Below are 230,686 nucleotides of genomic sequence, written 5' to 3'. Positions count from 1 at the left end.
CCGGCAAGCTCGAGCAGGCCCTGGCCGGGCTGGTGCCCTTCCTCGAAGCCTGCCGCGATCGCGGTGAACTGCGCGCAGATCTGGACCCCACCCAAGTCGTCCTGGAGGTCTTGGCAATGAACAGCGGCCTGCGGGAACTGTGGCTGCAGCTGCCCGAGAAGGTGGACTACCCGACCGCGCTCGCGACTGCCGTCAACGGCATCTACGAGCGGATCCGGGCCACCGACGCCGCCGAAGACTGACGCGCCCCCGCCAGGACTCGAACCTGGGACCGACAGATTAGAAGGCTGCTGCTCTATCCGCTGAGCTACGGGGGCCGAACTGACGCGACCAAGATGGTATCTCGCCTGGGCGCCCGGCTGGTTCACCGCCGAGCGCGGACCGACCTAGAGGAGCTGTCCGCGCTCTCGAAGGTCCGCAACGATTCGGGCGTAGAAGGCCTCGTCAATCCGGTACTTGCGGCGGTAGATCAGGTAGCTGATCACGATCAGCACGGCCGGCAGCAACAGCATCCCGGCCTTGATCGTGAACAGGCCGGCCGCTGAGGTGTCGGCCGGGCGGTCCGGGATCACCCCGGCGAGCACGATGGCCACCGCGACGATCTGGGTCGACAGCGCGGCCCCCACCTTGTTGATGAAGGGCTGCAGCGCGAAGGTGACCGCGGTGTTGCGCCGACCGAGCTTCCAGTGCCCGTACTCGATGGTGTCGGTCAGGAAGACGAGCATCAGCAAGGTGATGAAGGCATCCCCCACGAAGATCAACAGCCCGGCCACGGCGATGAAGGCGATGTTGACCGGGCTGAAGAAGAAGATCAGGTAGCCGAGCAGGATCAGCGCGATCGAGAGGCTGTACAGCCGGGCCCGGGAGAACCGGCGGCTGAGCAGCGGGAAGATCCCGTAGCCGAGCAGTTGGCTGGCCACCAGCACTGCCCCGAACGGGGAGTACATGGCCTCGTCGCCATACACATACTTGAAGTAGTAGGTGCCGAAGGTGGTGGTGGTCAGGTAGCCGGTCATGAACAGCACCATGGCGATCGCCGTCCACAGCAACTGGTCGTTGCCGAAGACGGCCCGGACCAGGTCACGGACGCTGGTCCGCTCCTGCTCGACGGCCAGCTTCGGCTCTTTCACGCCGACCAGGGTGACCAGCTGGCCGAGCAGCATGATCACCACCACGCCCACGGCGAAGATCGTCCAGGCCGGCACCTCGCCGACCACCGGGGCGAGCGCCTTGGTGACCGGAATCACGGCCACCACGACCACGAACAACCCGACGGTTGCGAAGATCTTGGCGATGGCGCCGAAGCTCTCCCGCTTCTTCTGATCGACGCTCAGCGCCGGCAGCAGCGCCCAGTAGGGAATGTCGTTGGCGGTCCAGGACAGGCTCCAGGCGAGGTAGACCAGTGCGAAGCCGACCACGAAGGCCACTCCGTGAGTGCCGAAGTCGGTGAACATGAGCACGGTGAAGATCGCGGAAGCCACCACTCCGATGGCGATCCACGGCTTGTACTGGCCCCAGCGGGTCCGGGTGTTGTCGACGATCGCCCCCATCACGATGTCGGCGACGGCGTCGAACAGCCGAGCCACCAGGATCAGTGAGCTCGCCCACAGGAACTCCTGCGTGGACGGCTTGAGCACGTCGCTGAGGAAGAACACCAAGTACATGCTGACCAGGGTGTAAACCATGTCCCGGCCGACCGTGCCGATCCCGAACGTCCACTTGTTGCGCCGTTCGGTAGAGCTGAGCGGTTCACTCATCGGGCTCCCCTGTTGGTCGGGTAGGTCTGGCCGGCCACCCAGCGGGCATAGGCGTCCTCGGTGACCCCGCGGTGGCTGATGATGTCGGCGAAGAAGCGTCCGGAGTCCTTCACCGTGCGCTGCTGACTGGGGTAGTCGGTGTGGACGATGCCGAACCGGGCGGCCTCTCCCTCGACCCACTCCCAGTTGTCGGTGAAGCACCAGTGGTAGTAGCGCTGAATCGGCAGGTCACTGGCGGCAATCTGGGCCAGGTGCTCGTACAGGTAGCGGGAGCGGAAGGCGTCGGTGTTGTCGCAGGTGCCGTTCTCGGTGATGTAGATCGGCGCCGGGTACGCCTCATGGACCCAGCGGCAGACCTCGATCAGACCAGCCGGGTAGATCTCCCAGCCCAGGTCGTTCACGTCGACATCGGCGGCCACCCCGTCCCCGATCGAGCGGACGGTGCTGCGGGTGTAGTAGTTCACTCCCTGAAAGTCGTAGTAGCGGCCCGGACGCACGCCGCGCGGCTGCCGGAAGGGCAGGCGGAACTGCCCGGTGTTCATGGCGTGCAGCTGGGCCCGCTGGAACAGGTGGTCGGTGAGCCGGGCCGAGAGCCGATGCCACGGATTGCGTGGATTGGCCGGGGCGAACACCCGCAGGTGGGAGGCCGAGCCGACCCGTGCCTCGGGCTGCAGCTGGTGGATCAGCTGGTAGGCCCGAATGTGGGCCTGGGCCAAGGCTGCCATCACCGACAGCGTCCGTCCCAGCGAGCGCTGACCCGGCGGCCAGTCACCGAACAGGTAGCTGTTGGTCGCGTACACATTGGGCTCGTTGATCGGGATCCACTCCCTCACCCAGGGCGCCAGTTCGGTGACCAGCTTGGCGACCAGCCGATCGAATCGCTCCAGGGTGGTGGGGTTCAGCCAACCGCCGGCCTCCTCCAGCCAGCCCGGCAGGTTGAAGTGGTGCATGGTCACCAGCGGACGCACTCCGGCTGCGACCAGCCCGGCAACCTCATCGCGATAGTGGGCGATCGCCGCCTCATCCCAGACGTCCGCGCGGGGTTCGACCCGCGCCCACTCGACTCCCATCCGATAGTGCCGGATCCCCAGCTCGGCCAACAGTGCGGTGTCCTCGGTGACGCGCTGCCAATGCCCGGACGCCCGGGCCGGCGACGAGCCGTCGCTGATGCGCCCGGCCGCGGCCCAGCGGTGCCAGTTGGTGTCGACGTGGCCGCCCTCGATCTGGGTGGCCGCCGTGGCCACGCCGAGCTCGCAGCCGGCCAGCTCGAAAGCTCTCATATCGCCGCCTATCTTGCGGATTCACCGCGACGCTATCGCAGCGGCCCACTGGTTCGGCAGAGCGCGCCGCACCAATCTGCGACACATCTGGCGGAGGCGGCGCACTGGATTTGCATTCATTGCAGTAATGGGACTAACGTGTTCGACGCACGTCACCCACACGAAAGGAGGTCGGCCAGATGGAGTTGAAGATCAACAGAGGTTGGACGGGCAACCCCGCAACCGCAGTCGCCGACCTCATCGGCGTGACCGCTGGCAGCGCCAAGCAGCGCTGAATCTGGCCCCAACTAGGGGCAATAGCGGTAGCCATGTGAGGCTCAGCGTCTCCGCGCGACCAATCCACGTTACCTCGACCTGACCACGTCGTCACATTTGGTCGTCGTTTCTGCACGCATTTTTCAATGCGCTCTGCCATGCCCGAAAACAAGCCTAAAGGCACAATCATGTCCATTCTCAGCGACTCCACCCATCCGCCTCTATTCCCCGCACGGCGCCAGGCCGTGTACCTCATCGGACGCCTCGGCGCAGCCCTGTGTGACTGGGCCCAGCGCACTGCCGCCGCACATGAGTTCCGGCTGACCACCGAGCGAGAGCGGGCCGTCCGGGCCCTGGAACTGCGCCGGGAGTTGGCCGAGGCCGACTTCCAGCGGGCCATGGTGCTCTCGTACCTGCGGGCCAGTCACCTCAGGTGAGCTGCGGATGTTACGAAGCGACCACCCGCGGTAACGAGGTCGTTAACGACCTCGGACCCGGCTTCTGCCCTGGTCAGGCGGGTCTAGCGTCCAAGAATCGGCGTCGATACATCGGCGCCGATTCTGCATATTCGGGCCAGGTGAAGGAGAGGAACACACATGAGTACGGTCACCGACAGCGACTCTGACACAGTCGCGGTATCCGGGGTCACCTATCAGCGCGCGGAGGCCGACTACTTCGAGAAGCGGAAGCTGAAGCGAACCGCCGGATTCTGGGGACTGTGGGGCATGGGCGTGGCCGCGGTCATCTCCGGCGACTTCTCCGGCTGGAACACCGGTATCGCCAGCGCCGGATGGGGCGGCTTCGTCCTGGCCGGCCTGATCGTGGTGGCCATGTACGTCCTGATGATCGAGTCGATCTCGGAGATGGCTTCGGCCATGCCGCACACCGGCGGCGCCTACTCCTTCGCCCGGGCCGCCATGGGGCCATGGGGCGGCTTCATCACCGGGCTGGCCGAGACCATCGAGTACGTGATGACCGCCGCCGTGGTGATCTACTACTCAGCCGGCTATGCCGACTCGATCATGAAGACCCTGACCGGCTTCAGTCTGGCTGAGGCTGGCCTGGTCTGGGTCTGGTGGGCAGTCCTCTTTGCCGTCTTCGTAGCGCTCAATGCCACCGGCGCGCAGATCTCCTTCCGGTTCGCCGTCGTGGTCTCCTTCATCTCCATCGGCATCCTGGTGCTCTTCGGCGTCATGGCCGCTTTCTCCGGGCAGCTCAACCTCGGCTCGTTGTTCGACATCGCACCGATTGACGGAAACTCCGCCTTCCTGCCCTTCGGCTGGACCCCCGTGCTGTTCGCCATGCCGTTCGCCATGTGGCTGTTCCTGGGCATCGAAGAGCTTCCGCTGGCCGCCGAGGAGGCGCACAACCCCGAGCGCGACATCCCTCGCGCCGGACGTGGTGGCCTGCTCACCTTGATCCTGACCGGGGCGATCGTGGTCGTGCTCAACCCGGGCGTGCTCGGCTCGTCGGCCATCGGCGCGTCCACCGAACCGCTGCTGGACGGCTTCCGCGCCATGGTCGGCGAGCAGGCCGCTGCCGTGCTGTCGGCCTTCGCCCTGATCGGCCTGCTGGCCAGCGTCCAGGGCATCATGTACGCCTACGGCCGCAACATGTACTCGCTGTCCCGGGCCGGCTATTACCCGAAGGCACTCTCCCTGACCGGCAAGCGCCAGACTCCGTACCTGGCCCTCATCGTCGGCGCCGTGATCGGCTTCCTGTCTCTGTTCGTCGTGCGGTACGGCAGCACAGAGGCCGGTTCGGTGGTGCTGAACATCGCGGTCTGGGGTGCGGTGCTCTCCTACCTACTTCAGATGACCTCATTCGTCATCCTGCGGTTCAAGGCACCCAACGCCAGCCGTCCGCATCTGAGCCCGTTCGGCATCCCGGGCGCCGTGATCGCCGGCCTGTTGGCGTTGGCCATCTTCATCGGTGTGCTGGCCAACCCGGCCTACACGATCGCCATCTACACCGTGGTGGTGCTGTACGTCCTGGCACTGGCCTACTTCGCCATCCACGGACGGCACGTCCTCGTCCTGTCCCCCGAAGAGGAGTACGCACTCAACGGCGGCCTGAACACCGACGACTGAACAACGCAGTGGGGCCGACCGAAGCCGGTCGGCCCCACTGTCGCGTCCGATGGGCAAGTCCCGACATCAGCGCGACGGTCAACTCACATCTGCAGCAGGCCGGCGTTGCGCGCGCTGCGGACCAGCTCGGTTCGGCTGGCCGCCCCGAACTTCTTGCGCAGGTTGACCACCTGGGTGCGCACGGTGTTGGGCGACACATGCAGGCTGGCCGCAATGTCCGGAACCGCGTCCGCGCTGGCCAGCAGCGGTAGCAGGAGCTTCTCGCGGCGAGTCAGCCGCACCGGAGGAGCTGCGGAGGACGACAGCGGAGAGACTGCCCGGAGCCGCTCCAGCAGAACCGACTCGACCGGCGACATCACCGCGGACTGCGCCCGGGAGAGGTAGGTGGCGATCATCCGGGAGCGCAGTTCCACCGGCAGCAGCGCGACCGGCAACAGCGAGTGTCGCTTCAGGCAGATCGCGATCACCTCCTGAACGGCGTCCGCTCGAATGGACTCACCGGCAGCCGGATCCAGCAGTTGGGCACCGACCCGGATCGCCCGCAGCGCCAACCGATCCCCCAGCCAGGTGCCGGCATCGAAGATGCCTTCATCGGCCACCCGCCGCGCCGCGTCGTGGTCACCGGCCCAGATCAGGCAGCGGGCCTCGGCCAGTGCCCGCCACTCCGGCGAGAGCTCTCGGGCCGCCGAACGGGCGGTGGCGGTCGCTCCGAGTCGCTCCAGCAGGGTCACCCGCGCCCGCTGCAGCAGACTCCGACCCAGCGGCTCGAGCTGCTCCACCGATCCCATCGAGTGCTGGGCTCGAGCGTCGTCGAGTTCAGCCAGGGCCCACTCCGGATCGCCCCACAGAGCCGCCTGGAGCGACTCAGCGAACAGCACCACCGGCCACAGGGTGGCACCGGTAGGCATGGTCCGCAGCTGCGCCATGGCCCGCTCGGCGGCCTCTTGATCGAGAGTCCGAATCGCGCGCAGCGCCTCTGCCAACACGGCGGCGCGGGAGTCCGCAGCGGAAAGGCCACGGGGCAACTCGTGATGCAGGTCGGCCCGGTCCCGTCCCGGCTGCGCCGCGACGTCCCGCCCACCGGCCAGTTCCCGGGCCAGGGCGGCGACACCGTCGGCGATGGCCGCCGAGATCTCCGGATCGAGCATCGCCGAACGCTCGGCCTCGATCACAGCGCGCTCAAGGTCGCCGCGGGCCAATGAGATCTGCGCCGATGAGGCCCGGAAGATCGCTTCGGCACGGCCACTGAAGCCGGTCGCCTCCGCCCGGCGGCGCTCCAGGAAGAGCGCAGCCTCCTTCTGCCCATCCCAGGCCAACTCCAAGGCACTGGTGGGATCAATGCCGGGCACCTCGCGCTGCGAGTTCATCCAGAGCGACGCGCTGAGCAGCATGGCGTCCAACCCGTCGGCCTCGCGCCAGCGCGCATGCAGGAGCGTCGCGTCGGCGAGCTGATCCCGCTGACGCTGGCGCTCACCCGCACTGCCACCCAGCGCCTGAGCGCGGGCTCTGGCCCAGGCGATCGTCAGCAATGGACCCTTCCGTCGCGCTTCCGGCGGCAACCCGGACAACAGCCTGATCACCTCGGGGTCTCGCCAGCTCCCGGCCGGCAGTAGCTGGCCGAGCCACAACTCGCTGAGCTCCGCCCACGCACGAAGTCCGATCGCCCAGGCCACCGCATCGGCCGCAAAACTCGGCTCGGGGTGAGCAACCCAGCAGTTCAGAAGCAGGCGGTAGGCCTGGCGGGACGTCGGGTCCAGCTCCTGGCCGGCGCGAACCGTCGGCACCACTTCAAGCTCATTGCCGCCCCGCGGGACAGCGATTCCGCTGCCCAGAGCCCAGGCCCGGTACTCCGGCCAGCCGAGCGGCGGGAGCTGATCCCCCATGGCCGATCGAATCAGCCGGAAGGTGGCCGGTGTGACACTGCGCCAGGCCGCGGTCACGGCCGACAATGCGGTGCCGGTCAACTGGTCGGAAAGACTCTGCCCGATGCTCGCGTCCGCACGCTCCGAGGCGACGATCAGGACCTGTTCCGCTTCCATGTTCGGACTCCCTTTCCTCGTCTTCCCGCAACCCGGCTGTGTGCGTCGCGTACGCGGCGCTGCTGGAGTTCAGATCCTCGGGACGGCCGCACGTACGCCTCTGCACCCACCGATAAGGGGTAGCCAGCCCAGGGAAGGCCGAAACGCACTGCACTGTGCCCCGGAACCCGCATCGCTCATCGATGGCCACCCGCTCCGCCCACATCCCGGTGAGGTGACCAGACTCTCAGACGTCCAGAACTCTAGGATCCGGCTGTGAGTAGGCCAATAACTCACCTTCATGACCTGTGCCCCAGTCGGGGCTAAAAACGGGGCTAATCCAGTCATCATCCCCCACCCAATTGGCCGTGAGCCGGGGCGTCCTGGACCGGCCCGAGCGAAACGCGAAAGTGGGGGGCGGAACCTGTCCGCCCCCCACGATCACAGTGAGGTCAGTCTGACCTTATTACGACTACTTCACCTTCGCGGAGGCCTTGGTGGCGCTCCAAGCGGAGTAGTAGTTGACACCGGCGACGGTCTTGTAGGACCGCACCTGCACCTCGTAGACCTTGCCCTTCTTCAGCTTCTTGATGGTCACGTTGGACTTCGAAGCCGAGACCGACACTGTCTTCCAGGTCGAGGTGCCCTTCACCCGGTACTGGACCTGGTACTTGGACACGCTCTGCGAGGCCGAGACCTTCTTGTAGGAGACCTTCACGCTGCCCTTGCCCGCCTTGGCGCTGGACACGCTGGTCTTCTTCGGGACGATGTTGAACTCGAGCACCTTGGTGCCGGAGTAGTCGCCCTTACCCACAATGGTGATCGAGCCCTTGCCGATCTCAGTGTTGGCACCGGCCGTGCTGGTGGCGAAATCGACACCCTCATAGAGCCGCTTGCCGTCGATCGTCACGCTGAACCCGGAGGTGATCGGCGAGCCGGTGTAGGCCTTGTCCACAACGGTGAACTTGGCGTTGGCCGCATCCAGGGCAGTGCGTCCGCCGGTGGACGGGGCGCTGAAGATCGCGTCCAGAACCTTGGCGGTTGCAGCCTGAATCTGCTCGACGGTCGAAGCCGGATCGGCCGCCACCTTCTTGGCGTCGTCCAGCGCGGCCTGAAGGGCCTTGAAGGACTCGGCGTTGAAGGTGGTCGGATCGATGGCCTCCGCCTTGGTGATGACGCCCTTGAGCCCGGCCACGGCTGCGGCACGCGCAGACGGGGTATCGATCAGGACGAGCTTGTCCTGAGCCGCGGCAACCGCGTCACCCAGGAGGCCCAGAGCCTTGTCCAGCTCCTTCTGATCGGTCGAGTCAAGAGCAGCCTTGGCGTCCGCAATGGCCGACGGCAGTCCACTGGCCTCGGCTGATTCCGGGGTAGAGGACTTCACCAGCGCCTCGGCAGCCGCGATGGCAGCCTTCAGAGCGCTGTTGTCGGCAGCCAGAGCGCCATCCTTGACGATGGTGACCTCTGCGGCGCCGGAGACCTTGACGCCGTCCACGTCACCGACAGCGGTGACTCGGACCTTGCCCTCCTTGGTTGCAGTGAGCACACCCTCAGCGGTGATGGTCGCACCGGCGCTGTTCTCATCCATGCCCGCGATCAGGTAGGTGATCGAGGTTGCCTGAGCGCTCTCCGGCACCAGGGCCAGCTTCGCGTTCATCGGAATCGAGGCAGCGTTATGCAGCTCAACCGTCTGATCGGCCATGTTGATGATCGGAGCCGGCGACGAGGCCGGACCGTTCACCACGACGGCGAAGTCGTCGGTCTTGCTGGAGCCCAGCGCGGTGACCTTGCCGGTGATGGTGGCGACACCCTCACCCTTGGCCGAGACCACACCGTTCTTGTCGACTGCGGCAACCGACGGGTTGGAGCTGGAGTACTCCACCTTCACACTGCGGCTGTCGAGATCGAGGAACGACTGGTCGTTGCGGGTCGCCGACAGGTTGGAGTGGATGACAGTGTCCGGAGCAGCGGTGTTGAGCACCGTGCCGTCGTTCACTGCAGCCACCACGTCCAGGTACGGCGTCGGGTCAGCGGTCAGGTTGAAGGCCTTGGTCGGACCGGAGTTCGCCTGAGGACCAACCTGCAGCTTCCAGGCGCCCTTGTCCCAGACCTTCTTGTTGGCGTCGGCATCCCAGAACCACAGCTCCTTGACCGGAACCTTGATGGTCACGGTCTTGGTCTCCATGGAACCCAGGGAAACCTTGGTGAAGCCCTTGAGCTGACGCTTCGGCCGGTCGTAACCGTCCGCGTTCGGAGAAGAGACGTACAGCTCGACAACTTCCTTACCGGGCACGGTCGAGGAGTTCGTCACGTCCACCTGGGCGGTGATGGTGTCATCGCCGGTGTAGGAGGACTTGTCGATGTTCAGGTCGGAGTAGCTGAACTTCGAGTAGGACAGGCCAAACCCGAAGTTGTAGGAGACGTCACCGTTGAAGTACTCGTAGGTGCGGCCCTTGATGCTCGTGTCCGTCTTGCTGGGCGTGATTCGGTAATCCCAAATCGTGCCGAGCTGCTTCGCGTTGGTGTACCAGGTGAAGGGCAGCTTGCCGGACGGGTTGACCTTGCCGAAGAGGATCTCACCGGCGGTGATGCCCTGCGACTGGCCGTTGTAGTTCGACCAGACGATCGAGGGCACCGACTTGTTAGTGCGGAATGCCTCGATATTCATCTGACCGACGGACTGGATCCACGAGATGGTACGCGGGTTCAGGGCGGCGATCTTGCTCGTCATGACGTCCTGGAAACGCGGCATATCAATGTTGGTCCGGTCCATCTCCTCTGCGGATTCGGCCGTGTTGGTGCCGGTCACGACGATGACTGCGTCAGCCGCCTTGATCGTCGCCTCCTGGTCGGTCGTCAGGTTGTACGCCCACGGATGTCCCTCGGTGCCGGCCGTGCCGTAGTCACCCAGGGTGCCCGGGTTGTACACGAAGTACAGATCGTGCACGCCACCGGTCGCGGCTGCAGCCAGTGCGCTGTCAGCAACGGTGCCACAGGTGGACGCCGCGCCCTCAGCCGGGATGCTCGCCACCTTGGTGCCGGTCATCGAGTCCAGGAAGACGTCGAAGACGCCACCCTTGGGTGCGGTGGCGGCATTGCCGGACTGGGTCACACAGACGGAGTCGACAGTGCTGGGCAGATCGGTACGGACCTGGATGTAGCCACCCCAGACCGAGCTGGCCCGCATGTAGTCGTTGTAGCCCCAGTTGATGCCCATCCAGCCTTCCCACTTGATGAACTGGCCGGGGGCCGGGTTCGCCTGGGTGTTGGTCGGGTAGCCATCCTGAGTGTCGGACGCCTTGATGGTCTGCACCACGGTGCCGGCGCTCTTGAAGGTGACGTTCTGCACGCCCGGCTTGCCGGACGAGCCCGCCGGGGTCACGCCGTCGCCGATGTAGGTGACGGTGGCGGCCGGGTTGACGTCCTTGGCCACCTGGGTGATGCCGTCGATGATCTTTCGGCTATCGACGGGAGAGTATCCCGAGTAGCCGCCGGCATTGAAGGCATTGCCGATGTAGCCGACCACGGCGATGTTCTTGACATCGCTGCCCAGCGGCAAGCCGCGGTGGGTGGTGCTGGTGACCAGGTCGTTCTTCAGCAGAATCGGGGCCTCTTCAGAGGTCTGCAGTGCTGCCTGCTGGTTCTCCGGGGTCGCGAACTTCGCGGCCTTGCTGTAGTCGGCGCCCTTGAACGGCACCTGGCTAGCCGGGTCGAACTCTCCCAGCTTGAACCGGCCGGTGAGCAGCGAGGTCAGCTCGGAGTCCAGGTCAGCGTCGCTGACCAGGCCCGCGTTGTACGCGCCCTGCAGGTAGTCGCGGTAGCTGAAGCCCTGGCAGTCGATGTCAGAGCCGGCCTTCAGCGACCAGGCGGTGGCCTCCTGCGGGGTCACGTTGTGATCCCAGCCCTCCGGGACCCACTTGTGCCGCTGGAACTCATCCTTGATGGCCGAGCAGTCGGTGGTGACGAAGCCCTTGAAGCCCCAGGTCCGCTTGGCCAGCGTCTCGATGTACTCCTTCGAGGCAGACATCGGCACGCCGTTGACCCGGTTGTAGGCGGTCATCACCGAGTAGGCGCCGACCTCGGGGCTCAGCGCGTGAGCGAAGGCCGGGGTGTAGTACTCGCGCAGTTCGCGCTGGGTGATCTCGGAGTCGCCGCTGCGACGGTTGGACTCGGAGTTGTTGGCCATGAAGTGCTTGGGGGTCGAGATGACCTTCAGGTACTTCGGATCGTTGCCCTGCAGCCCCTTGATGAACTGCTCGCCGATCTGGCCGACCAGGTACGGATCCTCGCTGTAGGACTCGTCGGCGCGGCCCCAGCGGGGGTCACGGTAGATGTTCAGAGTCGGCGACCAGTAGGTCAGGCCCTTGTTCTGGGTGTTGTTCAGAACCCGCGCCTCGTCGCTGATGACAGTGCCGAGCTTGGAGACCAGGCCGCGGTTCCACGTGGACGCGATGCCGGTGGCCGAGGGGAACATGGTGGTTCCCGAGGCCATGACGCCGTGCAGAGCCTCGCTCCAGTAGTTGTAGGACGGCAGGCCCAGCCGGGTGATGGCCGGGGCGGTGTCGCGCAGCTGGTTGATCTTTTCGGCGACCGTCATCTGGGAAACCAGAGCAGCGGCGCGCTCTTCGAACGAAAGCGACGTGTTCATCCACGTCGGAGTGTCAGCCGCCTGTGCTGTTTGCACAAGCGGAGTGCCCGTGAAGGTCAGGCCCGCGGCCACCAAAGCGATGACCAGTGCCCTTCCTGACTTAGGGCGCAGAGTGAATTTTGGCAAACTCATTTCTCCAGCTTCCTTGTAGGGATGTTGTCCGTCCACCGGGTCTGACGACCCGGCCCAGCCCTGGCGCTACTTCTTCTTTGAGTGTTCGGCCAGGGCTCCGCACCGGGCCATCGGAAAGGACGGGCCGGGCCGGTGCGGAAGACCTGCTATTTGACGGTGACGGTGTACTTCTTGGACTTGCCACCGGCCTTGATGGTGATGCTCGCCTTGCCCTTCTTCTTGGCCGTCAGCGCACCCGCCGCGTCCACAGTCACCACCGACTTGCTGGACGAGGAGTAGGTCACCTTGGCGCTGGGGGCCGAGGTCGGTGAGTACTTGCCGGTCACGTAGGCGCGGGCGCCGACCTTCATCGTCTTGGGGACGCTTCCGGAAACCGACTTGACCTTGGTCTTGGACTTCTTCGCCAGCACCGTGATGCTGATCGAGGTGCTCTTGCCGCCGGAGGTCGCGGTGACCGTGGCCTTTCCGGCGTTGATCCCCTTGATCGAACCCGAGCTCGACACGGTGGCCACTGCGGCGTTGGATACCGACCAGGTCACCGCCACCGACTGGCCGTTGGCCAAGTAGCCATAGGCCGAAATCGCGACGCTCGACCCCTTCACCAGGGTGAGGGTGGTCTGGCCGGCCCTGATGTCGACCACCGGCACCGGGGCGACGGTCAGCGAGACCTTCGCCGTGGCGGTCCGACCGTTGAAGTTCGCGGTGATGGTGGACTGGTAGTTGCCCACGGCCAGTCCGGCCGCCGGAGTCACCTTCACCTTGACCGAACCACCGGGCTGAATGGCTGCCGAGCTGGTGGCCACCGCGAACGCCGAGCTCGAGGAGGTCACGCTGGACAGCGTTGCCGGGGCCGAGCCGGTGTTGGTGATCGTCAGATCCTGGCCGACCGGGGTGTAGGCACCCACGGTGACGTTCGGGAACGACGGTGCCGTCAAGGCCAACTCCGGAACTCCGTTGACCGTGAAGGAGAGCGGAGTGGTGAGGGTTCCCGCGGCAGAGGTGAGGGTCAGCGTTGCCTCATGGACGCCGGCAGCGAGTCCGGTCACCGGGGTCACCGTGATCGAGGAGTTGCTGCCACCGGCCGGCACGCTGACCGTTGCCGGCTTGTCCACGGTGAAGGCACCGCTCGGGCTCACCGAAGCTCCGGTGATCGTGGCGGCCGTGCCGCCGGTGTTCTGAATGGTCACTGCCTGCGCAGCCTGAGCGGAGTAACCCCAGGTGGCCGGCTCGAAGGTGACACCAGAAAGGGAGAGCTTGGCCGGGTCCGGAGCGGGTACGTAGGCGGTCGCGTCCGCGCCCGTGCTCTGCGTGACTGCCCGATAGGTGGTGGTGTTGCCACCGGCCGTCACGGCGATCGAGTAGGTCTTCGGATAGGGCAGGTACAGGTACAGCGCCGCGTCACTGGGGTGGTTCGACGACACCGCGAACGGAGTCGCGACGCCGCCCTCCGGGGTCACCACCACCTGCGAGACCGAGGCGGCGTTGTTCACCTTCACCTGGGCCAACATCGCGGGGCCGTTCTTGGGATCCGGCTTGAGGTCCGAGGCCAGGCGGGGCGACAGTTTGACCGAGCCGCCGGTGATGATGAGCGTTCCGGGAGCACCATTCGAGCCCTGGTCCTCGGCGCCGCCGCCACCACCACGGCCACCGCCGATGGCAGCCGAGTAGCGCAGTTCGGACTCGCCGGTGACGGTGCTTCCCGCGGAGGTCGCGGTGACCGTGCCGCCGGAGATCGTCACGTTGCCGCCGGCGCCGCCCGGGGAGTCCTTCAGATAGCCGTTGGCGGCATCCTTGCCGATCCCGCCGCCGATGCCGGCGCCAGCCTTGCCGGTGGCGTTGACCACACCGCCGCTGATGTTCACGGTGCAGCCCGAGCCGAAGCGTCCGCCGCCGATGGCTGCGCCCGTGCCGGAGTCGCTGCCGATCAGAGCATTGATGGTGCCGCCACTGATGGTGAGGGTGCCACAGCTCGCACCGGCAAGACCGGTGATGGTGATCGGCTTCACAGCTGGCTCGGTGAGCACGGCGTTGCCGTCGCCCCCGATGGCCGCCGCATTGCCGGTGCCGGTCACGTCGATACGCCCGGTCAGGCCGGCAGCGGCCAGCTCGGCCCCCGCACCCACCGGAATGCCCAGCCCGGGACGAGTGTCGGAGCCAGCCAGGCCGCTGGTGCCCACCAGGGTGAACTTCGCGAATGCGCCTGCGGCAAGCTGGATCGCGGCGCTGTCGGCGCCGGCGTGAGCGGTCACCGCCTGCAGGGTGATCTGTCGGGGGGCGCTCGAAGTGCCGCCGGAGATGGTGATCGTCCGGCCGATGGGTGCGGTACCGGTCAAGGTCACGTCACCGCTGATCGTCAGATCATCGGTGGCGGTCGGTCCGGACACGCTGAAAGCCCCGCCGCTGGACGAGGCGAGTGAGGTCAGGTCGACTGTCGAAAGGTCGATGGAGCCGGCGGCCTGGGCCGGCACTGCAGTGACCACTCCTCCGGCCAGAGCCAGCGCGGTGATACCCGCCACCAGGCTCAAGCGTGTTGATCTTCTGCGAAGACTAGCCATCACTACGACGTTCCTCCTTGAACCCCAGGCCACTGAGCGCTCCAAATGGCCGTATTTGTGGTGATCCAAACCATATTCATCGGGGGTACGACCGCCAATCGCCCAGCTTCATGATCTCTGCGTGAAACGGGATGAAAAACGCGATGAAACTCCAAGCCAGAGAGCTTCATTGACGGGCACGGCGGCCTGCCTTTCGGGCCCTGGACGCCCTCACACGGACCCGGCGGAGAGGCTGGGAGTGGCGCCATCAGGGGCGTTTGTTGTCATGCCCGACTAATGGCTGAGCGGTGACGAGCACAGCAAAGCGGCTTGTGCGGATGAAGTCTCGCCCAGCCCGGACGGCGGCGAGACAGGTGGTCAGCCAGGTACGGCGCGGAGGAACCCACGCCGTACCTGACCCCCACCACCCTTGCTCGAGGTCGTGGAGCCTCGAGCGGAGTGGGGAGCGGCAAGGGGCCGCTCCCCACGATCACTACTGGACTACTTGACCTTCGCGGAGTACTTGCTGGAGCTCCACTCCGAGTAGTAGTCCACTCCGGAGACGGTCTTGGAGGACCGAACCCGAACCTGGTACACCTTGCCCTTCTTCAGCTTCTTGATCGTCACACTGGACTTCGAAGCCGAGACGGTCACGCCCTTCCAGGAAGACGTCCCCTTCACCCGGTACTCGACCCGGTAGGCCGAGACTTGCTGACCGGAGGACGCTCGCTTGAAGGAAACCGTCACCTTGCCCTTCGCCGCCTTGGCGCTGGAGACGCTGAGCTTCGTCGGCAGGATCTTGAACTCAAGCACCGCAGTGCCGGAGTAGTCGCCCTTACCGATGATGGTGATCGAACCCTTGCCGACCGTGGTGTTGGCGCCGCTAGTGCTGGTCGCAAAGTCGACACCTTCGTACAGTCGCCGGTCACCCAGGGTCACGGTGAACCCGGACTTGATCGCCGAGCCGGTGTACACCTTGTCGTCCACGACGAACTTGGCTTCCGGATCATCGAGCGCAATCCGAGTGTCGGTGACGACACCGGCCAGGCCGGCCAGCGCTGAGGCGAGATCCGTCAGTGCGGAGTCCACCTGAGCCTGAGTCGCCGACGCATTGTCGAGGACGGACTTGGCAGCGGTCATCTTGCCCTGCAGGGCACCCCAGGTTGCACTGGTGTACTTGTCCGCAGACAGAGCCATTGCCGCGTCATAGGTGTGCTGCAGAACAGCCTTGTCGATCACCGGATCGGCAACCACCAGACCGGCCAGCGCATCGGTCAACTCACCGGTCGCGGTGTTCACCGCAGCCTGAGTCGCCGAAGCGTTGTCCAGAACCGTCTTCGCATCGGTCAGCTCGCTCTGGAGCTTCGACCACGACGTGCTGGTGTACTTCCCCGTGCTGTTCGACAGCGCCTTGCCAGCGTCATACGCCTTCTGCAAGACCGTCTTCACAACCGCAGGATCAGCAACCACCAGACCGGCCAGCGCGTCAGTCAACTCCTGCGCTGCAGTGTTCACCGCAGCCTGAGTCGCCGAAGCGTTGTCCAGAACCGTCTTCGCATCGGTCAGCTCGCTCTGGAGCTTCGACCACGACGTGCTGGTGTACTTCCCCGTGCTGTTCGACAGCGCCTTGCCAGCGTCATACGCCTTCTGCAAGACCGTCTTCACAACCGCAGGATCAGCAACCACCAGACCGGCCAGCGCATCGGTCAACTCACCAGTGGCGGTATCAACCGCAGCCTGAGTCGCCGAAGCATTGTCCAGAACCGTCTTCGCATCGGTCAGCTCGCTCTGGAGCTTCGACCACGACGTGCTGGTGTACTTCCCCGTGCTGTTCGACAGCGCCTTGCCAGCGTCATACGCCTTCTGCAAGACCGTCTTCACAACCGCAGGATCAGCAACCACCAGACCGGCCAGCGCATCGGTCAACTCACCGGTCGCGGTATCAACCGCAGCCTGAGTCGCCGAAGCATTGTCCAGAACCGTCTTCGCATCGGTCAGCTCGTCCTGGAGCTTCGACCACGACGTGCTGGTGTACTTCCCCGTGCTGTTCGACAGCGCCTTGCCAGCGTCATACGCCTTCTGCAAGACCGCCTTGTTGATGTCGGCGTCCGCAACGACCAGGCCGGCCAGCGCGGTGGTGAGCTCCTTGACAGCGGTGTTCACCGCGGTCTGCGAAGCCGTCCCATCGTCCAGCACGGTCTTGGCCGACGTCACCTTGGTCTGCAGCGCAGACCACGATGCGGTGGTGTACTTGCTGCTCGACATCGCCACTGCTGCGTCGTACGCACTCTGCAGCACCGACTTGTCGACCGCCGGATCGGCGACCACCAAGCCAGCCAGCGCCGCCGTCAGCTCCTTGGCAGCAGTATCCACCGCAGCCTGGGTTGCCGACGCATTGTCGAGCACCGTCTTGGCAGCCGTCAGCTTGGTCTGGAGCGCACTCCAGGACGTGCTGGTGTACTTGCCAGTGCTGTTCGACAGAGCGAAGACGGAGTCGTAGGCACTCTGCAGCACCGACTTCTCCACCACCGGGCTAGCGACCACAAGGCCGGACAGCGCGGTCTGGAGAGCGGACGCAGCCGCATCCAGGTCCGCCTGGGACTTGTCATCGCGAGCCGCGTAGACGGTCTGGGCAGTGGTCAGCGCGGTCGCCAACGCATCGGTGGAAGCCGAAGTGAAGTTGCCGAGCTTGCCGTTCAGCGCCGTAGTGGCACTGATCAGCGTGGCCAGAACCGTCGGATCGCCCTTGTACACGAGCTTGGCCATGGCATCGATCAGCGATGCCGCTGCTGCCTCGACCTCTCCCTGAGTCGCCGCCGGGTTCTCAGCGACCTGCTTGGCAGCTGCAGCCACCGTGGCCAAATCCGCCGCCGCCCACGAGCTCGTGGTGAAGACGGAGGAGTTGAGTGCGGTTGCCGCACTCACTGCCCGCTGCAGGTCGGTGGTGTTGAGCACCGCAGAGACCCTGATCAATGCCGACTCAGACACCTTCACGCTTGCAGCATCCGTAGCCGTGACCGTCACCCGGACCTGACCGGACTGCTTGGCGGTCAGCACACCGTCGGTGGTCACCTTGGCCTTGGCACTGTTGGTGTCCATCGGGGCGATCTGGTAGCGGTAGGTGACCCCGTTCGCAGCCGGAACCAGGTTCGAGGCGAGCTTCACACCGGTGACGGCCGAGTCGACCGGGATGGTCTTGTCGGCGAAGTCCACCCTGGCGGTGTGAGTGTTCGGGAACTGGGTGTCGGTGGCGTCCGGGGCGCCGGAGGTGACCACGACCGGGAAGGTCGTCGACTTGGTTTCGCCATTGGCCGTGGCCGTGGCCTTGATCAGAGCAACGCCCTTGCCCACAGGTGCGACAGCGCCGGTGGCATCCACGGTGGCAACCGCGGTGTTCGAGGACGAGTACTCGACGGTGAGCGCCGGGTCGGCCAGCTTCCAGAAGGTGAGGTCGTGCTTGGTCACCGAGAGCTGGGCATTGATCCGGTTGTCCGGGGTATCCAGGCTCAGTTCGGTGCCATCGGGCTGAGCCGAGACGACCTCGACGCCAGCGGTACGCGACCCGGTGACCGTCAGGGTCACCGACTTCAGATCGGCGTCAGCCGAGCTGGGGCCGGCCATGATGGTCCAGTCACCGTTCGGGAAGACCTTCTTGTGGTTCACGTCATCCCAGAACCACAGATCGCCGGCCTTGATGGTGACCTCAGCAACCTCGGGCGTTCCGGTGATCACACCGGTCTTGACGAAGCCCTTCAGCTGCTTGAGCGGACGCTGGTTTCCATCTGCGCCTTCAGGAGCCTTGGCGTAGACCTCGACGACCGCCTTGCCCAGGTAGTTGGCTACCAGGTTGCTCACCGACACCGAGACCTTCACCGACTGATCAGGGCTGATCGTCGAGGAGGACAGGGTCGGAGCGCTGTAGGCGAACGGCGAGTAGGACAGGCCGTGACCGAAGACGTAGTCCGGAGCCGCGCAGTTGTCGCCCACCTGGTAGTACAGGTAGGTGCGACCACACTTGGCGCCTTCGGCCTTGGTCATCCGGTAGTCCTCGATGCCCCGATCCGGAGCAGCGGCCGGGCCGAGCTGGGCGTCCACATTGGAGTACCAGGTCAGCGGCAGCTTGCCGGAGAAGTTGGCGATCGCGGTGCGGCCGTCCTCAAGGGTCACGGTGTCGTTGAACAGCAGCTGAGCCATCGCCGCACCCTGGTACATGCCGTTGAAGGACGACCAGACGATCGCACCCACCTCGGGCAGGTCCTTGAACAGGCTGAGATCAACCATGGTCTTGGCCTGGATCCAGACCACGACCTTCTTGTTGTACTTCTTGGCCAGCGGAGCGACCGAGTCACGGATCAGCTCGGCCTGCATGCGGGGCATGGTGACCGTGCTGCGGTCGGTACCCTCGCCACCGTCGTTGTTGCGGTGACCCACGACGACAACGATGTTGTCGGCCTGGGAGATCCGGTACTCGGCGGTGTTGGCGTCGGCAGTCGGATCACAGGGATCAGTGGCGCACTTCGAGGTGGTGATCGCGGTGCCACCGGAGTTGATGGCGTCCGGGAACACTGCCAGGTGATCGGACAGGAAGGGCGTAGCCGCACCAGAGGCGATGTCGCTGGTCGCGCCACCGGTCTCCGCGGCCAGAGCCTGAGCGAAGGTGGTGCTCACCGCGGTCGGCCCGGAGTAAGAGCCGGACTGGAACTTGTTGAGCGTGTCAACGTGCCCCAGAGCGACCGTCTTGCCGGTGGTCGCGCCAGTGAACGGAAGGGTGTCGCCGACATTCTTCAGCAGCACCGGAGCTTCCAGGGCGGACTCGTGCGCAACTGCACGGTGTGCCGCCGAAGCCAGCTTGACCTTGGCGTCGCCGCCCTCGGACAACGAGTAGGACTCGCTGTTCCACGGCACGTTGGCGACCGGGTCGAACTCGCCCATCTGGAACCGAGCAGTGAAGGCCCGGACCAAGGCGATGTCGATGTCAGCCTGGCTGACCAGGCCCTGATCCTGAGACACGGTCAGGCCGGTGGCCGACGGGTAGTCACTACCGGAGCAGTCCAGGTCAGTACCGGCCTTGAGCGCCCAGGCATTGCCCTGCGCCTTGGTCAGCTGAGTGGTCCCGCCGAGCTGGATCGGCTGCCAGGAGTGGCCGCGGGTGCCGTTGCCGTACACGCGGGTGATGGCATCGCAGTCGGAGACGACGAAGCCGTCGAACCCGAAGGAGCGACGCATCAGGGTCTCGATGGCATAGCGGCTACCGGCGGCCGGCGTACCGGGGGTGCCACCGGTGGTGGCATTGTCGCGCGGGCTCCACAGAGTCGGGAAGCTGGCTGCCGACGGGTAGTCGGTGGAGTAGCTCTCGACCATGTTGAACGCGTTGTAGGCGGTCATCAGCGAACGAGCTCCCGCGGCACCGGCCGATGCGGCGAACGGCTGGACGAAGTACTCCAGCATCGTCCGCTCGGTCAGGTTCGAGGTGCCGTAGTTGCGGTTGGCCTCGGAGTTGTTGGCCAGGTAGTGCTTCGGGGTGGCCACGGCCTTGATGTAGTCGTTCGGGCCGGCCGGAACGGTGTCTACGCGCGAAGCCGTGTCGCCCTGCATGCCCGTCACGAAGGCGCTGGCGATGCCCGAGGTCAGTTCCGGGTCCTCGGAGTAGGACTCGTCTGCACGACCCCAGCGGGGATCGCGGTTCAGGTTCTGGTTCGGCGACCAGTAGGTCAAGCCGTAGCAGGCACCACCGGTCGGGGTCGGGTTCGCCGTGCCGGGCGGGCAGGACGTGTTGTAGGTGACCCGCGCCTCGTCGGCGATGCCTGAGGCGATCTGCTCGGTCAGGTCGGTATTCCAGGTCGACGAGATCGAGGAGCTCTGCGGGTACTGGGTGTAGTTGCTGTTGCCCGAGATCACCGGGAAGTAGATGCCGTGGTTGGCCTCACCCCAGTAGCCGTAGGACTTCACGCCCAGACGCGAGATCACCTTCGGCTTGGCGGCCCAGGTGGAGTGCGGCTGCATGGCCCGCAGCTGGTCGTACTTCTCTTCCAGCGTCATTCGCGAGACCAGATCGGCCGCGCGCACACTGAACGGGAGCGCGGTGTTCTGATACGGCAGTGTGTCGTCCGCGATCGCCACAGTTGGAGCGCCAAAGGCTGCAAAGCCGCTGGCGATCACAGCCATGGAAGCAGCAAGCGCCAGGCTCTTGCGCCTGGCGAGATGTCGTCCGCCTGCCCCACTACTGGGTGCAGGTCTAGTTTCTACCATCGAAGGTGTCCCTCATTCCGTTACGGTCAACTGATTTCCGTTTCGTAGGGCCGTCGCAACGCGCGGCAAGGCGGCCGCGACACCTGCACAAAGCTGCAGGGACATCGGTCGCCCAATGCCGGAGACGCTGAAGGCAGCTCCGCTGGGGATGCCAGGAAGGCGAGCTCGCAAAGAGCCCGACTCAGTGGTTGGGCCAACTGGCACAACCACCATCGACGTCGGCCACCGCGAAGTGACCAGACCACAGGTTCGACTCCAGCCGCCTATGGCTGGAGCCTGGCCATTGGCGCGACGTTCCCCCTTGAACACCCTGACCAGCCCACGTTCCAGTCCACGAGAAACTGGTTTTGTGGTGGTTCACACCATATTTCTGCAGCCATCAGGCAGCCATCATGCAGCGACTGGATCCGGGATGGACGGCTAATGAAAAACGGCATGAAAGACCCAGTCAAACCGCCTAAGCGAGAGATGAGCCAGCTCCAGGAGGGCGAGTCCGGATCCCACCCCCGCCACTGCCCACGGAATCCAAAACGGCCAGTCAGAGCCAGTTTTGTTGTGGTTAGCGCGAAAGCTGCCCCGACATGATCAGCCGCCGAGTTCGGCGGACGGGCCGGTGTCCTTCAACGCCACTCCGGAGGCCCCGAGAGCGCGGGCACCGCGGACCAGTGCGATCGCCGTCGCCGCGGCCGCTGCATAGCCGAGCCCTTCGGGCGGGTGAATGTTCGAGATGCAGTTACGTTCGGCATCGGTGCGGCCCGGCCGAGGTGCGTGGGTGAGGTAGATGCCCAGGCTGTCGGCCACCGACAGCCCAGGTCGCTCCCCCACCAACACCAGGACGGTCTTGGCCCCCAGCGCCTCACCCACCCAGTCACCGATCGCCACCCGGGCCTGGGTCACCAGCACCGGCGGCGCGACCGTCCAGCTCGGGTCGAAGCCGGCGATCAGCGCTTCCAGGGTCGGGACGGCGTGTGTGCTGACCGCCTTGGACGACAAGCCATCGGCAATCACCAGGGCGAGATCCCAGTCGCCGGCCGGCAGCCCGTCCAGCCCGGCCGGGGCCCGGCCCAGGTCGGGGCGGCGCAGATAGACACTGCGATCCGGGGCCTGAGAAGCCAGGACGATCGGCTCGCCGAGCCCGAGGCCGGCGAGACCCGGGAGCAGCGCCGGGACGTCCAGGGGCACATGCACGGCGTCACGTGCGGCGGCCAGCGCCTCCTGCAGCTCCAGGACGGCCGAGGTCGGCAGGCTCATTCCGGCCCGACCCAGGCCGATCCGAGCCTGCGTGGTGGCCCGCAGCGGAGCCCAGGGGTCGGGCGTGAGTTCGGTGCTCATCGGACGACTCCCGCCAAGGACAGCAGGGACGAGCCGGCCAGCTCCAGACCGCGGACCGTGCCGTCCGGTTCGGCGATCCCCTGGGCGGCCAGCCAGGTCTCGAACTCCGGGGCCGGTTTCAACCCCAGCGCGTGCCGGATCACCAGCGCATCGTGGTAGGCCAGCGACTGGTAGCCGAGCATCACATCGTCGGCCCCGGGGACGGTGATCACGAAGTTCACTCCGGCCGCCGCCAGCAAGGTGAGCAGGGTGTCCATGTCGTCGAAGTCGGCCTCGGCATGGTTGGTGTAGCAGACGTCCACCCCCATCGGGACGCCGAGCAGCTTGCCGCAGAAGTGGTCTTCCAGCCCGGCCCGGATGATCTGCTTGCCGTCGTAGAGGTACTCCGGGCCGATGAAGCCGACCACAGTGTTCAGCAGCAGCGGCGAGAACTCCCTAGCCAGACCGTAGGCGCGGGCCTCGAGGGTCTGCTGGTCGACCGGATGCCCTCCGGTGCCCAGGTGCGCGCCGGCGCTCAGCGAGGAACCCTGGCCGGTCTCGAAGTACATCAGGTTGTTGCCGACGCTCCCGCGGCCCAGCGATTGCCCGGCGGCCATGCCTTCGCGCAGCAGATCGATGTTCACTCCGAAGGAGGTGTTGGTGCCTTCGGTGCCCCCGATCGACTGGAAGACCAGATCGACCGGAGCACCGGCCTCGATCAGGCCGATGGTGGTGGTGATGTGGGCCAGCACGCACGACTGCATGGGGATCTGGTAGCCGGTGCGGATCTCGTCCAGCATGCCGAGCAGGTCGGCGGCCACCTGTGGTGAGTCACCGGCCGGATTGATGCCGACCACGGCGTCGCCCTGGCCGAGCAGCAGCCCGTCCAGGATGGACGCGGCCACGCCACGCAGGTCATCGGTGGGGTGATTCGGCTGAAGCCGGGTAGCCAGCCGTCCGGGCAGCCCGAGAGTGGTGCGGAAGGCCGAGGTCACCCGGCAAGCCCGGGCCACCGCGATCAGGTCGGAGTTGCGCATGATCTTGCTGACCGCGGCCACCATCTCCGGAGTCAGGCCGGGGGCCAGCGCGGTCAGAGTGGCGGACGGCTCCGGCCGGCTGATCACGTCGAGCAGCCAGTCGCGCAACCCGCCGACGGTCAGGTGCGACACCGGCGCGAAGGCGTCCGCGGAGTGCGAGTCGATGATCAGCCGAGTGACCTCGTCGGTCTCGTAGGGCACCACGTCCTCGTTCAGGAAGGTGCGCAGCTCGACCTCGGCCAGCGCTCGCTGGGCAGCGGCTCGTTCCGCCTCGGACGATGCCGCAGCGCCGGCCAGCTCGTCCCCGGATCGCTTCGGGGTGGCCTTGGCCATCAGCTCCACCAGCGAATCGAACTGGTAGCTGTGTCCGTTCACGCTCTGCCGAGCGAACATGACCCTCCTCCTGGTCGAGCCTGACTCGACACCATCAAGGAGTACCGCCGCCGTGTTATGGACGGGTTACCGACCAGTTTCGCGGCCGAGAAGGGTCGGCCCGCCACCCGGCAGGCCGAAGCGTCACCCGCGATGAGTAGGGTTCGGCGCATGATCTCACCGACACGTCTTGCTCAGATCGGCGAGCTTCCGCTGCGTCCGGCCGAGCTGGGACGACTCGCTGAGTTGGCCGGCGGCACGCTGGCCGAGGCCGGCCCGGACACAGAGGTCGCCCTGATCTCGACGGCCACTCCGCTCACCGAGGATGCCCTGGCCCGACTGCCAGCGCTGCGACATCTGGCCCTGTGCGGGACGTCCTACGGACGCATCGACATCGACGCCATCCAGCGCCGCGGCATCTCCACGTCGAACGTCGCCGACTACAGCGACGAGACCACGGCCGAGGTGATCTTCATGCAGCTGGTCGCCGTGGCCCGCGGGTACGCACCCGTCCAGTGGCGGGCCGAGTCGCACGAGCTCTTCGGCAAGCGGCTGCTGATCGTCGGCCTGGGCGCTCTGGGCTCGGCCGTGGCACACCTCGGCCTGGCCTACGGAATGCAGGTGGCCCACCTCTCCCGCTCGGCCAAGCCGGAATGGGAGGCCAAAGGTGTGCGGCGGGCGGTCCGTCCGTCCGCGTTCGGCGAGGCCGACGTCGTCGTCGTGACCGGCCCAACCGGCGCTCCCCTGATCAGCGCGGACGATCTGGCCCGGCTGCATGACGCGATCCTGCTGCAGGCATCGGGTGGTCGAGTCATCGACGATGCCGCCTTCCGCGACTGGATCACCCGCGGGCACAACGTCGCGATCTTCGATCTGGCCGCCGGCGAGGACGTCTTCGCCGACTACGCCGAACTGCCGCGAGTGGTCTTCCCCCGGGCGATCTCCGGACTGAGCGACGAATCTCGCCAACGACTGGGCGAACAGGTGATCGCCAACGTCGAAGCGGCCATGGGCCGCGCCTGACGAACCGCGCGAGCGAGCCCACCCGCACCGCGTCAGGCCGACCCCGCAGCGAACTCGGCCTCACTGAGCTCAAACTGGCGATAGCAGCTTCGGATGCCCAAGAACTCGGCTTCCGCACCGAGGCCGGTCTCCCGCATTCCGAGTCGGCGCAGGATCGCCACCGATGCAGCATTGGCATCGACTGCCTCAGCCCAGATCGTCTGCAGCCCTAGGACCTCGAATCCATAGGCGAGGCCAGCTCGCGCGACCAGGGTCCCCAGACCGCGGCCCCAGCGATCCCGTCCGCCGATCAGGTAGCCCAGCTCGCGTCGATCCGGCTCTGACCCATGCAGGTCGATATAGCCGACGACTTCGCCGGACACACATGCGGCACGGCGGATCAGGTCCGGTGGGGGCTCGGCGATCATCGCTCGCCACCAGTTGCGGCGTCCGGCGGCGGACGTGCCCAGCGACCAGTCCGCGTGTTCGCAGAAGACTCGATCCTTGCCCCAGGCCGCAAAGACGACCGCATCGGCAGCTACCAGGCTGCGGAGCTGCACCTCGGGCGATAAGTCGTAGCGCACACCTTGACGGTATCGGCGGCAAGGATCCGGAGCACGCCGACCGGCTCAAGGACTTCGCCTACTAGCGGTGGTTTTGGGAGAGGCTGTCCTCGGCGCGAGCCTTGATGCCCAACAGCATCTTGCGGAACATGGGGAAGTCGCCGAGCTCCAGGATCGGGGCGAAAGCCAATCCACTAGGAGAGTTGTAGCCGATCCGGATCCGGCTGATCAGCCGGGTGCCCCCACCCGCGCGAGGGCGCAGCACCCAGACCCAGGTACCGGCCGCGGCGTTGCGCCACAGCAGCGTCTGGTTCGGCTCAACCAGCCCCACCGTCCACGGCGAGTCCTCGATCGGGCCGAAGGGGTTCATCGAGGCCGCCGGGTCGCCGACCGCGACCTGCTGCCACTCGTCCAGGAGTGCGGTGGCGCTGGGACGTCCGAGGTTGTCCAGCAGGTCGTAGGAGTACCAGCCGGCCTTGCCGGTGCCGATCTGGACGATCCAACCCCACACCTGCTTCGGCGCAGCGTCGATGTCGATGGCCCGAGTGGCGCGCATACCGAAGGCCGAGACCGGCAGCTCGTCGCCGGGCAGGGGCTCGCTCCGCTCGTCCGGAGTCGCACCCCAGCCGGTATGCCAGCTGCGGAAAGCCGCAGCCAGACCGAGCACCACCAGAACTCGTCGCAGCGTCTTCATGTGGCAACGCTACCCGGCTCGCAGTTCCGCCGAACGGGTGTCGAGATCAGTGCACGAGACGCGGGCGTCAGCCCAGCTGCTTGGTGCGCCGGCCCAGCCGGACGGCACCGAAGATCATCAGTAGGGCCACCGCCAGTTCGACCACGAGGCTGATCACCGAGATGGTGGTCGCGAGCCGGGCGAACTCCGGAGTGGCCACCTGCGCGGCGGTGTAGCCGCCCACGATCATCCCGATCAGCGGACCGCGAGCCGTACCGACCACCCAGGTCAGGACGAGGCCCGCACCGATCATGGCCAGCGCCGGACGAAGCTCGCGCGGCCCGGCCACCCAGCAGATCACCACAGTGATCACCACCACGATCGAGGCCACGATCAAGATCACGTTCAGGGTGCTGAGGATCGCGACCCACGCTTGAGCGAACTGCTGCGGGTTGTCGCGCGCCAGCAGAGCAGAAAGTGGGCTCCCCACGAAGCTGGCCACGATGAACAGCAGCAGGACCACCCCGACGATCCAGGCGGCCCAGCGAAGCGTGGAGTTGGCGATCGCGACCGAACGTGCGGGGATCCTCTGCGATGAAGCGGCTCTGCTCATGGGCTCATCATGACGCAGCCGGCGGCCTTCGATCCGCAGCGACCAGGTTCGCCCAGCCCGAACGAATGAGCTAGTCGGCCTTGATGTCCCGGGCACGATGGACGATCCGAGGATCGGGCGTCCCGACCACGTCGTAGTTCTTGTCCTCGTACTCGAACTGGCTGAGGAAGAACTTCATGGCGTTCAGCCGGGCCCGCTTCTTGTCGTTGCTGCGCACCGACATCCACGGCGCATGGTCGGTGTCGGTGGCCGCGATCATCGCGTCCTTGGCCGCGGTGTAGGCGTCCCAGCGGCCCAGCGACTCCAGGTCCATCGGGGAGAGCTTCCAGCGCCGTACCGGGTCGATCTGCCGGATCGCGAAGCGCGTCCGCTGCTCCCGCTGGGTGACCGAGAACCAGAACTTGGTCAGGTGAATGCCGGCGTCCACGATCATCCGCTCGAACTCGGGTGCCTGCCTCATGAACACCTCGTACTCCTCGTCGGAGCAGAAGCCCATCACTCGCTCGACGCCAGCCCGGTTGTACCAGGACCGGTCGAACAGGACGATCTCGCCCTCGGTCGGGAAGTGCTGGATGTAGCGCTGAAAGTACCACTGGCCGCGCTCACGGTCGTTCGGCGCGGCCAGGGCCACCACCCGAGCAGCACGCGGGTTCAAGTGCTCGGTGAAGCGCTTGATGGTGCCACCCTTGCCGGCCGCATCGCGTCCCTCGAAGACGATGATGTTGCGTAGCCCGGTGTCCTGGCCCCAGTACTGCAGCTTGAGCAGCTCGATCTGAAGCAGATACTTCTCCTGCTCGTAGGTCTCGCGATCCATCAGCTCGTGGTAGGGGTAGTCCTCCTGCCAGGTGAGGACGGCCCGGCCACCCGGGTCGATCAACTGCGGGTCGGCGCCTTCGCCGCCGGTCACCGAGTAACCCTTGGCGACCAGTTCGTCGATGAACTCGCGCAGGTTGACCTCGAGGTCGAGCGGCGTCGCATCCAATGCCGGTTTCTTGGCCATGACGGCTCGCGTCCTCTCAGTTGGTCAGCGCTCAGCCTAGCGACGAGGGGTTCTATTCTGATCGGTCGTGGCCGCGACGACCACACAGATGGCAATAAGGTGGACGAGTGAACGACAAACTGGTCTGGATCGACTGCGAAATGACCGGTCTCGATCTGCACACTGACGCGCTGATCGAGGTGGCCGCGCTGGTCACCGACGCCGAGCTGAATGTGCTGGGCGACGGCATCCAGGTGGTCATCAAGCCTCCGGAGCAGGCCCTGGAGCAGATGTCCGACTTCGTCCGTGGCATGCACGCCAACTCCGGGCTGCTGCCGCTCCTGGAGAGCGGCCTGGAGATGGCCGAGGCCGAGGAGAAGGTGCTCGACTACATTCGCGCGCACGTCCCCGAGGTGCGCCGGGCGCCACTGGCCGGCAACACCATCGGCACCGATCGGGCCTTCCTGGCTCGCGACATGCCCACGCTGGAGGCACACGTTCACTACCGCAACGTCGACGTGTCGAGCTTGAAGGAACTGGCCCGGCGCTGGTACCCGCGGACGTATCACAACGCTCCGGCCAAGAACGGCAACCATCGGGCACTGGCCGACATCACCGAGTCGATCGAGGAGCTGCGCTACTACCGCGAAGCACTGTTCGTCCCGACCCCCGGCCACGCCACCGACGTGCTGCGCGAGATCGCGGCTCGGCATCAGGGTTCACTGGCCGGCGAGCGCTCGGCTCCGTCCGCCGACTGACCACCTGCCCGTACCCGCTGGGCCACACACGCTGTGGGACGGCGGATTTCTGCTCAGCCGGGGCATACCGCTAAGCTAATCCAGCCCTAACGGGCAGGCAGTACATGGTGGGTATAGCTCAGTTGGTAGAGCACCTGGTTGTGGTCCAGGTGGTCGCGGGTTCGAGTCCCGTTACTCACCCCATTGGCGGCGTGAGTCGCCGACCCACCTGATAGTCCCCTCGCCGGCGTGAGCCATTCCCGATCAACGCCGGGAGTCGGCCTGCCGCTGGGCATCGGCGGCATCCTGCTCGCGGCCCTGCCTTCGGAACAGCGCCGTGAGATCGTCCCATGGCTCGGCCGCGGAGGGACGCAGCTGGGCGGCTCGCCGGAAGGACTGCTCGGCGGCGGACGCGTCATCACTTTCGGCCTGCGCGATCCCCAGCTTCAGGAGAGTGTCGACGTTCATCGGATCCAGCGTCAGGGCTCGCTGCAGCGCCCCGACCGCCGACCGCGGATCGCCACCCAGCGTCAACGCGTCCCCGAGGGCTTGGAGACACTCGGTGGAGTCCGGCACCTGGTCGCAGGTGCGGCTCAGCAACGCCACCGCGGGTGCCGCGTCCGATCCGCCCTGCTCGGCGAGCTGATTGATCGCCCGGCCGGCACGAACGGCCAGATCAGGATCCCAGGACCGGGTCGCGGCCACGTCCGCGATGGCGGCCGGATCGGGCTGTGCAGCCGTCACCGCTGCGCTCAACCGGGCCTCTGCCAGCAACGCCGAGCCGTACAGGTAGCCGGCGGCAGCCAGCCACGCCAACACGAGGACGGGCCACACCCGGCCGAGCCGAGGCCTGTCTCCAGGCGGGTCGGCAACCGCACCACCCACGGCCAGCAGAACCACGATCAACGTGACCGGATCGGTGTAGGAGAACTGGTAGGTCACCGCGACCCCGAGCGCCGCGGTCACTGCCGCTGCCTGAGCAACCGACCACGGACGCCGGCGCCACATCGTCCAGCCGATCACGCCGACCAGCGCCGCGACCGCAACGAGGCCGAGCCAGCCCGTCGAGGCCAGCAACTGAAGCTCCAGGTTGTGCGGCGAGTCCGGCGGCGCGTAGGGGCCCACGGCAGCCGCCCACTGCGTGGTGTGGAACAGCCCGAGGGCATCGACGAAGCGGGACGGGCCCACCCCGAGAATCGGATGCGCCGCCACCAACGACAGCGAGTCGCCCCACAACAGCAGGCGTCCGCCGATCGTGGCTGATGCGAACGGAGTGGATCCCACCAGGCGCGCCTGACCGGACGGCAGCAGGAAGATCACCGCAGCGAGTCCGGCGAGGGCGGTGGCGACGATCCACCAGCGTGGCGCCTGCTCGGTGAAGCGCCGAAGGATCAGTACCGCCAGCAGCGCGACAGCCGCGCCCGCCCAGGCCGCCCGGGACGCCGACAGCGCCAGCGAGATCACCGCACCCGCGAAGCCGACCAGCCACAGCACTCGGCGTTCGGCGACCAGGCGCCAGCCGAGGATGCTCAGGGCAGCGACGCACCAGGCCCCCAGGATCGAGGAGTTGCCCAACAGGCCGATGACCCGTTCGTCCGGGCGCACGATGGCCTGAACGGCGCTGACTACTGCAGTGACTATCGCGGCGACGGCCATCGAGTCGGCGAAGATCCGGCTGGGCGCCGACAGCGTCGGGCCGAAGATCCGAGCTCCGACACTCAATGCCAACCCATAGCCGGCGACGGCCACGAGCCCGTCGAAGCGCGGATACCGGCCGAGGAAGGACAAGAGCGGCGTCGCGCTCAGCGCACAGGCCACGGCGAAGGCCGCGAGCGCGGCCAGCAGGGCGTAACTGACCTGACGAGGCAGGGCGCCACGGGCCGCAGCGAGCGATCCCAGGACCAAGCCGATGGTCGCCACCAGCAACCATGCCGCCATTGTCGAGTCGGTGGGCGAGAAGCTGGTCGCCAACGGCAGGACGCCACCGATCACCACCGCAGCGGCGACCGCGAGGCGGGGAGTCAGTGGCTGCCGCTTTGGTCTACCTGCCACGACGTGGAGCCTAGTGGGCGAAGCCAGCCGACCGAGCGGACACTTCCATGACGAAATGGGAGGCCCCGTTGCTGCTCCAGAACGCCAGGTGGAGCATTCGTACGGAATCCCATGGGCGTTGAGTTCGGAGGACGGAAATGCACAACATCGGCAAGCAGACCCTACGTGCACTCGTGGGTGGGCTGACCACCTTCGCCATGCTGGTCACGCTGAGCCCCAGTACCAACGCAGCGAGCGACCCCCGCTTCAGCCTCCCCACGCAGCCGAACCTGATCGGGATCATCGCGGCGTCGGGCAACAACATCCTCGCCAGGATGGATTACGCCTTGAAGATCTCGCACGACGCCGGCAAGACCTGGAGCGCCTCGGCGATCACCGCCGAGGCCGTAGACCTGGAGCCGTATGCCGTGCGGGACGCGAAGCTCGTCTATGCCAACTTCAGCACGCTCTACGTCTACGACCTCGCGTCGAACACCGTCACAACGACCTCCGTCACCGATGGCGGCGTTCGTGACGCCACCTCCACGCTCTACCTGGACGGCTCCGGCGAGACCACCGTGGTTCGCTCGATGAGTACCGGCAGCGCCGTCCGAAACGTCAACTTCACCATGCCGTCATGGACCGAAGGGAGCGGCATGTCGCTGGCCACCGATGGTTCCGTGGTGGTGCAGCTGTCCGACGGGGACGAGTATCGGTCCTATCTGGTCTCCAAGCCCGATGGCACGGTGAAGACGCTTCTCGGAAAGACTCGAGTCGAGGCCGACGCCACCCTCGGCAACACCGTCTGGTGGATGACCAGGAGCGGCTCGGTAGCGACCGTCTGCCGCCGAGACATCTCCGCGGCGGCATCGTCCTGCGCGACCGGAAGCCTCGGCACCAGCAAGCGGCCTGGGTACGTCACCCTGCTGCCGTCCACCGGCGGAGCCCTGATCGACGTGACCTGGGACGAGACCGCAGGAGCCAAGCGTCAACTCAAGTGGTTCGCCTTCAGCGGGAGTTCCCTGAAGAAGGCCGTCGATGTGAAGACCGGAGCCTGGGACGTCTCAGTCCCCAACGGCGGCAGCCAGGAGAAGACCTTGCCGATCCTGTCGGCGGTCGACAGCAAGTCCAGCTTCCTGGCGCGACTCAACGCCAATGGCAGCGTCACCCGGCTGAACCCGGTATCGGGCACCGTCCAGCCGGTTGAGCTGGTCAGCCTGGCGCTGTCGCCGACCACCGTTCTGGGCAGTGACACGCGCGTCACCGCGGCCACCATCACCGGGTCCCAGGCGAGCACCAACTGGAAGCGCTCGGTCGGAAGCAGCGTCGGCACGGAGTCCGCACTGGCAACCCTCAACGGCCGAGCCACTGTGCTGGCGTCGGCAGGGCGTTGGGCGGTGGCGGTCGCCGGGAAGGCCGTCCTCTATGACGGTGGGAAGGCCACGACGGTGACCATCCCGAACAGCGCCAGCGCGGCGCGCCTGAGCGGTCCCTACCTGCTTGCCTCCGACGGCCGCGTCTTCGGCACGAACGGGAAATGGAAGGTCTACGACTCAGACACCCGCGATCTGTTCGGAAGCTTGGCGTTGATCGTCTCTGAAGACGACCACGGCAAGACGACCTTCACCGTCCGCGACCTTGCCGGACGCCTGAAGGACGTCACCTTCAGCCGCACCGATGTCGACGGCTGGCAAAGCCAGATCTGGGGCGACTGGATCGCCACGGCGATCCGGATTGGCTCTGGCGACGACGAGGTGTACGCCACCTTGCTGTACAACTATCGGACGAAGGAGTCCAAGACCTTTGACGGCAGTCTCTTGGCCCTCGGGGATGGCGTCGTTGCCACGCAGGACGGCGACTCGGTCAACGCCTGGCGAGTCGAGGCCGGCACCAAGCTGGAGCTGGCCGTCGGGAACCCCGTGGTCACGTTCGACGGTGGCCGGCTCGCGTACAGCTCCGGGGGCTACGACACCCAGCAGGAAGGACTCGCCGGAGGAGAGGTCACCATCACCCGAGTCTCCGGCGCCGGCGCGAGCGCGCCGCGGGTCCTGGGAGTGGTGGCCGCGAGCAGCTTCACGTCGGGATCCTGGTCACCGAAGATCGACCTGACTAAGCCGACCAAGGCCGGAACGCTGGTGATCAAGGACGCCAAGGGCGTCACCGTCCGCACCCTGACGGTGAAGGCGAGCGCGGACGGATCCATCCGCGGGGTCAAGTGGGACGGCAAGAACAACTCCAAGAAGAAGGTCGCCAAGGGCAGCTACACCTTCTGGCTGGAGGTGGCGGCCGCCGACGGCTCTGGTACCGCCACCAGGGTGGACGGTAGCTCGGGAGCGCTCGGAACCGTCAAGCGGGCATAAGCAGGGCGCCTACCGACTCAGGCGAGCATCCAGCCACTCCAGCAGTGGACGGTAGGTCCGCCACTGATCCGCGACCTGCGCGGCCAGTTCGTCGGTCTCCAGCCAGTCCGGAATGGCGTGCTCGACGCTGGCCAGCAAGGTCTTGTGCCGAAGCAGCTCGATCCGCGGATGGCCAGGGTCGACACCGCGCGGGGCGGTCTTGAGCCGCTCCCCCACCAGCTCGACGCCCTCGCCTTCCAACTGGGCGGCGATGCTTGCCAGCTGCGAGCCGCTGTCGTCGTCGAGGACGGCGTCCCGGTAGGCCGCGATCTGCTCCGGGACGGGCTGGTACCAGCCGCCGCCGGTGAGCAGCCCCTGGGAACTGACCTGGACGTAGTAGCCGACCCCCGGTGAGGTCAGCACGACCGCACCCTGGTGGGTCTTGTACGGCGACTTGTCCGCGGAGAACCGGACGTCCCGGTGCGGGCGGAACAGCTTGGCGTCCCCGAACTCGTCGGCGAGCTCGTCGCAGAGCCGCTGCATCGGGTCGCGGACGACTCGGCGCCAGCGCTCCTGGTTGGCCGTCCACCAACCGCGATCGTTGTTCAGTTCCAGTTCGGCGAAGAAGTCCACCGCATCGACAGGTATGCCCATCGCCACACTGTGGCACCGGCCCGGACCGGCAGGAAAGGGGTCGCCGCCCAACTGTGGACAACCCGTGCCCGAAACCCGAGCCGGGCGGAGACCGCCCCCGTGGGGGTCAGCTGCCGGTGCGCACCCGATAGCGAGTGCAGACGAAGTCCCGGTTGCGGGCGACGTCGATCAGGTCGAGTTGGAGGGCGCGAGTGAACAGTGGCTTGCCCGAACCGAGAGTGACCGGCGCGAACTGTACCCAGAGCTGGTCCAGCAGGCCCGCCTCAGCGAACTGGCCGGCGAGATCGCCTCCGCCGACCACCCACACGTCCTTGCCGCCAGCCGAGGCGACGATGTCGTCAAAGACCTCGGTGGGATCGCCCTTCACGAAGCGCACATCGGCATCTTCGGGGGCCGGCAAGGCCCGATGAGTGAACACCCAGGTCGGCTGGGCGTACTCCCACGTCTCCTGGTTTCCCCGCAGCCACTCGTAGGTGGACGCTCCCATCACCAGCGCGCCGATCCCCTCGATGAACCCCGGGTAGGCCATCGGCCCCTGCTGGTCGAAGTCCTGCGCGAACAGCCACTCCAAGGAGTGATCATCGGTGGCGATGAACCCGTCCACCGAGGCTGCGGTGTAGAAGTGTGTGGCCATGCCCCCATCGTAGGAAGCGGTACTGACCGAAATGCCGACCACCGGCCGAAGGCTCCGAGGGCCGCGCTAGGTTGGCATCGACTCATAGACAAGGACGGTGGCAGGTGACGGCGACTCCCCGGTGGCGCTCCTTCGTGGCGCTCGGCGACTCGATGACCGAAGGCCTCCAGGATCTCGATCCGAACGGCGCTCCCATCGGCTGGGCCGACCGGCTGGCCCAGCACTTGGCCGATCGGGCCGGCGAGCCGATCCGCTACGCGAATCTCGCCATCCGCGGACGGCTGCTGGGCCAAATCCTGGCCGAGCAGATCGAGCCGGCGCTGGCTCTGAAGCCGGACCTGGTGTCCCTGTGGGGCGGCGGCAATGACATGCTGCGGCCCAGCGCCGATCCCGACCAGATGGCCGCCGAGGTGGAGCAGGCCGTGATCCGGTTCCGCGAGGCGGGCACGGACGTCCTGCTGGGGCTCGGCTCCGATCCGCGGGAGTCGCCGGTGATCAAGCTCACCCGTCCCCGGGTCGCGGTCTACAACCTGAACTTGGTCGGCATCGCGCGCGCCCACGGCGCCTACCTGGTGGACGGCTGGAACCTGCAGGCGGTCCGCGACTGGCGGATGTGGCACGAGGATCGGCTGCACCTGACTCCGGCCGGCCATGAACTGATCGCCCAGGCCGCCCTGGTCAGTCTCGGGCTGGAGCCCAGCCGCCCGGATTGGGACGCCCCGCTGCCGCCGGTACCACCACTGAACTTCCGCGAGTCCGTGGACTGGAACCTGGTCTGGGGCCGCGATCATCTGGCGCCCTGGCTGGGCCGTCGGCTGCAGCACACGAGCTCGGGCGCGGGTCGCACCGCGAAGTACCCCGACTACATCCAGGTCGCGCCGGTTGAGCACGCTCGCTGAACCGTCGGGCACAATGGGCGACATGACCCGCACGCTCAGCACTCGTGGCGTGCTCGCACCGCCGAGCCTGCCGAACCGGCTGCGGCTGAGCGCGGCCATCCTGGCCGGCAACCTGGCCGCCTTCGGCTCGCGCCTGGCCGGAAAGGGCTCCGGCGCCTCGGTCCGTGGTCAGATCCTGACCCGGCTGGCTCCGTCCGCCTTCGCCGATCTGCTCCGCGGCCGCCGGGTGCTGGCGGTGTCGGGCACCAACGGCAAGACCACCACCACACACCTGCTGGCGGCTGCCGTCCGCGCTGGCCTCGGCGCCGACGCCGCTCGGCTGGTCACCAACGCTGACGGCGCCAACCTCGGCTACGGGATCGCCTCGGCGCTCAGCCAGGCCCGCAAGGCCGATATCGCCGTGATCGAGACCGATGAGCGGGTGGTCTCGGCCATGATCGAGCATGCTCGTCCGGAACTGCTGGTGTTGCTGAACTTCAGCCGCGACCAGCTCGACCGCCACCACGAGATCAAGGCACTCGGCCGGGCCTGGCGAATCGCCCTCGAGAGGGCCGGCGAGGCCGGACCGACCATCATCGCCAACGCCTGCGACCCGTTGGTCACCTGGTCTGCCGGGACGGCTGCGAAGGTGATCTGGGTGGAGACCGACACCGTCTGGCATGCCGACGGCGCCCTGTGCCCGGCCTGTGGCTCGCTGCTGGTCCGGGTGCCGGCCACCGGACGCGACCGCTGGGACTGCCCCGGCTGCGAGCTGAGCCAGCCCGTCGCCGACTATCGCGTTGCCGGCAAGACCATCATCCTGCCTAGTGGCGAGGTGGTTCAGCCGGATCTCCAGGTCCCCGGATCCTTCAACATCTCCAACGCCGCCTGTGCGCTGGCCGCCGCCCTGGAGTTCGGCGTCCCGCTGGAGGCGGCCCTGGCGGGAATGCACACCGTCACCTCCCCGGCCGGACGTTTCGCCACCACCACCTTCGGCAGCACCACTGCCCGGCTGCTGCTGGCCAAGAACCCGGCCGGTTGGGCAGAGGCGCTGCCTCTGGCGACGTCCGACCCGGTGATCCTGGCCATCGACGCGGTGGCGGCCGACGGCAAGGACGTCTCCTGGCTGTGGGACGTCGACTACGAGCAACTGGCCGGCCGGCACGTGGTCTGCACCGGGCCCCGGGCTCAGGACCTGGCCGTCCGCCTCAGCTACGCCGGAGTCGAGCACGAGATCGAGCCCGACCTGCGAGCCGCCCTCGGCGAGCGCAACGCCGCCGTGGACGTGATCGCCACCTACACCCCGTTCCAGGCACTGCTGAAGATGGCGGGGTTGCGATGACGCCGGTGAAGATCGTTCTGGTCTACCAGTCGCTGCTGGGCATCTACGGTGACCGCGGCAATGCCATGGTGTTGCGTCAGCGGCTGCTGCGCCGCGACATCGACGCGACCGTGGAGATCATCGAACCCGGCGATGCCGTGCCCGCCGACGGAGCGATCTACCTGCTCGGAGGCGGCGAGGACGCCGCACAGGTGTCGGCCGTCAACGGGCTCAAGGCCGATGGCAACATCTTCGGTGCGGTCGAGCGCGGCGCGGTGCTGTTCGCCGTGTGCGCCGGGCTGCAGATCGTCGGCAACACCTTCACCGTGGGCGACCATGACGAGGTGATCGAGGGCCTGGGATTGATTGACGTCGACACCCGGCGCGGCGACGTCCGGGCGGTCGGTGAGATCCTCACCCACTGGACCAAGCCGGACGGCACCGAGTCGCTGATCACCGGCTTCGAGAACCACGGCGGCTTCACCACGCTCGGCCCGCTGGCCCGCCCGCTGGCCCGGGTGGAAATCGGGATCGGCAACGCCAACGACGGGGTGGACGGTGCCGTCCAGGGCACCGTTATCGGCACCTACCCGCACGGCCCGGTGCTGGCCCGCAACCCGGAACTGGCCGACTATCTGCTGGAGCTGGCGCTGGGACGCGAGTTGGAGCCGCTGCCCGACCCCGAGCTCGACGAACTGCGCCGCCAGCGGATCACTCACATCCGCAAACACGGACGCGGCTAGCCAGGGCCTACTTCTCGGCGCCGGCTCGCTGACTGCGGCGGCGCTGGATCAGCCATACTCCGATCAGCACCACGGCGGCCACCGCCACCGCGACCAGGTCCGGCACGCGGGAGGCACCGGCCAGCACCTGGGCTTCCAGGTTCACCTGGCTGTTGGCGTCCAGCAGGCCGGGAGCGGCCAGGGTGCCGTCGGTGACCAGCAGCAGGATGCCGAGCAGCACGGTCACTGCACCGCCGATCACCGCGGTCCAGCTGTTCCGCCATCGGCCGATCTTCAGCTCGCGCGGACGCAACAGCCCTTGTAAGCCAGGGATTCGCTCCCACAGCAGAGCCAGCAGGAACAGCGGCAACACCATCCCGGCTGCGAACACCAGCAGCACGATCCCGCCATAGAGAGCGCTGCCTCCGATCGCGGCCAGGGCGAGTACCGAGCCGAGGATGGGACCGGCGCAGATGCCGGCCACCCCGTAGACGGTGCCGAGCAGATAGACCGCCAGCCCGGACGTCCCGGCCAGCTGACCGGCCCGGGCCAGGCCCGGGATCGGGACCCCCAACAGCTGGACCAGCCCGAGCACGATCACCAGCACCGAAGCCACCAGGATCAGCAGATCGCGGTGCCCGGCGATCAGCGCCCCGAAGCCGCCGGCCAGCAGGCCCAACGGCACCAGAGTGGTGATCAGACCCAGGTAGAACAGCGTTGTTCGCGAAGCCATCGCCCCCAGGCTGGTGAACGCGTAGCTGAAGAACGCCGGCAGGAGCAGCACCGAGCACGGGCTGAGCAGGGTGAGCACCCCACCCAGGAAGGCGCCGACCAGGCCGACGTCGGTCATTTGGCCGCAGCCAGCTCTTTCTCGATCACCTGCTGGAAGGAGGCCAGCGGCTGAGCACCGTCCATGGTCTGGTTGCCGATCACGAAGAACGGGACGCCGCTGACGCCCATCGACTGGGCCAGCGTCGTGGACTCGGTCACCTGGGTGCGCAGGGCCTTGTCCTCCAAAGCGGTGGTGAACTTCGCCAGATCCGGAACCCCGGCCGTCTTGGCGAAGCCGACCAGCTTGTCCTTGGGCATGTCCGGGTGCCCCGAGGGCGGTGCCGCGGCGTAGAGGGTGGTCATGAACTCCCGATACTTCCCCTGGGCGCCGGCGGCCCGCGCGGCCACGGCGGCGTCCACCGAATGGTCGCCGAAGAAGGCCACATCGTGGATCTCGAAGCGCATCTTGCCTGACTTCACGTAGTCCTCGTAGAGCACCGGCAAGGTGCCATTGGCGAAGGCTGCGCAGAACGGGCAGCGGAAGTCGGTCCACTCGACGACCAGAAGCGGCGCGTCCGGATCGCCCCAGGCCATCGGGTCGTCCTTGAGGTTGCGCGCCACCTTCTGGGCCAGCGGGGTGGCCGGCGCAGACGGCTCGGCAGCAGCGCTGGACGTGGTGGGCGCCGCGGCCTGACTGGTGGCGGCCGCTGTGGGGGCCGGCACGGCCAGCCGAGTCATGCTGTTGCTCTGCTGAGCGATCACCACCATCAACAAGAACAGCACCACCACGGCGAGGGCGACGTTGAGTCGCTGTGCTCGCTTGAGTCGTCGTCCAGTGTCTACGGGTTGCGGTTCACTCACCGGTCCAGGCTATCGTCACCGCTGGTCACAGCCGGGTCGAATGGCTCGGCTGGCCGCTGTTCGGCCGTCCGCCACCGAGCCCGCAGCGCCGCGGAGGCCAGCCCATCGGTCATCTGGCCGGCCGCCCTGACCGGCCACGAAGCCACGCATCTGCGCAGCAGGCGGCCCGATTTCGCACCAGGGCCCGGGTTGTTGTAAAGTCTCTTTCCGCGCGCCGCTAGCTCAACTGGCAGAGCAGCTGGCTCTTAACTAGCGGGTTCGGGGTTCGAGTCCCTGGCGGCGCACGAAAAGGTCCCTGGCTACGTCATATAGCCAGGGACCTTGTCTATTCAGTGACGGAAGTACCCACTTAGGTACCCACTTGAGGGATTTCGCTACATCAGTCCCACCGTCAAAGGAGAGCGGCTAGCTCTGCCTTGTTCCCCCGCAGGTCGCGGCCGAGGTAGACCCTGGCCGTCATCGCTGGGTTAGCGTGGCCGAGCTGATCTGCGATGCGAACCAGCGGCGCGTTGCTCTCGTGAAGGATCGTAGCCACGGTGCGCCGGAAGGTGTGCGAAGTCGCCCACGGCAGTCCAGCATTGTTGAGGACCTTGCGAACCCACTTCTGGAGGTTCGAACTATCCATGGGTACATGCGACGCAAGCTCGACGGTCGAATCCGGCCCTTGCAGCGACGGGGCCGGGAAGACCATGCCTTCGGTTCCGCCGACGCTCGCGCGCCGCCGTAGCCGTTCGAGAAGCCAGCCCGGGGCAGTGAGTCCGCGCACTGAGCTGAGGGTCTTTGTCCCGTGGATCTCGATGGCACCATCCGAAAGGCTGACGTGCTCCCACCGGAGCAGGCGAGCCTCGGAGATCCGAACGCCCGTGCCAGCAAGGAAGGCGATCAGATCGGCCACCGTCTCCCACTTGCGGGCGCTCCGCGGGTCCGCCCACTCCTGCGCCGCAAGAGCGTCGGCCGCCTCCATGGCCTGAATCCGCTCATCGGACGTAAGGCTTCGGCGAATGTCACGGGCACTGGCCCGGGGATTGATCGCCTTGACAGCGCCCGTCTGCAGAGCGGCGTTGACAGGCAACACTCCGCGCCGAAGAGCCATGCCCAGCACCCCGGACAGCACCGTGCGCAGCGTCTTCGCAGCCCCGGACCCATGTTCATCCGCTACGCGCTGGAGCAGCGCGAGCAGGCGCTGAACATCGTTGGCTTGAGCCAGGGTGAGTCCGCGGAGGTGACAGCCGTCGGTGTCGATGTAGCGGGCGAACGCGCCACGGTAGGCCTCCAGCGTCTTCGCCGACTTCCCAGCCTCGGGCCGTTCGATCTGCTTCAGCCAGACGCGACCCGCCTGGATGAACGGCGTAGAAGGCTTCAGCGAGTCGTCCCCGGAACCAGCCGACGCATGGCGCTTATCGGCAACCGCCTCCCGGACAGCCTGAACCGCAGCTTGTTTCGTCCTGGCATACCTAGTGACGTCCTCCCTCACCCCGTCCAGCGACCGGTACTTGCACCGCGCCCGCCACATAGTGGCCTGCCGAACGTTCGCCGCCTTCACTCGCTTGTTGTTCTCATCACGGCGGTAAGGCACCGCTTCGATTTCTGAGTGTTCGCCGGGAGCGAGCCTCGCATATGCCATGACTACGAGGGTACTCTCTTCGCGGTTCGACTCAACGCGGTTCCGAATCGGCCCCGGGAGGCCGAACCCCGTGAGAACATGCTGCCCATCGCCTAGGGAGGAACGTGGACGAAGACACCTATAGGGACCAGTTCAGCATCCAGGTGGCCAGCGGAGAGGAGTTCTGGTCGTTCGTAGGTGCGGCCCAGGAGATCGTCGATCGCCATGCAGGGGTGCTAGGCGTTACCCCGACTCCCGACCCTCAGGTGAGTGTCAGCTTCGCGAACGCCAGGTACGAGCGGCCGAGCCTGGCGAGTACCTTCGAGGCACTCGACGCGGACCAGAAGAGAACCGTCCCATTAGCCTTCCGTTGCCGGTGGTCTATTCCTCGACTCACCATCATCTTGACGGACGGGTTCTCCGATGACTTGACCAGCCCTTTGACTCGAACGCTCAAGGTCGCCGCCGAAAGCCCCGATCAGCTTCTAGCCACGCAGAATCGGGCCAGCCTGGAGGCCGAGTTCGGGCTTGTCGCTAAGGAACTGGAACGACTGAGGCCGTCGAGCACACCCGCAACGCCTAACCCCAGCACACCTACCCCGGCTTCGGAGCCCGCACACCGCTTCCATCTCCCGGAATGGACCAACAACGCCCTGGTCGGGAGCTTGATCGGGAGCCTGTCGGCCCCGGCCATCCTTGCCGTCATCGGGTGGCGGGCCGACCTGGATGCCACCACGTCAGCAAGACTCCTCGCAACTGCAGGCTTGCTGGGCGGGACGGTTTTCATGCTCGTTGTCGGCATATTGCTGGGCGCCGCGGTCAGGCGGCCAGCCAATCGCGCAGACTGGTGGAAGCTCGTCCGGATAATGGCCCTGTGCTTGTTCGCCACTTGTGGTGTCGTCCTCTACATCCTCTGCCTATGGCTAATTTGGACGCGAACCCCACCCCCATAACCCCGACACAAGCCCTCTTTCTGACCCGCCGTCCACAACCAGGAGTGAACCTGCCACGGTTTCGAAGTCGCCGCGGGACGCATTGAGCGGCTCACCACTGGGGTCGCCAATGCTCCGATGCAACGCGTGGGCCGCCTTCACGCCCGTAAGCTGAGGCAGTGCTGTACGACGTGTTCATCTCGCATGCGAGCGAGGACAAGGATGGCTTTGTCCGGGATCTGGCAGAACGGCTTCGTGACTCCCACATTGAAGTCTGGTACGACGAGTTCAGCCTGAATATCGGGGATGGACTGCGCCGTTCGATCGACAGGGGCCTGACCCAAGCACGGTTCGGCGTCGTCGTGCTCAGCCCACACTTCTTCGCGAAGCAGTGGCCACAGTGGGAACTGGATGGGCTTGTGGCAAGGCAGAATGATGGCGACCGCAACGTGCTGCTCCCGATTTGGCACAACGTAACCAGGAGCGACGTGCGCGCATTCTCACCTCCTCTGGCCGACAAGGTCGCAACGCTCTCATCGGAGGGGCTGGACGCTGTCGTGAAGAAGCTCGCCAAGGTGATTCGGCCCCAAGGATCATCGTTGATCGAAGCGCGCGATTACCTAATTGAAAGGGGATGGGAAAGCCCACCGGTCATCTCCGACGATTGGTGGCTCGACATGGCGTCCGAGGCGAGTTACGACAGGTCCGGGGTTTGGGAGCGGTGGGAGTTCCCGCTGCCGCCTTGGGACAACGACGCACGTGCCCGTGGGCACCGCATCGCTCAGGCAGCTCTTCAGAACGCATGGCGGTCAGCGGCCAACGATCAGCGGATCAGCCAGCTAACCCCACCAGAGCGAGTGCACGAATTCATCCGCTCCCACCCCGGGCTACTCGATACCTGCCTCAAGCATGTGAGTTTCGTAGTCGAGTACGCGCCGCAACTAGCCATCACCGGCTTCGGCGGGCCACTCGAACAAGAGATTGAGCGTAGCTACCAGGTCGCCGTGGAAAGGGGCCGGCGATCGGTGTCCGAACAGCTCGCGCTTCACGCACCAGACTTCTTCGGGATGGACCCCGCCTACGTCGCGTGTCACTACGTTCAGGGCTCACTCATGGGACCGAGCACATCGTTCTATGAGCCCATCGATGTAGCTCTGTGGCTACTGTCGGATACCAGCACGTGGTTGCCTAGCTCCACTCGTGCGTTCCTGACACAAGGGATGATCGAGTGGCACATGTGGCCGTGGGACGCCAATAACCTCCGATTTGCGAACGACTTCGGCTTCCGCGGGATACCCGCAACGGGTGCCCTGTTCGAGAGGCTTTACCAAGCTCGGTCAGCCGAGACAGTCCGGATCACGCAGGCGATCCGGAGCGACATGGAGCACCGATTCGGATTCACTTCACAGCTGCTCAACCTTCCGGAAACTGGCAGCGAGCTGACGCAGCGGTTCATTGATGCGAGGTTCATCGAGGGTTGGTTCGAAGGACGCCGCAAGACCCGGGCGCGCTGATGGCGCGAGGCATCGGCAGTGCCAAAGTCGAAACTCCCGTCACACCGGAGGCCGCCGCCTCTTGCTGACCCGGTTGTCGCCCGGGTACCTGCCCATATGAAAGTGCCTCCGACAAGGCACTTGCCCAGATCGCCCGGATTGGCCAGGTAATCGGAGTACGAGGCCGGCCGGGGGTATGGCGGTGCCCGCGTGGTCGGTTTCGGAGGGTTGGGGAAGTGTTGGGTATGACCTGCGTTGACTGAGCCTTGGGTCGGTCCCTACGGGCCGCTATCGCCCGGCATTTCACTGTTGTCGGGCACTCCGACAAGCTTCCATGCTCGGGCCATGTCGGCCAGGCAGTAGCCACGCGATCGCTCACCATCGGAGCCCCAGCGGGTTGGTGTGATCCCGTAGAAGCGCTTCAGCTTCCCGGACAAGGCCTTTGCCGTGAGGGGTCTACCGGACGGCACGCCCCACAGGCTCGGGTTATGCGCAGCCAGCGCATCGACCAGTGCCTTGCTCGACATCCGGTTATGCCCGGAAGGCCAGATGGCCCACACGTCCCACATGAGTTGCTCATTGGGCGGCAGGTCGGAGGCATCGGTCTCAGCCTTGCGGCGGTCACGGTCAACCAGGGCGAGGCGTCCAGCCGTGGCAAGCCACCGGCCGCCTGCGGCGTGGGCTGCGGAGAGCATGATCGACCAGCGATCACGGTCACGAGCGGCCAGGCCCGGCGCTGGTGGCTTCCTGACGAGCCTCTGACTAGCCGCGTCCATCGCCCATGCCGCCAGCCGGGCGCGAAGCCGGTCATCCACGCCGCTCAGGTGCTCAACCCAGTCAACCTCCGGGGTGTCTTCTGACCGGACCAGTCGCACGGTGAGGGTGCGTTCCTCGGTATCCGGAGCGAGGCGCACGCCATTGCCCGCGAACGCCACCGGCATGAACACATCAACCTTGGTTGCTCGCCAGTCCTGCCCGACCGGCACCGTCAACCTCGCAGTGGCCCCACGCTCCCAGCCCGCGTTGAGGATTGCGGTAGCTCCCTCGTTCTCCGGTCGCAGAGTCTTGTCTGCCTCGTCGAAACACAGCGTGGAGTAGCCCTCATCCTGCGCGATGCGGGTAATCGTGGAGTTGGTGACTGTGCTGCCGATCACCTCGCCGCGATGCGACAGCCGGGCCACGAACCTGAGCAGAGTCGACTTACCAGCACCGTAGGACGGGGCCACGATGGCCAGCCTCGGAATCGCATGCCCCACCCCATGGGCACCCAAGTGCGTGGCCGCAATCCACAGGGCCACCGTGTCCAAATCCTCATCAGTCTGGGCAGACACGAAGTGCCCGAGCATCTCGCGAACATCCGAGAGCGGATCATCCGGCAACCCCAGCGCCCGCCGTGCGAACGCCCTGATCTCCCAAGTCGCCTCCGGGGCAAAACGTCGTGGAGCGAACCCGGTCGGCACCGGCTGCGACTCGCCCCGCCGCTGCCGGGCGTACATCTTGTCCCACCTCACATGGCAGGACTTGCAGCGTGGCTGGTAGTGCCCGGTGTCCAGCGAGTAGGCCGCGCCGTAGTTCGCCCTATCGGCCGCGTAGCGCTCGTCAGGGTCCGCGTGGTCGTAACTCCACTCCTGGGCCAGCCCATCGCAGTCCACGCACTTGTGTAGGTAGGCAGGCAGACGCTCGTCGGCCACCCGCTCGTGGGCTGCCCGGTACCCGACAGGCGCGGCACACACGGGGGTCATTCCCAAAGCGGTCACGCCGCCGCCCCGGTCCACGCGGCCAACTCATGGGCCGCGAAATGCTGGACCTCCCCCTCCATCCACGCCACCACGTCGGCCGCCCGATAGAGCACGCGACCACTCGGGAGCTTCACAAACTGCGGCCCCTTGCCCTGCCCCCGCCAGTACTCCAGCGTCCCGGGCGCGTGGTGTGCGAACTCCGCCGCCTCCGCGGTAGTCCAGTACTCAGCCATGCACATCCAACCCTCCTGACGGCCTCTTGGCGTCCGTGCCCGAGGCGTCCTCAACGGAGCACCCACGCTAGGCATCAGCCATCTCTGGAAGCAATGTCGACACGCCGAGCATCGCACCCGCTCATAGAGTCGATGTGGGTACCGATCAGTACCCACATTGGTACCCACCTCTCCCGTGTAGGCGCGTGAACATGAGTGGAGGTATTCCCTCTCCACTAGCATGTTTAACTCGTAGCGGGTGAGCGAGTATGGACACGCATGGAGCGATGTGGACGCTGCGACTAGACCTAGCGGGTTCGGGGTTCGAGTCCCTGGCGGCGCACAGAGAGTCCCCGGTGATCCACCACCGGGGATTTTCGTTTTTCCGGGGGTAGTCGTCACCCAGGACGAACGCGGAAGGCGGCAACCGCCCGCAGCATCGGACGGCAGCAGGACCGCCCCTACCGGCTCAGCGACGCAACAGCGAGCGGACGACCGCGAAGAAGGCGATCGAGCCGGCTACGGCCGCACCGATCAGGGCTACCCGCTCCACTCGCAGCGAGCCGTCCTCATTGGTCAGCTCCTGCTTGGCGGCGGCCACCTGGGCCGAGCCGAGGGCCTTCACGTCGGCGACGGCATTGGACACGATCGCCTTCGGATGCAGCTGGACGAACAGATCCTGCACGGTTTCGGCGAGGTGATCGCGGGCCGCGGCAATGTCGGCCTCGATGGCCTCCTTGCTCCTGATCTCAGTCATCTGGTCCTCCTGCGAATCCGATGCCCCCAGCCTATGCCAGGCCTCCGCATACCGTTGAGCCCCGGGTCGACACCCGGGGCTCAACGGCTGCGTCGATCAGCCCTTCACGCCACCGGCCAGCAGGCCGCGGACGAAGTAGCGCTGCAATGCCAGGAAGACGACCACCGGGACCGCCATCGAGATGAATGCGCCAGCCGACAACAGGTACCACTTGCTGCCGAAGCTGCCCACCATCTCGTTGATGATCCGAGTGATCGGAGCATCTTCGGCGGCAGCGAAGGTCAGCGAGACCAGCAGATCGTTCCAGACCCAGAGGAACTGGAAGATGCCGAACGAGGCAATAGCCGGTACCAGCAGCGGCAACAGCACCTGGAAGAAGACCCGGACGTGTCCAGCCCCGTCCACCCGGGCCGCCTCGATCAGCGAGCGCGGGATCTCCTTCATGAAGTTGTGTAGCAGGTAGATCGCCAGCGGCAGGCCGAAGATCGTGTGCGAGAGCCACAACGTCCACAAGGTGTTCTGCAGGTGCCAGGCCGTGTACTGGCCGAGCAGCGGCACCAAGGTCACCTGGATCGGCACCACCTGGAGTGAGAACACGAAGGCGAACAGGATGTTGCGCCCCTTGAAGTCGATCCAGGCGAAGGCGTAGGCAGCCAATAGAGCCAGGATGATCGGGATGATCACCGCCGGAATCGTGATGATGAAGGAGTTCACGAAGGACATCCCCAGGTTGTGGGTATCCAACGCTTCGGCGTAGTTGTCCAGCGAGAAGTGCGGGTCGGTGAACGGCATCAACCAGCCCGAACTGCTGAAGTTCAGCGGATTCTGTGCGATTGCCTCACCGAAGGCCTTCATGCTGAAGTCCGGGTTGGAAACCGCCGTCCACCAGCCCGAGCGGCTGATGTCCAGCGGCTGGCGGAATGAGGTCACCAGAAGCCCGGCAGTGGGCGTGGTCCACAGGATCGCGACCAGGATCGCAATCACCGATGCGGCCGGTGAACTGAGCCGGTTCTTGGCGTCGATCTGACGCTGCTCCTTGCGGGTCAGCTTTCGCTGCGCCTCGACGCGAGTGTCGTCGCTCATCGCTCCCCCTCCGAAATCCGCATTTGCCGAAGGTTGTAGATGATGATCGGCGTGATGATCAAGAACAGGAGCACCGCCAGCGCATTGCCGATGTTCTCACCGTTGCGGCCGAAGCTCTGGGTGTAGAACTCGTTGGCGATGACCGACGTACCGAAGTTGCCACCGGTCATCGTCTTCACCACATCGAATGCCTTCAGGGTTCCCATGGCGATCGTGGTGAGCACCACGATGATGGCCGGACGGACGCTGGGTACGGTCACCCAGAAGAACAGTCGCAGGCCGGTGGCGCCGTCGACGTTGGCAGCCTCGATGGTCTCGTCCGGGATGGCCTTGATTGCCGCTGACAGCACTGTCATGGCGAAGCCGGCCTGGATCCAGATCATCACGATGATCAGCATGAAAGTGTTCAGTGGCGGGTTGGTCATCCACTGCTGGGGGGTTCCGCCCAGCCAGACCACAATCTGGTTGAGCAGACCGACCTGCGGCCGAGTGCCCTTCACGCCGGGATCGCGGAACTCGTAGACGAACTTCCAGATGATCGAGGCACCCACCATGGAGATCGCCATCGGCAGGAAGATCAGCGTCTTCGCGAACTTCTCGAACCGGGAGCGATCCACCAACACTGCGTAGACCAAGCCGAGGGCAGTGGCGATGCTGGGCACCAGCAGCACCCACCAGAACGTGTTCAGCAGGACGGTCAGGAAGCCGGAGTCGGTGAAGATGATCGCGTAGTTCTCCAGACCGACGAAGTCCTGTCCGCGCCGGTCATAGAAGGAGTTGCGAATGGTGATGACGCCCGGCCACAGCAAGCCGAAGGTGATCAAGAGCAGGGAGGGGCCCAAGTACCCGGTGACCGGGATCCACTTGGGCAAGCGCGGACGATCCACTACCGCCAGGACGAAGCCCATGACGAGCGCGAAAAGCGCGATCGCCAAGACCATGACCAGCAGCTTCTCGGGAATCGACTCGGGCTTGAGCAGCCACATCATTGGAGTCTCTCCTATAGCCAGCAGTGAGCGTTGGGCCCGGACCCGCTATCAGCGGAGCCGGACCCAACGCATCTGTTCGGGACCTAAGCCGTTACTTCTTCGGCCAGGACTTCTCGATGGCGTCAGCAACCTCCTGGGTGCTCTTGCCATTGATCCAGTCGGTCATGCCGGTCCAGAACGAACCCGCACCAACCGCACCCGGCATCAGGTCGGAACCGTCGAACCGGAAGGTGGCCTTCGGGTCGGTCAGGATCTGGTAGGACAGCTTGTCGACCGGCTGAACCAGCTTGTTGGCGTCGAGCTTCTTGTTGGCCGAGAGCCAGCCACCGTTGGGGGTGGCGTCAGCCTTGGCGTTGCTCCACTCGGGGCTGGCCAGGTAGGCCTGGAAGGCCTGGACCTCGGGACGATCGGAGAACGCTGCCGCGAACTCGCCGCCACCCAGAACCGGCTTGGAATCGGCGCTCATGCTCGGGAAGTAGAACGCCCACACGTCGCCGTCCTCGCCGACCTTGGTGCCCTTGGGCCAGTTGGCCTGGTAGAAGGACGCCTGGCGGTGCATGAAGCACTGGCCATCAAGGATCGGGTTACCGGCCTCGGTGAACGACGTGGTCGCGATGGTCTTGACGTTGCCGTAGCCACCGTTGACGTACTTGTCGTTCTTCAAGATGGTGCCGACCTTGTCGATTGCCGCAACGACCTTGGGATCGTTGAAGGCGATCGAGTGGTTGACCCACTGATCGTAGACATCGGTGCCGTTCACGCGCAGCATGACGTCCTCCACCCAGTCAGTGGCCGGCCAACCGGTCGCGCCACCGGACTCGATGCCCGCGCACCACGGCTTGACGTCGCTGTCAGGGTTGTCGGCAACGATCTTGTCGGACAGAGCGATCAGCTCGTCCCAGGTGGTCGGCACCTGGTAGCCCTTGTCGGCGAAGGCCTTCGGGGAGTACCACACGAACGACTTCACGTTGGCGCCCACCGGCACCGCGTAGAACTTGCCGTCCACCGAGCCGTAGGTCTTCCAGGCCGGGTCGTAGTAAGTCTCGACGTTCTTGGTGGCCAGATCGCCGGCCGGGAACACCTTGCCCGGGTAGTCCTTGACCAGGGTGGCCAGCAGACCGGGCTGCGGGATGTAGGCGATGTCCGGGGCATTGCCGGCCTTCAGACGAACCGGCAGCTGCGCCTCGAAGTCACGGGAGCCCTCGTACTTGATGGTGGCACCGGTGCACTCCTCGAACGGCTTGTAGGAGTCGGTGTGCGGCTTGGCCTCGGAGTCGCTCGCAATCGAGGTGAAGACCGAGATGGTCTTGCCCTTCAGATCGCCGTAGTCCTTGTAGGCCGCGCACTTGTCGTCAACAGCAGCGCTGGTCGTACCCGAGGCCGGCCCCGACGCGGACGGCGTCGCGGCGGTGCTGCAAGCAGCAAGGGTGAGCAGGGCGGTTGCGGAAGCGGCGGCGACCAGAGCGCGTGTCACGCGTGCATGTGACATGTGTCCTCACTTCTCTGTGATCAGACCCCCCGGTTGGGGGATGTTCGGACTGTAGCCCCTGAACTGTCCGGGTGGACCGGACCGGGCAAATCGTTATTTTGCTGTAACCTTTTAGCAGAGAGTAATCCCTAGTCAAAGGCACCTTGCTGACGGCAGAGTTCCGGCCTCTGACAAGCCCATTCACCACCTGTGGAAGCGCTCCAACCGGACCACCGGCTGGGGCTGCGAACCGAGCCGCGCGACAGCCTCTACAGTGAGGGTCATGGCTGAACTGACCTCGGGAGATCTCGCTCCGGACTTCACTCTCGTCGATGCCGATCAGCGACCGGTGTCGCTGTCGGACTTCGCCGGAAGCCGGGTGATCTTGTACTTCTATCCGGCCGCGATGACCCCCGGCTGCTCGCTGGAGGCGGTCGACTTCAACGCTGCCATGACCGACCTGGCGGCCGCCGGCTACCAGGTGGTGGGCATCTCCCCCGACCAGCCGGCCAAGCTCGACACCTTCCGATCAAAGGAGAGCCTGGGCTTCCCGCTGCTCTCCGATCCGGAGCGGACCGTCCTGGACGCCTACGGCGCCTACGGGACGAAGATGCTCTACGGCAAGCAGGTGTCCGGAGTGATCCGGTCCACCTTCGTGATCGATGTGGATGCCAACGGGGCGGGCACCATCGAACTGGCCCAGTACAACGTCCGCGCTACCGGGCACGTGGCCCGGCTGCGCCGCGAACTGGGCGTATAACCGGGAAGGTGGTGGCCGGTTGTGCCTTGCCGACCACCACCCCAGTGAGCCCGGACGGGCCCACGTCTCTTACCGGCTCAGGCTGACGGCTGAGCCGAGTTCGCCGCCGCCCGCACCAGTGGACGGCAGGCCTCCCCCGCCGCCCAGACCAGGGCGATCCCGACGGCCATAGCCGCGGTGAAGCTCCAGTAGCCCAGGTCATTGGTGCCGAGCTTGGGCATCAGGGCGAAGAAGAAGGCGGCCATTCCGCCGGCCCCGAAGGCGGCCAGCGCGGCCGGGGCCACCACTGAGACCAACCGCACCCGCGAGTGCAACTGCAGCGGCACCCCGAGGTTGCTCAGCTGGCGCAGCTCCTGCTTGCGGTCCAGCACCGCCGAGGCCTGATTCAGCAGCGTGGACGCCGCCGCCACCAAGAAGGCGATGGCCACGGTCAGGTAGGTGCCGGTCTGGATGTCGGCGGTCAGGATCGCGGTCAGCGGATCCGGGTCGTTCATCCCCGGCACGCTCATCAGCGCGGCCCCGGTGAACCCGACGAACGCCAGTCCGGAGACCGAGCGCCACGACCCCTTCGGATCGGCCAGCAGGCGCCGTCCGGCGATCAGCAGGCTCGGCTGACCGAACCGGCTGAGCAGCAGCCCGAGCAGCTGCAGCAGCCACGGACCGACCAGGTTGATCACTCCCATGAAGATGGCCAGCGCGATCATGGCGATCGAGGCCGCCATGGTCAGGTCGCGGGAGAAGCTGAGCAGTCCCGAGACCACCAACCAGGCCACCAGCGCAGCCGGCACAGCCAGGAACCGCCACACCTTCAAGCCGGGACGCGGCTCGCGGCGAGCCACCCCCAGCGGCGAAATCCGTAGCCGGAGCAGACCGGTCACCGAGCTCAGCCCAGCCAGCGCGACCTGCAGGACGATCACTGAGGCGATCGCCGCCGGCGGCAAGAGCATCTCGGTCGCCGATAGCGGGGTGGCCTCGAACTTCAGCAGCGCCCACCCCGGCAGGGTGATCAGGTAGCCGATGGTGCCGATCGCGGCCCCCAGCAACGCCGACAGCATGGTCTCCAGCGTGCTCAGCGCCACCGCCTGGCCGCCGGTCACCCCGAGCAGCCGCAGCGTGGAGAGCCGCTGATCGCGGCCGAGCGCGCCCATCCGGGCCGCCCCGGAGCCCAGGCTCATCACCGGGACGATCAGCAGGACGCCGGCACAGACCGCCAGCCAGGTCCAGAAGACCAGCTGGCTGATCCCGAGCGCGGCGTCCGGGCCGAGCGCCTGGACGAAAGCGGTGGGCGGCACCAGCTGGCGCTGGTAGAAGGTGTTCACTCCGGCCAGCACGATGAGCAGCAACCAGCTGCTCAGGGTGAAGGCCGCGATGGCGAGCAGATCGACCAGGCCGTGGCCGGCCGACACCCGTCCGCGCAGCAGCAGGGGGGCGACCTTGGTGAGCTTGGTCATCAGGCGGCCGCGATCCGCGCGAAGTCGGTCAGCACCTGGCCGTCGACGATCTCGATGTGCCGCTCGCACCAGGCGGCGACCTTGGCGTCGTGAGTGACCACGACCAGGCTGGCCCCCACGCCCTTGGCGGCCGCGGTGAGCACCCGCATCACCTCGGCGCCAGTGGCCTGATCGAGGGCACCGGTCGGCTCATCGGCCAGCACTACGGCCGGAGATCCGACCAGTGCCCGAGCGATCGCGACCCGGTGCGCCTGGCCACCGGAGAGCTGCCCGGGACGCCGCCGCTCCAGCCCGGCCAGGCCCAGCCGACCCAGCCACTCGGTGGCCCGGCCGAATGCCTCAGTGCGCGAGCGACCCTGCAGCAGCAGCGGCAACGCCACGTTCTCGACCGCCGGCAACTCGGGCAGCAGCTGGCCATCCTGGAACACGAAGCCCATCCGATCCAGGCGCAGCCGGCTGCGGGCAGCGTCGCTGGACAGAGACACCGGATCACCGCCGAGGCTGATGTCGCCCCGATCGGGCTTGAGGATGCCGGCCAGGCAGTGCAGCAGGGTGGACTTGCCGGACCCGGACGGGCCCATGATGGAGACCGACTGGCCGGCCGGGATGTCGAGGCTGACGTCCACCAAGGCGTGGACATCGCCGAAGCTCTTCGAGATCGAGCGCGCAGAGAGCATGGAGTTGCTGTTGGTCATGCCTCCAGCCTCGTCCCTGACAAGGGCGGACGCACTGGCGCCCAGTGGCGTCTTGACGGTAGTGCTGGCACTACCTCCCGGTAGTGCCCGGGCTGCTGTCCGGCGTCGTCGGCGCGGCTAGGGTGGCCATCGTGAGCGATCCGAGCCAGCAGGACGTCCGGGTCATCCTGACGCCACCGCGCAACCCACTGCGGATGCTGATCAGCCCGCTCGGCTGGCGGGCCGTCTTGTACTGCGCGACCGCGATCGCGGTCGGGTTGTCGGCACTCCTGGCCGCCGTCGTCGGCTTCTTCATGCTGCCGTTGGTGGCCTGGGCGACTGCGAACGTCGAACGGGCGCGGGTGATGGTGCTCGGGCTGCCCCGGCTGACCCCACTGCCCCGCTCCGGCGTGCGGCATCCGTGGGACACCCAAGGTTTCGGTGAAGGCAACCTGGCCGTGTGGGGGCTCACCGTCTTGTTCGGACTGCTGGACCTGATCCCCGGCCTGATCCTCAGCGCGTTGGTGCTGGGCACCGGCCAATGGGCCTGGCACCGGGTCAACACGTTCAGCCTGACCATGGACACCGTCTGGGCGATCACCTCCTTCCTGGTGATCCTGGTGATCGGCCTCTACATCGGCTGGGCGCTGGCCGCCGCCCAGGCCACGCTGGTCGACCAGCAGCTGCGCCCCTACTCCGAGCTCAACCGCAAGGTGGACGAGCTGCGCGAGTCCCGCCGGGAGCTGGTGGACGTGTTCGCCCAGGAGCGGCGCCGGATCGAGCGAGACCTGCACGACGGCGCCCAGCAGCATCTGGTGCTGCTCAGCCTGCACTTGGGCGAGGCCGAGTATGCGCTGGATCAGGGCAAGACCGCCGAGGCCAAGCAGGCGTTGGCCGCTGCCCAGAGCTCGGTGGAGGCGGCCATGGTGGCGCTGCGCGAGACCGTCCGCGGCATTCACCCGCAGATTCTGTCCGACCGCGGCCTGGCTGCCGCCGTCCATGAGCTGGCCTCCCGGCAGCCGGTGGCGGTGGACGTGGTGGTCAGCGGCCAGGACGAGCCCGGCGAGGCCGTGGCCCTGGCCGCGTACTACCTGGTCAGCGAGGCATTCACGAATGCGGCCAAGCACTCCCGGGCCACCCGGCTCCGGGTCGAGCTACGGCTCACCGATCCGCTGGAGCTCGAGGTCTTCGACGACGGTGTGGGCGGTGCCCAGGTGGTGGCCGGCCATGGGCTGAGCGGGCTGATGGAGCGAGCCCAGGCGGTCGGCGGCCAATGCTGGCTGACCAGCCCGATCGGCGGACCGACTCATCTGCGCGCGGTCTTCCCGAACCCGGCACCCGAGCTGCCCACTGACCTACGCTGAGCGGGTGGGAGAACGCCGATGAGACTGCTGGTCGCCGATGACGCCGCGCTGATCCGGGCCGGCCTGGTCGGGCTGCTGGAGCGAGCCGGGCACCACGTGGTCGCCGAGGCCGCCGACGCCCCCGAACTGCTCGCCCAGTGCCGCCGACTGGCCACCGGCGACGGGCTGCCCGACCTGGTGATCGCGGACGTCCGGATGCCACCGACCATGACCGATGACGGGCTGCACGCGGCCGTCCAGCTGCGCGCCGAGTACCCGAGCCTGCCGGTGCTGATGCTCAGCCAGTACGTGGCACCGGCCTATGCGTCCACCCTGCTGGAAGGCGGGGCATCCTCGGGGCTGGGCTACCTGCTCAAGGAGCGGGTCGGTCGGGTCGCGGACTTCCTGGCCTCGGTGGAGCTGGTCGCCTCCGGCGGAGTGGTGGTCGACCCCGAGGTGATCAGCCAGCTGCTGAACTCCCGGCGCGGCGACCCGGTGCTGGGTCGGCTCACCCCGCGAGAGCTCGAGGTGCTGTCCCTGATGGCCAACGGGGCGGCCAACCAACAGATCGCCGACAAGCTGGTGATCAGCACTGCGGCGGTAGCCAAGCATGTGGCCAACATCTTCACCAAGATGGGACTGGGCCCTGACGAGGACAATCGTCGCGTTCGCGCGGTGTTGGCCTACCTGAACCGCTAGCTCTGCTGCCCGCCGGCCCGGTGGTTGCGAGCCACCGTGTGCGGCAGTGGCCGTAGCGCCCACTGGGAGGCCAGCAGTACCGCCACCCGCAGCTCTTCGCGACTGGGCCGGGCCGCAGCCGGCAGCTCCACCCGGAAGTAGCCCAACTGAGCGCCCTGCTGAGCGATCGGGATCGCACAGTAGCCGTCGGGCCCGGTCGGCAGCCCGCGCCGAGCCACGTCCACCACCCCGCCATGGCGGCGGAAGGTGCCGTCCGGCTGAATGATCACCGCGCTGGCGTCGTGCTCGCCGCCCACGAAGCTGACCGCATCGGCGCTGAGAATCCGCCGGATGCCGTCCGCCGTGCGCTCCAGCCCGTCCTGCGTGGACACGCTGCCACCGGCCAGGGCGGACGCCTCCAGCGCGTCCTGGACGAAGCCGGACTGCTGGTTGGCCACCATGCTGCGCCGGATCCCCCAGGACGCCAACTCGCTGACCGCCAGGCCCACGGCCAGCAGCAGCACGGCCAACTCGATATCGCCGGGGTCGTCGATCCGCAACTGGAAGTAGGGCTGGGTGAGGAAGAAGTCGAAGCCCAGGGCGGCCGAGGCCGCGGCCAGCACGCCGGCCAGCCGATCCCCGGTGGCGGCAGCGCCGACCACCGCCAAGACCAGGATCAGCGCAGCGGAGGTGTTGGTGATCACGCTGAGGGTGAGCTGCAGCCCACCGGCCACGGCCAGCGGAACCAGGGCCGCCAGCAGGCGGACCCAGCCGAGGTGGCTGCGGAACCAGGAATGTTCCATGCCTCCAGCCAAGCAGTCTGCGGTCGGCGAGGGTAGAGCGTGGCCGTCAAGCTTGCGTAAAGGACTCGGGCCTCAGGAGCCGACCAGCCGGTAGCCCAGCCCCGGTTCGTTGATCAAGAGCCGCGGATGGGCCGGATCCGGCTCGAGCTTGCGGCGCAGCTGGTTGGCGAAGACCCGCAGGTACTGCCATTCGGTCTTGTAGTTGGGCCCCCACACGGCCCGCAGCAGGTCCTGGTGCGAGACAACCCGTCCCTCATGCCGGGCCAGTTCGGCCACCAGGCGCCACTCGGTGGGGGTCAGGTGCACCTCCGTCCCCTCGCGCAGCGCCCGGTTGTTGCCGAAGTCGAGCAGGACGGTGTCGGTCTCGATGGTGGCCGGGACCTCCACCTCGGGTCCGGCCCGGCGCACCGAAGCCCGTACTCGGGCCAGCAGTTCGTCGATGTTGAACGGCTTGCTGACGTAGTCGTCGGCACCTTCGTCGAGGGCTTCGACCTTGTCGTCAGCCTCCTGCCGAGCCGAGAGGACGATGACCGGCACCGCCGAGCGCCGACGCAGCCGGCGCAGCACCTCGACTCCGTCCAGGTCGGGCAGGCCGAGGTCGAGAATGATCAGCTCGGGCTGCTCGGCGTCGAACAGCTCCAGGGCCTGGCCGCCGGTCCCGGCCAGCAACACCTCGTGTCCGCGGGCGCGCAGGTTGATCCGCAACGTCCGCTGCAGCACCGAGTCGTCGTCGACCACCAGGATTCGGGTCATCGTGCGGCCTCCTCTGCTTCCGATCCGGACCTTATGTCGGCCGGCAGCGATACCACCAGGGTCAGCCCACCACCGGGAGTCGGTTCGGCCTCCACCGAGCCACCCATCGCCTCACTCAGCCCGCGGGCCACCGCCAGGCCCAGGCCCAGGCCATCCCCGGCCGGTGCGTCGCCATGGCGCTGGAAGGGCTCGAAGATCCGCTCCTGATCGGCCTGCGGCACCCCGGCCCCCTGATCCGCCACCCGGATCTCAACCCGGTCGGCCACCCGGCTGGCCCGAATCGAGATCGGCGGGCCGGGCGGTTGGTAGCGCAGCGCGTTCTCGGTGATGTTCGCCAGCACTCGCTCCAGCAGCCCGGCGTCGGCGACGGCCACCCGGGCGTCCGGATCCACCTGCCAGGCGAACCGCTGCGGTGCCGACAGCCCGTCCACCATGGCCGGGATCACCTCGCCCAGGTCGATCGGCGTCGGGTGAGCCACCAGGGCGCCGGCCTGCAGCCGGGACAAGTCCAGCAGGTTGCCGATCAGAGCTTCCAGGCGGTCGGCCGACTGCTCGATCACGTCCTTCAGTTCGGCTTCGTCCTCGGCCGACCAAGCCACTTCGGTCGAGCGCAGGCTGCCGATCGCCGCCTTGATCCCGGCCAGTGGGGTGCGCAGATCGTGGGAGACCGCCGAGAGCAGCGCCGTCCGGGCCTGGTTCTCCTTGGCCAACGCCTCGGCCGAAGAGGCCGAGCGGGTCAGCGCCTGGCGCTGCAGGATCGCCCCGGCATGGGCGGCGAAGGCGTCGAACAGGCGACGCTGACCGGCGGCGAGGCCGGGCGGCTGGAGGACGAGCTCGTGGTTGGCGTCGGCGTCCTCATGGTCGGACACGGCCAGCGGATCGAACGGCCCGACCGCGGCGACCACCACCGGCGGGCCGATCGGCGGCCGACTGACGATCGCGGCCGCCTGGACGCCGAACATGTCGACGCTGCGCTGCAGCAGCAGTGGCAACTGGTCGGTGGAGCCGAGCAGGGTGTGGGACAGCTCGGTCAGTGCCGCCGACTCCCGCTGCGCGGCCTGAGCCTGCTCGGTGCGCCAGGCATTGCGATGGACGATCAGGGCCACCAGTACCCCGACCAGGACGAACACCAGCAGGGCCAGTGTGTTCTCCGGGTTGGCGACGGTCAGCGTCCCCACCGGCTGGACGAAGAACCAGTTGAGCAGCAGCGAGGAGACCACCGCGGCCACCACAGCCGGCACCATGCCGCCGATCAGCGCCACCAGCACCGTGGCCAGCAGGAAGATCGGGATGTCCAGGGGAAGATCGGAGGTGAACGGGTCGGCAGCCAGGATCGCGGTCAGAACCGGCGGCAGCAGTACCGCGGTGATCAGTCCGGCGATCAGCCGGGAGCGTCCCAGTCCGCGCCGACGCTTGGCCGCGAAGCCGCGTCCGGCCAGCTTGTGGGTGACCACGTGGACGTCGATATCGCCGGCATCGGCGATGATCCGCTCGGCCAGGCTGTGGCTGAGCAGTCGTCGCCACGGCGCCCGTCCTGAGGTGCCGACCAGGATCTGGGTGGCGTTGACCCCGCGGGCGAACTCGAGCACGGCGTCGGCCGGGTCGTCCCCGGTCACCGCGTGGAACTCGCCCCCGAGTTCCTCGGTCAGAGTGCGCAACTCGGCCACCTGGCTCAGCGGCGCTCCGGCCAGCCCGTCGGTGCGCGAGACCAGCACAGCGAGGAGCTGCCCCCCGGCCAGCCGGGACGCGATCCGCGCCCCGCGGCGCAGCAGCACCTCGCCCTCAGGTCCGCCGCTCAAGGTGACCACGACCCGCTCCCGGGCCGGCCAGGCCTGGGTGATCCCGTGACTGTTGCGGTAACTCTCCAGACCGGCATCGACCTTGTCGGCCAGCCAGAGCAGAGCCAGTTCGCGCAGTGCCGAGAGGTTGCCCAGCCGGAAGTAGTTGGCCAGGGCCGCGTCCACCTTCTCGGGACGGTAGATGTTGCCGTGAGCCATCCGGCGGCGCAGCGCCTCCGGCGCCATGTCCACCAGCTCGATCTGGTCGGCGGCCCGGACCACCTCGTCCGGCACGGTCTCGCGCTGGACCACGCCGGTAATGGCGGTCACCACGTCGTTGAGCGACTCCAGGTGCTGGATGTTCACCGTGGAGATCACGTCGATCCCGGCCGCCAGCAACTCCTCCACGTCCTGCCATCGCTTCTCGTGGGACGAGCCAGGCACATTGGTGTGGGCGAGCTCGTCCACCAGCACGATCTGCGGAGCGCGGGTCAGAATGGCTGCGGTGTCCATCTCTTCGAGGACCGCGCCCTTGTACTCGACTCGCCGGCGCGGCACCACCTCCAGGCCGGCCAGGAACTGGGCGGTGTGCGGCCGGGCGTGCGTCTCGCACAGCCCGACCACCACGTCCGCGCCCCGATCGAGGCGGCGGTGGCCCTCGTCGAGCATCGCGACAGTCTTGCCCACCCCCGGTGCCGCACCGAGGTAGATCCGCAGCCGTCCGCGACCCATGACGCCTACTCTCTCACCGCTGTTCCAGGGCCAGGTTGAGCCGAACCACGTTCACACCGTCCTGGCCGAGGTAGCCCAGCGGGGCCGGCTCGGTGGCGGCGGCGATCAGCCGTTCCAGCTCGTCCGCGCCGATGCCGCGGGCCGCGGCCACTCGAGGTACCTGCCAGCGCGCATAGGCAAGCGAGATGTGCGGATCCAGCCCCGACGCGGACGCGGTCAGCGCATCCTCGGGCACCGGGCCCACTGCGTCCGGGTTGGCCGCGATCAGCGCCTTCTCCCGGGCTGCCCGGGCGTCCTGCTGGGCCGATGAGACCGGCGAGAGGTTGCTGCCCCCCGAGGTCGTCCCGGCGTAGTCGGAGGCGGACGGGCGCGACCAGAACCACTGCGGGCCGGTGAAGGACTGGCCGATCAGACTCGAGCCCACCACCTTGCCGTCGGCCACGATCAGCGAGCCGTTGGCCTGGGCCGGCATGGCCTGGGCGGCCAGGGTGACCACCAGCGGATAGCCGATGCCGAGCAGCACGGTCATCACCAACAAGATCCTGACCGCGGCCAGCGATTGACGAAGGAAGGACATCATTCACCCCAATCCTGGGATCAGGGCCACCACGAGGTCGATCAGCTTGATGCCGATGAACGGCGCGATCACCCCGCCCAGCCCGTAGATAAGGAGGTTTCGGTTGAGCATGGCCGAGGCGCTCATCGGCCGATAGCGGACCCCGCGCAGCGCCAGCGGCACCAGCGCCAGGATCACCAGCGCATTGAAGATGACCGCCGACAGGATCGCCGAGGACGGGCTGTGCAGCCCCATCAGGTTGAGCGCCTGGAGTCCCGGGAAGACGCCGACGAACATGGCCGGGATGATGGCGAAGTACTTGGCCACATCATTGGCGATCGAGAAGGTGGTCAGCGCACCACGGGTGATCAGCAACTGCTTGCCGATCGCCACGATGTCGATCAACTTGGTCGGGTCGGAGTCCAGATCGACCATGTTCCCGGCTTCCTTGGCCGCGGACGTCCCGCTGTTCATGGCCACTCCGACATCGGCCTGCGCCAAGGCGGGAGCGTCGTTGGTGCCGTCCCCGGTCATGGCCACCAGGCGCCCCCCGGACTGCTCGGCCTTGATCAGCGCCATCTTGTCTTCCGGGGTGGCCTCGGCCAGGAAGTCGTCCACGCCGGCTTCGGCGGCGATCGACTTGGCGGTCAGCGGGTTGTCGCCGGTGACCATCACGGTCCGGATCCCCATCGCCCGCAGCTGAGCGAAGCGGTCGGCCATTCCCGGCTTGACCACGTCTTTCAGCTCGATCACACCGAGGGCACGCGGGGTGCCGTCCGCGGTGCGGGCGGCCACCACCAGCGGGGTGGCCCCGGCGGAGGAGACCTGGTCGACGATCCCGGCCAGGTCGGACGCCGTGGCACCACCGCCGTCGCTCACCCACTGCGCCACCGCAGACCCGGCCCCCTTCCGGATCTGGGTGCCGTCAGCCAGGTCGATCCCGGACATCCGGGTCTGCGCCGTGAACGGGACGAAACTGGCCCCGATCGGCGTGACCTCGGTGTGGTCGCCGGGGTCCTCGCCCCGCTCGCCAGCCACGAAGTCGAGGATCGAGCGGCCCTCCGGAGTGAGGTCGGCCAGGGAGGAGTCGCGGGCCGCGGCCAGCAACTCGGCCCGGTCCACCCCGGCCAGCGGGAACACCTGCGAGGCGCGCCGGTTGCCGTAGGTGATCGTCCCGGTCTTGTCCAGCAGCAGCGTGTTCACGTCCCCGGCCGCCTCGACGGCCCGTCCGGACATGGCCAGAACGTTGTGCTGCACCAGGCGATCCATGCCGGCGATCCCGATCGCCGAGAGCAGGGCGCCGATGGTGGTCGGGATCAGGCAGACCAGCAGGGCCACCAGCACCACCAGCGAGAGGTGGTCGCCGGAGTAGATGGCCTGCGGCTGCAAGGCGATCACGGCCAGCAGGAAGATGACGGTCAGGGTCACCAGCAGGATGCCCAGAGCCACCTCGTTGGGCGTCTTCTGCCGGGAGGCGCCCTCGACCAGGGCGATCATCTTGTCGATGAAGGTCTCCCCCGGCTTGGTGGTGATCTGGACCACGATCCGATCGCTCAGCACCGTGGTGCCACCGGTCACTGCACACCGGTCACCGCCGGCTTCCCGGATCACCGGGGCAGACTCGCCGGTGATGGCCGACTCGTCCACGGTGGCGATGCCTTCGACAACGTCCCCGTCGCCGGGGATCAGCTGACCGGCCTCGACCACCACCCGATCGCCGGGTCGCAGGTCGGTGCCGGGAACAGCCTCCTCGGTGCCGTCGGCGGACAGCCGCCGAGCCGTGGTCTGGGTCCTGGTCCGGCGCAGGCTATCGGCCTGCGCCTTGCCGCGGCCTTCAGCGATCGCCTCGGCCAGATTGGCGAACACGATGGTCAGCCACAGCCAGATGGTCACCGAGATCGAGAACAGGCTGGGGTGCAGCACCGACAATACGGTGGTCAGCACCGAGCCGACCCAGACCACGAAGATGACCGGGCTCTTCACCACATAGCGGGGGTCGAGCTTGCGGACGGCCTCCGGCAGCGCCGCCCAAGCCGTAGCCAGCAGGGATTTCGGCTGAGCCGATGCACTCTTGTTCACTGCAATGCCTCCGCAATCGAGCCAAGGGCCAGGGATGGGAAGTAGGTCAGCCCGGTGATGATCACAATCACCAGGACCAGGAAGACCACGAAGCTCAACGAGTGGGTCGGCATGGTCCCCGCAGTCGCCGGACGCCGCTGCTGACGTCCCAGGCCACCGGCCAGGGCCAGCATGGCTGCGATCGGGACGAACCGGCCGGCCAGCATGCACACCGCCAGCGCCACGTTGAGGAAGGGCTGGTCGGCGGACAGACCGGCGAAGGCCGAGCCGTTGTTGTTGGCCGCCGAGGCGAACGCATAGAGCATCTCGGACAGCCCGTGCGGGCCGGTGGTCGACAAGGCGCCGGCCGAGGTCGGCAGGACCAGGGCGATGCCGGTGCCCAGCAGCACCAGGGCCGGGGTGATCAGCATGGCCAACGCGGCCAGGGTGATCTCACGGCGTCCGATCTGCTTGCCGAGCAGTTCGGGGGTGCGTCCGACCATCAGCCCGGCGATGAACACCGCCAACACCACCATCACCAGCATCGAGTACAGGCCGGTGCCGACCCCGCCCGGCGAGAGCTCGCCGAGCATCATGTTCAGCAGGGCCACCCCGCCGGACAGTGGCTGCAGCGACTCGTGCAGGCTGTTCACCGCACCGGTGGACGTGCTGGTGGTGGCCGAGGCGAAGATGGCCGACCAGATCGGGCCGAAGCGCTGCTCCTTGCCCTCCAGGCTGACCGAACTCAGTTCCGACCAGGCCATCAAGGCCATAGCGCCGATCCCGAGGAAGCTCATGGCTCCGACCATGGCCAAGCCCTGCCGGCGATCCTTGACCATGAGTCCGTAGGTGTAGGGCAATGCCGACGGGATGGCCAGCAAGAGCAGGATCTCCAGCAGGTTGCTCACCGGGTTCGGGTTCTCGAAGGGGTGTGCGGAGTTCGCGTTGAAGAAGCCGCCACCGTTGGTGCCGAGCTCCTTGATCGCCTCCTGCGAGCCGACCAGGCCACCCTGAACCACCTGCTGACCGCCGGCGATCGTGGTGATCGTGGTCGGCTCGGTGAGGTTCTGAATCACCCCGGTGGCGATCAGGGCGACCGCGGCCAGCACTGACAGCGGCAGCAGGATCCGCAGCGTCCCCCGGGTCAGGTCGACCCAGAAGTTGCCCAGTCGATCGGTGTGTTCCCTGGCCAGGCCGCGGATCACCGCGATGGCCACGGCCAGTCCGACCGCCGCCGACAGGAAGTTCTGGACGGTCAGGCCGACCGTCTGGACCAGGTAGCCGGTGCCGGCTTCACCGGCATAGGACTGCCAGTTGGTGTTGGTCACGAACGAGACCGCGGTATTGAAGGCCGTGTCGAGGTTCATCGAACGACCCAGCGACCAGGGCAGGAAGCCCTGCAGCAAGATCAGCAGCCACAGGGCACCGATCGACACCGCTGAGAAGGCCAGCACCGACAGCAGGTAGACCGACCACCTCTGCTCGGAGTCGGGATCGACCCCGCTCACCCGATAGACGGCCCGCTCGACGCGAGTGTGCGCCGGTGAGGTGAACACCCGATGGATCCAGCTCCCGAGTGGCACATGGATGGTCGCCAGGACGGCGACGATGGTCGCGATCGATGCGACCGCACTGAGCGTCGTAGGCACGGCGTCCACCTAGAACCAGTCCGGGTGGGCCAGAGCCAACCCCAGGTAGCCGAGCAGCGCCACGGCAAGGACCACAGCGACAAGATCTTCAATCACGAGACCGAGCCTGCCGGGCCCCGGAGGCCCACTGGGACAACCTGACGGCTTCCTAACCGATCTTGACGTTTCCCTTATGCGCCTGGCCCGACGTGCCGGAGAAGGGACTTGAACCCTCACGCCCGAAGGCACAGGAACCTAAATCCTGCGTGTCTGCCAATTCCACCACTCCGGCCGGCGACCCCGTGCAGTCTACTGATCAGATATCGCCACCTCGACCTGCCACCGGCCGCTGGGCCGCTGGGCCGCGGGGCCGCCAGCGACCCGGCTTGGTGCCCCGGGCTAGCCTGGCGAGTAATGGACACTGGAGCAGGGAAGCATCCCGGTGGCCTAACGCTGGGAGTGATGGGCCACTCACGCAAAGAGAACGAGCGCCGGCTCGCCATCGATCCGCGGCATTTGTCTAGGATCCCTGAGCAGCTGCGCCCGCGGGTCTTCGTGGAGCACGACTACGGAGCCGACTTCGGTTTCACCGATCCGGAGCTCGCCGAATGGGTCGGTGGCTTCGGCACTCATGCCGAAATCGTGGCCGGATGCGACGTGATCCTGCAGCCCAAGCCGGTGCTCGACGACATCGCCGAGCTGCGCCCGGGCCAGGTCTTCTGGGGATGGCCGCACTGCGTCCAGGACGCCGAGCTGACCCAGCTGGCCATCGACAAGCGACTCACCCTGATCGCTTTCGAGGCAATGAACCACTGGAACGCCGACGGCTCGTTCTCGCTGCACGTGTTCCACAAGAACAACGAACTGGCCGGCTACAGCTCGGTGCTGCACGCCCTGCAGTTGACCGGCACCGACGGCCACTACGGACGCCGGCTGAACGCTGTGGTGATCGGCTTCGGGGCCACCGCCCGCGGCGCCGTGACCGCCCTCAACGGGCTCGGCATCAACGACGTCGACGTGCTGACCCGCCGCGGCGTCGAGGCCGTGGCCGCACCGATCCATTCGGCGCGGATCGTCCACTTCGACAACGACTTCGGGCTCACCGGACCCGACGACGCTCTCGACAACGGCGATCCGGAGCCGATGGCGGCCTTCCTGGCCGGCCACGACATCATCGTGAACTGCTCGCTGCAGGATCCGAGCTCGCCGATGATCTTCCTCACCGAGGACGATCTGCCGGCCTTGGCCCCGCACACGCTGATCATCGACGTGTCCTGCGACACCGGGATGGGCTTCAGTTGGGCCGAGCCGACCACTTTCGAGGAGCCGATCATCCGGGTCGGCAACGGGATCGCCTACTACGCGGTCGACCACAGCCCGTCCCACCTGTGGGCCTCGGCCACCCTGGAGAACAGCAGCGCACTGCTGCCCTTCCTGGACGTCGTGCTGGGTGGGCCGGACGCCTGGGCGGCCGACAACACCATCACCCGGGCCATCGAGATCCGCGACGGCGTGGTCCAGAACCCGAACATCCTCTCGTTCCAGGGACGCCGTCCGGCCTACCCACACGGCCTGATCGCCAGCTAGGCCGGCTCGGAAGCAGGCTCCGGCTCTGCGGCCGGCAGCGCCCTGGACAGGGCCGGATCGTCAGCCGCGAAGGTCCGCACCGGCCCCGGCCCGGTGGCCGCCGTCTCGAAGCGGACGGTCACCCGACCCAGGCCCGATCCCCAGATCCAGCCCGGCCCGTACTGCTCGTGATAGACATCCGCCCCGGCCGGCCAGCCCGCGCCGCGGCTGGGCACCGGCAGCTCGGTCTCCTCCAGGACGCGTCCGACCTGGGTGGCCTCCAGTTCGAAGAGCGGCTCCTGCGCCACCTGGACCAAGCCGGACACCCCCACCCCGAGCAGCCGGACGCCCTGGCTGACCTCCAGTCCGTCCAGCAACTCCTTGGCGATCTGGGCCACCACGGCCACCCGGTCGGTGGCGCCGTTCAGGGTCCGGGAGCGGCTGACCGACGAGAAGTCTGGCCAGCGCACCTTCACGGTCACGGTCCGGGCGAACAACTCGGCTTTGACCAGGCGATTCACTACCTGCTCCGCGTGCCGCTCGGCGATCCCGGCGAGCAGCGCCGGGTCGGCGATGTCGTGTTCGAAGGTGTCCTCCACCGAGATCGACTTGGTCTCTCGCTCCGGCTCGACCGGACGATCGTCGTCGGCCCAGGACAGCCGGTGCAGGTGCTCGCCCGACGACTTGCCGAGCTCGCGGACCAGCTCGGCCGGACTGAGTTGCTGCAGATCGGCCACCGTGACCACGCCCAGCCGGGAGAGCCGCTCCATGGTGGCCGGCCCGACTCCGGGGATGGCCCGAGCCGGCAACGCGGCGATGGTCTCGACCTCGGTGCCCGGGCTGACCAGCCGGATGCCGTTCGGCTTGGCCAGTTCGCTGGCCACCTTCGCCATGAACTTCGAACTGCCCAGGCCGACCGAGGCGGTCAGGCCGCCGGTCTGTTCGGTGAGCCGGGCGCGCAGGTCGGCGGCCAGGTCGAGCAGCGCCGGGCCGTCCAGCGGACGCTCCACCGCGGCCAGATCGACGAAGGCCTCGTCCAGGCTGAGCGGCTCGACCAGCGGCGACAGCTCACCCAGCAGCCGCATCACGATGGCCGAGGTCTTCCGGTAGGCGTCGAAGCGTCCGGACAGGAAGGCCGCATGCGGGCAGCGCCGCCGGGCTTCGGACATGGCCATGGCCGAGCCCACCCCGAAGGTGCGGGCCTCGTAGGAGGCGGTGGAGACCACGCCGCGCAGGCCGAGCCCGCCGACGATCACCGGCTTGCCGCGCAGCGACGGCTTGTCTCGCTGCTCGACAGCGGCGAAGAAGGCATCCAGGTCGAGATGCAGGATGCTCGCAGTGGCGCGCATCTGAGGCCGATCAGCTGCTGATGCGTCGATAGCCGACGAAGTCGAAGCCGTCGTGCGGCTCCCGCGACACCTCGAGCCACTGTGCAGGATCGATCTGGGGGAAGAAGACCGTCCCCGGCGCCGTGGCGTGCACCTCGGTCAGGTCGAGATTGGTCAGCCGATCCCAGGCCTGGCGATAGATCGTTCCGCCACCGGCCACATAGACCACGCGGTCCAGGCGCAGGGCCGCGTCGATGGCCTCGTCCACCCCGGAGACCGCCATCCCCCGGGCCCGTTCGCCGTCGGGAAGCTCGACCGACTCCGGACGAGTGGTCACCACGATCGTGGTGCGATGCGGCAGCCAACGAGCGATCGCCTCATGGGTGCGTCGGCCCATGATCAGCGGGTGCCCACTGGTGACCCGCTTGAACCGGGCCCAGTCCTCGGGGATCTCGAACGGCTGGTGTGCGCCGTCTCCGATCACGCCGTTGGCGCCGACGATCGCGATCCCAATGAGCTGCACGCTGCGATGGTAGGCCACGTCAGACCGAAATCGGAGCCTTGATCCCCGGGTGCGGGTCGTAGCCGACCACCTCGATGTCGCTCAGCTCGATCGAATCGATGTCGCGGATGGCCGGGTTGAGCACCAGGGTGGGCAGCGGCCGGGGCTCGCGGCTCAGCTGCAACCGGGCCTGGTCGAGGTGGTTCAGGTAGAGGTGGGTGTCGCCGAGCGTGTGGACGAACTCGCCGACCTCCAGCCCGGTGAGCTGGGCGATCAGATGGGTCAGCAGCGCGTAGGAGGCGATGTTGAACGGCACCCCCAGGAAGACGTCCGCAGAGCGCTGGTAGAGCTGGCAGGAGAGCTTCCCGTCGGCCACATAGAACTGGAAGAAGGCGTGGCAGGGCGGCAGCGCCATCTCCGACAGTTGGCCGACATTCCAGGCGCTGACGATGTGCCGGCGGCTGTCCGGGTTGGTCCGGATCGACTCGATGACCGCCTTGATCTGGTCGACGTGGCCGCCGTCCGGAGTCGGCCAGGAGCGCCACTGGTAGCCGTAGATCGGGCCCAGTTCACCGTCCGGGTCGGCCCACTCGTCCCAGATCGAGATGTTGTTCTCGTGCAGCCAGGCGACGTTGGTCGAACCGCGCAGGAACCACAACAGCTCACCGAAGATGCTGCGAGTGTGCAGCTTCTTGGTGGTCAGCAGCGGGAAGCCCTCGGCCAGGTCGAAGCGCATCTGGTGGCCGAAGACGCTGATCGTGCCGGTGCCGGTGCGGTCGGTCTTGGCCACCCCCTCGTCGAGGACGCGCTGCATCAGGTCGAGGTACTGCTTCATGATCCGGCCTCCAACACTTCTCGCAACAGCGGGACGATCGCGCGGACGGCCTGGCCGCGGTGGCTGATGGCGTCCTTCTCGGCCGGGCTGAGCTCGGCATTGGTGACGGTGTTGCCGTCGGCAACGAAGATCGGGTCGTAGCCGAAGCCGTTGCTGCCCCGCGGGACGAGCACCAGGTGGCCGGGCATCACGCCGCGGACCAGGTGTTCGGTGCCGTCCGGGGTGACCAGGGCCATGGCGCAGACGAACTGCGCGGTGCGATCGGCCTCCTCGGTGTCGGTCAACTGGGCGATCAGCAGGTCGAGATTGGCCTTGTCGGTAGCGTTCGGCCCGGACCAGCGGGCCGAACGGACGCCCGGCATCCCGTTGAGCAGATCGACCGCGATCCCCGAGTCATCGGCCACCGCGATCTGCCCGGTGGCCGCCACCGCAGCCCGAGCCTTGATCAGCGCATTGCCCTCGAAGGTGCGCTCGGTCTCGGCCGGCTCCGGGTAGGCCGGCAGCTCGTCCAGACCCTTGACCTCGGCGTCGATGCCGGCCGCGGCCAGCACCCGATGCAGCTCGGCGGCCTTCTTGGCGTTGTGGGTGGCGACGACGACGATGCTCATCGAGCCAGTGCCTCCTGCTGGAGCCGGGTCAGGTCGGCGCACCCGGCCAAGCCGAGGTCGAGCAGCTGGTTGAGCACGTCGCGGCTGAACGGCTTGCCTTCGGCGGTGCCCTGCACCTCGATCAGCTCGCCGGTGCCGGTGGCCACCACGTTCAGATCGACTTCGGCCCGGGAGTCCTCCTCGTAGGGCAGATCCAGGCGCACTTCGCCGTCGATCACTCCCACCGAGATGGCCGCCACCGAGCCGATCAACGGCTCGCCGGCCAGCGAGCCACGGGCTCGCAGCCAGGAGACCGCATCGGCCAGCGCCACGTAGGCGCCGGTGATCGAGGCGGTCCGGGTGCCGCCGTCGGCTTGCAGGACGTCACAGTCCAAGACGATGGTGTTCTCGCCAAGGGCCTTGTAGTCGATGACGGCGCGCAGGCTGCGTCCCACCAACCGGCTGATCTCGTGGGTGCGGCCACCGATCCGGCCCTTGACCGACTCGCGGTCGCTACGGGAGTGAGTGGCTCGGGGCAGCATGGCGTACTCGGCGGTGACCCAGCCCAGGCCGCTGCCCTTGCGCCAACGCGGGACGCCCTCGGTCACCGAGGCGGCCACCAGGACCCGCGTGGCCCCGAACTCGACCAGCACCGAGCCCTCCGCGTGATCGAGCCAGTTCCGGGTGATCCGGACCTCTCGAAGTTGGTCGGCTGAACGTCCATCGGCTCTGGTTGCAGGCATGGCATCAGCCTAGCGAGGGCTCCGGACACCACCGGATACCGGCTCTAGGTATTCTCTCGACAACGCGGGGTTGCCAGGTCGCATACCCCCTGGGGTATGCTCGTCACATCCAATCAAACGAGGAGTGAGTGCGAAATGTGTAGTCCGGTCACCTGCAGGGTTTGCGGCAAGACCACCTGGTCCGGCTGTGGCCAGCACGTAGCCCAGGTCAAGGCCATGGTCCCAGCCAGCCAGTGGTGCGGCGGCCAGCACAGCGACGCCGAGCTCTCCGCGGCAAAGCCCAAGGGCAAGTTCGGCATCTTCGGACGATAGGCCCGCTGCGCAGGGCGGACGGTGCGGCTCGGCGTCCGGGAGGTCAGACCGTGTAGACCTGCTCCACCTGCTCGACGAAGCCACCCATCAGCCGGCGGCCGATCCCGGCGAACAGCTCCGGGCTGCCGGTGGTCAGGAACCGCAGGTGAGCCTCCCGCGGCTCGGTACGCAGCCGTCCGGTGTCCAGCAAGGTGGCGTAAACCTCCTTGGCGCACTCGTCGGCCGAGGAGACCAGACTGACCTCGTCCCCCATCACATATGAGATGACACCGGACAGCAGCGGGTAATGCGTGCAGCCCAGGATCAGAGTGTCGATGCCAGCCTCGCGCAGCGGCAACAGGTAGCCGCGGGCCGCGTCCATCAACTCGGCGCCACCGGTCACCCCGGCCTCGACGAACTCCACGAACAGCGGACAGGGTGCCGTCACCAGCTCCACATCGGGGACGGCGGCCAGGGCGTCGTCATAGCTGCCCGAATGCGCGGTGGCCTCGGTGCAGATCAGCCCGATCCGCCCGCTCCGAGAGGCCCGGACGGCCCGGCGCGCGGCCGGCAGGATCACATCGATCACCGGGATGTCGTAACGCTCCCTGGCATCGCGCAGCACGGCGGACGACGCCGAGTTGCAGGCGATCACCAGCGCCTTCACCCCGGTCCCGGCCAGATAGTCCAGGCACTCCAGTGCGTACTCACGGACCTCGCCCAGGCTCTTGGTGCCGTACGGGGCCCGGGCCGTGTCACCCAGATAGACCATGTCCTCGCCGGGCAGCTGGTCGCGCAGCGCCCGCGCCACGGTCAAGCCGCCGAAGCCGGAGTCGAAGACCCCGATCGGCGCATCGGTTGTCGTCACGTGCACCGACTCTAGGACGGGGGCAGACTGGTTACCAATCACCGCAACCGCAGTGCCCAGACAGGAAGCCCGAACCGATGAGCCAGCCGCCGATCGATGTCACCAAGCTGGTTCTACGCGGCCTGCGCGCCATGGACGACGCCCGGCGCGGCCTGGAGAAGGGCTGGCAGCGGCTGACCGGGACGGCCACCCCGTCCGAGCCGCCACTGGATCGGCGGCGGCCGCCCGGAATCTGGTGAGCCGGCGCTCAGCGCGCCAGGGTGAGTGAAATCAGCCGTGGCCCGGCTGCGCCACAGCCGTCGACCAACGGACAGCTCGAGCAGCCTTCGGGTCCACACTCGGAGCCGAGCGCGGCACGGGTGATCCGACCGGCCCGGACCAGGTGATCCAGCGCGGCGCGCACCACGGCCTCGTCCAACCCCTGGTGGCGAGCCATTTCGGGCACCGAAGAGGTACCGGCCGCGACCTCGGCCATGACTGCGCTCAGTGGCCCGCTCACCAGAACAACCTGCCGATCTGGAAGGTGGCCACCGCCAGAGTCCAGGCGACCACCAACTGCATGGCCACTCCGAACAAGGTCCAGCGTGGACCGATTTCACGCCATTGTGCGGCCAGCGTGGCCACGCAGGGCGTGTACGCCATCAGGAAGATCATGAAGGCCAGCGCGGCCGGGATCGGATGCCCACCAGAGGACTCGGTGAAGGTGGCCAGCACCGCCGAACCGAGGTCACCGGGGGTAGCCGAATCGTCCGGCTCGGCCACCGCGTAGGTCTGCGCCCAGGACGAGATCACCGCTTCCTTGGCCACGAAGCCGACGATCAGGGTGGACGAGCTCTGCCAACTGCCGAAGCCGGCCGGGGCGAACACTGGAGCCACGGCGGACGACACCGCGCCGTACACCGAGTCCTCGACCGGAACCTCGCCGAAGTTCTCCCCGGCGTGCACCGGGATTGACTGGAGCAGCCAGACCGCAGCCACGGTGACCACGATGATCCCCGAGGCCGTTTGCAGGAAGCCCTTCAGCCGGGTCCAGGTGACCGACGCGGTCAGCCGCAGAGTGGGGACCTGGTAGGCGGGAAGATCGATGACCAGCGGCTCGATCGGCTCGCCGCGCCACAGCGTGCCGCGCAGCGCCAGGCCGACCCCGATGATGATCAGGATGGACGCCAGGTACATCCCGAAGACTGCAGTGCCGGCGTAGGGGCCGAAGAAGACCGCCCCCATCATCACGAAGACAGTGAGCCGCGCCGTGCACGAGGTGAACGGCACCAGCAGCGCCGTCAGCAGCCGGTGCTTGGCGTTGGGCAGGATCCGGGTGCCGCTGATCGCGGGCACATTGCAGCCGTAGCCGACGATCAGGGGCAGGAAGGCACGCCCAGGCAGCCCGATGGTGCGCATCAGCCGGTCGGTGACCACCGCGGCCCGCGCCAAGTAGCCGGAGTCCTCCAGCACGGCCAGCGCCACGAACATCAACGCCATCAGCGGGACGAAGGTGAGCAGCATGCCGACGCCGGCGATCAGGCCGTCCACAATCAGCCCCTCGACCCAGGTGCCGGACAGCCCCATGGCGGTCAGTGCCCAGGTCGCCCCGTCAGTGATCGGGCCGGAGACCAGGCCGCCCAGGAAGTCCTGCAGCGGAGCGGCGAGAGTGGTGGTCAGCTGGAACAGCAGCCACATCACACCCAGGAAGATCAGCGGGCCGACCACCGGTGCAGTGACCCAGCGATCCACCTTGTCGGAGACGGTTCGCAGGCTGCCTCCGGAGCCGGAGACGCCGTCCTCGATGGCCTGCGCGATCCAGGTGAACCGGTCGTCGTCGAGGACCAACCAGTCCGCATCGGCGGGTACCGGACGAGCCGGCGCGGCCGGTCGGCCGAGGTTCTCCCGAACAGTGGTGGCCAGGGCGTCCAGGCCGGACCGGCGGCGCGGGTCGATGGCGACCACCGGGCAGCCGAGCCGCCGGCTCAGCGCCGGAAGGTCGAGTTCGGTGTCCCGCTTGCCGGCCACGTCCAGCATGGTCAAGGCCACGACCACCGGCACAGCGTTCTCGCGCAGCTGCGCCACCAGGTACAGGCAGGCGGCCAGCCGCGAGGCGTCGCAGGCCACCACAGTGAGATCGGGACGATCCTCCACCGGGCCGGCCAGCAGCAGATCGCGGGTCAGCGCCTCGTCCGGAGACTGCGGATCCAGGGAGTAGGCACCGGGCAGGTCGATCAGGGTCAGATCCAGCCGTCCGTCCTCCGGCCCGCACTCACAATCGTCGCAGTCGCAAGCCGCCTCCTGGCGGTTGGTCTTCCAGACGCCGCGGGCCACCTCGACGGTGGTGCCCGGCCAGTTCCCCATGGTCACCCGGGCACCAGTCAGCGCGTTGAACAGGGTCGACTTTCCGGTGTTCGGGACGCCGGCCAGGGCGACCATCGGCGCGGACGGTCCGGCCGAGCCGTTGTCCGCGGGGGCGCAGCAGGCCTTGGCGCCGATCAGCGGCGCCTCGAGCAGGGGCAGCTCAGTGGCACGAGTGGTCATCAGCGGACCACCTCGGCCGACAGCTGGGTGAGCAGGCTCTTGCCCAGGGCGACCCGGGTGCCGGAGACCACGGCCACCCGTCCGCCACCGGCGGTGCGGGCGATCAGCGAGAAGGTACTGCCCAGTCGCAGCCCGAGCGAGGCCAGCCGGATCCGGCTTCCCTGATCGACGCGGGAGTCCACCAGGGTGAGCTGCTGGTTCAGCGGAGCTTTGGTGAGCTCAGTCGCTAGGCAAATGTTCGTACCGTCCGGCATGTTGGTAAGGCTAACCTAACTCGCCATCGGCCACCAAATCTCGTCCGCATATTGACGACGAGTGCGTTTCTTAAATCTCAGGCCAGGCCGATGAGGTTCTCGGTGAGGTAGGCGATCCACTCGTAGACGCGGTAGATGTACAGCCGCGGATCCTCGTCGGGAAGCTGATCCAGCTCCTCGGCGTCGGAGGTGGTCTCGATCCCCAGCCGCACGGCCAGGCTCAGCCGAACCGCAGTGAGGGTCTTCAGCCAGGCGTCCAGCTCGATCACCCGCACCTGCACCGGATGCCGGCCGCCGTCGCAGTCCCGCAGCGCAGTGAGCACGATCTCGGCCTCGGTCAGTCGGGTGTCCCGCTGCCGGGCCTGGGTGAACCGTCGGAAGTCGGCCGAGGCCCCCGGGTCCTCGGGATAGGCGTCCGGGAACAGCCGGGCGATCACCGGATCGGAGGTGTCCAGCTCGGGTGCCACCGACTCGGCGGCCAACCGCTCGAACGGGTCGGACGATTCCAGGGGCGCCGAGCCGTCCTCGAGCAGCCCGCTGAACTGGTCGACCAGCGACTCCAGCAAGGTGGCCTCGTAGTCGGTCAGCTTCATCTTGATCAGCGGCCCGGACCGCTTGAAGTCACGCATCAGGCCTGCTCGAGAGTCGCCCACAGGCCGTAGCCCTGCATGGCTTCGACATCGGTCTCCATCCGTTCCCTGGTGCCGTGCGAGACCGCGGCCTTGCCGTGGTTGTGCACGCGCAGCATCAGCTCGGTGGCCTTCTCCTCGGGGTAGCCGAAGTAGGTGACGAAGACGTGGGTGACGTAGCTCATCAGGTTCACCGGGTCGTCCCAGACGATGGTGACCCAGCCACCGACTTCCTGATCGGCCGGACGCTCCTCGATCGCGGTGGCGCCCCCCGGCTGCTGCGGAGCAGATGGTGTGGACACCCGGCCATTGTGTCAGACACCCCCAGCCCATCCCGCACTAGGCTGCCAAGCATGACCCTGTTGACGTCGCCGTCGGGTGCCCTGCCGAGCACGGCACTGCTGACCGACCATTACGAGCTCACCATGGTCCGAGCAGCGATGCGCTCGAAAACCGCCGGCCGCGCCAGCGTCTTCGAACTGTTCGCTCGCCGGTTGCCCGAGGGACGCCGCTACGGGGTGGTGGCCGGGGTGGCCCGGGCCCTGGAGGCCATCCAGGCCTTCCGGTTCGACGAGTCCGCGCTGAACTTCCTGCTCGAAGAGAACGTGATCGACACCGACCTGGCCGACTGGCTGAGCCGCTACAAGTTCCGCGGCGACGTGTGGGGCTACCCCGAAGGCGAGGTCTACTTCCCGGGCTCGCCGCTGCTGGTGGTCGAGGGCAGCTTCGCCGAGGCCGTCCTGCTGGAGACGCTGCTGCTGAGCATCTACAACTACGACTGCGCAGTGGCCTCGGCGGCGTCCCGGATGACGGCCATGGCCGGCGATCGGCCCTGCATCGAGATGGGCTCGCGCCGGACCAATGAGTACGCGGCAGTATCGGCGGCCCGGGCCGCCTATCTGGCCGGCTTCCAGGCCACGTCCAACCTCGAGGCCGGACGCAGCTACGGGATCCCCACCACCGGCACGGCGGCTCACTCGTTCACCCTGCTGCACGACACCGAGGAAGAGGCGTTCAAGGCCCAGCTGAAGACCTTGGGGAAGTCCACCACGCTGCTGGTCGACACCTACGACATCGAAGAGGCGGTGCGCACCGGCGTCCGGCTGAGCAAGGGCAAGCTGGGCGCCATCCGGCTGGACTCCGGCGACCTGGCCGAGCTGGCCACCCAGGTGCGCGCACTGCTCGACTCGCTGGGCGCCACCAAGACCAAGATCATCGTCACCTCCGATCTGGACGAGTACCAGATCGCCGCGCTGCGCAGCGCTCCGGTGGACGGCTACGGGGTGGGCACCTCCTTGGTCACCGGCTCCGGCGCACCGACCTGTGGCTTCATCTACAAGCTGGTGGCCCGGGCCGAGAGCGATGCCAAGGACGCCCCGCTGATCCCGGTCGCCAAGCGCAGCCCGGAGAAGGCCACAGTGGGTGGCCGCAAGTACGCGCTGCGCCGGCTCGGCCCGGACGGTCGGGCCCAGGCCGAGGTGATCGGGATCGGTACTCCCCCGGTCGACGACGGCAACGATCGTCCGCTGCTGGTGCCGCTGATGAGCAAGGGCAAGGTGGTCTACCGGGAGCCGCTGGAGGCCGCCCGGGAGCGCCATCAGCAGGTCCGCGCCGAGCTGCCACTGTCGGCATCGAAGATGAGCAAGGGCGAGCCGTCGCTGCCCACCCTGCTGCTGGACGAGGCCGGACGCACCCTGGAGAGCCCCTACCTGAGGAGGCCGTCATGATCAAGGCGTTGATCGTTGTCGACGTGCAGAACGACTTCTGCGAGGGCGGCTCACTGGCCGTGGTCGGCGGTGCCGGTGTCGCGAGCCGACTCGGCAAGCTGCTGGCCGTGCCGCACCGCTACGACCATGTGGTGGCCACCCGTGACCACCACATCGATCCGGGCAGCCACTTCTCCGACACCCCCGACTTCGTCGACTCCTGGCCGGTGCACTGCGTGGCCGGAACCCCCGGCGCCGAGCTCCATGCGCCCTTGTCAGAAGCGGACTTCGAGGCGGTCTTCGACAAGGGTGAGTACGCCGCTGCCTACTCCGGCTTCGAAGGGACGTGCGCCGGAGTCGGGCTGGGCCAATGGCTGGCCGAGCGCGGTGTCGACCAGGTCGACGTGGCCGGGATCGCCACCGACTACTGCGTCCGAGCCACCGCGCTGGACGCAGTCAAGGCCGGTCTGGACGTGCGAGTGCTGCTCGACCTGACTGCCGCCGTGACTCCGCAGCGCCTGGATCTGGTGCTGGACGAGCTGGCCGACGCCGGGGTGGCCCTGGCCGGCTCGGGACTGGCCTGATGAGCTGGCCCGGACGCTGGCTGAACCCGCCGGCCGAGGCCGTCGAGGACGGGGATGAGCTGCTGGTCACCGCCCTGGCCGGTTCGGACTCCTGGCGGCACACCAGCTACGGCTTCGTCCATGACAGTGCGCACGCACTGCTGAGCCCGCTGGCCGTCGGCCAGGCCCTGGAGGTGGACTTCCGGGCCGACTTCACCGGACAGTTCGATCAGGCCGGGCTGATGATCCGCGCCGATGCCGAGCACTGGGTGAAGGCCGGCTGCGAGTTCGCCGACGGCGTGCTGAACCTGGGTGCCGTGGTGACGCTGGGCAAGTCCGACTGGTCGACCGGTGCCGTCGACGACTGGAATGGCCGCCGGATCACCGTGCGGGCCAGTCGAGCCGCCGACTCGATCACCGTCCGGGCAGCCGTGGACGGTGGCCCGTTCCGCTTGGTCCGGGTGGCGCCGTTCGTGGCCGGTGCTGCCGAAGCCGGTCCCTACCTGTGCGCGCCGACCAGATCGGGCTTCCAGGCCCGCTTCCTGGCCTGCCGGATCGGTCCGGCCGACGCCGCGCTGCACTAGCCGCTCGTCGGCTGGGCAGGGCGGAGATGCCCCTGCCCGTCCTCTGCGCCTACCGTTGTCGGGTGGATGATCTTCGGCTGCTCCCCGGACCCGGCCTTCCGGACGGCCTGGTGATCCCCGACGCCGAACTTGTAGAACGGTTCTCGCACGCCTCCGGTCCGGGCGGCCAGGCGGTCAACACCGCCGACTCACGCGTCCAGCTCTCCTTCGATCTGGCAACCACCAGGGCCTTCACCGACCTCCAGCGCAGTCGAGCCCTGCATCGCCTGGCGAGCCGGCTGGACGGCACCGTCGTGACCATTGAGGCCGCCGAGTTCCGCTCCCAACACCGCAACCGGATCGCAGCCCGAGAGCGCCTGGCCGAACTACTGCGGGCGGCGTTGGCGCCGCCACCCCCGCCTCGCCGACCCACCCGGCCCAGCCGCGGCTCAGTCGACCGGCGGTTGAACAGCAAGACCAAGCGCGGCCAACTCAAGCGTCAACGCAGGGCGCCGACCGCCGAGTAGCAAGGGCGGTACCAACCGAACCGGACTGCCCGCGGGGACACGACGGCGGCGGACGGCGAACTCCCACCCCGATATCCGGCAAGCCATTGACTCCAGGAGTGACGTGTGAGCAGAATCAGACATCACGACGTCGTGACGGCAGGAGGTCATGATGGCAGAGCCCTTATACCTGCGGGTGAAACGGGACATCGCCGATCGCATTGCGCAGGGTGCCTGGCCAGCGGGCACCTACATTCCGAGCGAGCCTGACCTCCAGGAGCGCTACCGGGTCTCCCGGACCACCATTCGCAAGGCCGTCGAGGAGCTCGTCGGCGAAGGGCTGCTGACCATCATTCACGGGATGGGCACCCGGGTGGTCGCCCCGCGGCTGAGCCTGAAGCCGGCCACCCTGATGAGCTTCACCCAGATGATGCTGGCCCAGGGAATCACCCCCGGGCGTCGCGCCGAGGAGCTCGCCACGGTGCCGGCCGGAGCCGAGGTGGCCCGCAATCTCGGGATCGCCACCGGAGTCGAGGTCGTCCGCTTCCCCCGGATCCGCACCGCCGACGGCGCACCGGTCTCTCACAACGTCTCCTACCTGCCGGTGGCCCTGTTCCGCGGCTACGACATCGACAACCTGCTGGGCGGGGAGTCGCTGTACGCCCAGCTCGAGGACGCCTTCAACCTGGTCGTCCAGACCACCGAGGACACCTTCGGCCTGGCCAAGGCGGACGCGGAGGTGGCCGCCATGCTCGAGGTGAAGCTCGGCGAGCCGCTGCTCGCGATCGCCCGTCACGGCTTTGACAAGGCAGAACAACCGATCGAGTACAGCCGGACGATCATCCGCTCCGACCGCTACCACCACACCATCACGTTGAGGAGGAAGTCGTGAGCGACATCGTCGGCCTGGGCACCCTGGCCATGGACGTGCTGATCCAGGTGGATCGGCTGCCCGGCCCGGACGGCTTCGCCGTGGTCACCGGACGCAGCTATCTGCCCGGCGGTTCGGGCACCAATGTGATCGCCCAGGCCGCCCGGCTGGGCGCCGCCGCGGCCTACATCGGCAAGGTCGGCGACGACCAGCTCGGCGGCCAGATCATCGACAGCCTGCAGGCCGAAGGAGTCGACACCGCCGGTATGCGGGTGCTTCCCGGCGGCACCTCGCTGAGCACCACCGTGGTGGTGGACGCGGCCGGCGACCGGTTCATCCTGCTCGACCTGGGCGATGCCTTCGGCTCGCTCACCCCGGGTGAGGTCGATCTGCACACCATCAGCACGGCCAAGGTCTTCTACACCGACCTGGTCCCCCGGGACGCCGCCCTGGCCGGTCTGGCCGCAGCCACCACCTCCGGAGTGCCGGTGGTCTTCGGGCTGGAAGTCGGCATGGGCACCATGGCCGGTCTGGGGGTGAGCCGCGAGGACGTCCTGGCGGCCGCAGCCAAGGCCACCGTCTTCCTGCCCTGCCGCGAGGGGCTGACCGACCTGTGCGGCAGCGACGACGTCGAGACCGGCCTGGCCTTCCTGGCCGCGCACTGCCCCGGGCTGTCCATCGTCACTCTCGGCGGCGACGGCGCCATCGCCGTATCCGGCTCGGGCGAGCGGATCACGGTCTCCGGCTACCCGGTCACGCCGGTCGACACCACCGGGGCCGGCGACGCCTTCGCCGGTGCCTTCCTGTACTTCCATTTCATCGACGGTCGCGATTCGGCCGATTCCATTCGGTTGGCCAATGCGGTCGCGGCAGCCTCCTGCACCCAGCTGGGCGCACGCTCCGGACCCGACCTCATCGGGCTGACCTCGTTCCTCGCAACAGCTACAAAGGAGTAGAAAGATGTCCCTCTCGGATCGTTCACCGGACCAGGCCACAAAGTCGCCGGTGTCTGCCCGCAAGCTGGCCATCATGGCGATCTTCATCGCCCTGAGCGCCGTCGGCTCGTTCATCAAGATCCCCAGCCCGCTGGGCTCCATCGGCCTGGACTCGGCTCCCGGCTTCTTCGCAGCCATCGGCTTCGGCGGCTGGGTCGGCTTCATCGTGATCGCGGTCGGCCACCTGCTCTCCTCGGCCATCGTCGGCTTCCCGCTGACCCTGCCGATCCACATCGTGGTCGCGCTGGCCATGGGCGGTTGCGCGCTGGCCTTCCGCTGGCTGGGTCGCAAGGGCCAGATCTGGCTGGTGGTGGCCGTCGTGGTCACCTCGATCCTGAACAGCTTCGTCCTGGGCCTGGTGGTCCTGCCGATCGGCGGCTGGGGCATGTACGCCGCAGCCACCCCGTCGCTGCTGGTCGCCTCGGTCGTGAACCTGGTGATTGCCGCCGTCGCGTACTACGCGGTCCGCAACAGCAAGCTCCTGAACTGACGACATGCAGCAGTCTTTGGATGTGGTCGGGGTCAGCTATCGCTACCCGAAAGCTGACTCCGACGTCCTCCGCGGGATCGAGTTGAGCCTGAAGGCGGGGAGTTTCACCGTGGTGATGGGCCAGACCGGGGCCGGCAAGTCGACCCTGCTGATGGCGCTGAACGGTGTGATTCCCCACCTCAAGGAGGGGACGATGACCGGCGAGGTGATCCTCGACGGAACCAGCCTGCGCGACTTCCGGGTGCAAACCATCACCGAGTACATCGGTCTGGTCCTGCAGGATCCGGAGAGCCAGATCCTGGGCCGCACCGTGGCCGAGGATGTCGCCTTCGGGCCGCGCAACTATCTCGTCCCGCGTGAGGAGATCAACCGCCGGGTGAGCGACTGCCTGGCCCAGGTGCAGCTGAGCGCCTTCGCCGAGCGGGAGACCTCACAGCTGTCCGGCGGGCAGAAGCAGCGGCTGGCGATCGCCGGCATTCTGGCGTTGAAGCCGGAGGTGCTCTGCCTGGACGAGCCCACCTCGGAACTCGATCCGCAGGGCCGCGAAGAGATCTACGCGACCGTCGACCGGCTCCGGCACAGTGACGACGCCACCATCATCGCCGTCGAGCACGCCAGCGCCGATGTGGTGCACCGGGCCGACCGGCTGGTGGTGCTGAAGGACGGTCAGGTCAGCTGGCAGGGGGTGCCGGCCGACTTCTTCCGGAACCTGGAGTTGGTCGAGGAGAACCTGGTCAAGCCGCTGCCCCTGACCGTGGTGGGCGACCACCTGGTCAGGGCAGGCCTGATCGGCCGCGACGAGATCCCGCTCGACCTGGAGTCGGCGGTGGCGCTTGTCGAAAGACTGGCCACCGGCCGTCCGCTGCCGGCCCCCGAGCAGGTTGCGGCCTCGTCGGACGCCGCCCAGCCGGTGATCGAGATCCATGACCTGGTGCACACCTACCCCGGCGGCCATCGCGGCCTGTCCGGAGTGAACCTCAGCATCCAGGCCGGCGAGTACGTGGCTCTGGTCGGACGCAATGGCGCCGGCAAGACCACCCTGGCCAAGCATCTGAACCGGATCCTGCAGCCCACCTCGGGCCAGGTGATCGTCAACGGGGTGGACGCAGCCACGCTGCAGTCCTGGGAGCTGGCCCGCCACGTGGGCTACGTCTTCCAGAACCCGGATCACCAGATCTTCTGCGCGTCGGTCGCCGAGGAGGTCGCCTACGGCATGAAGACGGTCGGCATGCCCCAGGCCGAGATCGACGCCCGGCTCGACGAGGTGCTCGGCTTCACCGGGCTCAGCGCCGTCCGCGACGAACACCCGTTCTCGCTCGGCAAGGGCGAGCGGCAGCGGATCGCGGTGGCCTCGATCCTGGCCCTGCGTCCGCAGATCCTGGTGGTCGATGAGCCGACCACCGGCCAGGACTGGGCCGGGGTGCAGGCAATGATGAAGCTGATCGACGAGCTGAACGCTGCCGGCACCACCATCGTCATGGTCACCCACGACATCGATGTGGTGGCCCATCACGCCCGCCGGGTCGTGGTGATGAGCGACGGCCTGGTCGCCGCCGACGGTCCGACTGCGGACGTCCTGGCCCAGACCGAGGTGCTGGCTGCGGCTGCGGTCACCACGACCGACACCGTGGCGCTATCGCGCCGGCTGTGGCCGCAGGCCACCGCCTGTCTGGACGAGTACGAACTCGGCCGCCATCTGGCGTCCGTCCTTGCCGGAGGTGCCCGATGATCCTCGAGCGACTGGACGTCCGGATCAAGATCGCCGTCTTCGTGGTGATCATGATCGCGCTGTTCATGTTCTCCCACCCGCTGGGGAACCTGGCTCTGCTGGTGATCCTGCTGGCCGCGCTGATCGCGGTGCGCACCCCGATGGGTGGGCTGTGGGCCATGCTGCAACCGCTGCTGCTGGTCTTCGTGCTGATCGTGGCGGTGACCATGTTCACCAGCTCGCAGTACACGTTGCCGGAGAACGCGCAGGTGCTGTTCAGCCTGTGGGGCTGGCCGGTCACGCTGGGTGCGCTGCTGGTGGGGCTGAACTTCGTGGCCCGAATCCTGCTGATGGTGGTGGCCACCTATGCCTTCACGGTGAGCACGCCGATCGATGACCTGCTGGTGGTGATGTCCAAGATGCACGCGCCCTACTGGCTGTCCATCCTGGTCACCACGGCGCTGTCGTTCATTCCGACGATGGTGCACAAGAAGGACCTGATCGTCGAGGCCCAACGGGCCCGCGGCGCGCGGATCAAGGACACCGGGCCGGTCGGCCAGATCGTGTCCTTCGTCCCGATCATGGTGCCGCTCATCACCAACTCGATTCTGTTGGCCGACAACCTGGCCGTGGCAATGACCAACCGCGGCTACGGGGCGACCAACTCGATGACGGCGATGAGTGATTTGAAGTTCCGTACGGTCGACATTGTGGTGCTGGCGGCAGCGGTGCTCACCCTCGTGGTGGTGTGCTGGCTGCGGTTCGGCCTCGGATATGGAGTTGTGTGATGAGTGCTGTTGTAGATCGTGCGGCGGGCTGCCTGGCCGGCTTGGCTCTTGGCGATGCCATGGGGATGCCGGGCGAACTGTGGGTTCCCCAGAAGATCCGGGACACCTTCGGCTGGCTGAGCGGCTTCCACCCCGCACCTCCCGGTCACGAGATCGTGGACGGCTTCCGGGCCGGCCAGGTCACCGACGACACCCAGCAGGCCTTCATGCTGGCTGCCACCGTCCGGGATGCCGGCGGCGAGGTCCGGGCCGAGGATGTGGCTCGTGAGCTGGTGGCCTGGGCGGACCGAGTGAACGCCAGTGCCGGCAACTTCCTGGGGCCGAGCTCGGCCAAGGCCATCGACCTGCTGCGCTCGGGTGCCGATCCGCGCAGCACCGGCGACGGCGGCGAGACCAACGGTGCGGCCATGCGGATCGCGCCGATCGGCATCGTCCGGCGCCCCGACGACCTGGACGCCCTGGTGGACGCCGTGGTCGAGGCCACCGTGATGTCGCACAACACCGGAGTCGCGGTCAGCGGCGCCTGCCTGGTGGCCGGGGTGATCTCGGCCGGCATCGAGGGGGCCGACCTGGCTGAGGCGGTCGAGGTCGGCATGCGTGCGGCCGATCTGGGCCGGGAGCGCGGCCAGCAGACCGTGGCCGCCGCAGTCTCGGCCCGGGCCCGGCTAGCCATCGAGCTGGCCGAACGTCCGACCAGCGACCAGGAGTTCCTCACTCAGCTGTACGACCTGGTCGGGGCCTGGGTGACCACCACCGAGAGCGTGCCGGCCGCACTGGGCCTGGTGGCCCGGACCCACGCCGACCCGCACCGGGCCACCGAGCTGGCCGCCAACCTCGGCGGCGACACCGACACCATCGGGGCCATGGCCGGGGCCATGTGCGGCTCGCTGAGCGGCCTGCAGGGAGTGCCGGCCGACATGCTGGCCCAGCTGCGGGAGGTCAACGGCCTGGATCCGCAGCGCCTGGCCGCCGAGCTGGTCGAGCTGCGCAGGTAGCCGACCATGAGTGCACCTTCGTCGGGCGCCCGCCGCGTGCGGGATCTGCTGCTACTCGGGGACGACCTGGTGGTGGCCACCGATTCGGTCGGCGGGATCGGCCCGAAGCCGGCCGACACCGTCGCCTCGGATGCCGCCACGGTGGCTCACTTCGCGCTGCGGGTGCCGCTCCTGGAGGTGCTGTGTGCGGGAGCCGAGCCGATCGCGGTGATCGATGATCTGTGTGTCGAGCTGGAACCGCTCGGCGCGCAGATGATCGCCGAGATCTGCCGGCTGGCCGCCGAGGCCGGGGTGGCCCGCGAGGCGATCACCGGCAGCACCGAGGACAACGTGGCCACCGTCGCCACCGGGATCGGCGTCACTGTGCTGGGACGGCGGCGTCCCGGACGTCGGGTCGGCGGCGGCTCGCAGCCCGGTGATCTGGTGGTCTGTGCCGGGCTGCCGATCTCGGCTCCCCGCCATGAGGTCTACATCGGGCATCCCGATCAGGTCTCGGTGGCGGCCGTCACCGCGGCGCTGGCCAGCGGGGTCGTCCATGATGCACTGCCGGTCGGCTCGAAGGGCCTGGCCTGGGAGATACCCCAGTTGGCCGCGGCCGATGGCCTGCGAATCGACTGGAGGCCCGAGCACGGGCTGAGCCTGACTGACTCCGGCGGACCGTCCAGCTGCGTGCTGTTCAGCTGCTCCCCCGACGACCTGGACGTGCTGCGCGGCCACCTGGGCGACGCCCCGGTCACCGTTGTCGCCGAGCTCGGCTGAGCCCGTCCCTGCTCGTCCCCGCTCGTCCCCGCCCGGCACTTCGCTACCCTTCGACGCACCTCGCTACCCTTCGGCGCACCTCGCTACCGTTCGGGCTGCTTCGCTACCGGTAGAGGGGTAGCGAAGCAGGCCTAGCGGTAGCGAAGCGACAGTTGCGGTAGCGAAGCGAGCCAGGGTGGGTCAGTCGAGTGGGCCCGGTGGTCAGCCGAGCGGGGCCAGTTCCGCCTCGTCGGGCGGGTTCAGCGGGACGGCGAAGTCGTTCATGATGGTGGCCAACCGGAACGAGCGCTCGTTGCGGTAGAGGTCCTCCAGAGCCAGCGGACGCCCGTCCGGACCGCTGAGCGGTACCCGCCAGTTCGGATACTCGGTGCTGGTCCCGGGCTGGTTCTGGGTGCGTCGGTCCCCGACGGCGTCGGTGAGCGCCGCACACAGGATCCGGGACGGCGTCGCCACCAGGTAGCGGTGCAGGGCTTCGACCACGTCCTGGGTGGAAGCCGGATCGGCACTCAGGTAGCCACCGGCGCGCAGGCTGGCGATGAACGCCTCCCGCTCGGCGGCGGCATTGCCCAGTTCGGTCTCCAACGACTCGGTCAGCAGGCCCAGCCGGTGCTGCAGCCGGACGTGCTCATCGGCCAAGTAGCCGGCGGTCGGCGGCAGATCGTGAGTGGTGACCGACGCCAGGCAGTACTCCCGCCAGGCCTGCGGCGGCAGCGGGCAGCCCTGGTCGTCCCGCTCGAACCAGGCCACCGAGGTGCCCAGGATGCCGCGGCGACGCAGGTACTCACGCACCCACGGCTCGACCACCCCGAGGTCCTCGCCGACCACCAGCGCCCCGGCCCGAACCGCCTCCAGGGCCAGGATGCCGACCATGGCCTCGTGGTTGTAGCGGACGTAGCTGCCCTGGGCCGCGCTCATCCCTTCGGGGATCCACCACAGCCGGAACAGCCCCATGATGTGATCGACCCGGATCCCGCCGCAGTGCCGCAGGATGCCGGCCACCATGCTCCGGAACGGGGCGTAGGACAGCTCGTCCAGCCGATCCGGACGCCAGGGCGCCTGCCCCCAGGACTGCCCGGTCTGGTTGAAGTGATCCGGCGGCGCACCCACGCCCATGCCGGAGGCGAACAGGTTGGAGTAGGTCCAGGCCTCCGCACTCTGCGGGCCGACCCCGACGGCGAGGTCGTTCATGATCCCGACCCGCATCCCGGCGTCGTGCGCCGCGGACTGGGCCGCGCGCAGCTGGTCGTCGGCCACCCACTGCAGCCAGGCAAAGAAGCTGATCAGTTCGGCGTGCTGGTCGGCGAACTCGGCCACGGCCGGTGCCGAGGGACGGTGGTACTGGCTGGGCCAGGTGCGCCAGTCGTGACCGTGGACGGTGGCCAGCGCCGACCAGGTGGCGAACTGCAGCAGGCTGCGTCCCTCGCGGCGCAGGAAGTGGTTGAGCGCCATCCGGCGGGCCGGACGCAGCCCGCGGGCATGCACCACCTGCAGCGCCCGCACCTTGGCCGCCCAGATCAGATCGCGATCGATCAGCTCGGCCCCGACCAACGCCGCCCGCAGCTCGTTCTTGGCCTGCCGGATCTCGGCCCGCTCAGCCTCGCCGAGCTCGGCGTACTCCGGAATAGCTTCCGGGCGCAGATACAGCGGGTTCACGTAGCGACGCGAGGTGGGCAGGTAGGGCGACGGTTCGATCGGGGCGTCCGGCTCGGCCGCGTGCAGCGGGTTCACCAGGACGAAGCCGGCGTACTGCTGGCTGGCCGACCAGGTGGCCAGATCGGCCAGGTCGAGCAGGTCACCGACTCCCCAGGAGTCGGCCGACGACAGGCTGTACAGCTGGACGGCGTAGCCCCAGGCCCGCTTGTCGCCGAGGCTGTCCGGGAAGCCCAAGAAGCTCGGGGTGACGATCAGGCTGGTCTCCAGCTGGGCATCGGCGGTGATGGCCTGCAGCCGGTGGTAGCCCAGCGGAAGGTTGGCGGGGAGTTCGAAGGACGCCTGGCCGACCAGCACCCCGTCCACCCAGCGCGGGGCCTCGAAATCGTCCACCTGGCGCAGATCGCGCAGCCCGCCGTCCTCGAGCCGGACGCTCAGCTGCACCGGCTCGCCGTCGGGCACATGCACCTGGACGCTGTCGACCGTCCCCTGCTCAGTGACCACGCAGGGTGGCAGCAGCCGGCTCCACGGACGAAGCCGCACCTGCTCCAGGGCGGCGGCCGCAGACTCCGGGTCGGCCGCGGAGACGTCCAGTGCGGCCAGGATGGCGATCACCGTCTCGTCGGTGACCTCGGTGAGCCGGCCCTTCCAGTCCCAGAACTCGGTGGCGATCCCATAGGCCTGCGCCAACTCGGTCAGGTACTGATTCGACAGGGCCATGAGTGGGCTTCCGGTGGGGCTGGCAGGACCCGGCCAACGATACCGGCGCGGCTCAGCTGCGCTCGAACGGCGCCAGCAGACGGCGCAGCAGAGTGGCCAGCTGGGCCCGCTCGTCCGCCGAGATCGCCGACAGCACGTCCCGCTCGAAAGCCAGCAGCTCGGTGAGGGCGGCCTGGACGCCGGCCCGCCCGGCCTCAGTGAGCCGGACCACCACTCCCCGGCCGTCGTCGGGGTTGGGACGCCGCTCGACCAATCCTCGCTCGACCAGGCGGTTCACCCGGTTGGTCATGGTCCCCGAGGTGGACAGCGTCTGGTGGATCAGTTCGCCCGGCGACAGCTCATAGGGCGGGCCTTGGCGACGCAAAGCGGCCAGCACGTCGAACTCCCACTGCTCCAGCTGCTGGCCGGCGAAGGCCTGGCGGCGAGCCCGATCCAGATGCCGGTCCAGCCGACTCATCCGGGAAAGGCTGGCTAGTGGGCTGGTGTCGAGTTCGGGCAGCTCGGTGGCCCAGGCGGCCAGGATCCGGTCGACCTCGTCCATGCCACCCCCTGATCTCTCGATGTCGAGATACTACTCCGCCCGGTCATCGAGGCCGCCGAACCGGGCCGCGATCACCGGCAACAGCGGTCACAACGCAGCCAGATCCCAGGAACCGGGCCGCCGCACCCGTCCAGCGGTCAAGGCGGACGCCCGCTCCCGCTACGATCCCCTCAACGACCGCCCACAAGGAGCCGCAATGACCGATCCAGAGTCCACGGAACCGGCCACCGGCCCCGACTTCGTCGAGGCGGTAACGCCGGCACAGCCGCCCACCTCGCCGGTGGTCGTCCCGCCGGAGCCGAGCCAGTTCAGCTACCCGGCCCCGACCCCGCCACTGACGAACGCCTTCCCGGCGCCGGGCATCGAGCTGCCCCCCTACGCCGAGTCAGCGAGCGCTCCCGGTGTGCCAGCCGCCGCGGCCGCAGCCGCGGACACCACCGAGGGATGGTGGAAGGAAGCGCCGGTCCACGAGCGGGTGGGCCGCGGTCTGCTGTTCTCGCTGGGCGCCATCGTGGTCGGCGTCGTGCTGACCATGATTCTGTACAAGGTCGGCTTCATCGCCTCGATCACCAGCTTCGCCATGGCCTATGCCGCGATCTGGCTGTACACCCTTGGCGCCGGTGCGCCGCCCCGCAAGGGCGTATGGGGAGTGCTCGTCGTGATCGTGGTCGGGGTGGCCTTGTCGATCGTCTCGATGGTGGTGACCGACGTGCTGGGCTTCCTGGCCACGGAGCTCCCGGACGCGGCCCTGGCCGACAAGCTGGACACCATCATCTACAACCTGGGTCGAGGTGAGGTGTGGAGTGAGTACACCACCGACATCCTGATGTACGTCGTGTTCGCCGCCTTGGGTACCTTTGGACTGGTTCGGCAACTCGGACGTGCCCGGAAGGCCGCCTGAACCGCAGCATCCTTTGGAAAGAGGCCTCGATGACCAGTGAGAACCCGCAGACGACCACCATCGTCAAGGAGCACACCGAGTACCGCCTCGACGAGGGCGATCACGAGCGGTTCTCGCACTACGTCCCCAAGGCCAAGCTGACCGAGGCCATGGTGATGGGCACCCCGGTGATCGCGCTGTGCGGCAAGGTCTGGGTGCCCTCGCGCAACCCCGACCGCTTCCCGGTCTGCCCCGAGTGCAAGGAGATCTGGGCCTCGCTGCAGCCCGGCGGCGGCGCCGAGAGCTGACCCGTCGCGGCCACGGCGCGCACCGCGCCGGGATCTAGGATTGCGCCATGGCTTCGAAGACGCTGCTCGTGATGCGGCATGCCAAGTCGTCCTGGCAGACCACCGGTCCGGACTTCCGGCGTCCCCTGAACGAGCGCGGGGTGGCTGACGCCGCCGAAGCCGGACGGATCTTGGCTGGCTACCACCTCGACGTGGCCCTGGTGTCGGAGGCGGTCCGGGCCGAACGCACCTGGGCCGCGGCCGAGGCGGCCGGCGCCCGCTGCCCGGACGTCCGCTACACCGAGGCCGTCTACCACGCCTGGCCCAGCGAGTTGCTGGCGCTGGTCAACGACTTACCCGAGGACGCCCCCACGGCGCTGCTGATCGGCCATCAGCCCACCCTGGGCGAGCTGATTCTGAGCCTGGCCAAGCCCAATGAGCTCACCATCCAGGTCCGCGACAAGTTCCCGACCTGCGGGCTGGCCGTGCTCACCTACCGCGGCGCCTGGAAGACCCTGGACGAGGGCAAGGCTCAACTGAAGAGCTTCCAGATCCCGCGCGGCTGAGATGCGCTGGAAGGGGTTGGCCGCCGGGGCAGCAGTGCTGATCTGCCCCGTGCTGTGGTGGCAGAGCACGGCGTGGGCCGAGCGGGCCGACACCGCCCCCGCGCCAGTGGTGACCTCGGCCGGCGGACGAACCGGCGCCACTGCTGGCCCGTCCACTCCGGCCGCGGTGACTCCGCCTACTCCCTCTGGCCAGCCCACGAGCTCCACGGGGCCGGAGCGAGCCCCGGCCCCGCCGGCCAGGGACGTCCGCACCTCGAAGGCCCAGCCCTACCAGGTGGACGGCATCGCCGTGATCTCCAAGAAGTTCCGGGTGAACGCGAAGTACTCCCCCCGGCTGGTAGCCACCGCGGTGTCGTCCACCGGGGCCGGAAAGGTGAGGCTGCAGCCGTCGGCCTCCGCGGCTGTGAAGGCCATGTTCGGCGCAGCCAAGAAGGCCGGCTACCAGCTCACCGTCCGCTCGGCCTACCGCAGCTACGCCAGCCAGGCGGCCTGGTATCGCGGCGGCGACCACAACCTGGTGGCGCCACCGGGAGCCAGCGAGCATCAGTCCGGGCTGGCCGTCGACCTGGCCTGGCGAAAGGGCACGCACCTGGTCCGAGGCACCGAACTGGGCCGCTCCAAGGCAGGTGCCTGGCTGAAGCGGCACGCGGCCGAGTTCGGCTTCATCGTCCGCTATCCATCGGGCACTCAGCGGATCACCGGGATCAGCTTCGAGCCGTGGCACTTCCGTTATGTCGGAGTCGAGGCAGCCAAAGGCGTAGCCAAGACCAAGAGCAAGACCCTGGAGGAGTACCTGGGCCTGGCCGGCTGACCCGGCCCGACCTCAGTAGCGGTAGAGCTCGGTCTTGAACGGGCCCTCGACCTCGACCCCGAGGTAGGCGGCCTGTTCGGTGCTCAGCTCGGTGAGCTCGACGCCCAGGGCACCCAGGTGCAGCCGGGCCACGTACTCGTCCAGCTGCTTGGGCAGGGTGTAGACGCCGATCGGGTAGGCCTCGGTCTTGGTGAACAGCTCGATCTGAGCCAACACCTGATTGGCGAACGAGGTGCTCATCACGAAGCTCGGGTGCCCGGTGGCATTGCCGAGGTTCAGCAGCCGGCCCTCGCTGAGCACGATCACCGAGTGGCCGTCGGCGAAGTTCCAGCGGTCCACCTGCGGCTTGACCGGGGTCTTGGTGATCCCGGGCACCTGCTCCAGGCCGGCCATGTCGATCTCGTTGTCGAAGTGGCCGATGTTGCCCACGATGGCCAGGTGCTTCATCTGGCTCATCTGCGCCGCGGAGATCACCTTCAGGCAGCCGGTGGCGGTGATGAAGATGTCGGCGGTGCCCACCACGTCGTCCAGGCGAGCCACCTGGAAACCGTCCATGACGGCTTGCAGGGCGCAGATCGGGTCGACCTCGGTGACGATCACTCGGGCGCCCTGGCCGGCCAGCGACTGGGCACAGCCCTTGCCGACGTCGCCGTAGCCGCAGACCACGGCGGTCTTGCCGCCGATCAGCACGTCGGTGGCCCGGTTGATGCCGTCGATCAGCGAGTGCCGGATGCCGTAGCGGTTGTCGAACTTGGACTTGGTGACCGAGTCGTTGACGTTGATGGCGGCGAACAGCAGGCCGCCGCGCTTGGCCATGTCGTAGAGGCGGTGGACGCCGGTGGTGGTCTCCTCGGTGACGCCCAGGATGCTGCCGGCGATCGAGGGCCAGTCCAGGGTGGACGCCCGCAGGGTGTCGAGCAGGACCCGGTACTCCGCCGAATCGCTCTCGGCGGCCTCAGGGACGGCGCCGGCCTTGGCGAACTCGACGCCCAGGTGCACCAGCATGGTGGCGTCGCCGCCGTCGTCGAGGATCATGTTCGGACGCTGCTCGCCCCAGTCGAGGATGCGCTGAGTGCAGGCCCAGTAGTCCACCAGGCTCTCGCCCTTCCAGGCGAAGACCGGGACCCCGGCCGGGTTCTCCGGGGTGCCGTCCGGGCCCACCACGATGGCCGCGGCGGCCTCGTCCTGGGTGGAGAAGATGTTGCAGGAGGCCCAGCGGACCTGCGCGCCCAGCGCCACCAGGGTTTCGATCAGCACCGCGGTCTGCACAGTCATGTGCAGCGAGCCGGCGATCCGGGCTCCGGCCAGCGGCTTGCTGGCACCGAAGCGCTCGCGCAGCGCCATCAGGCCGGGCATCTCGTGTTCGGCCAGACGGATCTGCTCACGTCCGTAGGCGGCCAGGGTCAGGTCTGCAACTTGGAACTCCACGTCGGCAAAGCCTACGCGAGTCTGCCGTCGGCGGCCTGCTCACCGCCGTCAGCCGGGCGCGCTGATCGGGACCCGGCCTGTCCGCGACATCGAGTGCCGCAGGGTTTAGCCTGGTCAGCGTGTCAATCACCACCACCAAGCTGCTCGATCTCAGCCTGACCGAGATCACCCTCGACGCCCCGCTGGACCACCGCAATCCGGCCGCAGGGACCATCGAGATCTTCGCCCGCGTGATCACCGCCGAGGGTGGCCAGGACCTGCCCTACCTGGTCTTCCTGCAAGGCGGCCCCGGCCACGAAGCGCCTCGGCCGGCTCCGGCCGCTCCGGCCTGGCTGGAGCGGGCCCTGAAGGACTTCCAGGTCGTCATGCTCGACCAGCGCGGCACCGGCAACTCCAGCCCCATCAGCGGCCGGGTGGTTCGCGAGGGGAGCACAGTGAAGGCCGAGGTCCGCGCCCCGCTGGCCGGCCTGGACGCGTCCGCACAGGCCGAGTACCTCAGCCACTTCCGGGCCGACGAGATCGTCAACGACGCGGAGCTGATCCGCGAAGCCCTGGGCGCGCAGAAGTGGACGCTGCTGGGCCAGTCGTTCGGTGGCTTCACCAGCCTGCACTACCTGTCGGTGCATCCGGAGTCCCTGGCCGGGGCCATCATCACCGGTGGGCTCAGCGCCGTCCAGCACCCGATCGATGACGTGTACTCCACCACCTGGCAGACCATGATCGCCAAGTCCGAGGACTACTACCGGCGCTTCCCCGGCGACCGGGAGCGGATCGTCCAGCTGACCAGGCTCTGCGAGCAGGGCAAGATCAGCCTGCCCAACGGCGATGTGGTCTCGCCCGAGCGGTTCCGCACCCTGGGGCATCACCTCGGCGGTCAGCACGGAGCCCTCGAGTTGCACCGGCTCCTCTCGCTCCCCCACGACAGTGCCGGCTTCGCCCACGATCTGGCCGGCTCGCTGCCCTTCGAGGGCCGCAACCCGCTGTACGCCGTGCTGCACGAGTCCAGCTACGCCGACGGCGTGGTGACCAACTGGTCGGCCGAGCGGACCATGCCGGACCGGATCCGGGAGGATCCGACCCTGCTGGCCGGCGAGCACATTCACCGCTCGGTCTTCGCCGAGGACTTCGAGCTGACCCCGTTCGCCCCGGTGGCCGAGCTGCTGGCCCAGCACGAATGGAACCAGCTCTACTTCCCCGAGAAGTTGGCCCAGGCCGACGTCCCGGTGGCCGCCTCGGTCTACTACGGCGACGCCTACGTGCCGCTGGAGTACTCGATGGAGACCGCCGCACTGCTGCCCAACTGCCGGACCTGGGTGACCAGCCAGTACGAGCACAACGGCCTGCGGATGGGTACCGACGTCATCGATCACCTGATCGGCCTGCTCAAGGGCAGTCGCTGGCTATGAGCCCCCCGTCGAGCGGTTCGGCCGGCCGAGGCTAGCTGAGCCGCTCGATGGTCTTGGCGATCCGGTCGGCGCGGGTCTGCTCGCGCTTGGCCTCGGTGATCCAGCGGACGTGCTCCTTGCGATGTGACGGGGCCAGCTCGGCGAAGGTGCGGGCGGCGTCCGGTGCGGCAGCAAGCGCCGCGGCCAGGTCGTCGGGGACCTCGACGGTTCGCGGGCTGGCGTCCGCTGCGATCACCACCGCGACGGTGTCGCCGAGTTCGACGCCGGCTTCTGCGCGAGCGGCCTTGCTGAGCCCGATCAGGTTCTCCCCGCCCATCCGGGTCAGCCGCAAGGCAACCGATCGATCCCCGATCGTGACTCGCACGGGGAACGCCTTGGCTCCGTCGCCGAGCACGGCCACCTGCTCATCGGTGAGCACGAAGGCACCGGCCGGGCCGCGGGGCACCACGGTCAACTCCAGCTGCAACTCCTCTGCCATGGCCGCAGAGCCTACGCCGGCCACCCCGGCCAAGAACCGCCGGTGAGCAATAGCCCGCCGTCGCTGGGCTCAGGCGCTGACGCCCCGGTCGATGTCCGGCTCCAGATAGAGCGCCGTGACCTGCGGATCGGCGGCCCGAATCGCCACCTCGGCGGCGTCGATCACCTCGGCCACTCGGCGTGCCGAGGTGGTCGGCTCGACCGCGATCTTGGCCGCCACCAGGACCTCCTCGGGCCCCAAGTGCAGGGTGCGCAGGTGAATCACGCGTTCCACGCCCTCGGTGCCGGCCAGCGCGTCCACGATGGTGCGCACGGCCTCGGGACTGGCCGCCTCACCCAGCAGCAGGCTGCGGGTCTCCACGGCCAAGACGATGGCCACGACGATCAACAGGGCGCCGATCAGGCCGGTGCCGATGGCGTCCCAGATGCCGTCCCCGGTGAGCAGGGTCAGGCCGACCCCGAGCAGCGCGAAGACCAGTCCGATCAGCGCGGCCGAGTCCTCCAACAGCACCACCGGCAGCTGCGGCGACTTGGACGTCCGGATGAACCGGAACCAGCTCTGAGAGCCCTTCACCGGGCGCGACTCATGGACCGCGGTGCGCAGGCTGAAGCCCTCGGCCACGATCGCGAAGCCGAGGACGGCCAGCGGCACCCACCACCACGCACCCTCAAGCAGCTCATTGGGCTTGTGGTGGAGCACTTCCTGGTACTTCTCAAGGGCCTCGTAGATCGCGAACAACCCGCCCAGGCTGAACAGGATCACCGAGACCATGAAGGCGCTGATGAAGGGGGCCCGGCCGTAGCCGAACGGATGCTCGTCGGTGGCCTCGCGCTGCGCCGTACGTCCGCCGCGCAACAGCAGGACCTGGTTGGCGGTGTCGGCGACCGAATGCACGCCTTCGGCCAGCATGGAGGCGGCACCGGTCAGCGCCCATGCGCCGAACTTGGTGACCGCGATGAACAGGTTCGCGCCGAGGGCGGCGATCACCGCCCGGTTCCCGGAATGGCTACTCACGTCGGTCATCTTTGCAGACCTGGACGGCACCGGCTGCCGCACCCGAGGGCGCGGCGGAAGGCCGGATCACCGGGGCGCCGTCCCCAGCCCAATGCTCAGATAGGCCGCAGCGAAAAGCCCTTGCTGCAGCACGGTCGCGTACCGCTCGACGACGCTGCCCTCGGTGTGGCTGAGCCGGGAAATCTTGATGTCCTGGGCGTCCGCGATCCGGGTCAGCCGGTCGCGTTCCTCGGCAGCCAGTTCGTCGTCCCGGTCGTCGTCGATCAGCACCAGACCGGGACGGCACACCGACGCCACCTCGTCGAAGGGGTCGGCGAACGGATCTCGCGGAGGCGTGGTGGTGAGCAGCGGCTCCAGGGCGCTCGCGTCGGCAGCCAGCCCTATCCGTCCACTGGCGGCACGCAGGGCTTCGGCGATCCGTCGGCTGGCCCGGGCCGCCAGGACCGAGCCGCCCCACACCAGCGGCTGCGCCTCGGCCAGTTCCAAGGCCACCAGCTTTGCCGGGTTCTCGGTGGCGTCCAGCCGCGCCGCGCAGGTTTCGGCCACCCGGTCCATCGCGGCGGCAACGCCGTGCGGGTTGACGGTCGGCCCGAGACCGAGCCGGTTCAGCCCGGCCAGGGCCACCACGGCCGCGGCCAGCGGATCGCCGGTCGAGGTCGGCAGCAGGGTGGTCGCCTTCGATGCCGACTCCCGGGCCAGCGCCGACTCCGCGGGTGCAGCCACGAGCAGCTGACAGCCCCGTCGGACGGCCTCGAAGGCCGCAGCGAGGCTGGTCCGATCACCGCCGCCCAGCACCACCACGATGTCCAGCGGACCGACCCAGCCGGGCAGGCCGAGTCGGGGCCAGGCAACCAGCGGCACCGGACAGGTCGGTTCCAGGACGGAGCGGACCAACCGGGCCTCGGGGCCGAAGATGATCAGGGCGCGGGGACGATCGGCACCGTCCAGCGTGTTCAGCGGACCCTGGGCGGCAACGTCCTCACGACGGATCCGGGCCCCGGCCTCGGCCAGCGGACGCAATAGCCCATCGGCCGCGGCCAGCACGTCCGGGTCCTGCAGCCGGGAGTCGTCGAAGGTGAACATGTCAGCCGACAGTGGGCCGCCGGGCCTCATCCACCAGCAGGATCGGAATCCCGCCACGGATGGGGTAGGCCAGCCCACAGCCGGCCCCGGTGCAGACCAGTTCGGACGCCTCGTAGTCCAGGGCCAGCTTGGTGTGGCAGGACGGGCAGACCAGCAGCTCGAGAACCTCGGCGGGCAACTCGCTCATCAGGCTTCCTTTCGGATGATCCGCAATGCCTCATCGCGCAGCCGGTCGACCAGGTCCTGGTCGGGAGCCTCGACGTTCAGCCGCAGCAACGGTTCAGTATTGGACTCCCGGACGCTCAACCACCAGTCCGGCCCACTGGCCAGCAGGCCGTCGGTCCAGGAGATCTCGCCGCGTCCCTCGAATGCCTTCGCCACCTCGGCGGTGATCGCGGCCGGATCGGCCACCGAGGTGTTCAGCTCGCCGGAGGCCGCGTAGCTGGGCAGGGCGGCGGCCAGCTCGGACATCGTCTGAGTACCGTGCCCCAGCATGGCCAGCACGTGCAGGCCGGCCAGCATCCCGGTGTCGGCACCCCAGAACTCACGGAAGTAGTAGTGAGCGGAGTGTTCGCCGCCGAAGATGGCGTGATGCTCGGCCATCTTGGCCTTCATCCGGGTGTGGCCCACGGCACTGGTGACGATTCGCCCACCGGCAGCGGCCACCACTTCACTGACCGCCCGGGAGGTGATCGAGTTGATCACGATGGCTGCACCCGGCTCGCGGGCCAGCTCGGCCTTGGCGATCAGCGCGGTGATCACCGACGGCTGGACGACCTCGCCGCGCTCGTCGATGATGAAGCACCGGTCGGCGTCACCGTCGAAGACCAGCGCCAGATCAGCCCCGTGCTCGCGGACGGCGTTCTGCGCGTCCACCAGGTTGGCCGGCTCCAGCGGGTTCGGCGGGTGGTTCGGGAAGTCGCCGTCCAGGTCGGTGAACAGCTCGATCAACTCGACATTCAGCGGGCCCAGGACGGCCGGAGTCGTGTAGCCGGCCATGCCGTTACCAGCGTCGACCACCACCTTGAGGCGGCGCCAGCCGGTGGTGTCGATCAGCGAGTGCAGGTGCGCGGCATAGCCGCCGAGCAGGTCATCGGTGCGGTAGCTGCCCGGGACGGCCGTGCTGGCCGGAACCTCACCGAGCGAGTACTCCTTGATCTTGGCCATCAGATCCGGGGTGATCGGTGCCGCATCGGCCAGGCAGAACTTGACCCCGTTGTAGTCGGACGGGTTGTGCGAGGCGGTGAACTGGACCCCGGGCAGGTGCAGCGCCCCGGAGGCGTACCAGAGGCCGTCGGTGCTGGCCAGCCCGATGTCGGTGACACTGGCTCCGGCGGCCATGGCCCCCTCGGCGAAAGCCCGGCTGAGTTCCTTGCCGCCTCCGCGCATGTCGCGCGACATCACGAACTCGGCCCCGGCCAACTCGAAGGCGGCCACGAAGGCCGCTCCGATCTTCCGGGCACCCTCTACATCCCACTGCGGCTGTGCTCCGCGGACCACGCCGCGGATGTCATTGGCCTTGAAAACCCCTGAGTCGATCACGCTGTCGAGCTTATCGGCTGGGGCCGTCCGGTGGGTCGGCGAGCACGGCCAGGTGACCCTTGCGCCGGGTCACCGACAGCTCGGCCGGCGGCTCGGCGGTACCCAGGCCCACCTGGCGAATGGCGTCGGCCAGTGCGGTCAGATCTCCGCCGGCGGCGCGCGGGTCGGGCTGCCCGCTGGGGAGCCGGATCACCTCCCAGCCGCGCGGGGCGCTGAGTCGCCCGGCGTGCTCGTCGCACAGGTCGTAGCAGCCCGGCTCGGCGCGTAGCGCCAACGGGCCGAGCACCGCGGTGGAGTCGGCGTAGACATAGGTCAGCGTCGCCGCAGCCGGACGACCACAGCCGGCCCGGGAGCAGCGACGGGAGATCACCAGGTCACGCTACCGCCGACACCGCCGGGGGCGAGGGAGCCCGGCCCGGTGTCGGCTCGCCCAGTGTCGAAGCCCGCGGGGACGGCTAGGCTGGCGAACATGGGCCGGCGCGATCGACATGGACGTGGGCTGCGCGGCCCGTTGGCCCAGGCCAACCCCTTCACCGGAGCTCCGGTCCGGCTGCCGCAGCGGCGCACCGGCGCCGAACGGTTCGCCGACTACCTTCGCGACGCGATCGCCACGACCGCCCGAGTCTGCCCGCAGGCGCTGATCGGCGTCGAGATCGGCTTCGAGGACGTCCCCGCGGCCTCGCCGCAGTGGCGTCCCGATCGCGTCCCGCTGGCGGCCGCGATCCCCGGCCAGGCGGGTCGGCGCGCGCAAGTTGTGTTGTTCCGGCGGCCGCTGGAGCATCGTGCGGACAACTCTGGTGAGCTGCGCCGGCTGGTCCGCCGAGCACTGGTCGAGCAGCTCAGTGCGCTGACCGGGATCAGCCTGGAGGATCTCGACCCGGGCTACTCCGACGGGGACGACTGGGACTAGCCGGTCCGGTCCGACCTCGGTGGGAGCGCTGGGCGCCTTCGACGGGCTCAGGAACCGCCCCACGCGATCGAGGAGTTCGCCGCGGCGAGTGGGATCAGCTGCCCAGATGCGGGTCGTAGCCGACCTGGATCGGCTCGGTCCTGCCCTGCCCGGCCATCAGCACCACCACGGCCAGACCCTTCACCTTGCCGACGGTCTGCCGAACCACCACCGCGGCCCGCAGGGTGGTGGCCTGGGTCCGGATCCGGATCGAGGACGCCGACGACTTCGGGACGGCGAAAGTGACCGTGCTCTGAGCGGGGATCTTCACCGTGCTGTCCTGCCCGGTGCCGCCGGAACCCAGGGTGACGGTGGCCGTGACCGCCGCCGACTCCGGGTTGGTGAAGGTGACCACAGCGGTGGCCGACTTGGCCAGCGCCAGCGGCCAGATGCCGTCGTCCGGCAGCGCGTCCGCCGCGGCCGCCGACGCGGGATCGATCTCGTTCTCTGAACCACCGGAGTCAGCCAGCAGACCGGCGGTGATCGGCTGATCAGAGCTCAGGTGGACCCCGGCTGCTCCGCCGCCGAGCCCGGCGCTGAGCTCGACCGCCTTGGTGGTCCCGGCCAGCACCTCGACGTTGACCGCCCCGACCACATTGGTCGGACCGCTCGCGCTCAGCACATCCACCTTGACCACCGCGGTGCGGTCGCCCGGGTTGCCCAGCACCAGCGTGCGCCGGCCGGCGCCGTCCGGCACCCCCGGCACCACCAGGTCGGTGGCCGGTGCCGCCGAAGCGGGCAGCCAGTCCGCACCCAGTGGACGCGTCGCGCCCCAGCTGCGCTGGCGGAGGAAGGCGGCGATCCGGCCCTCCGAACTGGTCACTCGCACGGTGATCGGCTGGTCACCACGCTGGATCAATGCCAGCGAGACCTTCTTCTCCGCACCCGGGTCGACCACGACTCCGCGAGTTGCCGCCAGCTTCCCGGACGGGCCGTAGGCGGTCAGATCGACGACGGCGCGGGTGCCGTCCAGGTTCACCAGATCCACCTCGGATCCGGAGTTCGTGCCGACCAGGACGCCGGTGAACCAGTACTCCGGTTGCGGCAGCAGACAGCGGGCCATGGAGAGACCGCGATCGCTGCCGTCCGCCGCGGTCACGGTCGTGGTGGCGCCGAACGCTCCGGTCCGCTCCGCCGAGACCCGAACCGGTTCCTCTGAGTCGCTGAGCCGGACCAGCCCAGTTCCGGTCTTCGGATTCTGCGGAGCGGAGAGCTTGGCCAAGCGCAGGTCGGACTGGGTCGACGCCGCGATCACCGTGCGGGTGGCGGTCGCCGAGGCGAAGCCGGGGCAGACCAGCGTCGAGCGAGTGGCCACCGTGGGCACCTCGGTGAGCGGGAGCGCGGCCGGCGCGACCAGCGAGCCGGCGACGGTCAGGCCGACGACCACGGCGATCGAGCCCAACGACAGCAACCAGCGGTTCATCGGGCACCTCCGGCGAGTCGTTTCGGCCCGGTCTCATCGCGACGCTTCAGCGATGGAGCGGTGAACAGGACGAGCACGGCCAGGCCGGCCAGCTGCACCCAGGCCCACCAGTCCGATCCCGCCTCGAGCTCGACCGAGAGCGGGCCGGTCGCGTCGCCGAGCAGGAACTGGGTACCCGGGCCGTCACCGGCGAGCTGGTTGAGCGGACGACCGCCCACGCTGGCTCGCCACCGCGGATCGGCCGGCTCGGCCAGGCGAAGGATCCGCCCCGATCCGCCTGGCGCAATCTGGGCACCGGGTCCGGCGACCGTGCGCTGGTCACCGTCCACTACGACCAGCCGGGCCGAGTCGGGCACCGGCCACACGTAGAGGTCGGCGTTGCCCGAGCCCAGTTCGAGGCCGGGCACATTGTTGATCGCCATCCGTTGCGCCTGGTCGCCATCGGCCAGGGTGATGTTGGTCACCCCGAGGCTGACCAGGTCGGGAAGCAGCTGGTCGTCTCCGCTGTCGTCGAGCAGCCGTCCAGCCACCGAGGCGGCCAGTCGGTGAGCGGCCGGGTCACCGTCGAAGGCCAGCCCGCGCTCGACGCCACCGAGCCGGGCGAAGTCGCCTTCCAGCAGCGACCAGGTGGCACCGTGTTCACCAACGTGAAGGGCCAGCGTCCGTCCCGGGGTTGCCGAGAGCTGGTCGTTGCGGACGAAGGCGGGGACGTCACCGACCGGGCTGCGGCTCAGCTGGAGCTGCCCGGCCCAGACCCACCAGCCGGTTCCCAGCACCAGCACACCGACGCTGATCAGGGCCAGGGTCAGGCTGCCCAGATGGCGCAGGCCGAGATCGTTGCCGCGCAGGTCGGTGATCACGCCGTCCAAGCCGACCACGGCGCCCAGGACCAGCAGGGCACCGAGCAGCAACAGCCACTCCAGGCCTTGCGGACGGGCCCAGTCCCCACCCGGGATCTGGACGGCCAACCGGGTGACCCCGATCGCCGCCCCAGCCGCCAGCGCAGCGGCCAACAGCACCAGACCGGACGGGAGCGGTCGGCGCAGTGCTCCGACCAGGGCGGCCACCCAGCAGACCCCGAAGAAAGCGATCGCCAGCCACAGCGGGGCTCCGGCCTCAGGCAGCGCGGCACCGACCAGCAGCCGCCAGGGTTGCGGGGCGTCACCCGGAGCCAGCGCAGGCTCCACTCCGGTGAGCAACCGTCCCGGGTAGGCCAGCATGGCCGATCCCCAGGGGCCGACCAGCAGGAGCAGGGGCGCGGCCAGGACGAACAGCCACTGCAGCGCGGCGGCCAACCGGCGAGTGGCCAGGACGCTGACCAGGCCGACCAGCAGCGCACCGGCCCACCAGGCCGGCACCAGAGAACAGGCCAGCACCAACCAGAACGCGAACGCGCCCGCAGCTCGCCAGCTCCAGCGCGGTCCGGACAGCCAATGCCACCCGGCGTAGCCGAGGATGGGCAGCAGGACCGACAGCACCACGGTGCCGAAGGCGCCGACGTTCGCCGCACCGATCAGTGCGGGCACTAGGGCATAGCCCAGAGCACCGATGCCGGCCAGGCGCTGATCACCCAGCAGCGCGCGGAGCAGACGGAAGGCGACCAGCCAGGCCAGCGGCACACAGCCGACCATCACCACAGTGACCAGCCATTCCGGACGACCGGCGGTGAGCAGGGCGAAGATGCCGGTGAGGGCGGTCCAGGGTGCGCCGGCGGACTGGCCGGCGCCGGCCACCGGCCGCAGGTAGTCGGCCAGCAGATCGGTCCAGGAACTCGGAGCGGCCAGCAGTTGGGCGCCCACCAGCGAACCGTCGCCGAAGCTGCCCCGGACCGCCACCAGAGCGGCGATCACCAGCCCGAGCAGACCGGTGATGGCCAGCGGGATCCGATGGTCGGTCGGGCTGGTCTCGGCGAAGTCGTCGCCGGTCATCTCGTCGATGGTGGCCGCAGTGCCGCGGCCGGTGAAGGTGTGCAACCAGTCCAGGAACCGGGCGCTGCCGGCCTCGATCAGCCGGCGCACGCCGGCGCCGGGCCGCGGACGCAGCCGCCGGACCACGGCCCGGTAGCCGGCCTTGACCGGAAGCCGGTCACGTTGATCGCGCAGCGATCTGCGCAGCGGACGGTTGGTCAGCCAGCCGGCCAGCCCGCGCAGTTCGTCGCCGCTGCGCTGCGGATCCTTGCCCAGCAGGTAGCCCAGCGCCATGGCCAGGCTGACCAGCACCAGCCGGAGCCGGACCAGCCAGCGTCGTCCGCGCGGGGCATGGGCCGCCACCAGGGCCAACCCGGCGGCCCGCTCAACGGCCGGATCGTCCGGCTGTGAGCGGTCGACCAGCTGAACCTCGGGGTCGGCCAGCACCGGGTAGCCGGCCAGGTTGGCTCGCCAGCCGAAGTCGAGGCCCCAGTAGCTGCGCGGCAGTTCGGTGCTCAGCCCGCCCAGGAAGCGCCAGGCATCGCCCCGCACCAGCATTCCCGAGGCCGGGACGCCGAGCGCCGGGCCGGCATTGAGTTGCCCCTGATAGAGCTCCCCCGGTTCGGTCAGCGGACGGAGGATGCCGTTGGCGGAGATTGTCTGCGCCCAGTCGCGCACCATGGTGCCGGCGCCGCGGCGCCGCGGCTCGATCAGCAGCCCGCCGACCACCGCCGCCGACGGTTGGGCCATCACTCGCCGCAGTAGAGCAGCCAGCGCACCGCGGGTTGGAGTTGCGTCGTCCGGGACCACCCAGATCCAGTCGCCGGCAACGTCTCCAGGGAGCTCGTCAACGATCTGATCGACCTCGACCTCCTGGCTGCGGATCGCGGCCAGACAGGAAGCTCGGTCGCCGCCCACGTCCAAGACGCCGACGGTTACCCGAAATGCCGAGAAGTCAGGGGCGTCGTTCTGCTCAACCTCGTAGAGCCACGACCAAGGGTCCTGACCCGACTCCGTATCGCTCACCAGCCATCCTTCGCTACCGTCCGCAACCGGAGGCCAAGCCTACCGGTGGCCGAAACGGCTCAGATGGCGCGCTTCTTGAGGCGACGGCGCTCGCGTTCACTCAGGCCGCCCCAGATGCCGAACCGCTCATCCTTGGCCAGGGCGTACTCCAGACACTCCGCCCGAACTTCACAGGAGAGGCAGACCTTCTTCGCCTCGCGGGTGGAACCACCCTTTTCAGGGAAGAACGCCTCTGGATCGGTCTGCGCACATAGCGACCGGTCCTGCCAGCTGAGGACGCCTTCGCTGTCCGGCTCAACAGCCAGGATCAGCTCTTGCATGTGATTCTCCTCGACCCTGGGTTCACTTTGGGGGTGTGAACTACTTGAATGGAATTACACGCCTGTCATTACTCAGAAGTCAACCCCGTATGCGTTACCCTTTGCGATCCCCGGTCGAGGTCACCCACTCGGGGGACCTGAGCGGACGCCGCCGCCCGGCACCGCATCGGACGCGCTGAACTACTCGGCGCTGACCGGCGGATCGGGCTTGAGCTGCGGCTTTCCGGGCTGTCCGGACGCGGCCTCGGCGGCACTCCCCCAGGCGGTCCCGACCGCCTCCTCGCGACGCCAGGTGGTCGGCGCCGACGGGGTCGCCGGGTCCGACTGATCCTCGCCGGCCACCAGTTCAGCAGCCGGCTCGATCCGTCCGGCGCTCACCCCGCGGGCCAGCAGCCACAGCGCCCCGGCGGCCAGTGCCTTCAGCACCAGGTCGAGCAGGCCGCCGATCAGATCCATGGCGATGTCCAGCGTGCCGGTCCCGGCGAACAGGCCCAGCAGGTTGGCCACCAAGGTGAGCAGCACCCCCAGGCTGACCACCCCGGCAGCGACTCGAGTGACCAGCAGCGCATCGCGGGTGGCCGGAGCCGCGAACAGACAGGTGCAGACCAGGCCGACCAGCGCGAAGACCACGGTGAGGTTCATCAGATTGCCACCGAGGGACTGCAAGGTACCCAGCAGTGGTGCTCCAGAGGCCACCTGCAGCCAGATCTGGACCACCCCCAGCACCAGGCCGCCCAGCAGCACGGCCGTCACCGCCCAGGTGAAGGGTTCCCGGAATCGCTTGATGTTCTCGATCATGCTGTTGTGGACTGACGGCGAATCAGGTGTACTGCTCGCCGGCCAGGCCGTTCACCTCCGCAACGAGTTCCTTGATGCGCTCGGCGTACTCCCGACTGGCCACCAGGGTGGCGGTGTCGGTTCGTACCACCACCAGGTCGTCGACGCCGAGCAGGCCGACCACCGTCTGGTCCTGGCTGTTCACCACGATATTGCCGGACGCGGCCAGGGCGACTCCCAGCCCGGTGATCACGTTGCCCCGATCGTCGGCCGGGAACAACTCGGCCAGCGAGGCGAAGCCACCGACGTCGCGCCAGCGCACCGGCAGCGAGACGGCGACCACCTGTGCCGAGCCCTTGCCGGCCGAGACCGGCTCCATGACCGCGTAGTCGACCGAGGTCTTGAACAGGTGCGGGAAGATCTCGTCCAGCCGCTCGGGGTGCTCGGCGAGTTCGAGCACCGAGTCATAGGTATCGGGCAACAGCAGGCGCAGTTGCTCGAGCAGGGTCTGGGCGCGCCAGACGAACATCCCGGCGTTCCACCAGTACTCCCCCGAAGCCAGGTAGGCCTCGGCCGTGGCCAACGCCGGCTTCTCGGCGAACTCCACGACCTCATGGACGCCGCTGAACCCGGCCAGCTCCGCACCGCGATGCAGGTAGCCGTAGCCGGTGTGCGCCGAGGTGGGCACCACACCCAGCGTGACCAGCGCGGACGGCACCGTCTCGGCCACCTCGAAGGCGGTCTCCAGCTGAGCGGCGAAGACCTCCAGCGGTTCGATCAGCTGATCGGCGGTCACCTGGGCGATCACCGCGTCCGGATCGATCCGGTGCAGCACGGCGGCCGGCCAGGCCACGGCGTTCAGCGAGTCTCGCCCGATCGGTTCGCCCAGGATGTTGGCCGCCGCCAGTTCCGGCAGCTGGGCCGCGACCTCGTCGGCATAGCCGGCCCCGGTTACCACCAGGATCCGCTCGGCCGGCACCGAGGCCAGCGATCGTTCGAATGCCAGACGGAGCAGGCTCTTGCCGTCGAAGAGGGTGAGCAGCTGCTTGGGCGTCCCCTTGCGGGACAGCGGCCACAGCCGCGTGCCGGAGCCCCCGGCCATGATCACTACGTAGCGCACGAACCGAGCCTATGGCACCGCCAGACCCGGCTCGTCCCCGGGGCACCTAGAATTCGACCATGCCGAGTCCCGTGATCAAGACCCTCAGCCAGGCCGTGGTCACGCGCGGCAGCGAGCCGCTGCTCACCTGGTACGACCCGCTGACGTCGGCGCGCACCGAGCTGAGCGTGCGGACCTTCGCGAACTGGGTAGACAAGACCGCCAACCTGCTGCGCGAGCTGGATGCCGCCGACTCGGTGGTGGCCGGAGCGGTGAACGTCAGCCATCCCGGGCATTGGATGAGCCTGATCTGGCCGCTGGCCGCCTGGCAGGCCGGCTGCCGCTACACGACGATGCCCTCCGGTGCCGCGGAAGTGATGGTGACCGGGCCCACCCGTCCCCAGCCGTTCCCGGTGCTGACCACGATCGCCTGCTCGCTGCATCCGCTGGGGCTGGGTCTGACCGATCTGCCCGAGGGAGTCATGGACTTCACCTCCGAGGCGCTGGCCCAGCCCGATCAGCACCTGGCCAACCGAGTCGATCCGGACGCCATCGCCTGGGTCGATGCCGAGCGGGAGGTCCGGCATCGCGAGCTTCTCGCCGATCCGATCGGCGAGCGCATCCTGGTGGTGGCCGGCAAACCCTGGCAGACCCTGCGGCAGGCGGTGCTGCGTCCACTGGCCGGCGGTGGTTCGGCGGTCATCGTGGACGGCCCCGCGGACCGACAGCTGCTGGACCGGATCGCCGCCAACGAGCACGCCACGATGGCATGATGAGCAGGCTTTGGAGTAGACAGGAACCCCGGATGACCCGTCCCACCGGCCGCAGGATGATCCTGCTCGGCCTGATCACCGCACTGGCGACCACCTTGGGGGCCTGCACGGCCCCGGTCCGGATCCCCGAGCCGAGCCCCTCACCGACCGGGACGATCCCCGCGCAGCTCGATCAGGCGCTGAAGACCATCTCCGGCGGCAGCGACAAGTTCGGGGTGTACCTGGAGGATCTGAAGTCCCACACCACCTACAGCTACCGGGGCGACTACTCCAGCCAGAGCGCGTCGATGGCCAAGCCCATGATCGTGGCCATGGCGCTGCGCAAGGCCGGCGGGGTGGCCCAGCTCAGCCCCGAGAACCAGGAGAACGCCCGCAAGGCGATCACCCACTCCGACAATGACGCGGCGCAGGCCCTGTGGGACTACGCCGGCGGCGGACCGGCCTACACCGCACTTGCCGCCGACCTGGGCATGACCAACACCCACCTGGATCAGGCCAAGCCGACCCAGTGGAGCTGGACCTGGACCACCCCGGCAGATCAGATGAAGCTGCTGGACGTCCTGGCCGGCGGGACCTCGTCCGCGCTGACCGCCGAGGAGGCGAAGTTCATCTACGACCTGATGGGTCAGGTCGAGGACGACCAGACCTGGGGGGTCGGTCAGCCGAAGTCGGGGACGGTCAGCGTCCACCTGAAGAACGGCTGGGTGCAGTTCAAGTCCAGCGATGGGCTGTGGGCGGTCAACTCGATCGGCACGGTCTCCGGTGACGGCCGCGACTACCGACTGGCCGTGATGACCCGGGACACCGACTTCGACACCGGTCGGGAACTGACCAGCATGGTCGGCAAGTGGGTCTTCGCCATCGAGGGCAGCGCCACCAAGTAGAACTCCGCGGCCCGATCAGAACCCCGAGCGGGCCGGCGACTCAGGCCTTACAGATCGCGTCCAGATTGTCGGTCTTGTTGGTCTTGCTGGTCTTGATGGGCTTGGTCGGCTTCGGGCTCGGCACACCGCCGGCCGAGGTCGGTGCCGAGTTCGGCGAGGCCGTCTGTGGCGGAGCCGTCGCCTTGATGTCGGCCTGCTCGCTGGCGGCGATGGTGTCGGCCACCGTTTGCTTGATCAGGGCGAAGTCCGGATCCCAGGTGACGATCATCGGCGGCGCGAAGCTCACCGACGCCATCGGCAGCGACTTGGCCTTGGCGGCCAGTTCGAGCATGGTGCCCACCTCGCTGGTGGGCAGGTTGGTGGCGACGATCTGGCCACCGGCTTCGGCGATCTCGCTGAACCTGGTGAACACCGTGGTCGGGTTCAGCTGCTTGAGCATGGCGTTCATCACGCACTTCTGCCGGATCATCCGGGCGTAGTCGGTGGACCCTTCCCGGGAGCGGGCGAACCACAGGGCGTGCCGGCCGTCCATGTGCTGGCCCTTGCCGGGCTCGATCCACTCCTTGATGCCGCCCTTGGTCTCCTTGCTGCCCATCGGCACCCGCACGCCGACGTCGAGAGTGATCCCGCCCACGGCGTCGATCAGCTTCTGGAAGCCGGCCAGGTCGACCATGGCCCAGTAGTTGATCTTCAGCCCCAGGGTCTCCTCGATGGCGCTCTGGGTGGCCGTGACGCCCGGATTCTTGTCTCCGGGGAACAGGCTCTTGTGGGTCATGGCCAAGGTGTAGATGCCGTTGAGCATGCAGGCGTTGGCCAGGTTCTTGACGTGGCAGTAGTAGCCATTGGGGTACAGCTTGTGCAGCGGCGAGTCGGCCGGGAACGGCACCTTCTGCAGGTTGCGGGGCAGGCTGAACAGCACCGTCCGCCCGGTCTCGGCGTCGATGCTGGCCACCGTCATCGAGTCCGGACGCAGTCCCTCACGACCCTTCCCGGCATCCCCACCGAGCAGCAGGACGTTGATCCGGCCGGCGTTGGCCTTGTTCGATCCGCCGCCGATCAGGACCGAGTCCGACAAGCCGGCCAGCGAGCCGACGCTGCGGGAGATGGCCACCGCGGCCGTCCCGCCACCTGCGGCCAGCGCGACGGCCAGGGTGCCCGAGATCAGCTTGCCGGCCACCGACATCACTCGCGGGTTGGCCAGCCGCCACGCGTCGACCAGCAGCGCCACCCAGACCAGCGCCCAGGCCAGCACCCCCCACTGGATGATCCGCAACGGAATCGAACCCAGCAGGAAGCCCAGCAACAGATTGCGCAGCGGAGCGATCAGTGCGGCCAGCAGCCCGACCACGACCAGCACGGCCACGACGATCAGCAGGAAGCGCAGCACGGCCCGACCGAGCCTGCGGTTGCCCGCCACGACCTGGGCCGAACCCGGCAGCAGGGCACTGAACAGGGTGAGCACCACGCCGCGGCGTAGCGCAATGCCCTGGCTGCGCACCGTGGGTGATGGCAGCGCGCTGGCGTTCTCCGACATCGGCCTCCTAGCTCGGGGGAGCTTGTCCAGTATTGCCCGGCGACCGAAGCCGCCGAAGTCAGCCGCGCCGGTGGCGTCCCGGCCGGACGGTCAGCCGCGCTGCTGGCCGCGGACGGATGCGCCCTTGGCCCGGGCGCTGGCTCGCAGCTCGTCCTGGAACTCCAGCATGGCTGCGGTGAGGTCCGGATCGCCGGCCGCAAGGATCCGGACGGCGAGCAGTCCGGCATTGCGGGCATTGCCGATGGCCACGGTGGCCACCGGCACACCCGAGGGCATCTGGACGATCGACAGCAGCGAGTCCATTCCGTCCAGGTGCTTCAGCGGGACCGGCACTCCGATCACCGGCAGCGGAGTCAGGGCGGCCAGCATTCCGGGCAGGTGGGCCGCCCCGCCGGCACCGGCGATGATGACCTTCAGGCCACGGGTGTGCGCCTGGCGTCCATAGGCGACCATGTCCTCGGGCATCCGATGCGCGGAGACCACGTCGGCCTCGTAGCTCACCCCGAACTCAGCGCAGGCGTCGGCTGCCGCCGACATCACCGGCCAGTCCGAATCCGAGCCCATCACGATCCCGACCAGTGGCTGTTCACTCATCGCCTGCTCCCATCAGGTAGTTGGCGGCCCGCCAGGCCCTCTCCATGGTGGCATCGACGTCCTCGCCGACCGCGGTGACGTGGCCGACCTTGCGACCGGGGACGACCTGCTTGCCGTACAGCTGCACCCGCAGGCCCGGATCGTCGGCCAGGACCTTGCCCAGGCCGGCGACCAGATCCGGACGGCTGCCGCCGAGCACGTTGACCATCACCGCGACCGGGGCCGTCATGGCCGTCGAGCCCAGCGGCAAATCGGCCACCGCACGCAGGTGGTTCTCGAACTGGCTGGTCCGAGCCCCGTCGATGGTCCAGTGACCGGTGTTGTGTGGACGCATGGCCAACTCGTTGACCACGATCCGTCCATCGCGGGCCTGCATCAGCTCCACGGCCAGCACGCCGACCACGCCGAGCGCCTCGGCGATCCGCAGCGCCATGGCCTTCAGGTCACGCTCCTGATCGGCTCGCAGCCCGGGCGCCGGGGTGACGGTGGCCGTGCAGATCCCGTCGGTCTGGACGGTCTCGCTGACCGGGTAGGCGACCGCCTGGCCGCCGGCCCGCCGGACCACCAGCACACTCAGTTCGCGGGCGAAGTCGACGAACTCCTCGGCGATCACCACCGCGTCCCGGCGCAGCCCCTGCAGGCCGTCGAAGGGCACGGCGGCATCGGCCGCGGAGTCCAGCTTCCAGACGCCCTTGCCGTCGTAGCCACCGCGGGAGGTCTTGGCGATCACCGGCCAGCCCTGCTGGTCACCGAAGGCCACCAACTCCGCGGCATCGGCGACCACGCGGTAGGCCGGGCAGGGCACCCCGAGCGCGGTCAGCCGGGAGCGCATCACGGCCTTGTCCTGGGCGTGCACCAGCGCGTCCGGACCGGGGCGGACGGCCACGCCGGCCCGCTCGAGGTCGTGCAGGATCGCAGTCGGCACATGCTCATGGTCGAAGGTGACCGCATCGCAGCCGGCGGCGAAGGTCGCCACCGTCGCCGGGTCGGTGTAGTCACCGACCGACACCTCCCGCACCACTTGGGCGGCGGACACGTCCGGGCCTTCGGCGAGCAGCCGCAGCCGCAGGCCCAGGCCGATCGAGGCGGCGTGCATCATGCGAGCCAATTGCCCTCCGCCGATCACCCCGATCGTCGCAGCAGTTTCACTCACCCGGCAGAGCCTAGTTCGTCCGTGCACCACTACCGGCTTCTGCCAAGATGGGGGCATGACTGCGCATCTGGTCGCGATGGGCGGAGGCGGCTTCTCGATGTCGCCGCTCGGCGCCCCGACCAACCTGGATCGGTACCTGGTCGAACTGACCGGCAAGCGCTCGCCGCTGGTCTGCTTCGCCCCGACGGCATCGGCCGATGACCCGCAGTACATCAACCGCTTCTTGCTGGCCTACGGCACCCTCGGCGTGCGCACCATGGTGCTCACCTTGTGGCAGGGCGGCTCGGCCGGCTCGGTGGCCCGGCTGGCCGACGTCGATCTGCTCCTGGTCGGTGGCGGCCACACCGTGAACCTGATGGCCTTGTGGCAGGCCCATGGCGTGGACGCGGCGATCCGCTCCCGCTACGCGGCCGGCGACGTCGTCCTGGCCGGGGTCTCGGCCGGCGGTGCCTGCTGGTACTCCGGCTGCATCACCGACTCCTTCGGTGACTTCCGCGCCTGGCGCGGCGGCCTGGGCCTGGTCGAGGGCAGCTTCTGCCCACATTTCGACGGCGAGGCCGAGCGGGCCCCGGCCTTCACCGATGCGATCGCCTCCGGTGCCCTGCCGGGCGGCTTCGGGGCCGATGACGGCGCCGGGATCCACTACGTGGACGGGGTCGCCACCGAGTACCTGTCGGAGGCGGCCGGAAAGAACGTCTACCAGGTGCTGCCCTCGGATCTACCCACCTCGTCCGGCGTCCTGGTGGCCCCGCAGCCGATGACGGTGCTCTAGCGGAAGATCAGGCTGCGCTGCACCACGAAGTTCACCGTGGTGGCCACACCCTGGGCGATCACGAAACCGCCGATCCGCGCCCACGCATCACTGCCCGTGGTGGCCAGTAGCCACGGGTAGCACAGCGTCCACAAGCCCACTTGGACGGCGAAGGTGAGCCCGTAGAGGGCCACCACGGCCGCGAAGCGCCGCTTGGACGGGTCGGCCTCGAACGTCCAACGCCGGTTGATCAGGTAAGCGGTGGTGGTGCCGGCGATGAACGAGAGCGCCTTGGCCAGGCTGGGGCCGAGGCCGACAGCCATCAGCAGGTTCAGCAGTCCGAAGTCGACGACGGCCGAAATGCCGCCGGAGATCACGAACCGGGTCAGCTGCCTGGCCAGCGGGGCTCGGGCAGGTGCCTGGGGCTCACTCACCCGCGCGTTCACTCGTCCTTGAGGACGGGCTGCTGGATCGGGTCGATGCTGGAGAACAGCAGTTCGGTCATCATCACGTGGACCCGCTCGACATCGGGGATGTCGTCGAGCACCACCGGCTCGTCGGCGGCCGTGGTGAGTTCCAGGGTGCCGCAGCCGAAGATCCGGTCGACCAGCGAACGCCGGTAGGCCACGTTGTTGATCCGGGTCAGCGGCAGATCATGACCGCTCTTGTTGATGATCCCCCTGCGGGTGATGATCCGGCGGTTGGTGAAGGTGTACGTGCAGGTCAGCCAGCGGAGGAAGGGCGCGAGCACCCACACCACGAGAACCACCAGCGCGACCACGACCAGCACCCAGCTGGCCCACGGCTGGACGGTGGGCGGCAGAATCGCCAGTCCGCTGGCGGTCAGCACCACCAGGAAGATCAGCACCAAGGCCGGCGGGATCAGCGCCTTGGCATGCGTCCGCAAGTGGAGCACCTCGACCTCGCCATGGCCGAGGAGTTCAGCCGGTAAACCCATGGGTCCAATGGTGGCACAGCCCAGACCTCGAACCCGTGCAGGACGAGCACAAGCCCGCTTGTCGGAACCGATCAGCGCAGATGAACCACGTCGCCGGCCGCGAATGCCTCCAGGCCGATCGCGGTGCGAACCAGCAGCCGGCCGCCCCGATCGATGCCGACGGCCTCCCCCCGGCGGGACTCGTCCGGCCCGAGCTCGACCCGGACCTGGCGTCCGATGGTGGCGCAGACCTCCTGGTAGGCGACGCTGAGGTCGTCGCCGGCCTCCCAGCGCTGATACCAGCCCCGCAACGCGGTGAGGACGGCGGCGGCAACCTCGCCGTTCGACGTCTCGGCACCGGCCAGCAGCAGCGAGGTGGCGGTGGGCACCGGCAGCTCCTCGGCGCGCAGCCGGGTGTTGACGCCCATCCCGATGACGGCGGCGTCCCCCACCCGCTCGACCAGGATGCCGCAGACCTTGCGGTCGTTGATCAGGACGTCGTTGGGCCACTTCAGCCGGGCCGGGACTCCGGCCGCCTGGTGAAGTCCCTCGGCCACGGCCAGGCCGGCCACCAGCGGCAGCCAGGTCCAGCGCTCCAGCGGGATCGATGCCGGCGGACGCAGCAGCACCGAGATGGCCACTGCCGCTCCGGGTGGGGCCTCCCAGCTGCGGGTGAACCGGCCACGTCCGCTGCGCTGATGCTCGGCGATCAGCACCGTCCCGCTCGGGGCGCCGGCGCGGGCCGCCGCACTCAGGTCGGCGTTGGTGGAGCCGGTGGCGTCCACCACGTCCAGAGCCGACCACCAGCCGGCCTGCTCGCCAAGCCGTTCGGTGAGCCATTGGCGGTCAAAGCTGGTAATCACGCGTAGACCATATGCCACCGCAGAATGCCCGCCGATATGGTCAGCATCATGTCGCAGGAGACGCACACCACCAGAGGCAAGCTCGCCGATCTCGGCAGACGCAAGGCCCAGGCGCTGAACCCCTCTCCGGCCGCAGCCGTGGAGAAGGTGCACGCCCAGGGCAAGCTGACTGCCCGGGAGCGGATCAACGCGCTGCTGGACGAGGGCAGCTTCACCGAGTTCGACCGCTTCTCCCGGCATCGCTCGACCGCCTTCGGCCTGGACGAGCGACGTCCCTACACCGACGGAGTGATCACCGGCACCGGGGCCATTCACGGCCGCCCGGTCTGCGTGTTCAGCCAGGACGTCACCATCTTCGGCGGAGCGCTGGGCGAGGTGTACGGCGAGAAGATCGTCAAGATCCTCGACTTCGCCATCAAGACCGGCTGCCCGATCATCGGGATCAACGAGGGCGGCGGCGCCCGGATCCAGGAAGGCGTGGTGTCGCTGGACCAGTACGCCCAGATCTTCCGGCGCAACACGTTGGCGTCCGGGGTGATCCCGCAGATCTCGCTGATCATGGGGGCCGCGGCCGGCGGCCACGTCTACTCCCCCGCCCTGACCGACTTCGTAGTGATGGTCGACCAGACCTCGCAGATGTTCATCACCGGACCGGCCGTGATCAAGACCGTCACCGGCGAGGACGTGACCATGGAGGAGCTCGGCGGTGGCCGGACCCACTCCACCCGCTCGGGCAACTCCCACTACCTGGCTGCGGACGAGACCGACGCGCTGGAGTACGTCCGGCAGCTGATCACCTACCTGCCGCAGAACAACCTGGAGGATCCGCCGGTCTTCGAAGAGGACGAGGCCGATCTCACCGTCACCGAGCACGACCTGGCCCTGGACGACGTCATTCCCGACTCGCCCAACCAGCCCTACGACATGCACGAAGTGATTCGTCGAGTGCTGGACGACGACGAGTTCCTCGAGGTGCATCAGCTCTACGCGCCGAACATCATTTGCGGCTTCGGACGGGTCGAGGGCCGGGCCATCGGCGTGGTGGCCAACCAGCCGATGGTCTACGCCGGCTGCCTGGACATCAAGGCGTCGGAAAAGGCCGCCCGGTTCGTCCGCACCTGCGACGCGTTCAACATTCCGGTGCTCACCTTCGTCGACGTGCCCGGCTTCCTGCCCGGCACCGACCAGGAGTGGGACGGGATCATCCGGCGCGGCGCCAAGCTGATCTACGCCTACGCCGAGGCCACCGTCCCGCTGCTGACCGTGATCACCCGCAAGGCCTACGGCGGCGCCTACTGCGTGATGGGCTCCAAGCCGCTGGGTGCCGACGTGAACCTGGCCTGGCCCACCGCCCAGATCGCCGTGATGGGTGCCGAGGGCGCGGTGAACATCCTCTACAAGCGCGAGCTCGCCGACGCCGACGATGCCACCTCTCGGCGCACCGAGCTGATCGAGGAGTACAACGACGAGCTGGCCAACCCCTACATCGCCGCCGAGCGAGGCTATGTGGACAAGGTGATCTACCCCCACGAGACCCGGGCCCAGGTGATCCGGGTGCTGCGACTGCTGCGCACCAAGCGGATGCAGCTGCCGCCCAAGAAGCACGGGAACATCCCGCTGTGAGCGCCCCGGCACCCGAGGACCTGGTCCGGATCGTCAGTGGCGAGCCGACCGAGGAGGAACTGGCCGCGCTGGCCGCGGTGATCGTGGCCGTGCGTCGGCAGCGTCCGACTCCACACCCGCCGGCGACCGGCACCCTGGCCGGCGGCTGGCGCTCCTACTGGCACACGGTGCGCAACCCGCTGCTGCCCGGCCGGGATGCCTGGCGCAGCACCTTCCGGCGCTGAGCCAAGTTCAGCCTGGCTTGCCCCTCCACCGGATGGACGTGACATTCTGGAGGCCTGCGCTTCGACCAGAGAGGACCGACGATGGCTGTGATCGCCGACCCGACCGGATCGAGCCTTGGCTGCTGAGCAGGGGCCGCGGCTGATCCTGGCCTCAGCCTCTCCGGCCCGTCAGCAGGTGCTTCGCCAGGCGGGGCTTCACCCCGACGTCGTGGTTTCCCAGGTGGACGAGTCCGGCTTCACCGCACCGGACGTGATCTCGCTGGTCGCCGTCCTGGCCGAGGCGAAAGCCACCGATGTGCTGGCCCAGGTGCCCGATGAGGACGTCCTGGTGGTCGGCTGCGACTCGCTGCTGGAGTTCGCCGGTGAGCCGTTCGGTAAGCCCGCGGACCTGGATCAGGCCAAGCAGCGCTGGCTGCGGATGCGCGGTGCGTCCGGACAGCTGCACACCGGGCACCACGTCTGGTACCGACACGATGGACGCATCGAGCGGGCCTCGTCGGTGGCCACCACCGAGGTGATCTTCGCCAACCTGGACGAGGCCGAGATCGATGCCTATCTGGCCACCGGGGAGCCACTGAAGGTGGCCGGCGGCTTCACCATCGACGGTCTGGGCGGTGCCTACGTGACCACTCTGTGCGGCGACCCGCACAACGTGGTCGGGATCAGCCTGCCGCTGCTGCGCAGGCTGCTCAGCGAGCTGGGAGTCCCCTGGCACAGCCTCTGGCGAAGCTGAGCCAGGGTGGCCGCAAACGGTAGCCTGGGGCCGAGATGACGAGCCAAGATTCTGCGAACGCCGCACCGAAGAAGTCCGCCCTGCCGGCCTGGTTGCGCGCGATGCGTCCCAAGCAGTGGGTGAAGAACGTCCTGGTGCTGGCCGCCCCGCTGGCCTCGGGCCGGTTGTTGGAACCTGGTGTGCTGCTGGCCAGTGCTCTGGCCTTCGTGGCGTTCAGCCTGATCAGCGCCTCGATCTACCTGATCAACGACGTCCGCGACATCGAAGCCGACCGACTGCACCCGAAGAAGCAGTTCCGGCCGATCGCCGCCGGTGAGGTGTCCCCCCGGACGGCCTGGATCCTGGCTGCCGTCACCGCGGTGGCCGCCTTCGCCGTGGGCTTCTGGACCACCCCGATGCTGGGCGTGACCCTGGCCGTCTACTGGGTGTTCCAGCTCGCCTACTCGTTCTTCCTCAAGCACCAGCCGATCATCGATCTGGCCATGGTGGCGGCCGGCTTCCTGCTGCGGGCCGTGGCCGGCGGCGTCGCCTCCGAGCTGCCGCTGAGCCAGTGGTTCTTGCTGGTGGCCTCTTTCGGCTCGCTGTTCATGGTGGCCGGCAAGCGCTACTCCGAGCTGAAGGAGCTGGGCACCGAGGCCGGCACCCGAGCCAGCCTGGAGCGCTACACCAAGTCCTACCTGCGCGAGGTCTGGTCGATCTCGATCGCCGTGGTGATCATGTCCTACAGCCTGTGGGCCTTCGAACTGCCCGGAGTGCAGCCGCTGGGAGTCAGCTGGACGGCCATCTCGATCGCACCGTTCACCTTGGCCCTGCTCCGCTACGCCATGAAGGTCGATCAGGGCAAGGCCGGCGAGCCGGAAGACGTTGTCATGGGCGACCGGACGCTGCAGGTGCTGGCCGTGCTGTGGGTGATCCCGGTGGCGATCGCGGTGTTCGGATGAGCCGCCCGGTTGCGCTGGTCACCGGTGCTTCCAGTGGCATCGGACGAGCGATCGCCCTGGCCCTGAGCAGCACCCATCACGTCCTGGTCGGTGGTCGGGACGCCGACCGGATCGCTGAGACCTGCGCCCTGCTGGAGTCGTCCGCGCCGTTCTGCGTGGACCTGGACGATGAGGCTGCCGTCGCGGCGGCCGCCGCCGGCATCGAGCGCCTGGACGTCCTGGTGCACTCGGCCGGACTGGTCGCCTACGGCACCCTTGCCGAGAGCACCACCCAGGAGTGGCAGCAGGTGCTGGCCACCAATGTGGTCGCCCCGGCCACCCTGACCCGGGCTCTGCTGCCGGCACTGCGCGTCGCCCGCGGCCTGGTGATCTTCATCAACTCCGGTGCCGGGTTGACTGCCCACGCCGGCTGGGGGGTCTACGCGGCATCCAAGTTCGCCCTGACTGCGCTGGCCGACTCACTGCGGGCCGAGGAGCGGGGCGCCATCCGGGTCACCTCGCTGCACCCGGGACGGGTGGCCACCCCGATGCAGGTCCAGCTCAACGAGTTGGAGGGCCGGACGTACCGTCCAGAGCGCTATCTGGACCCCGACTCGGTGGCTCGGGCCGTCCGGTTGGCGGTGGACCTGCCACCGGAGGCCAGCCTGGACAGCCTGCGGATCGCCCCGGTCTGAGCCGAACACTTACCCACGCCGAAGCCCGCACTGGCGGTCGCTGACCGCGGCGATGGCAGAATCCAGAGCATGGAACCAGAGCTCGTGACGACCCACGACCACGGTGGACCCGTCCGAGCCAGCCGGCACACCCAGCTGATCCTGGGCATCGTGATGGCCATCCTGGTGGCCGCCACCGCAGTCGGGGCGGTGCTGCTGTGGCCCCACGATGTCCCGGCCAAGCAGCCGTGGCTGGATCCTGGAGCAACCCTGGTCACCGGCTCGGTGGTTGAAGTGGTCCCCAACGACGGGCAGACCGGGCATCTGGTCGTCCAGCTCGACGACGGCAGCCGCGTCGAGGTGCCCGGCGACCCAAGCGCGCCGCTCAGCGAAGTCCACCTGGGCCAGCGAGTGCAGGCCATGACCCTGCCCGGACAACCCGGCGCCTACTTCATCGACTACGAGCGGACCGCGCCGATGCTGGCCCTGCTCGCCGTCTTCGTTGCCGTGGTGATCGCCGTGGCCCGCTGGAAGGGCGTGGCCGCGCTGGTCGGGCTGGCGGCCGCGCTCACGATCGTGTGGACGTTCACGCTGCCGGCGCTCAGCATTGCCCGCAACCCGCTGGGGGTCGCCCTGGTCACCGCTTCGCTGGTGATGTTCGTCGTGGTCTACCTGGCCCACGGCATCTCGGTGAAGACCACCACCGCCCTGATCGGCACCTTCCTCGGCATCGCCGTGGTGGCCGGCCTGGCCTGGTGGGCGATCCCGGCGACTAGCCTGACCCCTCTGCAGGACGAGGTGATGGGTCAGCTCCCGTCCCAGTTCCCCGGCATCGATGCCCGCGGGATCCTGCTGTGCGGCATGGTGCTGGCCGGGGTCGGCGTGCTGAACGACGTCACGATCACTCAGGCCTCAGCGGTCTGGGAGCTGCGCGAGGCCGCCCCGACGGCCAGCCGCCGGACGATTTTCGGCAGCGCCATGCGGATCGGCCGCGACCACATCGCCTCGACCGTCTACACGATCGCCTTCGCCTATGTGGGGACGGCGCTGGCGCTGCTGCTGCTGTCCTCCCGGCTGAACTTCACGATTCTGCAGCTGCTCACCTTCAACACCGTGGCCCAGGAAGTGATCGCCACCCTGGTGGCCTCGATCGCCCTGGTGGCAGCGATTCCCCTGACCACCGCACTGGCCGCCTGGCTGGCCGCGCCGATGCCACCCGAGCCTGCGCCGGCTCGGGCCATCATCGACTGAAGCTCATCAAGAGTCCGTCCACCCGCCGCTCTCGATCCTGACTCACGCCACCGAACCCTCACTCCTTCACATCGCGATCAGGTGGCTTCGTCGTCGCTAAGAGGACAGAAGACTGACAGAGTTCGCCGAGGGCTGGGTTTGGGCTGGCTGCGCCCGCTAGCGTGCGAACATCCTCACCCCCTTTGGAGGCAGGCGTGGAGCTGTCAGCTCACCGCAAGAATGCGTTGTCCCCGCGCAAGCGGCAGCCGTCATGGCATCGACCCGCTGGACTGGTCTCCCTGCTTGCCGGTATCGCTATGGCCCTTTCGGGCTGTGCGGCCCCGCGGCTGGCGGCGGCTGAGGTGCTGGATGGCTCTCAGACGGCTGAGGCTCGGTCGGCAGCGATCGCCCGGGTGGAGCAGTGGCCCGCGGGCTTGTCGGTTCCTGGGGTGAGCCTGGTGGCCAGACGCACCTACACCACCTGTCGCGAAGGCCAGAACAACTGGAAGGTGAAGGACGGCTACCGGCTGCAGTGCAAGGCGCATTCCTTGGTCTTCTTCGGTTGGGACGGGGACTACACCGCCGGGCGAGACACCATGCTGCAGGCGATGGCGAGCTTCTGTGTGCTCGCCTCAAGTGGCGATGTGGCGGATGGATCGCCGAGCGACACCCTGCCCGTGCCGGGGCCCAACTATTCCTGTTCGCCCGATCTTGAAGGCTATTCGCAACTCCTGAGTGGCCAGGCGGCCACGGTGCTAGTGACTCCGGAATCGTGGCTGACGACCTTTGTTGAACAGCGTTTGGTTTCTGGGCCTGATGACGCGCAGTTGTTGGCGAAGTTAAGGACTCGAAGGTGGTTGTTCGCAATGGACGTGAACTCGGTGTTCTTCCAGGACCAGCCGTAACCATCCTGCGTGGCCCGATTGGGACTGGCGACGCCTTTCCTGTGATTATCTGTACGACATTTCTCGGGACATGAGCTGAGGGCCAATTCGGGGGAAGAAAGTGTCAGTGGGGCTGGTTAGTGTGGGGTTATGGATGAGAGCTTCGCCGAGCTGACTGATGGCCAGTTGTTGGCCGTTATCGGTGCTGCTCTTGATGCTCTCACCGATGATCGGCTGCGGCTACCGTCCGATGCGGAACAGCTCGCCAATCTGAGAGTGGCGCTGCGGCTGGATGCCCGGCTCCAGGCCTGGCAGCAACAACTCGCCGCCCGCATCGAAGCGACGGAGGCGGCCTGGCGGGAGTACCGCACCTCGACCACCACCTGGCTCACCGATGCCGCCCAACTCACCCCTCGCGAGGCGAGGCGGCTGATCAAAGCCGGACAAGGGCTGGCCCAGTTCGAGGTCGTCCGGCGTGCTGCCGCCGCCGGAATGGTGCTGCCCTCCCAGGCCGAGGCGATCACCTCCGTACTCGCCGACCTACCCCGAGAGTTCGACCAGGCCACGATCATCCAAGGACAAGAGTTGATGGTTGGTTTCGCGGCCAGCCACGACGCCGCAGCCCTGCGTCGGCTCACCACACACCTGGTCGAAGTACTCGCCCCCGACACCGCCGACACCCTCGAAGCTGCCAGGCTCGAACGGCAACAGCGAGCCGCCCGTGCCCGCCGGCATCTGGAGTTCGTCGGCGACGGGCACGGCAGCATCCACATTCGTGGCAGCCTGCCAGTAGCCGATGCCGAACCGTTCATCCGGATCATCGACGCCTACGCCGCCGCCGACAAGCGAGCCTCCCTCGAAGCCCGAGATCCACTCGTTGAGCTTGTCACACCCACCATGCGCCGAGCCGACGCGCTGATCACTATGGTCAACCGGCACTGCCAAGAAGCACTCGCCCCCGCCAACGGCGGCGACCGGCCCCGCATCGTGATCACCTTGTCCTACGACAAACTCGCCAAGACCGCTACCGACGCGGGGCTGCTGACCGGCCACCTGACCGGCAGCAACCAGCCGATACCGGCCGGAGTCCTGCGGCGACTGCTGTGCGACGCGGACCTGCTACCCGCAGTACTGGGCAGCCAGTCCGAGATCCTCGACGTCGGACGCACCCAACGACTCGTTGCCGCCCCGATCAGAGCAGCCCTCGAACTACGCGACGGCGGATGCGTGTTCCCCGGCTGTGACAAGCCGCCTCAGGAGTGCCACGCCCACCACATCGTCCCCTGGTGGGCGGGCGGATTGACGTCACTAGACAATCTCGTCCTGGTCTGCGCGCACCACCACGGCATCGTCGAACCGGGCCACGACCCGACCGCCGATCGCTGGCAGGTACGACTGCGAGCCGACGGCCGAGCGGAGATCATCCCGCCCCGACGCGCCGACCCCACCCAGCGACCACGAATCCACGCCCGCTTCCTCACCCCCATGCGCGCATAGGCCGACCACGGCTTCGTCACCCTGTGGTCACTGCATTTGTCCTCACCCCATGCGCGCCTGAGCATGGCCACGTCCTGCAACATGCACGCGAATACGAATCACGGCCCAAGTGATTTCACAATCGGCCGCAATGAGAACGGGAGGGATTCTCGGTTGCCCGTCTACCTCGAAATCACAGCAGGCCACACAGAAAGCGCAGGCCCGGCTGGACGAACTCGCGGATCACCTGTTCGAGGTGACGCGTCCTGGGCAACGCGATGCCGCCAGTCGGCTGACGCGGCCCGTAACCCCTCAGCGCTCGAAGCCGAGGACGGCCGCGAAGCCGGTCATGGCCACGCCCGCGGTGGCGTCGACGATCCGGCCGCCCCGACGGCTGGTCAGATAGCGGCGCATCGGGCCGGCCGCCAGGATCACCACGGTGAACCAGGCCATACCCATGGCCCCGTGGATCAGCGCCAACAGGGCTCCGATCGCCGCCGGCGGGTAGCCGGGCGGCAGGAACAGCGGCAGCACCGACAGATAGAAGACGGCGATCTTCGGGTTCAGCAGGTCAGTGAGCAGCCCCTTGATGAACGCTTCGCCGGGCTTGTCCACCGGGGTGCCGGCGACCTCCAGCGATGGTGAATCACCGCGCCACGCAGAGCGCAGGTAGCTGAACGCCAGGTAGAGCAGGAAGGCCACTCCGGCCCAGCGCAACACGTTGTAGGCGACCTGCGAGGCCACGAACAACGCAGCCACACCGGCCGCCGCGGCCACTCCCCAGAACACCACTCCCAGCCCGATCCCGGCCGCGGCCGCGAAGGCCGGACGAGGTCCGCCGCGCAACACCTGCCGGAGCACGAAGACGGTGTCCAGGCCGGGAGTGACGGTCATCACTGCAGCCAGCAGTGCGAAGCCGAGGACGGCCTGGGCCAAGCTCATGGACGCATCGTAGGGCGCGGCGCAGCCGGCCCGACATCGCCGAGACAGCCAGGAATGATCTAGATCCAGTCGAACTTCCGGAAGACTGCGAACAGCCCGACGCTGCCGAACACGATCAGCACGCTGGACTGGATCAGGCCGGAGACGGCCGAGAAGCCCGGGTAGGGCAGGTTCTGGCCGAACCAGCCGGTGATCGCGGTCGGCACCGCGATGATGGCGCCCCAGCCGGCCAACTTCTTCATCACCTCGTTCAGCCGGGCGTCCTGCAAGGAGAGCTGGGTCTCGAAGATGCTGGAGACCATGTCGCGCAGGCTTTCGGTCCACTCTGCGGCCCGGATCACATGGTCGTAGAGATCGTTGAAGTTGCCGTCCAGGTCGGTGGCCAGCGGTCGATCGCTCTCCGAGCGGAACCGCATCACCGACGTGACCACCTCGCGCATCGGCAGCACCACCCGGCGCAACTCGACCAGTGCCTTGCGCATGGCGAACACCCGCTGCTGAAGGATGGACGTCTTGCCGCTGGGCTCGAAGAGCAGGTCTTCGAGATCCTCCAGCTCATCGTCCATCTTCCCGATGGCTTCGAAGTGGCCATCGACAAGGTGATCCAGCAGCCCATGGACGAGTGCAGCCACGCCGCTGTGCAGCAGGCCGTCCTCTTGCCAGCGGCGCAGAATGGCGTCCATATCGACGGTGTCGTCCGGGCGCACGGTGATCAGACCGTCCTTCAGCAGGAAGGCCGAGACCCGGCCGGTGATCAGCCGCGCGTTGCGCGTGCCAGTCTCGATCGTCGTCGAGTAGCAGGTGAGGAAGGAGTGGGTGGCGTGCCGGGTGGCCTTGGGCCGCTCCATGGGCTCGACGGCGTCCTCGACGGCCAACTCGTCCATGCCGAGTTCGTCGCGCAGCACGGCGAGGTCCTCAGGGCTGGGGGCCAGGATGTCCAGCCAGACCAGGACGTCCTCACGGCCCAGCCAGGCGTCCAGATCGGCCAACGGAAAGTCGACGGCCACTTCGACGCCGTCGCGCCAGGCCCTGCTGCGAATGCTGCTCACGGCGTCCAGCATGCTCCGTCCACGGCGTCGGGTCCCGACAACCTCAGCCGACACGCAGAACACAGCAAAGCTCAGCAAAGCGGCTTAGTCCGCGCCTCGGGGTCCAGACCTTCTCACTAGACTCCGCAGCGACGCCGCAGGTTCCAGGGAGGGTCGATGACGATTTCGAAAGTGCTGGTCGCCAACCGCGGCGAGATCGCGGTGCGGGTGATCCGGGCTGCGCGCGATGCCGGGATCGGCAGCGTCGCCGTCTACGCCGACCCGGACGCCGACTCGCTCTTCGTCCGGCTCGCCGACGAGGCCTTCGCACTGAACGGAATCACCCCGGCCGAGACCTACCTCGACATCGCCAAGCTGCTCGCCGTGGCCACCCGCGCCGGGGCCGACGCCGTCCACCCCGGCTACGGCTTCCTGGCCGAGAACGCCGCCTTCGCCCAGGCCGTGATCGACGCCGGGCTGACCTGGATCGGACCGCCGCCGGCCGCCATCGAAGCCCTCGGCGACAAGGTGCAGGCCCGTCATATCGCCCAGAAGGTGGGTGCTCCCCTGGTTCCCGGCACGGCCGACCCGGTGGCGGACGCCGCTGAGGTGCTCGCGTTCGCCGAGCAGCACGGACTGCCGATCGCGATCAAGGCCGCCTTCGGTGGCGGCGGACGCGGCCTGAAGGTGGCCCGCACTCTGGAGGAGATCCCCGAGCTGTTCGAGTCGGCCACCCGCGAGGCGGTCACCGCCTTCGGTCGCGGCGAGTGCTTCGTCGAGCGCTACCTGGACCGTCCCCGGCATGTCGAGACCCAGTGCCTGGCCGACGCCCACGGCCACGTCGTGGTGGTCTCCACCCGCGACTGCTCCCTGCAACGACGCCACCAGAAGCTTGTCGAAGAGGCGCCTGCACCATTCCTGAGCGAGGAGCAGGTGGCCAGCCTGTACGCCTCCAGCAAGGCGATCCTGGCCGAGGCCGGCTACGTGGGCGCCGGGACGTGTGAGTTCCTGGTCGGCCAGGACGGCACCATCTCTTTCCTCGAGGTGAACACCCGGCTCCAGGTGGAGCACCCGGTTTCCGAAGAGGTCACCGGACTGGATCTGGTCCGGGAGATGTTCCGGATCGCCGACGGCGAGGAGCTCGGCTACGGCGACCCGACCCCGCGCGGGCACTCGATCGAGTTCCGGATCAACGCCGAGGACCCCGGACGCAACTTCATGCCGGCCCCCGGCACCCTGACCGCCTGGACGCCGCCGTCCGGCCCGGGCGTCCGGGTGGATGCCGGCTACCTGCCCGGAATGGCCGTGCCCGGCTCGTTCGACTCACTGGTGGCCAAGCTGATCGTCACCGGGGCCGACCGGGCCCAGGCCATCGAGCGCAGCCGCCGGGCACTGGCCGAGACCGTGCTGGAGGGAATGCCCTCGGTGATCCCCTTCCATGCCGCAGTGCTCACCGAGCCGGCCTTCGTGGCCGCCGACGGCAGCTTCGGCGTCCACACCCGTTGGATCGAGACCGAGTTCGACAAGCGGCTGGAGCCCTACACCGGCACGCTGGGCAGCACCGAGGGCGAGGACAAGACCGTCTACGTGGTCGAGGTGAACGGTCGCCGGGTCGAGGTCCGGCTACCCAGTTCGCTGGCCGCCCCGGTCCTGAAGCAGCCCTCTGCGCAGCGTCCGACCCGTCGCAGCACCGGGGGCGCGAAGGCCAAGGCGCCCTCGTCGAACGAGCTGACCGCCCCAATGCAGGGCACCATCGTCAAGGTGGCCGTGATCGAAGGGGACGAGGTGGCCGAGGGCGACCTGGTCCTGGTGCTGGAGGCCATGAAGATGGAGCAGCCGATCACCGCCCATCGGGCCGGCATCGTCTCCGGGCTTTCGGCCAAGGTCGGTGCCAGCGTGGGTTCGGGTCAGGTGCTCTGCGAGATCGTCGATCCGGCCTGAGGCTCAGCCGACGAAGGGTGCCGTGCTGGCCCGGATCACCATGGTGGCCGGTAGCCGCAGGTGCTCTTCCTTGGACTCCCCGTTGAGCAGTTCCATGAGGATCCGGATGGCCTCGGCACCGATCTGATGCATGGGCTGGGAGACCGTGGTCAGCGCCGGGGTGGCGTTCGCCGCCTCCGGGACGTTGTCGAAGCCGACCACCGACAGATCCTCGGGCACCCGAAGACCCAACTCGGCGGCCACCTCAAGGACCCGGATCGCGGACAGGTCGTTGGCCGCGAAGATCGCACTGGGCCGGTTCGGCAGGCTGAGCAGTTCGTGAGCGGCATCGGTGGTCTCCACGGCGCGATAGCCGCCCACCCGCACCAGCTCGGGGTCGTAGGGCAGACCGGCGGCCTGGAGGGCCTCTCGGTAGCCCTGCTCGCGCTGCTCGGCAGAGACCAGGTCCGTGCGACCGCGGATGTGCGCGATCCGGGTGTGGCCCAGCTCAATGAGATGCTCGGTGGCGGCCCGGGCGCCGCCGATGTTGTCCACCTCGACGGTGCTGGGTCCGGTACGTCCGGTGTGCGGGTCGATGGCCACCACCGGAATGGTCGCCGTGGTCACCGCGGCAGTGGGGGCCACGATCACGGCACCGTCGATCAACGTGCCGGCCAGCCGGGACAGCGAGCGGCGCTCCCAGCCGATCTCGTTGTGGCTGAGATCACCGGAGTAGGCCAGCAACTCATAGCCGGTGCCTTCGGTGGCGGTCGAGATGCCCTTGAGCAGCTCGGTGGAGAACGGTTCGAACTGCGGCACCAGCACCCCGACCACATTGGTGCTGCGCCGCCGCAGGCTGCTGGCCACCAGGGACGACTCGTAGCCCAGGTCGGCCACGACGCTCATCACCCTGTCATAGGTCTCGGCCGCGACGCCGTCTCGGCCGTTGATCACCTTGGACACCGTGGAGACCGAGACTCCGGCCGTCCGGGCCACATCGACGATGGTGGCCCGCTCGACAACCGGCCGCTCGGCGGTACGTCCGGATCTAACAGTGTGGGTCACGGCGGTAACGCTAGCCCATGCCGAGCCGGACGAGATCCAGGCGCAACTAAAACGTTATCGAAAACGTTTGACAGGCCCGGATGGCGATGAAAGTATCCAGAACAGGCAGGAATCCCTGCCGCACGGTCAAAGAGGACTGAGAGGTCTGTCGTATGCAGTGGAAAATGAAGGCCCCGGCGCTGGTCGCGCTGGGTGCAAGCGTGGCGCTAGCCCTCGCCGGTTGTTCCGGCGGAACGTCCGGGACCGCAACCACCCCGGGCGGCAGTTCATCCGCACCGTCGCAGAGCGCAGCTGCTCCGGTGACGATGACCTTCTGGCACAACTCCACCACCGGTGACGGCAAGAAGTACTGGGAAGACACGGTTGCGGCGTTCACCAAGGAACACCCGAACGTCACCATCAACATCCAGGCCATCCAGAACGAGGACATGGACGGAAAGCTGCAGACCGCCCTGAACTCCGGCCAGGATCCGACGATCTTCATGGCCCGTGGCGGCGGCAAGCTCGCTGACGTGGTCGCAGCCGGTCAGGTGATGGACATCACCGACAAGATCGCTCCCGACGTCAAGACCGCTCTGGGCGACGGCATCTTCAGCGCCTTCACCGTCGGCGGCAAGATCTACGGCATGCCCACCTCGGTGCTGCCCGGCGGCATCTACTACAGCAAGGATCTGTTCAAGGAAGCCGGCATCACTGCTCTGCCGACCACCTTCGAGGAGCTCAACGCTGCGGTGGCCAAGCTGAAGGCCAAGGGCATCTCTCCGATCGCGCTCGGCGGCAAGGACGCCTGGCCGGCCGCGCACTGGTACTACTTCATGGCTCTGCGTGACTGCTCCAAGGACGTCATGGACAAGGCCGCTGCCGAGAAGGACTTCTCCGATCCCTGCTGGCTGAAGGCCGGCGAGGACCTGAAGGCGTTCGCTGACACCGATCCGTTCAACAAGGGCTACCTGACCACCTCTGCTCAGCAGGGCGCAGGCAGCTCCGCTGGCCAGATCGCCAACCACAAGGCCGCCATGGAGCTCATGGGTGCCTGGGAGCCCGGCGTGGTCAAGGACCTCACCCCGGACAAGAAGTCGCTGGCCGACCTGGGTTGGTTCCCCTTCCCGGCCGTCTCCGGCGGCGCTGGCGATCCCACCGCAATGATGGGTGGCTCGGACGGCTTCGCGTGCCGCCAGGGTGCCCCGGCCGAGTGCGTCGACTTCCTGAACTTCATGGCCAACAAGGCCAACCAGGAGGGCTACGCCAAGGCGTTCCAGACCCTGCCCGCTAACAAGGACGCCAAGGGTGTCGTGACCGATCCTGCTCTGCAGGACGTGCTCGCCTCCTACGACAAGGCCGCCTACGTCAGCCTGTGGCTGGACACCATGTACGGCCAGAACGTCGGCAATGCTCTGAACGGTGGCGTGGTCAACATGCTCGCCGGCAAGGGCACCGCTGCTGAGATCGTTGCTGCTGTGAAGACGGCTGCGGCGAAGGGCTAGTCCAAGAACCTCATGAGCGAAACAGTGAATGCACTGGCCACGCGCTCGTCAGGTTCGAAGTCGGCCCGAGTCGATGCTTCGGCATCGGCTCGGGCTGACCGAGCCAGGGCAGAATGGCGCAAGCGGCTTGAAATCGTGATCCTTGCCGGACCGGCGATCCTGATGTTCCTGGCTTTTGTGATCCTTCCCGTGTTCATGGCCGCCTACTACGGCTTCTTCAAGTGGAAGGGCTTCGGGGTTCCCACGAACTTCGTCGGGTTCCAGAACTACATCACGATCTTCACCGACCAGAACTTCCTTGATGCGCTGACGCACAACGGGATGATCGTGGTGATGTCGTTGATCATGCAGGGGCCGGCGGCCATCGCCTTCGCCCTCCTGCTCAACCAGAACATCAAGGGTCGTTCGTTGATCCGGGTGCTGATCTTCGTCCCGTACGTGATCTCCGAGGTCATCGTGGGCACCGGCTGGAGCTTGATGCTGCAGTACCAGGGCGCCCTCAACGACCTGCTGACCAACCTCGGCATGGGCTGGGCCACCGCCGACTGGATCGCCAACCCGAACACGGCGATCTGGACCCTGATGGTCATCATTTCGTGGAAGTACCTGGGCTTCGCCGTGATCTTGATGCTGGCCGGGATGCAGGGCATCCCCGACGAGCTCTACGAGGCGGCGGCCATCGACGGCGCGTCCTACTGGCGGATCCAGCGTTGGATCACCTTGCCATTGCTCGGCCCCACGGTCCGAGTCTGGGCGTTCTTGTCGATCATCGGCTCGCTGCAGCTGTTTGATCTGGTCTACATCATCTGGGGTCAGTACGTCTCTTCGACGGCTGGCACCTCCACCATGGCCACCTACATGGTCCGCGAAGGTCGGCTGGCCGGTAACTACGGCTACGGCAACGCGGTCGCGGTGGCGATCTTCGTGATCTCGCTGGTGATCGCGCTCACCTACCAGCGGTTCGTGCTGCGGCGCGACACCGAAGGTGCGCTCACCGACGGCCCGGAGCGGAAGGCTCGCTGATGTCTCAAGTCGCACTCACCGCCAGTTCTCGGCGAAGCGGACGCAAGCGCGCCTCGAAGTCCGGGGCCACCTGGGGCAGCCCGGGCACCTACCTGATCGCCACGGTGCTGATCGCGATCTGCATCGCGCCGGTGCTGTACATCATCATCGGCGGCTTCCGGACGAACTCGCAGATCACCGTCGACCCGTCCGGGCTTCCCAACCCATGGGTCTTCAAGAACTACGCCGACGTCCTGGCCAGTCAGCTGTTCTGGCAGCAGTTCACCAACTCGGTGATCTCGGCAGTGTCCACCACCATCGGCACCGTGGCCCTGGCTCTGATGGCCAGCTTCGTGATCGCCCGGTACGACTTCCGCGGACGCAACGCCATGTACTCGCTGTTCGCCGCGGGCCTGATGTTCCCGCTGACGGTGGCGATCACCCCGCTGTACCTACTGCTGAAGAACATGAACCTGGCCAACAACCTGCTGGGGGTCATCCTTCCGCAGATCGCCTTCGCCTTGCCGATGACGGTGATCATCCTGGTGCCGTTCCTGGCCGCCATCCCGAAGGAACTCGAGGAGGCCGCCTTCATCGACGGCGCCAGCCGACTCGGCTTCTTCTTCCGGATGGTGCTGCCGCTGTCGTTGCCGGGCGTGATCACCACCGCGATCCTGGCCTTCGTCGGTGCCTGGAACAGCTACATGCTGCCCCTGTTCATCCTCAACGAGTCCAAGATGTACACCCTCCCGTTGGGCGTGCAGGCGTTCTCGTCCGAGCACTCGGTGGACACCGCAGCCGTGCTGGCCTTCACCTCCTTGTCGATGCTCCCGGCGCTGTTCTTCTTCAGCATCTTCGAGCGTCGCATCGTCGGCGGCCTCACCGGCGCCGTCAAGGGCTGAGCACACGCTCGGCCCACAACCATCAAGCCCCTGCAATTCGAAGGAGACGGACCCGGTGTCCACATCCCCTAACGGCATTCCCGCCATGCCCACGGTCTCCGAACGCGTCCGTTCCCTGGCCGCGAGCATGACCTTGGAGGAGAAGCTGGCCCAGATCACCGGTTACTGGCTGGACCAGGGCGGCAATGTCGTCGCACCGATGCAGAGCGAGATGGCCGCCGACCAACGGTCCTCCGGCCAGCTGGCCGAGATCACCAAGGACGGCATCGGCCACTTCACCCGGGTCTACGGCACCCGTCCGGTGGATCCGGTGGAGCGGGCGAACTGGTTGTGGGCCGAGCAGCGCCGGCTCAAGCGTGAGACCAGGCTGGGCATCCCGGCGCTGGTGCATGAGGAAGTGCTGACCGGCCTGGCCGCGTGGAAGGCGACTACGTTCCCCACGCCGCTGGCCTGGGGGGCCTCCTTCGATCCGGAGCTCGTCGAACAGGCCGGTGCGGCCATCGGGTCATCGATGGCTGCGCTCGGCGTCCATCAGGGCCTGGCTCCGGTGCTCGATGTGATTCGCGATCCCCGCTGGGGACGCGTCGACGAGTGCATCGGTGAAGACCCGTACCTGGTCGGCACGGTGGCCACGGCCTTCGTCCGCGGCCTCCAGTCGGCCGGGGTACACGCCACCCTGAAGCACTTCCTGAGCTACTCCGGCTCGACGGCCGGACGCAACCACGCCCCGGTCAGCGCCGGGCCGAGGGAGATCCTGGACGTGTTCCTGCCACCGTTCGAGATGGCCATTCACGACGGTGGCGCCGCTTCGGTGATGAACTCCTACACCGCGATCGACGGTGTCCCGGTGGCCTCCGACCCGTCCATCCTGACCGACCTGCTGCGCACCAAGATCGGCTTCGACGGCATCGTGGTGGCCGACTACTTCGCGGTCGCTTTCCTGCAGGTCATGCAGGGAGTGGCCGCCACCCGCGGCGAGGCCGCCCGGCTCGCCCTGATCGCGGGCATCGACGTCGAACTGCCCACCGGCGACGCCTACCTGGCCCCGCTGGCCGAGGAGGTGCGCTCCGGGCGCCTCGACGAGGCCTACCTGGATCGCGCGGTGCTGCGAGCACTGGCCCAGAAGGAGGCCCTCGGCCTGCTCGAGCCGGACGCCTTCGAGGCCGACCCGCCCAGCGAGGTCGACCTCGACCCGATCGAACACCAGGAGATCGCTCGTCGGCTGGCCGAGCACTCGGTGATCCTGCTCAGCAATGACGGAGTACTGCCGCTGGTAGCCGGCCCGGCCCCGGCGAAGGTGGCCGTGATCGGCCCGAACGCAGACCGCACCGCTGCCCTGCAAGGCTGCTACTCCTTCGCCAACCATGTACTTGCCGCTTTCCCGGATTATCCGGTGAGCATCGCCATCCCGACCGTGGCGGAAGCGCTGGCGGGCGCTTTCGCCACGGCCGGGCTGCCCGAGCCCGAGCTGACCTCGGCGCTGGGCTGCGCCGTGGAAGGCGAGGACCGGTCCGGTTTCGCCGAGGCCGTGGCGGTCGCCACCGACGCCGATGTGGCGATCGTGGTGGTCGGAGATCAGGCCGGGCTGTTCGGCCGCGGCACCGTCGGCGAGGGCAACGACACCCAGTCGCTGGAGTTGCCCGGGGTGCAGCGCGAGCTCGTCGAGGCCCTGGTCGCCACCGGCACCCCGGTGGTGATGGTGGCCATCACCGGCCGGCCCTACGCGATCGGCTGGGCGCTGGACGGACCCGGCCCGCGGCCGGCTGCCGTGCTGCAGTCCTTCTTCCCGGGCGAAGGCGGCGGCCTGGCCATCGCCGACGTGATCACCGGGTTGGTCAACCCCTCGGGTCGGCTGCCGGTCTCCCTGCCCCGCTCCGCCGGCGCCGAGCCGTTCTCCTACCTGCAGCCGATCCTCGGCGGTCCGTCGGAGGTCACCTCGACCGACCCGACCCCGGTTCGTCCGTTCGGCTTCGGGCTGTCCTACACCAGCTTCGGCTACTCCGAGGTGTCCACGGTCTCCGAAGTGGACACCGGCGCCCACTTCGCGGTCGAGGTAGGTGTGACCAACACCGGATCCCGGGCCGGCGCCGAGGTCGTCCAGCTCTACGGACGGGACGTGGTCGGCTCGGTGGTCCGCCCGGTCGTCCAGCTGCTCGGCTACGCCCGGGTCGAACTGGAGCCCGGCCAGTCCCGGCGGGTGCGCTTCGACGTCCCGACCACGCGGTTCGCCTTCACCGACCGCAGCCTGCGCAAGATCGTCGAACCCGGCGATGTCGAGGTCTGGGTCGGCTCGCATTCGGCGGCCTCCGGCAACGGGCTCCCCAGCGTGAGCACCACCAACGGCGCCATCTCGAACACCGGCTTGAACGTCGCCGAGCCGGTGGTCGGCCATGCCACCCAGCGAGCTCGGATCGAGCTGACCGGCGAGGTCTACCCGGTCACCAATGCCGATGCCCGCCAGGTGCGGGTGGAGGTCGTCGACTGATGGGCATGGTTCAGAACCCGGTGCTGCCGGGCTGCTACCCCGATCCATCGATCTGTCGGGTCGGTGAGGACTATTACCTGGTCAACTCCACTTTCGAGTACTTCCCCGGGCTGCCGATCTTCCACAGCACCGACCTGGTGCATTGGACGCAGATCGGCCATGTCATCACCCGCGCCGATCAGCTGGACTACTCCGGGATCGCCTCCTCCGGCGGGTTGTATGCCCCGACGATCCGCTACCACGACGGCTTGTACTGGCTGGTCTGCACGATGGTCTACCCGGACCAACCCGACCGGCCGGGGAACTTCTTGATGACCGCAACCGACCCGGCCGGCCCCTGGTCGGATCCGATCTGGTTGGGGACGGCGGGCATCGACCCGTCCATCTTCTTCGACGACGACGGACGCATCTGGTTCCACGGCACCCGGTTGGCGCTCGAGCCGCAGTGGCACGATCAGACCGAAGTCTGGGTCCGCGAGTACGACCCGGTAGCCCAGCGCCTGGTGGGCGACGAGACGGTGATCTGGCGGGGCGCCCAGCTCGGCGTCGTCTGGGCCGAAGGGCCGCACCTGTACAAGGTGGACGGTCGCTACTACCTGATGACTGCCGAAGCCGGCACCGAGATCCATCACTGCGTGTGCATCATGCGCGCCGACTCCGTCACCGGGCCGTATGAGGGCAACCGCGCCAATCCCGTCATGACTCATCGCCACCTCGGCCGTGAGGTGGACGTCGTGGGCGCCGGCCATGCCGATCTGGTGCAGGCCGCGGACGGCAGCTGGTGGGCCGTCCTGCTGGCCATGCGGATCTACGGCGGCTACCACTACCCGCTGGGCCGGGAGACCTTCCTGGTGCCGGTGACCTGGCAGGACGGCTGGCCGGTCTTCGCACCCGGAGTAGGCCGGATTCCGGCCGCCGTCGAGGTGCCGTTCGCCGACGACACGCCGCTGGGCGTGACTCAGGGCGCGATCGGTGGCCCGGTGCTCCCCGGCGACCCGTGCTGGAACTCGCTGCGCGGTCCGGCCGACTTCGCCACTGCCGACGGCGATGCCTGGCGGCTGCGTCCGACCACGGACACGCTCAGCGACATCGGACAGCCGGCCTTCCTGGGCATCCGTCAGCAGCACCGCTGTGCGGACTTCTCGGCGACCTTCTCCCCCGCCCTGGCCGATCAGCAAGAGGCCGGGCTGGTGATCCGGCAGGGCGAGCGCGATCACGTCCGGCTCGCCATCAGCCCATCCGCCGATGGCTACACCGTCACCGCCGTGCACCGGCAGGCCGGCGTCGAGCATCACCTCGGCCAGGTCAGCCTCACTGCGGGCTCGGTGCGGTTGGCCGTCTCGGCTCGGGGCCGCGACTACACCCTGACCTGCATCGGCGCCGACGGCGCGCAGCAGGTCGTCGGGCACGCTGACGCCTCCACCCTGGACACCATCGCCACCGGCGGCTTCCTGGGGCTGTGGCTCGGCATCTACGCCCACGATGGCGGACGACCCGGGGAGGGCAGCGTCCGGGTCGATAAGGTCGAGTACCTTCCCGTACCCGACAGCGAGGGGTAGCCATGCCGCTGACCGATCTGACCCTGCCCGAACTGGTCGACTTCCGTCCGCAGGTTCCAGAGCCCGCCGACTTCGACGCGTTCTGGGCGCAGACCCTGGCCGAGTCGGCGGCCATCCCGCCGCGGCTGGAGCGCCGCCGGATCGAGGGCCCGATCACTCAGGTGATCGTCGAGGACGTCGAGTTCGCCGGCTATGCCGGGGATCCGATCAAGGCCTGGATCATTCGTCCGCTGGACGAGCGGCCGCGGCCGGCTGTGGTCGAGTTCATCGGCTACAACGGCGGACGCGGGCTTCCGGCCGAGCATCTGCACTGGGCGGCGGCCGGCTACGTCAACGTGATCATGGACACCCGCGGCCAGGGCAGCGGCTGGGGCGGCGGCGGCAGCACGTCCGATCCGCACGGCAGCGGCGCGGCCCTGGACGGCTACATGACCCGGGGCATCGAGGATCCTCACGACTACTTCTATCGACGAGTCTTCGTTGACGCCGTCCGGTTGGTCGAGGCAGTGCAGACTCTCGAGTTCGTGGACCCGCAGCAGGTGGCGATCACCGGCGGGAGCCAAGGCGGAGGAATCACCCTCGCCGTTGCAGGCCTGGTGGGGAGCAGGGTGGCGGGGGTGATGCCGGACGTTCCGTTCCTGTGTCACTTCCGCCGCGCAGTCAGCCTCACCCCGAGCCGACCGTTCACCGAAGTCACGCAGTACCTGTCGATCCATCGCGGCAGCACCGAGCAGGTGTTCACCACGCTGTCCTACTTCGACGGCGCCAACTTCGCTCGTCGGGCGACCGCCCCGGCGCTGTTCTCCGTGGGCCTGATGGACGACATCGTGCTGCCCTCCACCGTCTTCGCCGCCTACAACGGCTACGGCTCCAGCGACCGGGAGATCGCGGTCTACGAGTTCAACGGCCACGAGGGCGGCCAGTTCTACCACTGGCAACGCCAAGAGGCCTGGCTCGCGGCACGCCGCTGAGCCAGGCCTCTGTGGTCGATCAGTACCGAGCGGCCGCAGCCAGGTAGTTGGCCAGAATCTCCGGATGCGAGTCCACAGCCGGGGACGCCACCATTTCCACCGGCCAGGTCGGCCGCTGCCCGGTGAGCGCCCACGCTGCCTGGCGAGCCGCACCGTCGGCGACGTACTCCCCGGGGCTGGGCACCTGGACCGGCACCGAGAAGACCTGTCCGGCGATGGTCTGGACGGCCGGATTGGCCGCCGCGCCGCCGATCAGCAGGATCCGCTTCGCCTCGACGCCGAGCTCCTGCACCGCGCTGACACCGGCGGCCAGGCCGCACAGCATGCCCTCGACCGCAGCCCGGGCCAGATTCGGCCGGGTGGTCGAGGCCAGGGTCAGTCCGGAGAAGGTCGCGGTGGCGTCCGGCAGGTTCGGGGTGCGTTCGCCCTCGAAGTAGGGCACCAGCACCGCACCGCCGGCCCCCGGCTCCGCAGCCAGTGCCAACTCGGCCAGTTCGTCGTGGTTCACGCCCAGCAGACCGGCCACCGCGTCCAACACCCGGGCCGCGTTCAGCGTGCAGACCAGGGGCAGGAAGCCGCCGGTGGCATCGGCGAAGCCGGCCACGGTCCCGGTGGCATCCCCCACGGCCACATCGGTGGCCGCGAAGACCGTCCCCGAGGTGCCCAGCGAGACGGCCACATCACCAGGATGTGCATCCAGGCCGAGGGCGGCCGCGGCATTGTCGCCGGCACCGGGAGCCAGGACGAAGCCCGGTCCGGGCACCGACTCGGTGGCGCCGAGCACCCGCGGCAGGATCGCGTCGTGGCCCAGGGCCAGGATCAGCAGTTCCCGGTCGTAGGCATCGCTCTTGCCGGAGAAGTAGGCGGTGCCGCTGGCATCGGAGCGGTCAGTGACCAACTCGTGCAGCTGCGGGCCCAGCGGCGACTCGTCGGCCGGGCCGTAGCCCCGCAGCCGCCAGCTCAGCCAGTCGTGCGGCAGGCAGACCGCAGCCACCTTGGCGGCGTTCTCCGGCTCGTGGTCACGCAGCCAGCGCAGCTTGGTGGCAGTGAACGAGGCCACCGGCAGGACCCCGGTGCGCTCGACGAATGCCTCAGCGCCCACCTCGGCGATCAGGTCCAGAGCGGCCTGCGCCGAACGGGTGTCGTTCCACAGCAGCGCCGGACGGATCACCCGGCCTTCGGTGTCCAGGACCACCATTCCGTGCTGCTGGCCGCCGACGCTGACCGCGTCGGCCTGCTCCAGGCCACCGGCCTGCTCGAGCGCCTGGTTCAGCGCCGTCCACCAATGGGCCGGGTCGACCTCGGTGCCGTTCGGGTGACTGGCTCGGCCACTGGCCACCAACTCACCGCTGGCAACGTCGCGGACCACGACCTTGCAGCTTTGGGTCGAGGAGTCGACCCCGATCACTCGCGCCATGGCGAGCCCTCCTTGGAGTTTCGTTGGATAGGCCAGAATCTCGGACGGCCGAAGCCGTCCGAGATTCTGGAGTAGGTCAGGTCAGCGAGCGCCGAGCAGGTGCTCGGTGGCCAGCTGCTGGAGTCGGACGAAGCCGAAGCCGTGACCATTGAAGTAGGCACCGGAGTCGAAGTTCTCGTAGGACTCGGTGTCGGCGATCAGTTCCCGGTAGCCCTCGCCCTCGGCCAGGGTCGGCACCGCGAGCTCGGCCACCTTGGCCGCAGCCAGGGCTTCCTGCACCTCGGGATCGGCCCGGAACGCCTTGGCCCGCTCCTTGAGCAGCAGGTAGGTCTGCATGTTGGCCTTGGCCGACTCCCAGACACCGTTCTCGTCCTCGGTGCGCGACGGCTTGTAGTCGAAGTGACGCATGCCGGTGTAGGCCTGGCCACCGTTGGGGCCACCGTTCTCCAGCAGGTCGACCAGCGCGAAGGCGTTGTGCAGATCACCGTGGCCGAAGACCAGATCCTGGTCGTACTTGATGCCGCGCTGACCGTTGAGGTCGATGTGGAAGAGCTTGCCGTGGTACAGCGCCTGAGCGATGCCGGCCTGGAAGTTGAGGCCCGCCATCTGCTCGTGCCCGACCTCCGGGTTGAGGCCCACCATCTCGGGGTGCTCAAGGGAGTTGATGAAGGCCAGCGCGTGACCGACGGTCGGCAGCAGGATGTCGCCGCGGGGCTCGTTCGGCTTCGGCTCGATCGCGAACTTCAGGTCGTAGCCGGCGTCCAGGACGTACTCGCTGAGCAGGTTGACCGCTTCGCGGTAACGCTCGAGAGCGGAGCGGATGTCCTTGGCCGCGTCATACTCGGCGCCTTCACGGCCACCCCACATGACGAAGGTCTGAGCGCCGACCTCCATGGCCAGGTCGATGTTGCGCAGCACCTTGCGCAGCGCGAAGCGACGCACAGCGCGATCGTTGGAGGTGAAGCCACCATCCTTGAAGACCGGCTGGCTGAACAGGTTGGTGGTGATCATCGGGGTCTTCAGCCCGGTGGCCTCACAGGCAGCCTTGAGCCGGTCGATCTGCGTGCGACGCTCGGCATCGGTGGAGCCGAAGGCGAACAGATCGTCATCGTGGAAGGTCAGACCGTAGGCACCGAAGGAGGCCAGCTTCTCGATGACGTGCACCACGTCCAGCGGGGCCCGGGTCGGTCCACCGAAGGGGTCGCCACCGTTGTAGCCGACCGTCCACAGGCCGAAGGTGAACTTGTCAGCAGGAGTTGGAGTGAGAGTCATTAAGACATCCGATCTCTCGTCGTTGAGGAATGTTGTGGGATACAACTTATCGCAGAGGCCCGTCGCTGTCCATCGCATCCACGGCCCCGCAAGGCCTCTCGCCCAGCCCCGTCCGAGCGGCTCGGAGAGCCCCCGGACCGAAAACGCTCTCCGCCTCAGCGAGAGCGCTATCACCGTGACCAGATCAGTTACCAGATTGTTATGCGTCGATCTTGCCGCCCCACCTCGTGCGAAGTTATGTTGCCGTCATCGACAAATGGTTGCCCGTCAACCATGCGCCCCCGACGGTCACACAGCTGTGCCATTTGGGGCAATCGGCGACAAGATCATTCAGAGAGGAAGGACATATGTCGCACAAGTCCCGCATCATCGCATTGGCCGCGGCCGGCGCTATGGTGCTTTCGATGGGCGCGTGCAGCGCGGCCGGTGGCACCGGCGGTGCCGCGACCGGATGCAATGTTGGCATCACGATGCCGACCCGGAGCCTGGAGCGGTGGATCAACGATGGCGAGCAGCTGAAGAAGCAGCTGGAAGAGGCCAAGTGCACCGTTGATCTTCAGTACGCCGATGACAAGGTTGATCAGCAGATCAGCCAGATCCAGAATCAGATCGCCGGCGGCGCCAAGATTCTGGTCATCGCTTCCATTGACGGCACCGCGCTCGGCCCGGTCCTCGACACTGCGGCCAAGCAGAAGATCAAGGTCATCGCTTACGACCGCCTGATCAACGGCAGCCCGAACGTCGACTACTACGCCACCTTCGACAACTACAAGGTCGGCCAGCTGCAGGGCAACTTCCTGAAGGACCAGCTCAAGCTGGACTCCGCTTCTGCTCCGATCAACTTCGAGCCGTTCGCCGGTAGCCCCGACGACAACAACGCGAAGTTCTTCTTCTCCGGCGCGTGGGATGTTCTGCTTCCCTACGTCACCAAGGGCACCCTCGTGGTCCCCAGTGGCAAGGCTCCGAAGAGCAACGACGAGTGGACCAAGATCGGCATCCAGGGCTGGAAGTCGGCCAACGCTCAGTCCGAGATGGACAACCGTCTGTCCTCCTTCTACGCCGGTGGCAAGAAGGTCCAGGCCGTGCTGTCCCCCAACGACTCCCTGGCAATCGGCATCGAGGCTTCGCTGAAGTCGGCCGGCTACAAGGTCGGCACCGACTGGCCGATCATCACCGGTCAGGATGGCGACAAGGCCAACGTCAAGGCGATCCTGGCTGGCGAGCAGTCCATGACCGTCTGGAAGGACACCCGCAAGCTGGGTGCCCAGGTGTTCAAGATGATCCAGCAGATCACCAAGGGCGAGAAGGTCGACGTCAATGACGAGAAGACCTACAACAATGGTGTGAAGGTTGTTCCTTCGTACCTGATCGAGCCCGAGGTCGTCACCAAGGACCAGGTTCAGTCCAAGCTGATCGATTCCGGCTTCCTCAAGGCTGCCGACGTCGGTCTGTGACATCTAGCCGGTGGGGTGACGGTGCGAGAATCACCGTCACCCCACTGGTGTGTCCATCTTCAAGAGTCATGAGGTGAAGCATGGTTGAGAACGAACCGATCCTGCGGATGCATGAGATCACCAAGGATTTCGGCGGTGTCCGCGCCCTGGATCAGGTCTCCCTGGAGGTCGCCCGCGGCGAGGTCCACGCGATCTGTGGTGAGAACGGCGCTGGTAAGTCCACGTTGATGAAGGTGTTGTCCGGGGTGCACCCGCACGGCACGTACTCGGGAACGATCGAGTTCAATGGGGTTGAGGCGACTTTCGCCGATATCAACTCCAGCGAGTCGGCCGGGATCGTCATCATCCACCAGGAGTTGGCGCTGAACCCGCTGCAGTCGATCGCAGAGAACATCTTCCTGGGCAACGAACGCGCGACCCGCGGCGTCATCGACTGGAACCAGACGTCCATCCAGGCTGCGGCGCTGCTCAAGCGCGTCGGCCTCGATGAGAACCCCTCAACCAAGATTTACGAGATCGGTGTCGGCAAGCAGCAGCTGGTTGAGATCGCCAAGGCCATGGCCAAGGACGTCTCCCTGCTGATCCTGGACGAGCCCACTGCCGCCCTCAATGACGAAGACTCCAATCACCTTCTCGACCTGATCGCCGGCATGCGTGATCACGGAATCACTTGCATCATGATTTCGCACAAGCTGCGCGAGATCCGTCGGATCGCTGATCGGGTCACGGTGATCCGTGACGGCAAGACGATCGAGACCATCGACATGCGCGGCCCCGACGCCACCGAGGCCCGAATCATCAAGTCCATGGTCGGCCGCGAACTGAACAACCTCTTCCCCAGCCACGAGTCGAACATCGGTGAAGAGCGGTTCCGAGTCGAGGACTGGACTGTGTATCACCCGGTCGACACCTCACGAGTGGTTGTCGATCACGCGAGTTTCAACGTCCATGCCGGCGAGATCGTCGGCTTCGCCGGCCTGATGGGCGCCGGCCGTACCGAACTGGCCATGAGCCTGTTCGGAAAGCTGTGGGGCATCAACATCTCCGGCCGGGTCTTCAAGGACGGCAAGGAGATCAGTACCGCCACCGTGGACGAGGCGGTGGCGAACGGGATCGCCTATGTGACCGAGGACCGTAAGCGGTACGGGTTGAATCTGATCGGGATGATCAGCACCAACATCACTGCCGTGGCACTGGCCAAGTTCGCCAAGTGGGGGGTCATCGATCGCAACCGCGAGTACCTGACCGCCGATGAGTACCGACGCAGCATGAACATCAAGACCCCGAGCGTGTCCGAAGTGGTCGGTCGGTTGTCCGGCGGCAATCAGCAGAAGGTGGTCTTGTCCAAGTGGCTGGCTGCCGGACCTGATGTGCTGATCCTCGACGAGCCCACCCGCGGCATCGACGTCGGCGCCAAATACGAAATCTACGGGTTGATCCAGGCCCTGGCCGACCAAGGCAAGGCCGTCGTCATGATCTCCTCCGAACTGCCCGAACTACTGGGCATCTGTGATCGCATCTACACGATCTCCGAGGGCGCCATCACCGGTGATGTGCCGCGTTCGGAGGCCACCCAGGAAAACCTCATGTACCTCATGACCGCAGGAAAGGAAGCTCTGCGATGAGCACTCCGGCTCCGACTACCCCGGCTCCCAGCAAGGCCGCTGAGACCTCCCGCAACCTCGCGGTGGACTTCCGCCAGTACGGCATTCTGGCTGCGCTGGTCGTCATCATCTTGTTGTTCGAGGTGCTCACGGGTGGACGCCTGCTGTTGCCCGGCAACGTCAACAACCTGATCCAGCAGAACTCCTACGTGCTGATCCTGGCGATCGGCATGGTCATGGTGATCATCGCCGGCCACATCGACTTGTCGGTCGGCTCCGTGGTCGCCATGGTCGGCGCCGTGGCCGCCCTCGCCATGAGCGAATGGCACCTGCCCTGGTGGATCGCCGTGATCATCTCGCTGCTGGTCGGTGCCCTGGTCGGCGCCTGGCAAGGCTTCTGGGTCGCCTTCGTCGGCATCCCCGCGTTCATCGCCACCTTGGCCGGTCAGCTGCTGTTCCGTGGCCTCACCCTGATCTTCCTGCACGGCGGCACCATCGGCGGCCTGCCCGCCGAGTTCGTCGCCATCGGCGCCGGCTGGCTCCCCTCCTGGCTCGGCAGCATCGGCACCACCGACGTGCTGACCATGGTGCTCGCGATCGCGTCCTGCATCCTGCTGGTGTTCTTCCTCAACCGCTCGCGCGCCGGACGCAAGAAGCTCGGTCTGCCGATTGAGAGCGCCATCCCGTTCTGGGGCAAGATCATCGCCGCCGTCGTGGCGATCCTGGGTATCGCTTGGCAGCTGGCGAACTACTCCGGCACCCCGATCATCTTGATCCTGCTGGCCGCCCTGATCCTGGGCTACAACTTCCTGCTCAACCGGTCGGTGTTCGGACGCCACATCTATGCCATGGGTGGCAACCTGTTCGCCGCCATCATGAGCGGCGTCAAGACCAAGCGAGTGAACTTCGCCCTGTTCGTCAACATCGGTGTGCTCGCCGCCCTGGCCGGCGTCGTCTCCACCGCCCGTGCCGGCAGCGCAGTCGCCTCCGCCGGCAAGGACTACGAGTTGGACGCCATCGCAGCCGTGTTCATCGGCGGCGCAGCCGTCCAAGGCGGCGTCGGTACCGTCACCGGAGCCATGATCGGCGGCCTGGTCATGGGCGTGCTCAACATGGGCCTGTCCATCCTCTCGGTCGACGCCGCCTGGCAGATGGCCATCAAGGGACTCGTCCTCCTCCTGGCCGTCGCCTTCGACCTCATCAACAAGCGCCGAGGAGGCCGCTGAGCCGATAGTCTTCGTAGCGAATCGGGCCTGCCCGGACTTCTGATGCGGGAGGTGTCATCGTGAGCGTGGCAGGCACGACCGAGGACGTGCGACGGACGAACCTGGCTGCCATCCTCGGCATCCTCTACCGGGACGGGCCCGCGTCGCGGGCAGTGCTGAGCAAGCGCACCGGCCGGAACCGGTCGACGATCGCCAGCTTGGTGTCCGACCTGGTGTCGCTGGGGCTGGTCTCCGAGCATGAGCCGGCCACCATGGGTCAGGTCGGTCGCCCCTCCCCGGTGGTGGCGGTTCGTCCCGAGGTGACCGCGATCGCGGTCAACCCCGAGATCGACATGCTCACCATCGGCCTGGTCGGGCTGGACGGCAACGTCCGCCGAGTGATCCGCCACGAGTACGACCGGATTCCCAGCGCCTCGGAGGCGGTGACCATCACCGCGTCCGTCCTGGCTGGAATGCAGGTGGAACTGGACGGCCTGCTGGTGGCCGGGATCGGTGTCGCGGTACCCGGTCAGGTCCGGACCGGTGACGGACTGGTCCGCAACGCGCCGCACCTGAACTGGCATGACGATCCCTTCGCCGAGCCGCTCAGCGCGGCAACCGGCTACCCGGTGCTGGTGGCCAACGACGCCGCCCTGGGGGCGCTGGCCGAGCACGAGTTCGGGGCCGGCCGAGAGCACGACAACGTGATCTACGTCAACGGCGGCGCCTCCGGCATCGGTGCCGGGGTGATCACCGGCCGGACGCTTCTGGGCGGGGCCAGCGGTTACGCCGGCGAGCTCGGCCACGTCCGAGTCTCCGACGCACCCGTGGTCGACTCGGCCGGAATCAGGGGCACCCTCGAGGCCGAGGTCACTCGGGCTGAGCTGCAGAAGGCGCTGGGCCTGCCCCGCGCCGAACCCGGCCAGCTGGAGGAGCGGCTACTCGCCGACCACTCCCCTGCAGTCGCCGAAGTGGTCGGACGTCAGCTCACCCACTTGGGGACGGCGCTGGGCGCCGCGGTGAATCTGTTCAACCCGGAGGTCATCGCGCTGGGCGGCTTCTTGGCGGCCCTGCACAGCTACGATCCCCAGGCATTGCGGCGCAGCATCGCCTCCGCCGCACTCGCTCCGTCACTGGAGGGGGTGCAGATCACTCCCGCTGCTCTTGGATCGGACCTGCTGATGGTGGGGGCGGCCGGGCTCGCGTTCGGACCGCTGCTGTCCGACCCGAGTTGCGCGGCGAACTAGGCCAGTCGATCTTCGACCGATAACTGCTTCCTGATGAATTGGGAAACGTTATCGATATCGTTGCTCAGCGGGCTTACACTCAGCTCGTGCCCACCCGCGTGAATGCGACCATCGTCGATGTGGCGCGCTCGGCGGGGGTGTCGGTCTCAACCGTCTCCAAGGTGATCAACGCCCGCTACGGCGTGTCCGAGCGCACCGCTGAGCACGTCCGCCGGGTGATCGCCGAACTGGGCTACGAGTCCAGTCTGGGTGCCCGCAGCCTGCGCTCTCAGCGCACCGGCGTGCTGGGCGTGCTGGTGGCCGAGTTCGAGCCGTTCAGCACCGAGCTGCTCAAGGGCCTCGGCCAGGCCGCCGAAGGCAGCGGCTACGAGTTGCTCGCCTACTCGGGTCGGATCGGGCCGGACCCACGCTACGGCTGGGAGCTTCGTTCGCTGGCCCGGCTGAGTGGGACGCTGATCGACGGGGCCGTGCTGGTCACGCCGACCGTCTCCGATCCCGACTACCGGATCCCGGTGGTGGCACTGGATCCACACGCCGGTTCGAGCTCGATGCCCACCATCGATTCCGACAGCCTCACCGGCGCCGAACTAGCGGTGAACTACCTGCTCAGCCTCGGCCATCGGCGGATCGCCATGCTTGCCGGACGCCCCGACCTCAACTCGGCTCAACTGCGCGAGGCGGGCTACCGCCGCGCGCTCCAGGCAGCGGGCATCCCGGTCGACCCGACGCTGATCGAGATCGGCGGCTTCCGTCCGGACTCGGCCACGGCCCCGGCCCGCGCGCTGCTGGATCGTCCTGATCGACCGACCGCGGTGTTCGCCGCCAACGACCTGACTGCGATTCGCACGATCGAAGTGGCCAACGAGCTCGGTCTGCGGGTACCGGAGGATCTCTCGGTGGTTGGCTTCGACGACGTCCCGGATGCCAGCCAGTTCCGGACCCCGCTGACCACGATCGCGCAGCCGCTGTACCAGATGGGCCGACTCGCCATGGAGACCTTGCTGCGGCTGCTCGAGGGCGCCGAGCTCGAGGAGTCTCACCTGACCCTGGCCACCACCTTGGTGGTGCGGGAGTCGACGGCGCCGGTTCCGAGCCGATGAGCAACCCCCGTCCGCCGGCGCTGCGCACCGACCTGTTGCGAGCCGGCCTGATCGCCGTGGCGATCGCCGGCGTGGTGGTCAGCATCGCCATGGTGATCCTCGGACTGCCTGAAGCCACCCCGGCACAGTCGGTGCTTCTCGAGCTGGCGATGCTGCCGATCTCGGTGTCGTTGGCGGCTGCGCTCGGGATCTTGGCAATGCGGGCCCGACCGGCCGGACGGCGTTCGCGGCTGACCCTGACCGGGTCCGGGATCCTCGGCATCGCCGGAGCCACCACGATGGCGCTGGCCTACGTGACCGGGCCACGACCACTCGTCCACCTGGGGCAGGCGCTGCTGCTGGTCGGGCTGCTGATCGCTCTGGCCGTCGCGACTGCGCTGCAACCCGGGCGGCGACGCAGCCTGCTGGAGCTCGCCGATGAACCCGACGAAACCGAGCCGGACACCGCCGATCCGCAGGGCTGACTCCGCCAAGGAGCCATCGAGCCCAGGCGTCGTTATCATCGTGGGGTGACCGCGACCAACGAACCCGCACAGCTGGCTGAACACGCCGCCCAGACCCTGCTCAGCCGCTTCAATCTCACCAAGATCGACCTCGCTCTCGTCCTCGGATCGGGCTGGTCGGGTGCCTCGCTCGAGCTCGGCGAGACGATCGGGGAGGTCGAGCTGGCCGAACTGCCCGGCTTCGCCAAGCCGGTCGTTGCCGGTCACGGCGGCACGTTGCGGCTGGCCCGGACCTCGGCCGGCAAGGTGGCCGCCTTCTTCAGCGGTCGCACCCACTACTACGAGGGACGCGGCGTCGCCGCAGTCGTCCATGGCGTCCGGACGGCGGCCGCCGCCGGTGCCGACACCCTGGTGCTGACCAATGGCTGTGGCGGCCTGAACCCCGAGTGGGGCCCGGGCACCCCGGTGCTGCTGCGCGACCACATCAATCTGACCGCGGCCACCCCGCTGACCGGAGCCACCTTCATCGACCTCACCCAGGCCTACTCGCCGCGACTGCGCGACTTGGCCCATCAGGTCGATCCCGGGCTGCCCGAGGGCGTCTACGTCCAGTTCCCCGGGCCGCAGTACGAGACTCCGGCCGAGGTGCGGATGGCCAAGGTGCTCGGTGGCGACCTGGTCGGCATGTCGACCACGCTGGAGACCATTGCGGCGCGCGAGGCGGGGCTCGAGGTGCTCGGCATCTCGCTGGTCACCAACCTGGGCGCCGGCATCTCGCCGACCCCGCTGGACCACTCCGAAGTGATCGCCGCGGGCAAGGCTGCCGAGCCCCGGCTGCGCGGCCTCCTGGCCGGGCTGCTGGAACGGCTCTAGGGGTTCACCATGTCGCACGAGTTGATCCAGGCCTGGCTGCGGGACGATCCGGACCCGGCCACCGCCGCTGAGCTGCGCGGGCTGCTGGAGCGGGCCGAGGCCGGTGATGCCGCCGCCGAGGCCGAGCTCTCCTCCGCCTTCGCCGGACGTCTGGAGTTCGGCACCGCCGGGCTGCGTGGACGACTCGGCCCCGGCCCCGCCCGGATGAACCGGGTGCTGGTCAGCCAGGCCGCCGCCGGGTTGGCGCTGTACCTGCTCGATCAGGGCCTGGCCGGCTCCCCGGTGGTCGTCGGTCACGACGCCCGGCACAACTCCGCGGTCTTCGCCAAGGACACCGCCGAGATCCTGGCTGGCGCCGGGCTGCGTCCGCTGCTGTGCGACCGGGCGCTGCCCACGCCGGTGGTCGCCTTCGGGATCGGGCACTTCTCCTGCGCCGCGGCCGTGGTGGTCACGGCCTCGCACAACCCGCCGCAGGACAACGGCTACAAGGTCTACCTGGGTGACGGCTCCCAGATCGTGCCGCCGGCCGACGCCGAGATCGCAGCCCGGATCGATGCGGCAGCTGCCCGTCCGCTGGCCGAGATCCCGCGCAGCGACGACTACCGGATGATCGGGGACGACCTGGTGGCCGGCTATCTGGCCCGCGCGGCCTCGCTGGTCGATCCGGCGACCCCGCGGGAGCTCAACTGGGTCTACACGGCCATGCACGGCGTCGGCGGCGCGATCGTCGACCAGCTGGTGGCGGCCACCGGCTTCCCGGCCCCGCACCAGGTGGCCGAGCAGCAGCAGCCCGATCCGGACTTCCCGACCGTCGCCTTCCCCAACCCCGAGGAGCCGGGAGCGATCGACCTGGCGTTGGCACTGGCCCGCACGGTCGAGGCCGACATCGCCATCGCCAACGATCCCGACGCCGACCGCTGCGCCATCGCCGCGCCGTTCGCCGGGACCTGGCGGATGCTCAGTGGGGACGAGTTGGGCTGGCTGCTGGCCGACGATGCGCTGCGCCGCAGCACGGCCGGGGTCTACGCCTGCTCGGTGGTCTCCAGCACGCTGCTCGCCACCATGGCCGCCGCCCACGGCCAGCCGTTCCAGACCACCCTGACCGGCTTCAAGTGGATCGGACGGGTGCCCGGACTGGTCTTCGGCTACGAAGAGGCGATCGGCTACTGCACCGACCCGGCCGCCGTCCCCGACAAGGACGGAATTACCACGGCCTTGCGGGTACTGGCTCTGGCCGCCCGGCTCAAGGCGGACGGTTCCAGCATCGCCGAGCGGCTCGATCAGATCGCCACTGACTACGGTGTTCACCTGACCTCGCAGCTGTCGTTCCGGGTCTCCGATCTCAGCTTGATCACCGCAGCCATGGCCCGGATCCGGCAGGCTCCGCCCGCGGCGCTGGCCGGTGAGCCGGTCGAGGTCGTCGATCTGGCCCGCGGCAGCGCCGACCTGCTGCCCACCGATGGCGTGCTGTTCAGCGGGCGGCGGGTGCGCGTGGTCGTCCGTCCGTCCGGGACCGAGCCGAAGCTGAAGTGCTACCTGCAGGTCGCGCTGGCACCGGGGGCCGACCTGGCCGCCGACCGGGCCCAGGCGTCCACCCTGATGTCGCAGGCGCGCGACGAGATGGCTCGAGCGCTGGGCCTGTGAGCACGACCCCTCGGATCATCCTGATCGCCGGCGCGTCGGGCAGCGGAAAGTCGCGCCTGGCGCTGGCCGCCGGTTGCCCGACTCTGCGGCTGGACGACTACTACTTCGACGCCGACCACCCCGACATGCCGAGCACGAACCTGGGCATCCCCGACTGGGACGATCCGGCCTCCTGGGACGCGGCCGGTGCGCTGGCTGGGCTGCAGGAGCTGCTGACCACCGGTGAGCTGGTGGCCCCGGACTACTCGATCACCGAGAGCCGCCGGGTGGGCAGCCACCGGGTGCACCTGGACGGATGCCACTGCCTCACTGTGGAAGGCATCTTCGCCATCGAGTTCCTGGCCCACTGCCGAGTCGCCGGGCTGGACGTCGAGCCGATCTACCTGGATCGTCCGGCCGGCCTGGTCTACCTGCTGCGGTTGCGTCGGGACTTCGCCAAGAAGCGCAAGCCCCCGCTGATCGCCATCCGCCGCGGCTGGGCGCTGCGCAAGGCGCAACCCGCGCTGCGCCGCAAGGCCATGGACGCCGGCTTCACCCCGATGTCGATGCGCGCCGCGATCGCCCACCTCGGCTGACCCCAGCGCCCGCCTGGAGGCTCAGCCGATCGGAGCCCAGGACGGGCCGGTCTCGGCCAGAGTCTCGTCCAGCTTGGTGAACAGCGGCGTCGGCTTGGCCAGCGGCGTCCCCGCGACGATCGGACGCGAAGCCCAGACCGCCTGCTGATTGACGTAGTCGCCGGTCAGCACCGGGTAGTCCGGGCCGCCCTCCTGGCTGACCGTGCGCAGCTCCGGCTGAGCCGCCCAGACTCCCTGGCCGCCGAGGGCCTCGAAGATCTTCTGGGCCGCATGCGGCAACAGCGGGGTGAGCAGGGTGTTGGCGTCCGAGACCACCTGCAGCGCCACGTGCAGGACGGTGTCGCGGCGGGCCGGATCGTCCTTCAGCTTCCACGGCTCCTGATCGGAGATGTACTTGTTGGCCAGCGAGACCACCCGCATGGCCTCAGTGGTGGCCTGCTTGAACTTGCAGCGGCCCCACAGGTCGCCGACCACGTCGAAGGCCGCCTTGGACGCGTCCAGCAGGGCCTGATCGGCTTCGGTCAACTCACCGGCGACCGGGATGGCCCCGACGTTCTTGTGCGCCATCGAGATCGACCGGTTGACCAGGTTGCCCCACTCATTGGCCAGCTCGAAGTTGTTGCGCCGGACGAACTCCTCCCAGGTGAAGTCGGTGTCCTGGTTCTCCGGGCCGTTGACCGCGATGAAGTAGCGCAGCGCGTCCGGGCCGAACTCGGCCAGGAAGTCGCGGACGTAGATGACGTGGCCGCGCGAGGAAGCCAGCTTCGAGCCCGACATGGTCAGGTACTCCGAGGAGACCACCTCGGTGGGCAGGTTCAGCGGGCTGAACGCCGAGCCGTGTCCGCCCTTGTCGCCGGAGCCATTGGCGCCCAGCAGGATGGCCGGCCAGATCACCGAGTGGAAGGTGATGTTGTCCTTGCCCATGAAGTAGTACGAGCTCGCCTCGCTCGACTGCCACCACAGCTTCCAGGCGTCCGGATCGCCGGAGCGCTGCGCCCATTCGACCGCAGCCGACAGGTAGCCGACCACCGCGTCGAACCAGACGTAGATCCGCTTCATGGACGCGTCCTCCCAGCCCTCCAGCGGGATCGGGACGCCCCAGTCCAGGTCGCGGGTGATCGCCCGGGGACGCAGCTCCTTGAGCAGGTTCAGGCTGAACTTCATGACGTTCGGACGCCAGTCGGTGCGGGTGGCCAGCCACTCCCCCAGGGCCCCGGCCAGCGCCGGCAGATCCAGGAAGAAGTGCTCGGTCTCGATGAACTCTGGCACCTCGCCGTTGATCCGGGACTTGGGGTTGATCAGGTCGATCGGGTCGAGCTGGCGTCCACAGTTGTCGCACTGGTCGCCACGGGCGCCGTCATAGCCACACACCGGGCAGGTGCCCTCGATGTAGCGGTCGGGCAGGGTGCGTCCGGTGGACGGCGAGATGGCGCCCATCTCGGTCTGGGCGACCACGTAGCCGTTGTCGTGCAGCGTCCGGAACAGCTCCTGGACGACCGCGCGGTGGTTCAGCGTGGTGGTGCGGGTGTAGAGGTCGTAGGAGCAGCCCAGCGCCTGCAGATCCTCGGCGATCACCTGGTGATACTTGTCGGCGGTCTGCTGCGGGGTGAGGCCCTCCTTGTCGGCCTGCACCTGGATGGCCGTGCCGTGCTCATCGGTGCCGGAGACCATCAGCACCTGGTTGCCGGCCATTCGCTGGTAGCGGGCGAAGACGTCCGAGGGGACGCCGAAGCCGGAGACGTGACCGATATGACGAGGGCCGTTGGCGTAGGGCCAGGCAACTGCTGCCAGGATGCGGGAACTCACGATGGACCATCTTATCGGTCGCCGGTTATCCGCCCGGACGAGCGGACGATACCGCTCCCAGCGCAGCTGAGCGGGAACTGAGAGGCTAGCCATTGACCGCTTTCGGAATACAGCCCGGCTGCCCTTACCATGATCAGTGTGACCCCTGAGTTCATACTCCTGTCGCTAGTTGTTGTCACAGCATTAGCCTTCGACTTCACCAACGGCTTTCATGACACGGCTAACGCAATGGCCACCTCCATCGCCACCCGCGCGCTCAGCCCGAAGGCTGCGGTCAGCCTGTCCGCAGTCCTGAACCTGGTCGGCGCGTTCCTGTCGGTCGAGGTTGCCGTGACGGTCACGAATGCGGTGATCCGGATCCAGAACCCCGACGGCAGTCCAAAGCCGGAGTTGATGGCCGACGACGGCCACGGCCTGCTGCTGATTCTGATGGCCGGCCTCGCCGGAGCCATCATCTGGAACATCCTCACCTGGCTGTGGGGGCTGCCGTCCAGCTCCTCGCACGCTCTGTTCGGCGGACTGATCGGAGCCACCGTGGCCTCGATGGGCTGGCAGGGCGTCAAGTGGGTCGGTGAGGGCTATCACCTCGACGGAGTGGTGGGCAAGGTGGTGCTACCCGCCTTGCTCTCGCCGGCCATCGCCATCGTCGTCGCCTACATCGGCACCAAACTCGTCTTCAAACTCACCCAAGGCGTGGCCCGGCGCTACCAGGAGGCCGGCTTCCGCTGGGGCCAGATCTTCACCGCCTCGCTGCTCTCGCTCTCGCACGGCACCAACGACGCGCAGAAGACCATGGGCGTGGTCACCTTGGCCCTGATCGCCAACGGCGCCTGGACGTCCACCACCGACATTCCACTGTGGGTGAAGTTTGCCTGTGCCCTCGCGATCGCCTCGGGCACCTACATCGGCGGCTGGCGGATCATCCGGACCATGGGCAAGGGCCTGGTCGAGATCTCCTCGCCGCAGGGCATGGCCGCCGAGAGCGCGTCCGCCGCGGTGATCCTGACCTCCAGCCAGCTCGGCTTCGCGCTGTCCACCACGCACGTCTGCACCGGTTCGATCCTTGGCTCCGGCCTGGGCCGCCGCGGCGCAGCCGTCCGCTGGAACGTGGCCGGCCGGATGGCGCTGGCCTGGCTGACCACGCTGCCGTTGGCCGGACTGGTCGGCGCCGGCATGTGGTGGATCGGCCATCTCCTCGGCCAGGGTGCGGGCGCCTTCGTCGTCTTCGCCATCATGTGCGCCGCCGCTCTCTACATGTGGTGGCACTCCAAGCGTGATCCGATCAGCCACCACAACGTCAACGACGCCTGGGAAGAGCCGAAGGATCGCGCCGAAAAGGACGCCGCCCCGGTCGCAGGAGGTACCCACTGATGGAGCAACTACTCGCTGCATTGGACGGCGCTTGGCGGGTGCTGCTGGTGGCCATCGTTCTCGGGGCCGGCCTGCCGACCCTGTTCGCCGCCGGAATCCGGGCACTGGCCTGGGGCATCGGCGGGGACGCCGAAGTCCACGGAGCCGGCGTGATCGTCAAGCCGAACCTGATCGGACGGCTGGTCGCCTACCTGCTGTTCGCGATCGTGCTCGGCTCAGTCGCGCTGGGCATTGGCTATATCGCTGCGCACGGCATGGGCTGGACGATCACCTTCAACGGGCTCATGCCGGTCTTCACGCCGAAGCACTGAGCGGGCTCGACTCCGGCACCCACAGCCGGGCATTGCGAAGGTCCGTCGAGATCTTGTCCAGGAACTCCCTGGCCCGCTGAGTGACGCCCACCCCGAGCATCTCCTCGGGCACGGGCTCGAACTGGTAGTGCACCGGCAGCCCACCCAGCGCCACCGGCAGCGTGTAGCCGACCGAGGACGGGAAGCTCACCACGCGCCTGGCCACGGGCCCCCGACGCAGTTCGATCTCGAGTGGCAGCTGCGGCCGCACCACCCGCAGCCCGGTGGCGCGGCTCAGTTCAGCCAGCTTCTCCGGATCCTCGCGGCGGTGTGCCAGGTAGCGTCCGGGGGCACCGGACGTGCTGGCGATCGCAGCCACCCGGTGCAGATACGCGGCCCGGTCGGCCACCCCCGACTCGACCAGCGAGGAGCCGATCACGTCGACTCCGCCGGTCACCTGAGGCGGCGCGAACCGTCCATGCAGCCAGGAGTAGCGGTTGTGCTGGATCCGGCTGGCCGGGACGCCGGCGATCGGCATCACCGTGAACAGCCGCAGCTTGCCGCCGGCCAGGATCCGTCGGGCCTGCTGGCCGAGCACCGACCGGGGCAGATCCATCGCCGAGGGCCGAGAGTCCCACCGGCGGAGCGCGCCGGAGGCGGCGTACTGAGCGGCGAACTCCATGGTGGCAGTGCCGTCGTCGACCACGACCAACTGCTGGGCTCGAGTTGCCGGCAACAGAGTCTGGATCAGGCCCGAGAAGGGATCTCCGATCACCAGTCGCCGGGCCTTGGTCATCGGCCGCCACAGCTGGCGCAGCGTGCCCGCGAAGGCCATGGCCGACGCCCGCGGCTCACGCCACTCGACGTCCAGCCCCTCCTCGGTGGCGAACTCGGCCAGCTCGCGCAGCTGGGCGGTCGCGTGCGGCTGCCGCGGTGCGAGCACGATCGCCCTGGTCCGGTCGGCGGCACGCTCGGCGTAGCACCACTCCAGCAGGTGCAGGAACTGCGCTGGGCTCTCCACCAGGCCCAGCGTGTCGCGGGTCATGCCGCCCGCTCCGGTCCGTCCAGCGCGGCCTTGTCGCCGGCGACCCGGCGCAGCTTCTTCATCGCGGCCAGCTCTCCGGGGTAGACCTGCTTGATGCCGTCACCGAGAGCCGACTCCAGCACCCGGATGTCCCGGACCAGGCGACGCATCCCCTCCGGCTCGACCGAGGCGGACTGGTCCGAGCCCCACATGGCGCGGTCCAAGGTGATGTGCCGCTCGATCACGCAGGCGCCCAGGGCCACCGCGGCCAGGGTCGACTGCAGGCCGACCTCGTGGCCGGAGTAGCCGATCGGGACGTTGGGGTACTCGGCCATCAGCGAGTTGATCACCCGCAGGTTCAGCTGCTCCGGCGGGGCCGGGTAGGTGCTGTTGGCATGCAGCAGGACGGTGTTGCGGCTGCCGAGCACCTCGACGGCGTGCCGGATCTGATCCGGGGTGGACATCCCGGTCGACAGGATCACCGTGTGCCCGCTGGCGCGAGCGGCTCGCAGCAACTCGTCGTCGGTGAGGCTGGCCGAGGCGATCTTGTGGGCCGGCGGGTTGAACTGATTGAGGAACTCGACACTCGGCACGTCCCACGGGGAGGCGAACCAGTCGATGCCCAACTCGCGACAGTGCTCGTCGATGGCCCGGTACTCGTCCTCACCGAACTCGACGCGATGCCGGTACTCGATGTAGGTCATCCGGCCCCAGGGAGTCTCTCGCTCGATATCCCACTGGTCCCGCGGGGTGCAGATCTCCGGGGTCCGCTTCTGGAACTTCACCGCGTCCATGCCGGCGGCCTTGGCCTGATCGATCAGGGCGATCGCGTTCGACAGCTCACCGTTGTGATTGATCCCGATCTCACCAATCACGTAGACGGGCTCGCCGGGGCCGACCTGGCGATCTCCGAACCGACGCAATCTGGAACTGGCAGCACTCACAACTCGTCCTTCCTGAGGTCCCGCGGGAGGGTCCCAGCGGGGTGTGCAGGTCGCCGGGTGGCGGCCGGGTGTCGCCGGCCGAAGCCGGGCTTCTGGTGACGGGCGGCCAAGCTCATACCTCCGCCGCCCGTCACCACGTCGAATCGATGGGAGCCGGCGGCTGGTGCCGCCGGGTGCAGGTCGGTAGTGCGGACCAGGCGGGCGGTCATAGCGCCGCCAGTCGTCGCAGCGCCGGCCCGATCACGGTGGTGCCGTGCCGGTAGACCCCGCGGGCACCGCTGCGCACCGCCTTGCGCAGCACCGACGTGGTCCGGGCCGGTAGTGGGCGACCGTCGGGGCCGACTCCGTAGCCGGCCAGTAGCCGTGGCAGGAGGCCGCTGGCATTGGTCAGGTTGTAGAAGGGAACCAGTTCCCCGCGCGGCTCGGCCAGCGCCTGAACCACCCGCCCCGGCAGGTCGTCATGGAGCTCTCGGACGCCCCGCTGCCGGGCCCAGTCGAGGTTCACCGTCGGTACCAGCCCGCGGTCGAGCTCATCGAACCCGGCCAGCAGCCCGGAGCCCAAGAAGTAGGTGTTCCCCAGCGACTCGCGGATCCCGAAGTCGGTCAGTACCGCGGCCGCCACCCCGGCATGGATCGCCTCGACAGCCGCCATCGAACTCACCGTGACCAGCAGGTCGGTGCGGCTCAGCGCCCGACTCATCAAGCCGCCGATCACCTTCAGGTTGGCCGGACGCTGGCTACCCAGGCCGCGAATCAGCTCGTCGTAGGGGTACGGCTCGGGATGGGTGGCCAGTTCGCCCGGCACGTTGCGTAGCTTCACCAGAACATCCCGCTCGGGATGCCGGCGAGCGTGGTCGGCCAGTCGCTGCACTAGGTGCTGACGCTCGGCCCGACTGGTCGGAACGCCGGGCTGACCGGCGAAGGTCACAGCGAACCGGCCGCTCGGCGTCCGCGGAGCCGGGTCCTCGAGAAAGGGCAACTGGGTGCGTACCAAGGACTCCGGACGGGCGCCGACACTGGTCAGCACCCCGGCGAACTGCTCGAGGTCGGCCGGGCTGTTCACACCGATCAGGTCTGAACCGGCGCGCAGCAGCAGGCCGTCCACCGGGTTCTCGTAGACGACGCCGACGTAGCCGGTGAGCACCAGCGGACGCGGCTCGAGCCGGGCCGCCGCCAGGAGCTGCAGGACGGCCTGGCAGCCCCCACCCGGGGCGGCCACCACCAAGATGTCGGGCAGATCGGTCGCGAGCGCCTCCAGCAGCCCGGACGGGGTGAGCTGGCGCACCTGTTCGGGCCGCACTCCAGCCTCCAGCAACTGCCGGTGGCTCGGGAGTTCGTGCGTCCACAACTGGTAGCCGAGGATCTCGGGCTCCGCCGCCAGTCGCGCCGCCAACCGGGCCGCCCACTTCCACCGTCCATCGGTATCGGCCAGCAGGGCGACCTTCATGGTCGCTGCGGTCGGGTCGGCGGAACTCACACCGAAAAGCTAGGTAGCCCAGTCAGCCAACCCGCCAACTACGGTTCACGGTTAGGTGAACGATGAACCAACTCCTGCCGCTCAACCGGCCAGTGCGCTGAACTCGTCCTCGACCCGTCGGATGAGGCCCAGCCGCTGATCCCAGGGCAGGAAGGCACTCTTGGCCGCGTTGCGGCTGAATCGGCGCAGGTCGTCCATGCTGTAGCCGAAGGCCTCGCTGAGCAGGTGATACTCCCGACTCAACGTAGTGGCGCTCATCAGCCGGTTGTCGCAGGAGACCGTGACCCGGAAGTCCAGCTCGGCCAGCCGTCCGAACGGATGCTCGGCGATGGTGGCGCAAATGCCGGTCTGCAGGTTCGAGGACGGGCACAGCTCCAGCGCGATCCGCCGGTTGCGGACGTAGCTGGCCAGCTCGCCCAGGCTGCCGTCGGCGGCCACGTCCTCGATCAGCCGGACGCCATGGCCCAGTCGGGATGCCCCGCACAGCTGGACCGCCTCCCAGATCGAGGGCAGTCCGAAGGCCTCACCGGCATGGATGGTGAACTCGAAGTTGTGCCGCTTGAGGTAGTCGAAGGCCTCGACGAAGCGGCTGGGCGGGAATCCGTCCTCGGCACCGGCGATGTCGAAGCCACAAACCGAGTCGTTGCGGAAGGCCACGGCCAGCTCGGCGATCTCGGTCGTCGGGCTGGCGTGCCGCATCGACGTCACGATCTGCCGGGCCATGATCGTCCGGCCGGAAGCGGCGGCAGCCGCCACACCCTCGGCCAGACCGTCACGCACCGCAGCAACCGCCTCGGTCAGGCTGAGCCCGCCGGCCAGATGCTGCTCGGGAGCCCAGCGCGCCTCGGCGTAGATCACGCCGTCGGCGGCCTGGTCCTCGACGAACTCCCTCGCCACCCGACGCAGCTGATCGGCGGTCTGCATCACCGCGATGGTGTGCGCGAAGGTCTCCAGGTAGCGCACCAGAGACCCGGAGTCGGCGGCCGCGAAGAACCAGCGGCCCAGCGCCTCCGGATCGGTTTCGGGCAGGACATGGCCCACTTCGGCGGCCAGCTCGACGATGGTGGCTGGGCGCAGCCCGCCGTCCAGGTGGTCGTGCAGGGCGATCTTCGGAACGGCCCGGCACAGCTCCAGCGAGACCGCCACTAGACCTCCCCCACCACTTCCCGCAGGTCTTCGATGCCGAAAGCCTGCGGCAGCACCTGGTCCATGGGCAGGATGCCCTTCGGGGTGTCCACCAGCAGACCGGCACCGCCGTGCTCCCACAGCAGCTGGCGGCAGCGGCCACAGGGCATCAGCTGATCGCCATTGCCGTTACAGCAGGTGACCGCGACCAGGCGTCCGCCGCCGGTGGCCACCAGTTCGGAGACCAGCCCGCACTCGGCGCACAAGGCCACCCCGTAGCCGGCGTTCTCGACGTTGCAGCCGGCGACCACCCGTCCGTCCTCGGTCAGGCCGGCCGCACCGACCGGGAACTTCGAGTACGGGGCATACGCACGTGCGGCGAGCTCGCGGGCGCGCCCGCGCAGCTCGTCCCAGTCGATGCCGGTCACTTGATGTAGGGCGTTCCGTCGGCCGCGGGTGCCCGAGTTCGTCCGATCAGGCCGGCAACGGCGATGATGGTGGCAACGTAGGGCAGCAGCAGGAGGAACTGGCTGGGCACCGGTGTCGATAGCGTCTGCAGCTGGGACGCCATCTGGGTTACGAACCCGAAGAACAGGCCCATCAGCGCCGCGTACACCGGATGCCAGCGCCCCATGATAAGGGCGGCAAGCGCGATGAACCCGTTGCCGACGGTGATGTCCTTGACGAACGTGCCGGTGGAACCCACGGTGAAGAACGCCCCGCCCAGGCCAGCGAAAATCGATCCGACCAGCACCGCTTGCCACCGCACGGCGGTCACCGAGATGCCGACAGTATCGGCCGCTCTCGGATGCTCACCGACGGCACGCACGCGTAGGCCCCACCGAGTCTTGTAGAGCAGGAACCACACCACGGCCACAGAGATCACCGCGAGATACACCAGGATCGTCTGGTCGAACAGGATCGGCCCGACCAGCGGGATGCTGGCCAGCGGCCCTAACGGGATCGCGGTCATGATCGGCGAGGCGTTCAGCGCGGTTGAGTTGGGCTGCACGAGCTGATCGAACAGGAAGCCTGTGAGACCGGAGGCGAGCAGGTTGATCACGACGCCCAGCACCACCTGATCCACCAAGTACTTGATCGCGAACAGGCCGAGCAGCAAGCCGGTGAGCGCGGCAGCGAGCACCGCGCCGATCAGAGCTGCGGGAATCGAGCGGGTCAGCGAGCCGACAACTGCTGCGGTGAATGCCGCGTTGAGGAACTGGCCCTCGATGGCGACGTTGACAACGCCAGCGCGCTCGCCGACCACACCGGCCAGCGAGCCGAGCATCAGCGGGGTGGCCAGCGCCACCGTGCCTGCGAGCTGGTTACTCACCGGGAACGGCAGCGTACTGCTGGACGCAGCCCAGCTCAGGAAACCCACGACCACTGACAGGCCGGCTATCACACCGGCCGCTCGGCGCCAGCCGCGCGAGAGTCGTCCCGACACCAGACCGCCTCCAGCGGCGAGGCATAGCAGTGCCGTGAGCAGGACCACCGGCCCGGCGGGAAGGGCCACGCTGGGCAGTTGGACGGTGTCGAAGGCGTCGGAGAGCGTAAAGGTCGCCGTGACCCCGGCGCTGAAGGACGCCACAAGGAGGCCCACGCCCGCCGCAACGATCAGCCAGCCAGTCGACAGCCGTGCCCGGCGGGCGTCCGGCGACTCGAGGTGGACGTGGGTGACCACCTCTGCCGGTGCCGAGATGGACGCGCTCATGCCTGGCCTCCCGTGAGTGTGGCGCTCGGCTTCAGCCGGCGGCCCTTCAAGAACGGCAGCACAGTCGCGACAAGCGCCGGCGCCGCTACGAACAGCACCACCACGGCCTGAAGCACCATGGTGAGCGTCAGGGGTGTTTGCGCGACGCTCTGCATGGCCAGGCCCCCAGCGTCCAGGCCGCCGAACAGCAACCCGGCGAACACGATGCCGACTGGACGCGAGCGTCCCAGTAGGGCAACGGTGATCGCGTCAAAGCCCACCGTGCCGACCAGACCCAGCGTGAGCGGGACGGGCGCGCCATTGGCGCTCGGGCCCAGCGCGAATTGGATGCCGGCGAGGCCTGCAAGGGCACCCGCGAGGGTCATCGTGATCGCGGTTGTCGTGGCCACGCTCATGCCCGCGGTGCTCGCGGCGTGTGGGTTGGCTCCGACCGCGCGGATCGAGAAACCGGTCGTCGATCGCTCGAGCAGCCACCAGACGGCGGCCGCGGCGGCGATGGCGAGCACGAACCCCAGGTGGAACTGTCCGAAAATGGACGGCAACGCAGCGGTGGCGTGCACCTCTGGAGAGATCGGGTCCTCCCGTCCAGGTCGCCGGAAAGCTGTTGTGGTCAGCAGGAACGCGAGCATGCCCGACGCGATGTAGTTCATCATGATCGTCACGATCACCTCGTGGGCGCCGGTCTTCGCCTTCAGCCAACCTACGATGCCACCCCACACCGCACCGGCCGCGACGCCACCGACGACTGCGACCAGCAGGTGCAGGCCATAGGGCAGCTCGAAGGTGAAGCCGATCCACGCCGCGGTCACCGCGCCCCAGACTGCCTGACCCTGTGCACCGATGTTGAACAGGCCGGCTCGGAAGGCTAGTCCCACGCCAAGGCCTGCGCAGATCAGGGGGGCGGCCTTAGAACTCGTCAGTGCAAGTGCCTGCGGGCTGCCGAGTGCCCCGACGGCCAACGCTCCGTAGGCGCCGGATACCTTGGCCCACGCGCTCCCGAGCGCGAGCTGCGGAGCGGTGAACAGGTAGGCGAAGTTCGCGGACACCTGCGGGTCGGCAGCGATCATCAAGATCGCCCCGATGACCAGCGCCAGCACGAAGGCCGCCGTGGTGACAGCCCAGTCACGCCAGTGTCGTGACGCGTACTCGACGAGGGCTCCCCGCCCTGCCGCGCGGGTGTGTGTGGTCACGGCTACTCCCCCTCCGCCTCACGGCCGCCGGAGTTGCCGGCGATCGCCTCGTTGTACGGCACACCGGCCATCATCAGACCGAGCACCTCCCGGGGGGTGCCAGGATCGACCACGCCGACGGCGTGCCCGCGATACATCACCAGGACACGATCGGCGAGAGCCTCGACCTCCTCCAGCTCGGTGGAGAAGATCAGCACGGCTGCCCCGGTGTCACGCTCCTCAACAATCCGCCGGTGCAGGAACTCGATGGCCCCGACGTCGACTCCGCGGGTCGGCTGGCTGGCAACGAGCAGCGCCAGGTCGCGGGAGAGTTCACGGGCAAGGACCAGCTTCTGGGCGTTGCCGCCGGAGAGCTGCCCGGCCGGCTTTGCAATCGACTCTGTCCGGATGTCGTACTGGTCGACCAGCGCCGTCGCGTTCTCGGCGACGGCCTTGAGGTCGAGCGCAAGGCCGTTCGCGAACGGACGGTCGCGGAAGCGGTTCAGCACGAGGTTCTCGGCAACCGTGAACGAGCCGACGAAGCCGTCGTGCTGGCGGTCCTCCGGGACGAAGCCGAGCCCGGCGGCGATCGTCTCGCGCGGACGGGCGTGAGTGATGTCGACGCCGTCCAGAGAGATCGTGCCGGCGATGACGTCGGCGTTACTCCCCAGCAGAGCGTCGGCGAGCTCGGACTGGCCGTTGCCCTGGACACCCGCCACGCACAGGATCTCGCCGGCCCGCACCTCGAAGTCGAGGTCGTCGACAACGACCGAACCGTTGGGATCAGCCACACTGAGGCCCTCCACACGCAGCCGAACGTCACCGGCGGCTGCCGGCGGCTTGCTGATCTGCAGGTCGACCGCCCGGCCGACCATGAGTTCGGCGAGCTTGTTCTCCGGCGTCCCGGGATCGGCGTAGCCTACGACCCGGCCGCGCCGCAGCACCGTGATGCGGTCGGCGATGGCGCGCACCTCGCGAAGCTTGTGGGTGATGAATACGATCGCCTTTCCGTCGTCGCGGAGCTTCTTCATGACGTCCATTAGGTCGTCGGTCTCCTGCGGCGTGAGCACCGCCGTCGGCTCGTCGAAGATCAGGTACTCGGCGTCGTTCGCTAGGGCTTTCAGTATCTCCACACGCTGCTGGACCCCGACGGGCAGGTCCTCAATGAACGCGTCCGGGTTGACCGGAAGGTTGTAGCGCTCCGAGAGCTCGGCCACCTTGACCCGGGCGGCGCGCAGGTCGACCACGGGGCCGGGCTCGCGGCCGAGAATCAGGTTCTCCGCGACCGTGAACACCTCCACCAGCATGAAGTGCTGGTGGACCATGCCGATCCCGGCCGCCATGGCCTGCCGTGGGTTGGCGAAGTGCTGCTCGACCCCATCTACCACAATCTGCCCGCCGTCGGGCTGAAGCAAGCCGTAGAGCACATTCATCAGCGTGGACTTGCCGGCACCGTTCTCGCCAAGGAGGCAGTGAATCTCGCCGGGGCGAATGTCCAGGTCGACAACATCATTGGCGACAAAGTCGCCGAACTTCTTCGTGATCTCGCGGAGCTGGAGACCCCTCGTGGGCTTGTCTGGCACGCCCTGATCCTTCCAGATTCCAGCCGTTGTGGCACGCACCTCGCGGGCCAGGTACGGCAGAGGAGGGAGACGTGCAGCCCCCCTCCTCCGTGTCGCGAACGATCGCTATGCGATCTTGATCGTCCCAGCGACGATGTCAGCCTTGATCTTGTCGAGCTCAGACTTGGTGTCCGCGCTTACCTTGCTATCCCAGTCGTGGAACGGAGCCAGGAACACGCCAGCGTTCGCAAGCGTGCCAACGAATGGCTCGTTGCTGAACTTGCCATCCTTGGCATCCTTGATCGCCTGGTACACAGCCACGTCCATGGCCTTGCCAACCGAGGTCGGGATCACCGCACAGTACTTGGCCTGACTGGTGCAACCGTCGGTGTCGACCCACATCGAGCCGACCTTGCCGCCGCTGGCCTGCGCCACCTGGAGCGCACCCTCGCCTGCGCTACCTGCAACGGGGAGCAGAACATCCGCACCCTGGGAGACGAGGTTGTTGGCGACCTGCTTGCCGCCAGCCACGTCCTGGAATGGGTTCTGGCCGGGGATGAAGGACCCATCCTTCTTGGCTTCATCCCAGCCGAGGACCTTGATGTCCTTGCCCTTGTCCTTGTTGTACTTGGCGACGCCCTGGGCGAAGCCGGTCATGAACGCGGTTACCGAGGGGATCTTCGCACCACCGAACGTGCCAACCTTGCCGGTCTTGCTGAGTGACGCCGCTGCATAGCCGGCCAGGAAGGACGGCTCACCGGTGTTGAAGACGAGGCCCTTGAGGTTCGACTCGGGCTTCTCGTAGGCGTAATCGACGATCGCGAACTTCACGTCCGGGTACTGCTTCGCGGCAGCCTGGGTTGCATCGCCCAGCAGGAAGCCGACAGTGATGATCACGTTGCACTTCGCGTCAACCATCGACTTGATGTTCTGCGCGTAGTCGGCCTCAGCCTTGGACTGCACCTGGGCGGTCTGGATGCCCAGCTCGGTGCCCGCCTTGACCAGGCCGTCGTGGGAGGTCTGGTTGAACGACTTGTCGTCGAAGCCGCCAAGGTCCGAGACCATGCATGCCTTGAAATCGGACGTCGTAGCGCTGCTCGTGGCGGGCGTGGAGCCGGTCGCGACCGGCGGCGGCGTTGCACAGCCGGCGAAGGTGAGTGCGACTGCTCCGAGAGCGGCCGGAATAATCAAAGACTTCTTCACGAAGATGCCTCCTTGGCAACGAGTACACGCGGGTCATGGACTCAAACCCGGCGTCAGCACTCTAGCCACGTCGATGGGGCAGTCGCTTCCCAGTCGTCGCCAGTGTGACAAGCTGATACCCAGTTGTGACCTAGAGCCGGTCGCTCCCACTCATGCTCTGAGAGAACGCAAGAGGGCCGCCCAGCACGTCATAGGCCGGGCGGCCCTCTTGCGCCATCGACTACGACGGGTTGTTCGACACCACAATCGAGAAGTCGTTGTAGACGGTCGCATACACGGTGGTAGTGGCGCCTGAGCTGCTTGAGCGGGGGTGCGCTTGAACTTGGCCGGGCCATGGCCACCCCAGATGGCCTCACTCGAGCCATGGGCACTCATGCGCGATTGCTCATAAAGCTCTCGATCTCAATCGATTCCCCTCCGAAAAGGAGGCTGTTCCGAGTTCTTCTACCAGGTGATTAGCTCGACGGCAGCACGCGACCAAGCCATTCACACCTCAGCCACGTGAACGCCCTGCCCGTCGCTACAACCCGGCAACTCGAGCCCACCTTATCCGACTACCTTGCCCAGGAGGCGTCACTGCTTACGAGCAACTGCCCACACCCATTTCGCTCCATCATCGACCTGAAACCGAAACTGCAGTGAAGCCATATCAGTGAGATACTCCCTTCGATTAGTCGCTCCGTTGCAATCCACCACCCATTCAGTTCCGCTATGAGCGTTAATCACACGGAATCGTCCCGCAGACATGCAGACTACATAGAGCACCACCGAGCCACCAGATGCTGGTACGTCGGCGCTACTGGAAACTCCACCAGTCCCACGCGAGACTCTGACTATCTCATCGCCATGCTTGATCTCCAGGCCGGTGTCACTCGATTCACCCGGAGCTGCAGGCTCGTACGACGGCCCTCCTGGCTCACTTCTTGGGGCGTAGGCTGAGCACCCGCTCCAAGAAGTGAGGCTCAGCAACACCAAGGCATAGAAGGCGGCCAGACGCGTGCGCACTAGATCCGCTCGCTGTGGAACCACCAACGCTTCGTGACGGGGCTTGTTATCGTGAAGTTGTGGCGCACGGGCGCTGCGCAGCCGGAGGAACTGCAGTTCGTGTCAGTGTAGTGGGCGGCGAACTTGTCTCGAACCGTTCCCCGATCACAGTACATGATAGTTCGGGCCGGGACCGTCATGTCGCCGGTGGTGACGTACCCAGTTGTCACCTCGTGCTGAATCTCTCCACCGACCTCCACGTCGGCCTTGGCAAATAGGAAGTTACCCACCTCGCCAGAGACCTTCACAGAGACGGTGAACCTGTCCGTCTTGGACTCGGTTGCCGTGCAGGACAGGTGTCCCTTTTCTGTATAGAGGTCGTTCTCCATACTGTCATTGAACACGATCCACTTCGACTGTGCCGTATATCCGTCCACGTAATAGCACCTCGTGATCGTGGATCCCGCACTCTCGCACTGACTGGAGGCGGCCTGCGCTGGAGTGACCGACAGCGCAGTTAGTGATACGAGGGCCAATAGGACAGCCGCGGACCTCATTGGTCGTCTGAACTTCGATAACACTTACCACTCCTTCGTGATTGTGACCGACTGACAGCATAGTGCAGTAGGACGGCCCCAAAGCGGAGACACCGAAATGGCCACGTATTGTCCGCTGCACCGCAGTCGCGGAACGAGCACTGCTTCCGGTGGGAGCTTCGCCAGCGGGCTTACCCCAGTCCTCGTGCCCATCTGCAGCTCGTATTGATCTAGCGCCGAGCGTCCGCAGTGCCGAAGCGCTCGCGGGCGGCCGGCCACATCTCGCGGGTCTGGGAGTGGACGTGATCCGCGGCGCGCTGTCGATCGGGATGCGCGACTTCACCTTCAACCTGGATTCCAACGAGTTCATCCGGATCACCGGCTACCTGGTCCGCAAGTCCGACCTGGTCGGGATCGCCGAGCACGGCGCCCGGCATTCCAGCGACTACCTGGCCGCCACTGCCGAGATCAACCACACCGTCACCACTCGTGCCGTGAAGCGGGTGGTTTCGGCCGAGTCCAGCCCCCGCGGGTGAGCCCGACCGGGCAGATCAGCGGCGTCATCGAGTTCTCCGCCGTCGATGGGCCGGGGAACCGGTTCGTGGTGTTCACCCAGGGCTGCAACTTCAACTGTCTGGCCTGCCACAACCCGTACACCATCAACCTCTGCAATGACTGCGGGGTATGCGTGGACGCCTGCGGCTCCTCGGCGCTGGACGTGGTGGGCGGACGGGTGGTCTGGAACCCCGACCGCTGCACCGGCGAAGAGGCCTGCATCCGGATCTGCCCCTACGACTCCACCCCGAAGGCGCGGACCATGCAGGTGGCCGAGGTGCTGGAGCAGCTGCACCCGAACGTCCCATTCATTTCGGGGGTCACGGTCTCCGGTGGCGAGGCCACTCAGCAGGCCGGCTTCGTGGCAGCCCTGTTCGCCGCGATCAAGGCCGATCCGAGCCTGTCCCGGCTGACCTGCTTCGTCGACTCCAACGGGGCCGCTTCACCGGCGGTCTGGGACGAGCTGGATCCCGTGCTGGACGCGGCCATGATCGACCTGAAGTGCTTCGACGACGCCATTCACCGCGAGCTGGTCGGCTCGGGCAATGCCGAGGTGCTGGAGTCGATCCGGCTGTTGGCCGGTCGCGGCAAGCTGCACGAGGTACGACTCCTGCTGGCCGCCGGAGCCAATGACTCCGACGAGCTGCTGGCTCGCACCGGCGCCTGGCTGGCCGAGATCAACCCGAGGATGCGGCTGAAGCTCATCGGGTTCCGGGCTCATGGCGTCCGACCGTCCCCGGTGCCGCTGGTCGAGCCGACCCCCGAGCAGCGCGCCCACTACGCCGAGGTTCTCCGTAGTCAGGGCGATTTCGACATCCTGGTGATCTAGCGCCGGGCGTCCGTGGTGTGAAGGCTCGCTCCGGCTCGGTCCGTTCGGCGGGCGAGGCCTCCGGCGTCGTTTGGCTGGTTCGGCCGCCGATTTCGTCGTTATCAAGGCCGTGCCAGGACCCGGCTCACGCGCGACCGCCGACTTTGTCGCTATCGAGGCCTCCATGGGGGCTCATATCGACAACATCGGCGGTCGCATCGGCTCAGCGTCTCGCCACCCGCCTGATAACGACAACATCGGCGCTGACACGAGGTGAGATGGCCCCGCGGAGCCGTCCAGAGCGGGTGCGGGTCCGAGTCGGCCCGAGAAACCTAGGGGCGGTGGCTGTCGCCGACTATCGGCCGGCGTCCACGGTGCCGAACTGCTCTGCCTTAGCCAACCACTTCGCCCGCAGTTGCGGGGTGGAGGTCTTCACCGGGGTGAACCGACTGGCGCCGATCGTCTTGATCCCGCAGTAACCCAGGGTGGCCCGGCGCAGCGCGGTGATGGCGGCATCCCGGTAGACCAGCTGGTTGTAGAACCGAGGCACATCGCAGGTCATGATCAGCCGAGCCGTGCGTCCGGTGAGCAGCGGCTCCCAGCGGTAGCCGGCCGTTGAGCGGTAGGTCGCTCCGGAGACGAAGGTGCGATCGATCCAGGCCTTCAGCACCGCGGGATACAGCCCCCACCACTGCGGGAACACGATCAGGATGTGCTGCGCCCACTCCAGGTCGGCCAGGTCGGCGGCCACGGACGGCTCCAGCCAGCTGCGATCCTCGCGGACCGAGCGCAGACTCGCCCGGTCCGGCGGGTTCTGCGGCTGGCGCTCGGACAGATCCCGCACCCGCACCTCGGCTCCGGCAGCGCGGGCCGCCTCGGCATAGCGCTGGCCCAGCTCGTGGCTGAGGCTGCCGGCCAGCGGGTGGCCGACCACCACCAGAATGCGGTCGCTCATCGGGAACTGCTCCTTGCTCGGGGACCGGGTCAGCCATCGGGCCAACTCGCCGACGCTCGCGGCGCCGTCGTCCTATCGTTGCGCCATGGGCCAAGCGTTCCGCGACCAATCCCAGCCACCGACCCCCGAGGCCATCGCCGAGGTGCTCGGCGACACCGATGCCGCCTGGCAGGAAGCCCTGGACGCCTTCGCCAACGCCGGGGTGGACGTGGCCTGGCGCTACTACCGCGACGGTGGCTGGCTGGCCAAGGCCACCCGCGGCAAGGCCACCATGGCCTGGATGAGCGTAGAGCCGGGCCTGGCTCGGATCACCTTCTACTTCCCGGCGCGACTGCGCGAGACCGTCCTGGCCAGCCCCGACCTGGACGACACCCTGCGCGAACGCGTTGCCACGACGGCCCCGACCGGCAAGTCACTCCCGGTGACCCTGCGCCTACCGGACGTGCCGACAAGCCAGGTTCCGATCGTCCTGGAGCTGAAGCAGCGTCTGCGCTAGTGCCGCTGCGCCGGCGAGCTGCTAGCTCTGGATCTGCTGAGCGACTTCCCGCAGACGAGTCACCGAGATAGTGGCCCCGGTGTCGGGGTCGCCGGGAACGACCTCGGCCGGGTCGACGTGGCGGGTGAAGGCCTCGCCGCCATTGCGCTCAGTGGCGCGGAACTGGCCGGCATCGCTCCAGCCGCGGAAGTAAGTACCCGTCAAGGACGTGGACGCGACGACACTCTTGGCTTTGGCCTTGGTCAGTTCAGTGAGGAAGTAGATCGAGTCGTCGCCGACCTCGGGGAACCGCTGACCATCCCAGTGGTACGCGTTGAAACTGGCGTCGATCTCAGCCTGGGTGAGGCTCGGGTCGACTCGGGACCGGTCGATCTGTCCGGTCGCGAGTTCGATCCGCAGCGGGATGTAGCCGCCTGGCTGGACGATGGTGATCAGGTCGCCAACCTTGGCATCACCGGCCAAGACCTCGCTGACCTTGACGTCACTGAGCGTGTACGGCTGACCATCGACATGGGTGTAGGACACCGCGGTGACGGTGCCGCGAACAGCCAAGTCAGAGTGGGCGGCGATCGCCGTGATGCTGCTGCTGCCCACGAACTCGACAATGCCGCTTCCGTGCGAGACCTTGGCCCCGCTGTCCGGCGCACTCCATGACTCGGCCGGGTGGACGGTCCGGTCAGTGCCGAGTGCGGGCCTCGTCGCATGATCCGCGGGCATGGCAGCCGGCGCACCCACAGCCACCTCGGCAGCGACGTTGACCGGAGCCGACGAGCAGCCGCTGATGCCCAGCAGGAGCACAGCGACACCGATCACGACACCGGTTGGCAGGGTACTCATGGCTGATCCCTTCACTCGCCGTCAACCGTAGGTCGAGCGCTCAGCCCAGCTCGTGCGTCGCTGGATGTTGTCCGCGAAGTGTCCAGCCGGGGCACCTCCCCCGGGATCGCTGTCTGACAGGCTCGCCCGCCGATGAGTCTGCGGCGAGAAGCTAGTGGCGCAGCAGGTCCTCGGCGTCGCGGACGAAGGCGGCCAGGATCGCGTCCGAAGCCTCCAGGGCGGACAGCTCACCGGACTCGACTTCGGCCTCCAGCTGGGCGCGGATCGCGTTCACCGCCGGAGAGACGCGCAGGGCGTCCTCGAGTTCGCCGTGAACCAGGGCCCACAGCCATTCGCGCTGCTGCTTGGCTCGGCGGGCCTGCAGCTGTCCGGCGGCCTCCAGGCGCGCACGGTGATCCAGGATCGCCTGCCACACCTCGTCCAGGCCCTTGCCGGTCAGCGAGCTCGAGGTCAGCACCGGCGGACGGGTGGCCTTGGGGTCGGAGGTGATCAGCTTCATGGCGATGGACAGTTCGCGGGCGGTGACCCGGGCCTCGGACTCATGGTCGCCATCGGCCTTGTTCACGGTGATCACGTCGGCCATCTCCAGGATGCCGCGCTTGATCCCCTGCAGCTGATCCCCGGCCCGAGCCAAGGTGATCAGCAAGAAGGTGTCGACCATGCCGGCCACGGCGACCTCGGACTGGCCGACGCCGACGGTCTCGACCAGGACGACGTCGTAGCCGGCCGCCTCCAGCACCAGCATCGATTCGCGCGTGGTGCGGGCGACGCCACCCAGATGGCTGCCGGCCGGTGAGGGCCGGATGAAGGCCTGATCGGATTGGGCCAACTCCCCCATCCGGGTCCGGTCGCCCAGGATCGAGCCACCGGTCTTGGCCGAGGTCGGATCGACGGCCAGCACCGCGATCCGATGACCCTGGTCGATCAGCCGACGGCCGAGGGAGTCGATGAAGGTGGACTTGCCTGCGCCAGGGACGCCAGTGATGCCGACCCGAATGGCCTTGCCGGTGTCCGGGCGCAGAATCCGCAGCAGGTCGGCGGCCAGGTCGTGGTGAGCCGGCTTGCTGGACTCGACAAGGGTGATGGCTCGCGCGATCGCCGTCCGCTCACCGGCCCGGATCCGCTGCGCCAACAGCTCGGGATCCAGATGCGGACGCTTCACCACCGCAGGGTCACGCCGAGGCGGCACGGCGTCGCCGTACTGCCGTCCCGGCGTCGGGTCCGACCGCAGGTAGAGCGGCTCCTTGGCTTCAGTCATCTCGTCCATACTCTGCTCGTTCATCGCGTACTGGTGGCGGACACGCGCATTCGGTTGGCCGAACCCGGTGCAGATACTGGACATGTCCAGTATCTGCGGGCCGGGCTCTAGACAGGTCGAGCCTGCCGGAAACCCAGCAGGCTCGACCCATCATCGGTCAATCAGACGGCGTCGAGACGCTCGCGCAGCTTGGTGAGCAGGCCGATCGCCGAGTCCGGAATCACCGTACCGGGCGGGTAGATCGCATCCGCACCCTTGGCGTACAACTCCTCAAAGTCGGCCGGAGGAATCACGCCACCCACGACGATCATCATGTCCGGACGGCCCAGCTCGTCCAGCGCCTTGCGTAGCGCCGGCACCAAGGTGAGGTGACCGGCAGCCAGCGAGGAGACTCCGACCACGTGCACGTCGGACTCGACAGCCTGCCGAGCGGTCTCCTCAGGAGTCTGGAACAGCGGGCCGACGTCCACGGTGAAGCCGAGGTCGGCGAAGGCGGTCGAAATCACCTTCTGGCCACGGTCGTGTCCGTCCTGACCCATCTTGGCTACCAGGATCCGGGGACGACGTCCCTCAGCCTTCTCGAAATCGTCGACCATGGCGCGAGCCTTGGTCACGGCCTCGGTGGAGCCGGACTCGGAGTTGTACACACCGGAGATGGTACGGATGTTGGCCGTGTAGCGGCCGAACACCTTCTCCAGCGCGTCGGAGATCTCACCGACACTGGCCTTGGCGCGAGCCGCGTCGATGGCCAGCTTCAGCAGGTTGCGATCGGCGTCGGTCGGGTCGGGGTTCGCCGCGGCCCAGGTGAGCTTCTCCAGGGCGGCATCGGTGGCCGCCTGGTCGCGCTCGGCACGCAGCCGCTTCAGCTTCTCGATCTGCTGATCGCGGACGCTGGCGTTGTCGACCTTGAGCACCTCGGGCAACACGTCGTTGTCCACGGTGTACTTGTTGACGCCGATCAGCGGCTGACGACCCGAGTCGATCCGGGCCTGGGTACGGGCCGCGGCCTCCTCGATGCGCATCTTCGGGATGCCCGCCTCGATGGCCTTGGCCATACCACCGGCCGCCTCGACCTCCTGGATCAGGTCCCAGGCCTTCTTGGCCAGGTCGTAGGTCAACCGCTCGATGTAGGCGCTGCCGGCCCACGGATCGACGGTGCGGCAGGTGCCCGACTCCTGCTGAATGAACAGCTGGGTGTTACGGGCGATCCGGGCCGAGAAGTCGGTCGGCAGGGCGATGGCCTCGTCCAGAGCATTGGTGTGCAGCGACTGGGTGTGCCCCTGAGTGGCGGCCATGGCCTCCAGGCAGGTGCGCATCACGTTGTTGAACACGTCCTGGGCGGTCAGCGACCAGCCAGAGGTCTGGCTGTGCGTGCGCAGGCTCATCGACTTGGGGTTCTTCGGCTCGAAGTCCCGCACCAGGCGGGCCCACAGGAGGCGGGCCGCACGGAACTTGGCGACCTCCATGAAGAAGTTCATCCCCACAGCCCAGAAGAAGCTCAGTCGCGGAGCGAACTGGTCCACCTTCAGGCCCACCGACTCACCGGCGCGGATGTACTCCACGCCGTCGGCCAGGGTGTAGGCCATCTCGATGTCGGCGGTCGCGCCGGCCTCCTGCATGTGGTAGCCAGAAATCGAGATCGAGTTGAACTTCGGCATGTTCGCGGAAGTGAACGAGAAGATGTCGGCGATGATCCGCATGGACGGGGTCGGCGGGTAGATGTAGGTGTTACGAACCATGAACTCCTTGAGGATGTCGTTCTGGATCGTTCCCTGCAGCTGCTCCAACTTCACCCCCTGCTCCTCGGCCGCGACGACGTACAGAGCCAGGACCGGCAGCACCGCGCCGTTCATGGTCATCGACACCGACATCTGGTCCAGCGGGATGCCGTCGAACAGCTGACGCATGTCGAGGATCGAGTCCACGGCCACACCGGCCATACCGACGTCACCGGTCACCCGCGGATGATCGGAGTCGTAGCCACGGTGGGTGGCCAGGTCGAAGGCGATCGACAGGCCCTTCTGGCCGGCGGCCAGGTTGCGCCGGTAGAAGGCGTTGGACTCCTCGGCGGTGGAGAAGCCGGCGTACTGCCGGATCGTCCACGGCTGGTTGACGTACATGGTGGCGTAGGGGCCACGCAGGAACGGCGGGATGCCCGGGTAGGTCTTCAGGAAGTCCAGTCCCTCATAGGCGCTCTCGTCGAACAGCGGCGGAACCAGGATGTGCTCCGGGGTCTGCCACCCCTCGGTGTGGGTACCGGCCTCCAGGATCGCCTGGAACTGCTCGGCCGAGTCGGCCGGGGGCACCGGCGCGCCCAGCTCGATGCCGCTGAAGTTGGGGATCGTGCTCATTTGGCAACTCCCATCCGGTCCATGGCCTCGCCAAGGAAGGCGACCACATCCATCCCGTCGAAGACCTCGCCGTCGATCACGTCGTCGACGTCAGCGGCCCCGGTCTCCTTCTTGCGTCCGGCGATGTAGACAGTGCCCACACCGGCAGCCTTGAGCGCCCGGGCCACCGGGACGGCCTGGTCGGCGTAGATCTTGGCCGAGGAGCACAGGATCACGAACTTGGCACCCGCGGCGGACGCCTTGGCGGCGATCTCCTCAGGCGTGCCACCCTCGCTGGACGGGGTGACGATGCCACCGACGCCGAGCAGGGCTGCAGTGAAGGTCTCCCGACCACCGAAGTCGCGACGAGCACCCAGGCAGGCCAGGAAGACTTCCGGCTTGCTGGGAGCAGCAGCGGCCCGATCCCGGAGCGCCTCGAAGACCTCGGCGTCGCGGTGTGCGGGCAGCCCGGCCCGGGCCGGAGCGGCCGGACGCGGCTTGGCCTTGACCGGCTCTTCGTCGGCCTTGGGGAACATGCTGACGCCGGTCAGCGGCAGCTTGCGGGTGGACAGGCGCTTGGCCCGCTCGGTGCTGACGCCGGCGATCTTGTCGGCGACCAGGCCCGAGGACAGCGCGGCGGCCATGCCACCGGCAGCCTCGATCTCGACGAAGGTCGCCCAGGCCTTGTTGGCCAGCTGATCGGTGAGCTGCTCGACGTACCAGGAGCCGCCGGCCGGGTCGGCGACCCGTCCGATGTTGGACTCCTCAGCGGCGACCAGCTGCGTGTTGCGAGCCAGTCGACGGCTGACCTCGTTGGGCAGGCCCCAGGCGGTGTCGAACGGCAGCGTGGTGACGATCTCGGCGCCACCGACGGCGGCGGCGAAGGTGGCGATGGTGCCGCGGAGCAGGTTCACCCACGGATCGTCGCGGGTGATCATCCGCCAGCTGGTGACCGCGTGCTGAACTGCACCGCGGGCATTGGCCGGGACGCCACTGACCTCGCCGACCCGCGCCCACAGGCGACGCAGCGCGCGCAGTCGGGCGATGGTGGTGAACTGGTCGGTGTTGGCACTGACCCGGAAGGCGAACTGGCCGAAGGCCTTCTCCGGGGAGATCCCGGCGGCTTCCAGGTCGCGCAGGTAAGCCACACCGGTGGCGATGGCGAAGGCGAGCTGATCGATGTCGCCGGCTCCGGCGTCGTCGTAGGGCAGCGCGTCCACGGTCAGCGCCCGGACGCCCGGGAACTCGGCCAGGGCCTTGGCCACCCACTCGGCCTGCGGGCCGAGGTCTGCGGCGGCACCGGTGCGAGCGGCCGCGCCCAGCGCGTCCAGCCCGAAGCTGCCGGCGGCATGGTGGGCACCCTTGGCCGCCAGGTAGTCGGCCAGCGCCTTCGCGGCGGCCACCTGATCCTCGACGCTGCTCACCGAGATCGGCGCCAGGTTGGGATCGACCTCATCGAGCACGGCGGCCAGGTCGGACGGCGCGATGGCGTCCGAGCCGAGGCGCAGCCACACGGAGGTGGCACCACGCTCGAGGTCAGCCAGGATCTGAGCCTTGGTGTAGGCCGCATCGGGATCCTCATGGAGCTGACGGACGTCCCAGCCGGTAGCCGGACTGGTCTTGGTCATGGTGCCGCGAGTGAACGGCATTACTCCGGGATGTCCCAGCGGGATGTCGGATTCGGTGTAGAGAGGCTCGATGCGAAGCCCGTCCGCGGTGGTGGTGCGGAGTCGGGCCATCGCCTGCTCAACGGTGAGTTCTGTGCCTTCTGGACGACGCCGGTTGAGGACCTTGAGGACCTCAACCTCCCAATCAGCTGCGGAGGGAGTGGCGAAGTCGCCGGCAAGAAGCAACGGCGTGTCGGTCATGCCTTCACCATATCGTCCCGACCCCGAGTGACCTTCTGGTCGAACCATTTCGGAACGGGTACCGCAACCCGTTGCTCATATGTTGGACGCAGCACTCCTACCCTGCACGTCCGGCCACTGGCCCGGGCCTCCTGGCCCCCCCCAGAGTCGGGTTCAGCCCGGGGTCGGACGGCCGGCGCGGACCAGCCGCTCCCCCAGCGCCACCACGGCCGCGGCAAGTTCCGGCCCGCGCACCACCGTGAACGGGTGCGAGATCCCGGCCAGGATCTCGGCGTAGTAGGCCGGGTCACCGGTGGTGGCGATCAACCGAGTGTGGCTCTCGTCGATCGAGGAGAGCTCCCCGACGGTCCGGGACAGCTCGGTCAGTTCGTCGATCGGAGCCTCGATCACCACCTCCACCGGGTAGGAGTAGCCGGAGGCGAAGTTGCGCTCCAGTTCGGCGACCGGGTCGAGGTCCGAAGGTGGTTCGAAGGTCTGCTCGCGCACCTCGACCTTGCGGATCCGATCCAGCCGATAGGTGCGGGTCGCCCCCGAACCGAGCCGCTGGCACAGCAGGTACCAGCGACCCTCACGGACCAGCACCGCCCAGGGTTCGACCTCGCTCGACCACTGCCTGTCGGGTTCGATCCGGTAGTCCAGCCGGACGACCCGGCGGGCCGCGCTGGCCGCCACCAGCTCCGCGGTGATGCCCGGGTCGGGCGGATCGATCCGCCGACTCTGCACCCGCCGCGCCGTCCGACGGACCAACTCAGCCTGGGCGGCGACCGCCTCGGGCAGGGCGCGCATGATCTTGCGCAGGGCATTGCCGACCGGATCGGCGGTGTCGGCCGCATCGTGATAGCCCTCCAGCACGGCCATCACCACTCCGAGAGCCTCGGTGGCCGAGAACACCAGAGGTGGCAGCCGGACGCCCCGGCCCAGCGCGTAGCCGCCATAGCGACCACGACTGGACTCCACCGGGATCTCGGCCTCGCGCAGGATGCCGATGTAGCGGCGGGCCGCGCGCTCGGTGACCCCGAGCGCCTCAGCCAGCTCGGCGGCCGTGGTGCCCGGCCGGTTCTGCAGCAACTCGAGGACCAGCAACGCCCGCGCGGTCGGGCTCGAGTCGGCAGCCATGGTCTCTCCTGGCACGTGGGAGATTGCTGGACTTATCCGGAAGTAGATCGTCCGGTTACCATCCTACGGTCGCAGCATGACGACCTGGACCATCCCCACCGAAGCACATCAGCAGTGCAGCGAGGATCGCCCTCGCCTGCGCGAGCTGCTCCGCAGACTGTTCGCCCGCCGGACCGGCGAACAACTTCCACAACGGCTGCTCAACGATGTCGACCCGAACCGACCGTCGGCGGCTCCCCGGCCCGACCTTGACCCGCGCATGCGTCCCTGGCTCTACTGAACGCGCACCCGTGCCCGGTTCAGAGCGCCCGGGTCGCCACAGTCGGCGGACGGGACGGACTGACGCGGGTCAGCGCATCGTGCGGCGGAGGAACTCGATCGTCTCGGGCTGGGTGGGCGCATCGAGCACCTGCGCCGCCGGCCCCTCCTCGATCACCCGTCCACCGGACAGGAACAGCACCCGGTCGGCGACCCGGCGGGCGAAGTCCATCTCGTGGGTGGCCATCACGATCGTCGATCCGGCCGCCTTCAGCTCTCCGACCAGGTCGAGCACCTCGCCGACCAGCATCGGGTCCAGGGCGCTGGTGATCTCATCGAGCAGCAGCAGTTCCGGATCGGTGGCGATGGCCCGGGCGATGGCGACCCGCTGCTGCTGGCCGCCGGAGAGCCGGTCGGGGTAGGAGTCGGCACGGTCGGCCAGCCCGATCCGGGCCAGCACCGTTCGTCCGCGCTCGGCGGCTTCGGCCTTGCCGACGCCGTGCACCTTGCGCAGGGCCAGAGTCACGTTGTCCAGGACCGACAAGTGCGGGAACAGGTTGTAGTGCTGGAAGACCACGCCGATCCGGGCCCGGACGGCGTCCGCCTTGACCCGCGGATCGCTGATGTCGGTGCCGGACAGGAGGATCTGACCGTCGTCGATCCGCTCCAGCAGGTTCACCGTCTTCAGCAGCGTCGACTTGCCCGAGCCGGACGCCCCGATCAACACCACGACCTCGTGCTGATGGACGGCCAAGTCGACCCCGCGCAGCACCGGGTTGTTGCCATAGACCTTGACGATGCCGTGCATCTCGAGCACCGGTTGGCTCATCAGACCAGCCCCCCGATCTGCTCGCGGGCCTGCTGCCGAGCAGTGAGCCAGTCGGTCAGCCGGATGAACGGCCAACTCAGGACGACGAAAGCCAGACCGGCCACCACATACGGGGTGTAGTTGTACGTGAGCGAGACCAGATCCTGCGCGCTGCGGACCGCGTCGATCCCGCCCAGGATCGAGACCAGCCCGACGTCCTTCTGCATGGAAACGAAGTCGTTCATCAGCGCTGGCGTCACCTTGCGGATCGCCTGCGGCAACACCACAAGCCGGAGAGTCCCATAGTGGCTCAACCCGAGCGAGCGCGCCGCCAACCGCTGGGACGGATGTACGGCTTCGATGCCGGCTCGCAACACCTCGGCCACATAGGACGAGTAGGTGAGCACCAGGGCCACCCCGCCCAGCAACTCCACCGGAATGATCTGATCGGTGAAGCCCAGCGCCGGAATGCCGAACCCCACCAGATACAGCACGATCAGAAAGGGCGTCCCGCGAAACAGATCGGTGTAGGCGGCGGCCAAGAAGCGCAGCGGAAAGAGTACCGGTCCCCGCAGGCTCCGCATGCCGGCCAGGATCACGGCAAGCAGCGCCACCCCGATGACGGAGAAGAAGAGGATCTCCAAGTTGAGCAGCATGCCCCCGGCCACCAGCGGAATCGCCTGGGCGAAGAGGGTTGGGTCGAAGAAGGTCTGCTGGGTGACGGCCCAACCCGGCGAACGCACCAGCACCTGCCAGACCACTACGGCGAACACCAGAGTGCTCCCCGCGCTGATCAGAATCGATCGTCCGGTCTGCCGACGCCGATACAGCCGCCGGTCGAGTTCGAGTTCGCTGGTGGGGGGCAGGACGAGTGCGTCCTGCCCCCCACCAGGCTGAGTAGATGACATGTCGATCAGGACAGCACAGGAACCTTGATCGACTCCGACAGCCAGGTCTTCTCCAGACCCTTCAAGGTGCCGTCGGCGGAGAGCGCGTCAACCGCGGCGGTCACTGCAGCAGTGAGCTTGGAACCCTTGGGGAGCACCAGACCGTACTGGTCGCCACCGGTGTTGTCGGCCAGCTGGCCCACGATCTTTCCGTTGTCGAGCACGGCGGCCGACAGGTAGAGCGCGGTGGGCAGGTCGACCACGATCGCCTGAACCTGCTTGGTCTTCAACGCCTGCACGAGATCCTCGTTGGTGTTGAACACCTTCGGCGTGGCGGTGGGTGCGATCAGGGTGGTCAGCGCGGACTGGCTGGTGGTGCCGGCCGCTACTCCGAGCACCACGCTCTTCAGAGCCGCGATGCTGGTGGCCGACTCCGCCGGCGAACCGGCGTAGGTGAGCACCGCCTGGGTGGTGGTGTAGTACGGGCTGGAGAAGTCGACGGCCTTCTTGCGCTTGTCGGTGATCGAGTACTGCTGAAGGTTGAAGTCCCAGGCCTTCGGTCCGGGTGCGATCGCGGCGTCAAAAGTGGTCCGCTTCCAGACCACGTCCTCCTTGGCGAAGCCGAGCTTCTCGGCCACGGCGTAGGCCACGGCTGCTTCGAAACCCTTGCCACTCTCCGGCTTGTCGTCCTCGACCCACGGGGAGTAGGCCGGCTTGCCGGTGGCGATGGTCAGCTTGCCCGGAGTGACGGTGAGCGTCTTCACGTCGACGGTGGTCGGCGTGGCGCTGGCGCTGGTCGACTCGCTCGCAGCCGGCGAGCCCGGCGAAGCGGGCGTGGCCGCTCCCGTCGAACAGGCCGCAAGGCCGAGCGCGAATGCCGCAGACGCGGCGACGGCGACGACACGATTGAGGTACCGAGTCATGGTCTCCTGGTCCTTTCGTAGGCGATGCGGCCGCACGTCGTTGTCCGGCTGGTTGAGCGGTCACAGCGTACGGGGCCTGTGCACATACGTACGCACGCGGTCGCCAGCCGGACGGCTCAGCCCTCGAACAGCTCCCAGTCGGAGTAGTCGAAACCGGGGCTGACCAGGCAACTCACCAGAACCTCCTGGGTTGCCGTGAGGCTGCGCTGCCAGGTGCCGGCTGGCACCAAGACCTGGGCCACCTCGTCCGGCCCTCCGCCGAGTCGCTGCAGCGGACCTTCTTCGGGCGCCGGACCGGTGCCGCCCAGCTGCAGGTCGAGGCTGCCCGGGCCGTGCCACAGCCAGACCTCGTCAGAGCTGACCAGGTGCCAGGACGAGGACTGGCCGGCCTCCAGCAGATAGTGGATCAGAGTGGCGGCCGGTCGCGGCCCGCCCTGGGTGGCGATCCGTTCGGTGGACGTCCAGGTGCGGACGAACCAGCCGCCTTCGGGGTGCGGCTCCATACCCAGGGCTGCCGCCCGCTGCGGAATGCTCATGCGCTTCCCTCCGGTTGGCCGGCCCGGGCAGCCCAGGTCGGAGTCGATGCGGCCAGTTCGCCGCCGAGCAGAGTGGCTGCCACCCGTCCGGCGCCATCGCGGACGACGTTCTCAATGGCCTCCCGGACGCCGTCGGCGGGGACGTCCACGAAGACCAGATCGGCCAGCGAGCCGACCTGCAGCTGGCCCACCCGGTCCGGCCCGGTGGACATGCCCAGCGCCACGGCGCCACCCAGGGTCGCGGCCCGAAGCAGCCGGTTCGCCAGATCAGGTTCGGAGTAGCCCTGGCGCTGAGCGAGCCGATGCAGCTCGGCCACGTCGGCCAGCAGGTCCAGCGACGGACAGGACGCCAGCGAGTCGGTGCCGACCGCGATCAGGTTGCCCTCGCGGAGATGGGCAGCCACCGGCGGCTCGTCCAGCCCGATCACGGCGTTCGAGCGCGGGCACAGTGCCACCGCGGTCATCCGCGCTCGGAGCACGGCCCGGTCGTGGGCGTTCAGGTAGACCCCGTGGGCGATGTGGCAGTCCGGACCCAGGACGCCGAGCTGGTCGACGAAGTCGGTGGCACTGGCGTCGAAGCCGTCGCGGCGCAGCGCCCGATAGCTCTCGGCGTCCACCGAGCGCCAGGCGTCATCGCGGGCGGCGCTGGGGTTCAGCTCCTCCAGCTTCGACTCACCCAGATGAATGTGCAGCCGGGCACCGCGGCGGCGGGCCAGGTCGGGCAGGTCGAGCAGCGGCTCGACGTCCAGCGAGTACGGGGCATGCGGCGAGACGCCGCGGGCCGGCGGCGTCGGCACCTGGTCGAGTTCGGCCTCGATCCGGGCCAGCCCCTCCCGGCGCCAGCGCTCGTTCGCCCAGCCGTAGATCTCCCAGTAGGCGACCCCGCGCAGACCGTGGTCGTGCAGAGCGCTGACCGCGGGCAGGTCGGTGACCACGTCAGCCAGTCCGGTGACCCCGGCCGCGATCGAGAGCCGGGCTCCGTCCGCGGCGGCCTCGTCCCAGCGATGGCCGTCGACGGAGTAGGCAGCGTCGAAGGCCTGCCCCCAGTCGTCGAAGCCGTGGTACTGGTGCAGGCCGACCGACGCCATCCGGGTGTACTGCAGGTGGGTGTGGGCGTTGATCAGGCCGGGGAGCAGGACACCGGGCCAGTGCACCTCGCGGACGTCCGCATGCCCGTCCAGCACCGACAGCACCCAGTCCCGGGTGCCCAGATGCAGGATCCGTCCGTCGGCAACGGCGACGGCACCGTTGCGCACGGCCGGGGCCGTGACCGGGACGATCACGTCCGCCGAGTAGACCACCACCTCGCTCATCGAGGCTCCTCCCAATGCTCGAGTGCGGTGCGGGCGACCAGCTGATCGGCGGCCAACGGCAGCTCAACCAGCCCCGGGGCCAACGTGCCCGCCAGCAAGTACTCCACGGCCGCGGCCTGGACGGCCAGCGACAGATCCATGATCTCGATCGGGTTGCCTTCGCCTGCGGTGCAGTTGATGCACTCGCCGCGATCCAGCAGCCGCAGCCGACGCCCGTCTCGGACCAGGTCGGCCACCTTCGGCCCGACCTCGACCAGCTGCCAACCGGCGGCCAGCGCCCCGGCCAGATCGACCTCGCCGTCCACTCCGCCGGCCACGGCCAGGACGGCCCCGTCCGCGGCGGCCTCGAGGATCTCGACCCCGATGGTGCCCGCCCGCCCGGTCGCCGACACGATCAGCTCGGCGTCGGTGACCAGTTCGGTGAAGGATCCGGTGGGGAAGCCGACGAACCGGGCGCGCAACTCGGCGCGCGGATCGATGTCAGCCACCCGCACCTGCGCCCCCAGCGCAGCCGCGTGCCGGGCGAAGCCCTCACCGACGGCCCCGAAGCCGGCCAGCGCCACCCTGCGTCCGCCCAGCCAGGCGGCGTCGGGGGCGACCAGATCGGCGATGGTGAACAGACACGACTGGCCGGTGCCGTGGGCATTGTCGAACCAGAGCTTGGAGCCGGCATCGTTCACGGCGATCACCGGGAACGGCAGCGAATGGCCTTCCAGGCCCCACAGCCCGCTGGTGGTCTCCTCGGCCGCGCCGATCAGCGCCACGGCATCCTCGGGACGCTCCAGCAGCATCCGGATCAGCCGGGAGCCGTCGTCGAGCAGCACCTGCAGCCGCTGGCCAAGGAAGGCGTCGGCCAGGGCAGCATCCTGGCTCTCGTCGTCGGTGGCGAAGACGGTCAGGCCGCGGCGGGCCAGCTCCGCGGCCACCTCCTGGTCGGTCTCGGCCCAGCGGCCGAGCAGGCTCACCTGGGCACCGGCGTGATGCAGGGCCAGGGCCAGCACAGCGGTCTTCGGCTCCAGCACCAAGGAAAGCCCGACTCGTAGTCCATTCAGCGCAACGGACGCGGCCAGTCGCTCCCCGGCCGCGGTCACCGCGGGCATCCGGGCCCAGGCGTAGTCGATCCGCTGCGCAGCGCTGTCCCGGGCCCCGGCGAAGTCGGAGGCCAGGGCCTCTGGGGTGAACACGGCGGCCGCCCGCGGGTCGTCCGGGGCCACCAGCTGGGCGCCGATCCGAGTCAGGGCCAGCCGCAGGGCGTCCGCCGGCGCAGCCGAGCCGGTCACGGAGAAGCTGCGGCCGGCGATCAGCTGGTTGGTCTGCCGGGCGTAACGGCGCAGCACCAACTCGGCCCAGCCCAGCTCAGAGGTCAACACGTGCACACCGTACAAGCAACCGCCGTCGGCGGCGCTGCCCTATCGAACCTGGCGAACCAGGGCCTCGGCCGACCCGATCATCGCTGCGGTCTCCCGCTCCCAGTCCGGCTCCTGCCCCCGGAACGGCCCGGTGGCCAGCGAGATGATCACCGCGGCCGAGCGCAGCCGCAGCTCGGTGGGATCGACCCGGGTGTCGAAGACCGGCACCCAGGTGCGGATCAGCTGATGCACCCGGGCCTCCTGGACCGGGTTCATCCGCTGGATCGTGGACAGGTGCGCGACCAGGCAGGCCAGGTCGTCGGCGCGGCGTCCGGGGCCGATGGTGTCGGTGTCCAGCAGGCCGCAGATCCGTCCGCCCTGGACGTGCACCTGGCCCTCGTGGAAATCGCCGTGAGTCGGCTCGTTGCCCACCGGGATCGGGGCGAGTCCGGAGCGGATCACCTCGACCAGCCAGTTCAGCTTGGGCTCCAGCGAGGGCATCGCCTGGGCGACCACCCGGGCGTAGTGATCAACCGCGTCCGACCAGGGCGGACGCCGGGTCAGCCCGCAGACCGACGCCGGCATCTGGTCGAGCAACTCGATCAGCGACTCCGCAGAGCACGGGTCGACCGGATCGAAGATCGCCTTGGCCAGCGACACCCCGGGCAGTTCACGCAGGATCAGCAGGTGATCTTCGGTGACCGCGGCGATCGGGGCCACCGGCACTCCGCCGGCGGCCAGCAGCCGATGCCGTCCGACAACCTCGTCGAGCAGCTTGGCGCGCAGCACCTTCACGTAGACGACCTCGCCGGTGGCCGGGCGATCGACCTTCACCACGGCGCGGCGGCGCGGACGGTAGCCGATCATCTGCAGCTGCAGGTCTGAGGGTGCGACCGGGCCGGAGAAGATCTGATGGCTGTTGCACACCTCGGCCATCGATTCGGCGTAGGCCGCGCGGGTCAGCCCGGGAAGATCGGGGTCCTGCGGGTAGATCCAGACCGCGACCTCGCGATGCCCGTCCCCGAAGATCTCGGCGGCAGTGTCGGTGTCGGCCGGGCCGGACGCCCGCGCGCTGACCCCCAGAAGCTCCTCGCGGCGGCCATAGGGCCAGTCGATCAGAGCCGAGTAGGTGGCCGTCGTCGACTGGGACGGATTGGCGTCGACGTGGTCCAGTGACCAGGAGACCAACTCACCGCCGGCGTGGCTCACCGCAGCACTGAGCAGCGGGGCCACCTCATCAGAGGTGAGCAGCACCGCACCATCGGGGTCGGCGATCGACACGCCCCACCTCCTCGTCGTGACGGCAGAAGACTACTCGGCGGCAGCCTGCGGGCCGAGATTGACGAGCTTCAGTCTCGCTGCGCGCCGTCCGTCCAGTTCGGCGACGGTCAGTTCGAAGGTCATCCAGGGCCCGTCCTCGACCGGGGCCAGGCTCACCTGACAGCTGGCGCCGATGTCGGGAAGGGTGCCGAGTTGGGCCATCAGGAAGCCGGCGACCGTGTCGTAGGGGCCCTCCGGGAGGACGTAGCCGAACTCGTCGGCGAAGTCCTGCAGAGTCATCAGTCCGTCCAGTTCGGCCTGGTCGCGCTCATTGCGCATCGGCTCGGACTCGGCGTCGAACTCGTCGGTGATCTCGCCAATCAGCTCCTCGACCAGGTCTTCGATGGTGACGATGCCGGCCGTCCCGCCGTACTCGTCGCGGACGATCACCAGGTGCTGCTTGTTCTGCCGCATCTCCGACAACGCCCGCAGGATCTTCACCGACTGCGGCAGCGACATCACCGGACGGACCAGGTCGCGCACCGGCGCCTGACGTTGCTGCGGGTCGAGGACGGCCAGATCCCGGATGTGGACGAAGCCGAGCACATCGTCGGAGTCCTCGCCGATCACCGGATAGCGGCTGTGCGTGGCCTGCTGGACGGCCAGGTACGCCTCGCGCACGGTGAGATCGCCGTCCAGGAAGTCGACCTCGGTGCGCGGAATCATCGCCTCGCGCAGCACCACTTCGCCGGCGGCGAAGACCTCATCGACGATCTGTCGCTCCTCATCGCCCAGGGTGGCCGAGGAACCGACCATGGCGCGCAGCTCCTCGTCGGTCACTTCCTCCCGGCCGGCCTTCGGGTCGCCGCCGAAGACCCGCACCACGACGTCGGTGGACTTGCCCAGGAACCAGATCACCGGCGTGGCCAGCCAGGCGATGGTGCTGACCAGCGGTGCCAGGGCCAGCGCGAAGGCCTCGGCCCGCTGCATGGCCAGCCGCTTGGCGGCAAGCTCGCCCAGCACGATCGAGAAGTAGGAGATGACCAGGGTGACCAGCACCAGGCTCAGCGGTCCGGCGAGCGGAGTGGGCAGGCCGAGGCCGATCAGCCAGATGCTCAGGGCGTCGGCCAGGGTCGCGCCACCGAAGGCAGCGGACAGGAAGCCGGCCAGGGTGACCCCGATCTGGACCGCGGATAGGAAGCGGTTGGGATCGGAGGTCAGATTGGCCACCGTGCGTCCACGCTGGCCGCGTCCGCTGAGCTGGCGGATCTGCGACTCCCGCAGTGAGACCAGCGCCATCTCGGCGGCCGCGAAGACCCCGCCGATCACGATGAACAGTGCGATCAGGGCAATATCGCCGACGATCGGGCTCATGCCGCCGCCGCAGGGTCAGGGTCGTCCACGCGCTGATTCTATCGGCGACCGGTGCCGGTCACCGGCTGGTGAGTTGCGGCCGCTGCATCCGGCCCCGTCAGGCAACCACCGGGAATGGCGCTGGTAGCCTCGATTGCCGTGACGACCCCCGGCCCAGGCGCGATGCGAACGCGGATCACCGATCTGCTGCGCCCGCTGGTCACCTCACTCACCCTCCCACTACGGCTGCTGCCGCTCCGCCGCAACCGAGTGGTCTTCGTCGCGTTCGGCGGCGGCGCCCGGCACGAGTTCTCCTGCAACCCGAAGTACGTCCTGCAGGCCCTCCAGCCCGCCGGCGACGCACTGGACCTGGTCTGGGTGGTGGAAGAGCCGGCCCGGTACCCCGAGCTCGTCGAGCTGGGCGTCCGCGTGCTCAAGCACGGGACGCCGGCGGCCGTCCGCCAGTTGATGACGGCCAGCGTGGTCGTCTCCAACGGCGCCTACCTGATGTGGTTCCCGTTTCGTCGCAGCCAGTTCGTGATCAACACCTGGCACGCCGGCGGCGCCTACAAGCGGATCCCCGGCGATGACCCCGCGGCGGATCCGCGGCTGCACCACAAGCTCGTCCACAGCTCCAAGGTGACCAGCCTCGTGGTCTCCAGCTGCCGGGCGTTCACCACCGAGGAGGTCAGGGGCGCCTTCGGCTACACCGGCGAGGTCGCCGAGATCGGGCTCCCCCGCAACGACATCCTGCTCAGCCACGACCGCTCGGCTCTGAACGCACGGACGGCGGCAGCCCTTGGCCTTCCGGACGCCGTGCGGACGGTGCTGATCGCGCCCACGCTGCGCGAGGGCACCACGCCGGTCGAGCCCCTCGATCTGTCCGGCCTGACCGCAGCGCTCTCCCAGCGGTTCGGCGGTGAGTGGTGGGTGTTGTACCGGGCTCACAAGCTGAGTTCGTCCACCCAGATCTCGCCGGCCCAGGATCAACGGTGGCGGGATGTGGCCGACTATCCGGACATGCAGGAGCTGCTCAGCCTGGCCGACGTCCTGGTCACCGACTACTCCTCCTCGATCTGGGACTTCTCGCTGACCGGGAAGCCCAGCTTCCTCTATCTGCCCGACCTCGACGCGGTGCGGCGGAACCCCGGCTTCTATGTCGACCCGCGCGAGTGGGGTTTCGCGTTGGCGCAGACGAACACCGACTTGCAGAGCTCGATCCAGGACTGGGACCCCGAGCGGTATCGCGAGCAGATCCGCCACCACCACCAGGAACTGGGTTCGGCGGAGACCGGTCGAGCCTCCCAGATCATCGCGCAGCGCATTCTCGATCACGTCGAGGTCGCCGAACGGCCCAGCCAACCGGACGCCGTTTCGCCGCAGGCGGTCTGAGCAGCCACCGGCCTCCCGGCCGAATGCCCGTCGATATGATCGCTCAACCAGGCGTGTGAACTCCGAGGGAGCAATGTGAAGACCCGTCTCGATCGCGACGTCCAGACCGGAGGACAGCGGCCTCGCCGGTTGCCCGCACTCCCGGGCGTGCACGTCGTTGTCGGTCAGCTGGCGAAGGCTCTGCGGGAGTTCGCACCGTCCGCCCTGGACGCAGTCGCCGTCCTGCTGGTGGTGTTGTTCCTGCTGTACCCGCCCGTGCACCCGGCCGGCCTAGTGGCGGCCGTACTACTCACGCCGCTGCAGTGGTGGTTCATCCGCCGCGGCCGCATGCATCCTGATCACGGCCCGCGTGGCGTCCTGGTCGGGGCGCTCGTGGTCGGCACCTGGCCCACGGCCCAGCCGGACTGGGCCTTCACGGTGGCCGCAGCAGCCCTCGTGGCGGCGGTACTTGCTGATCCCGCGGTGGCCCGGTTGGCCGACCAGAAGGTGGGCGCCTGGCGCCTGCCCGGCTTCGCGACGCCGCAGCGCAGCGACGCCGTCTCGCCACTGTTCGACGCCGCCTGCGCACTGACCGTACTGCTCGGCCTCACCGGGCTCGGCGTACCCGCCTTGGTCTTCGAGCTCGGGACGCTGGTCGGGGTGGCCATCGCCGGTGTGCTGTCACTACGCGCGCTGTGGGCGGCCCGCCGCCAGGAGCGGGTGGCCGCCATCGTGGCGGCGTCCGGCCCCTACGCACCTCGCTTCGCGATCGTGTTCAGCGGAAGGCCGGAAGCCGGCTACCAGATTGCGATGTGGCTGCCCTATCTCGAGCGAACCGGCGATCCCTACGTGCTGATCGTGCGCGAGCGCAACTTCGTCCCGGTCGCCCTCGGGCTGACCACGGCCCCGGTCATCTACGTCGGCCGGCCCGAGATCCTCGACCGCCTGCTGGTTCCTCCGATCGGCGCGGCGTTCTACGTCAACAACGAGTCGAAGAACGCTCAGGCCGTCCGGTTCCGCGGCCCCACCCACGTGCACCTCGGCCATGGCGACAGCGAGAAGCCGCCCAGCTACCAACCCACCACGGCGATGTTCGACGAGATCTTCGTCGCAGGCCAGGCCGGGATCGATCGCTTCGCCGCGCACGGGGTGCCGGTGCCGATCGAGAAGTTCCGGATCGTCGGACGTCCCCAGCTGGAGCGGGTCGAGCCGGCCAGGAACCCGGTGCCGAGCCTGCCGACCGTGCTCTACGCCCCGACCTGGCGTGGCGGGGTGGCGGACATGAGTTTCGGCTCGCTGCGGTACGGCGCGGCCATCGTCTCCGCGCTGCTGCGCCGGGAGGTGGTCGTCGCGTTCCGTCCGCACCCCTACTCGGCACGGGATGCCGAATCGCGAGTGTTCACTCAGCAGATCGACGCGCTGCTCGCGGCGGCGGGTGAGCAGCACCTCACCTCGGGACGCACCAGCCGGCTCGACATCCTCGACTGCCTCAATGCCGCGGACGCTCTGGTCACCGACGTGTCGAGCGTCGCTTCGGACTTCCTGCACTCGGGCAAGCCGTTCGCGATCACGAACACGGGAGTTGTCGACGGTCCCCTGCACGAGACCTACCCCATCGCCCGCGCGGCCTACGTGCTCGAACCCGACGGCGACCTCGACGAGGTGTTCGCACAGATGCTGGATGGCGATCCGTTGGCCGAGGAGCGACAGCTGATGCGCCGCTACTACCTGGGCGATGCAGTCTCCGACCCTGCGGAGACCTTCGTGCAGGCGGTGCGAGCGGCCATCGAGCGCGGGGCCGGTGCCGAGCCCGCAGCCACTGCCGGCTGAACTCCCGGCGGAGAGGTCAACCCAGCCGCGAGCGGTCGACGGTCGTCGCAGCGCCGGTCAACCAGCCCTTGATGAAACCTGATCCCCAGGACAGGTGCATGGTGGCCAGGACAACGACGTTCAGGAGCCGGTCGGCGAGGTTGTCGCCGCCGAGCCGGCTGATGCCGACCGCGCTCACTCCCACCAGGTAGCCGAGGGACGGCACGTGGGCCAGCGCCCAGCCGGCCCCGCGGGCCACGCCGAAGAGCTGCAGCAGGCCGACGAGCAGGCTGATGGCCACCAGGACGGCAACGGCCGGAGGCGGCAGGTAGCGCCAGGGCGTCGAACCCTGGCGACGCACCAGGTGGCCGCGCCACACCCCGGTGGCATACATCTGGCGGCGCAGGGCGTCCCAGCTGCTGCGCGGCCAATAGACGACCTTGAGCTTGGGCGTGAAGATGATCAGGTGCCCGGCGGCCCGGATCCGGTGGCTGAGCTCCCAATCCTCGGCGCGGCGCAACGTCTCGTCGTAGCCACCCACCGCCTCGAGCACCTCCCGGCGGAAAACGCCCAGGTAGGCAGAGTCCGACTCGATCTCCTCCTCGCCGTGGTGCCAGGAACCGCCGCCGAGGCCGAACGGCGAGTTGTAGGCGCGGGCGACTGCGCGCTGGAAGCGTCCGTGGCCCTTGGCGACCATCATGCCGCCGACGTCGGCTGCGCCGGTGCGGTGCAGGATCTCCACGGCCGCAGCGGTGTAGCCGGGGGGCAGCTCGGCGTGGGCATCGACGCGGACGATCACCGGATGCCGACTCGCGGCGATGGCCAGGTTGAGCCCGATCGGAATGTCGTTGCGCGGGTTGCGCACCAGCCGCACCCGGGGATCGGACGCCGCGAGTGCGTCGGCCACCTCGTCGGTGCCATCAGTGGACGCCCCCAGGGCCAGCACGAGTTCCTGCTCGCCGGCGTACTCCTGGGACAGCACTGCCCGCACCGCTTCACCCAGGTGCTTCGCCTCGTTGAGCACCGGCATCACGTATGAAACGGCAGGATGCTCTGGCAACGGTGAAAGCACCGGGCGCGTCGGTGGGGCCGGCGTTGAACTCACCCGCCCATTCTCGCAGACACCGCAGTGAGCTGGGCGCCCGGCGCGTCCCCGGACTCAGGCCAGCTTGGCGGCCAGCCCCTCGTCCAGAGCAGCCAGGAAGCCCTCGGTGGTCAGCCACTCCTGTTCGGGTCCGACCAGCAGGGCCAGGTCCTTGGTCATCTTGCCGGCCTCGACGGTCTCGATGCAGACCTGCTCGAGCGCCTCGGCGAAGCCGATCACCTCGGGGGTGCCGTCCAGCTTGCCGCGGTGCTTGAGGCCACCGGTCCAGGCGTAGATGGACGCGATCGGGTTGGTCGAGGTCGGCTTGCCCTGCTGGTGCTGGCGGTAGTGCCGGGTGACCGTGCCGTGGGCCGCTTCGGCCTCGACGGTCTTGCCGTCCGGAGTCATCAGCACGGAGGTCATCAGGCCCAACGAGCCGAAGCCCTGGGCGACGGTGTCGGACTGAACGTCCCCGTCGTAGTTCTTGCAGGCCCAGACGTAGCCGCCCTCCCACTTCAGGGAGGAGGCCACCATGTCGTCGATCAGCCGGTGCTCGTAGGTGAGCCCACGGGCGGCGAAGTCTGCGGCGTACTCGGCCTCGAAGACCTCGGCGAAGATGTCCTTGAAGGCGCCGTCATAGGCCTTCAGGATCGTGTTCTTCGTGGACAGGTAGACCGGGTAGTTGCGCAGCAGGCCGTAGGCGAAGGACGCCCGGGCGAAGTCGCGGATCGAGTCGTTGAAGTTGTACATGCCCATGGCCACGCCGCCGTCGGGGCCGTAGTTGGCCACCAGATGCTCGATCGGTGCGGAGCCGTCCTCGGGAGTGAAGGTGATGGTCACCTTGCCGGCTCCGGGCACCTTGAAGTTCGCGGCCTTGTACTGGTCGCCGTGCGCGTGACGGCCGATCACGATCGGCTTGGTCCAGCCCGGCACCAGGCGCGGGATGTTGGAGATGATGATCGGCTCGCGGAAGACCACGCCGCCCAGGATGTTGCGGATGGTCCCGTTCGGGGACAGCCACATCTTCTTCAGGCCGAACTCCTCGACCCGGGCCTCGTCGGGGGTGATGGTGGCGCACTTCACGCCGACGCCGTGCTTCTTGATGGCCAGCGCGGAGTCGATGGTGACCTGGTCCTCGGTGGCGTCCCGGTGCTCGATGCCGAGGTCGTAGTACTCCAGGTTCACGTCCAAGTAGGGGTGGATCAGGCGTTCCTTGATGAACTGCCAGATGATCCGGGTCATCTCATCGCCGTCGAGCTCGACGACCGTCCCGGTGACCTTGATCTTGCCCATCCCGATCCTCCTTCTCGCGTCTGCCCTGAAAAGATAGCCCAGCCACCCCGACCAGAGCCCGCACTCCTCCGCTTCACTACCTACGCCGAGCCTTGCTCACGGCCCACTGATCGGCCATGTCGGCGGCTGACCACGACTCCGGCGGCGACGGCGGGCCGCTAACCTTTCAGCCGTGATCGACTCCACCCACTGGCTGCTGACCCTCTCCTGTGCTGACCAACCTGGCATCGTCCTTCGGGTCACCGGAGCGATCGTCGCGGCCAGCGGCAACATCACCGAGCTGCAGCAGTTCACCTCCACCGAGTCCGGACGCTTCTTCATGCGGGTCCAGGTGCAAAGCGGCTTCGACCGCTCGGAGTTCGAGCGCGTCTTCGCCGCCATCGCGGACGATCTGGCTGCGCAATGGGTTCTTGACTACGTTGGACGCCGCCGCCGGACGCTGGTACTGGCCTCCAAGGCCGGGCATTGCCTCAACGACCTACTGTTCCGGCAGCGCTCCGGCTACCTGCCGATCAGCATCCCGCTGATCATCTCCAACCACCCCGATCTGGGCGACCTGGCCACCTTCTACTCGATCCCGTTCGAGACCCATCAGGTGAACCCGGACACCAAGGCCGCCGTCGAGCGGCACATCCTGGACGTGGTCGCCGAGTACGACATCGAACTGGTGGTGCTGGCCCGCTACATGCAGGTGCTGTCGCCGGAGCTGTGCGCCGAGCTGAGTGGGCGGGCCATCAACATCCATCACTCGTTCCTGCCCGGCTTCAAGGGGGCCAACCCCTACCGACAGGCGCACTCCCGCGGGGTGAAGCTGATCGGGGCCACTGCCCACTTCGTCACCAGCGACCTGGACGAGGGCCCGATCATCGAGCAGAACGTCCGCCGGGTGGATCACACGATGGAGGTTCCCCAGCTGATGGCCATGGGCCAGGAGCAGGAGAGCCGCACCTTGACCGAGGCGGTCAAGCTGTTCGCCGAGCACCGCGTCCTGCTGGACGGGGCTCGGACGGTCATCTTCCGCTGAGCGCGCCGATCAGGCCGGCTCGAAGTCGGCCGAGCGCCAGTCGGTGACTCCGTCCAGGCTGAGCAGCTGCCAGCCCTCGGCCGGCGACCCTTCGACGACCAGCACTCCGGTGTTGTCCAGGTGGGCGGCCCCCAGCGCCACCGAGAAGCCTTCGACCCGCTCGGCGGCCCAGACGCGCAGTGCGGCACCGTGGCTGACCAGGGCAGCCGCCTGGTGGCCGGCACCGGCGATCGTGGCGATCGCCTCGTCGTAGCGGGCGAAGAACTCCGCGGCGTCCTCACCACCGGGCAGCCGGGCGTCCAGCTCTCCCGCGTGCCACTTCAGCAGCGTCTCCACGTAGCGGGTCGAGTCCATCGACAGCTCGTCGTCACCGGCGGAGATCTCGCGCAGGCCGGGAAGGATCACCGGCTCCAGGCCGCGGGCGGCGGCCAGCGGGGCTGCGGTCTGCTGGGTGCGCACCAGGTTGGAGACGTAGATCGCCTCGATCGGTTCGGCGGCCAGCTGTTCGACCAGCGACTCGGCCTGCTCGCGACCCAACTCGTCCAAGTCTGCGCCGGGGAAGGCTGTGTCGAGGACGAAACCGGTGTTGGACGCCGTGCGGCCGTGGCGGATCAGAATCAGACGCATGGCTGGCAGCGTACGCCAGCGATGAGCCCGATTTCGAACCGAGAACCGGGCCTGAGTAGTGCCGATGAGCAGCCCCAGAAACCCGAAAAGCTCGACGCCCTCCCCCCCAGAAGAGCCGTCGAGCCTCGGTGTCCTCCAACCGGAGAACCGGCAGCTGTCACCCACCCCATGTGGTGACATCCGAGAGGGGGCCCTGGCGGTAAGACGGAACCCAGGCACCGGGCCAGCAACCTCTCGAACGTTGCCGAGAACAAGTCTGTCGGAATTCACCGCTGCGCAACATTCCCAGGATGGGCGACTCGGCGAGGTCCTCAAACGGGGGACGCGCTGGGCCGATGTGCACAGATCCAGATCGGCCCCGCACTCCTTCCGTTCCTCGACCCCGGGATTCGCGGTTGGCAGCCAAGCTGCTAGCGTCGAATCGTCTCGCAGCCACATCGACTCACTGAGGAGCAAAACGTGAGCAAAACCCCTGTGAAGGTCGCAGTCACCGGCGCTGCCGGCCAGATCTGCTACAGCCTGTTGTTCCGCATCGCCAGCGGCGCCCTGCTCGGCCCCGATCAGCCCGTAGAGCTTCGTCTGCTCGAAATCACCCCCGCTCTGAAGGCGCTGCAGGGTGTGGTCATGGAGCTGGACGACTGCGCGTTCCCGCTGCTGAGCAAGGTCGAGATCGGCGACGACGCCAAGAAGGTCTTCGACGGCGTGAACCTGGCCATGCTGGTCGGCGCTCGTCCGCGTACCGCGGGCATGGAGCGCGGCGACCTGCTCAGCGCCAATGGCGCCATCTTCACCGCGCAGGGCAAGGCCCTCAACGAGGTCGCCGCCGATGACATCAAGGTGCTGGTGACCGGCAACCCGGCCAACACCAACGCGCTGATCGCCATGAGCAACGCCTCCGATATCCCCAACGAGCGGTTCGCCGCCCTCACCCGGCTCGACCACAACCGGGCGATCACCCAGGTTGCGCAGAAGGCCGGCGTCGCGGTCACCTCGGTCAGCCACATGACCATCTGGGGCAACCACTCCGCCACCCAGTACCCGGACCTGTTCCACGCACAGATCGACGGCAAGAACGCCGCCGAGGTGATCAACGACCAGGCCTGGATCGCCGACACCTTCATCCCGACCGTCGCCAAGCGCGGTGCGGCGATCATCGAGGCCCGCGGCTCGTCCTCGGCGGCTTCGGCTGCCAATGCCACCGTCGAGTGCCTGCACGACTGGGCGCTGGGCACCCCGGCCGGCGACTGGACCTCGATGGCCATCCCGTCCGACGGCTCCTACGGCGTGCCGGAGGGCCTGATCTCGTCCTTCCCGGTCACCATCGCCGACGGCAAGGTCTCGATCGTCCAGGGCCTCGAGCTGGACGCGTTCTCCAAGGCCAAGATCGACGCCTCGGTCGCCGAACTCGCCGACGAGCGGGCAGCGGTCACCGAACTCGGCCTGATCTGAGTCCAAAGCGTTGTGGGCGGGACGTTCTACGTCCCGCCCACAATCATGTCCGCACCCTTCGCGTCGAACGGGACGACAGCTCCCAACCCCGCTATCCGACGCGGGTGGCGGCGCTGAAGACCGTCGCCTTCAGCGCTGCGCCAACTCTCGCCGCGCCGCCGTCTGGCGGCGCGACCGGCATGCTCACGGCAGCCGCGCGACCTTCACGGTAGCCGCAGAGGTCACCGAGACCGGCCCGTACCCCGGCGCGGTCACGGTGATCCGCAGGGTGATGACCTTGCCGAGCTGCGCGGCCTTCAGGGTCAGGCTGGACGTGGTGGCCTTCTTGATCGGTACGCCACCGGCGAGCCACTGATACTTCACCTGGGCCGAGGCCGGCGTCCAGGTCACGGCCGCCGTGTCGGCCTTCAGCTTCTGGCCGACCACCGCCTTGCCCGAGATGACCGGTGTCCCGGTGACGACAAGCTTCTTCAGGACCGGACCGACCGGCGCAGAGGTCTTGGTCAGCGAGGTGTAGGACGCCTTGGTTGCGGTGACCTTCACCGAGATCTTGGCGCCCAGGTCGGCCGAGCCCAGCTGATAGGAGCTCGCCGTGGCCTTGGCGATGGGGGCCCCGTTGCGCAGCCACTGGTAGCTGTTGGCCGTTCCGCCCGGCTTCCAGCCGCTGATGTCGACGGTGAGGGTCTGCCCGTCCACCGCCGAGCCCTTGATCTTCGGCGCGGCACCACGCACTGCCGGGGTACCGACCACCACCGAGCCCAGACTGCCCTTCGAGCCGTCCACTCGGACGACCTTGCCGCTGCCGTCGGTGGCCGCACTCGTCAGCCAGAGGGAGTAGATATCGGCCGGGGCCTGTGCGCCCGCCGAGGTCTTCCCATTCCAGCCGACGGCCCGAATGGAGCCATCGGCGCTGGCCGGGACCGCGATGCTGCGCACCAGCTTGCCGGCGGCATTGCGGATCTCCAGATGACCGGCCTTCACCGGCTTGGTGAGGTCGATGTTGGCCTTCCAGCCGCGGGCCCACTTCCGAGGGGCGGTGATGCCCAGGAGCCGCGGAGCCGACGTGGGCAGGTTGCCGAGCTTACGGATGGTGAGCTTGGTGTCCTCCACCAGGACGACTCGCTGGCCGTCGATCGCGCCGATCGTGCCGGTACTCGGGAGGCTGATCAGGGAGTCCTGCGCGAGGTTCCACAGGGTGTCCTTCTCGCCATCCCAGATCACGGCACCGGCCTCGCTCAACGCCTCCAGATGACCGGTGCGGGTGTAGAGCTTGCTGGGGTTGGTCCGGTAGTTGACGGCGATCACCTGGTTGGGGCCGGAGTCCGGGTTCTTCTCCACCGCCACCCAGTCGCCCCAGATCAATGCCTTTCCGTACCACCACTCATCAGTGTCGGACAGCGGCAGGGTGATCGACCTGGTGGCGATTCCCGAGCCAGTACGGTCCACCACGCGGTACTTCCCGTTCGACACCCAGTCCAGGGTCAGCCCGCCGAAGATGTCCACCGATGTCGGCACTTCGGTGATCTTGCCGCTGGGGTCGACGATGCTGGTGACCGGGACCGGAGAGGTCGTCTGCGGAGTGCGCCGGGCGATGTCGGCGAGCAGGTACGGCCCGCTCTGCCGCCGCGGGTCGGCGAGCGCCAGGCCGGTGACGGTCTTGGTCAACGCGCCCCGGTCGTACAGCTTCAGGCTCTCCCCGTTGACGACGGCCCAGCGTCCACCCGACGCCAACGCGCTGCCTCGGGCAGTGGTACTCAGGATCCGCTCCGAACCGACGCGAGAGCCGATCGAGCGCACCCAGGCGGTGCTGTCGGAGCCGCGATCGTCGGTCCCCACAAGTGCGGTCGGAGTCAGCGCCAGGCCGGTGACCGGTGCCCATACGACGGCCTCGTCGACCACGACCGGCGCCGGGGCCTTCGGGTCGGCCAGCCGCACCAGCTCCGTGCCCGATGCGGTGCCGCGAGCCACCAGCGGATAGCTCGAATCACTCACCGGAGCGACGCGTGCGTTCTTGGCACCGTTCAGCTTCACCGGGTCGCCCAGGCTCAGCCCTGAGCGAGCGAACCAGTACCCCGGCAGGCTGTCACCGTCGGGCATCAGCAGCACGCCTGCGCCATACGCGACCACGAAGCCGGCCTCCAGGCCCGTGGTCGCCCGGCACGACACCGCCGGATCGCCGGCACCGGTTCCCACAGCACAGAGCTTGGCTTCGGGATCCCACCACAGATAGGTGAAGAGCCCATCGATGAGGGTTGGTGAGTCCACGCTGGGCTCATTGGACGAGAAATGGGCCAGCGTCTTCTCGTCCCCCGAGGCGGGGATCGAGATCAGGTCGCTGCCCGTGACTCCGTCCTGGGTACGCAGGACGATGATCGACCCGTCGCCATCCATCGTGACCGCCCGCTGTGCATACCCGGTCGGCGTGGTGATGGTCTTGATCACGGCGCCAGTGTCGACGGCGACCAGCGACTTGGTCGGCGCGCCCTCGGCTCCGGCCACCACCAGGTTGCCCGCACCAGCCTCATACTGCTGACCGCCGGACAGTGCGAGGGTCGCCACCACTGCGTTCGTGGCAAGGGAGTAGGTCCGCACCTCCGACGTGTTCGAGCTGACCATGGGGACCAGCCCGCCGGCCACCCGTCCGTAGTCGGCCTCGAGCTCGCAGTTGCTGTCGGCGGCGTCGCAAGCCAGATACGGCAGCTTGGCCGCGCTCCACGTGCGGCCGGTGTCACCGGACCACCAGTAGCCGCCCCGGAAGCGGGCGACCACATCGCTGGTGGTGCTGCCATCGCCAGAGACGAAGATCGGACGCACCGACCCGGCCGCCTTGACCCTCGGCACAGTGAGATCGCCGGTGTCGGCGTGGGCGAGAGGCGGAGCCATCCCCACAGTCAGGGCAAGCGCGCACGCGCCACCGACCAGCACACCGAAAAGACTCTTCGGAGTCACGATCATCGTTCCTCAATCCAGGCCAGGGCACTCATACAGTGCCGCCTGATTCTCCGACTAAACGCGGCCCGAGGGAACCGCTCGGAGGCGCTGCCGGACCGATCGTCAACTTAATGTCCGGCCCCGGTCGACCCACCGCCGGGCGGCCCTCAGATCGCACCCTGGCAGACTAGGTCGGTGACCACCTGCACCCGCCTGATTGCAGCCTCCGATGCCCCCGCACTGACCCGACTTGTGCAAGCCAACCGCGCCTTCCTCGAACCGTGGGAGCCCGATCGCGGGGAGAGCTACTTCACCGAGATCGAGCAACGCCGGCTCATCGATGCTGTGCTGGTGGCCCACGCCGCCGGCAGCACCGAGCCACGAGTGATCCTCGATGAGTCCGGACGAGTGGTCGGCCGGATTAACCTCAACAACATCGTCCGCGGCCCGTTCCAGAGCGCCAGCGTCGGCTACTGGCTCGACGAGGCCAGCGGCGGTCGCGGGTTGATGGGACGAGCGGTCGCCGAGATCGTTGATTTCGCCTTCTCCGAGCTGGGCCTGCATCGCCTTGAGGCCGGGACGATTCCGCAGAATCACCGCTCACAAGCTGTGCTGCAGCGCGCTGGGTTCGTCCGCTTCGGCTACGCGCCGAAGTACCTGCAGATCGCCGGCGCCTACACCGATCACATCCTGTTCCAGCGCCTCGCCGACGACTGAGCCCGCGGCGGCTGGCTCACTGCGCGGGTGTGCGGTCCGCGATCGCACCGATGAGCTGGGCAAGCTCGGCCGGACGGCTCCACATCGGCCAGTGCCCGGTGGGCAGGTCGATCACGTCCACCTGCTGCAGCGTTGCCACCTCGGCGAACATCGGGTGCCCGGCGGCAGCCAGCTCCATCACCTGTGCACCGGAGATGGAGCAGCACACCAGCGTGGTGGGGATGGCCCGGCGGCCGTCGTTGACCAGCTCGATCCGTTGCCGCAGCACCGGCCCGGGTTCGGGGACGGCCCGGAGGCGGAACCGATCCAGGGCTTCGGGGCTCAGCCCGTCCAGGCTGGCCTGCTGCCGCAACTCATCGAACGGCGGCAGCGGCAGCTCGGTGAGCTGATCCGGCGCGTCCGGTGCGAAGGCGCTGCCGGGGGCCAGTGGACCGCTGTCGACCCAGATCAGCCGGCCGATCAGCTCGGGGTGCCGCTCGGCGACCAGGCTGATCGGGCCGTTGGCGCCGCTGTGCCCCACGATCACCGCCGGCCGCTCGGCACTGGCTCCGGCCTGTCGCAACGCCGCGACGATGGCGTCGGCCTGGTCGTCGAGGGTGCGCGAGCGTCGATCCGGGTCGTCGGGATCAAGGCCGGGAAGGGTGAGGGCGCGGGCCGGATGGCCTTCCGATGAGAGGTGGTCTTCAACCTCATCCCAGGCCCAGGCGCCCAGCCAGTGGCCGGGGATCAGGACGATGGGCGAGGTGCTCTGCTGTGTGGTCATGACCCGATCATCCAGGCCCCATTGGGCAGCGGCATGTCACCATTTCTGACACTAATTTGAGATCATTGTCCGGTGAAGCGAACCGAGCGACTGCATGCCATGTCGGAGCTGTTGCGCCGCCGCGGCAATCGCGGGTGCACCGCGCAGCGACTGGCCGCGGAGTTCGGGGTGTCGGTGCGCACCGTCAAGCGCGACCTGGCCGCCCTCGAGAGCAGCGGGACGCCGATCTGGTCGCGGCCAGGCCCTGGCGGCGGCTACGGCTTGGCCGGACGGACGAACCTGCCCCCGATCAGCCTGACCCCGGCTCAGGCGGTGGCCCTGTTCGCGGCTGTCTCCGCCGCCCCGGACGCTCCTTACTCCGATCTGGCCGCTGCCGCGGTCGGCAAGGTCGTCGACGTGCTGGATCCGAGCACCCGCGCCAGAGCCCATCAGCTGGCCCGCCGGGTGTGGGTCAACGCCGGCCCGCCCACGCTGCGGACGGTGCGCTCGGCCATCGAGGAGGCCATGGCCGACCAGCGAGTCGTCCGGATCCGCTTCACCGACAAGAACGGCGTCACCACCACCCGCGACGTTGAGCCGGTGATCTTCGCCTCGGCCAACGGCGAATGGCATCTGATCGGCTGGTGCCGGCTGCGTAATGCCATCCGCTGGTTCCGGCTGACCCGGATCGACAGGGCCCGGGTGACCGCCGAGCCGTGCACAGGGCACACCGTCGATGAACTCGGCACTCCTCTGGCCTCGGCCCGGCCGGTGGACGGCGAGACCGAGTGATCGGTGGCCGATGCCAGGCTCAGCCGATTGCGGCGGCGTCCGGTCGAATCGAGAGCAGCACCCGCGCGGCCAACCAGCCGGCGAAGGCCGCAGCCACTGCGAAGATCGTGAACGGCACCACCTCGAGGTGACCCTCCACCTGCCAGGCCGAGACCAGCATGGCCATGATGGCCACGGCCATGCTGACCGCCTTGACCATCAGCAGCCCGGCCAGCACCGGAGCGGCCCGATGCCGCCGCCACAGCGTCCACGCCGCGGCCAGGCCCAACGGCACCACGATGCCCAGGTCGAGGGCCTGGACGACCAGGGTCGGGGTGCCGAGCAAGCCGGCACCGGCCAGGTCGCCGGACAGCGCCGTGGCGATCCGGGGCACCCACATCACCACCAGCAGGAGGGCCAGGGCCAGCGAGAACCAGGCGGTGGCTCGCCGGGGAAACCTCGGCCCCAGCCGGCCGGCCAGGGCGTCCAGGTCAGTGGCGGCCACCAGCCGGACGATGCCCCAGATGGCCAGCGGGTAGAGCAGGACAAAGGCCGGGAACAGCGGGCCGATGGCCCAGAACATCGCGTACATCAGGTACTGGTAAGCCACATAGCCGAGCAGCCCGGTGGCGGCCAGCCGTCCGCGCAGCGAGCCCCGGGCGACGAACCAGGAGACCAGCAGCAGGGCCGGCGCCACGGCGAAGAGGGTGACCACGTCCCAGCCGATCCCCTCGGCAACCACTCGGACCGGGTTGTAGGCGTAGATCCCGTCGGTGACGTAGTCGAAGTGCTCGCCGCGAATCGAGGTGGCCGAGGCCACCACGCCACCGCCGCGTCCAAACACGCCCAGACCGGCGGTGACCCCGGCCAGGATGGCCACGGCTGCGGTGTGGACGGCGAGGCTCAGGTCGCGGTTCACCGGTGAGCCTCCGCTCCACTCAAGAACAGCTCGACCAGCCCGGCCACCGACTGCTCGACCTGCGCGTCCGAACCCGCCTCGAAGCCGAGCACCGTGCGCATGATCACGAAGCTGGAGGTCAGGCTGAAGAAGGCTTCGGCAACGGTCTCGGCGGCCAGATCCGGACGCACCTGGCCGGCTCGCTGCCGGTCGGCGAAGAAGGCGGCCATGGCGGCCAGGTTGGCCTGCGGACCGCCGGCGAACAGCTCGGCCACCTCGGGAACCGTCCGGGCCTCGAAGGCCAGCCGGGTCATCAGGCCGCCGTCGCGCAGTCCGTTGGTCACCTCGCGCTGGGCCAGTGCGGTCACCGCCTCGCGCAGCGACAGCCCGGTCAGCTCGGACGCGGCCCGACCGGGCTGTTCGGCGACCACCCGTCCGACCACGGCAGCCAGGACGCCCTGCTTGTTGCCGAAGCCACGAAAAACGCTGACCTCGTTGACGCCGGCCCGTTCGGCCAGCTGCCGGGTCGTCGTGGCCTGGTATCCGCGCTCGGCAAAGAGCTCGGCGGCCGCGTCCACCACCCGGCTGGCGGCTGAACCGCTCATCAGATCCTCCTGTATGTAAGTGCTTGCTTACATTAGCGTCGGGATCACCCCGTGCGCAACCGGCGGACTCACCGGGCAGCTAAGTTACGGTTCCGTAGCCGTAGCCAGTACGATTGCCTAGACCCTCACGGAAGAGAGCTGGAGTTCGATGACCGGCCGCCCCGCCACCCCCGCCACCCATGCAGTCCGGGAAGTCCGCGACTTCCTCCTGGCGAACCGCACCGACTATCAGGCGACTGTCGACGGCTTCCATTGGCCCGAACTGAGCGAGTTCAACTTCGCTCTGGAGTGGTTCGACGTGGTCGCCGGCGAGCACCCCGATCGGGCTGCGGTCACCATCGTCTGCGCCGATCTGGTGGCTCGGTCGTGGACCTACGCCGAGCTCTCCGCGCGCTCCAACCAGGTGGCCAACTGGCTGCTCAGCTTGGGGGTACGCCGCGGCTCGACCCTGATCGTGATGCTGAACAACACCATCGAGCTGTGGGAGATCATGCTCGGCATCTACAAGATCGGTGCCGTCGCGATCCCGACCTCCACCCTGCTGTCGGCCGCCGACCTGGCCTATCGGGTCGATCACGGTGGAGCCGCCGCCGTGGTGGCGCCCGCCGCGCTCAGCGAGCGGCTCACCGGCCTGGACGATCAGGTGATCCGGATCGGCCTCGGGCCCGACCTTCCCTCCGGCTGGTTCTCCCTGCACGACTCGGCCGCGGCCTCGTCCGACTTCACCCCGGACGGGCCGACTCCGGCCGGCGATCCGAGCCTGCTCTACTTCACCTCGGGCACCACCTCGCGTCCCAAGCTGGTCCGACACACCCAGGTCTCCTACCCGGTCGGCCACCTGTCGACCATGTGGTGGCTGGGAGTGCAGCCCGGCGACGTGCACCTGAACATCTCCTCCCCCGGCTGGGGCAAGCATGCCTGGAGCAACTTCTTCGCACCGTTCCTGGCCCAGGCCACCGTCTTCGTGTTCAACTACGACCGCTTCGACGCCGGCAACCTGATGAAGGTGATGGACGCCCACCAGGTGACCACCTTCTGCGCGCCGCCGACCGTGTGGCGAATGCTGATCCAGGCCGACCTGACCCAGCTGTCCCATCCGCCGCGCGAGCTGCTCGGTGCCGGCGAGCCGCTGAACCCCGAAGTCATCGCCAAGGTCCGGGCCGCCTGGGGCGGCACCATCCGGGACGGCTTCGGCCAGACCGAGATGACCTGCTGCATCGGCAACGGCCCTGGCCAGGCGGTCAAGGACGGCTCGATGGGACGTCCGATGCCGGGCTACCCGGTGGTGCTGCTGGATCCCACCAGCGGGGCGCCGCGCAGCGATGAGGGTGAGATCTGCCTGGACCTGTCCCAGCCGATCCTCGGCCTGATGGACGGCTACCACAACGACCCGCTGATGACCGCCGAGGCCTGCCGGGACGGCTACTACCACACCGGCGACATCGCCTCGATGGACGCCGACGGCTACCTCACCTATGTGGGCCGGGCCGACGACGTCTTCAAGGCGTCGGACTACAAGATCTCCCCGTTCGAGCTGGAGTCGATCCTGCTCGAGCACCCCTACGTGACCGAAGTGGCGATCGTGCCCAGCCCCGACCCGCTGCGGGCGGCGGTGCCGAAGGCCTTCGTCTGCCTGGTGGCCGATGCCGCCGAGCGCCAGGCCGAGGCCGCCCGGGCCATCTTCGAGCACGCCCGGACCCGGCTGTCGGCCTACCAGCGGATCAGGATCCTCGAGTTCGTCAGCGAGCTGCCCAAGACCATCTCGGGCAAGATCCGCCGGGTCGAACTGCGCGAACGCGAGGCCGTCCGGGTGCAGGCGAACGACAGCACCGCGCAGTTCTGGGAGCGCGACTTCCGCTGAGTCCGCGGCCACCGGGCCGCGGACTCATCCGGGCTCAGGCGCGCAGCGCAGCAGCCAGCTCGTCGAAGACGGCCAGGTAGTGGTCGATCGACTCGTCGGTGTGGGTCACCGAGAGCGTCCACTCCTCCTCGCGGCCCGGGGTGGCGAAGATGCCCCGGTTCATGTTCCACAGCCAGGTCAGCTCGGTCAGCGGGACGTCCTGATTCTCCTTGTAGGACTCGTAATCGCGGACGGGAACCTCGGAGAAGGTGACACAGCCCTTCGAACCGATCCCGACCGCATAGCCGGGCAGGTCGTAGCGGGCGATGATCTCGCGGGCGCCGGTGAGGATCTTGTCGTTGAGCTGATCCAACCGGGCATAGCCGGCCGGGGTCAGCACCTGCTCCAGGGACGCCCGGGCCGCGGCCATCGACAGCGGGTTCCCGTTGTAGGTGCCCACCTGGTAGACCTTGCCGCTCTCGACGATGGCCATCACTTCTTCACTGCCGCCGATCGCCCCGGACGGCAGACCGCCGCCCAGCGACTTGGCCAAGGTGACCAGGTCGGGCAGCACTCCGAAGCGGTCGGTGGCCCCGCCCGGTGCCACGCACAGGCCGGTCTTCACCTCGTCGAAGATCAGGACGATGCCGTAGCGGGTGGTGATCTCGCGGACCGCCTCCAGGTAGCCCGGCTCGGGCAGCACCACGCCGAGGTTCATCATGGCGGCTTCCATGATCACGCAGGCCGGCAGCCGGCCCTCCTTCTCCAGCCGCTGGATCCGGCGCTCCATGGCCGGGGCATCGTTGAACGGCACGGCGACGGTCATGTCGACCACGGCCTGCGGAATGCCGGCCCCGTAGGACAGCGACGCGTAGTTCTCCCGGTCCCCGATCGAGTCGTAGGGGACGCCGATCGACACCATCACCGTGTCGTGGTGGCCGTGGTAGGAGCCGAAGATCTTCATCACGGTGTCCCGGCCGGTGAAGGCGCGGGCGATCCGGATGGCGTCCATTGTCGACTCCGAGCCGGAGTTGGTGAAGCGCCACTTCGGCAGCCCCCAGCGCGCGGCCAGTTCGTCGGCCACCACCACGCTGTCCGGGACGGCACAACCGAAGTGGGTGCCCAGCGGGTAGCGGGCGGCCACGGCAGCACCGATGGCCGGGTGCGCATGGCCCTGAACCATCGAGCCGAAGCCGTTGTGGAAGTCGTAGTACTCGGTGCCGTCGATGTCCCAGATCTTGGGGCCTTCGCCCCGGTCGATGTAGATCGGCCACGGGTCGCGTCCCTGGTAGGAGGAGGCGACTCCCCCGGACAGGTGCTTGGTTGCTTCGACGTACATCGCCTTCGAGGCGGACGTCCGCTGGTCGAGCCGCTGCTGCTCGATCGCGGTCAGCTCGGCGATCCGGGCACGGTCAATGGGCTTCGATACTGCGCGTGAGGTCATGATTCACCATCCACCGGTCGGCCTGGCACCGGTCTGGCGTGAGCCTGACCCGCGACCGGCCTGGCGACGCGGGTGAGGCTCAGCCTAGTGCCAGCCGCGGATCCCGATCGTCTCCGCTCAGCGGAAGAGCCCCGAGGTGAGCAGGAGGATTCCGACCCCGCTGCCCAGCAGCAGGACGGTGTCGATCAGCCGGTTGCGGACGGCCAGCAGGCCGACCTGTCCCTTCGGCAGCATCAGCCGCAGGACGCCGCCCAGAGTGACCGCCGAGCCGATCACTGTGCAGCCGATCCGCCAGTGGCCGGTGACGGCCACCACCAGCAGACCGAGCGCCACCCCGGTGAGCACCAGGGCCAGCGGCCACTGGCCGAGCACGGCCTGGACCGGGCCCTTGGCCGGCTTGGGCGCCTCGGGAGCGGTCATCGGGCCAGCGCCTCCGCGCGGTCGACCACATTGGACAACAGCATGGCTCGAGTCATCGGCCCGACCCCACCGGGGTTCGGCGCCACCCAGGACGCCTTCTCCCAGACATCGGCGGCGACATCGCCGGCCAGCTTGCCGTCCACCCGACTGACCCCGACGTCGAGGACCACGGCGCCCTCGGCGATCTTCTCGGCGGTGATCAGGCCGGGGACGCCGGCTGCGGCCACCACGATGTCGGCCCGCCGGGTGTGCGCGGCCAGGTCACGGGTGCCGGTGTGGCACAAGGTGACCGTGGAGTTCTCGCTGCGCCGGGTCAGGATCAGCCCCAGCGGGCGTCCCACGGTGATCCCGCGGCCGACCACGCAGACTTCGGCACCGGCCAGCTCGATCTGGTGCCGGCGCAGCAGTTCGACGATGCCGCGCGGGGTGCAGGGCAGCGGGGCCGGCTCGTTGAGGACCAGCTTGCCCAGGTTGATCGGGTGCAGGCCGTCGGCATCCTTGGCCGGGTCGATCAGGGTCAGCATGGCGTTCTCGTCCAGGTGCCGAGGCAGCGGCAGCTGGACGATGTAACCGGTGCAGGCCGGGTCCTCGTTCAGCGCCGTGATCGACTCGGCCACCTGGGCCGCAGACGCGTCCGCGGGCAGGTCCACCCGAATCGAGGTGATCCCCACCTCGGCGCAGTCGCGGTGCTTCATCCCCACGTAGGAGTGGCTGCCCGGATCGTCACCGACCAGCACCGTCCCCAGACCCGGACGGACGCCGCGAGCAGCCAATGCGGCCACCCGCTGGCTGAGTTCGGCCTTGATCGCCGCGGCCGCGGCCTTGCCGTCCAGCTTCTGCGCGCTCATCTGGCCTCTCAGTGGAAGAAGTGGCGAGTACCGGTGAAGTACATGGTGACACCGGCCGCCGCCGCAGCGGCAACTGTCAGCTCGTCGCGGATCGAACCGCCGGGCTGGACGATGGCCTTCACGCCGGCCTCCAGCAGGATGGTCGGTCCATCGTTGAACGGGAAGAAGGCGTCCGAGGCTGCCACCGAGCCGGACGCCCGATCCCCGGCCCGCTCGACGGCCAGCTTGCAGGAGTCGACCCGGTTCACCTGGCCCATTCCGACACCGACCGACGCCCCGTCCTTGGCCAGCAGGATGGCATTGGACTTGACCGCCCGGCAGGCCCGCCAGGCGAACTCCAGGTCGGCCAGGGTGGCCGCATCGGCCGCTTCGCCGGCGACCAGCTGCCAGTTGGCCGGATCGTCGCCATCGGCATCGATCAGGTCGGACGCCTGGAGCAGCACCCCGCCGCTGATCGGCTTGAACTCGACCCCACCGCGCGGGTAGGCGTCGGCCACCAGGACCCGCAGGTTCTTCTTGGCGGTCAGCAGCGCCAGCGCCTCCTCGGAGTAGCTGGGCGCGATCACCACTTCGGTGAAGATCTCGGCGATCTGGGCAGCCGCGGTGGCATCGATGGGACGGTTGGCTGCGATCACGCCGCCGTAGGCCGACACCGGGTCGCAGGCGTGCGCCTTGCGGTGCGCTTCGGCGATATCGGCGCCGACGGCGATCCCACACGGATTGGCGTGCTTGATCACGGCCACGGCCGGCTGATCGAAGTCGTAGGCGGCCCGGTAGGCGGCGTCGCCGTCGGTGTAGTTGTTGTAGCTCATCTCCTTGCCGTGCAGCTGGGTGGCATTGGCCAACCCGCCGGCCGCGGCGCCGGAGCGATACAGGGCCGCCCGCTGATGGGAGTTCTCGCCGTAGCGCAGGGTGCCGAGCTTGTCCCAGGTAGCCCCGACCCAGGCCGGGAAGCCGTCCCCAGCGCTGGAGTCGGTGAGCACGCTGCCCATCCAGGAGGCCACGGCCACGTCATAGGTGGCGGTGTGGACGAAGGCTGCCGCGGCCAGCGCCTGACGCTGAGCCAAGGTGAAGCCGCCGGCGGCAAGGGCATCGGTCAGGGCCGGGTACTGCTCGGGGGAAGTGATGACCGCCACCGAGGGATGGTTCTTGGCGGCAGCGCGGACCATCGACGGTCCGCCGATGTCGATCTGCTCGACGCACTCGTCCACGCCGGCCCCGGAGGCGACGGTCTGCGTGAACGGGTACAGGTTGGAGACCACCAGGTCGAACGGGGCCACCCCCAGCTCGTCCAGCTGGGCGCGGTGACTGGCCAGCCGACGGTCGGCCAGGATGCCGGCGTGGATGTGCGGGTGCAGGGTCTTGACCCGTCCGTCCAGGCATTCGGGGAAGCCGGTCACCTGCTCGACCGCAGTCACCGGCAGCCCGGCCTCGGCCAGCTTCGCGGCCGTGGAACCGGTCGAGACCAGCTCGACGCCGGCCGCAACCAGCGCCTGGCCGAGTTCGATCAGTCCGGTCTTGTCGTAGACCGACACCAGGGCGCGCGTGATGGGCAGTAGGTCGTTCATGATCTCCCTCGGCTGAGTTGGTTCACAGTGTCGACCAGCAGGCGCCGCTCGACGATCTTGATGCGTTCGTGCAGGGTTTCGACGTCATCCCCGGGCAGGACGGGCACCGGCTCGGCGGCCAGGATCTCGCCGGTGTCGACTCCGGCGTCCACCCGGAACACGGTGGCTCCGGTGACCGCAACGCCCTGGGCCAGGGCATCGGCCACCGCATGCATGCCCGGGAAGGCCGGCAGCAAGGCGGGATGGGTGTTGATGATGCGATCGCCGAAGCGCTCCAGGAAGGCTGCGCCGAACAGCTTCATGAAGCCGGCGCTGACCACCAGGTCAGGCTGATAGCCGGCCACCAGCGCGGTGAGCTCGCGATCCCAGGACGCCCGATCGGCGCCTGCGGCCAGCGGATGGACGAAGCTGGGCACTCCGGCTGCCGCCGCTCGATCCAGTCCGGCCGCGCCGGGACGATCGGATCCGACCGCCACCACTCGACCGTCCAATCGGCCCTGAGCCTGCGCGTCCAGGAGTGCCTGCAACAGGGTGCCGGCTCCCGAAACCAGGACGACCAAGCGCAGCGGCATGCCCAGACCTTATCGAAGCCGGTCCGAACCGGCCCGTCCCGCCGAAGCCCGGGACGCCGCTGCAGGCTAGCTCGCCGCGCTCGCGCGGCGGTCGCTGAGCTGCCGCACCACGGCGACGACGGCACCGGACAACAGAGCCGACAGCACCAGCAGCGGCACTCCGATCAGCGCCGAATCGAGCAGGCGTGGCCCCAGCTCAGCCATCCGCAGGACGCCCAAGCCACCGCCGCTGAGCCACAGCCAGATCACGAACACCGCACCGGCGAACACTCCGGCGCACCCGGCCGCAGCCACCGCCGATGCCGGTCCCCCGATCACTGATCGCGCTCCGACCAGTCCGGCGATCAGCCCGACCAGAACGCCGGCAGCCAGCCAGCTCAGCAGCCACGGGTCGGCCGGACCGTCGCCGGGCAGGACTCCGAGGATCGGAACCGCGGGCACCATGCCCAGCTGGGTGGTCCACAGCGAAACCAGGGTCTGGCTTCCGACGCTGAAGCCCCCACCGATCACCCAGGACAGCGCCCAGCCGAGCAGGTTGGGCAGGTAGCCGACCAACAGCGCGCCCCACACCACGACTCCGCCGGTATCGAAGCCGATGCTGTCCTCCAGGCTCTGGATCCGGCCACCGCCCTGGATCACCGCGATCAGCAGCACGGTTGCGGCCAGCAGCACCAGAGCGAGGACTCCGGCGCCGGCGCCGCGGAGACCGGCCCGCAGCCAGCCCGGCCACGGGGCAGCCAGCAGGTAGCCATCGGCCGTCACCGCCCCGATCAGCGCCGCACCCAGGCTCAGCCCGGCGGCACCGACCAGCCCGGCCCAGCCGTCGGTCAGCTCACCCACGCCCCAAGCCACCCCGGTGGTGAATGCCGTATAGCCCAGGGCGACCTGGGCCGCGGTAGCCAGGATCAGGAGCGAGCGTCGGGCCGGCGCCGGCTCGACGGCCGAGCTCAGTCGAGCTTGCCGGTAGCCGAAGGCACCGATCCAGCCGACCAGAGCGGCCACACCGAGGCTGAGGGTGAGCGGGACCAGGGTGATCTCCCCGGCTCCCAGTTCGAGACGTCCGCCGTTGACCAGCAGCCAGCCTCGTCCGGCGAAGGTGAGCATGTCCGCCACCGGGATGGCGATCGCGCTCAGCCAGCCCACGAAGACGATGCCGGCCACCACCAGGCAGCCGGCCAGGGCGGCGAGCAGCCCGCCGCCGATCGCGGCAACCGGCCACGGCAGCAGCGGCTGGTCGCCTTCGAGGTGCGGGATTCGAATCGTGCGGGCGCTGTCCACCTGCAGTTGCACGCGGCTGGAGCCTCGGTTCGTCTGTCTGGCCATCGCCACCCATGCTGACTCAACCTGCTGCGGCCTACGTCCCGGACACGCCCGACGCCACTACACTGGCTCGGACAACCAGTGTCGAGGCAAGGGATGGCAAACGTGGCGAATGACGATTCGTCCACCCCGAGGCGGGCGCTCGGGCCCATCCCCGACGACTGGGCCGACTCTCCGCAGAGCCCTGACTCGCCCGCCGGCCACCACTACGAGCCACCCTCGCCGCTGACCGACACCGGGCTGATGCGTCGGCTGGCTGCGTTCCGCGATGACGAGCCCGCCAAACTGACCACCCCGGTGCCGCCGCCCCGTCCGGTGCTGCCGGATCCCGAGGGCGCGCTGCCGCCAGCACACGGACGCCGTTTCTCGGCCAATGACATCCCCTACGGCGAGTGGGCCGCGCCCCGCCGCTCGGCTGCCAGCCCGCTGTCGCCGATCCCGGACTTCAATCCGGTGCTGCCGCCGCCGAACCGTCCGACCGCGCCGCCGTCGGTGACCGTGCCGCTGAGCGGTGTCACCGGATCGCCCCAGTCTGCGCTGGGTGCACCGGCTGCCCCGGTCGGTCCGACCTCCTTCGACAAGTTCCCGAAGTCGATCGATACCGCGCCGACGCCTCCGCGGGCCGCCGAGCCCGAGCTGTCGCCGCGCCAGGCTCGACGGGCCGAAGCCGCCCGGCTGAAGGCCGAGCGGGCCGAGGCCAAGCGGGCCGCTGACGAGCAGCACAAGGCCGAGCAGGCCGCAGCCAAGCAGGCCGCGGCCGAGGCGAAGGCCGCACGCAAGGAATCCCGCGGCCACAAGGTCAGCCCCGAGGAACTGGCCGCTACTGCGGCCGCCCGGCTGGCCCCGCCGACGTCGCCGTCCAGCCCGGTCCGGTCCACTGCGACCGGGTCGGAGCAGCCCGAGCAGCCGCAGCGGAAGAGCCGCCCGGTGGTGATCATCGTCGCTTCCGTGACGATCGTGGTGCTGCTGGTGATCTCGGCCATCTACCTGCTGAGCCTGCGCTCCGCGGCTCCGAGTGGTACCAACAGCCCGGCCCAGGCTCCGATCGATCCGCTGCTGACCAGCACCGAGCTGGGCACGCTCGGCGGACAGAGCTGGGGCACCCAGGAGGCGGCCAATGCCGCCCGTCCGCTCTGCCTGCCGGCCACCGCGGACGGACTACCGGCCGCTCAGCGGACCAGCGCCCGCCGGATCGTCTCCACGACCTCGGCCACCGACTCTCTACTGCAGATCGTGGACGTCTACCCGGACGTGACCAGCGCCTCCACGGCCTACGCGCTGCGCCTGCAGCAGACCGGCATCTGCGCGGACGACGTAGCCGTGATCAACGGCGCATCGACCATCGACGGGATGACCGACTCGGCCAACGCCGTGATGCTCACCGTCCAGGACGCCAAGCCGATCTACCACACCCTGTTGCTCTCCCGGACCGGACGCACGGTCAGCCTGATCGATCTGGCCACCAGCACCCAGCTGCCGGTCACGGCCGTGGCCACGGTGGCGTCCAACTCGGTGACCCGCCAGTGCAGCAGCGGGGACGGCACCTGCCCGTCCGGCATCCAGGTGAAGACCAGCCTGCCGCCGGCCGGCAACCAGCCCGGCTGGCTGGTGGCCGCCGATCTGCCCCGAATCACCCCCGGCTCCGGTCGGTGGAGTTCCACCGACAACCCGGTGAACAGCCTCGGCAGCGGCTGCGAAGGCGTCGACCTGACCCGGCTGTCCGGCGCAAACGCCGACACCCAGCGCACCCTGCTGCTGGCCGATGATCCCAAAGCCCCCTCCGGCTTCGGCGTCGATCAGGTGACCTACACCTATGCCGACGCCAAGGCGGCCACCGCCGCGGCGAAGACCATCAACACCAACATCGCCAGCTGCGCCGAGCGCACCCTGACCGCCACTGTCGACAGCGGCCCCAAGGTCTCCGGCACGGGCGCGAACAGCCTGAAGTTCTCCGGGAGCACCTTCCACGTGACTCAGAAGACCGGGCAGAGCACTCCGCTCTACCGGGTCGGGGTGGTCACCGTCGGCAAGCGTCTGGTCTACCTGCTGGCCAACCCCACCAAGGACTTCGACTTCAGTGACGAGTCCTGGAAGGCCGTCGTCCAGCGCGCCGCGGAGCGGGTCACCCAGCTCCCCTGAGTCGGAGACGTGGGGACGGTTCCTTGAGTCTCCTGCGGGCCTGCCCGTCGGTGACGGACGGGCTCAGCGAAGCGCGGCTCGGGCCAGCACAGCGGTCTCGCTCGGGGTGCGTCCGACCCGGACGCCGGCTGCCTCCAGAGCCACCTTCTTGGCTGCCGCCGTCCCCGACGAACCGGTGACGATGGCGCCGGCGTGACCCATGGTCTTGCCGGTCGGGGCCGTGAATCCGGCCACATAACCGATCACCGGCTTGGTCACATGCTCGGCGATGAAGGCCGCAGCCCGCTCCTCGGCATCGCCGCCGATCTCGCCGATCAGCACGATGGCCTCAGTCTGCGGGTCGGCCTCGAATGCCTCGAGGGCGTCGATGTGGCTGGTCCCGTTCACCGGGTCGCCACCGATGCCGACCGCCGACGAGAAGCCCAGATCCCGCAGCTCGAACATCATCTGATAGGTCAGCGTGCCGGACTTGGAGACCAGTCCGATCGGGCCGGGTCCGGCGATGTTGGGCGGAATGATCCCCACATTCGACTTCCCGGGGCTGATCAGGCCGGGGCAGTTCGGGCCGATCAGCCGGGTCTTGCCGCTGCGCTTGGCGGCGGCCACGAACTCGGCGGTATCGCGGACGGCCACGCCCTCGGTGATCACCACGACCAGTTCCAGCTCGGCCTCGATGGCGTCCAGCACGGCCTTGGCCGTGTGCGCCGCCGGGACGAAGATCACCGACGTGTTCGCGCCGGTGGCCTCCTTGGCCTCGGCCACACTGTCGTAGACGGAGACCGGATCTTCTTCGAAGACCACCGACTGTCCGCCCTTGCCCGGGGTCACACCGGCGACGATCCGAGTGCCGGCTCCGATCATCCGCTGGGTGTGCTTGCGGCCTTCGCCGCCGGTCATCCCCTGCACGATCACCTTGGCGCGCTGGTCGAGCCAGATCGACATCTGCTAACTCCTACTCGGCCGCAGCGGCCAGTTCGGCGGCCCGGCGGGCCGCAGCGTCCATGGTGTCCACCAGCTCGACCAGCGGGTGCGCCGCCTCGGTGAGCATGTGCCGGCCGATCTCGACCGCATTGCCGTCCAGCCGGACCACGATCGGTTTGGTGGCCCGGTCACCCAGGATCGCCAGGGCATCGATGATCCCCTTTGCCACCTCGGAGCAGGCCGTGATCCCGCCGAAGACGTTGACGAAGACCGACCGGACGTCGGTATCGGACAAGATGATCTCCAGGCCATTGGCCATCACCTGAGCCGAGGCGCCGCCGCCGATGTCCAGGAAGTTCGCCGGACGGGGCTGCGACGGCAGATCAGCGCCGGCACCGGCCACGACATCCAGCGTGCTCATCACCAGGCCGGCCCCGTTGCCGATCACGCCGACCGAGCCGTCCAGCTTCACGTAGTTGAGGCCCTTCTCCCGGGCCCGCAGTTCGAGCGGATCCTCGGCGGCGTCGTCGGCGTACTGCGCCCACTCCGGGTGCCGGAAGGCGGCATTACCGTCCAAGGTGACCTTGCCGTCCAGGGCGATGATCTTGCCGTCGGTGGTCTTCACCAGGGGATTCACCTCGACCAGGGTGGCGTCCTGATCGCGGTAGACCTCGCCGAGCTTGACCAGGACGTCCGCGATCGGCCCGGCCTCTTCGGCGGTGAACCCCGCGCGCTTGGCCAGCTCACGCGCGGCCGGGTGATCGAGCCCGACCAGCGGATCGATCGTCAGCTTGGCCAGCGCCTCGGGCTGTTCGACGGCGAGCTTCTCGATCTCGACCCCGCCCTGCTTGGAGCACATCGCCAGGTAGCCGCCGGTGGTCCGATCCAGGAGCAGCGAGAAGTAGTACTCCTCGGCGATGTCCGCGCCGGCCGCGATCAGCACTCGGCGCACCAGGTGACCCTTGATGTCCATCCCGAGAATCGCGGACGCATGGGCAGCCGCCTCTTCGGGGGTCCGGGCCAGCCTCACTCCGCCGGCCTTGCCACGTCCGCCGGTCTTCACCTGAGCCTTGACCACGACCAGCTCGGCGCCGAGCTTCGTGGCCGCAGCGAATGCCTCTTCCGGCGTGCTGGCGACCAGGCCCGGGAGGACCGGGACGCCGGAAGCCTGGAACAGGTCTCGCGCCTGGTACTCGAAAAGATCCACCCGACCTCCTGTCGTCGCGGCCCGGGGGCCGACCTGCGGCGAGCCTAGTAGTGGGGAGGAGCGGACGCCCTCCGGATGCCGAATCAGTGCCAAGCAGTACCCAGTTTGGACCGGATCCTGAGAAAGTTCCTGAGAAATGCTAAGCTCCTGTTCGTTGGTCCGGAGGCGGCCGGATCGGCCATCGAGCAAGAGTGAACAGGTAACCAGTGAGCAATCCGAACTTCGAGGTTGACAAGCCTCGACGTGCGCTCCCGGGCCCCGGCTCCACCCCTAGCCACAGGCTTGGCGCCAGCCATCTGCAGAGCATCCTGCGACGCGCCCTCACAGTCGTCGTGGTCTCAGGAATCGCAGCCGTCGGAGTCGCCACTTTCACCGCGTCCGCCAACAACAGCGCCGGTGTGGCCTTCGCCAACAACGGCCCGCTGGGGATCAGCGCCCCGGCCACCAGCTCCGCCACCGCGACTCCGGACATTCCAGCCCTGGCCGCGGCCCGCGCCCGCAAGCTCGCCGAAGACAAGGCCGGTCTCGACCAGGCCGTGGCTTCGGCAGCCAGCAGCGCCCGCGCCGAAGAGCTGACCACCAACGCCAAGGCGATCAGCACCGAGTCGGATCGGCTGAAGAACCTCTCCAAGTTCATGTGGCCCACCGATGGCACCGTGTCCTCCGGCTACGGCCTGCGGTTCCACCCGATCCTCCACTACTGGCGGATGCATGACGGCGACGACATCGGCGGCAAGTGCGGCCAGCCGATCTGGGCCGCGCAGTCCGGCGTCGTGGTGAAGGCCGAGATGGGCTACAACGGCGGCTCGGGCAACAACGTCCGGATCGATCACGGCGACATCAACGGCGTCAACGTCCAGACCGGCTACCTGCACATGCTTCGCTACGTGGTCTCGGTCGGCCAGCACCTGAACCAGGGCGACGTCGTCGGCTACGTGGGCGACACCGGCCTCTCCACCGCCTGCCACCTGCACTTCTCGGCCTACAAGAACGGCAGCGGGACCGACCCGATGGAGTTCATCGGCTGGAACAAGGAAGCCAAGACCTCGTCCGACAACAAGGACGCGAAGACCTCCACCAACAACTGAGCCCGCCCGGATCACTCGGCGCAGGGCTTCTGTTTCCACCGCGTCAGCGCCCCGACGCTCTGGCTGCCGTCAGCTCAGCGCTTCGCCCTCGGCCACAGGTTGCGTCCGATCAGGGCCACCAGAATCCCCGGGGCGACCAGGAATGCCAGGTGCAGGCCGATCAGATCGGCCAGGCCGGCCAGCAACGGCGGCACGCTGAGAATCGCCACCCCGGAGGCCAGCGCACTGCGCGAGGTGGCCCGATCGGTATCCAGCGGGTCCGCGGCGAGCAGCCGAGACAGCGTCAACGGGTAGAGCAGCGATACCCCCAGCCCGCCGATCAGCAGCGCACCGGCGGCGATCCAGTGGTTGCCGGCGAACCAGAAGGCGAGCGAGCCCACCAGAGCCAGCAGCAGACAGCCGATGGTGGTGTTGCGGACGCCGAAACGTCCGGCCAGCGGTGCGCCGACGAAGCGTCCGACCCCCATTCCGACCAGGAAGCAGCCCGCGATCAGGGTCGCCAGCGAGGTGTCGACCCGGTGCCAGCTGGCCACGGCCGTGGCCGACCAGAGCACGAAGCAGAACTCCACGGCGACCGATCCGACCATCTCGATCCAGGGTCGCCACGGCGACTCCACCGGCGCTGCCGCGGTGGGCGCGTCGGGAACCGTCGGGTTGTCTTGGGCCGCGGCCCGCTGCCGGGCGACAAAGAGTCCGATCATCGAGAGTCCGGCCGCGACGGCCAACGGGATCGAGTAGCCGAACGCCCAGCCCAGGCCGGCCGACAGCGCCCAGGCCACGCCGAACGGAGCGATGATGCCGGCGATGCTGGACAGCGAGTTCGCCTCGGAGAGGGCCCGGGGTGCATGCGCCGGCTGGAGCCCGACGAGTTCCACCGGCAGGACCTGGATCATCAGGGCCGCCCCGAAGCCGATTCCGGCCGCGCCGACGAAGGTGGTCACCACGGTGCCGAGGGTCATCACCAGCGCGCCGGCACCGACCAGGGCCAGCACGATCATCAGCAGCCGACGGCGTCCGACACGCTCGACCAGGCGATGCCCGACCAGGCCGGTCAGCACCAGTCCGATCGCGAAGAAGGCCGAGTACAGGCTGGTCTGCACAGTGGTCAGACCGAGTTGTTCCTTCAGTGGCAGCAGCACGCTGCCCAGTCCGTTCACCGCAAAGCCCAGCGCCGCCCAGATCAGGTAGATCAGCCAGGTCGATCCGTCGCGGTGGAACGTGCCCGCCGGTTCGATCGCGGCGGGACGGGCGGCCGCTTCTTCGGGACTCACCATGACTCCATTCTTAAGCTCGTCCGGCGAGTATAATCCCGTCCATGGCATCTTCGCGACCCCCGGTACGGCGCCGGCAGGAGCTGCGCTGGTCGGTGGCCGCGGACGTCCTGAGGGCCGTCCGCCGCGAGCCTGAGGCCAGCCGGGCCGCGCTGACCAAGAGCCTGCACCTGAGTTCGGGGACTATGACCGACCTGGTCAGCCGCCTACAAACGGTCCGGCTGATCGACGAGGTGGCGGCCACCCCGACCGGGCGCGGACGGCCGAGCACCCGGCTGGTGCCCCATCCGTCCGGACCGCTTGTGCTGGCCGCCGAGATCAGCGCCACCGGCTGGCGGACCGCCCTGGCCGGGGTGGACGGGCGACTGGCCGAGCAGCACAGCGGCGAGCATCAGGACTACTCCCCCGCCACCATCCTGGCCGCGGTCGGCGCGGCGCTGGAGGACTACCGGCGCCACTATCGCGATCGGATTGGTGCGACGTCGGTGTCCCTGGCCGGGACCATGGCCGGCACCACGGTCGTCCAGTCCGCCGTCCTCGGCTGGCAGCAGGTGAGCCTGGACGCCCTGGGCGCCGGCGGCCTACTGCTCTGCAACAACGACGCCACCCTGGCAGCCGTGGCCGAGGCCCGCCGCGGTGCCGCTCGCCAGGCCCGGGTGAGCACCCACCTGATGGTGCTCAGTGGTGCCGGTGGCGGCAGCTGCCAAGACGGTGAGCCGATCCTGGGTGCCACCGGGGCCAGCGCCGAGTACGGCCACCTGCCACTGGGCCGGGCCGGCCTGCAGTGCAGCTGCGGCGCCGTGGGCTGCTGGGACGTCGATCTGGGCGCCCGAGCGATGGCCCGCGACCTCGAACTCGAGCTGGCCGGACCTGCGCAGGAGGTCACCGCGGTCCGCGAGTGGCTGGCCGGTCAGGATCCGGACGCTCCGGCCGCCGAGACCCGAGCCCAGGCCGCCTCCCTGGGACGCGGCCTGGCCGGCCTGGTGAACGCGCTGGATCCCGAACTGGTCACCATCTCCGGGCTGGCCACCGAGTTGCGTCGGCTGGCCGCCGGCGACTTCGACGCGGCCTTCGCCCAGGCACTGATGAGCTACCGGCGCAGCAGCCCGCCGCCGGTCCTCGACGCCGCCCTGAACCAGGACGGCCCCCTGGTCGGCGCCGTCGAACTGGCCCTGGACCAGGTGCTCAGCCCGGCGGCCCTGAGCCGATGGGCTGGCGAGGACTAGAGCTTCTCCATCGGCGCGTACTTCAGCGAGAGCCGCTTCACCCCGGCCGAGCCGAAGTCCACATCGGCCTTGGCCGCGTCCCCGACTCCGCTGGTGGCAACCACCGATCCCAGTCCGAAGGTGGTGTGCAGCACCCGATCGCCCACCTCGACTGAGGCCACGGTCTTGATCGGTGCCGCGTTCCCGAACGACGGGCTCAGGCTGCGTCGGCCCTCGGCCTGGCGCTGGGTGGAACTGGTCACGAAACTGGTCCGAGCCAGCCCGAGCCGACGCCAGTCGATCAGCGCCTCGGGGATTTCGTCGGTGAACCGGCTGGCCGGGTTGTACTTCGGCGAGCCCCACATGGTGCGCACGGTGGCCCGGGTGAGGTAGAGCCGCTGCCGGGCGCGGGTGATCCCCACGTAGGCCAGGCGGCGCTCCTCCTCGAGCTCGGACTTGTCGAACATGGCCCGCTCGTGGGGGAAGATCCCCTCCTCGAAGCCGGTCAGGAAGACGGTGTCGAACTCCAGGCCCTTGGCGGTGTGCAGAGTCATCAAGGTGACCACACCGGCCGCGTCCGGGTCGTTGTCGGGCAGCTGATCGGAGTCGGCGACCAGGGCGATCCGCTCCAGGAAGGCCGGCAGCGAGTCGTCCGGCTCGGGAGCGGCCGCAGCCAGCTCGCCGCCATCGGCGGGCAGATCGACGGCGTGGGCGGCTGCCACGAACTCCTGGGCCACACTGACCAACTCGACCAGGTTCTCCAGTCGGGTCTCGTCCTGCGGGTCGGAGGATGCACTCAGCTCGTCGGTGTAGCCCGAACTCTGCAGGATCGCGGCCAGGATCTGGTCGGCCGGCACCCCGGCGGCCACCGCGGCCCGCTGCTCGGCCAGCAGTCCCGCGAACAGCTTCACCTGGGTCAGCGAGCGAGCCGCCAGCCCGGGGATCTCATCGGCGCGATCCACGGCCGCCCCGAACGAGAGCTGCTGGCTGGCCGCAAAGGCTTCGATCATGGCCTCGGCGCGGTCGCCGATGCCGCGCTTGGGCACGTTCAGCACCCGGCGCACCGAGACATCGTCGTCGGGGTTGGCGATGGCCCGCAGGTACGAGATCGCGTCCCGGATCTCCTTGCGCTCATAGAACCGGACGCCGCCGACCACCCGGTAGGGCATGCCGACCCGGATGAACACCTCTTCAAAGGCTCGGGACTGGGCATTGGTCCGGTAGAACACCGCCACCTGACCGGGCTTGGTCACCCCGGCATCGGAGAGTCGGTCGATCTCGTCGGCCACGAACTGGGCCTCGTCGTGCTCGGTGTCGGCCACATAGCCGACCAGCAAATCCCCGTCCCCGGCCTGGGACCACAGCCGCTTGGCCGGACGATCCGGGTTGCGGGTGATCACCGCATTGGCCGCGCTGAGGATGTTCTGGGTGGAGCGGTAGTTCTGCTCGAGCACGATGGTCCGGGCACCGGGGAAGTCGGTCTCGAAGTCCAGGATGTTGCGGATGGTGGCGCCTCGGAAGGCGTAGATCGACTGGTCCGAGTCACCCACCACCAGCAGCTCGGGGGGTTCGACCAGCACGGCGTCCGGCTCGGCGGGGTGGACGCCGCACAGCTCGCGGATCAGCGCGTACTGGGCATGGTTGGTGTCCTGGTACTCGTCCACCAGGACGTGCCGGAACCGGCGCCGGTACTGCTCACGCAGGTCCGGGAAGGACTGCAGCAGGTGCACCGTGGTCATGATCAGGTCATCGAAGTCCAGCGCATTGGCCGCCCGGAGCCGGCGCTGATACTCGGCGTAGGCGTCGGCGTACACCTCCTCGTTCGGGGTGGACGCCTGAGCCCGCGCGGTCTCGAAGTCGACCAGCTGGTTCTTGTTGTTCGAGACCCAGTTCAGTACGGCCCGCGGCGGGAACCGCTTTGGGTCGGCCTGGGCGTCGCGCAGCACCAGCTGCATCAGCCGCTTGGCGTCGGTGTCGTCGTAGATCGAGAACGTCCGGTTCATTCCGAACCGATTGATGTCGCTGCGCAGGATCCGCACACAGGCCGAGTGGAAGGTGGACACCCACATGATCCGGGCTCGGTTGCCGACCAGGTCGACCACCCGGTGCCGCATCTCGGCGGCCGCCTTGTTGGTGAACGTGATGGCCAGGATCGAGCCGGGGTGGACGCCGCGCTGGCTGACCAGGTGGGCGATCCGCCGGGTCAGGACCCGGGTCTTGCCCGAGCCGGCACCGGCCACCACCAGGACCGGTGATCCGGCGTGTAGGACGGCTTCGCGCTGCGGCGGGTTCAACCCGGCCAACAGCTCGGCTTCGTCCACCGCACGCCGCGAGGGCTCCGGTGCCGCAGCGGGGACCGGGGTGGCTTCGGCCGGTCGCGGGAAGGCGTCGTCGAAAAGACTGGGCAGCATCGAATCAGGCATGGCTCGCAAAGCCTACGCCGAGCCACCCTCAAAGACCCGGCTCGACCCATGGTTGGGCTGGGGTCGACTCGTGGAGGCCCCCGATATCGGCAGGCGGTGGATCGGCATAGCGTGGCTCACATGAACTTCATTGGATGGATCCTGATGGGACTGATCGCCGGTGCGATCGCCAAGTCGATCATGAAGGAAGGCGGCGGCTGGCTCTCCAGCCTGCTGACCGGCCTGATCGGTGGCGTGGTCGGCGGCTGGATCGGCAGCGCGATCTTCGATCACGGCGTCACTGGCTTCTTCTCGCCGTGGTCGTGGCTGTTGGCGATCGGTGGCTCGGTGCTCGTGCTCTGGTTGCGCGGAGTGATCACCGGCCGCAAGCGCTGACCGCGTGGTCTGGCCGGGCCCTGGGCCCGGTCAGACCAGCTTGCGGTCGGTGGCCCAGCGGGTCAGCTGGTGGCGGTTGGACAGCTGCAGCTTGCGCAGCACCGACGACACGTGGGTCTCGACGGTCTTGATCGAGATGAACAGCTCCTTGGCGATCTCCTTGTAGGCGTAGCCGCGGGCGATCAGCCGAAGCACCTCGCGCTCGCGCACCGAGAGCCGGTCCAGATCCTCGTCGATGCTGGCCACGTCGATGGCGCCGGAGAAGGCGTCCAGGACGAAGCCGGCCAGCCGCGGCGAGAACACCGCATCACCGGTAGCCACCCGTCCGATGGCCTCGACCAGTTCGTCGGCCGAGATCGACTTGGTCACATAACCCCTAGCCCCGGCCCGGATCACGCCGATCACGTCCTCGGCGGCGTCGGAGACCGACAGGGCCAAGAACTTCATGCTCGGCTCGGTGGCGGTCACCTGCTTGATCACCTCGATGCCGCCCCCGCCGGGCAGGTGGACGTCCAGCAGCACCACATCGGGCATCGCCGCCAGAATGGCCGCCACGGCGGTGGGGACGTCCTCGCCCTCGCCGACCAGCTGGACGCGTCCGCCGATGTCGTGCTTGACCCCGCTGCGGAACATGGCATGGTCGTCGACGACCACCACTCGCCAGGCGGCCGGTGTGGTTTCGGTCTCACTCATCGGGGCAACTCCAGTCTGACTTCGGTGCCCTCTCCGGGCGCTGTCCTGATTATGGCCCGTCCGCCGGCCCGCTTGACTCGTTCCACGATCGAAGCCCGCACTCCCATCCGGTCGTCATCGATCTCGGCCAGGTCGAAACCCTTGCCGCGATCCCTGATGAAGACGCTGACCAGATCCTCGTCGGCCTCGGCGAAGACGTCCACGCGCTCGGCACCGGAGTGCTTGGCGGCGTTCACCATGGCCTCCCGGCTGGCCCGGACCACGGCCGCCAGTTCGGGGGTGAGCTCGGTGTCGCCGACCGACACCAGTTCCACATCCACCCCGTGGGTGTCCTCGACGTCGAGCAGTTCAGCGGTGAGCGCCTCGACCAGGCTGCCGCCGGTCGGCGCATCGCCGTAGAGCCACTGGCGCAGCTCCCGCTCCTGGCGGCGAGCTAGCGCAGTCACCTTCTTCGGGTCGCCGGCCTGGCGCTGGATCAGGGCCAGGGTTTGGAGCACCGAGTCGTGCAGGTGGGCGGCCATATCGGCCCGGGCATCGGCCAGCATGGCCTCCTGCCGAGCTTCGGCCAGGGTCTGGCGCACCCGGATGATCCACGGCAGAACGGCCAGGACGAGCGCTGCCACCGATGCGCCCAGCAGCAGGATCGTCCGGGCCACCTCGTCCAGGCCGCTGCTCAGCACCAGCACCGCGACGGCGGCCGCCAGCGAACTCAGCCCGACCAGGATGCCGACCACCGAGGACCAGTGCCGGACCAGTGGGGCCACCAGCCGTCGCCAGCCGGTGCCGCGGACGACCTCGCGGGTGGAGACGTGGTCGGCCTGCCACCAGATCATGCCCAGGCCACCGCCGGTGAGCAGACCGACGGCCAGCACGCGGGGCGGCAGTCCCCAGCCACTGACCTGCACCATCCAGGTCAGGCCGATACCGAGCAGCGCCAATGCCGTAGCCAGGCTGAGGTCGACGCCACTGAAGCTGACTGCAGAGGTTGAGCGCATTCCGGCCCGGGCGTTCGCCTCCAGGCCGGGCGCCGAGCGTTCGGCCGCGGTCCGCGGCATGGCCAGCCACAGCACCAGGTAGGCCCACAGGCCGGTCAGCGCGAAGGCCGAGACCACCACGAAACCGAGCCGGACCAGCAGCACCGGCCAGCCCAGATGGTCGGCCAGCCCCGCACAGACCCCGCCGATCCATGCCGTACTCAGCGGCCGGGTCGAGCGGACGACCTGCTCCTCGCTCATGCCGACTCGCGGACCACCAGCTCACTCGGCAGCACGACAGTGGGCGGCTCCGGGCGGACGCCGGCCATCAGTTGGATCAACATCTCGGCTGCGATTCTGGTGTGCTCGTCGGACGGGTTGGTCATCGTGGTCAAGTGCGGCGACACCTGCTCAGCAGCTTCGGAGTTGTCGAAGCCGACCAGCCGAATGTCGTCGGGGACCCGACGTCCAGTATCCCGCAGCATTGAGATTGCGCCGATCGCCATCAGGTCATTGGCCACGAACAGCCCGTCGATGTCCGGGTGTTCCTCGATCAGCTTGGCCACCCGACGTCCGGACACGCCGGAGTAGTCACCCTCGACGTACCAGGTCGGATCCAGCCCGGCGTCGGTCATCGCCTCCCCGAAACCCTGCAGGCGGTTGCGACCAGAGACCATGTCCAGCGGGCCGGTGACGGTGGCGATCTTGCGGCAGCCACCGGCGATCAGGTGCTGAGTAGCGGTCCGGGCGGCCTGGACGTTGTCCAGGTCGACGTAGCAGACCCCTTCGGTCTCCGGGTTGCCGACGAAGACCACCGGCTGCCGGGACGCCTCCATGGCCTGAGCCAGTTCGGGACCGTGATGAGACAGCACGATCGCCCCGTCCAGGTGCCCCGACTCGAGGTAGCGGACCATCTCGGTCGGCTTCTCGCCGGGACGAGCCATGGCCAGCACAACCTGGACGTCGGATTCCCGGAACGCCTGCAAGGCGCCGTGATAGGCCTGCGGGAAGTAGGGATCGCGGAACACCAGATAGTCGGTCTCGACGACGAGCACGGCGACCACGCCGGTTCGCCGGGTGACCAGGGCCCGGGCCGCCCGGTTGGGCTGGTAGCCGAGTTGGTCGATGGCCCGCTGCACGGCGACCACGGTCGCCTCGGCGACCAGCGGAGCCGCATTCACGACGCGCGACACAGTGGCTCTGGAGACGCCGGCCAGCTTGGCCACGTCCTCAAGAGTCGGTACCCCAGCCGCGGCGATCATCCTCGGCATCTTGGCGCCTCCTCAGCGTTCCATCGATCATCCGGTACTGCGCACCTACGTTTCCGGCCGGGGCTCACCACCACGAGGCAGCAGCACCCTACCGAACCAACCCGACAGCGCCCACCAGGACAGACCGCTGGGTCAGCACACCTCTCCACCTGCCCCCAGCGGGGTGCAGGCTCAGCCCTTGACCGCCCCCGCCATGATCCCGGACACCAGATGCCGCCCGGCTACGGCAAACAGCGCCAACAGCGGCAAGGTGGCCAGAACCACACCGGCCATGATCAGCGACATGTCCTTGAAGTAGGACGCCTGCAGCAACTGCAGGGCCACCGGCAGGGTCGGGTTGGACGAGCCGAGCACGATGAACGGCCAGAAGAAGTTCGTCCAGCTACCCACGAAGGTGAACAGAGCGAGCATGGCCGCCGCCGGACGAGCCGCCGGAAGCGCCACGTGCCAGAACGTCCGGATCATCGAGCAGCCGTCGACCCGGGCCGCTTCGATCAGCTCGTAGGGCAATGCCTCCGACAGGTACTGGGTCATCCAGAACACACCGAAGGCGGTGACTGCGCCGGGGACGATGACCGCGATCAGCTTCCCGGACCAGCCCAGGTTCGACATGATGATGAACAGCGGGATGATGCCGAGCTGGGTCGGCACGGCCATGGTGCCGATCACGAAGGCCAGCAGCCCATTGCGTCCGCGGAACTGCAGCTTGGCGAACGAGTAGCCGGCCAGCGTGGAGAAGAACACCACCAGGAAAGCGGTCACCACGCTGACGATGACGCTGTTGCCGATCGCACCCCAGAAGCCGATGCCGGAGTTCAGCACCCGCATCACGTTCTCGAAGAAGTGGCCCTGCGGGATCGGGGACGGGATCGGGTTGCGCGCGATGTCGCCGGCCGTCGAGGAGGACAACAGGAACGCGTAGTACAGCGGGATCACCGAGATCAGGATCACCAGGCTGAGCAGGGTGTAGGTCACCCAACCCGGACGGCGCTGACCCTCGGTCATCTGCGAGCGGCGGCGGCGCCGGGCAGCGGCTCGGCCGGCGCCCGCGCCGGCCAACTGGTGGGCGGATGCGACGGAGCTCATTTGACCAGCGCCTTTCGGTTCGGGCGGGTGTCGCTGCTGGCGATCCGGCGAGTGATGGCGTAGTTGATCAGCGCGAAGATCACGATGATCAGGAACAACAGCCAGGCGACTGCGGCGGATCTCCCCAGGTTCTTCTGGACGTTCCAGCCGAGCTCATAGAGATACATCGTGACTGTCATCCACTCCCGATCCGGCCCACCGAGAGAGAAGTTGTCGAACAACCGTGGCTCATCGAAGATCTGCAGGCCACCGATGGTTGAGGTGATCACCACGAAGATGATGGTCGGGCGCAACATCGGGACCGTGACCGAGAAGAAGCTCTGCCAGCGGTTGGCGCCGTCCACGATGGACGCCTCGATGACGTCGTTCGGGATGGCCTGCATGGCGGCCAGGAAGATCAAAGTGTTGTAGCCGGTCCACCGGAAGTTGACCATGGTGGCGATCGCCACATGCGACCAGAACCGGTTCGAGTGCCAGCCGATCGGATCCAGGCCGATGTTGGTGAGGATGGCGTTGACCACGCCGGACTCGTCGGCGAAGAGCTTGCCGAAGACCAGCGAGACGGCCACCGGTGCCACCACGTAGGGCACCAGGACGCCCATCCGCCAGAAGGTCTTGGCGCGCAGGTTGGCGTTCAGCACCGCGGCGATTCCGATCGCCAGAAAGATCTGCGGTACCGAGGAGAGCAGGAAGATCGAGAAGGTGTTGGTCACGCCGTCCCAGAAGCGGGGCTGCGCCAACACGTACTGGAAGTTCGCGAGGCCGATGAAGCCTTGATTTCCCTTGACCAGGCTCCATTTGTTCAGGGCCACCCAGCCGGTGTAGAGCAGCGGGAACAGGCCCACCAGAGCGAAAAGCAGGAAGAACGGTGCGATGTACAGGTAGGGAGCGCTCTTGACGTCCCACCGGCTCAGGCGCTGGCGCCAGGTCATGTGTGTAAGTCCTCTCGGGTCGGACTTGTGGGCAGGACGGGATTGACCGCCCTGCCCACAAGGCTAGAAGGAATCAGCTCAGCCGAGAGCGTTGAACTCCTTGATGGCCTGCGCCCAAGAATCAGCAGCATTCTGCTTCTTGGTCACGTCGACCCGGTTGATCGCATCAGCAATCACCTGGCGTACTGCGAAGTACTGCGGGCCCTTGAACGGGTTGAACGGGACCGCGTTCGCCCGGTCAGCCAGGATCTGGCCGGTCGGAGCGTTGTTGAAGAACTTATTGGTGACGCTCAGCAGATCGGGGCTGGTCAGAGCCTGCTTCTGGCTCGGGAAGGTGCCCTTGGCCTTGAAGGCCTTGATCTGCTGCTCGGGAGCGGTCAGCCACGCAGCCAGGTCGCGAGCTTCCTTGGTGTGCGCACCCTGCGCCGGAACGGTCAGGTACGAGCCGCCCCAGTTGCCGCCGCCACCGGGGAAGGTGTTGGCGATGTCCCAGCCCTCGATGCCCTTGGCGTTGCCCTCGATGACACCGAGCATCCAGCCCGGGCAGAGCATGGTGGCGAACTTGCCCTTCTGGAAGGCGTCCACCCAGTCCGGCTGCCACTGCTGCAGGTGCGCCGACAGCTTGTCGTCGACGGCGGCCTTCAGGATGGAGTCGTACTGAGCCTTGACCGGAGCGTTGTCACCCAGCGGGATGAGGGTTTCCTCGGGCTCGGTGGAGGAGAAAGCGTTCTTCAGCTGGTTGATCTGGCCCTGCATGATCGCGTCAGCGGAGTCGAACCAGGCCACGCCGTTGGACTTGGCAACGAACTTCTTGCCCAGCGCGAAGTAGTCATCCCAGGTGCTGCCCAGAGCCTTGGCGACCTCTGCGCGGTCGGTCGGCAGACCGGCCTTCTTGAACAGGTCGGCGCGGTAGCAGACGCCCTCGGGGCCGATGTCAGTGCCGTAGGCGACCAGCTTGCCGTCCGGAGCGGTGCCAGCGGCTTCCTTCCAGTCCAGCCAGCGGCCCTTGACGTCGTCGCCGGAGAGGTCGTACAGCTTGTCAGCGGTCTGCATGACGTCGGGCAGCCAGTCGACCTCGATGGCCTCGATGTCGGACAGACCGGAGCCGGCAGCCAGCTTGTTGAAGTAGTTCTCGCGAGCCTCGTTGGAGGTTGCGGCCTTCTTCGGGGTGATGGTGACGTTCGGGTGAGCCTTGGTGTACTCCGCGAACAGATCTTCGTAGCCGAACTCGTTGAAGGTCGCGACAGTGAGAGTGACCTTCTCTTCACTGGGAGCGCTGGCGGAGGGTGACGCCGGGGCACTGGCCGACGGCGTAGCCGCCGGGCCCGAGCACCCGACCAGCAACAGCGCCAGGCCAGCGGTGACCGCCGCTCCTCGCAACAGGGATGAACGCATGTGGACTCCTTCGTCAGTCTGCGGGCCCGGTGCCCGCGGATCATGCATAGGTGACAGGCCATGGCGCTGAGAGCGCTCTTAGGCCTTCGCCCATTCAAGACCGCAAACGCTCTCATGGTCAAGTGGAAGAGCCGCGAACTCTCCGATTCCGGCGATTCGTTATCACATGGTTATCTTGCGGCTCGCTAGCCGAAAGGGGCATCCCCGACGGTCCGGCTCAGGGGAACCGACGGATCCGTCTGCGGGGATCACGGGGCCGCTCGGGGTCAACCCCGATGGTCCGTTCGACCCGTCCAAAGTTGAATAGAGGCATGCCAGACAACCTGCCCGTGCTGATCACCCGGCCGGCCGACACCAAGATGCTGGCCGGCGTCTGCGCCGGCGTGGCTCGCCGCTTGGGTGTCGACCCCACCGTGGTGCGGGTGGCTGCCGTACTCGCGGCGATCTTCCTCGGTGGACTGGGCATCGTCGCCTACCTGGCCGGGATCGCGCTGATGCCGAAGGATGGCCAGCAGGTGATGCCCGTGCAGCGCTGGCTGCCGTTCACCCGGAGCTGGCCGATGGCGGGGGTCGTGGTCGCCGTCTTCGCCGTCTCGGCCGTCCTGCTGTATGCCGGCGGCTTCAGCGGAGTGGGCATCGGACCGGCCCTGATCATCTTCGCCATCTGGTTCTTCGGCTTCCGCAAGCGCCAGCCCGGAGCCTCCGGCCACCGCCCGGCCGAGCCCACCCCGTTCGAGCGGGCGTCGGACGCCTGGCGAGTGCGGCTGGCCGAACAGCAGACCCCCGGCTTCGAGAACCCGGGTCTCCTGCCCTCGGCCACCACGGCGATGCCCCCGGCCCAACCGGCCGCGTTCGAGCAGCGCTGGGAGCAGCCCTACACCAATCAACCCCGCGACCTGGTGGTCACTGACAACCCGGCTCCCGAGGTGCGTAGTCATCCGCGCCGTCCGCGTGGACGCTGGTCCGGCTGGCTGCCGGCGCTCGCGCTGGCCGCGCTCGGAGTCGGCCTGGTCGCCGCATTCGGCGGTGTCGGCCCGCTGCCCTACGTGGCGGCCGTGCTGACCGGGTTCGGGGTCGGCCTGGTGATCTCGTCTCGGCGGCGCCGTCCGCCGCTACTGCTGCCGGCAACTCTGATCGCAGCCATCGCGACCACCTCGCTCCTGTTCCCGGTCCATCCGGGCAAGGTGGGTAGCTTCAGCGACAGCTACACCACCGGAGCTCAGATCCCCGGCCAGATCCAGTACTCCGCCGGCGATGTTCGGCTCGACTTCAGCAAGCTCAGCCTGGCCGAGGACAAGTCCGTGACCATCGACGTCGGGGCCGGCCAGGTGGACCTGGTCCTGCCGAAGAACGTCCGCAGCCAGCTGGTCTGGAGCGTCGGAGCAGGCGAGTACAGCGATCCCGGGTCGCCCTCCATCAGTGGAGCCGGAATCAGCGGCTCGCTGGGCACCGATGCGCCGGCCGATGCACCCACCCTGACCATCAACCTGAAGGTCGGCGTCGGAGAAGTGAAGGTGGTCCAGTGAACCGAGATCGTGCGGCCTTCGGCTTCGGACTTGCCGCGATCCTGCTCGGCGGGATCGGCCTGTGGTCGAGCTTCGGCCACGTCGACTGGGGGTTCGTCCGAACCGCCGCCCCGGTCGCCCTGATCGTCATCGGAGCAGGAATGGTCCTGCTCTCGCGCCAACATCACTGAGTTTCACGAAAGGAAACATGAAAATGAAGCAGCAACTCACCCGCTCTGCGGCAGACAAGATGATCGCCGGTGTGTGCGGCGGCGTCGCCCGGTCCTTCGGGATCGACTCGACTCTGGTTCGGGTGGTGTGGGCCCTGACCAGCGTGTTCTTCTTCTTCCCGATCGCGGTCTACCTGGTCCTGTGGCTGGTCCTCCCGATCGACGGTGGCAGCACCGGACTGGACGAGGTCAAGCGCGCGTTCAGCAGCAACGGCTCCAACCAGCCGCCGTCTGACCTGCGCTGAAAAAGGTCAGTGGGGCGTCGTCCGGTGGAAGCAGACGACGCCCCACTGGCGTCTCTAGGGGAGGTTCACTCCCACTCGATGGTGCCCGGCGGCTTGCTGGTCACGTCGAGGACGACGCGGTTCACCTCGGGGACCTCGTTGGTGATCCGGGTCGACATCTTCTCCAGCACCTCATAAGGCAGCCGGCTCCAGTCGGCGGTCATGGCGTCCTCGCTGGACACCGGACGCAGCACGATCGGATGCCCGTAGCTACGGCCGTCACCCTGCACGCCGACCGAGTGAACATCGGCCAGCAACACCACCGGGAACTGCCAGATGGAGCTGTCCAGCCCGGCCGCCGTCGTCTCCTCGCGGACGATCAGGTCGGCGGCCCGCAGGATCCGCAACCGCTCGGCGTCCACGGCCCCCACGATCCGAATGCCCAGGCCGGGGCCGGGGAACGGGTGCCGGTTGACGATGTGCTCGGGCAGACCCAGCTGACGTCCGACCTGGCGGACCTCGTCTTTGAACAGGGTGCGCAGCGGTTCGATCAGGGTGAACTGCAGGTCATCGGGCAGGCCGCCCACGTTGTGGTGGCTCTTGATGGTCGAGGCACCCTCGCCGCCGCCGGACTCGACGACGTCGGGGTAGAGCGTGCCCTGCACCAGGTAGTCGATCGGGCCGTCGGCGTTGATCCGGCGGGCCGCGTCCTCGAAGGTGCGGATGAACTCGCGTCCGATGATCTTGCGCTTGGTCTCCGGGTCACTGACTCCGGCCAGCGCGTCCAGGAAGCGCTTCTCCTCGTCGGCCACCACCAGCTTGACGCCGGTCGAGGCCACGAAGTCCCGCTCGACTCGTTCGGCCTCGCCGGTACGCAGCAGGCCGTGATCGACGAAGACACAGGTGAGCTGATCGCCGATGGCTCGCTGCACCAAGGCGGCGGCCACCGCCGAGTCGACGCCGCCGGACAACGCGCACAGAACCCGGGCGTCCCCCACCTCGGCGCGGATCCGCTCGACCTGCTCCTCGACGATGTTCGCCGAGGTCCAGGTCGGCCGACAGCCGGCGATCTCGATCAGGAAGCGCTCCAGTACCTGCTGGCCGTGCTCGGAGTGCAGCACCTCGGGGTGCCACTGGACGCCGGCCAGCCGGCGCGCCGGGTCTTCGAAGGCGGCCACGGTGGCTCGCGGTGAGCGCGCGTTCACCCGGAAGCCGGACGGCGCCGCAGTGACCTCATCGCCGTGGGACATCCACGAGGTGAGCACCGGCGGCAGGCCCTCGAGCAGCCGACCGGGATCGGTGATCTCCACTCGGGTACGTCCGTACTCGCGCTGGCCGGTGCGGGCCACGCGTCCGCCGAGCGCCTGGGCCATGGCCATGAAGCCGTAGCAGATGCCGAACACCGGCACCCCGGCTTCGAGGAGGGCGACGTCCAGCTGCGGAGCACCGGGCTCGTAGACCGAGCTGGGGCCACCGGAGAGGATGACGGCCGAAGGCTGCTTGGCCAGCAGCTCGGTAACCGGCATGGTGTGCGGCACGATTTCGGAGTAGACCCGAGCCTCGCGCACCCGGCGGGCGATCAGCTGGGCGTACTGGGCTCCGTAGTCGACGACCAACACCAGATCGTGGTCAGGACTCATGGGCCGCAGTCTAGGGCTGAGCGGCCGTTCCGGCTCGCTCAGCGTCCGCCGGTGAGCCGAGTGGACGTCCGGACCCGGGTGAATACGCAACAGCGCTGAGACTCCTTGACCACCACGTGGACGCACCTGCTAGCGTTCCAGCCATGACCTCGACGAGCACCGCGACCATGGGTTGCTGCTGTATGCCGTCGATGGCGCGTTGTCGAATGTGCTGACCCCAGCCTCACCTCGACCCAACGCCATTTCCTGACGCCGCTGCGCACGCTCGCACTGGCTCTCATCGAACCCACCCGGCCCGTTCTGGGCCAGCCAAGACGCACTCAGCAGTATCAGCCCACCTAGGAGAGAAATGTCCCTGCATCCCGACACCCTCGCGGTTCACGCCGGCCAGGAAGAGGCCGACTCGGCCACCAACGCTCGCGCCGTCCCGATCTACCAGACCACCAGCTACGTCTTCGATGACACCGAGCACGCCGCCGACCTGTTCGCACTACGGGTGCCGGGCAACATCTACACCCGGATCATGAACCCGACCCAGTCGGTCTTCGAGACCCGACTGACCGCCCTGGAGGGTGGCGTCGGCGCGCTGGCCACTGCGTCCGGTGCGGCCGCCATCACCTACGCCGTGCTCAACCTGACCTACGCCGGGGACAACATCGTCGCCCTGTCGACGCTGTACGGCGGCACCTACGCCCTGTTCGCTCACACCTTGGCCCAGTACGGGATCGAGGCCCGCTTCGTCGATCCGGAGAAGCCCGAGGAGCTGGCCCAGCACGTCGATGACAAGACCAAGCTGGTCTTCGGCGAGACCATCGGCAACCCGGCCATCAACGTGGTCGACCTGGACGCCTGGAGCGAGGCGGCGCATGCCCTCGGTCTGCCGTTCATCGTCGACCACACCGTGCCGACCCCGATCCTGTCCAAGGCCTTCGACCACGGCGTCGATGTGGTGGTCCACTCGGCTACCAAGTACATCGGCGGTCACGGCACCTCAGTCGGCGGCATCATCGTCGACTCCGGCAAGTTCGACTGGGCCGCCCACGCCGACCGGTTCCCCGGCCTGACCAAGCCGGACCCGGCCTACCACGGCGTGGTCTGGACCGACGCCGCCGGCCCGGCCGCCTACATCATCCGGGCGCGCACCGTCCTGCTGCGCAACACCGGTGCCGCGGTCAGCCCGTTCAACGCCTGGCTGTTCCTACAGGGCCTGGAGACCCTGCACCTGCGAATCGAGCGTCACTCGGCCAACGCGCTGGCCGTGGCGAAGTACCTGGAAGGCCACGACAAGGTGTCCTGGGTGAGCTACCCGGGCCTGGAGTCCTCGCCCTACAAGCAGGTCGCCGACCGTATCTTCAACGGCCGTGGCTACGGCGGCATCCTCGCCTTCGGCCTGAAGGACGGACGCGCGGCCGGTGCGAAGTTCATCGAGGCCCTGAACCTGTTCAGCCACCTGGCCAACATCGGGGACGCCAAGAGCCTGGCCATCCACAACGCCACCACCACCCACTCCCAGCTGAACGAGGAGGAACTCGCCGCAGCCGGGGTGCCGCCGGAGGCGGTGCGACTCAGCCTCGGCATCGAGAATGTCGATGACCTGATCGCCGACCTGGATCAGGCGCTCGCCCAGCTCTGATCGAATGACCTCGCCCGGGCCGTCCACTGCGGCGGCCCGGGCTTCCCACTAACAGGAGTCCCGCAATGAGCCGATGTCAGATCAGGTGCCCGAAGTGAACAACCCCTCCTCCGACCCTTCCTGTCCGCCGGCTCCGGGCCTGCACCCCAGCACTCGCGCCGTCCGGGCCGGCCTGTCCAGCGATCCCGCCTTCGGCGCTGTGGTCGCTCCCGTGCATCTGTCGGTCTCCTACGAGTTCACCGACCCGAGCCAGCCCGGTCGCTACGACTACGGGCGATCCGGCAACCCCACGCGTGATCTCTTCGGCCAAGCCGTGGCCGACTTGGAAGGCGGCGCCACCGGGTGCGTGACCGCCTCCGGGATGGGCGCGATCACCACCACCGTGATGGGCCTCCTCCCGGCCAACGGCACCCTGCTGGCCCCGTCCGACTGCTACGGCGGCACCTGGCGACTCTTCGAGGCGCTGCGCCGCACCGGGCGCATCGGACGCATTGACTACGTCGACTTCAGCGACACCGCGGCCGCCCTGGCCGCGATCGCCACCGGCCCGGACCTGGTCTGGTTGGAGACCCCGTCCAATCCGCTGCTGAGGATCGCCGACCTCGACCAGCTCAGCCGGGCCGCCCACGCGTCCGGGGCGCTGGTGGTGGCCGACAACACCTTCGCCAGCCCGATCCTGCAGCGGCCGATCGAGCACGGCGCGGACGTGGTCGTCCATTCGGCCACCAAGTACCTCAACGGACACTCCGATGTGATCGCCGGCGTGGTGGTCAGCGCGGACGCCGAGCGCGGCGCCGAACTGGCCTGGTGGGCCAACACCCTGGGCGTTCCGGCCGGGGCCTTCGACTCCTACCTGGCCCTGCGCGGGTTGCGCACACTGCACCTGCGAGTGGCCGCCGCTCAGCGCAATGCGGCCGCGGTGGCCGAGCTCCTGGCTGGGCACCCGGCCGTCCGTGCCGTCCACTACCCCGGCCTGCCGCAACACCCGCAACACGAACTGGCCGCTCGCCAGATGGACGGCTTCGGCGCCATCGTCACCTTCGAGTTGGCCGACGCGTCCGCCGCTCACGCCTTCGCCGAGGGGCTGCGGTGCTTCTGCCTGGCCGAGAGCCTGGGCGGAGTCGAGTCCCTGGTGTCGCTCCCGGCCACGATGACGCACGCCGCAATGTCAGCCGAAGCGCAGCAGGCGGCCGGGATCACCGCCGGAATGCTGCGGCTGAGTCTGGGTGTTGAGGAGACGTCCGACCTGGTGGCCGATGTGGCTGCCGGGCTGGACCGGGCACTGTCGGCTCACTGACCGGTCGGAAATTGCGGATCGGGCTGGGAACAGACGGACCTGCGTGCTACCGTAGTCACATGTTCGCGCGTGGATACACTGGCTCAGGTCGAGCCGTCGTGGTGACGCGAATGTGTTGTCCCCGCTGACTGCCGGACGACACCTGACCCGTGGATACGAGCGTTGACTGATCCGCCGATGCCACCGTGGCCAACCGTTCGAGCTCCCCAAAGCTCCCACCCGCCGACCCGAATCGAGACGTAATGTCCAATCCTGTTCCCTCCCCGGCCAGCGCCGGGCTGATCGATCCGCGCGGGCCGCGCTTCGGCGCGGCGATCACCTCGGTGTTGCTCATCGTGGTGCTGATCCTCGGCCCCACCTCGGTGGCCGGCCTGGTCGTCCTCCTGGTGCAGACCCTGGCCTTCGCGGCCGGTTCGCTGTTGGGCCTGCAGGCACAGCCCTGGGGGCTGATCTACCGCAAGTTCGTCCGGCCGCGGCTGGGCGCTCCCGCCGAGCTGGAGGCGTCGGAGCCGCCGCGGTTCGCCCAGGGCGTCGGCCTGGTCTTCGCCCTGGCCGGGTTGGCCGGCTGGATCTTCAATGTGGCCCTGCTGTTCTGGATCGCAGTCGGCTTCGCATTGGTCGCCGCCCTCCTCAACGCCATCTTCGACTTCTGCCTCGGCTGCGAGGTCTACCTGCTTGGCAAGCGCCTGTTCAACAAGCCGGCTACCGGCGCAGCGAGCTGAGCGGGATCATGACTGGTGTGTGGATCGCTCTCGCAGCGCTGGCGCTGGCCCTCGGCTTCGGCGGCTACCGCCGGCTGACCGACGGCCGGGCCAAGACGGTGCGGACGGCACCGAGCCTGAATGAGGCCACGCTGGGTGCCCCGTTGGGCAGCCAGGCCACCTTCGTCCAGTTCTCATCCACTGTGTGCGCCCCATGCCGAGCCACCCACCGCGTGCTGTCCGAGGTTGTGGCCGGCACCGAAGGGGTACGGCACATTGACCTCAATGCCGAAACGCGTCTTGACCTGGTCGAGAAGTTCGGCATCACCAGGACGCCCACCGTCCTGCTCCTCGACGCCGATGGCGTGGTCCGTAACCGGATCGTCGGCGCCGCCCGCAAGTCCGAAGTAGTGAACGCACTGCAACAGGTCGACCGCGCTGTGGCCGCCTGAGTTGAACGAGTAGAAGAAACCGGAGATATCTCAGATGCCCATTTACGAAGATGCGACCCAGCTGATCGGTCGTACCCCGCTGGTGCGGATCAACCGCCTCTACGGCGACAGCAAGGCGACCGTGCTGGCCAAGCTGGAGTACTACAACCCGGCCGCCTCAGTGAAGGACCGGATCGGGGTCTCGATCATCGACGCCGCTGAAGCCGACGGCTCGCTCAAGCCGGGCGGGACCATCGTCGAGGGCACCTCCGGGAACACCGGCATCGCCCTGGCCTGGGTCGGCGCGGCCCGTGGCTACAAGGTGATCATCACCTTGCCGGAGTCCTTCTCCAAGGAGCGCCGCGCTCTGCTGCGCGCCTTCGGTGCCGAGCTGGTGCTGACCCCGGCCGCTGAGGGCGTCCCCGGTGCCAACGCGCGCGCCGCGGAGATCGTGGCGAACACCCCGGGTGCGATCCTGGCCAGCCAGTTCACCAACCCGGCCAATGTGGCCATCCACAAGAAGACCACGGCCGAGGAGATCTGGGCCGACACCGAGGGCAACATCGACTTCTTCGTCTCCGGCGTGGGCACCGGCGGCACCATCACCGGCGTCGGCCAGGTGCTCAAGGAGCGCAAGCCGGGCGTCCAGCTGGTCGCGGTCGAGTCGGCCGAGTCGGCCGTCCTCTCCGGCGAGCCGAAGGGCCCGCACAAGATCCAGGGCATCTCCCCTGGCTTCATCCCGGAGATCCTGGACGTGTCGCTGATCGACAAGATCATCAAGGTGACCTCGGACGACGCCCTGGACTGGGCTCGCCGGGCCGCCAAGGAGGAGGGCCTGCTGGTCGGCATCTCTTCCGGCGCCGCGCTGCGTGCCGCCGCCGAGCTGGCCAACGATCCGGCCAACGCGGGCAAGACCATCGTGGCGATCATCCCGTCGTGGGGCGAGCGCTACCTGTCCACCCCGCTGTATGCAGACCTGCTCGACTGAGTAGTCGTCCCAGCCACGGACGAGATGGGTCCCGGGGTCTTCCCCGGGACCCATCGCTGTGTCCGGCTCCGTCCGTCCCCCTCCCTGCGCCGTCTCGGGCTCCGTCCCGGTTCGGAGGCCACGCAGGGTGCCGTCCGCCCCCCTCCTCGGTTCGCGCTACCGATCGCAACCTTTGCTGCCGAAACATCGGTAGCGGGAGTTGCCTTCGGTAGCGGGAACGGGGTGGTGGGGACGGAGGGGGACGGTTTGGTGGGGACGGACGGGTCGGCGCGGCGCGTGTCCGGGGACGCACCGAAAGCGGAGAGTTCAGGCCCCAGCGTCCGCCCCGGGAGCTCCCGCCGCGCTCCCCTCGAACCTCGCGCTACCGAGCGCAACCTTTGCTGCCGAAACTTCGGTAGCGGGAGTTCCCTTCGGTAGCGGGAGCGGGGTGGTGGGGACGGAGGGGAACGGGGTGGTGGGGACGGGGCGTCCGAAGTGGGGACGTGCCCAGCGACGCGGCGGGCGATCCCCCGTAGGCTGTCAGCGTGCAGAGCGACCCGGAACTCGTTGCCCTCCGCGGCTCGATCGACAACCTCGACGCCGCGATCATCTGCCTGCTCGCCGAGCGGTTCAAGATCACCCAGCGGGTCGGCCTGCTGAAGAAGCAGCACGGACTGGCCGCCGCCGACCCGGAGCGAGAGGATCAGCAGATCGCCCGGCTGCGCCAGCTGGCCGCCTCGGCCAACCTCGATCCGGAGTTCGCCGAGAAGTGGCTGACCTTCGTGGTCGCCGAGGTGGTCCGCCACCACGAGGCCATCGCAGCCGAGTAGTCCGGCCGCACAACTCGACTCAGCGCCTCCGAAGCACGTTGAAGGCGATCTTGTCGCCGCGGTGGTAGTCCAGGGCATAGAGCGCGCGAGCCCCGTCGATGGTCAGACAGGTCTCCTCGACCAGCAGCCACGGATCGAACCGAGTGAGGTTGTAGCGCTCGGCGTACTGGGTCGGCAGCGTCGCTGCGGTGATACGCGCGACCGACGAGTCGATCTTGCTGCCATGGGACTGCAGCATCGAGGTCACCGAGACGCTCCAGTCCCGGAACTCGATCGGCCCCGGCAGCAGTCGCCGCGGGACGGCGTCCGTACTGAACACCATGGGCTCGTCATCGCCACAGCGCAGACGCTGAATCGCGATCACCGGCTCTCCGGGTGCCAGATCCAGCGCCTTCGCCTCCGGCGCCGTGGCCGCGCGCTCACGGACGTCCAGGACGACCGTCGACACCTCGAAGCCGAGGCTCTCCAGCATCTCCGTGGTGCTCTCGTACTTGGTCACCGGCCGTTCCAGGCTCAGTGCCGCAGATGCGGAGATGAACCGGCCCTTGCCCTGGATGGCAATGGCCATGCCCTCCTGTTCCAGGAGTTTGAGCGCCTCTCGCACGCTCGAGCGGGAGATGGCCAACGACTCGGCCAACTCGCTCTCGCTGGGCAGCCGGTCGCCGGAGATCAGGCTCTGATCCTTGATCAGGGCGCGGATCAGTGCCAGCGCCTCGTCAGTTCGGGAGGCGTAGCGGCGGGCGGGTGAGCTACTGGACGAAGTCAAGTTGCCCCTCGTCGGTTTGGGGGTGGACGTGATCGGCTTGGTGGTCATCGCGGCAACCCGAGGGGACTGACGCACGACAGCAGGAGTCTAATCCAGCTGGCCGTCCGGCGGTTGGATCGGGGTCCCGGAAGATTCGGCATCACTCGCGCACCGCCCCTGCCCCCAGCCCGGCCAGCAGGTGCCGCTGGGCGAGGACGATCAGCAGACCCACCGGCAGTAGTGAGATCACGCTGGAGGCGGCGATCTCGGTCCACAGGATCTGCTTGTCGGTCTGGAAGGTGGAGATCAGCATCGGCATGGTGACCAGCCGGTCGCCGGCCAACACCAGGACGAACAGGAACTCGTTCCAGATCAGCACGAAGGTGAGCACCGCCGTTGCCGCCAGGCCCGGACGCGAGATCGGCAGGATCACCCGCCGGAAGGTGGCGAAGGCCCCTGCGCCATCGATCTCGGCGGCCTCGTCGATCGACTTCGGGATGTCGTTCATCACATTCAGCAGGATCAGAATCGACAGCGGCAGCTGGAAGGCGGTCAGCGCCAGCACCAGGCCCGCCATCGAGTCGAGCAGATTCAGGCTGCGATAGATGAAGAAGATCGGCAGCACGACCGCGAAGGACGGCACCACCCGCGACATCGCGATCGAGCCGGTGAGCAGCCCACTCCAGCGGGTTCGATACCGCGAGAGCGAGTAGGCCGCCAGCGCGCCGAGGATCACGCACAAGGCTGTGCCGAAGACCGTCAGTTGGATGGTGTTCACCAGCGCTGCGACGAAGTCGGGGTCGGCGAACAGCTCCGCGTAGGTGCTGAAGTCGGGGACGAAGAGCCACCGAGTCGGCATCGTGTAGGCACTCTTGGCCGGCTGCAGCGAGATCGCCACCAGCCAGGCCACCGGATACAGGCTGGCCACGACCAGCACGACGGCGACGATGCCGTTGCCGATCCGTCGCAGTACCTGCAGGGTCCTTCTCATCGCCGCACCGCCTTCGCTTCGTTCAGCCGACGGATCACCGTGACGATCAGGGCAACCATGATGATCGCCCCCATCAGCAATGTGATCGCCGAGGAGGTCTCCCCCATCCGGAACTGCCGGAAGCCGAACTGGTACAGGTACAGGTTGATCACCGAGGTCTCCCGACCCGGTCCGCCGCCGGTGAGCACGTAGACCTCATCGAAGAGCTGAATCGCATCCATGCCGCGCAGGACGAGCACCGCTCCCAGAATCGGCAGCAGCGCCGGCAACAGAATGTGCGTGAAGCGCTGCCAGGCGTTCGCGCCGTCGACCAGGGCGGCCTCCATCACGTCCTTGCTGAGCCCCATCAGACCGGCCAGGGTGACCAGCGCCACGAAGGGAGTGGTGTGCCAGACCTCCATTCCGACCACGGCCCAACGCACCGTGCCGGTGTCGGTCAGCCAGGCATGCGGGTCCAGGCCGAGCAGTGCCAGGTAGTAGTTCAGTTGGCCGAACTGGGCGCTGAAGAACATCCGGAAGAAGTTGCCGATGACCACCGGCACCAGCAGATAGGGCACCAACATGACGGCGCGGGCCGCCTTTCGTCCGGCCGTGGGACGGTTGAGCCACAGCGCGATGGCCAGACCGATGCCCATCTCGAGCACCAGGGCCGGCAGCACGATGGCCACTGTGACCACCAACGCAGACTGGAAGTCCTCCGAGCCGAGCACCGTCGCGTAGTTCTGCAGACCGACGAACTGGGCCGCTGCCGTGCTGGTGAAGTTGGTGTCGGTGAAGCTCAGCCCGACCGCCATCAGCATGGGCACCAAGCGCAGCAGCAGGATCAACAGCAGGGCTGGTCCGAGCAGGCCCCAGGCGGCGATGGCGGACTTGGTGCGCCGCTTGCGGCGCACCAAGTCCCGTCCTGTCACAGACTCCACCATCAGCCCTTGGCGAGCTCCGCGTCGAGGCGCTCAGAGGCGCTCTTGACTGCCTCCTGCGTCGAGACCTTGCCGCTCATCCCTTCCGACAGTGCCGGCGCGATGGCCGCCTCCCAGTCGACCCACGCCGGGGTGACCGGGAAGTAGATCGCGTTCTGGTAGTTCTGCAGAGCTGCCGCGAAGTACGGGTGGCTCTGCTGGTTGGCCGGATCACTGAGCACCGACACCCGGCTCGGCGAGCCTCCCTTGGCCAGGGCCGCATTCTGCTGCTCGGCGCTGGTCACCCAGGAGACGAAGTCGAAGGCGGCCTGCTGGTTCTTGGCCTTGGCCGAGATACCCAGGCCCCAGCCACCCAGGTTCGGGGTGCTCTTGCCGGTCGGTCCAGCCGGCAAGGCGGCGAAGCCGACCTTGCCCTTGACCGCGGACGTGTCGGCGATCAGTGCGTCCGAGGTGTCGGAGAAGTTGATCATCATCGCGGTCTTGCCCTCGGAGAAGGCGGCGGCCGCGGCCGGCCAGTCGGCGGCCAGAGCGTCCTTGGGCGCGTAGGCGAGCACCTGCTTCCAGGCGTCCAGTGCCTTCGTGGCCTCCGGCGAGTTGATGGTCGAGGCCTTGCCGTCCGCGTTCAGGATCGAGGCGCCGTAGGACCAGGCCAGGCTCCAGTACTCGCACATCAGGGGATCATCGCGCTTGCCGATCAGGGTGGTGCCGGTGACTCCGGTCTTCTCCTGCAGCTTCTTCGCGGCAGCCAGGTACTCGTCCCACGTCTTCGGG

207 protein-coding genes and 4 tRNA genes (2 of these 211 cut by a window edge) are annotated in these 230,686 nt (G+C 68.1%); 88 read left to right on the top strand and 123 right to left on the bottom strand.

The window, feature by feature from the left end; all coding sequences use genetic code 11:
* Positions 1–242, top strand: the 3' end of a protein-coding gene (locus ATK74_RS02605; protein WP_098459581.1) for a TetR/AcrR family transcriptional regulator. It extends 385 nt beyond the left edge of the window; 242 of the gene's 627 nt are visible here — the last part of the coding sequence; the start codon falls outside the window, past its left edge; the stop codon is at positions 240–242.
* 2 nt (positions 243–244) lie between these two features.
* Here ATK74_RS02605 and ATK74_RS02600 read toward each other — a convergent pair.
* From ATK74_RS02600 to ATK74_RS02590, 3 genes are all read right to left on the bottom strand, one after another.
* Positions 245–317: transfer RNA gene (locus tag ATK74_RS02600), tRNA-Arg, on the bottom strand.
* A gap of 69 nt (positions 318–386) precedes the next feature.
* The gene (locus tag ATK74_RS02595) at positions 387–1,757 is read right to left on the bottom strand and encodes a glycoside-pentoside-hexuronide (GPH):cation symporter (protein WP_098459580.1); all 1,371 of its coding nucleotides are present in this window, start codon (positions 1,755–1,757) and stop codon (positions 387–389) included.
* A complete protein-coding gene (locus tag ATK74_RS02590) occupies positions 1,754–3,037 on the bottom strand; it encodes a glycoside hydrolase family 1 protein (RefSeq protein ID WP_098459579.1) in 1,284 nt (427 codons plus the stop codon). Before ATK74_RS02590 ends, ATK74_RS02595 begins: the two co-directional genes overlap by 4 nt.
* A gap of 443 nt (positions 3,038–3,480) precedes the next feature.
* Here ATK74_RS02590 and ATK74_RS02585 point away from each other — a divergent pair, with 443 nt between their 5' ends.
* Positions 3,481–3,729 carry a hypothetical protein gene (locus tag ATK74_RS02585; RefSeq protein WP_098459578.1) on the top strand — a complete coding sequence of 83 codons (249 nt, stop codon included), beginning with the start codon at positions 3,481–3,483 and terminating at the stop codon, positions 3,727–3,729.
* 159 nt (positions 3,730–3,888) lie between these two features.
* Positions 3,889–5,382, top strand: coding sequence for an amino acid permease (locus ATK74_RS02580; RefSeq protein ID WP_098459577.1), 1,494 nt, complete (start codon positions 3,889–3,891; stop codon positions 5,380–5,382).
* An 83-nt stretch (positions 5,383–5,465) separates the two neighbouring features.
* Here ATK74_RS02580 and ATK74_RS02575 read toward each other — a convergent pair whose 3' ends face one another.
* From ATK74_RS02575 to ATK74_RS02550, 6 genes are all read right to left on the bottom strand, one after another.
* Positions 5,466–7,421: a helix-turn-helix transcriptional regulator gene (locus ATK74_RS02575; protein WP_098459576.1), complete on the bottom strand. Its 1,956-nt coding sequence runs from the start codon at positions 7,419–7,421 to the stop codon at positions 5,466–5,468.
* 451 nt (positions 7,422–7,872) lie between these two features.
* Positions 7,873–11,997, bottom strand: a complete 4,125-nt coding sequence (locus ATK74_RS02570; RefSeq protein WP_169923700.1) for a glycoside hydrolase family 3 N-terminal domain-containing protein — start codon at positions 11,995–11,997, stop codon at positions 7,873–7,875.
* A 329-nt stretch (positions 11,998–12,326) separates the two neighbouring features.
* Positions 12,327–14,696 carry a beta strand repeat-containing protein gene (locus tag ATK74_RS02565; protein WP_245840983.1) on the bottom strand — a complete coding sequence of 790 codons (2,370 nt, stop codon included), beginning with the start codon at positions 14,694–14,696 and terminating at the stop codon, positions 12,327–12,329.
* 519 nt (positions 14,697–15,215) lie between these two features.
* Entirely contained in the window at positions 15,216–20,879 is a 5,664-nt protein-coding gene (locus tag ATK74_RS02560; protein WP_169923699.1) for a glycoside hydrolase family 3 C-terminal domain-containing protein, read from the bottom strand.
* A 669-nt stretch (positions 20,880–21,548) separates the two neighbouring features.
* Entirely contained in the window at positions 21,549–22,295 is a 747-nt protein-coding gene (eutC, locus tag ATK74_RS02555) for an ethanolamine ammonia-lyase subunit EutC (RefSeq protein WP_098459572.1), read from the bottom strand.
* Positions 22,292–23,704: an ethanolamine ammonia-lyase subunit EutB gene (locus ATK74_RS02550; protein WP_098459571.1), complete on the bottom strand. Its 1,413-nt coding sequence runs from the start codon at positions 23,702–23,704 to the stop codon at positions 22,292–22,294. The genes eutC and ATK74_RS02550 overlap by 4 nt, the downstream gene beginning before the upstream one ends.
* A gap of 150 nt (positions 23,705–23,854) precedes the next feature.
* On the opposite strand from ATK74_RS02550, the gene ATK74_RS02545 reads away from it, so the two are divergent.
* A complete protein-coding gene (locus tag ATK74_RS02545) occupies positions 23,855–24,706 on the top strand; it encodes an NAD(P)-dependent oxidoreductase (RefSeq protein WP_169923698.1) in 852 nt (283 codons plus the stop codon).
* Positions 24,707–24,738: 32 nt separating this feature from the next.
* Here the strand turns inward: ATK74_RS02545 and ATK74_RS02540 are convergent, their stop codons facing one another.
* The 4 genes from ATK74_RS02540 to ppk2 all read right to left on the bottom strand — a co-directional run bounded on the left by ATK74_RS02540 (position 24,739) and on the right by ppk2 (position 27,534).
* Entirely contained in the window at positions 24,739–25,269 is a 531-nt protein-coding gene (locus tag ATK74_RS02540) for a GNAT family N-acetyltransferase (protein ID WP_169923697.1), read from the bottom strand.
* A 61-nt stretch (positions 25,270–25,330) separates the two neighbouring features.
* On the bottom strand, positions 25,331–25,942 hold the full coding sequence (locus ATK74_RS02535; protein WP_098459569.1) for an SRPBCC family protein: 612 nt from the start codon (positions 25,940–25,942) through the stop codon (positions 25,331–25,333).
* Positions 25,943–26,009: 67 nt separating this feature from the next.
* Positions 26,010–26,534 carry a hypothetical protein gene (locus ATK74_RS02530; protein WP_098459568.1) on the bottom strand — a complete coding sequence of 175 codons (525 nt, stop codon included), beginning with the start codon at positions 26,532–26,534 and terminating at the stop codon, positions 26,010–26,012.
* A 70-nt stretch (positions 26,535–26,604) separates the two neighbouring features.
* Positions 26,605–27,534 (bottom strand): polyphosphate kinase 2, encoded by a 930-nt coding sequence (gene ppk2, locus ATK74_RS02525; protein ID WP_098459567.1) that lies wholly within the window; start codon positions 27,532–27,534, stop codon positions 26,605–26,607.
* A gap of 107 nt (positions 27,535–27,641) precedes the next feature.
* On the opposite strand from ppk2, the gene orn reads away from it, so the two are divergent.
* Both orn and ATK74_RS02515 read left to right on the top strand, forming a co-directional pair.
* Complete coding sequence (gene orn, locus ATK74_RS02520; RefSeq protein WP_098459566.1) at positions 27,642–28,271, top strand: oligoribonuclease; 630 nt, start codon at positions 27,642–27,644, stop codon at positions 28,269–28,271.
* A gap of 107 nt (positions 28,272–28,378) precedes the next feature.
* Positions 28,379–28,454, top strand: a tRNA-His gene (locus tag ATK74_RS02515).
* A 60-nt stretch (positions 28,455–28,514) separates the two neighbouring features.
* Here the strand turns inward: ATK74_RS02515 and ATK74_RS02510 are convergent.
* Complete coding sequence (locus ATK74_RS02510) at positions 28,515–30,302, bottom strand: O-antigen ligase family protein (RefSeq protein ID WP_143483533.1); 1,788 nt, start codon at positions 30,300–30,302, stop codon at positions 28,515–28,517.
* A 137-nt stretch (positions 30,303–30,439) separates the two neighbouring features.
* On the opposite strand from ATK74_RS02510, the gene ATK74_RS02505 reads away from it, so the two are divergent.
* A complete protein-coding gene (locus ATK74_RS02505) occupies positions 30,440–32,641 on the top strand; it encodes a FlgD immunoglobulin-like domain containing protein (protein WP_098459564.1) in 2,202 nt (733 codons plus the stop codon).
* Positions 32,642–32,650: 9 nt separating this feature from the next.
* Here the strand turns inward: ATK74_RS02505 and ATK74_RS02500 are convergent, their stop codons facing one another.
* A complete protein-coding gene (locus tag ATK74_RS02500) occupies positions 32,651–33,274 on the bottom strand; it encodes a DUF2461 domain-containing protein (protein WP_169923696.1) in 624 nt (207 codons plus the stop codon).
* A 106-nt stretch (positions 33,275–33,380) separates the two neighbouring features.
* Positions 33,381–33,908: a dihydrofolate reductase family protein gene (locus ATK74_RS02495; protein WP_098459562.1), complete on the bottom strand. Its 528-nt coding sequence runs from the start codon at positions 33,906–33,908 to the stop codon at positions 33,381–33,383.
* A 104-nt stretch (positions 33,909–34,012) separates the two neighbouring features.
* Between ATK74_RS02495 and ATK74_RS02490 the strand changes: the two genes are divergently transcribed.
* Genes ATK74_RS02490 through ATK74_RS02480 form a run of 3 tightly spaced genes read left to right on the top strand, consistent with a single transcriptional unit; the run spans position 34,013 to position 36,850 of the window.
* Entirely contained in the window at positions 34,013–34,807 is a 795-nt protein-coding gene (locus ATK74_RS02490) for an SGNH/GDSL hydrolase family protein (protein ID WP_098459561.1), read from the top strand.
* A gap of 22 nt (positions 34,808–34,829) precedes the next feature.
* Complete coding sequence (locus ATK74_RS02485) at positions 34,830–36,128, top strand: MurT ligase domain-containing protein (RefSeq protein ID WP_098459560.1); 1,299 nt, start codon at positions 34,830–34,832, stop codon at positions 36,126–36,128.
* A complete protein-coding gene (locus ATK74_RS02480) occupies positions 36,125–36,850 on the top strand; it encodes a type 1 glutamine amidotransferase (protein ID WP_098459559.1) in 726 nt (241 codons plus the stop codon). The genes ATK74_RS02485 and ATK74_RS02480 overlap by 4 nt, the downstream gene beginning before the upstream one ends.
* A gap of 7 nt (positions 36,851–36,857) precedes the next feature.
* On the opposite strand, the gene ATK74_RS02475 is transcribed toward ATK74_RS02480, so the two are convergent.
* Positions 36,858–37,679, bottom strand: coding sequence for a cytochrome c biogenesis CcdA family protein (locus ATK74_RS02475; protein ID WP_098459558.1), 822 nt, complete (start codon positions 37,677–37,679; stop codon positions 36,858–36,860).
* Complete coding sequence (locus ATK74_RS02470; RefSeq protein WP_143483532.1) at positions 37,676–38,461, bottom strand: DsbA family protein; 786 nt, start codon at positions 38,459–38,461, stop codon at positions 37,676–37,678. The genes ATK74_RS02475 and ATK74_RS02470 overlap by 4 nt, the downstream gene beginning before the upstream one ends.
* Before the next feature lie 211 nt (positions 38,462–38,672).
* Here ATK74_RS02470 and ATK74_RS02465 point away from each other — a divergent pair.
* Positions 38,673–38,745: transfer RNA gene (locus ATK74_RS02465), tRNA-Lys, on the top strand.
* Positions 38,746–38,852: 107 nt separating this feature from the next.
* Here the strand turns inward: ATK74_RS02465 and ATK74_RS02460 are convergent.
* Complete coding sequence (locus ATK74_RS02460) at positions 38,853–40,085, bottom strand: tyrosine-type recombinase/integrase (RefSeq protein WP_098459556.1); 1,233 nt, start codon at positions 40,083–40,085, stop codon at positions 38,853–38,855.
* A gap of 104 nt (positions 40,086–40,189) precedes the next feature.
* Between ATK74_RS02460 and ATK74_RS02455 the strand changes: the two genes are divergently transcribed.
* A complete protein-coding gene (locus tag ATK74_RS02455) occupies positions 40,190–41,017 on the top strand; it encodes a hypothetical protein (RefSeq protein WP_098459555.1) in 828 nt (275 codons plus the stop codon).
* A 158-nt stretch (positions 41,018–41,175) separates the two neighbouring features.
* Positions 41,176–42,510, top strand: coding sequence for a toll/interleukin-1 receptor domain-containing protein (locus ATK74_RS02450; protein WP_098459554.1), 1,335 nt, complete (start codon positions 41,176–41,178; stop codon positions 42,508–42,510).
* A 257-nt stretch (positions 42,511–42,767) separates the two neighbouring features.
* Here the strand turns inward: ATK74_RS02450 and ATK74_RS02445 are convergent, their stop codons facing one another.
* From ATK74_RS02445 to ATK74_RS02420, 6 genes are all read right to left on the bottom strand, one after another.
* Entirely contained in the window at positions 42,768–44,180 is a 1,413-nt protein-coding gene (locus ATK74_RS02445) for a DUF3631 domain-containing protein (protein WP_169923695.1), read from the bottom strand.
* A gap of 62 nt (positions 44,181–44,242) precedes the next feature.
* Positions 44,243–44,461 carry a helix-turn-helix transcriptional regulator gene (locus ATK74_RS02440; protein ID WP_143483530.1) on the bottom strand — a complete coding sequence of 73 codons (219 nt, stop codon included), beginning with the start codon at positions 44,459–44,461 and terminating at the stop codon, positions 44,243–44,245.
* Positions 44,462–44,909: 448 nt separating this feature from the next.
* Positions 44,910–45,197, bottom strand: coding sequence for a DUF3618 domain-containing protein (locus ATK74_RS02435; RefSeq protein ID WP_098459551.1), 288 nt, complete (start codon positions 45,195–45,197; stop codon positions 44,910–44,912).
* A 96-nt stretch (positions 45,198–45,293) separates the two neighbouring features.
* A complete protein-coding gene (locus ATK74_RS02430; protein ID WP_098459550.1) occupies positions 45,294–46,280 on the bottom strand; it encodes a carbohydrate ABC transporter permease in 987 nt (328 codons plus the stop codon).
* Positions 46,277–47,269 (bottom strand): carbohydrate ABC transporter permease, encoded by a 993-nt coding sequence (locus tag ATK74_RS02425; RefSeq protein ID WP_098459549.1) that lies wholly within the window; start codon positions 47,267–47,269, stop codon positions 46,277–46,279. Before ATK74_RS02425 ends, ATK74_RS02430 begins: the two co-directional genes overlap by 4 nt.
* A gap of 91 nt (positions 47,270–47,360) precedes the next feature.
* Positions 47,361–48,743 carry an ABC transporter substrate-binding protein gene (locus tag ATK74_RS02420; protein WP_245840626.1) on the bottom strand — a complete coding sequence of 461 codons (1,383 nt, stop codon included), beginning with the start codon at positions 48,741–48,743 and terminating at the stop codon, positions 47,361–47,363.
* 277 nt (positions 48,744–49,020) lie between these two features.
* Between ATK74_RS02420 and ATK74_RS02415 the strand changes: the two genes are divergently transcribed.
* A complete protein-coding gene (locus tag ATK74_RS02415) occupies positions 49,021–49,497 on the top strand; it encodes a peroxiredoxin (protein WP_098459547.1) in 477 nt (158 codons plus the stop codon).
* Between the two features lie 77 nt (positions 49,498–49,574).
* Here ATK74_RS02415 and ATK74_RS02410 read toward each other — a convergent pair whose 3' ends face one another.
* Together ATK74_RS02410 and ATK74_RS02405 are read right to left on the bottom strand one after the other, a co-directional pair.
* Positions 49,575–50,948, bottom strand: a complete 1,374-nt coding sequence (locus tag ATK74_RS02410) for an ABC transporter permease family protein (protein WP_098459546.1) — start codon at positions 50,946–50,948, stop codon at positions 49,575–49,577.
* Complete coding sequence (locus ATK74_RS02405; RefSeq protein WP_098459545.1) at positions 50,948–51,643, bottom strand: ABC transporter ATP-binding protein; 696 nt, start codon at positions 51,641–51,643, stop codon at positions 50,948–50,950. Before ATK74_RS02405 ends, ATK74_RS02410 begins: the two co-directional genes overlap by 1 nt.
* A 131-nt stretch (positions 51,644–51,774) precedes the next feature.
* Here ATK74_RS02405 and ATK74_RS02400 point away from each other — a divergent pair, with 131 nt between their 5' ends.
* Both ATK74_RS02400 and ATK74_RS02395 read left to right on the top strand, forming a co-directional pair.
* Entirely contained in the window at positions 51,775–52,986 is a 1,212-nt protein-coding gene (locus tag ATK74_RS02400) for a sensor histidine kinase (RefSeq protein ID WP_143483529.1), read from the top strand.
* A gap of 18 nt (positions 52,987–53,004) precedes the next feature.
* Entirely contained in the window at positions 53,005–53,664 is a 660-nt protein-coding gene (locus tag ATK74_RS02395) for a response regulator (RefSeq protein WP_098459543.1), read from the top strand.
* Here the strand turns inward: ATK74_RS02395 and ATK74_RS02390 are convergent.
* The 7 genes from ATK74_RS02390 to ATK74_RS02360 all read right to left on the bottom strand — a co-directional run bounded on the left by ATK74_RS02390 (position 53,661) and on the right by ATK74_RS02360 (position 62,243).
* A complete protein-coding gene (locus ATK74_RS02390) occupies positions 53,661–54,446 on the bottom strand; it encodes a DUF4118 domain-containing protein (RefSeq protein WP_098459542.1) in 786 nt (261 codons plus the stop codon). The two genes, ATK74_RS02395 and ATK74_RS02390, sit on opposite strands and share 4 nt — an antisense overlap.
* 72 nt (positions 54,447–54,518) lie before the next feature.
* Positions 54,519–55,199 (bottom strand): response regulator, encoded by a 681-nt coding sequence (locus ATK74_RS02385; RefSeq protein ID WP_098459541.1) that lies wholly within the window; start codon positions 55,197–55,199, stop codon positions 54,519–54,521.
* Positions 55,196–57,709 carry an ATP-binding protein gene (locus ATK74_RS02380; RefSeq protein ID WP_098459540.1) on the bottom strand — a complete coding sequence of 838 codons (2,514 nt, stop codon included), beginning with the start codon at positions 57,707–57,709 and terminating at the stop codon, positions 55,196–55,198. The genes ATK74_RS02385 and ATK74_RS02380 overlap by 4 nt, the downstream gene beginning before the upstream one ends.
* 13 nt (positions 57,710–57,722) lie before the next feature.
* On the bottom strand, positions 57,723–58,289 hold the full coding sequence (kdpC, locus tag ATK74_RS02375) for a potassium-transporting ATPase subunit KdpC (protein WP_245840623.1): 567 nt from the start codon (positions 58,287–58,289) through the stop codon (positions 57,723–57,725).
* Positions 58,290–60,287, bottom strand: a complete 1,998-nt coding sequence (gene kdpB, locus ATK74_RS02370; protein ID WP_281255388.1) for a potassium-transporting ATPase subunit KdpB — start codon at positions 60,285–60,287, stop codon at positions 58,290–58,292.
* 53 nt (positions 60,288–60,340) lie between these two features.
* Positions 60,341–61,972: a potassium-transporting ATPase subunit KdpA gene (gene kdpA / locus ATK74_RS02365; RefSeq protein ID WP_098461909.1), complete on the bottom strand. Its 1,632-nt coding sequence runs from the start codon at positions 61,970–61,972 to the stop codon at positions 60,341–60,343.
* A 189-nt stretch (positions 61,973–62,161) separates the two neighbouring features.
* Positions 62,162–62,243 (bottom strand) — tRNA-Leu (locus tag ATK74_RS02360).
* Between the two features lie 170 nt (positions 62,244–62,413).
* Between ATK74_RS02360 and ATK74_RS02355 the strand changes: the two genes are divergently transcribed.
* A complete protein-coding gene (locus ATK74_RS02355) occupies positions 62,414–63,538 on the top strand; it encodes a N(5)-(carboxyethyl)ornithine synthase (protein ID WP_098459539.1) in 1,125 nt (374 codons plus the stop codon).
* Here the strand turns inward: ATK74_RS02355 and ATK74_RS02350 are convergent.
* From ATK74_RS02350 to murI, 6 genes are all read right to left on the bottom strand, one after another.
* Positions 63,535–64,866 (bottom strand): DNA polymerase IV, encoded by a 1,332-nt coding sequence (locus ATK74_RS02350; protein WP_098459538.1) that lies wholly within the window; start codon positions 64,864–64,866, stop codon positions 63,535–63,537. The two genes, ATK74_RS02355 and ATK74_RS02350, sit on opposite strands and share 4 nt — an antisense overlap.
* 10 nt (positions 64,867–64,876) lie before the next feature.
* Positions 64,877–65,368 carry a dihydrofolate reductase gene (locus ATK74_RS02345; protein ID WP_098461907.1) on the bottom strand — a complete coding sequence of 164 codons (492 nt, stop codon included), beginning with the start codon at positions 65,366–65,368 and terminating at the stop codon, positions 64,877–64,879.
* Positions 65,369–65,387: 19 nt separating this feature from the next.
* Positions 65,388–66,182, bottom strand: a complete 795-nt coding sequence (locus ATK74_RS02340; RefSeq protein WP_098459537.1) for a thymidylate synthase — start codon at positions 66,180–66,182, stop codon at positions 65,388–65,390.
* Entirely contained in the window at positions 66,179–66,790 is a 612-nt protein-coding gene (gene rdgB / locus ATK74_RS02335) for an RdgB/HAM1 family non-canonical purine NTP pyrophosphatase (protein WP_098459536.1), read from the bottom strand. Before rdgB ends, ATK74_RS02340 begins: the two co-directional genes overlap by 4 nt.
* Positions 66,787–67,512, bottom strand: a complete 726-nt coding sequence (gene rph, locus ATK74_RS02330) for a ribonuclease PH (protein ID WP_098459535.1) — start codon at positions 67,510–67,512, stop codon at positions 66,787–66,789. Before rph ends, rdgB begins: the two co-directional genes overlap by 4 nt.
* A 355-nt stretch (positions 67,513–67,867) precedes the next feature.
* Entirely contained in the window at positions 67,868–68,677 is an 810-nt protein-coding gene (gene murI / locus ATK74_RS02325) for a glutamate racemase (protein ID WP_425440090.1), read from the bottom strand.
* Positions 68,678–68,748: 71 nt separating this feature from the next.
* Here murI and ATK74_RS15265 point away from each other — a divergent pair, with 71 nt between their 5' ends.
* Positions 68,749–68,910: a hypothetical protein gene (locus ATK74_RS15265; RefSeq protein ID WP_169923694.1), complete on the top strand. Its 162-nt coding sequence runs from the start codon at positions 68,749–68,751 to the stop codon at positions 68,908–68,910.
* Positions 68,911–68,918: 8 nt separating this feature from the next.
* On the opposite strand, the gene ATK74_RS02320 is transcribed toward ATK74_RS15265, so the two are convergent.
* The 5 genes from ATK74_RS02320 to clpS form a co-directional block, all read right to left on the bottom strand.
* On the bottom strand, positions 68,919–69,170 hold the full coding sequence (locus tag ATK74_RS02320; RefSeq protein ID WP_143483528.1) for a FeoC-like transcriptional regulator: 252 nt from the start codon (positions 69,168–69,170) through the stop codon (positions 68,919–68,921).
* Positions 69,167–71,194, bottom strand: a complete 2,028-nt coding sequence (gene feoB / locus ATK74_RS02315; protein WP_211283258.1) for a ferrous iron transport protein B — start codon at positions 71,192–71,194, stop codon at positions 69,167–69,169. The genes ATK74_RS02320 and feoB overlap by 4 nt, the downstream gene beginning before the upstream one ends.
* Entirely contained in the window at positions 71,194–71,448 is a 255-nt protein-coding gene (locus ATK74_RS02310; protein WP_098459532.1) for a FeoA family protein, read from the bottom strand. The genes feoB and ATK74_RS02310 overlap by 1 nt, the downstream gene beginning before the upstream one ends.
* Positions 71,449–71,525: 77 nt before the next feature.
* The gene (locus tag ATK74_RS02305) at positions 71,526–72,077 is read right to left on the bottom strand and encodes a DUF2017 domain-containing protein (RefSeq protein ID WP_098459531.1); all 552 of its coding nucleotides are present in this window, start codon (positions 72,075–72,077) and stop codon (positions 71,526–71,528) included.
* Positions 72,077–72,379, bottom strand: a complete 303-nt coding sequence (gene clpS / locus ATK74_RS02300) for an ATP-dependent Clp protease adapter ClpS (protein ID WP_098459530.1) — start codon at positions 72,377–72,379, stop codon at positions 72,077–72,079. Before clpS ends, ATK74_RS02305 begins: the two co-directional genes overlap by 1 nt.
* Before the next feature lie 51 nt (positions 72,380–72,430).
* On the opposite strand from clpS, the gene ATK74_RS02295 reads away from it, so the two are divergent.
* The 11 genes from ATK74_RS02295 (at position 72,431) to ATK74_RS02245 (ending at position 82,021) form a co-directional block, all read left to right on the top strand.
* Entirely contained in the window at positions 72,431–73,804 is a 1,374-nt protein-coding gene (locus tag ATK74_RS02295) for a nicotinate phosphoribosyltransferase (RefSeq protein WP_098459529.1), read from the top strand.
* Positions 73,801–74,367: a nicotinamidase gene (locus ATK74_RS02290; protein ID WP_098459528.1), complete on the top strand. Its 567-nt coding sequence runs from the start codon at positions 73,801–73,803 to the stop codon at positions 74,365–74,367. Before ATK74_RS02295 ends, ATK74_RS02290 begins: the two co-directional genes overlap by 4 nt.
* Positions 74,367–74,930, top strand: coding sequence for a DUF1349 domain-containing protein (locus ATK74_RS02285; protein ID WP_098459527.1), 564 nt, complete (start codon positions 74,367–74,369; stop codon positions 74,928–74,930). The genes ATK74_RS02290 and ATK74_RS02285 overlap by 1 nt, the downstream gene beginning before the upstream one ends.
* A gap of 62 nt (positions 74,931–74,992) precedes the next feature.
* Entirely contained in the window at positions 74,993–75,436 is a 444-nt protein-coding gene (gene arfB / locus ATK74_RS02280; RefSeq protein ID WP_098459526.1) for an alternative ribosome rescue aminoacyl-tRNA hydrolase ArfB, read from the top strand.
* Positions 75,437–75,587: 151 nt separating this feature from the next.
* Positions 75,588–76,307 (top strand): GntR family transcriptional regulator, encoded by a 720-nt coding sequence (locus ATK74_RS02275; protein WP_169923693.1) that lies wholly within the window; start codon positions 75,588–75,590, stop codon positions 76,305–76,307.
* Positions 76,304–77,242: a carbohydrate kinase family protein gene (locus ATK74_RS02270; RefSeq protein ID WP_098459524.1), complete on the top strand. Its 939-nt coding sequence runs from the start codon at positions 76,304–76,306 to the stop codon at positions 77,240–77,242. The genes ATK74_RS02275 and ATK74_RS02270 overlap by 4 nt, the downstream gene beginning before the upstream one ends.
* 4 nt (positions 77,243–77,246) lie before the next feature.
* Complete coding sequence (locus ATK74_RS02265) at positions 77,247–77,771, top strand: ECF transporter S component (protein ID WP_098459523.1); 525 nt, start codon at positions 77,247–77,249, stop codon at positions 77,769–77,771.
* A gap of 4 nt (positions 77,772–77,775) precedes the next feature.
* Complete coding sequence (locus tag ATK74_RS02260) at positions 77,776–79,500, top strand: ABC transporter ATP-binding protein (protein ID WP_098459522.1); 1,725 nt, start codon at positions 77,776–77,778, stop codon at positions 79,498–79,500.
* Positions 79,497–80,267, top strand: coding sequence for an energy-coupling factor transporter transmembrane component T family protein (locus ATK74_RS02255; RefSeq protein WP_098459521.1), 771 nt, complete (start codon positions 79,497–79,499; stop codon positions 80,265–80,267). Before ATK74_RS02260 ends, ATK74_RS02255 begins: the two co-directional genes overlap by 4 nt.
* On the top strand, positions 80,267–81,262 hold the full coding sequence (locus ATK74_RS02250) for an ADP-ribosylglycohydrolase family protein (protein ID WP_098459520.1): 996 nt from the start codon (positions 80,267–80,269) through the stop codon (positions 81,260–81,262). Before ATK74_RS02255 ends, ATK74_RS02250 begins: the two co-directional genes overlap by 1 nt.
* Before the next feature lie 6 nt (positions 81,263–81,268).
* The gene (locus tag ATK74_RS02245) at positions 81,269–82,021 is read left to right on the top strand and encodes an AIR synthase related protein (protein ID WP_098459519.1); all 753 of its coding nucleotides are present in this window, start codon (positions 81,269–81,271) and stop codon (positions 82,019–82,021) included.
* A gap of 201 nt (positions 82,022–82,222) precedes the next feature.
* Here ATK74_RS02245 and malQ read toward each other — a convergent pair whose 3' ends face one another.
* Positions 82,223–84,391: a 4-alpha-glucanotransferase gene (malQ, locus tag ATK74_RS02240; protein ID WP_098459518.1), complete on the bottom strand. Its 2,169-nt coding sequence runs from the start codon at positions 84,389–84,391 to the stop codon at positions 82,223–82,225.
* 52 nt (positions 84,392–84,443) lie between these two features.
* Entirely contained in the window at positions 84,444–84,932 is a 489-nt protein-coding gene (locus tag ATK74_RS02235) for a MarR family winged helix-turn-helix transcriptional regulator (RefSeq protein WP_098459517.1), read from the bottom strand.
* Between the two features lie 196 nt (positions 84,933–85,128).
* On the opposite strand from ATK74_RS02235, the gene ATK74_RS02230 reads away from it, so the two are divergent.
* The 4 genes from ATK74_RS02230 to ATK74_RS02215 are packed head-to-tail and all read left to right on the top strand — an operon-like array spanning position 85,129 to position 87,476.
* Entirely contained in the window at positions 85,129–85,833 is a 705-nt protein-coding gene (locus tag ATK74_RS02230; protein WP_098459516.1) for a hypothetical protein, read from the top strand.
* A gap of 29 nt (positions 85,834–85,862) precedes the next feature.
* Complete coding sequence (locus ATK74_RS02225; RefSeq protein WP_098459515.1) at positions 85,863–86,120, top strand: DUF3039 domain-containing protein; 258 nt, start codon at positions 85,863–85,865, stop codon at positions 86,118–86,120.
* Between the two features lie 47 nt (positions 86,121–86,167).
* On the top strand, positions 86,168–86,665 hold the full coding sequence (locus ATK74_RS02220) for a SixA phosphatase family protein (protein WP_098459514.1): 498 nt from the start codon (positions 86,168–86,170) through the stop codon (positions 86,663–86,665).
* Position 86,666: 1 nt separating this feature from the next.
* On the top strand, positions 86,667–87,476 hold the full coding sequence (locus tag ATK74_RS02215) for a M15 family metallopeptidase (protein ID WP_098459513.1): 810 nt from the start codon (positions 86,667–86,669) through the stop codon (positions 87,474–87,476).
* Positions 87,477–87,488: 12 nt separating this feature from the next.
* On the opposite strand, the gene ahcY is transcribed toward ATK74_RS02215, so the two are convergent.
* The gene (ahcY, locus tag ATK74_RS02210; protein WP_098459512.1) at positions 87,489–88,904 is read right to left on the bottom strand and encodes an adenosylhomocysteinase; all 1,416 of its coding nucleotides are present in this window, start codon (positions 88,902–88,904) and stop codon (positions 87,489–87,491) included.
* Between the two features lie 125 nt (positions 88,905–89,029).
* Between ahcY and ATK74_RS02205 the strand changes: the two genes are divergently transcribed.
* On the top strand, positions 89,030–90,310 hold the full coding sequence (locus tag ATK74_RS02205; RefSeq protein ID WP_098461902.1) for an alpha/beta fold hydrolase: 1,281 nt from the start codon (positions 89,030–89,032) through the stop codon (positions 90,308–90,310).
* Between the two features lie 31 nt (positions 90,311–90,341).
* Here the strand turns inward: ATK74_RS02205 and ATK74_RS02200 are convergent, their stop codons facing one another.
* The 6 genes from ATK74_RS02200 to ATK74_RS02175 form a co-directional block, all read right to left on the bottom strand.
* Positions 90,342–90,788: a YdeI/OmpD-associated family protein gene (locus ATK74_RS02200; protein WP_098459511.1), complete on the bottom strand. Its 447-nt coding sequence runs from the start codon at positions 90,786–90,788 to the stop codon at positions 90,342–90,344.
* A gap of 69 nt (positions 90,789–90,857) precedes the next feature.
* The gene (locus ATK74_RS02195; protein ID WP_245840617.1) at positions 90,858–91,811 is read right to left on the bottom strand and encodes a cation diffusion facilitator family transporter; all 954 of its coding nucleotides are present in this window, start codon (positions 91,809–91,811) and stop codon (positions 90,858–90,860) included.
* A gap of 57 nt (positions 91,812–91,868) precedes the next feature.
* Positions 91,869–92,885, bottom strand: a complete 1,017-nt coding sequence (locus ATK74_RS02190; RefSeq protein ID WP_098459510.1) for an SIS domain-containing protein — start codon at positions 92,883–92,885, stop codon at positions 91,869–91,871.
* Between the two features lies 1 nt (position 92,886).
* A complete protein-coding gene (locus tag ATK74_RS02185) occupies positions 92,887–93,072 on the bottom strand; it encodes a Trm112 family protein (RefSeq protein ID WP_098459509.1) in 186 nt (61 codons plus the stop codon).
* On the bottom strand, positions 93,072–94,427 hold the full coding sequence (locus ATK74_RS02180; protein WP_098459508.1) for a phosphohexomutase domain-containing protein: 1,356 nt from the start codon (positions 94,425–94,427) through the stop codon (positions 93,072–93,074). Before ATK74_RS02180 ends, ATK74_RS02185 begins: the two co-directional genes overlap by 1 nt.
* Positions 94,428–94,437: 10 nt before the next feature.
* Complete coding sequence (locus ATK74_RS02175; protein ID WP_342745416.1) at positions 94,438–94,797, bottom strand: DUF3499 domain-containing protein; 360 nt, start codon at positions 94,795–94,797, stop codon at positions 94,438–94,440.
* Positions 94,798–94,896: 99 nt separating this feature from the next.
* On the opposite strand from ATK74_RS02175, the gene ATK74_RS02170 reads away from it, so the two are divergent.
* Positions 94,897–95,337, top strand: coding sequence for a metallopeptidase family protein (locus tag ATK74_RS02170; RefSeq protein WP_098459506.1), 441 nt, complete (start codon positions 94,897–94,899; stop codon positions 95,335–95,337).
* A 94-nt stretch (positions 95,338–95,431) separates the two neighbouring features.
* Here the strand turns inward: ATK74_RS02170 and ATK74_RS15260 are convergent, their stop codons facing one another.
* From ATK74_RS15260 to ATK74_RS02145, 5 genes are all read right to left on the bottom strand, one after another.
* The gene (locus ATK74_RS15260) at positions 95,432–96,799 is read right to left on the bottom strand and encodes a DUF5719 family protein (protein ID WP_098459505.1); all 1,368 of its coding nucleotides are present in this window, start codon (positions 96,797–96,799) and stop codon (positions 95,432–95,434) included.
* Positions 96,796–99,732 (bottom strand): glycosyltransferase family 2 protein, encoded by a 2,937-nt coding sequence (locus ATK74_RS02160; RefSeq protein ID WP_098459504.1) that lies wholly within the window; start codon positions 99,730–99,732, stop codon positions 96,796–96,798. The genes ATK74_RS15260 and ATK74_RS02160 overlap by 4 nt, the downstream gene beginning before the upstream one ends.
* Before the next feature lie 59 nt (positions 99,733–99,791).
* The gene (locus ATK74_RS02155; protein WP_098459503.1) at positions 99,792–100,052 is read right to left on the bottom strand and encodes a WhiB family transcriptional regulator; all 261 of its coding nucleotides are present in this window, start codon (positions 100,050–100,052) and stop codon (positions 99,792–99,794) included.
* A gap of 180 nt (positions 100,053–100,232) precedes the next feature.
* On the bottom strand, positions 100,233–100,850 hold the full coding sequence (locus ATK74_RS02150) for a hypothetical protein (protein WP_098459502.1): 618 nt from the start codon (positions 100,848–100,850) through the stop codon (positions 100,233–100,235).
* 22 nt (positions 100,851–100,872) lie between these two features.
* Positions 100,873–101,949: a mannose-1-phosphate guanylyltransferase gene (locus ATK74_RS02145; RefSeq protein WP_098459501.1), complete on the bottom strand. Its 1,077-nt coding sequence runs from the start codon at positions 101,947–101,949 to the stop codon at positions 100,873–100,875.
* Positions 101,950–102,008: 59 nt separating this feature from the next.
* Here ATK74_RS02145 and ATK74_RS02140 point away from each other — a divergent pair, with 59 nt between their 5' ends.
* Together ATK74_RS02140 and ATK74_RS02135 are read left to right on the top strand one after the other, a co-directional pair.
* On the top strand, positions 102,009–102,701 hold the full coding sequence (locus ATK74_RS02140) for a TIGR03089 family protein (RefSeq protein ID WP_098459500.1): 693 nt from the start codon (positions 102,009–102,011) through the stop codon (positions 102,699–102,701).
* Positions 102,702–102,733: 32 nt separating this feature from the next.
* Positions 102,734–103,585, top strand: coding sequence for a serine hydrolase (locus ATK74_RS02135; protein WP_169923692.1), 852 nt, complete (start codon positions 102,734–102,736; stop codon positions 103,583–103,585).
* A gap of 40 nt (positions 103,586–103,625) precedes the next feature.
* Here the strand turns inward: ATK74_RS02135 and ATK74_RS02130 are convergent, their stop codons facing one another.
* From ATK74_RS02130 to ATK74_RS02120, 3 genes are all read right to left on the bottom strand, one after another.
* A complete protein-coding gene (locus ATK74_RS02130; RefSeq protein WP_098459498.1) occupies positions 103,626–105,119 on the bottom strand; it encodes an LCP family protein in 1,494 nt (497 codons plus the stop codon).
* Positions 105,120–105,209: 90 nt separating this feature from the next.
* Complete coding sequence (purE, locus tag ATK74_RS02125) at positions 105,210–105,713, bottom strand: 5-(carboxyamino)imidazole ribonucleotide mutase (RefSeq protein ID WP_098459497.1); 504 nt, start codon at positions 105,711–105,713, stop codon at positions 105,210–105,212.
* Positions 105,706–106,866 (bottom strand): 5-(carboxyamino)imidazole ribonucleotide synthase, encoded by a 1,161-nt coding sequence (locus tag ATK74_RS02120; RefSeq protein WP_281255353.1) that lies wholly within the window; start codon positions 106,864–106,866, stop codon positions 105,706–105,708. Before ATK74_RS02120 ends, purE begins: the two co-directional genes overlap by 8 nt.
* 55 nt (positions 106,867–106,921) lie before the next feature.
* Here ATK74_RS02120 and ATK74_RS02115 point away from each other — a divergent pair, with 55 nt between their 5' ends.
* Complete coding sequence (locus ATK74_RS02115; protein ID WP_098459495.1) at positions 106,922–107,638, top strand: Type 1 glutamine amidotransferase-like domain-containing protein; 717 nt, start codon at positions 106,922–106,924, stop codon at positions 107,636–107,638.
* Here the strand turns inward: ATK74_RS02115 and ATK74_RS02110 are convergent.
* From ATK74_RS02110 to ATK74_RS02100, 3 genes are all read right to left on the bottom strand, one after another.
* Positions 107,635–108,051 (bottom strand): GtrA family protein, encoded by a 417-nt coding sequence (locus tag ATK74_RS02110; protein WP_098461898.1) that lies wholly within the window; start codon positions 108,049–108,051, stop codon positions 107,635–107,637. The genes ATK74_RS02115 and ATK74_RS02110 overlap by 4 nt on opposite strands.
* An 8-nt stretch (positions 108,052–108,059) precedes the next feature.
* The gene (locus tag ATK74_RS02105; protein ID WP_098459494.1) at positions 108,060–108,575 is read right to left on the bottom strand and encodes a PH domain-containing protein; all 516 of its coding nucleotides are present in this window, start codon (positions 108,573–108,575) and stop codon (positions 108,060–108,062) included.
* A gap of 71 nt (positions 108,576–108,646) precedes the next feature.
* The gene (locus ATK74_RS02100) at positions 108,647–109,417 is read right to left on the bottom strand and encodes a biotin--[acetyl-CoA-carboxylase] ligase (protein WP_245840604.1); all 771 of its coding nucleotides are present in this window, start codon (positions 109,415–109,417) and stop codon (positions 108,647–108,649) included.
* 48 nt (positions 109,418–109,465) lie between these two features.
* On the opposite strand from ATK74_RS02100, the gene ATK74_RS02095 reads away from it, so the two are divergent.
* The 8 genes from ATK74_RS02095 to ATK74_RS02060 all read left to right on the top strand — a co-directional run bounded on the left by ATK74_RS02095 (position 109,466) and on the right by ATK74_RS02060 (position 117,202).
* Positions 109,466–111,040 (top strand): acyl-CoA carboxylase subunit beta, encoded by a 1,575-nt coding sequence (locus tag ATK74_RS02095; protein WP_098461896.1) that lies wholly within the window; start codon positions 109,466–109,468, stop codon positions 111,038–111,040.
* Positions 111,037–111,264 carry an acyl-CoA carboxylase epsilon subunit gene (locus ATK74_RS02090; RefSeq protein WP_245840601.1) on the top strand — a complete coding sequence of 76 codons (228 nt, stop codon included), beginning with the start codon at positions 111,037–111,039 and terminating at the stop codon, positions 111,262–111,264. Before ATK74_RS02095 ends, ATK74_RS02090 begins: the two co-directional genes overlap by 4 nt.
* Before the next feature lie 115 nt (positions 111,265–111,379).
* Complete coding sequence (locus tag ATK74_RS02085; RefSeq protein WP_098459492.1) at positions 111,380–111,997, top strand: Maf family protein; 618 nt, start codon at positions 111,380–111,382, stop codon at positions 111,995–111,997.
* A gap of 35 nt (positions 111,998–112,032) precedes the next feature.
* The gene (locus tag ATK74_RS02080; protein WP_098459491.1) at positions 112,033–112,938 is read left to right on the top strand and encodes a decaprenyl-phosphate phosphoribosyltransferase; all 906 of its coding nucleotides are present in this window, start codon (positions 112,033–112,035) and stop codon (positions 112,936–112,938) included.
* Complete coding sequence (locus ATK74_RS02075; RefSeq protein WP_098459490.1) at positions 112,935–113,612, top strand: SDR family oxidoreductase; 678 nt, start codon at positions 112,935–112,937, stop codon at positions 113,610–113,612. Before ATK74_RS02080 ends, ATK74_RS02075 begins: the two co-directional genes overlap by 4 nt.
* A 69-nt stretch (positions 113,613–113,681) precedes the next feature.
* Entirely contained in the window at positions 113,682–114,842 is a 1,161-nt protein-coding gene (locus ATK74_RS02070) for a YibE/F family protein (RefSeq protein WP_098459489.1), read from the top strand.
* A 194-nt stretch (positions 114,843–115,036) separates the two neighbouring features.
* Positions 115,037–115,726 (top strand): hypothetical protein, encoded by a 690-nt coding sequence (locus ATK74_RS02065; protein WP_143483527.1) that lies wholly within the window; start codon positions 115,037–115,039, stop codon positions 115,724–115,726.
* A 129-nt stretch (positions 115,727–115,855) separates the two neighbouring features.
* The gene (locus ATK74_RS02060; RefSeq protein ID WP_211283256.1) at positions 115,856–117,202 is read left to right on the top strand and encodes an HNH endonuclease signature motif containing protein; all 1,347 of its coding nucleotides are present in this window, start codon (positions 115,856–115,858) and stop codon (positions 117,200–117,202) included.
* A 291-nt stretch (positions 117,203–117,493) separates the two neighbouring features.
* Here the strand turns inward: ATK74_RS02060 and ATK74_RS02055 are convergent, their stop codons facing one another.
* Both ATK74_RS02055 and ATK74_RS02050 read right to left on the bottom strand, forming a co-directional pair.
* Entirely contained in the window at positions 117,494–118,123 is a 630-nt protein-coding gene (locus ATK74_RS02055; RefSeq protein ID WP_098459487.1) for a LysE family translocator, read from the bottom strand.
* Positions 118,124–118,182: 59 nt separating this feature from the next.
* Entirely contained in the window at positions 118,183–119,172 is a 990-nt protein-coding gene (locus ATK74_RS02050) for a magnesium transporter CorA family protein (RefSeq protein WP_211283255.1), read from the bottom strand.
* Between the two features lie 156 nt (positions 119,173–119,328).
* Between ATK74_RS02050 and ATK74_RS02045 the strand changes: the two genes are divergently transcribed.
* Positions 119,329–121,092 carry an acetyl/propionyl/methylcrotonyl-CoA carboxylase subunit alpha gene (locus tag ATK74_RS02045; RefSeq protein ID WP_098459485.1) on the top strand — a complete coding sequence of 588 codons (1,764 nt, stop codon included), beginning with the start codon at positions 119,329–119,331 and terminating at the stop codon, positions 121,090–121,092.
* Positions 121,093–121,095: 3 nt separating this feature from the next.
* On the opposite strand, the gene ATK74_RS02040 is transcribed toward ATK74_RS02045, so the two are convergent.
* Positions 121,096–122,136, bottom strand: a complete 1,041-nt coding sequence (locus ATK74_RS02040) for a LacI family DNA-binding transcriptional regulator (RefSeq protein WP_211283254.1) — start codon at positions 122,134–122,136, stop codon at positions 121,096–121,098.
* Positions 122,137–122,300: 164 nt separating this feature from the next.
* Between ATK74_RS02040 and ATK74_RS02035 the strand changes: the two genes are divergently transcribed.
* From ATK74_RS02035 to ATK74_RS02010, 6 genes are all read left to right on the top strand, one after another.
* A complete protein-coding gene (locus ATK74_RS02035) occupies positions 122,301–123,620 on the top strand; it encodes an ABC transporter substrate-binding protein (protein WP_211283253.1) in 1,320 nt (439 codons plus the stop codon).
* A 135-nt stretch (positions 123,621–123,755) separates the two neighbouring features.
* A complete protein-coding gene (locus ATK74_RS02030; protein ID WP_245840598.1) occupies positions 123,756–124,643 on the top strand; it encodes a carbohydrate ABC transporter permease in 888 nt (295 codons plus the stop codon).
* Positions 124,643–125,524: a carbohydrate ABC transporter permease gene (locus ATK74_RS02025; protein ID WP_098459482.1), complete on the top strand. Its 882-nt coding sequence runs from the start codon at positions 124,643–124,645 to the stop codon at positions 125,522–125,524. The genes ATK74_RS02030 and ATK74_RS02025 overlap by 1 nt, the downstream gene beginning before the upstream one ends.
* A 55-nt stretch (positions 125,525–125,579) precedes the next feature.
* Complete coding sequence (locus ATK74_RS02020) at positions 125,580–128,009, top strand: beta-xylosidase/alpha-l-arabinosidase (protein ID WP_245840596.1); 2,430 nt, start codon at positions 125,580–125,582, stop codon at positions 128,007–128,009.
* Positions 128,010–128,014: 5 nt separating this feature from the next.
* Positions 128,015–129,568, top strand: a complete 1,554-nt coding sequence (locus tag ATK74_RS02015; protein ID WP_211283252.1) for a glycoside hydrolase family 43 protein — start codon at positions 128,015–128,017, stop codon at positions 129,566–129,568.
* Positions 129,569–129,570: 2 nt separating this feature from the next.
* Positions 129,571–130,539, top strand: coding sequence for an acetylxylan esterase (locus ATK74_RS02010; protein WP_098459479.1), 969 nt, complete (start codon positions 129,571–129,573; stop codon positions 130,537–130,539).
* 19 nt (positions 130,540–130,558) lie between these two features.
* Here the strand turns inward: ATK74_RS02010 and xylB are convergent, their stop codons facing one another.
* Together xylB and xylA are read right to left on the bottom strand one after the other, a co-directional pair.
* Positions 130,559–131,956 (bottom strand): xylulokinase, encoded by a 1,398-nt coding sequence (gene xylB / locus ATK74_RS02005; protein ID WP_098459478.1) that lies wholly within the window; start codon positions 131,954–131,956, stop codon positions 130,559–130,561.
* A gap of 81 nt (positions 131,957–132,037) precedes the next feature.
* Positions 132,038–133,228 carry a xylose isomerase gene (xylA, locus tag ATK74_RS02000; RefSeq protein ID WP_098459477.1) on the bottom strand — a complete coding sequence of 397 codons (1,191 nt, stop codon included), beginning with the start codon at positions 133,226–133,228 and terminating at the stop codon, positions 132,038–132,040.
* A 347-nt stretch (positions 133,229–133,575) separates the two neighbouring features.
* Between xylA and chvE the strand changes: the two genes are divergently transcribed.
* The 9 genes from chvE to ATK74_RS01955 all read left to right on the top strand — a co-directional run bounded on the left by chvE (position 133,576) and on the right by ATK74_RS01955 (position 143,373).
* Complete coding sequence (gene chvE / locus ATK74_RS01995; protein WP_098459476.1) at positions 133,576–134,682, top strand: multiple monosaccharide ABC transporter substrate-binding protein; 1,107 nt, start codon at positions 133,576–133,578, stop codon at positions 134,680–134,682.
* A gap of 80 nt (positions 134,683–134,762) precedes the next feature.
* Positions 134,763–136,307, top strand: coding sequence for a multiple monosaccharide ABC transporter ATP-binding protein (gene mmsA, locus ATK74_RS01990; protein ID WP_098459475.1), 1,545 nt, complete (start codon positions 134,763–134,765; stop codon positions 136,305–136,307).
* Positions 136,304–137,512 (top strand): multiple monosaccharide ABC transporter permease, encoded by a 1,209-nt coding sequence (mmsB, locus tag ATK74_RS01985; protein ID WP_098459474.1) that lies wholly within the window; start codon positions 136,304–136,306, stop codon positions 137,510–137,512. The genes mmsA and mmsB overlap by 4 nt, the downstream gene beginning before the upstream one ends.
* A 59-nt stretch (positions 137,513–137,571) precedes the next feature.
* A complete protein-coding gene (locus ATK74_RS01980) occupies positions 137,572–138,738 on the top strand; it encodes an ROK family transcriptional regulator (protein ID WP_211283251.1) in 1,167 nt (388 codons plus the stop codon).
* An 86-nt stretch (positions 138,739–138,824) separates the two neighbouring features.
* A complete protein-coding gene (locus ATK74_RS01975; RefSeq protein WP_245840594.1) occupies positions 138,825–139,838 on the top strand; it encodes a LacI family DNA-binding transcriptional regulator in 1,014 nt (337 codons plus the stop codon).
* Positions 139,835–140,302 (top strand): hypothetical protein, encoded by a 468-nt coding sequence (locus ATK74_RS01970; RefSeq protein WP_098459472.1) that lies wholly within the window; start codon positions 139,835–139,837, stop codon positions 140,300–140,302. Before ATK74_RS01975 ends, ATK74_RS01970 begins: the two co-directional genes overlap by 4 nt.
* Positions 140,303–140,347: 45 nt before the next feature.
* Positions 140,348–141,154 (top strand): purine-nucleoside phosphorylase, encoded by an 807-nt coding sequence (locus tag ATK74_RS01965; protein ID WP_245840591.1) that lies wholly within the window; start codon positions 140,348–140,350, stop codon positions 141,152–141,154.
* A 9-nt stretch (positions 141,155–141,163) separates the two neighbouring features.
* Positions 141,164–142,798, top strand: a complete 1,635-nt coding sequence (locus ATK74_RS01960) for a phospho-sugar mutase (protein WP_098459471.1) — start codon at positions 141,164–141,166, stop codon at positions 142,796–142,798.
* Entirely contained in the window at positions 142,795–143,373 is a 579-nt protein-coding gene (locus tag ATK74_RS01955) for a uridine kinase family protein (RefSeq protein ID WP_245840589.1), read from the top strand. Before ATK74_RS01960 ends, ATK74_RS01955 begins: the two co-directional genes overlap by 4 nt.
* 21 nt (positions 143,374–143,394) lie before the next feature.
* On the opposite strand, the gene metG is transcribed toward ATK74_RS01955, so the two are convergent.
* Complete coding sequence (metG, locus tag ATK74_RS01950) at positions 143,395–145,179, bottom strand: methionine--tRNA ligase (RefSeq protein ID WP_098459470.1); 1,785 nt, start codon at positions 145,177–145,179, stop codon at positions 143,395–143,397.
* A 138-nt stretch (positions 145,180–145,317) separates the two neighbouring features.
* Here metG and ATK74_RS01945 point away from each other — a divergent pair, with 138 nt between their 5' ends.
* Positions 145,318–146,550 carry an inorganic phosphate transporter gene (locus ATK74_RS01945; RefSeq protein ID WP_211283250.1) on the top strand — a complete coding sequence of 411 codons (1,233 nt, stop codon included), beginning with the start codon at positions 145,318–145,320 and terminating at the stop codon, positions 146,548–146,550.
* Positions 146,550–146,861, top strand: coding sequence for a hypothetical protein (locus ATK74_RS01940; RefSeq protein WP_098459468.1), 312 nt, complete (start codon positions 146,550–146,552; stop codon positions 146,859–146,861). Before ATK74_RS01945 ends, ATK74_RS01940 begins: the two co-directional genes overlap by 1 nt.
* Here the strand turns inward: ATK74_RS01940 and ATK74_RS01935 are convergent.
* The 10 genes from ATK74_RS01935 to ATK74_RS01890 all read right to left on the bottom strand — a co-directional run bounded on the left by ATK74_RS01935 (position 146,845) and on the right by ATK74_RS01890 (position 158,431).
* Positions 146,845–147,885 carry a hypothetical protein gene (locus tag ATK74_RS01935; RefSeq protein ID WP_098459467.1) on the bottom strand — a complete coding sequence of 347 codons (1,041 nt, stop codon included), beginning with the start codon at positions 147,883–147,885 and terminating at the stop codon, positions 146,845–146,847. The genes ATK74_RS01940 and ATK74_RS01935 overlap by 17 nt on opposite strands.
* Complete coding sequence (locus ATK74_RS01930) at positions 147,882–148,808, bottom strand: N-acetylneuraminate synthase family protein (protein WP_098459466.1); 927 nt, start codon at positions 148,806–148,808, stop codon at positions 147,882–147,884. The genes ATK74_RS01935 and ATK74_RS01930 overlap by 4 nt, the downstream gene beginning before the upstream one ends.
* 205 nt (positions 148,809–149,013) lie before the next feature.
* The gene (locus ATK74_RS01925) at positions 149,014–150,285 is read right to left on the bottom strand and encodes a DUF6716 putative glycosyltransferase (protein ID WP_098459465.1); all 1,272 of its coding nucleotides are present in this window, start codon (positions 150,283–150,285) and stop codon (positions 149,014–149,016) included.
* A gap of 81 nt (positions 150,286–150,366) precedes the next feature.
* Positions 150,367–151,431 (bottom strand): adenosine deaminase, encoded by a 1,065-nt coding sequence (locus tag ATK74_RS01920; protein WP_098459464.1) that lies wholly within the window; start codon positions 151,429–151,431, stop codon positions 150,367–150,369.
* On the bottom strand, positions 151,431–151,838 hold the full coding sequence (locus tag ATK74_RS01915; RefSeq protein ID WP_098459463.1) for a cytidine deaminase: 408 nt from the start codon (positions 151,836–151,838) through the stop codon (positions 151,431–151,433). The genes ATK74_RS01920 and ATK74_RS01915 overlap by 1 nt, the downstream gene beginning before the upstream one ends.
* A complete protein-coding gene (locus ATK74_RS01910) occupies positions 151,835–153,124 on the bottom strand; it encodes an ABC transporter permease (RefSeq protein ID WP_098459462.1) in 1,290 nt (429 codons plus the stop codon). Before ATK74_RS01910 ends, ATK74_RS01915 begins: the two co-directional genes overlap by 4 nt.
* Entirely contained in the window at positions 153,121–154,314 is a 1,194-nt protein-coding gene (locus tag ATK74_RS01905; protein WP_245840584.1) for an ABC transporter permease, read from the bottom strand. The genes ATK74_RS01910 and ATK74_RS01905 overlap by 4 nt, the downstream gene beginning before the upstream one ends.
* Before the next feature lie 2 nt (positions 154,315–154,316).
* Positions 154,317–155,876 (bottom strand): ABC transporter ATP-binding protein, encoded by a 1,560-nt coding sequence (locus tag ATK74_RS01900; protein ID WP_245840582.1) that lies wholly within the window; start codon positions 155,874–155,876, stop codon positions 154,317–154,319.
* Positions 155,877–155,981: 105 nt separating this feature from the next.
* The gene (locus ATK74_RS01895) at positions 155,982–157,058 is read right to left on the bottom strand and encodes a BMP family lipoprotein (protein WP_098459461.1); all 1,077 of its coding nucleotides are present in this window, start codon (positions 157,056–157,058) and stop codon (positions 155,982–155,984) included.
* A gap of 1,004 nt (positions 157,059–158,062) precedes the next feature.
* Positions 158,063–158,431 (bottom strand): hypothetical protein, encoded by a 369-nt coding sequence (locus ATK74_RS01890; protein ID WP_143483526.1) that lies wholly within the window; start codon positions 158,429–158,431, stop codon positions 158,063–158,065.
* A gap of 443 nt (positions 158,432–158,874) precedes the next feature.
* On the opposite strand from ATK74_RS01890, the gene ATK74_RS01885 reads away from it, so the two are divergent.
* Positions 158,875–159,114, top strand: coding sequence for a glycyl radical enzyme domain-containing protein (locus tag ATK74_RS01885; protein WP_245840579.1), 240 nt, complete (start codon positions 158,875–158,877; stop codon positions 159,112–159,114).
* Positions 159,111–159,962, top strand: coding sequence for a YjjW family glycine radical enzyme activase (locus tag ATK74_RS01880; protein ID WP_098459459.1), 852 nt, complete (start codon positions 159,111–159,113; stop codon positions 159,960–159,962). The genes ATK74_RS01885 and ATK74_RS01880 overlap by 4 nt, the downstream gene beginning before the upstream one ends.
* A gap of 334 nt (positions 159,963–160,296) precedes the next feature.
* Here ATK74_RS01880 and ATK74_RS01875 read toward each other — a convergent pair whose 3' ends face one another.
* Entirely contained in the window at positions 160,297–160,896 is a 600-nt protein-coding gene (locus ATK74_RS01875; RefSeq protein WP_098459458.1) for an NAD(P)H-dependent oxidoreductase, read from the bottom strand.
* Between the two features lie 85 nt (positions 160,897–160,981).
* Between ATK74_RS01875 and ATK74_RS01870 the strand changes: the two genes are divergently transcribed.
* The gene (locus ATK74_RS01870) at positions 160,982–161,392 is read left to right on the top strand and encodes a DUF3788 family protein (protein ID WP_169923691.1); all 411 of its coding nucleotides are present in this window, start codon (positions 160,982–160,984) and stop codon (positions 161,390–161,392) included.
* Positions 161,393–161,413: 21 nt separating this feature from the next.
* Here ATK74_RS01870 and ATK74_RS01865 read toward each other — a convergent pair whose 3' ends face one another.
* The 5 genes from ATK74_RS01865 to ATK74_RS01845 form a co-directional block, all read right to left on the bottom strand.
* A complete protein-coding gene (locus ATK74_RS01865) occupies positions 161,414–162,229 on the bottom strand; it encodes a hypothetical protein (RefSeq protein WP_098459456.1) in 816 nt (271 codons plus the stop codon).
* A gap of 151 nt (positions 162,230–162,380) precedes the next feature.
* Complete coding sequence (meaB, locus tag ATK74_RS01860) at positions 162,381–163,394, bottom strand: methylmalonyl Co-A mutase-associated GTPase MeaB (protein WP_425440107.1); 1,014 nt, start codon at positions 163,392–163,394, stop codon at positions 162,381–162,383.
* A 254-nt stretch (positions 163,395–163,648) separates the two neighbouring features.
* Positions 163,649–165,838, bottom strand: coding sequence for a methylmalonyl-CoA mutase (scpA, locus tag ATK74_RS01855; protein WP_098459455.1), 2,190 nt, complete (start codon positions 165,836–165,838; stop codon positions 163,649–163,651).
* The gene (locus ATK74_RS01850; protein WP_098459454.1) at positions 165,835–167,685 is read right to left on the bottom strand and encodes a methylmalonyl-CoA mutase family protein; all 1,851 of its coding nucleotides are present in this window, start codon (positions 167,683–167,685) and stop codon (positions 165,835–165,837) included. The genes scpA and ATK74_RS01850 overlap by 4 nt, the downstream gene beginning before the upstream one ends.
* 153 nt (positions 167,686–167,838) lie before the next feature.
* Positions 167,839–168,801: a helix-turn-helix transcriptional regulator gene (locus ATK74_RS01845; protein WP_098459453.1), complete on the bottom strand. Its 963-nt coding sequence runs from the start codon at positions 168,799–168,801 to the stop codon at positions 167,839–167,841.
* A 76-nt stretch (positions 168,802–168,877) separates the two neighbouring features.
* Here ATK74_RS01845 and ATK74_RS01840 point away from each other — a divergent pair, with 76 nt between their 5' ends.
* Complete coding sequence (locus ATK74_RS01840; RefSeq protein ID WP_098459452.1) at positions 168,878–169,081, top strand: hypothetical protein; 204 nt, start codon at positions 168,878–168,880, stop codon at positions 169,079–169,081.
* Positions 169,082–169,150: 69 nt separating this feature from the next.
* On the opposite strand, the gene ATK74_RS01835 is transcribed toward ATK74_RS01840, so the two are convergent.
* The 8 genes from ATK74_RS01835 to ATK74_RS01800 form a co-directional block, all read right to left on the bottom strand.
* On the bottom strand, positions 169,151–169,888 hold the full coding sequence (locus tag ATK74_RS01835) for an amino acid ABC transporter ATP-binding protein (RefSeq protein WP_098459451.1): 738 nt from the start codon (positions 169,886–169,888) through the stop codon (positions 169,151–169,153).
* A complete protein-coding gene (locus ATK74_RS01830; protein ID WP_098459450.1) occupies positions 169,888–170,775 on the bottom strand; it encodes an amino acid ABC transporter permease in 888 nt (295 codons plus the stop codon). Before ATK74_RS01830 ends, ATK74_RS01835 begins: the two co-directional genes overlap by 1 nt.
* A 5-nt stretch (positions 170,776–170,780) precedes the next feature.
* On the bottom strand, positions 170,781–171,677 hold the full coding sequence (locus ATK74_RS01825; protein WP_098459449.1) for an ABC transporter substrate-binding protein: 897 nt from the start codon (positions 171,675–171,677) through the stop codon (positions 170,781–170,783).
* Between the two features lie 116 nt (positions 171,678–171,793).
* Positions 171,794–172,213, bottom strand: coding sequence for a cupin domain-containing protein (locus ATK74_RS01820; RefSeq protein WP_098459448.1), 420 nt, complete (start codon positions 172,211–172,213; stop codon positions 171,794–171,796).
* Positions 172,210–173,526, bottom strand: coding sequence for an amidohydrolase family protein (locus ATK74_RS01815; protein ID WP_098459447.1), 1,317 nt, complete (start codon positions 173,524–173,526; stop codon positions 172,210–172,212). Before ATK74_RS01815 ends, ATK74_RS01820 begins: the two co-directional genes overlap by 4 nt.
* Positions 173,523–174,896 (bottom strand): adenosylhomocysteinase, encoded by a 1,374-nt coding sequence (locus tag ATK74_RS01810; RefSeq protein ID WP_098459446.1) that lies wholly within the window; start codon positions 174,894–174,896, stop codon positions 173,523–173,525. The genes ATK74_RS01815 and ATK74_RS01810 overlap by 4 nt, the downstream gene beginning before the upstream one ends.
* Positions 174,897–174,935: 39 nt before the next feature.
* A complete protein-coding gene (locus ATK74_RS01805) occupies positions 174,936–176,156 on the bottom strand; it encodes an aminoglycoside phosphotransferase family protein (protein WP_098459445.1) in 1,221 nt (406 codons plus the stop codon).
* A gap of 30 nt (positions 176,157–176,186) precedes the next feature.
* Positions 176,187–177,509, bottom strand: coding sequence for a hemolysin family protein (locus tag ATK74_RS01800; protein WP_098459444.1), 1,323 nt, complete (start codon positions 177,507–177,509; stop codon positions 176,187–176,189).
* A 138-nt stretch (positions 177,510–177,647) separates the two neighbouring features.
* Between ATK74_RS01800 and ATK74_RS01795 the strand changes: the two genes are divergently transcribed.
* On the top strand, positions 177,648–178,880 hold the full coding sequence (locus ATK74_RS01795; RefSeq protein WP_169923690.1) for a CDP-glycerol glycerophosphotransferase family protein: 1,233 nt from the start codon (positions 177,648–177,650) through the stop codon (positions 178,878–178,880).
* Between the two features lie 75 nt (positions 178,881–178,955).
* The gene (locus ATK74_RS01790) at positions 178,956–180,689 is read left to right on the top strand and encodes a CDP-glycerol glycerophosphotransferase family protein (RefSeq protein WP_143483525.1); all 1,734 of its coding nucleotides are present in this window, start codon (positions 178,956–178,958) and stop codon (positions 180,687–180,689) included.
* A 16-nt stretch (positions 180,690–180,705) separates the two neighbouring features.
* On the opposite strand, the gene ATK74_RS01785 is transcribed toward ATK74_RS01790, so the two are convergent.
* Positions 180,706–181,740: a glycosyltransferase family 2 protein gene (locus tag ATK74_RS01785; protein ID WP_281255387.1), complete on the bottom strand. Its 1,035-nt coding sequence runs from the start codon at positions 181,738–181,740 to the stop codon at positions 180,706–180,708.
* A gap of 87 nt (positions 181,741–181,827) precedes the next feature.
* Complete coding sequence (locus tag ATK74_RS01780; RefSeq protein ID WP_098459440.1) at positions 181,828–183,045, bottom strand: NADP-dependent isocitrate dehydrogenase; 1,218 nt, start codon at positions 183,043–183,045, stop codon at positions 181,828–181,830.
* Positions 183,046–183,217: 172 nt separating this feature from the next.
* On the opposite strand from ATK74_RS01780, the gene purU reads away from it, so the two are divergent.
* Entirely contained in the window at positions 183,218–184,069 is an 852-nt protein-coding gene (gene purU, locus ATK74_RS01775; RefSeq protein ID WP_098459439.1) for a formyltetrahydrofolate deformylase, read from the top strand.
* A 9-nt stretch (positions 184,070–184,078) separates the two neighbouring features.
* Here purU and ATK74_RS01770 read toward each other — a convergent pair whose 3' ends face one another.
* Positions 184,079–184,696, bottom strand: coding sequence for a histidine phosphatase family protein (locus ATK74_RS01770; RefSeq protein ID WP_098459438.1), 618 nt, complete (start codon positions 184,694–184,696; stop codon positions 184,079–184,081).
* 459 nt (positions 184,697–185,155) lie between these two features.
* On the opposite strand from ATK74_RS01770, the gene ATK74_RS01765 reads away from it, so the two are divergent.
* Positions 185,156–186,145 (top strand): malate dehydrogenase, encoded by a 990-nt coding sequence (locus tag ATK74_RS01765; RefSeq protein WP_098459437.1) that lies wholly within the window; start codon positions 185,156–185,158, stop codon positions 186,143–186,145.
* Positions 186,146–186,328: 183 nt separating this feature from the next.
* Here the strand turns inward: ATK74_RS01765 and ATK74_RS01760 are convergent, their stop codons facing one another.
* Positions 186,329–189,094, bottom strand: a complete 2,766-nt coding sequence (locus ATK74_RS01760) for a FlgD immunoglobulin-like domain containing protein (protein ID WP_169923689.1) — start codon at positions 189,092–189,094, stop codon at positions 186,329–186,331.
* Positions 189,095–189,271: 177 nt separating this feature from the next.
* Between ATK74_RS01760 and ATK74_RS01755 the strand changes: the two genes are divergently transcribed.
* Positions 189,272–189,793 carry a GNAT family N-acetyltransferase gene (locus ATK74_RS01755; protein WP_098459435.1) on the top strand — a complete coding sequence of 174 codons (522 nt, stop codon included), beginning with the start codon at positions 189,272–189,274 and terminating at the stop codon, positions 189,791–189,793.
* 16 nt (positions 189,794–189,809) lie between these two features.
* Here the strand turns inward: ATK74_RS01755 and ATK74_RS01750 are convergent, their stop codons facing one another.
* Complete coding sequence (locus ATK74_RS01750) at positions 189,810–190,556, bottom strand: alpha/beta fold hydrolase (RefSeq protein WP_098459434.1); 747 nt, start codon at positions 190,554–190,556, stop codon at positions 189,810–189,812.
* A 72-nt stretch (positions 190,557–190,628) separates the two neighbouring features.
* Between ATK74_RS01750 and ATK74_RS01745 the strand changes: the two genes are divergently transcribed.
* Positions 190,629–191,327, top strand: a complete 699-nt coding sequence (locus ATK74_RS01745; RefSeq protein ID WP_098459433.1) for a helix-turn-helix transcriptional regulator — start codon at positions 190,629–190,631, stop codon at positions 191,325–191,327.
* A gap of 19 nt (positions 191,328–191,346) precedes the next feature.
* On the opposite strand, the gene ATK74_RS01740 is transcribed toward ATK74_RS01745, so the two are convergent.
* Together ATK74_RS01740 and ATK74_RS01735 are read right to left on the bottom strand one after the other, a co-directional pair.
* The gene (locus ATK74_RS01740) at positions 191,347–192,225 is read right to left on the bottom strand and encodes a hypothetical protein (RefSeq protein WP_098459432.1); all 879 of its coding nucleotides are present in this window, start codon (positions 192,223–192,225) and stop codon (positions 191,347–191,349) included.
* A complete protein-coding gene (locus tag ATK74_RS01735) occupies positions 192,222–192,809 on the bottom strand; it encodes a TetR/AcrR family transcriptional regulator (protein WP_098459431.1) in 588 nt (195 codons plus the stop codon). Before ATK74_RS01735 ends, ATK74_RS01740 begins: the two co-directional genes overlap by 4 nt.
* A 148-nt stretch (positions 192,810–192,957) precedes the next feature.
* Here ATK74_RS01735 and ATK74_RS01730 point away from each other — a divergent pair, with 148 nt between their 5' ends.
* Entirely contained in the window at positions 192,958–194,670 is a 1,713-nt protein-coding gene (locus ATK74_RS01730; RefSeq protein WP_098459430.1) for an AMP-binding protein, read from the top strand.
* A gap of 34 nt (positions 194,671–194,704) precedes the next feature.
* Here ATK74_RS01730 and ATK74_RS01725 read toward each other — a convergent pair whose 3' ends face one another.
* The 6 genes from ATK74_RS01725 to ATK74_RS01700 all read right to left on the bottom strand — a co-directional run bounded on the left by ATK74_RS01725 (position 194,705) and on the right by ATK74_RS01700 (position 200,791).
* Positions 194,705–196,093, bottom strand: a complete 1,389-nt coding sequence (locus ATK74_RS01725) for an aspartate aminotransferase family protein (RefSeq protein WP_098459429.1) — start codon at positions 196,091–196,093, stop codon at positions 194,705–194,707.
* 117 nt (positions 196,094–196,210) lie between these two features.
* Positions 196,211–196,513 carry a DUF3017 domain-containing protein gene (locus ATK74_RS01720; protein ID WP_098459428.1) on the bottom strand — a complete coding sequence of 101 codons (303 nt, stop codon included), beginning with the start codon at positions 196,511–196,513 and terminating at the stop codon, positions 196,211–196,213.
* Positions 196,510–197,361: a bifunctional methylenetetrahydrofolate dehydrogenase/methenyltetrahydrofolate cyclohydrolase gene (locus tag ATK74_RS01715; RefSeq protein WP_098459427.1), complete on the bottom strand. Its 852-nt coding sequence runs from the start codon at positions 197,359–197,361 to the stop codon at positions 196,510–196,512. Before ATK74_RS01715 ends, ATK74_RS01720 begins: the two co-directional genes overlap by 4 nt.
* An 8-nt stretch (positions 197,362–197,369) precedes the next feature.
* Positions 197,370–198,929 (bottom strand): bifunctional phosphoribosylaminoimidazolecarboxamide formyltransferase/IMP cyclohydrolase, encoded by a 1,560-nt coding sequence (gene purH, locus ATK74_RS01710; RefSeq protein WP_098459426.1) that lies wholly within the window; start codon positions 198,927–198,929, stop codon positions 197,370–197,372.
* Positions 198,926–199,501, bottom strand: a complete 576-nt coding sequence (gene purN / locus ATK74_RS01705; protein WP_098459425.1) for a phosphoribosylglycinamide formyltransferase — start codon at positions 199,499–199,501, stop codon at positions 198,926–198,928. The genes purH and purN overlap by 4 nt, the downstream gene beginning before the upstream one ends.
* 66 nt (positions 199,502–199,567) lie before the next feature.
* On the bottom strand, positions 199,568–200,791 hold the full coding sequence (locus tag ATK74_RS01700; RefSeq protein ID WP_098459424.1) for a cell division protein PerM: 1,224 nt from the start codon (positions 200,789–200,791) through the stop codon (positions 199,568–199,570).
* Between the two features lie 135 nt (positions 200,792–200,926).
* Between ATK74_RS01700 and ATK74_RS01695 the strand changes: the two genes are divergently transcribed.
* A complete protein-coding gene (locus tag ATK74_RS01695) occupies positions 200,927–202,960 on the top strand; it encodes a hypothetical protein (RefSeq protein ID WP_143483524.1) in 2,034 nt (677 codons plus the stop codon).
* Positions 202,961–203,023: 63 nt separating this feature from the next.
* Here the strand turns inward: ATK74_RS01695 and sucD are convergent, their stop codons facing one another.
* Entirely contained in the window at positions 203,024–203,902 is an 879-nt protein-coding gene (gene sucD, locus ATK74_RS01690; protein ID WP_098459422.1) for a succinate--CoA ligase subunit alpha, read from the bottom strand.
* A gap of 10 nt (positions 203,903–203,912) precedes the next feature.
* On the bottom strand, positions 203,913–205,181 hold the full coding sequence (gene sucC / locus ATK74_RS01685) for an ADP-forming succinate--CoA ligase subunit beta (RefSeq protein WP_281255351.1): 1,269 nt from the start codon (positions 205,179–205,181) through the stop codon (positions 203,913–203,915).
* A gap of 239 nt (positions 205,182–205,420) precedes the next feature.
* Here sucC and ATK74_RS01680 point away from each other — a divergent pair, with 239 nt between their 5' ends.
* Positions 205,421–206,176: a M23 family metallopeptidase gene (locus tag ATK74_RS01680; RefSeq protein ID WP_143483523.1), complete on the top strand. Its 756-nt coding sequence runs from the start codon at positions 205,421–205,423 to the stop codon at positions 206,174–206,176.
* A gap of 74 nt (positions 206,177–206,250) precedes the next feature.
* On the opposite strand, the gene ATK74_RS01675 is transcribed toward ATK74_RS01680, so the two are convergent.
* Complete coding sequence (locus tag ATK74_RS01675) at positions 206,251–207,450, bottom strand: MFS transporter (protein ID WP_169923688.1); 1,200 nt, start codon at positions 207,448–207,450, stop codon at positions 206,251–206,253.
* Between the two features lie 41 nt (positions 207,451–207,491).
* Here ATK74_RS01675 and ATK74_RS01670 point away from each other — a divergent pair, with 41 nt between their 5' ends.
* Positions 207,492–208,673 carry an ROK family transcriptional regulator gene (locus ATK74_RS01670; protein WP_098459418.1) on the top strand — a complete coding sequence of 394 codons (1,182 nt, stop codon included), beginning with the start codon at positions 207,492–207,494 and terminating at the stop codon, positions 208,671–208,673.
* On the opposite strand, the gene pcrA is transcribed toward ATK74_RS01670, so the two are convergent.
* The gene (gene pcrA, locus ATK74_RS01665) at positions 208,670–211,075 is read right to left on the bottom strand and encodes a DNA helicase PcrA (RefSeq protein ID WP_098459417.1); all 2,406 of its coding nucleotides are present in this window, start codon (positions 211,073–211,075) and stop codon (positions 208,670–208,672) included. The two genes, ATK74_RS01670 and pcrA, sit on opposite strands and share 4 nt — an antisense overlap.
* A 120-nt stretch (positions 211,076–211,195) precedes the next feature.
* Here pcrA and ATK74_RS01660 point away from each other — a divergent pair, with 120 nt between their 5' ends.
* Positions 211,196–211,450, top strand: coding sequence for a GlsB/YeaQ/YmgE family stress response membrane protein (locus tag ATK74_RS01660; RefSeq protein ID WP_098459416.1), 255 nt, complete (start codon positions 211,196–211,198; stop codon positions 211,448–211,450).
* A 30-nt stretch (positions 211,451–211,480) separates the two neighbouring features.
* Here ATK74_RS01660 and ATK74_RS01655 read toward each other — a convergent pair whose 3' ends face one another.
* The 6 genes from ATK74_RS01655 to ATK74_RS01630 all read right to left on the bottom strand — a co-directional run bounded on the left by ATK74_RS01655 (position 211,481) and on the right by ATK74_RS01630 (position 217,801).
* Positions 211,481–212,143, bottom strand: a complete 663-nt coding sequence (locus ATK74_RS01655) for a LuxR C-terminal-related transcriptional regulator (RefSeq protein WP_098459415.1) — start codon at positions 212,141–212,143, stop codon at positions 211,481–211,483.
* Complete coding sequence (locus ATK74_RS01650; RefSeq protein ID WP_098459414.1) at positions 212,140–213,378, bottom strand: ATP-binding protein; 1,239 nt, start codon at positions 213,376–213,378, stop codon at positions 212,140–212,142. Before ATK74_RS01650 ends, ATK74_RS01655 begins: the two co-directional genes overlap by 4 nt.
* Positions 213,375–214,388 carry a LacI family DNA-binding transcriptional regulator gene (locus tag ATK74_RS01645; RefSeq protein ID WP_098459413.1) on the bottom strand — a complete coding sequence of 338 codons (1,014 nt, stop codon included), beginning with the start codon at positions 214,386–214,388 and terminating at the stop codon, positions 213,375–213,377. The genes ATK74_RS01650 and ATK74_RS01645 overlap by 4 nt, the downstream gene beginning before the upstream one ends.
* Positions 214,389–214,559: 171 nt before the next feature.
* Entirely contained in the window at positions 214,560–215,474 is a 915-nt protein-coding gene (locus ATK74_RS01640) for a carbohydrate ABC transporter permease (protein WP_098459412.1), read from the bottom strand.
* The gene (locus ATK74_RS01635) at positions 215,471–216,406 is read right to left on the bottom strand and encodes a carbohydrate ABC transporter permease (protein WP_098459411.1); all 936 of its coding nucleotides are present in this window, start codon (positions 216,404–216,406) and stop codon (positions 215,471–215,473) included. Before ATK74_RS01635 ends, ATK74_RS01640 begins: the two co-directional genes overlap by 4 nt.
* A gap of 78 nt (positions 216,407–216,484) precedes the next feature.
* Positions 216,485–217,801 carry an ABC transporter substrate-binding protein gene (locus tag ATK74_RS01630; protein WP_098459410.1) on the bottom strand — a complete coding sequence of 439 codons (1,317 nt, stop codon included), beginning with the start codon at positions 217,799–217,801 and terminating at the stop codon, positions 216,485–216,487.
* A gap of 311 nt (positions 217,802–218,112) precedes the next feature.
* Between ATK74_RS01630 and ATK74_RS01625 the strand changes: the two genes are divergently transcribed.
* The 3 genes from ATK74_RS01625 to ATK74_RS01620 are packed head-to-tail and all read left to right on the top strand — an operon-like array spanning position 218,113 to position 219,781.
* The gene (locus ATK74_RS01625; RefSeq protein ID WP_169923687.1) at positions 218,113–219,327 is read left to right on the top strand and encodes a PspC domain-containing protein; all 1,215 of its coding nucleotides are present in this window, start codon (positions 218,113–218,115) and stop codon (positions 219,325–219,327) included.
* A complete protein-coding gene (locus ATK74_RS15255) occupies positions 219,324–219,497 on the top strand; it encodes a hypothetical protein (protein ID WP_169923686.1) in 174 nt (57 codons plus the stop codon). Before ATK74_RS01625 ends, ATK74_RS15255 begins: the two co-directional genes overlap by 4 nt.
* 23 nt (positions 219,498–219,520) lie before the next feature.
* Positions 219,521–219,781, top strand: a complete 261-nt coding sequence (locus ATK74_RS01620) for a PspC domain-containing protein (RefSeq protein WP_211283249.1) — start codon at positions 219,521–219,523, stop codon at positions 219,779–219,781.
* A gap of 65 nt (positions 219,782–219,846) precedes the next feature.
* On the opposite strand, the gene guaA is transcribed toward ATK74_RS01620, so the two are convergent.
* On the bottom strand, positions 219,847–221,400 hold the full coding sequence (gene guaA, locus ATK74_RS01615) for a glutamine-hydrolyzing GMP synthase (RefSeq protein ID WP_098459407.1): 1,554 nt from the start codon (positions 221,398–221,400) through the stop codon (positions 219,847–219,849).
* A gap of 349 nt (positions 221,401–221,749) precedes the next feature.
* Between guaA and ATK74_RS01610 the strand changes: the two genes are divergently transcribed.
* The 6 genes from ATK74_RS01610 to ATK74_RS01585 all read left to right on the top strand — a co-directional run bounded on the left by ATK74_RS01610 (position 221,750) and on the right by ATK74_RS01585 (position 227,259).
* Positions 221,750–223,033 carry an O-acetylhomoserine aminocarboxypropyltransferase/cysteine synthase family protein gene (locus ATK74_RS01610; protein WP_211283248.1) on the top strand — a complete coding sequence of 428 codons (1,284 nt, stop codon included), beginning with the start codon at positions 221,750–221,752 and terminating at the stop codon, positions 223,031–223,033.
* A gap of 73 nt (positions 223,034–223,106) precedes the next feature.
* Positions 223,107–224,330: a cystathionine gamma-synthase gene (gene metB, locus ATK74_RS01605; protein WP_098459406.1), complete on the top strand. Its 1,224-nt coding sequence runs from the start codon at positions 223,107–223,109 to the stop codon at positions 224,328–224,330.
* A gap of 242 nt (positions 224,331–224,572) precedes the next feature.
* Positions 224,573–225,052 (top strand): DUF4395 domain-containing protein, encoded by a 480-nt coding sequence (locus ATK74_RS01600; protein ID WP_098459405.1) that lies wholly within the window; start codon positions 224,573–224,575, stop codon positions 225,050–225,052.
* 8 nt (positions 225,053–225,060) lie between these two features.
* Positions 225,061–225,483 carry a TlpA family protein disulfide reductase gene (locus ATK74_RS01595; protein ID WP_098459404.1) on the top strand — a complete coding sequence of 141 codons (423 nt, stop codon included), beginning with the start codon at positions 225,061–225,063 and terminating at the stop codon, positions 225,481–225,483.
* 34 nt (positions 225,484–225,517) lie between these two features.
* Positions 225,518–226,450: a cysteine synthase A gene (gene cysK / locus ATK74_RS01590; RefSeq protein WP_098459403.1), complete on the top strand. Its 933-nt coding sequence runs from the start codon at positions 225,518–225,520 to the stop codon at positions 226,448–226,450.
* Between the two features lie 524 nt (positions 226,451–226,974).
* Positions 226,975–227,259, top strand: coding sequence for a chorismate mutase (locus ATK74_RS01585; protein WP_098459402.1), 285 nt, complete (start codon positions 226,975–226,977; stop codon positions 227,257–227,259).
* 19 nt (positions 227,260–227,278) lie between these two features.
* On the opposite strand, the gene ATK74_RS01580 is transcribed toward ATK74_RS01585, so the two are convergent.
* The 4 genes from ATK74_RS01580 to ATK74_RS01565 form a co-directional block, all read right to left on the bottom strand.
* Positions 227,279–228,073: a GntR family transcriptional regulator gene (locus ATK74_RS01580; RefSeq protein ID WP_098459401.1), complete on the bottom strand. Its 795-nt coding sequence runs from the start codon at positions 228,071–228,073 to the stop codon at positions 227,279–227,281.
* 91 nt (positions 228,074–228,164) lie between these two features.
* The gene (locus ATK74_RS01575) at positions 228,165–228,995 is read right to left on the bottom strand and encodes a carbohydrate ABC transporter permease (protein ID WP_098459400.1); all 831 of its coding nucleotides are present in this window, start codon (positions 228,993–228,995) and stop codon (positions 228,165–228,167) included.
* Positions 228,992–229,906, bottom strand: a complete 915-nt coding sequence (locus ATK74_RS01570) for a carbohydrate ABC transporter permease (RefSeq protein WP_169923685.1) — start codon at positions 229,904–229,906, stop codon at positions 228,992–228,994. The genes ATK74_RS01575 and ATK74_RS01570 overlap by 4 nt, the downstream gene beginning before the upstream one ends.
* A gap of 11 nt (positions 229,907–229,917) precedes the next feature.
* Positions 229,918–230,686, bottom strand: partial view of an extracellular solute-binding protein gene (locus tag ATK74_RS01565; RefSeq protein WP_169923684.1) — the 3' portion only. 494 nt of this gene lie beyond the right edge of the window; the window shows 769 of its 1,263 coding nt (coding positions 495–1,263); the start codon falls outside the window, past its right edge; the stop codon is at positions 229,918–229,920.

The organism is Propionicimonas paludicola (assembly GCF_002563675.1).
In the GTDB taxonomy this organism is placed as follows: Bacteria; Actinomycetota; Actinomycetes; order Propionibacteriales; family Propionibacteriaceae; genus Propionicimonas; species Propionicimonas paludicola.
This window is presented reverse-complemented; position numbering and strand designations above follow the sequence as displayed.

Excerpts from the sequence above, each read along its gene's own strand:
- ATK74_RS02595 (WP_098459580.1), bottom strand. The coding sequence starts at position 1,757 with ATGAGTGAACCGCTCAGCTCTACCGAACGGCGCAACAAGTGGACGTTC.
- ATK74_RS02590 (WP_098459579.1), bottom strand. The coding sequence starts at position 3,037 with ATGAGAGCTTTCGAGCTGGCCGGCTGCGAGCTCGGCGTGGCCACGGCG.
- ATK74_RS02585 (WP_098459578.1), top strand. The coding sequence starts at position 3,481 with ATGTCCATTCTCAGCGACTCCACCCATCCGCCTCTATTCCCCGCACGG.
- ATK74_RS02580 (WP_098459577.1), top strand. The coding sequence starts at position 3,889 with ATGAGTACGGTCACCGACAGCGACTCTGACACAGTCGCGGTATCCGGG.
- ATK74_RS02575 (WP_098459576.1), bottom strand. The coding sequence starts at position 7,421 with ATGGAAGCGGAACAGGTCCTGATCGTCGCCTCGGAGCGTGCGGACGCG.
- ATK74_RS02570 (WP_169923700.1), bottom strand. The coding sequence starts at position 11,997 with ATGACGGTCGCCGAAAAGATCAACCAGCTGCGCGACACCGCCCCGGCC.
- ATK74_RS02560 (WP_169923699.1), bottom strand. The coding sequence starts at position 20,879 with ATGGCTGTGATCGCCAGCGGCTTTGCAGCCTTTGGCGCTCCAACTGTG.
- eutC (WP_098459572.1), bottom strand. The coding sequence starts at position 22,295 with ATGAGCACCGAACTCACGCCCGACCCCTGGGCTCCGCTGCGGGCCACC.
- ATK74_RS02550 (WP_098459571.1), bottom strand. The coding sequence starts at position 23,704 with ATGTTCGCTCGGCAGAGCGTGAACGGACACAGCTACCAGTTCGATTCG.
- ATK74_RS02545 (WP_169923698.1), top strand. The coding sequence starts at position 23,855 with ATGATCTCACCGACACGTCTTGCTCAGATCGGCGAGCTTCCGCTGCGT.
- ATK74_RS02535 (WP_098459569.1), bottom strand. The coding sequence starts at position 25,942 with ATGAAGACGCTGCGACGAGTTCTGGTGGTGCTCGGTCTGGCTGCGGCT.
- ATK74_RS02530 (WP_098459568.1), bottom strand. The coding sequence starts at position 26,534 with ATGAGCAGAGCCGCTTCATCGCAGAGGATCCCCGCACGTTCGGTCGCG.
- ppk2 (WP_098459567.1), bottom strand. The coding sequence starts at position 27,534 with ATGGCCAAGAAACCGGCATTGGATGCGACGCCGCTCGACCTCGAGGTC.
- ATK74_RS02505 (WP_098459564.1), top strand. The coding sequence starts at position 30,440 with ATGCACAACATCGGCAAGCAGACCCTACGTGCACTCGTGGGTGGGCTG.
- ATK74_RS02500 (WP_169923696.1), bottom strand. The coding sequence starts at position 33,274 with ATGGGCATACCTGTCGATGCGGTGGACTTCTTCGCCGAACTGGAACTG.
- ATK74_RS02495 (WP_098459562.1), bottom strand. The coding sequence starts at position 33,908 with ATGGCCACACACTTCTACACCGCAGCCTCGGTGGACGGGTTCATCGCC.
- ATK74_RS02485 (WP_098459560.1), top strand. The coding sequence starts at position 34,830 with ATGACCCGCACGCTCAGCACTCGTGGCGTGCTCGCACCGCCGAGCCTG.
- ATK74_RS02480 (WP_098459559.1), top strand. The coding sequence starts at position 36,125 with ATGACGCCGGTGAAGATCGTTCTGGTCTACCAGTCGCTGCTGGGCATC.
- ATK74_RS02475 (WP_098459558.1), bottom strand. The coding sequence starts at position 37,679 with ATGACCGACGTCGGCCTGGTCGGCGCCTTCCTGGGTGGGGTGCTCACC.
- ATK74_RS02460 (WP_098459556.1), bottom strand. The coding sequence starts at position 40,085 with ATGGCATATGCGAGGCTCGCTCCCGGCGAACACTCAGAAATCGAAGCG.
- ATK74_RS02440 (WP_143483530.1), bottom strand. The coding sequence starts at position 44,461 with ATGGCTGAGTACTGGACTACCGCGGAGGCGGCGGAGTTCGCACACCAC.
- ATK74_RS02435 (WP_098459551.1), bottom strand. The coding sequence starts at position 45,197 with ATGACTGAGATCAGGAGCAAGGAGGCCATCGAGGCCGACATTGCCGCG.
- ATK74_RS02430 (WP_098459550.1), bottom strand. The coding sequence starts at position 46,280 with ATGAGCGACGACACTCGCGTCGAGGCGCAGCGAAAGCTGACCCGCAAG.
- ATK74_RS02425 (WP_098459549.1), bottom strand. The coding sequence starts at position 47,269 with ATGATGTGGCTGCTCAAGCCCGAGTCGATTCCCGAGAAGCTGCTGGTC.
- ATK74_RS02415 (WP_098459547.1), top strand. The coding sequence starts at position 49,021 with ATGGCTGAACTGACCTCGGGAGATCTCGCTCCGGACTTCACTCTCGTC.
- ATK74_RS02410 (WP_098459546.1), bottom strand. The coding sequence starts at position 50,948 with ATGACCAAGCTCACCAAGGTCGCCCCCCTGCTGCTGCGCGGACGGGTG.
- ATK74_RS02405 (WP_098459545.1), bottom strand. The coding sequence starts at position 51,643 with ATGACCAACAGCAACTCCATGCTCTCTGCGCGCTCGATCTCGAAGAGC.
- ATK74_RS02395 (WP_098459543.1), top strand. The coding sequence starts at position 53,005 with ATGAGACTGCTGGTCGCCGATGACGCCGCGCTGATCCGGGCCGGCCTG.
- ATK74_RS02390 (WP_098459542.1), bottom strand. The coding sequence starts at position 54,446 with ATGGAACATTCCTGGTTCCGCAGCCACCTCGGCTGGGTCCGCCTGCTG.
- ATK74_RS02385 (WP_098459541.1), bottom strand. The coding sequence starts at position 55,199 with ATGACCCGAATCCTGGTGGTCGACGACGACTCGGTGCTGCAGCGGACG.
- ATK74_RS02380 (WP_098459540.1), bottom strand. The coding sequence starts at position 57,709 with ATGGGTCGCGGACGGCTGCGGATCTACCTCGGTGCGGCACCGGGGGTG.
- kdpC (WP_245840623.1), bottom strand. The coding sequence starts at position 58,289 with ATGATGTCCTTCCTTCGTCAATCGCTGGCCGCGGTCAGGATCTTGTTG.
- ATK74_RS02355 (WP_098459539.1), top strand. The coding sequence starts at position 62,414 with ATGGGCCACTCACGCAAAGAGAACGAGCGCCGGCTCGCCATCGATCCG.
- ATK74_RS02350 (WP_098459538.1), bottom strand. The coding sequence starts at position 64,866 with ATGCGCGCCACTGCGAGCATCCTGCATCTCGACCTGGATGCCTTCTTC.
- ATK74_RS02340 (WP_098459537.1), bottom strand. The coding sequence starts at position 66,182 with ATGAAGCAGTACCTCGACCTGATGCAGCGCGTCCTCGACGAGGGGGTG.
- rdgB (WP_098459536.1), bottom strand. The coding sequence starts at position 66,790 with ATGAGCATCGTCGTCGTCGCCACCCACAACGCCAAGAAGGCCGCCGAG.
- rph (WP_098459535.1), bottom strand. The coding sequence starts at position 67,512 with ATGCCTGCAACCAGAGCCGATGGACGTTCAGCCGACCAACTTCGAGAG.
- ATK74_RS15265 (WP_169923694.1), top strand. The coding sequence starts at position 68,749 with ATGAGCCAGCCGCCGATCGATGTCACCAAGCTGGTTCTACGCGGCCTG.
- feoB (WP_211283258.1), bottom strand. The coding sequence starts at position 71,194 with ATGACCACTCGTGCCACTGAGCTGCCCCTGCTCGAGGCGCCGCTGATC.
- ATK74_RS02310 (WP_098459532.1), bottom strand. The coding sequence starts at position 71,448 with ATGCCGGACGGTACGAACATTTGCCTAGCGACTGAGCTCACCAAAGCT.
- ATK74_RS02305 (WP_098459531.1), bottom strand. The coding sequence starts at position 72,077 with ATGCGTGACTTCAAGCGGTCCGGGCCGCTGATCAAGATGAAGCTGACC.
- ATK74_RS02295 (WP_098459529.1), top strand. The coding sequence starts at position 72,431 with ATGACCCTGTTGACGTCGCCGTCGGGTGCCCTGCCGAGCACGGCACTG.
- ATK74_RS02290 (WP_098459528.1), top strand. The coding sequence starts at position 73,801 with ATGATCAAGGCGTTGATCGTTGTCGACGTGCAGAACGACTTCTGCGAG.
- ATK74_RS02285 (WP_098459527.1), top strand. The coding sequence starts at position 74,367 with ATGAGCTGGCCCGGACGCTGGCTGAACCCGCCGGCCGAGGCCGTCGAG.
- ATK74_RS02275 (WP_169923693.1), top strand. The coding sequence starts at position 75,588 with ATGGCAGAGCCCTTATACCTGCGGGTGAAACGGGACATCGCCGATCGC.
- ATK74_RS02265 (WP_098459523.1), top strand. The coding sequence starts at position 77,247 with ATGTCCCTCTCGGATCGTTCACCGGACCAGGCCACAAAGTCGCCGGTG.
- ATK74_RS02260 (WP_098459522.1), top strand. The coding sequence starts at position 77,776 with ATGCAGCAGTCTTTGGATGTGGTCGGGGTCAGCTATCGCTACCCGAAA.
- ATK74_RS02255 (WP_098459521.1), top strand. The coding sequence starts at position 79,497 with ATGATCCTCGAGCGACTGGACGTCCGGATCAAGATCGCCGTCTTCGTG.
- ATK74_RS02250 (WP_098459520.1), top strand. The coding sequence starts at position 80,267 with ATGAGTGCTGTTGTAGATCGTGCGGCGGGCTGCCTGGCCGGCTTGGCT.
- ATK74_RS02245 (WP_098459519.1), top strand. The coding sequence starts at position 81,269 with ATGAGTGCACCTTCGTCGGGCGCCCGCCGCGTGCGGGATCTGCTGCTA.
- malQ (WP_098459518.1), bottom strand. The coding sequence starts at position 84,391 with ATGGCCCTGTCGAATCAGTACCTGACCGAGTTGGCGCAGGCCTATGGG.
- ATK74_RS02235 (WP_098459517.1), bottom strand. The coding sequence starts at position 84,932 with ATGGACGAGGTCGACCGGATCCTGGCCGCCTGGGCCACCGAGCTGCCC.
- ATK74_RS02230 (WP_098459516.1), top strand. The coding sequence starts at position 85,129 with ATGACCGATCCAGAGTCCACGGAACCGGCCACCGGCCCCGACTTCGTC.
- ATK74_RS02225 (WP_098459515.1), top strand. The coding sequence starts at position 85,863 with ATGACCAGTGAGAACCCGCAGACGACCACCATCGTCAAGGAGCACACC.
- ATK74_RS02220 (WP_098459514.1), top strand. The coding sequence starts at position 86,168 with ATGGCTTCGAAGACGCTGCTCGTGATGCGGCATGCCAAGTCGTCCTGG.
- ATK74_RS02215 (WP_098459513.1), top strand. The coding sequence starts at position 86,667 with ATGCGCTGGAAGGGGTTGGCCGCCGGGGCAGCAGTGCTGATCTGCCCC.
- ATK74_RS02200 (WP_098459511.1), bottom strand. The coding sequence starts at position 90,788 with ATGGCAGAGGAGTTGCAGCTGGAGTTGACCGTGGTGCCCCGCGGCCCG.
- ATK74_RS02195 (WP_245840617.1), bottom strand. The coding sequence starts at position 91,811 with ATGACCGACGTGAGTAGCCATTCCGGGAACCGGGCGGTGATCGCCGCC.
- ATK74_RS02190 (WP_098459510.1), bottom strand. The coding sequence starts at position 92,885 with ATGTTCACCTTCGACGACTCCCGGCTGCAGGACCCGGACGTGCTGGCC.
- ATK74_RS02185 (WP_098459509.1), bottom strand. The coding sequence starts at position 93,072 with ATGAGCGAGTTGCCCGCCGAGGTTCTCGAGCTGCTGGTCTGCCCGTCC.
- ATK74_RS02170 (WP_098459506.1), top strand. The coding sequence starts at position 94,897 with ATGGGCCGGCGCGATCGACATGGACGTGGGCTGCGCGGCCCGTTGGCC.
- ATK74_RS15260 (WP_098459505.1), bottom strand. The coding sequence starts at position 96,799 with ATGAACCGCTGGTTGCTGTCGTTGGGCTCGATCGCCGTGGTCGTCGGC.
- ATK74_RS02155 (WP_098459503.1), bottom strand. The coding sequence starts at position 100,052 with ATGCAAGAGCTGATCCTGGCTGTTGAGCCGGACAGCGAAGGCGTCCTC.
- ATK74_RS02150 (WP_098459502.1), bottom strand. The coding sequence starts at position 100,850 with ATGATCGAGAACATCAAGCGATTCCGGGAACCCTTCACCTGGGCGGTG.
- ATK74_RS02140 (WP_098459500.1), top strand. The coding sequence starts at position 102,009 with ATGCCGAGTCCCGTGATCAAGACCCTCAGCCAGGCCGTGGTCACGCGC.
- ATK74_RS02135 (WP_169923692.1), top strand. The coding sequence starts at position 102,734 with ATGACCCGTCCCACCGGCCGCAGGATGATCCTGCTCGGCCTGATCACC.
- ATK74_RS02130 (WP_098459498.1), bottom strand. The coding sequence starts at position 105,119 with ATGTCGGAGAACGCCAGCGCGCTGCCATCACCCACGGTGCGCAGCCAG.
- purE (WP_098459497.1), bottom strand. The coding sequence starts at position 105,713 with ATGAGTGAACAGCCACTGGTCGGGATCGTGATGGGCTCGGATTCGGAC.
- ATK74_RS02115 (WP_098459495.1), top strand. The coding sequence starts at position 106,922 with ATGACTGCGCATCTGGTCGCGATGGGCGGAGGCGGCTTCTCGATGTCG.
- ATK74_RS02105 (WP_098459494.1), bottom strand. The coding sequence starts at position 108,575 with ATGGGTTTACCGGCTGAACTCCTCGGCCATGGCGAGGTCGAGGTGCTC.
- ATK74_RS02095 (WP_098461896.1), top strand. The coding sequence starts at position 109,466 with ATGTCGCAGGAGACGCACACCACCAGAGGCAAGCTCGCCGATCTCGGC.
- ATK74_RS02080 (WP_098459491.1), top strand. The coding sequence starts at position 112,033 with ATGACGAGCCAAGATTCTGCGAACGCCGCACCGAAGAAGTCCGCCCTG.
- ATK74_RS02075 (WP_098459490.1), top strand. The coding sequence starts at position 112,935 with ATGAGCCGCCCGGTTGCGCTGGTCACCGGTGCTTCCAGTGGCATCGGA.
- ATK74_RS02070 (WP_098459489.1), top strand. The coding sequence starts at position 113,682 with ATGGAACCAGAGCTCGTGACGACCCACGACCACGGTGGACCCGTCCGA.
- ATK74_RS02060 (WP_211283256.1), top strand. The coding sequence starts at position 115,856 with ATGGATGAGAGCTTCGCCGAGCTGACTGATGGCCAGTTGTTGGCCGTT.
- ATK74_RS02055 (WP_098459487.1), bottom strand. The coding sequence starts at position 118,123 with ATGAGCTTGGCCCAGGCCGTCCTCGGCTTCGCACTGCTGGCTGCAGTG.
- ATK74_RS02045 (WP_098459485.1), top strand. The coding sequence starts at position 119,329 with ATGACGATTTCGAAAGTGCTGGTCGCCAACCGCGGCGAGATCGCGGTG.
- ATK74_RS02035 (WP_211283253.1), top strand. The coding sequence starts at position 122,301 with ATGAAGGCCCCGGCGCTGGTCGCGCTGGGTGCAAGCGTGGCGCTAGCC.
- ATK74_RS02025 (WP_098459482.1), top strand. The coding sequence starts at position 124,643 with ATGTCTCAAGTCGCACTCACCGCCAGTTCTCGGCGAAGCGGACGCAAG.
- ATK74_RS02015 (WP_211283252.1), top strand. The coding sequence starts at position 128,015 with ATGGTTCAGAACCCGGTGCTGCCGGGCTGCTACCCCGATCCATCGATC.
- ATK74_RS02010 (WP_098459479.1), top strand. The coding sequence starts at position 129,571 with ATGCCGCTGACCGATCTGACCCTGCCCGAACTGGTCGACTTCCGTCCG.
- xylB (WP_098459478.1), bottom strand. The coding sequence starts at position 131,956 with ATGGCGCGAGTGATCGGGGTCGACTCCTCGACCCAAAGCTGCAAGGTC.
- xylA (WP_098459477.1), bottom strand. The coding sequence starts at position 133,228 with ATGACTCTCACTCCAACTCCTGCTGACAAGTTCACCTTCGGCCTGTGG.
- chvE (WP_098459476.1), top strand. The coding sequence starts at position 133,576 with ATGTCGCACAAGTCCCGCATCATCGCATTGGCCGCGGCCGGCGCTATG.
- mmsA (WP_098459475.1), top strand. The coding sequence starts at position 134,763 with ATGGTTGAGAACGAACCGATCCTGCGGATGCATGAGATCACCAAGGAT.
- mmsB (WP_098459474.1), top strand. The coding sequence starts at position 136,304 with ATGAGCACTCCGGCTCCGACTACCCCGGCTCCCAGCAAGGCCGCTGAG.
- ATK74_RS01970 (WP_098459472.1), top strand. The coding sequence starts at position 139,835 with ATGAGCAACCCCCGTCCGCCGGCGCTGCGCACCGACCTGTTGCGAGCC.
- ATK74_RS01960 (WP_098459471.1), top strand. The coding sequence starts at position 141,164 with ATGTCGCACGAGTTGATCCAGGCCTGGCTGCGGGACGATCCGGACCCG.
- ATK74_RS01940 (WP_098459468.1), top strand. The coding sequence starts at position 146,550 with ATGGAGCAACTACTCGCTGCATTGGACGGCGCTTGGCGGGTGCTGCTG.
- ATK74_RS01935 (WP_098459467.1), bottom strand. The coding sequence starts at position 147,885 with ATGACCCGCGACACGCTGGGCCTGGTGGAGAGCCCAGCGCAGTTCCTG.
- ATK74_RS01910 (WP_098459462.1), bottom strand. The coding sequence starts at position 153,124 with ATGAGCGCGTCCATCTCGGCACCGGCAGAGGTGGTCACCCACGTCCAC.
- ATK74_RS01890 (WP_143483526.1), bottom strand. The coding sequence starts at position 158,431 with ATGGAGAACGACCTCTATACAGAAAAGGGACACCTGTCCTGCACGGCA.
- ATK74_RS01875 (WP_098459458.1), bottom strand. The coding sequence starts at position 160,896 with ATGAGCGACCGCATTCTGGTGGTGGTCGGCCACCCGCTGGCCGGCAGC.
- ATK74_RS01870 (WP_169923691.1), top strand. The coding sequence starts at position 160,982 with ATGGGCCAAGCGTTCCGCGACCAATCCCAGCCACCGACCCCCGAGGCC.
- ATK74_RS01865 (WP_098459456.1), bottom strand. The coding sequence starts at position 162,229 with ATGAGTACCCTGCCAACCGGTGTCGTGATCGGTGTCGCTGTGCTCCTG.
- scpA (WP_098459455.1), bottom strand. The coding sequence starts at position 165,838 with ATGAGCACGATCCCCAACTTCAGCGGCATCGAGCTGGGCGCGCCGGTG.
- ATK74_RS01850 (WP_098459454.1), bottom strand. The coding sequence starts at position 167,685 with ATGACCGACACGCCGTTGCTTCTTGCCGGCGACTTCGCCACTCCCTCC.
- ATK74_RS01845 (WP_098459453.1), bottom strand. The coding sequence starts at position 168,801 with ATGGCTGCCGACTCGAGCCCGACCGCGCGGGCGTTGCTGGTCCTCGAG.
- ATK74_RS01840 (WP_098459452.1), top strand. The coding sequence starts at position 168,878 with ATGACGACCTGGACCATCCCCACCGAAGCACATCAGCAGTGCAGCGAG.
- ATK74_RS01835 (WP_098459451.1), bottom strand. The coding sequence starts at position 169,888 with ATGAGCCAACCGGTGCTCGAGATGCACGGCATCGTCAAGGTCTATGGC.
- ATK74_RS01830 (WP_098459450.1), bottom strand. The coding sequence starts at position 170,775 with ATGTCATCTACTCAGCCTGGTGGGGGGCAGGACGCACTCGTCCTGCCC.
- ATK74_RS01825 (WP_098459449.1), bottom strand. The coding sequence starts at position 171,677 with ATGACTCGGTACCTCAATCGTGTCGTCGCCGTCGCCGCGTCTGCGGCA.
- ATK74_RS01820 (WP_098459448.1), bottom strand. The coding sequence starts at position 172,213 with ATGAGCATTCCGCAGCGGGCGGCAGCCCTGGGTATGGAGCCGCACCCC.
- ATK74_RS01815 (WP_098459447.1), bottom strand. The coding sequence starts at position 173,526 with ATGAGCGAGGTGGTGGTCTACTCGGCGGACGTGATCGTCCCGGTCACG.
- ATK74_RS01800 (WP_098459444.1), bottom strand. The coding sequence starts at position 177,509 with ATGAGCCCGATCGTCGGCGATATTGCCCTGATCGCACTGTTCATCGTG.
- ATK74_RS01780 (WP_098459440.1), bottom strand. The coding sequence starts at position 183,045 with ATGGGCAAGATCAAGGTCACCGGGACGGTCGTCGAGCTCGACGGCGAT.
- ATK74_RS01770 (WP_098459438.1), bottom strand. The coding sequence starts at position 184,696 with ATGCGTCTGATTCTGATCCGCCACGGCCGCACGGCGTCCAACACCGGT.
- ATK74_RS01750 (WP_098459434.1), bottom strand. The coding sequence starts at position 190,556 with ATGACCACACAGCAGAGCACCTCGCCCATCGTCCTGATCCCCGGCCAC.
- ATK74_RS01735 (WP_098459431.1), bottom strand. The coding sequence starts at position 192,809 with ATGAGCGGTTCAGCCGCCAGCCGGGTGGTGGACGCGGCCGCCGAGCTC.
- ATK74_RS01730 (WP_098459430.1), top strand. The coding sequence starts at position 192,958 with ATGACCGGCCGCCCCGCCACCCCCGCCACCCATGCAGTCCGGGAAGTC.
- ATK74_RS01725 (WP_098459429.1), bottom strand. The coding sequence starts at position 196,093 with ATGACCTCACGCGCAGTATCGAAGCCCATTGACCGTGCCCGGATCGCC.
- ATK74_RS01720 (WP_098459428.1), bottom strand. The coding sequence starts at position 196,513 with ATGACCGCTCCCGAGGCGCCCAAGCCGGCCAAGGGCCCGGTCCAGGCC.
- ATK74_RS01715 (WP_098459427.1), bottom strand. The coding sequence starts at position 197,361 with ATGAGCGCGCAGAAGCTGGACGGCAAGGCCGCGGCCGCGGCGATCAAG.
- purH (WP_098459426.1), bottom strand. The coding sequence starts at position 198,929 with ATGAACGACCTACTGCCCATCACGCGCGCCCTGGTGTCGGTCTACGAC.
- purN (WP_098459425.1), bottom strand. The coding sequence starts at position 199,501 with ATGCCGCTGCGCTTGGTCGTCCTGGTTTCGGGAGCCGGCACCCTGTTG.
- sucD (WP_098459422.1), bottom strand. The coding sequence starts at position 203,902 with ATGTCGATCTGGCTCGACCAGCGCGCCAAGGTGATCGTGCAGGGGATG.
- ATK74_RS01675 (WP_169923688.1), bottom strand. The coding sequence starts at position 207,450 with ATGGTGAGTCCCGAAGAAGCGGCCGCCCGTCCCGCCGCGATCGAACCG.
- ATK74_RS01670 (WP_098459418.1), top strand. The coding sequence starts at position 207,492 with ATGGCATCTTCGCGACCCCCGGTACGGCGCCGGCAGGAGCTGCGCTGG.
- pcrA (WP_098459417.1), bottom strand. The coding sequence starts at position 211,075 with ATGCCTGATTCGATGCTGCCCAGTCTTTTCGACGACGCCTTCCCGCGA.
- ATK74_RS01660 (WP_098459416.1), top strand. The coding sequence starts at position 211,196 with ATGAACTTCATTGGATGGATCCTGATGGGACTGATCGCCGGTGCGATC.
- ATK74_RS01655 (WP_098459415.1), bottom strand. The coding sequence starts at position 212,143 with ATGAGTGAGACCGAAACCACACCGGCCGCCTGGCGAGTGGTGGTCGTC.
- ATK74_RS01650 (WP_098459414.1), bottom strand. The coding sequence starts at position 213,378 with ATGAGCGAGGAGCAGGTCGTCCGCTCGACCCGGCCGCTGAGTACGGCA.
- ATK74_RS01645 (WP_098459413.1), bottom strand. The coding sequence starts at position 214,388 with ATGCCGAGGATGATCGCCGCGGCTGGGGTACCGACTCTTGAGGACGTG.
- ATK74_RS01640 (WP_098459412.1), bottom strand. The coding sequence starts at position 215,474 with ATGAGCTCCGTCGCATCCGCCCACCAGTTGGCCGGCGCGGGCGCCGGC.
- ATK74_RS01635 (WP_098459411.1), bottom strand. The coding sequence starts at position 216,406 with ATGACCTGGCGCCAGCGCCTGAGCCGGTGGGACGTCAAGAGCGCTCCC.
- ATK74_RS01630 (WP_098459410.1), bottom strand. The coding sequence starts at position 217,801 with ATGCGTTCATCCCTGTTGCGAGGAGCGGCGGTCACCGCTGGCCTGGCG.
- ATK74_RS01625 (WP_169923687.1), top strand. The coding sequence starts at position 218,113 with ATGCCAGACAACCTGCCCGTGCTGATCACCCGGCCGGCCGACACCAAG.
- ATK74_RS01620 (WP_211283249.1), top strand. The coding sequence starts at position 219,521 with ATGAAGCAGCAACTCACCCGCTCTGCGGCAGACAAGATGATCGCCGGT.
- guaA (WP_098459407.1), bottom strand. The coding sequence starts at position 221,400 with ATGAGTCCTGACCACGATCTGGTGTTGGTCGTCGACTACGGAGCCCAG.
- ATK74_RS01610 (WP_211283248.1), top strand. The coding sequence starts at position 221,750 with ATGTCCCTGCATCCCGACACCCTCGCGGTTCACGCCGGCCAGGAAGAG.
- metB (WP_098459406.1), top strand. The coding sequence starts at position 223,107 with ATGTCAGATCAGGTGCCCGAAGTGAACAACCCCTCCTCCGACCCTTCC.
- ATK74_RS01600 (WP_098459405.1), top strand. The coding sequence starts at position 224,573 with ATGTCCAATCCTGTTCCCTCCCCGGCCAGCGCCGGGCTGATCGATCCG.
- ATK74_RS01595 (WP_098459404.1), top strand. The coding sequence starts at position 225,061 with ATGACTGGTGTGTGGATCGCTCTCGCAGCGCTGGCGCTGGCCCTCGGC.
- cysK (WP_098459403.1), top strand. The coding sequence starts at position 225,518 with ATGCCCATTTACGAAGATGCGACCCAGCTGATCGGTCGTACCCCGCTG.
- ATK74_RS01580 (WP_098459401.1), bottom strand. The coding sequence starts at position 228,073 with ATGACCACCAAGCCGATCACGTCCACCCCCAAACCGACGAGGGGCAAC.
- ATK74_RS01575 (WP_098459400.1), bottom strand. The coding sequence starts at position 228,995 with ATGAGAAGGACCCTGCAGGTACTGCGACGGATCGGCAACGGCATCGTC.